At 69.2% G+C, this 230,686-nt stretch carries 184 protein-coding genes and 4 tRNA genes; 62 read left to right on the forward strand and 126 right to left on the reverse strand.

The annotated features are described in order from the left end of the window. The 6 genes from QJS31_RS14505 to QJS31_RS14530 form a co-directional block, all read right to left on the reverse strand. A partial coding sequence (locus QJS31_RS14505) for an AMP-binding protein (RefSeq protein WP_306356940.1) occupies window positions 1-744 on the reverse strand: 744 nt, incomplete at its 3' end. Between the two features lie 6 nt (window positions 745-750). Further along, window positions 751-1,599 (reverse strand): CoA ester lyase, encoded by an 849-nt coding sequence (locus QJS31_RS14510; protein ID WP_282783680.1) that lies wholly within the window; start codon window positions 1,597-1,599, stop codon window positions 751-753. A 70-nt stretch (window positions 1,600-1,669) separates the two neighbouring features. After that, a complete protein-coding gene (locus QJS31_RS14515) occupies window positions 1,670-2,167 on the reverse strand; it encodes a MaoC family dehydratase (protein ID WP_282783682.1) in 498 nt (165 codons plus the stop codon). After that, window positions 2,164-3,324 (reverse strand): acyl-CoA dehydrogenase family protein, encoded by a 1,161-nt coding sequence (locus tag QJS31_RS14520; RefSeq protein ID WP_282783685.1) that lies wholly within the window; start codon window positions 3,322-3,324, stop codon window positions 2,164-2,166. Before QJS31_RS14520 ends, QJS31_RS14515 begins: the two co-directional genes overlap by 4 nt. Further along, window positions 3,321-5,384, reverse strand: a complete 2,064-nt coding sequence (locus QJS31_RS14525; RefSeq protein WP_282783687.1) for a biotin carboxylase N-terminal domain-containing protein — start codon at window positions 5,382-5,384, stop codon at window positions 3,321-3,323. Before QJS31_RS14525 ends, QJS31_RS14520 begins: the two co-directional genes overlap by 4 nt. Before the next feature lie 5 nt (window positions 5,385-5,389). Next, the gene (locus tag QJS31_RS14530) at window positions 5,390-6,976 is read right to left on the reverse strand and encodes a carboxyl transferase domain-containing protein (protein ID WP_282783689.1); all 1,587 of its coding nucleotides are present in this window, start codon (window positions 6,974-6,976) and stop codon (window positions 5,390-5,392) included. 95 nt (window positions 6,977-7,071) lie between these two features. Here QJS31_RS14530 and QJS31_RS14535 point away from each other — a divergent pair, with 95 nt between their 5' ends. Continuing rightward, on the forward strand, window positions 7,072-7,665 hold the full coding sequence (locus QJS31_RS14535) for a TetR/AcrR family transcriptional regulator (RefSeq protein WP_282783691.1): 594 nt from the start codon (window positions 7,072-7,074) through the stop codon (window positions 7,663-7,665). A 98-nt stretch (window positions 7,666-7,763) separates the two neighbouring features. Then, window positions 7,764-9,056 (forward strand): M20 family metallopeptidase, encoded by a 1,293-nt coding sequence (locus QJS31_RS14540; RefSeq protein WP_306356941.1) that lies wholly within the window; start codon window positions 7,764-7,766, stop codon window positions 9,054-9,056. Between the two features lie 2 nt (window positions 9,057-9,058). On the opposite strand, the gene QJS31_RS14545 is transcribed toward QJS31_RS14540, so the two are convergent. Next, on the reverse strand, window positions 9,059-9,499 hold the full coding sequence (locus QJS31_RS14545; RefSeq protein WP_282783693.1) for an SRPBCC family protein: 441 nt from the start codon (window positions 9,497-9,499) through the stop codon (window positions 9,059-9,061). Window positions 9,500-9,643: 144 nt separating this feature from the next. Here QJS31_RS14545 and QJS31_RS14550 point away from each other — a divergent pair, with 144 nt between their 5' ends. Then, a complete protein-coding gene (locus QJS31_RS14550; RefSeq protein ID WP_306356942.1) occupies window positions 9,644-10,942 on the forward strand; it encodes a TetR/AcrR family transcriptional regulator in 1,299 nt (432 codons plus the stop codon). Here QJS31_RS14550 and QJS31_RS14555 read toward each other — a convergent pair. Then, window positions 10,939-11,238 carry a hypothetical protein gene (locus QJS31_RS14555; RefSeq protein ID WP_115061467.1) on the reverse strand — a complete coding sequence of 100 codons (300 nt, stop codon included), beginning with the start codon at window positions 11,236-11,238 and terminating at the stop codon, window positions 10,939-10,941. The two genes, QJS31_RS14550 and QJS31_RS14555, sit on opposite strands and share 4 nt — an antisense overlap. Before the next feature lie 289 nt (window positions 11,239-11,527). Between QJS31_RS14555 and QJS31_RS14560 the strand changes: the two genes are divergently transcribed. Together QJS31_RS14560 and QJS31_RS14565 are read left to right on the forward strand one after the other, a co-directional pair. After that, entirely contained in the window at window positions 11,528-12,526 is a 999-nt protein-coding gene (locus tag QJS31_RS14560; RefSeq protein ID WP_282783294.1) for a diiron oxygenase, read from the forward strand. 142 nt (window positions 12,527-12,668) lie between these two features. Beyond that, window positions 12,669-13,601 carry a fatty acid desaturase gene (locus tag QJS31_RS14565; protein WP_306356943.1) on the forward strand — a complete coding sequence of 311 codons (933 nt, stop codon included), beginning with the start codon at window positions 12,669-12,671 and terminating at the stop codon, window positions 13,599-13,601. Between the two features lie 503 nt (window positions 13,602-14,104). Here QJS31_RS14565 and QJS31_RS14570 read toward each other — a convergent pair. The 5 genes from QJS31_RS14570 to mftF all read right to left on the reverse strand — a co-directional run bounded on the left by QJS31_RS14570 (window position 14,105) and on the right by mftF (window position 62,554). Further along, complete coding sequence (locus QJS31_RS14570) at window positions 14,105-14,320, reverse strand: MbtH family protein (protein WP_282783298.1); 216 nt, start codon at window positions 14,318-14,320, stop codon at window positions 14,105-14,107. 82 nt (window positions 14,321-14,402) lie between these two features. Next, window positions 14,403-40,457, reverse strand: a complete 26,055-nt coding sequence (locus QJS31_RS14575; RefSeq protein ID WP_306356944.1) for a non-ribosomal peptide synthase/polyketide synthase — start codon at window positions 40,455-40,457, stop codon at window positions 14,403-14,405. Continuing rightward, window positions 40,457-59,059 carry a non-ribosomal peptide synthase/polyketide synthase gene (locus tag QJS31_RS14580; protein ID WP_306356945.1) on the reverse strand — a complete coding sequence of 6,201 codons (18,603 nt, stop codon included), beginning with the start codon at window positions 59,057-59,059 and terminating at the stop codon, window positions 40,457-40,459. The genes QJS31_RS14575 and QJS31_RS14580 overlap by 1 nt, the downstream gene beginning before the upstream one ends. Before the next feature lie 538 nt (window positions 59,060-59,597). Next, window positions 59,598-60,965: a GAF domain-containing protein gene (locus tag QJS31_RS14585; protein ID WP_282778391.1), complete on the reverse strand. Its 1,368-nt coding sequence runs from the start codon at window positions 60,963-60,965 to the stop codon at window positions 59,598-59,600. A gap of 188 nt (window positions 60,966-61,153) precedes the next feature. Beyond that, window positions 61,154-62,554 (reverse strand): mycofactocin biosynthesis glycosyltransferase MftF, encoded by a 1,401-nt coding sequence (mftF, locus tag QJS31_RS14590; protein WP_306356946.1) that lies wholly within the window; start codon window positions 62,552-62,554, stop codon window positions 61,154-61,156. Window positions 62,555-62,750: 196 nt separating this feature from the next. Here mftF and mftR2 point away from each other — a divergent pair, with 196 nt between their 5' ends. Both mftR2 and QJS31_RS14600 read left to right on the forward strand, forming a co-directional pair. Then, window positions 62,751-63,377, forward strand: coding sequence for a mycofactocin system transcriptional regulator MftR2 (gene mftR2 / locus QJS31_RS14595; RefSeq protein ID WP_282778387.1), 627 nt, complete (start codon window positions 62,751-62,753; stop codon window positions 63,375-63,377). A gap of 52 nt (window positions 63,378-63,429) precedes the next feature. Next, a complete protein-coding gene (locus tag QJS31_RS14600) occupies window positions 63,430-64,485 on the forward strand; it encodes a ferredoxin--NADP reductase (protein WP_306356947.1) in 1,056 nt (351 codons plus the stop codon). Window positions 64,486-64,783: 298 nt separating this feature from the next. On the opposite strand, the gene QJS31_RS14605 is transcribed toward QJS31_RS14600, so the two are convergent. From QJS31_RS14605 to QJS31_RS14620, 4 genes are all read right to left on the reverse strand, one after another. Then, window positions 64,784-65,521: a DNA alkylation repair protein gene (locus QJS31_RS14605; RefSeq protein WP_306357046.1), complete on the reverse strand. Its 738-nt coding sequence runs from the start codon at window positions 65,519-65,521 to the stop codon at window positions 64,784-64,786. A gap of 282 nt (window positions 65,522-65,803) precedes the next feature. Next, window positions 65,804-66,796 carry a hypothetical protein gene (locus QJS31_RS14610; RefSeq protein WP_306356948.1) on the reverse strand — a complete coding sequence of 331 codons (993 nt, stop codon included), beginning with the start codon at window positions 66,794-66,796 and terminating at the stop codon, window positions 65,804-65,806. 101 nt (window positions 66,797-66,897) lie between these two features. After that, window positions 66,898-67,518 (reverse strand): TetR/AcrR family transcriptional regulator, encoded by a 621-nt coding sequence (locus QJS31_RS14615; protein WP_029933061.1) that lies wholly within the window; start codon window positions 67,516-67,518, stop codon window positions 66,898-66,900. 5 nt (window positions 67,519-67,523) lie between these two features. Continuing rightward, window positions 67,524-67,871 carry an SPW repeat protein gene (locus QJS31_RS14620; protein ID WP_029933060.1) on the reverse strand — a complete coding sequence of 116 codons (348 nt, stop codon included), beginning with the start codon at window positions 67,869-67,871 and terminating at the stop codon, window positions 67,524-67,526. A 158-nt stretch (window positions 67,872-68,029) separates the two neighbouring features. On the opposite strand from QJS31_RS14620, the gene QJS31_RS14625 reads away from it, so the two are divergent. From QJS31_RS14625 to QJS31_RS14635, 3 genes are all read left to right on the forward strand, one after another. Next, on the forward strand, window positions 68,030-69,211 hold the full coding sequence (locus QJS31_RS14625) for an NAD(P)/FAD-dependent oxidoreductase (RefSeq protein ID WP_306356949.1): 1,182 nt from the start codon (window positions 68,030-68,032) through the stop codon (window positions 69,209-69,211). Between the two features lie 258 nt (window positions 69,212-69,469). Beyond that, on the forward strand, window positions 69,470-70,246 hold the full coding sequence (locus QJS31_RS14630) for a glutamate racemase (RefSeq protein WP_306356950.1): 777 nt from the start codon (window positions 69,470-69,472) through the stop codon (window positions 70,244-70,246). 75 nt (window positions 70,247-70,321) lie between these two features. After that, on the forward strand, window positions 70,322-70,543 hold the full coding sequence (locus QJS31_RS14635; RefSeq protein ID WP_282781415.1) for a hypothetical protein: 222 nt from the start codon (window positions 70,322-70,324) through the stop codon (window positions 70,541-70,543). Between the two features lie 56 nt (window positions 70,544-70,599). Here QJS31_RS14635 and tuf read toward each other — a convergent pair whose 3' ends face one another. The 7 genes from tuf to hppD form a co-directional block, all read right to left on the reverse strand. Then, window positions 70,600-71,790: an elongation factor Tu gene (tuf, locus tag QJS31_RS14640; protein ID WP_029933056.1), complete on the reverse strand. Its 1,191-nt coding sequence runs from the start codon at window positions 71,788-71,790 to the stop codon at window positions 70,600-70,602. 117 nt (window positions 71,791-71,907) lie between these two features. Then, window positions 71,908-74,010: an elongation factor G gene (fusA, locus tag QJS31_RS14645; protein ID WP_039817451.1), complete on the reverse strand. Its 2,103-nt coding sequence runs from the start codon at window positions 74,008-74,010 to the stop codon at window positions 71,908-71,910. 144 nt (window positions 74,011-74,154) lie between these two features. Beyond that, complete coding sequence (gene rpsG, locus QJS31_RS14650) at window positions 74,155-74,625, reverse strand: 30S ribosomal protein S7 (protein WP_014353063.1); 471 nt, start codon at window positions 74,623-74,625, stop codon at window positions 74,155-74,157. Between the two features lies 1 nt (window position 74,626). Beyond that, on the reverse strand, window positions 74,627-75,001 hold the full coding sequence (rpsL, locus tag QJS31_RS14655) for a 30S ribosomal protein S12 (protein ID WP_011211612.1): 375 nt from the start codon (window positions 74,999-75,001) through the stop codon (window positions 74,627-74,629). A gap of 362 nt (window positions 75,002-75,363) precedes the next feature. Beyond that, window positions 75,364-75,957, reverse strand: coding sequence for a DUF3558 domain-containing protein (locus QJS31_RS14660; protein WP_282781400.1), 594 nt, complete (start codon window positions 75,955-75,957; stop codon window positions 75,364-75,366). Window positions 75,958-75,983: 26 nt separating this feature from the next. Continuing rightward, window positions 75,984-76,514 carry a DUF3558 domain-containing protein gene (locus QJS31_RS14665; protein WP_282781399.1) on the reverse strand — a complete coding sequence of 177 codons (531 nt, stop codon included), beginning with the start codon at window positions 76,512-76,514 and terminating at the stop codon, window positions 75,984-75,986. 70 nt (window positions 76,515-76,584) lie between these two features. Beyond that, entirely contained in the window at window positions 76,585-77,808 is a 1,224-nt protein-coding gene (gene hppD, locus QJS31_RS14670; protein ID WP_306356951.1) for a 4-hydroxyphenylpyruvate dioxygenase, read from the reverse strand. 134 nt (window positions 77,809-77,942) lie between these two features. Between hppD and QJS31_RS14675 the strand changes: the two genes are divergently transcribed. Beyond that, window positions 77,943-78,461 (forward strand): Lrp/AsnC family transcriptional regulator, encoded by a 519-nt coding sequence (locus QJS31_RS14675; protein WP_029933051.1) that lies wholly within the window; start codon window positions 77,943-77,945, stop codon window positions 78,459-78,461. Window positions 78,462-78,594: 133 nt separating this feature from the next. Here QJS31_RS14675 and QJS31_RS14680 read toward each other — a convergent pair whose 3' ends face one another. The 9 genes from QJS31_RS14680 to QJS31_RS14720 form a co-directional block, all read right to left on the reverse strand. Beyond that, the gene (locus QJS31_RS14680; RefSeq protein ID WP_282781395.1) at window positions 78,595-79,242 is read right to left on the reverse strand and encodes a GntR family transcriptional regulator; all 648 of its coding nucleotides are present in this window, start codon (window positions 79,240-79,242) and stop codon (window positions 78,595-78,597) included. A gap of 25 nt (window positions 79,243-79,267) precedes the next feature. After that, complete coding sequence (locus tag QJS31_RS14685; RefSeq protein WP_306356952.1) at window positions 79,268-80,257, reverse strand: isopenicillin N synthase family oxygenase; 990 nt, start codon at window positions 80,255-80,257, stop codon at window positions 79,268-79,270. Window positions 80,258-80,276: 19 nt separating this feature from the next. Further along, window positions 80,277-81,443: a nitrate ABC transporter substrate-binding protein gene (locus QJS31_RS14690; RefSeq protein ID WP_282781391.1), complete on the reverse strand. Its 1,167-nt coding sequence runs from the start codon at window positions 81,441-81,443 to the stop codon at window positions 80,277-80,279. A 27-nt stretch (window positions 81,444-81,470) separates the two neighbouring features. After that, window positions 81,471-82,292 (reverse strand): ABC transporter permease, encoded by an 822-nt coding sequence (locus QJS31_RS14695; RefSeq protein WP_306356953.1) that lies wholly within the window; start codon window positions 82,290-82,292, stop codon window positions 81,471-81,473. Continuing rightward, entirely contained in the window at window positions 82,292-83,113 is an 822-nt protein-coding gene (locus tag QJS31_RS14700) for an ABC transporter ATP-binding protein (RefSeq protein ID WP_372341659.1), read from the reverse strand. The genes QJS31_RS14695 and QJS31_RS14700 overlap by 1 nt, the downstream gene beginning before the upstream one ends. A 106-nt stretch (window positions 83,114-83,219) precedes the next feature. Further along, window positions 83,220-84,584, reverse strand: a complete 1,365-nt coding sequence (locus QJS31_RS14705; protein ID WP_282785768.1) for an amidohydrolase family protein — start codon at window positions 84,582-84,584, stop codon at window positions 83,220-83,222. Window positions 84,585-84,846: 262 nt separating this feature from the next. Then, window positions 84,847-85,959 carry a winged helix DNA-binding domain-containing protein gene (locus QJS31_RS14710; protein ID WP_306356954.1) on the reverse strand — a complete coding sequence of 371 codons (1,113 nt, stop codon included), beginning with the start codon at window positions 85,957-85,959 and terminating at the stop codon, window positions 84,847-84,849. 68 nt (window positions 85,960-86,027) lie between these two features. Beyond that, window positions 86,028-87,002, reverse strand: a complete 975-nt coding sequence (locus QJS31_RS14715; protein ID WP_306356955.1) for an NADPH:quinone oxidoreductase family protein — start codon at window positions 87,000-87,002, stop codon at window positions 86,028-86,030. Window positions 87,003-87,082: 80 nt separating this feature from the next. Beyond that, window positions 87,083-89,182 (reverse strand): serine/threonine-protein kinase, encoded by a 2,100-nt coding sequence (locus tag QJS31_RS14720; protein WP_306356956.1) that lies wholly within the window; start codon window positions 89,180-89,182, stop codon window positions 87,083-87,085. Window positions 89,183-89,379: 197 nt separating this feature from the next. On the opposite strand from QJS31_RS14720, the gene QJS31_RS14725 reads away from it, so the two are divergent. Continuing rightward, entirely contained in the window at window positions 89,380-90,153 is a 774-nt protein-coding gene (locus tag QJS31_RS14725) for an acyl-[acyl-carrier-protein] thioesterase (RefSeq protein ID WP_282776149.1), read from the forward strand. Window positions 90,154-90,213: 60 nt separating this feature from the next. On the opposite strand, the gene QJS31_RS14730 is transcribed toward QJS31_RS14725, so the two are convergent. Then, window positions 90,214-91,884 carry an FAD-dependent oxidoreductase gene (locus tag QJS31_RS14730; RefSeq protein WP_306356957.1) on the reverse strand — a complete coding sequence of 557 codons (1,671 nt, stop codon included), beginning with the start codon at window positions 91,882-91,884 and terminating at the stop codon, window positions 90,214-90,216. Between the two features lie 288 nt (window positions 91,885-92,172). Between QJS31_RS14730 and QJS31_RS14735 the strand changes: the two genes are divergently transcribed. After that, entirely contained in the window at window positions 92,173-92,664 is a 492-nt protein-coding gene (locus QJS31_RS14735) for a histidine phosphatase family protein (protein ID WP_282776145.1), read from the forward strand. A gap of 4 nt (window positions 92,665-92,668) precedes the next feature. On the opposite strand, the gene QJS31_RS14740 is transcribed toward QJS31_RS14735, so the two are convergent. After that, window positions 92,669-92,872 (reverse strand): hypothetical protein, encoded by a 204-nt coding sequence (locus tag QJS31_RS14740; protein WP_039817494.1) that lies wholly within the window; start codon window positions 92,870-92,872, stop codon window positions 92,669-92,671. A 31-nt stretch (window positions 92,873-92,903) separates the two neighbouring features. Then, the gene (locus QJS31_RS14745; protein WP_282776143.1) at window positions 92,904-93,473 is read right to left on the reverse strand and encodes a Uma2 family endonuclease; all 570 of its coding nucleotides are present in this window, start codon (window positions 93,471-93,473) and stop codon (window positions 92,904-92,906) included. A 151-nt stretch (window positions 93,474-93,624) separates the two neighbouring features. Between QJS31_RS14745 and QJS31_RS14750 the strand changes: the two genes are divergently transcribed. The 3 genes from QJS31_RS14750 (at window position 93,625) to QJS31_RS14760 (ending at window position 95,718) form a co-directional block, all read left to right on the forward strand. Further along, complete coding sequence (locus QJS31_RS14750) at window positions 93,625-94,077, forward strand: MerR family transcriptional regulator (protein ID WP_282776141.1); 453 nt, start codon at window positions 93,625-93,627, stop codon at window positions 94,075-94,077. Beyond that, on the forward strand, window positions 94,074-95,084 hold the full coding sequence (locus QJS31_RS14755) for an aldo/keto reductase (protein WP_306356958.1): 1,011 nt from the start codon (window positions 94,074-94,076) through the stop codon (window positions 95,082-95,084). The genes QJS31_RS14750 and QJS31_RS14755 overlap by 4 nt, the downstream gene beginning before the upstream one ends. 208 nt (window positions 95,085-95,292) lie before the next feature. Next, window positions 95,293-95,718, forward strand: coding sequence for a VOC family protein (locus tag QJS31_RS14760; RefSeq protein WP_282776137.1), 426 nt, complete (start codon window positions 95,293-95,295; stop codon window positions 95,716-95,718). Here the strand turns inward: QJS31_RS14760 and ribA are convergent. Further along, window positions 95,706-96,329: a GTP cyclohydrolase II gene (ribA, locus tag QJS31_RS14765; protein ID WP_282776135.1), complete on the reverse strand. Its 624-nt coding sequence runs from the start codon at window positions 96,327-96,329 to the stop codon at window positions 95,706-95,708. The genes QJS31_RS14760 and ribA overlap by 13 nt on opposite strands. A gap of 97 nt (window positions 96,330-96,426) precedes the next feature. Then, window positions 96,427-97,398, reverse strand: coding sequence for a GlxA family transcriptional regulator (locus QJS31_RS14770; RefSeq protein ID WP_282776133.1), 972 nt, complete (start codon window positions 97,396-97,398; stop codon window positions 96,427-96,429). A gap of 100 nt (window positions 97,399-97,498) precedes the next feature. Between QJS31_RS14770 and QJS31_RS14775 the strand changes: the two genes are divergently transcribed. The 4 genes from QJS31_RS14775 to QJS31_RS14790 all read left to right on the forward strand — a co-directional run bounded on the left by QJS31_RS14775 (window position 97,499) and on the right by QJS31_RS14790 (window position 100,322). Next, the gene (locus QJS31_RS14775; RefSeq protein WP_306356959.1) at window positions 97,499-98,443 is read left to right on the forward strand and encodes an NADP-dependent oxidoreductase; all 945 of its coding nucleotides are present in this window, start codon (window positions 97,499-97,501) and stop codon (window positions 98,441-98,443) included. A gap of 113 nt (window positions 98,444-98,556) precedes the next feature. Next, window positions 98,557-99,039 carry a carboxymuconolactone decarboxylase family protein gene (locus QJS31_RS14780; RefSeq protein WP_282776131.1) on the forward strand — a complete coding sequence of 161 codons (483 nt, stop codon included), beginning with the start codon at window positions 98,557-98,559 and terminating at the stop codon, window positions 99,037-99,039. A 3-nt stretch (window positions 99,040-99,042) separates the two neighbouring features. After that, complete coding sequence (locus tag QJS31_RS14785; protein WP_029933030.1) at window positions 99,043-99,354, forward strand: GNAT family N-acetyltransferase; 312 nt, start codon at window positions 99,043-99,045, stop codon at window positions 99,352-99,354. Further along, window positions 99,351-100,322, forward strand: coding sequence for a pirin family protein (locus QJS31_RS14790; protein WP_282776126.1), 972 nt, complete (start codon window positions 99,351-99,353; stop codon window positions 100,320-100,322). The genes QJS31_RS14785 and QJS31_RS14790 overlap by 4 nt, the downstream gene beginning before the upstream one ends. A gap of 61 nt (window positions 100,323-100,383) precedes the next feature. Here the strand turns inward: QJS31_RS14790 and QJS31_RS14795 are convergent, their stop codons facing one another. Further along, window positions 100,384-101,220 (reverse strand): helix-turn-helix transcriptional regulator, encoded by an 837-nt coding sequence (locus QJS31_RS14795; protein ID WP_282776125.1) that lies wholly within the window; start codon window positions 101,218-101,220, stop codon window positions 100,384-100,386. Window positions 101,221-101,320: 100 nt separating this feature from the next. Between QJS31_RS14795 and QJS31_RS14800 the strand changes: the two genes are divergently transcribed. Then, entirely contained in the window at window positions 101,321-102,325 is a 1,005-nt protein-coding gene (locus tag QJS31_RS14800) for an aldo/keto reductase (RefSeq protein WP_306356960.1), read from the forward strand. Between the two features lie 215 nt (window positions 102,326-102,540). Here QJS31_RS14800 and QJS31_RS14805 read toward each other — a convergent pair whose 3' ends face one another. Further along, window positions 102,541-103,011 carry a PaaI family thioesterase gene (locus tag QJS31_RS14805; protein WP_282776121.1) on the reverse strand — a complete coding sequence of 157 codons (471 nt, stop codon included), beginning with the start codon at window positions 103,009-103,011 and terminating at the stop codon, window positions 102,541-102,543. A gap of 158 nt (window positions 103,012-103,169) precedes the next feature. On the opposite strand from QJS31_RS14805, the gene QJS31_RS14810 reads away from it, so the two are divergent. Continuing rightward, the gene (locus tag QJS31_RS14810; RefSeq protein WP_306356961.1) at window positions 103,170-103,802 is read left to right on the forward strand and encodes a hypothetical protein; all 633 of its coding nucleotides are present in this window, start codon (window positions 103,170-103,172) and stop codon (window positions 103,800-103,802) included. Window positions 103,803-104,084: 282 nt separating this feature from the next. Here QJS31_RS14810 and mqo read toward each other — a convergent pair whose 3' ends face one another. Both mqo and QJS31_RS14820 read right to left on the reverse strand, forming a co-directional pair. After that, window positions 104,085-105,599: a malate dehydrogenase (quinone) gene (mqo, locus tag QJS31_RS14815; RefSeq protein WP_306356962.1), complete on the reverse strand. Its 1,515-nt coding sequence runs from the start codon at window positions 105,597-105,599 to the stop codon at window positions 104,085-104,087. A gap of 218 nt (window positions 105,600-105,817) precedes the next feature. Then, window positions 105,818-106,348, reverse strand: a complete 531-nt coding sequence (locus QJS31_RS14820; protein ID WP_282776115.1) for a CGNR zinc finger domain-containing protein — start codon at window positions 106,346-106,348, stop codon at window positions 105,818-105,820. Between the two features lie 38 nt (window positions 106,349-106,386). Between QJS31_RS14820 and QJS31_RS14825 the strand changes: the two genes are divergently transcribed. Beyond that, the gene (locus tag QJS31_RS14825; RefSeq protein ID WP_282776113.1) at window positions 106,387-107,358 is read left to right on the forward strand and encodes a DMT family transporter; all 972 of its coding nucleotides are present in this window, start codon (window positions 106,387-106,389) and stop codon (window positions 107,356-107,358) included. A gap of 113 nt (window positions 107,359-107,471) precedes the next feature. Then, window positions 107,472-108,185, forward strand: coding sequence for a hypothetical protein (locus QJS31_RS14830; protein WP_282776111.1), 714 nt, complete (start codon window positions 107,472-107,474; stop codon window positions 108,183-108,185). 40 nt (window positions 108,186-108,225) lie between these two features. Here the strand turns inward: QJS31_RS14830 and QJS31_RS14835 are convergent, their stop codons facing one another. Further along, on the reverse strand, window positions 108,226-108,684 hold the full coding sequence (locus QJS31_RS14835) for a hypothetical protein (RefSeq protein WP_282776109.1): 459 nt from the start codon (window positions 108,682-108,684) through the stop codon (window positions 108,226-108,228). A gap of 121 nt (window positions 108,685-108,805) precedes the next feature. Here QJS31_RS14835 and QJS31_RS14840 point away from each other — a divergent pair, with 121 nt between their 5' ends. Further along, window positions 108,806-109,195 (forward strand): hypothetical protein, encoded by a 390-nt coding sequence (locus QJS31_RS14840; RefSeq protein ID WP_306356963.1) that lies wholly within the window; start codon window positions 108,806-108,808, stop codon window positions 109,193-109,195. Window positions 109,196-109,276: 81 nt separating this feature from the next. On the opposite strand, the gene QJS31_RS14845 is transcribed toward QJS31_RS14840, so the two are convergent. The 25 genes from QJS31_RS14845 to QJS31_RS14965 all read right to left on the reverse strand — a co-directional run bounded on the left by QJS31_RS14845 (window position 109,277) and on the right by QJS31_RS14965 (window position 136,127). Continuing rightward, complete coding sequence (locus QJS31_RS14845; protein ID WP_282776106.1) at window positions 109,277-113,230, reverse strand: DNA-directed RNA polymerase subunit beta'; 3,954 nt, start codon at window positions 113,228-113,230, stop codon at window positions 109,277-109,279. 93 nt (window positions 113,231-113,323) lie between these two features. Then, window positions 113,324-116,833: a DNA-directed RNA polymerase subunit beta gene (locus tag QJS31_RS14850; RefSeq protein WP_282776104.1), complete on the reverse strand. Its 3,510-nt coding sequence runs from the start codon at window positions 116,831-116,833 to the stop codon at window positions 113,324-113,326. A gap of 484 nt (window positions 116,834-117,317) precedes the next feature. Then, a complete protein-coding gene (locus QJS31_RS14855; protein ID WP_306356964.1) occupies window positions 117,318-118,328 on the reverse strand; it encodes a hypothetical protein in 1,011 nt (336 codons plus the stop codon). A 12-nt stretch (window positions 118,329-118,340) separates the two neighbouring features. Next, window positions 118,341-119,111 carry a hypothetical protein gene (locus QJS31_RS14860; protein WP_306356965.1) on the reverse strand — a complete coding sequence of 257 codons (771 nt, stop codon included), beginning with the start codon at window positions 119,109-119,111 and terminating at the stop codon, window positions 118,341-118,343. Between the two features lie 28 nt (window positions 119,112-119,139). Next, window positions 119,140-120,402, reverse strand: coding sequence for an MCE family protein (locus tag QJS31_RS14865; protein WP_282776098.1), 1,263 nt, complete (start codon window positions 120,400-120,402; stop codon window positions 119,140-119,142). Further along, on the reverse strand, window positions 120,399-121,730 hold the full coding sequence (locus QJS31_RS14870) for an MCE family protein (RefSeq protein ID WP_306356966.1): 1,332 nt from the start codon (window positions 121,728-121,730) through the stop codon (window positions 120,399-120,401). Before QJS31_RS14870 ends, QJS31_RS14865 begins: the two co-directional genes overlap by 4 nt. Further along, a complete protein-coding gene (locus QJS31_RS14875; protein WP_282776094.1) occupies window positions 121,727-122,983 on the reverse strand; it encodes an MCE family protein in 1,257 nt (418 codons plus the stop codon). Before QJS31_RS14875 ends, QJS31_RS14870 begins: the two co-directional genes overlap by 4 nt. Window positions 122,984-122,985: 2 nt before the next feature. Further along, a complete protein-coding gene (locus QJS31_RS14880) occupies window positions 122,986-123,993 on the reverse strand; it encodes an MCE family protein (RefSeq protein ID WP_306356967.1) in 1,008 nt (335 codons plus the stop codon). After that, complete coding sequence (locus tag QJS31_RS14885) at window positions 123,993-125,072, reverse strand: MCE family protein (RefSeq protein ID WP_306356968.1); 1,080 nt, start codon at window positions 125,070-125,072, stop codon at window positions 123,993-123,995. Before QJS31_RS14885 ends, QJS31_RS14880 begins: the two co-directional genes overlap by 1 nt. Further along, on the reverse strand, window positions 125,069-126,421 hold the full coding sequence (locus tag QJS31_RS14890; RefSeq protein ID WP_282776088.1) for an MCE family protein: 1,353 nt from the start codon (window positions 126,419-126,421) through the stop codon (window positions 125,069-125,071). Before QJS31_RS14890 ends, QJS31_RS14885 begins: the two co-directional genes overlap by 4 nt. 10 nt (window positions 126,422-126,431) lie before the next feature. Continuing rightward, window positions 126,432-127,298: an ABC transporter permease gene (locus QJS31_RS14895; protein WP_029925925.1), complete on the reverse strand. Its 867-nt coding sequence runs from the start codon at window positions 127,296-127,298 to the stop codon at window positions 126,432-126,434. A 3-nt stretch (window positions 127,299-127,301) separates the two neighbouring features. Further along, entirely contained in the window at window positions 127,302-128,096 is a 795-nt protein-coding gene (locus QJS31_RS14900) for an ABC transporter permease (protein WP_282776084.1), read from the reverse strand. 10 nt (window positions 128,097-128,106) lie between these two features. Continuing rightward, window positions 128,107-129,159 carry an ABC transporter ATP-binding protein gene (locus tag QJS31_RS14905; RefSeq protein WP_282776083.1) on the reverse strand — a complete coding sequence of 351 codons (1,053 nt, stop codon included), beginning with the start codon at window positions 129,157-129,159 and terminating at the stop codon, window positions 128,107-128,109. Window positions 129,160-129,426: 267 nt separating this feature from the next. After that, entirely contained in the window at window positions 129,427-129,813 is a 387-nt protein-coding gene (gene rplL / locus QJS31_RS14910; protein ID WP_029925930.1) for a 50S ribosomal protein L7/L12, read from the reverse strand. A gap of 71 nt (window positions 129,814-129,884) precedes the next feature. Beyond that, window positions 129,885-130,415, reverse strand: a complete 531-nt coding sequence (gene rplJ / locus QJS31_RS14915; RefSeq protein ID WP_029925932.1) for a 50S ribosomal protein L10 — start codon at window positions 130,413-130,415, stop codon at window positions 129,885-129,887. 493 nt (window positions 130,416-130,908) lie between these two features. Then, window positions 130,909-131,622 (reverse strand): 50S ribosomal protein L1, encoded by a 714-nt coding sequence (rplA, locus tag QJS31_RS14920; RefSeq protein ID WP_029925934.1) that lies wholly within the window; start codon window positions 131,620-131,622, stop codon window positions 130,909-130,911. A gap of 144 nt (window positions 131,623-131,766) precedes the next feature. Beyond that, complete coding sequence (gene rplK / locus QJS31_RS14925; protein WP_029925936.1) at window positions 131,767-132,201, reverse strand: 50S ribosomal protein L11; 435 nt, start codon at window positions 132,199-132,201, stop codon at window positions 131,767-131,769. A 172-nt stretch (window positions 132,202-132,373) separates the two neighbouring features. Further along, complete coding sequence (nusG, locus tag QJS31_RS14930) at window positions 132,374-133,159, reverse strand: transcription termination/antitermination protein NusG (protein WP_282776154.1); 786 nt, start codon at window positions 133,157-133,159, stop codon at window positions 132,374-132,376. Between the two features lie 131 nt (window positions 133,160-133,290). Continuing rightward, a complete protein-coding gene (gene secE, locus QJS31_RS14935) occupies window positions 133,291-133,677 on the reverse strand; it encodes a preprotein translocase subunit SecE (protein ID WP_282776079.1) in 387 nt (128 codons plus the stop codon). Window positions 133,678-133,708: 31 nt separating this feature from the next. Next, window positions 133,709-133,781 (reverse strand) — tRNA-Trp (locus QJS31_RS14940). Between the two features lie 205 nt (window positions 133,782-133,986). After that, the gene (locus QJS31_RS14945) at window positions 133,987-135,042 is read right to left on the reverse strand and encodes a fused (3R)-hydroxyacyl-ACP dehydratase subunits HadA/HadB (RefSeq protein WP_282776152.1); all 1,056 of its coding nucleotides are present in this window, start codon (window positions 135,040-135,042) and stop codon (window positions 133,987-133,989) included. Window positions 135,043-135,264: 222 nt separating this feature from the next. Next, a complete protein-coding gene (gene rpmG, locus QJS31_RS14950; RefSeq protein WP_029925945.1) occupies window positions 135,265-135,435 on the reverse strand; it encodes a 50S ribosomal protein L33 in 171 nt (56 codons plus the stop codon). 41 nt (window positions 135,436-135,476) lie between these two features. Further along, a tRNA-Met gene (locus QJS31_RS14955) sits at window positions 135,477-135,549 on the reverse strand. Between the two features lie 79 nt (window positions 135,550-135,628). After that, window positions 135,629-135,701 (reverse strand) — tRNA-Thr (locus tag QJS31_RS14960). A 343-nt stretch (window positions 135,702-136,044) separates the two neighbouring features. After that, window positions 136,045-136,127: transfer RNA gene (locus QJS31_RS14965), tRNA-Tyr, on the reverse strand. 142 nt (window positions 136,128-136,269) lie between these two features. Here QJS31_RS14965 and QJS31_RS14970 point away from each other — a divergent pair. Continuing rightward, window positions 136,270-136,761 (forward strand): YajQ family cyclic di-GMP-binding protein, encoded by a 492-nt coding sequence (locus tag QJS31_RS14970; protein ID WP_039817512.1) that lies wholly within the window; start codon window positions 136,270-136,272, stop codon window positions 136,759-136,761. 224 nt (window positions 136,762-136,985) lie between these two features. Here QJS31_RS14970 and QJS31_RS14975 read toward each other — a convergent pair whose 3' ends face one another. The 3 genes from QJS31_RS14975 to QJS31_RS14985 all read right to left on the reverse strand — a co-directional run bounded on the left by QJS31_RS14975 (window position 136,986) and on the right by QJS31_RS14985 (window position 139,201). Then, window positions 136,986-137,417 (reverse strand): VOC family protein, encoded by a 432-nt coding sequence (locus tag QJS31_RS14975; RefSeq protein WP_282786464.1) that lies wholly within the window; start codon window positions 137,415-137,417, stop codon window positions 136,986-136,988. Window positions 137,418-137,500: 83 nt separating this feature from the next. Beyond that, window positions 137,501-137,920: a helix-turn-helix transcriptional regulator gene (locus QJS31_RS14980; protein ID WP_306356969.1), complete on the reverse strand. Its 420-nt coding sequence runs from the start codon at window positions 137,918-137,920 to the stop codon at window positions 137,501-137,503. A 6-nt stretch (window positions 137,921-137,926) separates the two neighbouring features. Further along, on the reverse strand, window positions 137,927-139,201 hold the full coding sequence (locus QJS31_RS14985) for a geranylgeranyl reductase family protein (RefSeq protein WP_372341654.1): 1,275 nt from the start codon (window positions 139,199-139,201) through the stop codon (window positions 137,927-137,929). A 513-nt stretch (window positions 139,202-139,714) separates the two neighbouring features. On the opposite strand from QJS31_RS14985, the gene QJS31_RS14990 reads away from it, so the two are divergent. Continuing rightward, window positions 139,715-140,737 (forward strand): polyprenyl synthetase family protein, encoded by a 1,023-nt coding sequence (locus tag QJS31_RS14990; RefSeq protein ID WP_282785147.1) that lies wholly within the window; start codon window positions 139,715-139,717, stop codon window positions 140,735-140,737. Window positions 140,738-140,840: 103 nt separating this feature from the next. Continuing rightward, window positions 140,841-141,722 (forward strand): zinc metalloprotease HtpX, encoded by an 882-nt coding sequence (htpX, locus tag QJS31_RS14995; RefSeq protein WP_282785148.1) that lies wholly within the window; start codon window positions 140,841-140,843, stop codon window positions 141,720-141,722. A 167-nt stretch (window positions 141,723-141,889) separates the two neighbouring features. On the opposite strand, the gene QJS31_RS15000 is transcribed toward htpX, so the two are convergent. Then, window positions 141,890-142,393 (reverse strand): DUF2505 domain-containing protein, encoded by a 504-nt coding sequence (locus QJS31_RS15000; protein WP_282785149.1) that lies wholly within the window; start codon window positions 142,391-142,393, stop codon window positions 141,890-141,892. Window positions 142,394-142,463: 70 nt separating this feature from the next. On the opposite strand from QJS31_RS15000, the gene QJS31_RS15005 reads away from it, so the two are divergent. The 4 genes from QJS31_RS15005 to QJS31_RS15020 all read left to right on the forward strand — a co-directional run bounded on the left by QJS31_RS15005 (window position 142,464) and on the right by QJS31_RS15020 (window position 149,726). Then, window positions 142,464-142,880, forward strand: coding sequence for a DUF3592 domain-containing protein (locus QJS31_RS15005; RefSeq protein WP_029925960.1), 417 nt, complete (start codon window positions 142,464-142,466; stop codon window positions 142,878-142,880). 9 nt (window positions 142,881-142,889) lie between these two features. After that, on the forward strand, window positions 142,890-143,603 hold the full coding sequence (locus tag QJS31_RS15010; protein WP_282785150.1) for a demethylmenaquinone methyltransferase: 714 nt from the start codon (window positions 142,890-142,892) through the stop codon (window positions 143,601-143,603). A gap of 144 nt (window positions 143,604-143,747) precedes the next feature. Beyond that, the gene (locus QJS31_RS15015) at window positions 143,748-148,643 is read left to right on the forward strand and encodes a molybdopterin-dependent oxidoreductase (protein ID WP_306356970.1); all 4,896 of its coding nucleotides are present in this window, start codon (window positions 143,748-143,750) and stop codon (window positions 148,641-148,643) included. A 45-nt stretch (window positions 148,644-148,688) separates the two neighbouring features. Continuing rightward, window positions 148,689-149,726 carry an alpha/beta hydrolase family protein gene (locus tag QJS31_RS15020; protein WP_282785093.1) on the forward strand — a complete coding sequence of 346 codons (1,038 nt, stop codon included), beginning with the start codon at window positions 148,689-148,691 and terminating at the stop codon, window positions 149,724-149,726. A 22-nt stretch (window positions 149,727-149,748) separates the two neighbouring features. Here QJS31_RS15020 and QJS31_RS15025 read toward each other — a convergent pair whose 3' ends face one another. Next, complete coding sequence (locus QJS31_RS15025; protein ID WP_282785094.1) at window positions 149,749-150,783, reverse strand: aldo/keto reductase; 1,035 nt, start codon at window positions 150,781-150,783, stop codon at window positions 149,749-149,751. A gap of 83 nt (window positions 150,784-150,866) precedes the next feature. Here QJS31_RS15025 and QJS31_RS15030 point away from each other — a divergent pair, with 83 nt between their 5' ends. After that, window positions 150,867-151,484: a TetR/AcrR family transcriptional regulator gene (locus QJS31_RS15030; RefSeq protein WP_306356971.1), complete on the forward strand. Its 618-nt coding sequence runs from the start codon at window positions 150,867-150,869 to the stop codon at window positions 151,482-151,484. Window positions 151,485-151,763: 279 nt separating this feature from the next. Here the strand turns inward: QJS31_RS15030 and QJS31_RS15035 are convergent, their stop codons facing one another. Beyond that, window positions 151,764-152,357: a TIGR03086 family metal-binding protein gene (locus tag QJS31_RS15035; RefSeq protein ID WP_306356972.1), complete on the reverse strand. Its 594-nt coding sequence runs from the start codon at window positions 152,355-152,357 to the stop codon at window positions 151,764-151,766. Between the two features lie 182 nt (window positions 152,358-152,539). Between QJS31_RS15035 and QJS31_RS15040 the strand changes: the two genes are divergently transcribed. Together QJS31_RS15040 and QJS31_RS15045 are read left to right on the forward strand one after the other, a co-directional pair. Continuing rightward, window positions 152,540-152,773, forward strand: a complete 234-nt coding sequence (locus QJS31_RS15040) for a hypothetical protein (RefSeq protein ID WP_282785097.1) — start codon at window positions 152,540-152,542, stop codon at window positions 152,771-152,773. Between the two features lie 171 nt (window positions 152,774-152,944). Further along, on the forward strand, window positions 152,945-153,181 hold the full coding sequence (locus QJS31_RS15045) for a hypothetical protein (RefSeq protein WP_029925976.1): 237 nt from the start codon (window positions 152,945-152,947) through the stop codon (window positions 153,179-153,181). A gap of 121 nt (window positions 153,182-153,302) precedes the next feature. Here QJS31_RS15045 and menD read toward each other — a convergent pair whose 3' ends face one another. Further along, a complete protein-coding gene (gene menD / locus QJS31_RS15050; RefSeq protein ID WP_306356973.1) occupies window positions 153,303-154,934 on the reverse strand; it encodes a 2-succinyl-5-enolpyruvyl-6-hydroxy-3-cyclohexene-1-carboxylic-acid synthase in 1,632 nt (543 codons plus the stop codon). A gap of 88 nt (window positions 154,935-155,022) precedes the next feature. Here menD and QJS31_RS15055 point away from each other — a divergent pair, with 88 nt between their 5' ends. Continuing rightward, entirely contained in the window at window positions 155,023-155,847 is an 825-nt protein-coding gene (locus QJS31_RS15055; protein ID WP_306356974.1) for a siderophore-interacting protein, read from the forward strand. Window positions 155,848-155,910: 63 nt separating this feature from the next. On the opposite strand, the gene QJS31_RS15060 is transcribed toward QJS31_RS15055, so the two are convergent. Continuing rightward, window positions 155,911-156,357 (reverse strand): hypothetical protein, encoded by a 447-nt coding sequence (locus QJS31_RS15060; RefSeq protein WP_282786115.1) that lies wholly within the window; start codon window positions 156,355-156,357, stop codon window positions 155,911-155,913. An 85-nt stretch (window positions 156,358-156,442) separates the two neighbouring features. Beyond that, window positions 156,443-157,099 (reverse strand): PaaI family thioesterase, encoded by a 657-nt coding sequence (locus QJS31_RS15065; RefSeq protein ID WP_306356975.1) that lies wholly within the window; start codon window positions 157,097-157,099, stop codon window positions 156,443-156,445. Between the two features lie 117 nt (window positions 157,100-157,216). On the opposite strand from QJS31_RS15065, the gene QJS31_RS15070 reads away from it, so the two are divergent. The 9 genes from QJS31_RS15070 (at window position 157,217) to QJS31_RS15110 (ending at window position 164,235) form a co-directional block, all read left to right on the forward strand. Next, window positions 157,217-158,110: a 1,4-dihydroxy-2-naphthoyl-CoA synthase gene (locus QJS31_RS15070; protein ID WP_282786113.1), complete on the forward strand. Its 894-nt coding sequence runs from the start codon at window positions 157,217-157,219 to the stop codon at window positions 158,108-158,110. A 110-nt stretch (window positions 158,111-158,220) separates the two neighbouring features. Further along, a complete protein-coding gene (locus QJS31_RS15075; RefSeq protein ID WP_306356976.1) occupies window positions 158,221-158,619 on the forward strand; it encodes a VOC family protein in 399 nt (132 codons plus the stop codon). 196 nt (window positions 158,620-158,815) lie between these two features. Next, a complete protein-coding gene (locus QJS31_RS15080; protein WP_306356977.1) occupies window positions 158,816-160,198 on the forward strand; it encodes an inorganic phosphate transporter in 1,383 nt (460 codons plus the stop codon). A gap of 9 nt (window positions 160,199-160,207) precedes the next feature. Further along, window positions 160,208-160,477, forward strand: coding sequence for a hypothetical protein (locus QJS31_RS15085; protein WP_282777093.1), 270 nt, complete (start codon window positions 160,208-160,210; stop codon window positions 160,475-160,477). Window positions 160,478-160,502: 25 nt separating this feature from the next. Beyond that, a complete protein-coding gene (locus tag QJS31_RS15090; protein WP_306356978.1) occupies window positions 160,503-160,907 on the forward strand; it encodes a DUF3349 domain-containing protein in 405 nt (134 codons plus the stop codon). 101 nt (window positions 160,908-161,008) lie between these two features. Then, window positions 161,009-162,145, forward strand: a complete 1,137-nt coding sequence (menE, locus tag QJS31_RS15095; protein ID WP_306357049.1) for an o-succinylbenzoate--CoA ligase — start codon at window positions 161,009-161,011, stop codon at window positions 162,143-162,145. A gap of 27 nt (window positions 162,146-162,172) precedes the next feature. Beyond that, complete coding sequence (locus QJS31_RS15100) at window positions 162,173-162,721, forward strand: VanZ family protein (protein WP_306356979.1); 549 nt, start codon at window positions 162,173-162,175, stop codon at window positions 162,719-162,721. Between the two features lie 60 nt (window positions 162,722-162,781). Next, a complete protein-coding gene (locus QJS31_RS15105; RefSeq protein WP_306356980.1) occupies window positions 162,782-163,231 on the forward strand; it encodes an SRPBCC family protein in 450 nt (149 codons plus the stop codon). A 134-nt stretch (window positions 163,232-163,365) separates the two neighbouring features. Then, window positions 163,366-164,235 carry a 1,4-dihydroxy-2-naphthoate polyprenyltransferase gene (locus QJS31_RS15110; RefSeq protein WP_282777087.1) on the forward strand — a complete coding sequence of 290 codons (870 nt, stop codon included), beginning with the start codon at window positions 163,366-163,368 and terminating at the stop codon, window positions 164,233-164,235. 72 nt (window positions 164,236-164,307) lie between these two features. Here the strand turns inward: QJS31_RS15110 and QJS31_RS15115 are convergent, their stop codons facing one another. From QJS31_RS15115 to QJS31_RS15135, 5 genes are all read right to left on the reverse strand, one after another. Next, window positions 164,308-164,688, reverse strand: coding sequence for a phage holin family protein (locus QJS31_RS15115; protein WP_282777084.1), 381 nt, complete (start codon window positions 164,686-164,688; stop codon window positions 164,308-164,310). A gap of 36 nt (window positions 164,689-164,724) precedes the next feature. Then, window positions 164,725-165,309 (reverse strand): Clp protease N-terminal domain-containing protein, encoded by a 585-nt coding sequence (locus tag QJS31_RS15120; RefSeq protein ID WP_282777082.1) that lies wholly within the window; start codon window positions 165,307-165,309, stop codon window positions 164,725-164,727. Next, on the reverse strand, window positions 165,309-165,530 hold the full coding sequence (locus QJS31_RS15125) for a helix-turn-helix domain-containing protein (protein ID WP_029926011.1): 222 nt from the start codon (window positions 165,528-165,530) through the stop codon (window positions 165,309-165,311). The genes QJS31_RS15120 and QJS31_RS15125 overlap by 1 nt, the downstream gene beginning before the upstream one ends. 291 nt (window positions 165,531-165,821) lie before the next feature. After that, on the reverse strand, window positions 165,822-166,907 hold the full coding sequence (locus QJS31_RS15130; RefSeq protein ID WP_039817544.1) for a PLP-dependent cysteine synthase family protein: 1,086 nt from the start codon (window positions 166,905-166,907) through the stop codon (window positions 165,822-165,824). Continuing rightward, window positions 166,904-167,212 (reverse strand): DUF4229 domain-containing protein, encoded by a 309-nt coding sequence (locus tag QJS31_RS15135; RefSeq protein WP_282777079.1) that lies wholly within the window; start codon window positions 167,210-167,212, stop codon window positions 166,904-166,906. Before QJS31_RS15135 ends, QJS31_RS15130 begins: the two co-directional genes overlap by 4 nt. A gap of 226 nt (window positions 167,213-167,438) precedes the next feature. Between QJS31_RS15135 and QJS31_RS15140 the strand changes: the two genes are divergently transcribed. Both QJS31_RS15140 and QJS31_RS15145 read left to right on the forward strand, forming a co-directional pair. Beyond that, complete coding sequence (locus QJS31_RS15140) at window positions 167,439-167,672, forward strand: BldC family transcriptional regulator (RefSeq protein ID WP_051037783.1); 234 nt, start codon at window positions 167,439-167,441, stop codon at window positions 167,670-167,672. Window positions 167,673-167,740: 68 nt separating this feature from the next. After that, entirely contained in the window at window positions 167,741-167,941 is a 201-nt protein-coding gene (locus QJS31_RS15145) for a hypothetical protein (protein ID WP_029926019.1), read from the forward strand. 125 nt (window positions 167,942-168,066) lie between these two features. Here QJS31_RS15145 and QJS31_RS15150 read toward each other — a convergent pair whose 3' ends face one another. The 3 genes from QJS31_RS15150 to QJS31_RS15160 are packed head-to-tail and all read right to left on the reverse strand — an operon-like array spanning window position 168,067 to window position 170,388. After that, the gene (locus tag QJS31_RS15150; RefSeq protein ID WP_282777075.1) at window positions 168,067-168,903 is read right to left on the reverse strand and encodes an ABC transporter permease; all 837 of its coding nucleotides are present in this window, start codon (window positions 168,901-168,903) and stop codon (window positions 168,067-168,069) included. Further along, the gene (locus QJS31_RS15155; RefSeq protein ID WP_306356981.1) at window positions 168,900-169,868 is read right to left on the reverse strand and encodes an ATP-binding cassette domain-containing protein; all 969 of its coding nucleotides are present in this window, start codon (window positions 169,866-169,868) and stop codon (window positions 168,900-168,902) included. Before QJS31_RS15155 ends, QJS31_RS15150 begins: the two co-directional genes overlap by 4 nt. Window positions 169,869-169,899: 31 nt before the next feature. Further along, on the reverse strand, window positions 169,900-170,388 hold the full coding sequence (locus QJS31_RS15160) for a nitroreductase family deazaflavin-dependent oxidoreductase (protein ID WP_282777071.1): 489 nt from the start codon (window positions 170,386-170,388) through the stop codon (window positions 169,900-169,902). Window positions 170,389-170,500: 112 nt separating this feature from the next. Here QJS31_RS15160 and QJS31_RS15165 point away from each other — a divergent pair, with 112 nt between their 5' ends. The 3 genes from QJS31_RS15165 (at window position 170,501) to QJS31_RS15175 (ending at window position 173,397) form a co-directional block, all read left to right on the forward strand. Then, entirely contained in the window at window positions 170,501-171,181 is a 681-nt protein-coding gene (locus QJS31_RS15165; protein WP_282777069.1) for a TetR/AcrR family transcriptional regulator C-terminal domain-containing protein, read from the forward strand. 93 nt (window positions 171,182-171,274) lie between these two features. Beyond that, a complete protein-coding gene (locus QJS31_RS15170; RefSeq protein WP_306356982.1) occupies window positions 171,275-172,816 on the forward strand; it encodes an MFS transporter in 1,542 nt (513 codons plus the stop codon). Window positions 172,817-172,833: 17 nt separating this feature from the next. Beyond that, window positions 172,834-173,397 (forward strand): TetR/AcrR family transcriptional regulator, encoded by a 564-nt coding sequence (locus QJS31_RS15175; RefSeq protein WP_282777066.1) that lies wholly within the window; start codon window positions 172,834-172,836, stop codon window positions 173,395-173,397. A 127-nt stretch (window positions 173,398-173,524) separates the two neighbouring features. Here the strand turns inward: QJS31_RS15175 and QJS31_RS15180 are convergent, their stop codons facing one another. The 5 genes from QJS31_RS15180 to QJS31_RS15200 form a co-directional block, all read right to left on the reverse strand. Further along, window positions 173,525-174,232: a hypothetical protein gene (locus QJS31_RS15180; protein ID WP_306356983.1), complete on the reverse strand. Its 708-nt coding sequence runs from the start codon at window positions 174,230-174,232 to the stop codon at window positions 173,525-173,527. A 364-nt stretch (window positions 174,233-174,596) separates the two neighbouring features. Next, window positions 174,597-175,742, reverse strand: coding sequence for an RNA polymerase sigma factor (locus QJS31_RS15185; RefSeq protein ID WP_282777062.1), 1,146 nt, complete (start codon window positions 175,740-175,742; stop codon window positions 174,597-174,599). After that, complete coding sequence (locus tag QJS31_RS15190; RefSeq protein WP_282777060.1) at window positions 175,739-176,146, reverse strand: YciI family protein; 408 nt, start codon at window positions 176,144-176,146, stop codon at window positions 175,739-175,741. Before QJS31_RS15190 ends, QJS31_RS15185 begins: the two co-directional genes overlap by 4 nt. A gap of 50 nt (window positions 176,147-176,196) precedes the next feature. Beyond that, a complete protein-coding gene (locus QJS31_RS15195) occupies window positions 176,197-176,694 on the reverse strand; it encodes a pyridoxamine 5'-phosphate oxidase family protein (RefSeq protein ID WP_282777058.1) in 498 nt (165 codons plus the stop codon). Between the two features lie 135 nt (window positions 176,695-176,829). Further along, window positions 176,830-177,792 (reverse strand): MerR family transcriptional regulator, encoded by a 963-nt coding sequence (locus tag QJS31_RS15200; protein WP_282777056.1) that lies wholly within the window; start codon window positions 177,790-177,792, stop codon window positions 176,830-176,832. Window positions 177,793-177,879: 87 nt separating this feature from the next. On the opposite strand from QJS31_RS15200, the gene acpM reads away from it, so the two are divergent. Next, window positions 177,880-178,185 (forward strand): meromycolate extension acyl carrier protein AcpM, encoded by a 306-nt coding sequence (gene acpM / locus QJS31_RS15205; protein ID WP_282777054.1) that lies wholly within the window; start codon window positions 177,880-177,882, stop codon window positions 178,183-178,185. Between the two features lie 246 nt (window positions 178,186-178,431). On the opposite strand, the gene ccsB is transcribed toward acpM, so the two are convergent. From ccsB to hemL, 6 genes are all read right to left on the reverse strand, one after another. After that, window positions 178,432-179,412, reverse strand: coding sequence for a c-type cytochrome biogenesis protein CcsB (ccsB, locus tag QJS31_RS15210; protein ID WP_282777053.1), 981 nt, complete (start codon window positions 179,410-179,412; stop codon window positions 178,432-178,434). A gap of 2 nt (window positions 179,413-179,414) precedes the next feature. Continuing rightward, window positions 179,415-181,043, reverse strand: coding sequence for a cytochrome c biogenesis protein ResB (locus tag QJS31_RS15215; RefSeq protein WP_282777051.1), 1,629 nt, complete (start codon window positions 181,041-181,043; stop codon window positions 179,415-179,417). After that, window positions 181,043-181,891: a cytochrome c biogenesis CcdA family protein gene (locus QJS31_RS15220; protein ID WP_282777095.1), complete on the reverse strand. Its 849-nt coding sequence runs from the start codon at window positions 181,889-181,891 to the stop codon at window positions 181,043-181,045. The genes QJS31_RS15215 and QJS31_RS15220 overlap by 1 nt, the downstream gene beginning before the upstream one ends. A 2-nt stretch (window positions 181,892-181,893) precedes the next feature. Continuing rightward, window positions 181,894-182,634: a TlpA disulfide reductase family protein gene (locus QJS31_RS15225; RefSeq protein WP_306356984.1), complete on the reverse strand. Its 741-nt coding sequence runs from the start codon at window positions 182,632-182,634 to the stop codon at window positions 181,894-181,896. Beyond that, on the reverse strand, window positions 182,631-183,281 hold the full coding sequence (locus tag QJS31_RS15230; RefSeq protein ID WP_029926054.1) for a histidine phosphatase family protein: 651 nt from the start codon (window positions 183,279-183,281) through the stop codon (window positions 182,631-182,633). The genes QJS31_RS15225 and QJS31_RS15230 overlap by 4 nt, the downstream gene beginning before the upstream one ends. A gap of 641 nt (window positions 183,282-183,922) precedes the next feature. Beyond that, the gene (gene hemL / locus QJS31_RS15235; protein WP_306356985.1) at window positions 183,923-185,257 is read right to left on the reverse strand and encodes a glutamate-1-semialdehyde 2,1-aminomutase; all 1,335 of its coding nucleotides are present in this window, start codon (window positions 185,255-185,257) and stop codon (window positions 183,923-183,925) included. 152 nt (window positions 185,258-185,409) lie between these two features. Here hemL and QJS31_RS15240 point away from each other — a divergent pair, with 152 nt between their 5' ends. Then, entirely contained in the window at window positions 185,410-185,796 is a 387-nt protein-coding gene (locus QJS31_RS15240; RefSeq protein ID WP_143979141.1) for a hypothetical protein, read from the forward strand. A 174-nt stretch (window positions 185,797-185,970) separates the two neighbouring features. Here QJS31_RS15240 and QJS31_RS15245 read toward each other — a convergent pair whose 3' ends face one another. The 4 genes from QJS31_RS15245 to hemB all read right to left on the reverse strand — a co-directional run bounded on the left by QJS31_RS15245 (window position 185,971) and on the right by hemB (window position 188,597). After that, window positions 185,971-186,237, reverse strand: a complete 267-nt coding sequence (locus tag QJS31_RS15245; protein ID WP_306356986.1) for a hypothetical protein — start codon at window positions 186,235-186,237, stop codon at window positions 185,971-185,973. Continuing rightward, window positions 186,237-186,803, reverse strand: coding sequence for a hypothetical protein (locus tag QJS31_RS15250; protein ID WP_306356987.1), 567 nt, complete (start codon window positions 186,801-186,803; stop codon window positions 186,237-186,239). The genes QJS31_RS15245 and QJS31_RS15250 overlap by 1 nt, the downstream gene beginning before the upstream one ends. Before the next feature lie 274 nt (window positions 186,804-187,077). Beyond that, a complete protein-coding gene (locus QJS31_RS15255; protein WP_306356988.1) occupies window positions 187,078-187,623 on the reverse strand; it encodes a hypothetical protein in 546 nt (181 codons plus the stop codon). After that, on the reverse strand, window positions 187,620-188,597 hold the full coding sequence (gene hemB / locus QJS31_RS15260; protein WP_282777039.1) for a porphobilinogen synthase: 978 nt from the start codon (window positions 188,595-188,597) through the stop codon (window positions 187,620-187,622). The genes QJS31_RS15255 and hemB overlap by 4 nt, the downstream gene beginning before the upstream one ends. A 170-nt stretch (window positions 188,598-188,767) precedes the next feature. Between hemB and QJS31_RS15265 the strand changes: the two genes are divergently transcribed. Next, a complete protein-coding gene (locus QJS31_RS15265) occupies window positions 188,768-189,433 on the forward strand; it encodes an RNA polymerase sigma factor (protein WP_282777038.1) in 666 nt (221 codons plus the stop codon). A 324-nt stretch (window positions 189,434-189,757) separates the two neighbouring features. Here the strand turns inward: QJS31_RS15265 and QJS31_RS15270 are convergent, their stop codons facing one another. Next, window positions 189,758-190,126 carry a helix-turn-helix transcriptional regulator gene (locus QJS31_RS15270; RefSeq protein WP_282777037.1) on the reverse strand — a complete coding sequence of 123 codons (369 nt, stop codon included), beginning with the start codon at window positions 190,124-190,126 and terminating at the stop codon, window positions 189,758-189,760. A 160-nt stretch (window positions 190,127-190,286) separates the two neighbouring features. Next, the gene (locus tag QJS31_RS15275; protein WP_306356989.1) at window positions 190,287-194,471 is read right to left on the reverse strand and encodes a trypsin-like peptidase domain-containing protein; all 4,185 of its coding nucleotides are present in this window, start codon (window positions 194,469-194,471) and stop codon (window positions 190,287-190,289) included. Window positions 194,472-194,576: 105 nt separating this feature from the next. Between QJS31_RS15275 and QJS31_RS15280 the strand changes: the two genes are divergently transcribed. Further along, window positions 194,577-194,933, forward strand: coding sequence for a hypothetical protein (locus QJS31_RS15280; RefSeq protein WP_306356990.1), 357 nt, complete (start codon window positions 194,577-194,579; stop codon window positions 194,931-194,933). Window positions 194,934-195,353: 420 nt separating this feature from the next. Here QJS31_RS15280 and QJS31_RS15285 read toward each other — a convergent pair whose 3' ends face one another. The 6 genes from QJS31_RS15285 to QJS31_RS15310 form a co-directional block, all read right to left on the reverse strand. Beyond that, on the reverse strand, window positions 195,354-195,686 hold the full coding sequence (locus QJS31_RS15285; RefSeq protein ID WP_306356991.1) for a DUF6247 family protein: 333 nt from the start codon (window positions 195,684-195,686) through the stop codon (window positions 195,354-195,356). Between the two features lie 74 nt (window positions 195,687-195,760). Then, complete coding sequence (locus QJS31_RS15290) at window positions 195,761-197,326, reverse strand: bifunctional uroporphyrinogen-III C-methyltransferase/uroporphyrinogen-III synthase (RefSeq protein ID WP_306356992.1); 1,566 nt, start codon at window positions 197,324-197,326, stop codon at window positions 195,761-195,763. A gap of 73 nt (window positions 197,327-197,399) precedes the next feature. Continuing rightward, a complete protein-coding gene (hemC, locus tag QJS31_RS15295; protein WP_306357050.1) occupies window positions 197,400-198,422 on the reverse strand; it encodes a hydroxymethylbilane synthase in 1,023 nt (340 codons plus the stop codon). An 8-nt stretch (window positions 198,423-198,430) separates the two neighbouring features. Further along, complete coding sequence (locus QJS31_RS15300; protein ID WP_306356993.1) at window positions 198,431-199,879, reverse strand: glutamyl-tRNA reductase; 1,449 nt, start codon at window positions 199,877-199,879, stop codon at window positions 198,431-198,433. Further along, window positions 199,876-200,733: a redox-sensing transcriptional repressor Rex gene (locus QJS31_RS15305; protein ID WP_029926077.1), complete on the reverse strand. Its 858-nt coding sequence runs from the start codon at window positions 200,731-200,733 to the stop codon at window positions 199,876-199,878. Before QJS31_RS15305 ends, QJS31_RS15300 begins: the two co-directional genes overlap by 4 nt. Before the next feature lie 310 nt (window positions 200,734-201,043). After that, complete coding sequence (locus QJS31_RS15310) at window positions 201,044-201,319, reverse strand: glutaredoxin family protein (protein WP_282785933.1); 276 nt, start codon at window positions 201,317-201,319, stop codon at window positions 201,044-201,046. Window positions 201,320-201,491: 172 nt separating this feature from the next. Between QJS31_RS15310 and QJS31_RS15315 the strand changes: the two genes are divergently transcribed. Then, complete coding sequence (locus QJS31_RS15315) at window positions 201,492-202,415, forward strand: HAD family phosphatase (RefSeq protein ID WP_051037795.1); 924 nt, start codon at window positions 201,492-201,494, stop codon at window positions 202,413-202,415. 217 nt (window positions 202,416-202,632) lie between these two features. On the opposite strand, the gene QJS31_RS15320 is transcribed toward QJS31_RS15315, so the two are convergent. From QJS31_RS15320 to QJS31_RS15360, 9 genes are all read right to left on the reverse strand, one after another. Next, complete coding sequence (locus QJS31_RS15320) at window positions 202,633-203,646, reverse strand: lysophospholipid acyltransferase family protein (RefSeq protein ID WP_029926083.1); 1,014 nt, start codon at window positions 203,644-203,646, stop codon at window positions 202,633-202,635. Then, window positions 203,643-204,674: an NAD-dependent epimerase/dehydratase family protein gene (locus tag QJS31_RS15325; RefSeq protein ID WP_085996493.1), complete on the reverse strand. Its 1,032-nt coding sequence runs from the start codon at window positions 204,672-204,674 to the stop codon at window positions 203,643-203,645. The genes QJS31_RS15320 and QJS31_RS15325 overlap by 4 nt, the downstream gene beginning before the upstream one ends. A 211-nt stretch (window positions 204,675-204,885) precedes the next feature. Next, complete coding sequence (locus QJS31_RS15330; RefSeq protein ID WP_003402602.1) at window positions 204,886-204,987, reverse strand: 30S ribosomal protein bS22; 102 nt, start codon at window positions 204,985-204,987, stop codon at window positions 204,886-204,888. A 186-nt stretch (window positions 204,988-205,173) separates the two neighbouring features. Continuing rightward, entirely contained in the window at window positions 205,174-205,413 is a 240-nt protein-coding gene (locus QJS31_RS15335; protein ID WP_081592759.1) for a helix-turn-helix domain-containing protein, read from the reverse strand. 578 nt (window positions 205,414-205,991) lie between these two features. After that, window positions 205,992-206,810, reverse strand: a complete 819-nt coding sequence (proC, locus tag QJS31_RS15340; protein WP_282785796.1) for a pyrroline-5-carboxylate reductase — start codon at window positions 206,808-206,810, stop codon at window positions 205,992-205,994. Window positions 206,811-207,378: 568 nt separating this feature from the next. Then, window positions 207,379-208,278, reverse strand: a complete 900-nt coding sequence (locus QJS31_RS15345) for a thioesterase family protein (RefSeq protein WP_282785797.1) — start codon at window positions 208,276-208,278, stop codon at window positions 207,379-207,381. A 366-nt stretch (window positions 208,279-208,644) separates the two neighbouring features. Beyond that, the gene (locus tag QJS31_RS15350; RefSeq protein ID WP_306357051.1) at window positions 208,645-209,577 is read right to left on the reverse strand and encodes a sugar phosphate isomerase/epimerase; all 933 of its coding nucleotides are present in this window, start codon (window positions 209,575-209,577) and stop codon (window positions 208,645-208,647) included. 23 nt (window positions 209,578-209,600) lie between these two features. Then, window positions 209,601-211,721, reverse strand: coding sequence for a hypothetical protein (locus tag QJS31_RS15355; protein WP_306357056.1), 2,121 nt, complete (start codon window positions 211,719-211,721; stop codon window positions 209,601-209,603). After that, window positions 211,718-212,725 carry a Ppx/GppA phosphatase family protein gene (locus QJS31_RS15360; protein ID WP_282785952.1) on the reverse strand — a complete coding sequence of 336 codons (1,008 nt, stop codon included), beginning with the start codon at window positions 212,723-212,725 and terminating at the stop codon, window positions 211,718-211,720. Before QJS31_RS15360 ends, QJS31_RS15355 begins: the two co-directional genes overlap by 4 nt. A gap of 65 nt (window positions 212,726-212,790) precedes the next feature. On the opposite strand from QJS31_RS15360, the gene QJS31_RS15365 reads away from it, so the two are divergent. The 6 genes from QJS31_RS15365 to QJS31_RS15390 all read left to right on the forward strand — a co-directional run bounded on the left by QJS31_RS15365 (window position 212,791) and on the right by QJS31_RS15390 (window position 218,146). Continuing rightward, the gene (locus QJS31_RS15365) at window positions 212,791-213,654 is read left to right on the forward strand and encodes a hypothetical protein (RefSeq protein ID WP_372341658.1); all 864 of its coding nucleotides are present in this window, start codon (window positions 212,791-212,793) and stop codon (window positions 213,652-213,654) included. Between the two features lie 170 nt (window positions 213,655-213,824). After that, complete coding sequence (locus QJS31_RS15370) at window positions 213,825-214,274, forward strand: hypothetical protein (RefSeq protein ID WP_282785953.1); 450 nt, start codon at window positions 213,825-213,827, stop codon at window positions 214,272-214,274. A gap of 13 nt (window positions 214,275-214,287) precedes the next feature. Further along, window positions 214,288-214,722 (forward strand): hypothetical protein, encoded by a 435-nt coding sequence (locus QJS31_RS15375; RefSeq protein ID WP_143983762.1) that lies wholly within the window; start codon window positions 214,288-214,290, stop codon window positions 214,720-214,722. Window positions 214,723-215,178: 456 nt separating this feature from the next. Continuing rightward, complete coding sequence (locus tag QJS31_RS15380; protein WP_143983761.1) at window positions 215,179-215,493, forward strand: hypothetical protein; 315 nt, start codon at window positions 215,179-215,181, stop codon at window positions 215,491-215,493. A gap of 200 nt (window positions 215,494-215,693) precedes the next feature. Beyond that, window positions 215,694-217,076 (forward strand): cytochrome P450, encoded by a 1,383-nt coding sequence (locus QJS31_RS15385; protein ID WP_306356994.1) that lies wholly within the window; start codon window positions 215,694-215,696, stop codon window positions 217,074-217,076. Then, a complete protein-coding gene (locus QJS31_RS15390) occupies window positions 217,073-218,146 on the forward strand; it encodes a hypothetical protein (RefSeq protein ID WP_282777105.1) in 1,074 nt (357 codons plus the stop codon). Before QJS31_RS15385 ends, QJS31_RS15390 begins: the two co-directional genes overlap by 4 nt. Before the next feature lie 215 nt (window positions 218,147-218,361). Here the strand turns inward: QJS31_RS15390 and QJS31_RS15395 are convergent, their stop codons facing one another. The 9 genes from QJS31_RS15395 to QJS31_RS15435 all read right to left on the reverse strand — a co-directional run bounded on the left by QJS31_RS15395 (window position 218,362) and on the right by QJS31_RS15435 (window position 229,720). Further along, window positions 218,362-219,051, reverse strand: coding sequence for a response regulator transcription factor (locus tag QJS31_RS15395; RefSeq protein WP_029926109.1), 690 nt, complete (start codon window positions 219,049-219,051; stop codon window positions 218,362-218,364). After that, window positions 219,048-220,292 (reverse strand): cell wall metabolism sensor histidine kinase WalK, encoded by a 1,245-nt coding sequence (locus QJS31_RS15400; RefSeq protein WP_282777107.1) that lies wholly within the window; start codon window positions 220,290-220,292, stop codon window positions 219,048-219,050. The genes QJS31_RS15395 and QJS31_RS15400 overlap by 4 nt, the downstream gene beginning before the upstream one ends. Before the next feature lie 377 nt (window positions 220,293-220,669). Next, entirely contained in the window at window positions 220,670-222,700 is a 2,031-nt protein-coding gene (locus QJS31_RS15405) for a CocE/NonD family hydrolase (protein ID WP_282777109.1), read from the reverse strand. Between the two features lie 127 nt (window positions 222,701-222,827). Continuing rightward, window positions 222,828-224,879, reverse strand: coding sequence for a CocE/NonD family hydrolase (locus QJS31_RS15410; protein WP_306356995.1), 2,052 nt, complete (start codon window positions 224,877-224,879; stop codon window positions 222,828-222,830). A 300-nt stretch (window positions 224,880-225,179) separates the two neighbouring features. Further along, on the reverse strand, window positions 225,180-225,917 hold the full coding sequence (locus tag QJS31_RS15415) for a phosphoglyceromutase (protein ID WP_029926117.1): 738 nt from the start codon (window positions 225,915-225,917) through the stop codon (window positions 225,180-225,182). 57 nt (window positions 225,918-225,974) lie between these two features. Further along, the gene (locus QJS31_RS15420) at window positions 225,975-226,892 is read right to left on the reverse strand and encodes an ROK family protein (RefSeq protein ID WP_306356996.1); all 918 of its coding nucleotides are present in this window, start codon (window positions 226,890-226,892) and stop codon (window positions 225,975-225,977) included. An 18-nt stretch (window positions 226,893-226,910) separates the two neighbouring features. Further along, window positions 226,911-227,444, reverse strand: a complete 534-nt coding sequence (locus tag QJS31_RS15425; RefSeq protein ID WP_306356997.1) for a YbjN domain-containing protein — start codon at window positions 227,442-227,444, stop codon at window positions 226,911-226,913. Next, a complete protein-coding gene (gene mshA, locus QJS31_RS15430) occupies window positions 227,441-228,790 on the reverse strand; it encodes a D-inositol-3-phosphate glycosyltransferase (RefSeq protein ID WP_372341685.1) in 1,350 nt (449 codons plus the stop codon). Before mshA ends, QJS31_RS15425 begins: the two co-directional genes overlap by 4 nt. A gap of 105 nt (window positions 228,791-228,895) precedes the next feature. Further along, the gene (locus QJS31_RS15435) at window positions 228,896-229,720 is read right to left on the reverse strand and encodes an alpha/beta fold hydrolase (protein WP_306356999.1); all 825 of its coding nucleotides are present in this window, start codon (window positions 229,718-229,720) and stop codon (window positions 228,896-228,898) included. Between the two features lie 75 nt (window positions 229,721-229,795). Between QJS31_RS15435 and QJS31_RS15440 the strand changes: the two genes are divergently transcribed. Next, window positions 229,796-230,533 (forward strand): SDR family NAD(P)-dependent oxidoreductase, encoded by a 738-nt coding sequence (locus QJS31_RS15440; protein ID WP_306357000.1) that lies wholly within the window; start codon window positions 229,796-229,798, stop codon window positions 230,531-230,533. Window positions 230,534-230,686 lie beyond the last annotated feature (153 nt).

Below are 230,686 nucleotides of genomic sequence, written 5' to 3' on the forward strand. Positions count from 1 at the left end.
CGCGTCGGCGTCGGCCTGTCCCAGCCCGATGGAGTCCCACGGCAGCGCCCCGGGCACCGAGCGGCCCAGGCGCGATACCAGCACGGTCGACCGCAGTGAGGGCAGCCCGCCGCGCAGCCCCTCGATCTCCTCGCACTTGTCGTGTTCCTTGCCGCCGTAGCGGTAGCCGTCGGCGGTCACCAGCACGACCGGCTCCAGCTGCCCCAGCCGATCCAGCGCGGCGCGAGCCGAATAGTCCTGCCCGCAGGCGCTCCACACCGCGCCCAGACTGGCGGTGGCCAGGAAGGCGATGACCGCCTCGGGGATGTTCGGCAGGTAGCCGACGACTCGATCGCCCGGCCCGACACCCAGTTCGCGCAGGGTGTGCGCGAAGGCGACGGTTCGGGAAACCAGTTCCGTCCAGGAGATCTCGACGATCTCGGCATCCTCGCTCACCGCGAGGATGGCGGGCCGGTCGGTGCGCGCCTGCCGCAGCACCTGATCGACGTAATTGAGCCGGACGTCCGGAAACCATTGCGCCCCGGGCATATCCGTTGAGGCCAGCACCTCGCCCGGCGCATCACCGAGGTCGAAGTACTCCCACAGCGACTTCCAGAATCCCGGCAGGTCGTCGACCGACCACTGCCACAGCGCCCGGTAGTCCGGTACGGACACCCCCGCGCGACGTTCGACGAACCGTGCGAAATCGGTGACTCTGGCCGACGCGATATCCGCTTCGCTCGGCACCCACTGCGGTTCCACCACTACCTCCTACGACGCCACGTTCGCGCTGTCGGCACCCTGTGCCCGGCGCACGATGCGCTCGGCGTGCCGGAGCACGGGTGCGTCCACCATCCTGCCCTCGAAGGTGAAGACTCCGCGGTGATTCGGCACCTCCGCGAGCAACCTTCGCGCCCAGTCGATCTCCGCGCCGGTGGGCGCGTAGGCGCGGCGGATCACCGGTACCTGACTCGGGTGAATGGCGACCTTGGCGTCGAAACCGACGGCCACCGCGTCGAGCGCTTCCGCCGCGAGGCCATCGAGGTCCGGAATATCGAGATACACCGAGTCGAGCGCGAGTTTGCCGTACGCCTTGGCCGCCAGCAGCGACTGCGAGCGCACATGCCGGGCCACATCGCGGTAACTGCCGTCGGCGTGCCGGCTGGAATTGCCGCCCAGGCCCGCGACCAGATCCTCCGCGCCCCACATGACGCCGATGGCGTTGCGCGCCATGACCGCCCGGCCCACCGCCAACGCCCCCAGCGGCGATTCCACCAGCGCGATCACCTCGTAGTCGGCGAGCGTGGTGATCTGTTCCGCCGATTCGCATTTGGGCAGCATGAGACGTCGGTAGTCCGTGCGGGCCACGGCGACGAGATCGAGCATGTGCTCGACCGTGCCCGCGGCATTCACCCGGACGACGGTGCGGTCCGGATCCAGCGGTGTCGCGATGAGCGCCTCTCGGGCCGCGGCCTTGTCGGCCTCGGCGACCCCGTCCTCCAGGTCGATGATCACCACATCGGCCGCGGCGGCGGCTTTGGCGTACCGCTCGGGTCGATCGGCGGGGCAGAACAGCCACGCCGGTCCCGCCATCTCCCAGCCGGTCCCCGGATTGCTCATGCCGTATCCCTTCGGGCCTGAACGGAGCGCCGCGTGGCGACGCTCCACTGCTTCCTCCGCGCCTGACCGCTCATGCCGGTGTCTGCTTCCGTACCAGTGTCTTCCGGACCGCGGTGGCGACGATATCGCCGTGCTGATTCCGCCCGGTATGCGCGAAGGTCACGATCCCCTCCCCTGGGCGGCTCTTGGATTCCCGTTTGTCGGTGACCACGGTTTCGGCGTACAGGGTGTCGCCGTGGAAAAGCGGTTTCGGAAAGGCGATATCGGAGAAGCCGAGGTTGGCCACAATGGTGCCCTGCGTCAACTGCGTGACAGACAAACCAACCAGTGTGGACAAGGTGAACATGGAATTCACCAGACGCTGGTGGAAGGGCGGCAGCGCGTCGGCGAACGCGGCGTCCAGATGCAGCGCCTGCGTGTTCATGGTCAGCGTCGTGAACAGCACATTGTCGGCCTCGGTAATGGTGCGGCCCGGCCGATGCTCGTACACCACACCGGTCTCGAACTCGTCGAACCACAGGCCGCGCTGCACGACGCGGCGGATGTCGTCGTTCGGTTCGGCGCTCACAATCCCAACTCTCGCCCGATCAGCATCAACTGCACCTCCGTGGTGCCCTCACCGATTTCCAGGATCTTGCTGTCGCGATAGTGCCGCGCCACAGCATATTCGTTCATGAAGCCGTAGCCGCCGAAAATCTGGGTGGCGTCGCGGGCATTGTCCATGGCGGCCTCGCTGGCGACGAGTTTCGCGATCGAAGCCTGTTTCTTGAACGGTTTTCCGGCGAGCATGAGCGCGGCGGCGTCGTAGTAGGCGGTGCGAGCGGCGTGCGCGCGGGCCTCCATGCGCGCGATCTTGAAGGCAATGGCCTGATTCCGGCCGATCCGCTGGCCGAACGCCTCGCGCTCCTTGGCGTAGCGCACGCTCTCGTCCACGCAGCCCTGCGCCGCACCGACCGACAGCGCCGCGATGGCGATCCGGCCCTCGTCCAGAATGCGCAGGAAGTTGGCGTAACCGCGACCCTCCTCGCCGAGCAGGTTCTCGGCGGGCACCCGCACATCGGTGAAGCTCAGCGGATGGGTGTCGGAGGCGTTCCAGCCGACCTTGTTGTACGCGGGTTCGGCCACGAAACCCGGCGTGTCGGTGGGCACCAGAATGGTGGAAATCCGCTTCTTGCCCTCCACCTGACCGGTCACCGCGGTCACCGTGACCAGCCGCGTGATATCGGTCCCGGAGTTGGTGATGAACTGCTTGGAGCCGTTGATCACCCAGGCGTCGCCGTCGAGTACGGCGGTGGTGCGGGTGCCGCCCGCGTCGCTGCCCGCGCCCGGTTCGGTGAGCCCGAAGGCGGCCAGCGCGCGACCGCTGGTGAGCTGCGGCAGCCACTCCTGCTTCTGCTTGTCGTTGCCGAAGCGGTAGACGGGCATGGCGCCCAGGGAGACACCGGCCTCCAGCGTGATGGCGACGCTCTGGTCGACCTTGCCGAGTTCCTCGAGGGCCAGGCACAGCGCGAAGTAGTCGCCACCCATGCCGCCGTACTCCTCGGGGAACGGCAGGCCGAACAGGCCCATCTCGGCCATGCCCGCGACAACCTCGTACGGGAAGCTGTGCTCGGCATCGTGTTTCGCCGCGACGGGTGCGACCACCTGGTTGGCGAAATCCCGCACGGTGTGCGCGAGGTCGCGGTACTCGTCCGGAAGCGATCCGGTGGCGAGGAAGTCGGTCATGCGCTGTGTCCTTCCGAAACTGACTCGCCCGCGGGCACCACACGCGCGAGCGGCTGATCTACCTTCACCTGATCGCCCGCCTCGACCAGCAGTTCGACCCGGCCGTCGATGGGGGCGGTGAGCGAATGCTCCATCTTCATGGCCTCGACCACCACGACGGTGGTTCCGGCGGTCACCTCCGCGCCGGCGGTGACGGGCACGGCGATGACCGAACCCGGCATGGGGCTGAGGATTTCGGCGTCGCCGACATGTTCGACCGCGCCGCGCACGTCGGCCTCGGCCACCTCGCGCAGCTGCGCGACGCCGGTGCGGTCGGCCAGCCAGAGGTGGCCGTGCCGCTCGGCGATCCGGTGGCGGGTGCGCACCCCGTCCAGGACGAGAGTGAGCCACTGCCCGCCGTCCGCCGGGGTGCCGTCGAGTTCGGCCGTGAGCGTGACCTTCTCGCCGTCCTCCACCCGGACCTCGGCCCGCTCGGGCGTACCGGTGAAACAGACGTGCGCGGTCCGATCGCCACCGCTGAGCCGCAGCACGGTCGCAGCGGTGCCGCCGATGCGCCAGCCGGACGGGATCTCCCACAGATCACGGGCCGCGGGCGGCCACAGGTCACCGGCCGCACGCGGCCAGCGGCGCAGCCACAGATAGCTGGCGGCGGCGATGAACTGGCTGTCGGTCACGGGCGCGGGCACGAAGTCACCGGCCCGGCGGTCCAGCAGCGCCGTGTCCAGCTCGCCCGCGACCACATCGGCGTCGGCGAGCAGGAAGCGCAGGAAATCGACATTGGTGCGCACCCCGAGCACCTGCGTATCCGCCAGGGCCGCATCGAGTCTGGCCAGCGCGGCGCGGCGGTCGCCGCCGTGGGCGATGACCTTCGAGAGCATGGGGTCGTAGTCACTGCCCACCACGGTGCCGACGCGCAGCCCCGAATCCACCCGCACGCCGGTGCCGTCCGGTTCGGCGAGCGCCAGCACCGTACCGCCGGTGGGCAGGAAGTCGCGGCCCGGATCCTCGGCGTAGACGCGCGCCTCGATGGCGTGCCCGGTCAGCTTGATGTCGTCCTGGTTCACGAACAGCTTCTGCCCGGCCGCGATGCGCACCTGGCATTCCACCAGATCCACGCCGGTGACCATTTCGGTGACCGGATGCTCGACCTGGAGGCGGGTGTTCATCTCCATGAAGAAGAACTCGTCGGGCTTGTCGGCGGAGACGATGAACTCGACGGTGCCCGCGCCGACGTAGTCCACGCTGCGTGCGGTGGCGCAGGCCGCCGCGCCGATGCGGGCGCGGGTGGCGGCGTCCAGCAGCGGCGAGGGCGCTTCCTCGATCACCTTCTGGTGCCGTCGTTGCAGGCTGCATTCGCGTTCGCCCAGATGCAGGATGTGGCCGTACCGGTCGGCGAGGATCTGCACCTCGATATGGCGGGGGCGGGTGACGAAGCGCTCCAGGAACAGGGTGTCGTCGCCGAAGGCGGCACCGGCCTCGCGCCGGGCGGAGACCAGTGCGGCGGGCAGCTGCTCCGGCTCCGTCACCAGGCGCATACCCTTGCCGCCGCCGCCCGCCGAGGGCTTCACCAGTACCGGGTAGCCGATATCGGTTGCCGCCTCGATCAATTCGGCGTCGGTGAGGCCGGGCCGCGCGATGCCGGGGACCACCGGCACCCCGAAGGCGGAGACCGCGGTCTTGGCCGCGATCTTGTCGCCCATGATCTCGATGGCGCGGGCGGGCGGTCCGAGGAATTCGATACCGGCCGCCTCCAGCGCCGCCGCGAAGGCCGAATTCTCGGACAGGAAGCCGTATCCCGGATGGACCGCCTGCGCGCCGGAGCGCACGGCCGCGTCCACCACTTTGTCGATATCCAGGTAGGACTCACGGGCGGGGGCCGGACCGAGACGCACCGCCGTATCCGCCTCGCGCACGTGGCGGGCGTCGGCGTCGGCGTCGCTGTAGACCGCGACCGAGCGAATTCCCATGGCCCGCAGCGTGCGCATGACCCGGACCGCGATCTCGCCGCGGTTGGCCACCAGCACGGTGTCGAAGGCGACGGGGTGGGCTGTGTTCATCATGGTGGTCACATCCGGAAGACGCCGTAGGAAACGGGTTCGATGGGGGCCTGACCGCACACCGAAAGGGCAAGGCCGAGCACGGTTCTGGTATCGGCGGGAGCGATGACGCCATCGTCCCAGAGCCGCGCGGACGAATAGTAGGGATGGCCCTGGTGTTCGTACTGGGCGCGGATCGGGGCCTTGAACGCCTCCTGATCCTCCTCCGACCAGGGCTGACCATTGCCGTCGAGCTGATCGCCGCGCACCGTCGCCAGCACCGAGGCGGCCTGCTCACCGCCCATGACGGAGATGCGGGCATTGGGCCACATCCACAGGAAGCGCGGCGAGTACGCCCGCCCGCACATGGAGTAGTTGCCCGCGCCGTACGAACCGCCGATCACCACGGTCAGCTTCGGCACCCGCGCGCAGGCCACGGCGGTCACCATCTTCGCGCCGTGCTTGGCGATGCCGCCCGCCTCGTAGTCGCGGCCCACCATGAAGCCGGTGATGTTCTGCAGGAACACCAGTGGAATGGTGCGCTTGTCGCACAGCTCGATGAAATGCGCTCCCTTGAGCGCGGATTCGGCGAACAGCACGCCGTTGTTGGCCACGATGCCCACCGGGTGGCCGTGGATGCGGGCGAAGCCGGTGACCAGGGTCTTGCCGTATTCGGCCTTGAATTCGGAGAATTCGCCGCCGTCGACAATGCGGGTGATGACCTCCCGGACGTCGTACGGGGTGCGCAGATCCGTCGGGACGACGTCGTACAGCTCATCCTGCGGCGCGATGGGGTCCACCGTGGGCGCGACCTCCCACGGGGTGGCGTGCTTGGGGCCGAGGGTCGCCACGATCTCGCGGACGATGCGCAGCGCGTCCTGATCGGATTCCGCGAGATGGTCGGTGACGCCGGAGATCTTGGAGTGCAGTTCGCCGCCACCGAGTTCCTCCGCGGTCACCACCTCACCGGTGGCGGCCTTCACCAGCGGCGGACCGCCCAGGAAGATGGTGCCCTGCTCGCGGACGATGACGGTCTCATCGCTCATGGCGGGCACGTACGCGCCGCCCGCGGTGCAGGAGCCCATGACCGCGGAGATCTGGGCGATGCCCTTGGCGCTCATGGTGGCCTGGTTGAAGAAGATGCGGCCGAAGTGCTCGCGGTCCGGGAAGACCTCGTCCTGTTTGGGGAGGAACGCGCCGCCGGAGTCGACCAGATAGACGCAGGGCAGATGGTTCTGCGCGGCGACCTCCTGGGCGCGCAGGTGCTTCTTCACCGAGAGCGGGTAGTAGGTGCCGCCCTTCACGGTCGCGTCATTGGCGACCACCACGCATTCCCGGCCGGATACCCGGCCGATGCCCGCGATCACGCCCGCGCCCGGGCATTCGTCGTCGTACATGCCGGTGGCGGCGAGCGGGGCGAGCTCCAGGAACGGCGAGCCCGGATCCAGCAGCTGATCCACCCGCTGCCGGGGCAGCAGTTTGCCGCGGGCCAGGTGCCGCTCCCGCGCCTTCTCCGGTCCGCCCAGCGCATTGGCCGCCAGCCGCGCCCGCAGGTCCTCGACCAGCGCCAAGTGCGCGGACCGGTTGTCCACGCGGGCTCGTTCGGTCACCGTCATCACGTCATCCTGTTCGATCAGTTAATCGCCGATAACTGAGAAATAAGATAATCTTCACTAACTGAGTTGTCCAGATCCGATGAAGGGAGTGCGCGGTGAGCAGCACCGAACCCGTGACTCTCACCCGTCGCGAGCAGCTCAAAGCCCAGCGGCGACAGCAGTTGCTGGAGGCCGGGGCCCGGCTGATCGCCGATCGCGGATTCCTGGGCATGCGGCTCGACGACCTCGGCGCGGCGGCGGGAATCAGCGGCCCCGCGGTGTACCGCCACTTCCCCAACAAGGAGGCGCTGCTGGTCGAGCTACTGGTCGGCATCAGCCAGCGCCTGCTCGACGGCGGCCGCGCGGTCGTCGCCGACGCCCCCACCCCGCGCGCGGCGCTCACCGCCCTGGTCGACTTCCACCTCGACTTCGCCTTCGGCGACCCGGAGCTCATCCGCATCCAGGACCGCGACCTCGAGAACCTGCCCGAAGCGGCGCGCCGCCAGGTCCGCCGCACCCAGCGCCAGTACGTCGAGGTCTGGGTGGCCGTCCTGCGCGAGCTGCACCCCGACCTCCCCGAACCCGCCGCCCGCGTCCAGGCACACGCCACCTTCGGCCTCATCAACTCCACCCCGCACAGCGCCCCCGCGACCATGGCCTCCCGAGCCCGCCCCATCCTGCGCCGCATGGCCCTGGCCGCCCTGGAGTAGGCGCTCTCCGCCGATGCGGCACCGCATGCCTGACCGACTACTCAGCTCCGACCGTCGGGTGTAGCTATCATCTGGTTACCCATGTGAACGGAGGCGCTATGACGACCGACGGGATCTACGCCGAACTCGATGCCGCCGCGGCGGCGGTGGCCGATCGGGTGGTGCGGTGGCGGCAGCATCTGCATCAGCATCCGGAGCTGTCCAATCGGGAGCGTGAGACCGCGCGGCTCATCGCCGATCACCTGCGGTCGCTGGGGCTCGACGAGGTGCGCACCGGTATCGCGGGGCACGGCGTGGTGGGTGTGCTGCGGGGTGGGCGGCCGGGCGATCGGGTGGTCGCCCTGCGCGCCGATATCGACGCGCTGCCGGTGCCGGATGAGTGCGGGGTGCCGTTCGCCTCGCGGGTGGTGGACGAGGACTATCCGGGTGGCCCGTTTCCGGTGTCGCACGCCTGTGGGCACGACTGCCATACCGCCATGCTCATGGGCGCGGCCACCGTACTCGCCAAGGCTCGCGAAAAACTTTCGGGCACCGTGCTTTTCGTCTTCCAGCCCGCCGAGGAGGGGCCGCCGCCGGAGGAGAAGGGCGGTGCCCGCGAGATGCTGGCCGAAGGCGTCTTCGCGAATCCGGTGCCCACCATGGCGTTCGGCTTCCACGTGGTGCCGCTGCCCAAGGGCTGCATCGGATACCGGGTCGGCAACCAATTCGGTGCGTCGTGCCTGGTGAAGATCGTCCTCACCGGACAGCAGGTGCACGGGTCCACGCCGTGGATGGGCATCGATCCCATGCCCGCCGCCGGTGCGATCATCACCGGCATCGGCCAGATCTACCGGCAGGTCAACGCTTTCGACCCGATCACCGTGACCATCGGCCATGTGGAGGATGTGGGGCGGTTCAATATCGTGGGCCAGACGGTCACGCTGTGGGGCACCATCCGCTGCACGGTCGAGGCGGATATGGCGGAGGTGCGGAAGCGGTTGGACACGCTCGCCACCCACACCGCCCAGGCGTACAACTGCGCGTCGACGGTGGAATTCCTCCAGGACGTGCCCGCCGTGGACAACCGCCGGGAATGGATGGAGCCGGCGCTGCCGACCTTCCGGCGGGTGGCGGGCGCGGAGCGCGTACTGCCGATCCCGCCGACCCTCGGCTACGACGACGTCTCGGAATTCGTCAACACCTACGGCGGGCTCTACGTCACCCTCGGGGTGCAGGACGTCGAGTTGGACCCGGCCACCGGTTGCCCACGCCCCACCCCGGGCGGTCGGGGCATGTACATGAACCACAACCCGCACTTCTACGCCGACGACGACACGCTGGTCACCGGCGTGCGACTGCACTGCCAGGTGGCGCACGACCACCTCGCGGGCACGCTGGTGCCCGCGGAGTAGCCCTACTCTCCGCGCAATTCCTTTGCGGCGGTGCGCAGTACGAGATGGAATCCGCCACGCACCAGCGGCAGGTAGGCGCGGGTAGACAGCTTCGGGCACCGGTTGTCCACCTCGAAGGTGGAATACCAGTTCACCAGCGTGCCCTCGGCGTGCTCGGACAGCTCCAGCTTGCCGTCCTGGGTGCGCAGCCGCGGCACGGACGAGAGCACGCGGTAGCGCATCCGGGTCGGCGGGGTGTACTCGACGATCTCCTCGGTGAGCCGCATGAGCGGCGTGACGATCAGCCGCACCGCGCCCACCCCGTTGCCGTTGGTGTCGCCGGGCCGCACCAGCGTGACCCGTCTGACCCAGGGCACCCGCTGGAAGTTGGTGACATCGGTGAGCCAGTCGAACACATCGGTGATGGGCGCTGGAATAGTGCGCTCCACCTCCACCCCGCGCATAGCGGCTCCGTTCCTCGCGATCGTGCCCATGCAGACTACGGGGCGGATCGGCCGCGACGGCGAATAATGCTCGCGCCGAGGAGATCACAATTCGGAAGACCAACCCTGCACGGCGACAAAGGCGCTGGTCGCTACCATGGCGACATGAACGTAGAGGAGCGTCGCAAGACCCGTGCCGAACGCGACGACGCTTCCGCGGCCGCACCCGAACGCGTGATCCGCCGACGGCCCAAGAACCGGCGCGCCCAGATCGCCGCCACCTCGGCGGCCGCCTTCGGCTCGCTCGGCTATCACGGTGTCTCCATGGAGGACATCGCGGCCCGCCTCGGCATCAGCTCCGCCGCCCTCTACCGGCACTATCCGAGCAAGTACGCGCTGTTCCGGGAGGAGTTGCTGCGCCTGGGGCAGCTGACCGTCACCGCGGTCACCCTCCCCGAGGACGCCGCCGACTGGACGCCGCACCAGCGGCTGACCCGGGTACTGGAGTCGCTCATCGCCGACACCATCGCCAACCGCGCCACCGTGGCGCTGACCCGGTGGGAAGGCCGCTACCTCGACGACACCGACCGCGCGACGCTGAACGAGCAGTTCGCCGAGGCGGTGGCGATCGTGCGCGGCCTGATCGGCGAGGTGCGGCCGGAGCTGGACGGCCACGACCGCGCGGTGCGGGCCGCCGCACTGTTCAGCATCATCACCAGCATCGGCGATCACCATGCCGCCATGCCCGCCAAAGCGCTTACCGCACTGCTGCTCTCGACCTGCTACCAGGTGATCGACTGCGAATTGCCGCCGCCCGCCGACACTGTCGAACCGATGCGGGCGGCGGAGATCCCGCAGTCGTTCAAACACGAACTGCTGCTGCGCAAGGCGGTGGAGCTGTTCCACGAGCGCGGGTACCCGAACGTGAGCATGGAGGACATCGCCTCGGCCGCGGATCTGTCGGCGGCCTCGGCGGTGTACCGGTACTACCGCTCCAAGAGCGATCTGCTCGCCGCCGCCTTCCGCCGGGCGGCCGATCGGGTGTCGGGGGCGATCGGCCCGGCGACGGCTTCCTCGTCGAGCCCCGCCGAAGCCCTGACCACACTCATCGACCTCTATGTCGGCGGCTCGTTCGCCGAACGTGAGCTGACCTACGTCTACTACGCGGAGTTCGGGCACGTATCGCCGGAGGAGCGGACGGTGCTGCGCAATATCCAGCGGCTCATCGTGGCGGAATGGGTGCGGTTGCTGGTGGCGGTGCGTCCGGAACTGTCCGAGAGCGAGGCGCGGATTCTGGTGCACGCCGCCTTCGGGCTGGTGGTGGATCTGGGCCGGGTGTTCGGCGACGACCCGCGGATCTGCCCGCCCGCCCGGGTGATCCGCCTCATGCGGGTGACGCTGTTCGGCGCGGTGGCCGGGTCATCCGGCCCGGCCACCGCGTCGACGGTCGGTGAACACCACTAACCGTCGGCCGCGAAGGACGACACCGGAATGAAGGGCGCGTAGTCGCGGACGCAGCCGTCCTCCCAGCCCCACAGCGAGATGGGATCGACGGATACTCCGTTCTGGAGGATCAGTCGCCAGCCCGTGTCCTCTCGCTGCCAGATATCGCCGTCTCGGTCCCAATACAGGCCGATCGATTGGGGTTCGATCGGGTTATCGTCCAGCATCGGTACGGGAACGACCGGTCGCACACCCCTGCGGCCGATAGCCTGCATGGCGAAACCCTGGTGCTCGACGGATGCAATGTCCGTAGCCATTGACTTTCCCTCCTCGTGTCGATGTCTAGAACTATTCGCTACCGTATTTCCGGGGAACTTTCGCGCAGGTCAGGGCGTGTCTTTCCAGATAAATTATTTGCCCATTATTAGCCAGCAAATGTTTATGCGAATTCGCCGCGGCCAATGAGCCGAGCGGGTCACCCCGATGAGATCGAGTACTTGTATGTAACTCATGTTCTCACATATCTTGGAGAGAGCCGCACCACACCGGCGTGGTCGGCGTGCCTCCCGAACCACGGGCACGCCGCGCGGCAACCAGGAGGCGACGATGACACTTTCCACCGCACCGGGCACCACCCCCGAGGTCCGTGAGTACGGCGAACTGCTGCGCACCCTGTCGGAGGGATCGGTGGACCGGCACTTCGACCCCTACCTCGACATCGCCTGGGACTCCCCGGAATTCGCCATCGACCGCGACGATCCCCGCTGGGTGCTGTCCCCGGAGGTCGATCCGCTCGGGGCCACCGAGTGGTACCGGAACCTGCCGATGGAACGGCAGATCGAGATCGGGCGCTGGCGGATCAGCAATTCCATCAAGGTCGGCGCGGCCTTCGAGAGCGTGCTGATCCGCGGAATGATGCAGTACATCATGAAGCTGCCCAACGGATCCCCCGAGTTCCGTTACTGCCTCCACGAGATGACCGAGGAGTGCAACCACATCCAGATGTTCCAGGAGCTGGTGAATCGCATCGGCGAGGACGTGCCCGGCATGCGACCCATCTTCCGGGCGCTGTCACCCTTCATCGGTGTCGCCGGCGGCTATGCCTGGGCGATTCTGTTCATCGGAATCCTGGGCGGCGAGGAGCCCATCGACCATTATCAGAAGGCCATCATCCGGGACGGCGCGAAACTGCCGCCGGCGGTGGTCCGGTGCATGGAGATCCATATCGCCGAGGAGGCGCGCCACATCTCCTTCGCCAACGAGTTCCTGAAGGAACATATCCCGGCCATGAACGCGGTGTACCGCAATGTGTGCGGCATCGCCTTCCCGCTGGCCATGCGCTGGCTGGCGGGTGAGATCATGGCTCCGCCACCGGAATTCGCCCGCAAGTTCGACATTCCCCGCTCGGTGATCCAGGAAGCCTTCTGGCAGGCGCCGCATTCGCGGCGCATCCTGTCCGACTACTTCGGGGATATGCGCTCGCTGGCAACCGAACTCGGACTGATGAACCCGGTCACCAAGCGCCTGTGGCGGCTGCTGCACATCGACGGGGACCTGTCCCGGTATCGCAGCGAGCCCATCCGCCGCGCCGTGCGGGTCGCCTGAGCGAGGACGAGGTGAACCGCGTTCGCACACTCGATGAATAGCTCGGACGCTCCTGGTCATCAGCCTGTCTCGGCCTCGACCGCGTCGCGCGCACGGTGGCACCATGTGCGCGTAGAGGCTCGAGGCGAACGAGGGCGGCGGTATGACCGAGGTGCGCACCCGTAGCACGATTCGCGGCACCCGGGGGCCGGTGCGGGCCGTCAATCGCTGGTTGATCGGCATCGCGACGGCCCTCGGACTGTTCCAGCTGGTGGTGCTGCCGCTGGTACTGCTGCCCCACGACCCGGCCTGGGGTTGGACGCTGCTGGTTCCGATGCTGCTGACCACGCCGTTCTGGTCGCTGATCCACGAGGCCGTACACGGCACGCTGCTGGAGCGCCGGGCGCGCAACGACGGCTGCGGACGCGCGCTCGCGGTGCTGTACGGCTCGCCGTTCGCCCTGCTCAAGGCCGGGCATCTGCTGCACCACCGGTACAGCCGGACCCGGGAGCGCACGGAGATCTACGACCCCGCGACATCCAGTTGGGCCAAGGCCGCCCCCGGCTACTACCTGCGCCTGTTCGGTGGCCTCTACCTGCTCGAGGTCGCGGCGGTGCTGTTGGCCGCCTTGCCCGCGCCGCTGCTGCGCGGGCTGGCCCGGCGGCTGGACGCGCCGGATTCGGTCTCGGGGCCGCTGTTCGAACGCATCGCCCAGGCCGAGCAGCTCACTCGATTCCGCACCGACGCGGTCGCGATCGTGGCACTGCACACCGCGGCTCTCCTCGCCTACGGCGAGCACGCCTGGATGCTGCTGGCGGCCCTCGGCGGCCGCGCCCTGATCATCTCCGTATCCGACAACGCCTACCACTACGGCACCGACCTGGACGCACCGCTCGAGGCCATGAACCTGCGCCTGTGCCGACCCCTCGAACGCCTCGCGCTGAATTTCAGTCTGCACGGCGTGCACCACCGCCACCCCGGCCTGCGCTGGTACGAACTGCGCGACCGCTTCGTGGCCGAGGGCGCCCACTACGACCTCGGCTGGACCGCCGCCGCGGCACGCCAGCTCCGCGGGCCCATCGAACTGCGGGGCTGAACTCGGCCGGGGCCACGTGGGCGCTCGGGATCGGCGCGGGCCGCCGCGGGTGGTCGTGGACCCGCGGCGGCTGTTGCGGTTACGCGGAGCCGCTGGTGGGCGGGAAGGAGACCGAGGATCCGGTCAGGATCATCTGGGCCAGGGTGTTGAAGAAATTGTCTACTGCGCTGCCGCTGTCCATATCGCCCCCTCCTAGGTGGTGGGGGCCGGGGTGGGAGTCGGCGTGCCGGGGGTGACGGACGTCGACGAACCAGAGGTCAGGACGTGGGCAAGGGCCTGGAAAAGGGTGGCGATGCCGCTACCGGTATCCATGGGTGTTCCTTTCGGATCGATCTGCCGTGAAACGCGCTCAGGCAGCGTTGGGGTCGTAGTTGAGGCTGGAGCCGCTGCCGAGCAGCGCCAGCAGCGAGGCGATCAGGGCGTTGACGTCTACGCCGTCCATGGTGATTCCTTTCTTTCAACTGTTCGGAAAAGTCTTTTCCGACAGGTCTATTCGTTCAGCTCTATTCGTTGTCAGCCATGACCTCGATCAACGAGAGCGGACGCATGTCGGTCCACTGGGACTCGACGAAATCCAGACAGTGCTGCCGGTCGGCGGGACCGTGCGCGATGGTCCAGCCGCCGGGAATGGCGGCGAACACCGGCCACAGCGAGTGCTGTGCCTCCTCATTGACCAGCACATAGAACTGCGCGTCTGCGTCGTCGAAGGGATTGCTCATCGGATTGCCTTTCTCAGCAGGGGTTTTCGCGTGGGAGCCAGCCGCACGGCCGGGTCGCGGCCGTGCGGCATCGGGTGCGCGGCTAGCGCGGTCCGGCTTGCCTGCGGACCGCGTTGAGCACGCGGCTGATGTGCGCGAGGGCATCCGGTGCGGTCATGCGCCAGTGGGTGGCCTGCACGATGTGGTTGTGCACCACGCCGTCGATGGCGTCGGACCAGGTCGAGACACCCGAGGCGCCGCTCGGATCGTCGCCGGCGGCGGCGAAGTACAGCAGATCGCCCTTGAAGCGGCGGGGGCGGTGCTCGGCGATGAGGGTGAGCGAGCGCACGCCGCCGTCGATGATGCGCGCGATGCGGTCCACCCCCAGCGAGGAGAACGGTTCACCCAGTGCCGCGAGGCGTTCGGCCACGACGGCCGGTGCGGCGTCGTCGAGGTCGCCCGGCTCGGCGAGCAGTCCGCCGAGCACCTGGGCGACGGGAATGGTGGTCGGCTCGTCGGCGGCGACCGCCAGCGAGCTGTCCAACATGGCCAGGGTGGCGACGGACTGGCCCTGGTCCTGGAGCAGGACCGCGACCGCATGGGCCAGCACGCCGCCCAACGACCAGCCGAGCAGGTGGTAGGGGCCTTCCGGCTGGACGGCGCGAATCTCACGGGCGTACTCCGCCGCCCACGTGTCGATGGAATCGGGCAGGGGCGCAGCGGTGGACAGCGTCGGGGATTGCAGACCGTAGATGGGACGGTCGGCATCGAGATGGGCGGTCAGACCGGCGAAGGACCAGGCGATGCCGCCCGCGGGATGGATACAGAACAGCGGGGCACCGGTGCCGCTCGGGCGCAGCGGCAGGAGCACCGAGAAGGCCGAGTCCGGATCGAGGGCGTCGGGATGCGGATGGACAAGGCGGGCGGCCAGTTCGCCGGGGGTGGGTGCGGTGAACAGGACGGACACCGGAATGCGCTCGGCCAGGGCGTCGCTCAGCTCGGCGGCCAAGCGTACGGCGAGCAGGGAGTTGCCGCCGAGTTCGAAGAAGTTGTCGTCCAAGCCGATCCGCGCCGCGGGGAGCACCGCGGCAAAGGCAGCGCAGATCTGATTCTCCACATCCGTTCGCGGGCCCCGGTATTCGCGAGGGGTGAAGGTCGGGTCCGGCAGCGCTTCGCGGTCGAGCTTGCCGTTGACGGTGCGCGGGAGTTCGTCCAGGAGCACGAAGGCGGCCGGGACCATATAGGACGGCAGGGATGCCGCCAGCACCGACCGTACGCGTGGGATGTCCAGGGCGGGTTCCACATCCGGGCTGCGCGGCGGCGCCGGAACCACGTAGGCGACCAGGCGGTCGCCGGTGTGCGGGTCCGACTTCGCCAGCACCGCCGCCCGAGCCACCTCGGGCAGCGCCGCCAGCGCCGCCTCGATCTCGCCCGGTTCGATGCGGAAGCCGCGAATCTTCACCTGGAAGTCGGTGCGGCCGCGGTATTCCAGTTCGCCCTCGGCGGTCCACGCCGCCAGGTCGCCGGTGCGGTACATGCGCTCGCCCGGGGCGAACGGATTGGCCACGAAGCGATCCGCGGTGAGGTCGGGACGTGCGAAGTAGCCCCGGGCCAGCTGGTCTCCCGCGAGGTAGAGCTCACCCGGGACACCGGCCGGAACGGGCCGCAGGCGCGCGTCCAGGACGTAGACCCGGCTGTTCCACTCCGGGCGGCCGATGGGAACCGACAGCTCGTCGGCGGCGTTCACGCGGTGGCACGTGATCGACACCGCGGTTTCGGTGGGACCGTACAGGTTGAACAATCCCGTATCCGGATACCTCTGCCGAAAGCGTTGCGCCAGTTCGGGGTTCAGGGTCTCACCGATGGCGAGGACGCGGCGCAGGGTGTCCGGGAGGCCATCGGTGAGCAGGGCGTCGAGCAGGGCGGGGACGGTGTGCAGGGTGGTGACCGCCTCCCGCGCCATCAGCTCGCCGAGCGCGCGGGGGTCCCGGTGCGCGTCGGGTGCGGCGATGACCAGGCGACCGCCGCAGACAGTGGCCGACCAGAACTCCCAGACCGACAGATCGAAGGTGGCGGCCGTCTTCAGCACGACGGCGTCGGCGGCGTTCAGGCCGAATTCGGCTCGCTTCCAGAGCAACTGGTTGACCACCGCTCCGTGCGGCACCACCACGCCCTTCGGGCGGCCGGTGGAGCCGGAGGTGAAGATCACGTACGCGGTGTGGGCCGCCGACAGCGGCGCACGCCGGTCGACATCGGTGATCGGCTCGGCCGCCAGTGCTTCCAGCGCCGGATCGTCGATACGCACCAGCGGGGCGACCGCGGTGCGATAGGAAGCGTCGGTGAGCACGCAGACCGGCGCGGCCGTCTCGAGGATGTAGTCGGTCCGTTCGGCGGGCTGGTCTGGGTCCACCGGCACGTACGCACCACCGGCGACCGATACGGCGTACATGGCCACCACCAGATCGACCGAGCGCCGCAGCGCCAGCGCCACGCGTGTCTCGGGTCCGACGCCGAGCGAGATCAAGTGCCGCGCCAGGCGATTCACCCGCGCGCCGAGTTCGGCGTAGGTGAGCACCACGCGGCCGTGCGATGTCCACGCCACCACTGCGACGGCGTCCGGGTCGGCCGCCACGCTCGTGTCGAGCAGCGAAGCCAGCGTGGCTCGCTCCTCCACCGCGGCGGCGGTGTCGTTCCAGTGTTCGAGGATGTGGACCCGCTCCCGGGGCGCGAGCAGCTCCAGCTCACCCACCGGCGCGGTGGGCCGGGCGAGGATCTCGCCGAGCAGGCGCTGGAAACGGGAGGCGAGCCCGGCGACGGTGCCCTCGTCGAACAGCGCCGTCGCGTAGGTGACGGCCGCGTCCAGCCCGGCGGGCACGCCGTCGGCGTGATACCGGTCGGCGACCACCAGATGCAGGTCGAAACGCGATACCGCGGTGTCGTATCCGACCGGGCGCACGGTGAGCCCGTCGAGGGCGAATTCACCGCCGGTCGCATTGTTGAACGAGTACCCCACCTGGAACAGCGGATGGCGCGCGGTGGAGCGCACCGGGTTCAGCACTTCGACGAGCCGCTCGAAGGGCACGTCGGCATGGGAGAACGCGGCCAGGTCGGTGGCGCGCACCCGGTCCAACAGGGTGGTGAAGCGCACGGCCGGATCGATATCGGCCCGCAGCACCAGGGTGTTCACGAACATGCCGACCAGATCGTCGAGGGCGTCCGCCCCGCGTCCCGACACCGGCGTGCCCACCGCGACCGCCGAGTCGCCGGACAGGCGCGACAGCAGCAGCGCGAAGGCGGCGTGCACCACCATGAACAGCGTCGCGCCGCGCGCGCGTCCCAATTCCAGCAGCCGGGCGTGGGTTTCGGCGTCGATGGTGAATTCCACCTGCCGTCCGGCCGTGGAGACCACCGCCGGACGCGGCCGGTCGGTGGGCAGGGACAGCTGGTCGGGCAGACCGGCCAGGGTCTCGGTCCAGAACCGGAGTTGGCGAGCCGCGAGGGAGTGCGGGTCGTGCTCGACGCCGAGCCGGGTCCGCTGCCACACCGAGTAGTCGGCGTACTGCACCGGCAGCGGCGTCCACGCGGGCGCCGCACCGGCGCGGCGGGCGGCGTAGGCGGTCACCACGTCGCGGGCCAGCGGTGCGAGCGAGGCGCCGTCGGCGGCGATGTGATGCACCGACACCGCGAGCACGTGGTCGTCCTCGGCCACCGCGTAGAGCCGCGCCCGCACGGGGATCTCGGCGGTGACATCGAAGGGCGCGCCGACGAATTCGGTGACGGCGGCGGTGATACCGGCCGCCGCGAGAGGGATCGGGGTCAGGTCCGGCACGGGCGCCCGCTCGGCGGGCACGACCACCTGCACCGGTCCGGAATCGGTGAGCGGGTAGACCGTGCGCAGCGTTTCGTGGCGGGTCGTCACATCGGACAGCGCGGCGGTGAGGGCGGCGATGTCCAGGTCACCGGTGAGCCGGATGGCGAGCGGGATGTTGTAGGCCGCCGCGGCGGTGCCGTCGGCGGTGGCCGCACCGGCGGTGTCGAAACGGTTCAGGAACCACATGCGCTGTTGGGCCGGGGACAACGGCACCGGACCGTGATCGGTGCGCGGTGCGAGCACCGGTTCCACCGCCGCCGGACCGGCGTCGGTTACGGCCGCCGCCAGGGCGGCGACGGTGGAATGCTCGAAGACGGTCCGCATGGCCACGGGTGCGCCGAGGCGGGTGGACAGCCGGGCCGAGAGCTTCGCCGCACTCAGCGAATTGCCGCCGAGGGCGAAGAAATCGTCGTCGAGCCCGACGCGGTCGACGGCGCGGCCCAGCAGCTCGGCCATGGCCTCGGCGACGCTCCGTTGGCTCGAGGTGACCGGAGCCCGGTAGACCGCTTCCCGGAATACCGGTTCCGGCAGGGCTTTTCGATCCAGCTTGGCGGTCGGGGTGAGCGGGATGGCGTCGATGACCATGACGGCGGCGGGCACCATGTAGGCGATGAGTGAACGAGCCGCGAAGGCGCGCAGCGCATCCACGTCGACGGTGTGGCCGGGGGCGGGCACCACATAGGACACCAGGGCGGTCTCGCCGGTGGCGTCGCGGTGGCCGACGGTCACCGCGCTGTCGATCGCGGGGTGTGCGGTCAGCACCGTGTCGATCTCACCGAGCTCGATGCGCAGGCCGCGCACCTTCACCTGATCATCGGTGCGGCCCAGATACTCCAGCGTCGGAGCAGCCCCTCCGTCGACCACCGGCGAGGTCCAGCGCACCAGATCGCCGGTGCGATAGAGCCTTTCGCCGGGCGCGCCGTACGGATCGGCCACGAAGCGGCTCGCGGTGAGACCGTGCAGGCCGTGGTAGCCACGCGCCAGACCCGGTCCCCGCAGGTACATTTCGCCGGTCACCCCGTCAGGCACCGGCCGCAGCAGATGGTCGAGGACCACGGCCGACAGCCCGGCGGCCGGACCGCCGAGCACCACCGGATCGCCGGGGCGCAGCGGGGTGCTCATATGGGTGGTGATGGTGGCCTCGGTCGGGCCGTAGGAGTTGTACAACTCCCGATCCCGTCCCCAGCGCCGGAGCAGATCCGGGCCGAAGCCCTCGCCGCCCACCGCCAGGTGCCGCAGTCCCGTCAGCGTGTCCGCGTCGAGGGTGTGCAGCACCGACGGCGTGATGAGTGCGTGCGTAACCCGCTCGGCACGAATGAGTTCGGACATCTCCGCACCGCCGAAGACATCGGCGGGCGCGATGACCAGGGTGGCACCCACCGGCAGCGCCATGAGCACCTCCATGAGGGAGGCGTCGAAACTGGGCGAGGCTCGGTGCAGGACGCGGGCGGCGGCCGTGGTGGGGCAGCGCTCCAGGTGCAGGGCGGCCACACCGGTGAGACCGGCGTGGGTGACCACCACACCCTTGGGCCTTCCGGTGGACCCGGAGGTGTACATCATCCAGGCGGCATTGCCGACGGTCACCGGGCGCACCCGTTCGTCGTCGGTGACGGCCGCGCAGTCGTGGCGCCGCACTCGTCGCGCGGTCGCGTCGGCGTCCAGCACCAGCCATTCGACGCCCGCGGGCAGTGCGGCCGCCGCCGCGGCGACGGTGAGGCCGATCCGCGCGCCGGAGTCGGTGAGCATGTGGGTGATGCGCCCGGCCGGATAGGTGGGATCCACCGGCAGGAAGACCGCCCCGGCCTTCGCCACCGCCCACAGTGCCACCATGGAGTCGATCGACCGGGGAATGGCGACGGCGACGACGTCTTCCGCTCCGAGCCCGGCGTGGATGAGCAGTCGGGCCAGCCGGGACGAGCGCTCGTCGAGTTCCCGGTAGCTCAGTTCCCGTCCCGCGTACACCAGGGCGGTGGCCTCCGGGTCCAGCGCCACGGCCGCGACCATGATCTCGGCCAGGGTGCGCGGTGCGCTGGCGCGCGGACCGCGGCGGGCGAGAATCTCGGCGCGTTCGGCGGGGGCGAGAATCTCGATCTCACCGACCCGGCGGCGCGGGTCGGCGGTGACCGCGCCCAGCACCCGGCCGAAGCGGCGCAGCAGTTCGGCCGCCGTCGACGCGTCGTAGAGGTCGGTGGCGTAGGTCAGTTCCACCGGGAGGTGGCCGTCCGCGTCGAGCGTCTCCCCGATGGTGAAGGTGAGGTCGAATTTGGCGACGCTGTCATCGAAGTCGACGCCCTCCAGCACCAGTCCGGGCACCGCGTGTGTGCGCGAGTCCAGGTTCACATAGCTGAGGCTGACGGTGAACAGCGGATGCCGGGCCCGGGTGGGTTCGACGCCGAGGGCGTCCACCACCCGTTCGAACGGCACGGTGGCGTGGGCGAAGGCGGCCACGTCCACCGCGCGGGTCGCGGCGAGCAGTTCGGCGAAGGTGCGGTCCGGGCGGTCGATCCGGGTGCGCAGCGTGAGGGTGTTGACGAACATGCCGACCATGCCGTCCAGTGCGCTCGCGCCGCGCCCCGCCACCGGCGTGCCGACGGCGATGTCGTCGGTGCCCGACATGCGGGCCAGCAGTACCGACAGGGCGGCGTGCAACACCATGAACGGTGTCACACCGTGCCGCTTGGCGACGCCGTCCAGCCGGGCTCCGACACCGCCGCCGATCCGTCCGCGCACCACCGCGCCGCGGCGCGAGGACAGCGGTGGGCGGGGCCGGTCGGTGGGCAGCGGCAGTTCGTCCGGCAACCCGGCGAGGGTCTCGCGCCAGAACGTGAGCTCTTCCGCCGCAACGGTTTCCAGCACCCGGTGCTGCCACAGCGTGTAGTCGGCGTACTGCACCGGCAGCGGCGTCCAGGTCGGGCTGCCGCCGGAGCGGCGGGCGAGGTAGGCGGTGACGATATCGCGCAACAGCGGATTCATGGAGAAGCCGTCGGCGATGATGTGGTGCAGCACCACCACCAGCACGTGACTGTGCTCGGCCTCGCGCAGCAGCACCGCCCGCAACGGCACCTCGGTGGTGACATCGAAACCGGCGGCGGCGATCTCGGCCACCCGTGCGGCCACCGCACCGACGACCGGCTCCACCTCCGGCGACAGCGCGGTGTGCGGCGGCAAGACCACCTGATGGCCCTCGCCGTCGGCGTCGAGCGGGAAGACGGTGCGCAGCGCCTCGTGTCGGGCCACCACGTCGGCGAAGGCCGCGCGCATGGCGGCATGGTCGATTTCGCCGAGAATCCGCACCGCCGCGGGAATGTTGTAGGCCGGGGATTCGGGATCCAGCCGGTTCAGCAGCCACATCGGCTGCTGTGCCGGGGACAGCGGAATCCGGGCCGGACGCGGCCCGGCGGTCAGCGCGGGCAATGCGGGCGCGATGTCGTCCGCGACGAGACGGGCCGCCAGCGCGTGCACGACCGGGGCCTCGAAGAGGGTCGGCACCGGGACCCGACGCCCCAACCGCTCCCCCAGCCGGGCGGTGACCCGGGTGGCGATGAGCGAATTGCCGCCGAGTTCGAAGAAGTCGTCGTCCGCGCCGATGGGATCGGTCGAGTCGAGCGCCTCCGCGAACACCGCCGCGACCAGCTCCGCCAGCGGAGTTGCCGGAGCGCGGAACACACGAGCCTGGAACCGCGGTTCGGGCAGCGCCCGACGGTCGAGCTTTCCGGCCGGGGTGAGCGGCAGCGCATCGAGCACCATGATCGCGGACGGCACCATGTAGGGCGCGAGGCTGCGGGCCGCGTGGTCGCGCAGCTCCGTCACATACACCGAATTCCCTTCGGCAAGAACGACATACGACACCAGCACGGTCTGCCCGCGCTGATCCACGCGGCCGACGGTCACCACCCGCTCCACGGCCGGATGCGCGACGAGCACGGCGTCGATCTCGCCGAGCTCGACCCGGAATCCGCGAACCTTCACCTGGAAGTCGGTGCGCCCCAAGTACTCCAGCTCCCAGCTACCGGAGGCTCCGGGCATCCGGCGCACCAGATCGCCGGTGCGGTACATGCGTGAGCCGGGCGCACCCCACGGGTCGGCAACGAACCGACCGGCGCTGAGGCCGGGTGCGTCGTGGTAGCCGCGGGCGAGGCCCGGGCCGGACAGGTACAGTTCGCCCGCCACGCCCGGCGGCACCGGCGCGAGGCGCTCGTCCAAGACCCGCGCGGCCGTGCCCGGAATCGGTGCGCCGATGCCGACGCGCCGCCCCGGGGCCAGATCGGCATAGGTGGCGACAATGGTGGTCTCGGTGGGCCCGTAGGCGTTCAGGTAGGTGCGGCCCGGCTGCCACGCGGCCACCAGTTCGGCGGTGCTGACGTCACCGCCGACGTGCAGGACGCGCAGCCGGTCCAGTCCGGCGGGGTCCATGGTGGCCAGCACGCCGGGCGGGATGAGGGCATGGGTCACCCCGACGTCGCGGATGAACTCGGCGAGTTCGGGGCCGCCGTACACCGACGGCGGCGCGATCACCAGGGTCGCGCCGGTCGCGAAGGCGCACAGCCATTCGAGGACGAACGGGTCGGCGACGGGGATGCGGATCTGGAGCATCCGGTCCTCGGCGGTGAGCCCGTACCGCACCACGGCGTGATCGACCAGAGGGCGCAGACCCGCGTGAGTGACGGTGACGCCCTTGGGCTTTCCGGTGGAACCCGAGGTGTAGATCAGGTAGGCCGGATGGTCGACCCGCAGCGGGGACGGTCGGTCGGCATCGGTCAGGTCGGTGGCGGCGTGGCGGGCGCACTCGGCCACCACGGCGGGATCGTCGAGCAGCAGCCAGGGCAGGTCGGCGGGCAGCTCCGGCGCGAACTCGGCGAGGGTGACGCCGAGCACCGGTGCGGCGTCGGTGAGGACGTAGCGCACGCGGTCGGCGGCGTGGGCCGGGTCGACGGGGACGAACGCGCCGCCCGCCTTGGCCACGGCCAGTGCGGCGACCACGCCGTCGGCCGAGCGCGGGAAGGCCACCGCCACCCGCCGCTCCGGACCCACGCCCCGGGAGATCAGCAGCCGGGCCAGGCGATTGCTCACCTCGTGCAACTGCTGATAGGTGATCTCGCCGCCCTCGGCGCACACGGCGATCCGCTCGTAGCCGTGAATGCCGCCGCGGCCCGCGATCTCCGGCAGCAGTGCCGCACGGGTCGCGGCGGGCACGGCGGTGAACGCGGCGTGCTCGGCCGCCGAGAGCAGCGGCAGATCGCCCACCGCCGTCTCCGGATGCGCGGCGGCCGCCGCCAGCAGCCGCAGGAATCTGTCCACCAGGGTCGCGACCGTCTCGTCGTCGAAAAGGTCACGGGCGAAGGTGATCTCGCCGTCGATTCCGGCGGCCGCGCCCGCGGCCGCCACCCGGTCGCGCAGGGCCACCGACAGGTCGAATCTGGCGGTGTCGTCACCCGCGGCATCCAGGGTGGTCATGGTGACACCGGGCAGCTCGACGGTGGTCGCGGCGAAGTTCTGGAAGGTCAGCGCCACCTGGAACAACGGATGGCGACCGCCGGCGCGCGCCGGACGCACGGCCTCCACCAGCCGCTCGAACGGCAGGTCGGCATGGGCGAACGCCGCCATATCGGTATCGCGGACCGAGTCCAGCAGGGCGTGGAAGGTGACATCGCCGCGCACGTCGGTGCGCAGCACCAGGGTGTTGACGAACATGCCGACCAGGTCGTCCAGTGCCGCCTCGCCGCGGCCCGCCACGGGGGTGCCGATGGCGATGTCGGTGCTCGCGGACAGGCGGGCCAGCACCACGGCCAGCGCGGCATGCACCACCATGAAGAGGGTGGCGTTGTGCTCGCGCGCCAATTCCGCCAGTGCGCCGTGGGTTTCGGCGTCCACGGTGAAGGCGAACCGGCCCCCGCGGAAGGACGGCTTGGTGCCGCGCGGGCGGTCCGTGGGCAGCCGCAGTTCCTCCGGCAGTTCGGCCAACTGCCGCCGCCAGTACGAGAGTTGCCGTCCCGCCAGCGATTCGGGATCATCGTCCGGGCCGAGCAGGGCGCGCTGCCAGAGGGCGTAGTCGGCGTACTGCACCGGCAATGGCGTCCAGTCCGGAGCCGCGCCGCGGGTCCGGGCCGTGTAGGCGGTGACCAGGTCGCGGGCCAGCGGAGCCAGCGACCAGCCGTCGGCGGCGATGTGATGGACGACGAAGACCAGCACGTGGTCGTCGGCGGCCAGCCGCAGCAGCGACACCCGCAACGGCGGATCGGTGGTGACGTCGAAGCCGGGGGCCACGACGGCGGCGATGTCGTCGGCCAGGCGCGTAGGGGCGGTGTCGACAGGGACGAGGTCGATCGGGACCAGGTCGTCCGCCGCGGCATCCGGCGGTCGAATCCGCTGCACCGGACCGTTCGGGGTGTCGGGGTAGCTGGTGCGCAGCACCTCGTGCCGCGCCTCCACATCGGCCACGGCCGCTCCGAGCGCGGCGGTGTCGAGCGCACCGGACAGGCGCACCACCAGGGGGATGTTGTAGACGGCGGCGGTGGTCTCGAGTCGGTTCAGCAGCCAGATGCGCTGCTGGGCCGGGGACAGCGGAATCCGTTCCGGCCGCGGAGCCGGAGCCAGCGGCGCACGATCGCGGGCGGTGCCGGTCCGGGCGGCGGCGTACGCGGCCAGTGCCGCCACCGTGGGAGCCTCGAAGACCGCCCGCATCTCGATATCGGCCGCGAGCGCCGCCGAGAGCCGGGCCACCACGCGGGTGGCGATGAGCGAGTTGCCGCCGAGCTCGAAGAAGTCGTCGTCCAGGCCGATCCGATCGCGGCCGAGCACCTCGGCGAAAACCGCGGCCACCGTCTGCTCCGCCGCGGTGACGGGGGCGCGGTAGACCTCGGCGGCGAAGGACGGAGCGGGCAGCGCCCCGCGATCCAATTTGCCGGAGGCATTGAGCGGCAGCTCGTCCAGCACCACGATCGCGTTCGGCATCATGTACGCCGGAAGCCGCTGCGCCACCTCGGCTTTGACACGCTGCGGGTCGATGTCACCGGCCGCCGTGAGGTAGGCGACCAGCTGATCGCCGGTGCGCTGATCGCGGCGCACCACGACCACCGCCTGCGTGACGGCGTCCACCTCGCCCAGGGCGGCTTCGATCTCCCCGAGTTCGATGCGCAGACCGCGCAGCTTCACCTGGAAGTCGGTGCGTCCCAGGTATTCCAGCTCACCGTCGGCATTCCACCTCACCAGGTCACCGGTGCGGTACATGCGGGCGCCGTCGCCGAACGGGTTGGCCACGAACCGATCCGAGGTCAGATCGGGCCGCGCCACATAGGCGGTGGCGAGCTGGTCCCCGGCGAGGTACAGCTCGCCCGCGACACCCGCCGGGACCGGGCGCAGGCGGGCGTCCAGCACATACACCTGGGTGTTGAACACGGGAACACCGATCGGGACGGTATCGACGTCGGCGTCGGTGACCTCGTGATACGTGACGTCGACGGCAGCCTCGGTCGGACCGTACAGATTGTGCAGCCGGGCCCCGGTCAACTCCCGCAGCCGCTGCGCGGACCGGGACGGCAACGCCTCACCGGAAGCGAACACGTGTTTGATTTGCCCTCCGCTTCGCTCCGGGCGGGTGCTGTGTTTGATTGCCTCCGCTTCGCTCCGGCGGGTTCGCGGCGCTGGAAGTCCCGGTTCTTCCCTCCCTCCGCTCCCCCGCTGTGTTCGATTGCCTCCGCTTCGCTCCGGCGGGGTTCGCGGCGCTGAAAGTCCCGGTTCTTCCCTCCCTCCGCTCCCCCGCTTCGCTCCTCCGCTCCGCTCAGTCCAGAACCGGGACGCGCCGCGAACCACCGGGGCGTCGCCGTCAGTGACTGGGGCATTCCCGACAGTGGCTGGGGGGTTGATGTCGGTGGTGTCGAGGGCGGCTACGAAGACGGCGAGCATGGAGGGCACGAAGTGGGCGACGGTGATGGCTTCGCGGGCGATGAGTTCGGTCAGATAGGCCGGATCGCGGTGGCCGTCCGGCGCGGCCAGCACCAGGCGGGCGCCGATCTGCAAGGGCCAGAAGAACTCCCACACCGAGACGTCGAAGGTGGCCGGCGTCTTCTGCAGGACCACGTCGTCGGTGCCGATGCGGTACTCGTACTGCATCCACACCAGGCGGTTGACGATGGCGGCGTGCGAGACCGCGACACCCTTCGGACGACCGGTCGAACCGGAGGTGAAGATCACGTACGCGGTGTTGCCGGACCGCAGCGGGGCGCGGCGATCGGCATCGGTGACCGGAGCGTCGGCGTACACCGACAGGTCGAGGCTGTGTATATCTGCCCTCCGCTCCGCTCCGGGCGGGTTCGCGGCGCTGGAGGTCCCGGTTCTTCCCTCCTCCGCTCCTCCGCTTCGCTCCCCCGCTCCGTCAGTCCAGAACCGGGACGCGCCGCGAACCGACGGAGAGTCGCCGTCAGGGGCGACGGGGTCACCGTCGAGGTCGGTTCTTCCTGTGTTCGATTCGCCCTCCGCTGCGCTCCGGGCGGGGTTCGCGGCGCTGAAGGTCCCGGTTCTTCCCTCCTCCGCTCCTCCGCTTCGCTCCCCCGCTCCGTCAGTCCAGAACCGGGACGCGCCGCGAACCAACGGAGAGTCGCCGTCGGGGGCGGTGCGGTTGCTGTCGGGAGTCGTGCGGTTGCCGTCGGGACTGGTGGGGTTGCCGTTGGGGGAGGTGGGGGTGGAGGTGGTGAGAATGCATAGGGGCTGGGCGGTTTCCAGGATGTGCCGGGTGCGGTCGGCCGGGTGGTCGGGGTCGAGGGGGACGTATGCGCCGCCGGCCATGACGACCGCGTACATGGCGACTACCAGGTCGAGGGAGCGGCGCATGTCCAGGGCCACGAAGGTATCGGGGCCGACGCCCTCGGCGATCAGGAAGCGGGCGAGTCTTCGTGCCCTGGCGGCGAACTCGGCGTACGACAGGCTGGTGTTGCCGTAGGTCACGGCGATCGCGTCCGGCGTGCGCGCGACCTGGCCCTCGAAGAGCGAGGCCAGGGTCAGCGCCGCGTAGTCGGTGGGACCGGCCGTGAGCCCGACCGCGGTGGCATTGCGCTCGGACAGCAGGAGTTCGCGTTCCTCGGGGGCGAGCAGCTCGATATCGCCGACCCGCGCGGTGGCATCGGCGACGGCGGTGCGCAGCACCCGCTGGAAACGTTGCGCGAAGGCGGACACGGTGGCGGCGTCGAACAGGTCGGTGGCATAGCGCAGCGCCACCGACAGCGCCGTGCGGCCGTCCTCGGCGGCGATCTCGGTGCAGGCCAACGCGAGGTCGAATTGGGCCGCGGTGTTCTCGATCGGGAAGCCGGAGACCTCCAGGCCGGGCAGCCGCACGACGGTGTCGTCGCGGTGTTCGAAGGTGAGCAGCGCTTGCACGATCGGCGAATGCGCTTGGGAACGCACCGGATTCAACTCGTCCACCAGTCGCTCGAACGGCAGGTCGGCGTGCGCGAAGGCCCGCACGTCGGCCTCGCGGACGGTGGTGAGCAGCTGGGCGAAGGTGGCATCCGAGCGCACCGGAGTCCGCAGCACCAGGGTGTTGACAAACATGCCGACCAGGTCGTCCAGGGCCTGTTCGGAGCGTCCGGCGATCGGGGTGCCGATGGCGACGTCGTCGGTTCCGGCCAGGCGTGCCAGCACCACCGCGTAGGCGGCGTGCACCACCATGAAGGTCGAGACACCTTGGCGGCGCGCCAGTTCCGCGATCGCGGCGGTGGTGTCGGCGGACAGTTCGAACAGCAGCGCCGCGCCCCGGCCCGTCCACACCGGCGGTCGCGGGCGGTCGGTCGGCAGTTCCAGCACGGGGGCCAGCCCGGCGAGTTCGGTTCGCCAGTGGGCGATCTGGGCGGCCAGCGCCGAGGTGGGATCGTCGGCGTCGCCGAGGGCTTCCCGCTGCCACAGCGTGAAATCGGCGTACTGCACCGGCAGCGGCCGCCACGACGGACTCGACCCCTCGGCGCGGGCGGCGTAGGCCACCATGAGATCGCGGGCCAGCGGGCCGGTGGACACGCCATCGGCGGCGATGTGGTGGGTCACCACGACCAGTACGTGCTCGTCCGGGGCGGCGCGCAGCAGGGCGACGCGCACCGGCAGTTCGGTGCGCAGCTCGAAGCCGCGTCCCGCCACGGCCGCGACCGCGCTCGGCAGGTCCGCGGCGTCGACCGGCGTGAGGTCGGGCGCGGGCACCGCGGCGACGGGCAGGATGTCCTGCCGCGGGCCGTCGGCGTCCGCCGGAAACAGCGTGCGCAACGCCTCGTGCCGTGCCATGACATCGATGACGGCGGCGCGCAGGGCGTCGAGATCCAGGGTTCCGGTGAGCCGCAGGGCGGCGGGAATGTTGTAGAGCGGCGATCCCGGGTCCAGGCGGTTGAGCAGCCACATTCGAGTCTGCGCCAGGGACAGCGGGATTCGCTCCGGACGCGGCCGCGGCGTCAACGCCACCGCCTGGCGGTCGGAGCGGACGGCGCGCAGTGCCAATTCGGCCACGGTGGGCGCGTCGAAGACCTCGCGCACGCTCAGATCGCAGCCGAGCGCCGCGTTGGCGCGGGCCACCAGGCGCATGGCGAGCAGCGAATTGCCGCCGCGGCCGAAGAAGTCGTCGTCCGCACCGATGGGTCCGCTGGCCAGCAGATCCGCCACCAGGGCCGCCAGCACCGACTCCGCGCCTTCTCGGGGCGCGCGGAAAGCGGTGGCGGTGGCGGTGAACTCGACGGCGGGCAGCGCCTTGCGGTCGAGCTTGCCGACAGCGGTGCGCGGCATGTCGTCCAGTACCACCAGATGCGCGGGCACCATGTAACCGGGCAGCCGGTCGCGCAGCTGCTCCAGTACCGAATCCGCGGAAATACCCTCTCCGGCAATGTATCCGACCAGACATTCGGTGCCCGCCGTATCCTCCGCCAGCAGAACGGCGGCGTGGGCGACGCCCGGCGACGCCAGCAGCGCCGCCTCGATCTCACCGAGTTCGATGCGCTGGCCACGCAGCTTGACCTGGAAGTCGTTGCGGCCCAAGTACACCAGATCACCGTCCCGGTTCCAGCGCACCAGGTCGCCGGTCCGGTACATGCGGCTGCCGGGCACGCCGAAGGGGTCGGCGGTGAAGCGTTCCGCGGTGAGCGCGCCCCGCCCCTGATAGCCGCGGGCCAGCTGCGCCCCGGCCAGGTACAGTTCGCCGGTGACGCCGGTCGGCACCGGGCGCAGCCGGGTGTCCAGCACATAGGCGCGGGTGTTCCAGTTGGGTCGGCCGATCGGGACCTCGTAATCGGCGTCGGTCGTGCCGAATTCGTGGTAGACGGCGGAGATGGCCGCCTCGGTGGGTCCGTAGGCGTTGTGCACCGCGCCGCCGACATGTTCGCGCAGCAGGGTCAGCAGTTCGGCGGGCAGCGCCTCGCCGCCGGTGTGCAGATGGCGGAAGGAACGCAGCGCGTCGCCGTGTCCCTCGGCGATGAGCGCCGCCAGCACCGAGGGCACGTGTTCGGCGATGGTGACGCCGAAGTCGCGCATGAGCCCGGCCAGATAGTCGAGATCCTGATGGCCGCCCGGCCGCGGGATCAGCAGCGGCGCTCCGACGAGTGCGGGCAGGAAGCATTCCCACACCGAGACGTCGAAGGTGAGCGGCGCTCGCTGCATGATCCGGTCGTCGCGGGTGACCCCGTATCGGTCCGCGAGCCAGCGCAGCTGATTCATGATGGCGGCGTGGCTGGTCGCCACCCCCTTGGGCAGGCCGGTGGAGCCGGAGGTGAACAGCACGTAGGCGAGATTGTCGGGCCGCAGCGGGGTGCGGCGCTCGGCGTCGGTGATCGGCCCGGCGGCCGGTGCGGACGGCTCCGCCGCGGCGACGTCCAGGTAGCGCACTCCGTCGACCGGGGGCAGGTCGACTCCGCCGACGGTCAGCACCAGCGTGGTGTTCGCGGTGGCGAGGACGTGTGCGATGCGCTCGACCGGATGCTCCGGATCGACCGGCAGATAGGCCGCGCCCGCCTGCACGACGGCGTGCAGCGCGATCACCATGTCGAAGCAGCGGTGCGCGGTGACGCCGACGATGTCGTCCGGGCCGACACCCGCCGCGATCAGCCCACGCGCCAGCCGATTCGCCCGCGCGGCCAGCTCCGCGTAGGTGAGCGCATCACCCTCGAAGCGGAGGGCGACGGCGTCCGGATCGAGTTCGGCCCGCCGGTCGAGCAGGTCGGCGAGGGTTTCCCGGGGCAGCGGCCGGACGGTGGCATTGCGGTCGGACAGCAGCAGCCCCCGCTCGGCCACCGACAGCAGCTCCACATCGCCTGCCGCGCACCGCGGATCGGCGATCATGGCGCGCAGCACCCGTTCGAAGGCGGCGAGGACGTCGCGCGCCGTCGCCTCGTCGAACAGGTCGACGGCATAGTGCAGATGCACGTCGATGCCCGCGGGCGCGCCCGCGGCGTCGTAGCGGTCGGTGAGCGTCCAGTCCAGGTCGAACTGGATGGGGCGCACCCCCGCGTCGATGGCGGCGATGGCAAGGCGAGCCAGGCGGAACTCGGGCTGGCTGTGGTTCTGGAGGGTGAACCCGACCTGGTAGATCGGCGCATGCGCCTGGGAGCGCGCCGGATTCAGCACCTCGACCAGCTGCTCGAACGGCACCGCGGCGTGTTCGAAGGCGGCCAGATCGGTATCGCGCACCTGCGCCAGCAGTTCGGCGAGGGTAGCGTCGGGGCGGACATCGGTGCGCAGCACCAGGGTGTTGACGAACATGCCGACCAGGTCGTCGAGCGCCTCGTCGCCGCGACCGGCGACGGGCGTGCCGATGACGATGTCGCGGGTGCCCGAGAGCCGGGCCAGCAGCACGGCCAGCGCGGTGTGCAGCACCATGAACGGGGTGGCGCGGGCCGCAGTGGCGAATTCGACGGTGGCCGCGTGCAATTCGGCGTCCAGGCTGCCGTTCACCGCGCCGCCGCGGTTGGTCGCGACGGCCGGGCGGGGGCGGTCGGTGGGCAGGGCCAGCACCTCGGGCACGCCGCGGAGCCGGTTGCTCCAGTAGTCCAGCTGTCGGGCCAGCACCGAATCGGCGTCGTCGGCGCTGCCGAGCACCTCGCGCTGCCAGAGCGCGAAGTCCGCGTACTGCACGGGCAGGGGTGCGCTGTTGGGCGCGGTGTCGGCACAGCGCGCGACGTAGGCGTGGGCGAGGTCGCGGGTGAGCGGCGCGAAGGACCAGCCGTCGGCGGCGATGTGGTGGATGACGAACAGCAGCAGGTGGGTGGGCTCGTCGGCGTCGGCGAGCCGCAGCAGGCGAACACGCAACGGCACCTCGACGGTGACGTCGAAGGTGGTGCGCGCCAACGCCTCCACCAGATCGGGGAGCTCCGCGGTGGCGACCGGTTCCGCCACCAGGTCCACCAGGCGCGTGTCCGGCGGCAGGATCAACTGGGTGGCCTGGCCGTCGTACTCGGGGTACAGCGTGCGCAGGGTCTCGTGGCGGGCGATGAGATCGGCGACGGCGCTGCGCAGCGCGGAGACATTGAGCTGGCCGGTGAGGCGGAGGGCGAAGGGGATGTTGTAGCCGCCGCCACGGGCGTCGAAGCGGTTGAGGAACCACATGCGCTGCTGGGCGATCGACAGCGGGATGGTGTCGCCGCGGTGCCGGGCGGTGACCGGCGGCAGCGCCGCGGGTTCGGCGGTGGTCGGCTCGGCGGCGTCGATCCGGGCGGCCAGGGCGCGGACGGTGGCGTTGTCGAAGATGGTCCGCAACGGGATGGGGACGCCGGTGCGCTTGGCGAGCCGGGCCGCCAAGCGGGTGGCGATCAGCGAGTTGCCGCCCAGGGCGAAGAAGTCGTCATCCGCGCCGACCGGGGCGGTGAGTTCGAGGACGTCGGCGAAGACCGCGGCGACGAGGCATTCCGAACGTCCGGTGGGGGTGCGGAACTCGCGTTCCTCGGGGACGGGCGCGGGCAGTGCGGCGCGATCGAGTTTGCCGTTGGCGTTCAGCGGGAGCTCGTCGAGCAGGACGAAGGTCGACGGGACCATATAGGAGGGCAGCGACAGCGACAACGCCGCTGTCAGCGTGGCGGCATCCGGCGCGGACGCGGTGGGCGCGGCCCGGGTCACGTGCTGCTCGGGCTCCGCGCCGGGGATGCGCGGCCGCGCGTGCCCACCCCGCGCCCCTGACGCGGACCGCCCGCGCGCGGGGACGACGTAGGCGACCAGCCGATCGCCGGTCGGGTGGTCGTTGCGTACCGCGACCACCGCTCGGGCCACCGTCTCCTGGGCGGTGAGCGCGGCCTCGATCTCGCCGAGCTCGATGCGCAGTCCACGCAGTTTGACCTGGAAATCGCTGCGGCCCACATAGATCAGCTGGCCGTCCGGGTTCCAGCGCACCAGATCGCCGGTGCGGTACATGCGCTCGCCGACGTCGAAGGGGTTGGCCACGAAGCGATCCGCCGTCAGGTCGGCGCGGCCGAGGTAGCCGCGGGCGAGCTGGGCCCCCGCGAGGTACAGCTCGCCCACGAGCCCGGGGGCGACGGGCCGCAGCCGGGAATCCAGCACGTAGACACGGGCATTCCAGACCGGTCCGCCGATCGGGACCGGACCGTCCACTGCGGCGGGGACCGGCGCGGACGTGGCGTGCACGGTGAATTCGGTGGGGCCGTACAGGTTGTGCAGCGGGGTGGTGCCGATGCGGCGGAACGCGGCGACGATGTCGGCGGTCAACGCCTCACCCGCGACCAGCAGGGCGCGCACCGAGTCGGCCGCGCGCGGCGGGGCCGCCTCGGCGAAGGCCCGGAGCATGGACGGGACGAAGGAGGTGATGGTGACCCGCTCGGCCGCGATCACCTCGGCCAGGTAGCCGGGATCGCGGTGGCCGTCGGGCGCGGCCACGACCAGCCGGGCTCCGGTCGCCAAGGGGCCGAACAGTTCCCACACCGACACGTCGAAGGTGGCGGGGGTCTTGAGCAGCACGACATCGTGGATGCCGAGCCGGTACTCGGTGGTGATCCAGCGGATCTGGTTGAGGGCGGCGGCATGCGGGACGGCCACGCCCTTCGGACGTCCGGTCGACCCCGAGGTGAAGATGACGTAGGCGATGTGGTGCGGGCGCAGCGGGGCCAGCCGGTCCGCGTCGGTCAGCGGCGCGTCGTCGTAGCCGGTGGTGTCGAGTTCGTCGATCCGGATACGGGGCACACCGGCGACATCGGGGCCGTCGTCGGCGGTCAGCACGCAGACGGGTGCCGCGCTGTCGATGACATGGGCTCGGCGCTCGGCGGGGTGGTCGGGGTCCAGCGGCACGTAGCCGCCACCGGCGGCCAGCACCGCGTACATGCCGATGACCAGGTCGACCGAGCGCCGCAGGTCCAGGGCGACCAGGGTGTCCGGTCCGACGCCCTGGGCGACCAGGTGGCGCGCCAGGCGGTGGACCCGGGCGGCGAAGTCACCGTAGGTGATGCTCAGGCCCTGGTGGACGACCGCGGTGGCGAAGGGACTGCGGGCGGCGCGCGCCTCGAACGGCGACAGCAGGGTGGCGCCGTCGGGCAGCGGGTGCGCGGTGTCGTTCCACTGTTCCAGCACCAGGGCGCGTTCGGCGGTGCCGAGCAGGTCGATATCGCCGATCCGGACCCGCGGGTCGGCGATGACGGCGCGCAGCACCCGGACGAAGCGGGTGGCGAAGGACGCCGCGGTCTCGGCGTCGAAGAGTTCGTCCGCGTAGCGCAGGCTGCCGCCGAAGCCGCCGGAGCGCTCGCCCGCCACCAGGTGCAGATCGAATTTCGCGGTGGTGTCGGCGATCTCGACGGGTGTGACGGTCAGCTCGGGCAGCGAGGGCCGCGCCGTCGCGTCGTCGTCGATGACGCTGAGCATGACCTGGAACAGCGGGTGCGCGCCGGTGGACCGGTCGGTGACGAGATCGTCCACCAGGCGTTCGAACGGCAGGTCGGCGTGGGCGAAGGCGGCCAGATCGGTATCGCGCACGCGGGTCAGGAAGTCCGCGAACGGCAGCGCGGCGTCCACTCGGGTGCGCAGCACCAGGGTGTTGACGAACATGCCGACCAGATCGTCGAGTGCGCGGTCACCGCGCCCGCCGACCGGTGCGCCGACTGCCACGTCGGCGGTGTCCGCGAGCCGGGACAGGGTGGCGGCGAAGGCGGCGTGCACCACCATGAACAGGGTCGCGCCGTGGGCGCGGGCGATATCCCGGAGTCCGGACAGCACATCGCCCCCCGCCTCGAACTCGACCGCTCCCCCGGTGTTTCGTGGTTGCGCGGGTCGTGGTCGGTCGGTGGGCAGCGGCAGCTGGGCGGGCAGATCGGCGAGGGTGTCGCGCCAGAAGTCCAGTTGCGCACGGGCGAGATCGCCCGGGGCGGTGTCGGAGCCGAGCAGTTCGCGCTGCCAGAGCGTGTAGTCGGCGTACTGGACGGCGAGCGGTTCCCAGTCGGGGGCCCGGTTCGCGCGGCGCGCGGTGTAGGCGCGCACCAGATCTCGGACCAGGGGCGGCATGGACAGCGCGTCACCGGCGATGTGGTGCAGCACCACGACGAGGAGGTACTCGTCGGCGGCCGGTGCGGTGTCCTCGGTCCGGTCGACGAGCAGCAGGGCGATGCGAGACGGCGGCTCGCGGGTGACGTCGAACGGGGCGCGCACGATGGCGGCCACGGCCTCGGGCACCTCGGCGGCGGCCACCGGCACCGGGTTCAGGCTCAGCCCGACCTCGTCGGCGGCCAGCACGCTCTGGTACGGACCGGATTCGGTATCCGGGAAGCAGGTGCGCAGCGATTCGTGGCGGGCCAGCACATCCAGGACGGCCCGCTCCAGCGCCGGCACGTCCAGACGGCCGCGCAGGCGCAGCACCACGGGCAGGTTGTAGAGGCCGGACCCGCCCTGTTCGCTCTCCAGCCGGTTGAGGAACCACAGCCGCTGCTGCGCCAGCGAGAGCGGCACCCGATCGGGACGGGCGCGGCACGCGAGCGCCGGGCGCGGCGCGGTGTCGGTGAGCGCGCCGACGGCGGTGGCGAATTCGCCCACCGCGGGGGCCTCGAAGAGGAGGCGGACCGGTATCCGCGCATCCAGTTCGGCGCCGATCCGGGCGGTCACCCGGGTGGCGGTGAGCGAACTGCCGCCCAGAGCGAAGAAGTCGTCGTCCAGGCCGACGCGCTCGCGCCCCAGCACCTCCGCGAAAACGTTCGCCACCAAGCGCTGGACGGCATCGACGGGTGCGCGGAAACGCTTGGCCGCCAACACCGGAACCGGCAGGGCTCGGCGGTCGAGTTTGCCGCTCGCACCCAGCGGCAGGGCATCGAGTTCCACGATGACGGTGGGCACCATGTACGCGGGCAGGCGCCGGGTCAGGCCCGCGCGCAGCCGGTCGACATCGGGCTCGGCCCCGGGCGTGCGGACGACATAGCCCGCCAGGTAGTCGCCGGAATCGGCGCCGATCAGCCGGACAGCCGCCTGGGCGACCTCGGGTGCGGCGGCGAGCGCGGTCTCGATATCGGCGAGTTCGATACGCTGGCCGCGGAATTTGATCTGGAAGTCGCTGCGGCCCAGGTAGATCAGTTCTCCCTCGGCGGACCACCGCACCAGGTCACCGGTGCGGTACATGCGTTCGCCGCTGCCGAAGGGGTTGGCCACGAAGCGATCCGCGGTCAGATCGACCCGCCCGTGATAGCCGCGCGCCAATTGCGCACCGGCGAGATACAGCTCGCCGGGCACGCCGATCGGCGCGGGACGCAGCCGGGCGTCCAGCACGTACACCCGGGTGTTCCACTCCGGCTCGCCCATGGGCACCGGTTGGTCGCCGGGCTCGTCCACCTCGCGGTAGGTGACGGTGACAGCGGCCTCGGTGGGGCCGTACAGGTTGTGCAGTCCGGCGTCGCTCACCGCGCGGAAGGCGGCGACGGTCTCCGGGGGAAACGCCTCCCCGGCGACGAAAACCTCACGCAGCGAATCGAGTTCGTCCGGACGCGCGTGAGTGGCGAAGACCGCCAGCATGGACGGGACGAAGTCGGTGAGCGTAATGCCGTACCGGGCGATGGTTTCGGCGAGATAGCGGGCGTCGCGGTGTCCGTCGGGATCGGCGAGCACCATGGTCGCGCCCGCGCGCAGCGGCAGGAAGTATCCCCACAGCGAGACGTCGAAGGTGCTGGCGGTCTTCTGGAGGTAGCGATCGCCGGCGCGGACGCGGTACTCGGCGTGCATCCACGCCATCTGGTTGGCGATGGCGCGGTGGCTCACGGTCACGCCCTTGGGCGCCCCGGTGGAGCCGGAGGTGAACAGAACGTAGGCCGGATGGTCCGGGTGCAGGGGGGCGCGGCGTTCGGCGTCGGTGATCCGTGCGGCCGAGTGCGCCCGGGGGTCGAGGTCGTCGACGCGGTACAGCGGAGCCTCGAGACCCTCGGGAAGGTGGAAGTCGTCGGTGGTGGTGGTCAGCACCACCCGCGGGCGGGCGGTGGCGAGGAGATGGGCGACGCGGTCGGCCGGGTGGCTCGGATCGACGGGCACGTACGCGCCGCCCGCGCGCAGCACCGCGTACATGGCGACGACGAGTTCGACCGAACGCGCCATGGCGAGGACGACCAGCGATTCCGGTCCGACGCCCGCCTCGATGAGCAGCCGGGCCAGCCGGTTGGCCCGCTCGGACAGCTCGGTGTAGGTGAGTTCGGTGTCCCCGGAGATCACGGCGACGGCGGCGGGGGTGCGGCGCAGCTGGGCGTCGAAGCCGTCGTGCAGGAACTGTTCGGTGACCTTGTGCCCGGTGGCGTTCCAGCTCGAGGTGACGTAGTCGAGTTCGCCCGCGTCCAGGAGTTCGATATCGCCGATCGGACGGTCCGGATGCGCCGTGGCGGCGCTCAGCAGGCGCAGGAACTTGGCCGCGAATTCCCGCACCGTACGGCGGTCGAAAAGATCTGTGGCATAGGTGAATTCGGCGCGGTAGCCGGAGTCGCGCTCGGAGACCGTGAGATTCAGGTCGAACTTCGCGAAATCGGAGCCGACATCGACCGGTGCGGTGTCCAGACCCGGCAGCACGGGTGTGGCCGTGCCGAGATTCTGCATGAACAGCGCGACCTGGAACAGCGGGTGCCGGTTGCGGGCGCGGGCCGGATTGAGCACTTCGACCAGGCGCTCGAACGGCACGTCGCGATGGGCGAAGGCGCGCAGATCCCGCTCCCGCGCGTGTGCGACCAGATCGCCGAAGGACGATCCGGGCGCTACCCGGGTGCGCAGCACCAGGGTGTTGACGAACATGCCGACCAGATCGTCGAGCGCCCGGTCACCTCGCCCGGCGACCGGGGTGCCGATGGCGATATCGGTGGTACCCGATAGTCGGGCCAGCAGTGCGGCCAGCGCGGCGTGCAGCACCATGAACGGGGTCGCACCGCGGGCGATGGCCAGCCGGTCGATCGCCGCGCGCAGCTCGGCGTCGATGGCGAACTCCAGCGTGGCGCCCCGATAGCTGGATACGGCCGGGCGCGGCCGGTCGGCGGGCAGATCCAACTGCGCGGGCAGGTCGTCGAGTTCGGCGGTCCAGAAGGCCAACTGGCGGGCGGCGGTGGATTCGGCGTCGTTCTCGTCGCCGAGCAACTCACGCTGCCAGAGGGCGTAGTCGGCGTACTGCACGGGCAGCGGCTCCCAGCCGGGGCCGCCGCCGTCGCGGCGGGCGCCGTAGGCGAGCACCAGATCGCGCACCAGCGGGGCGAGGGAGACACCGTCGGCGGCGATGTGGTGCACCACCAGGACGAGGGCGTGGTCGGCGGGGCCGATCCGGAGCAGTTCGACGCGCACCGGCACCGCACCCGCCACGTCGAACCCCTGTCCGGCAGCGGCCCGCACCGCGTCGTGCAACCGCTCGGCGGGAATCTCGCGGGGGACGAGGTCGAACGCGAGATCGTCGCGGACGACCTGGACCGGTCCCGCGGCCGTCTGCGGGTAGTAGGTGCGCAGGATCTCGTGGCGCGCGACCAGATCGGCGACGGCGGCGCGCAGTGCCGCCGTGTCGAGTTCGCCCCGCAGGCGCAGCGCCACCACGATGTTGTCGACCGCCGCCGCATCGAAACCGTCTGCGGTGCTGGCGGATTCGGTGTGCGCGAGACGGTTGAGGAACCACATGCGCTGCTGCGCGGGCGACAGCGGCACCAGATCGGGTCGCGGTCGCGCCACCAGGGCGGGTGGAGCCGCGGCCGGAGCGGCCGTGTCGGCGAGCGCGGCCAACGCCGCCACCGTGGGACGGTCGAAGAAGTCGCGCACATCCAGGGCGATGCCCAGCGCCTCGGCGGTGCGGGCGATGGCCCGGGTGGCGATCAGCGAATTGCCGCCCAGGGCGAAGAAGTCGTCGTCCGCACCGACCTGCTCGACCCCGAGCAGATCGGCGAAGATCGCGGCCACGGTGAGTTCGGCGGCCGTCTCCGGCTCGCGGTACGCGGTGGCGCTGTCGGTGAACACCGGTTCCGGCAGGGCGCGGCGGTCCAACTTGCCGTTGGCGTTCACCGGCATGTCGTCGAGCACCGTCAGCAGCGACGGCACCATGTACTCCGGCAGCAGTTCGCGGGTCGACGCGAGCACCGCCGCGGGGTCCAGACCGGGCTCGCCGACCACATAGCCGACCAGATGGTCTCCGGTGCCGTGCCGGTGCAGGACCACCGCCGCCTGCGCCACCGCGGCGTGGCGCAGCAGGGCGGCCTCGACCTCGCCGAGTTCGACGCGCAGGCCGCGCAGCTTCACCTGGAGATCGCTGCGGCCCAGATATTCCAGTTCGACCGGACCGCCGTCCACCGAGGGTGTCCAGCGCACCAGATCTCCGGTGCGGTACATCCGATCCCCCGGCGCGCCCTCGGGATTGGCCACGAACCGCTCCGCGGTCAGGCCGGGCCGCGCCACATAGCCGCGGGCCAGCTGCACACCCGCGAGATACAGTTCGCCGACCACTCCGGTCGGCACCGGGCGCAGATCGTCGTCCAGCACCAGCAATTCGGTGTCGTCGGCGGCGGAGCCGATCGGCACCGTATCGATATCGGCGGCGGTGACCTCGTGGGCGGTGACGTCCACGGCCGCCTCGGTGGGCCCGTACAGATTGTGCAGGCAGGCGCCGCTCACATCGCGGAAGGCGGCGGCGGTAGCGGCGGGCAGCGCCTCACCGGAGGCGAAGACGGCGCGCAGCGAATCGGCCACGCCCGACTCGCCGCGGTCCAGCGCGGCCGCCGCCCCGGCAACGAAGACCGCCAGCATGGACGGGACGAAATGCGCGATGGTGACGCCGTACTCGGCGATGGCGCGCAGCAGATAGGCGGGGTCGCGGTGACCGTCGGGCGCCGCGATCACCAGCGTCGCACCGGTCTGCAACGGCCAGAAGAACTCCCATACCGACACGTCGAAGGTGAAGGGCGTCTTCTGGAGCACCACATCGCTGGCGTCGAGCCGGTAGAGCCGTTGCCGCCAGCGGAGATTGGCGACGATGGCGCGGTGCGACACCGCCACGCCCTTGGGTCGGCCGGTGGAGCCGGAGGTGAAGATGACGTACGCGGTGTTGTTTCCTACCGGCTGCGATAGGTAGGGGTCCGCGCCGGGCGCGCTGGTGTCGGGTTCGCCGTCCTCGGCGGCGCGCTCGAATTCGTCGATGCACAACACCGGCACGTCCGCGTCCAGATCGGGCCGGTCGCCGGTGGTGGTGAGCACCAGCGCGGGGGCCGCGACATCCAGCACGTAGGCGATGCGGTCGGCGGGATGCTCCGGATCGATCGGCACATACGCGCCGCCCGCCTCGAGAATGGCGTACATACCGATCAGCAGCTCGAAGGAGCGGCGGGCCGACAGACCCACCAGCACATCGGGGCCGACGCCGTAGTCCACCAGCCGCCGTGCGAGCTTGTGCACGCGCGCGGCGAATTCGCCGTAGGTGAGACTCTGGTCGCCGCAGCGCAGCGCCACCGCGTCGGGGGTGCGTTCCACCTGTTCCTCGAACAGGGTGACCAGCGTTTCGACGGGGGCGAGGTTCGGGACCAGCACCCCGGCGGCCGCGTCGACGGCGTCGGCGAGCAGGTCCTCCAGCACGGCGGCCAGCGCGCCTTCCGCGCCCTCCAGCAGGCCGGGTAGCTGACCGGAGACCACCACCTGGACCAGGGCGTCGGGTTCGAGCGCACCGCCCATGGCCTCGGCGAGCACCCCGACCTCGGCGGCCAGGGCCGCGTAGGTGACGGTGGTGTCGCCGTGCCGCAGGGCGACGCGCTCGGGTTCGAGCGCGGCCACGGTTTCGATGAGATTCGGTAGGTCCGCCGTGCCGTAGGCGCTGCGCAGCGCCGCATGACTGCCGAACCGGGTGAGGGCTACCGACTCCGCGTGTTGCATCAGACGTTTCCTTCCGTATCAATCTCAGCGCCATCGATCCCAGCGCCATCGATCCCAGCGCCATCGATCTCGGCGCTCGCGGGGCCATGCGTGGTTACGCGGGCTGCCGCCTCCAGGCCTGACGCGACCGCTGGCGGACTTGCCGAGCGAAGGACCAGACCGCGCGCATCCCCCGCGAGGGTGTGCAGGGCCTCGGTGAGGCCGCCCGCACCGAGGGCGGCCACGATGCCGGGTGCCAGTCCGGCGAGGGCGACCTGCACCACCGCCTCCGGCTTCGCCGCCGCGCCCATGGCGTGGACCACGGCGGCGATCTTGGTGTCCAGGGCGTGGTAGGTGATGCGGTGCTCGCCGTGGGCGAGCGCGATGGCATCGGGCGTGCGGGCGGCGGCGGCCGCGACGAGCTCCGGGAGCTCCGCCGGAAACTCCGCGTGCCCGACCGCCGCCGAATCGGCCATGGCGGCGGTGGTATTCGAGGCGCGGCGGGTCCGCTCCGGCGCTGCGCGGATATCGCGCTCCGCCGCAGTGCGGATATCGCGCCCCGGCGCAGGACGGATACCACGCTCCGCCGCGGTGCGGATGTCGACGGCCCGCACCGGGGTGGCGGGATCGTCGGCGATGGCCCGCAGCACCAGCAGCAGCCGGTCGGCGAGGAGCCGGACGGTGGCGGCGTCGAAGATGTCGGTGGCGTAGGCGAACCGCAACCGCAACCCGGTCACCCGGCCACGCTCGTCGTAGCGCTCCATCCCGGTGAGATGCAGGTCGAATTTGGTCTCGCCGAGTTCGGGTTCCAGCACCTCCACCTCCACACCGGGCAGGGCAACTTTGCCGGTGGGCATGTTCTGGAAGGTCAGCATCACCTGGAACAGCGGCGAGTACGAGCTGGACCGGGTGCGGCCCATGGCCTCCACCACGCGCTCGAACGGCACATCGGCATGGGCGAGCGCCGCGAGATCGCGGTCACGAACCTGCCGCAGCAGTTCGCGCACCGGCAGCGCGGCGTCCACCTCGGTGCGCAGCACGACCGTGTTGACGAACATGCCGATGAGGTCATCGAGGGCCCGTTCCCCGCGACCCGCGACCGGTGCGCCGATGGCGATGTCGCGCACCCCGGACAGCTTCGACAGCAGCACCACGAAGGCGGTGTGCACCACACCGAACAGGGTCGTGCCGTGATCGCGCGCCACGAGTGCCAGGCGGGCGGTGAGATCCGTACCGGCCTCGACCTCGAGCGCGTCGCCGCGCATCTCGCGTCGCGCCGGGCGGGGGCGATCAGTGGGCAGCGGCAATTGTTCCGGCACACCGGCCAATTCGGCGGTCCAGTAGGCCAGCTGTCGGGACAGCAGGCTGTCGGGGTCGGTGTCCGAGCCGAGCAGTTCCCGCTGCCAGGCGCTGAAGTCGCCGTACTGGATGGCCAGCGGCTCCCAGGCGGGAGCCGCGTCGTCCAGACGCGCGGTGTAGGCGAGCACCAGGTCGCGGGTCATGGGAGCGACCGAGTAGCCGTCCGCGCTGATGTGGTGCAGGACCACGACGAGCACGTGTTCGGTCGGCGCGGTCCGCCACAGGCGAGCCCGCACCGGCGCGGCCGCGGTGACATCGAAGCCCGCACCGACGAATTCGGCCAGCCGCGCGTCGAGCTCGTTGTGCGGCAATGGGATCGGCGTGAGATCGATCTCGACGTCGGCCACGGCGAGCACCTCCTGCACCGGTACACCGTCGATCTCCGGATAGCGAGTGCGCAGAATCTCGTGGCGGCCCAGCACATCCCGCACGGCGGCGGTCAGCGCTCGCCCGTCCAGCGTTCCGGTCAGCCGGATGGCGACGGGCACGTTGTAGGCCGCGGCGTTCGGCTGCAAACGGTTGAGCACCCACATCCGCTGCTGGGCGAGGGAGAGCGGCGCGGGATCGGTCCCGACGCGCCGCGTCGGCAGCGGCCGCGCCGCACCCGGCTCGGCGGTGGTCAGCCGTTCGGCGAGGCCGCCGACCGTCGGCGTCTCGAAGACCGCGGCCACCGGCACCCGCACGCCCAGGTCCTCGCCGAGGCGGGCGGCCAGCCGCGTCGCCATGAGCGAATTGCCGCCCAGGGCGAAGAAGTCGGTGTCCGCTCCGATCCGTGCGTCGGTCTCGATCACCTCCGCGAAGGCGGCGGCCACCAGTTTCTCGGAGACGGTCGCCGGGTCGCGGTGCGTCGCTTCCGGCAGCACCGGATCGGGCAGCGCGGCCCGGTCGACCTTGCCATTGGCATTGAGCGGCAGGCCGTCCAGCACGACCACGGCGGCCGGGACCATATAGCCGGGCAGCGCACCGACGAGGGCCGTCCGCAGCGCACCGGCGATCTCCTCGCGCCGCTCCGGATTCGACTGCGGCACGGCCGCATAGGCGATGAGCCGCTGTCCGGCCCCGGCCGGGCGGGCCACCGCCACGGCGGCGCTCACCCCGTCGCAGCGGCGCAGCACCGTCTCCACCTCACCGAGTTCGATGCGGTGGCCGCCGATCTTCACCTGGAAGTCGGCGCGGTCCAGGTACTCCAGTTCGCCGTCGGCGCGCCAGCGCACGATATCGCCGGTGCGGTACATGCGGCCGCCGGAGAACGGGTCGGCGACGAAGCGGTCGGCGGTGCGGGCGGGCCAGCCGTGGTAGCCGCGGGCCAGCTGATCGCCCGCGAGGTACAGCTCGCCGGGTACCCCCACCGGAACCGGCCGCAGCCGACCGTCGAGCACGTATCCGCGGCTGTTCCACGCCGGTCCGCCGATCGGCACGCGCTGCGCGGTCGCCTCGCGGACCTCGTGCGCGGTGACGGAGACCGCCGCCTCGGTCGGGCCGTACAGGTTGAACAGCCGTGCGCCGCCGGACTTCGCCAGGAACTCGGCAGCGGTGGCGGCGGGCAGGGTCTCGCCGATGGTGAGCACGGCGCGCACCGGAGCGGGCAGCGGTCCGCCCGCCAGCAGCATGGCGAGCAGCGACGGCACCGGGTGCAGCACCGTGACGCCGTGCCGTTCGATCAGCGCGCGCAGACGGTCCGGGTCGCGTTCGTCGCCGGGCGCGGTCACCACCAGGCTGCCGCCGGTGACCAGCGGCGACCAGAACTCCCACACCGACAGATCGAAGGTGGCGGGCGTCTTGAGCAGCGCCCGATCGCCGGGACCGAGGTCGAAAGTAAGCCCCAGCCAGTGCAATTGGTTGGCGATGGCCGCGTGCGAGACGGTGACGCCCTTGGGCTTGCCGGTGGAGCCGGAGGTGAAGATGACGTAGGCCGGGTTGTGCGCGCGCAGCGGGCGCACCCGCTCGTCGTCGCGGATCGGTGCGGGTGACAGCGCGGTGAGGTCGAGCGTATCGACCTCGTGCACCGGGATATCCGTGCCGAAGGGCAGCCCGTCGGCGGCCGTGGTGAGTACGCACACCGGTGCGGCGGTGTCGATGATGTGTGCGATGCGGTCGCCCGGGTGGTCGGGGTCGATCGGCACGTACGCGCCACCGGCCTTGACCACCGCGTACATGGCGACCACCAGGTCGATGCCGCGCCGCATGGCCAACGCGACGGTGCGCTCGGGTGCGACGCCGCGGGCGATGAGGTGGCGGGCCAGCCGGTTCACGCGTGCGTCGAATGCGGCGTAGTCGAGCGAGCTACCGTCGGCGTCCAACAGCGCGACCGCGCCCGGGGTACGCGCGACCTGACCGTCGACCAGCGCGGCGAGCGTGGTCGCGGGCACCGGGTGCGCGGTGTCGTTCCAGTCCCGCAGCATCCGCTGCCGCAGTTCCGGGCCGAGCAGGTCGATGTCGCCGACGGCGGTATCCGGTGCGGCCGCGATGGCCGCCAGCATCCGGATGAGCGCGTCCACCATGCGACGGGCGGTGTCCGCGGTGAACAGGTCGGTGGCGTAGCCGAGGGTCATCGCCATACCGGCGGGCTTTCCGGCCTCGTCGTAGTCGTCGACGGCGAACAGGTGCAGATCGAATTGCGCTATGTCGTTGTCGAATTCGATCTCGGATACGGTCAGGCCGGGCAGGCGCAAGGCGGCCCGCTCGTGGTTCTGGAAGGACAGGCCGACCTGGAACAGCGGATGCCGCGCGGTGGAGCGTTCCGGATTGAGCACCTCCACCAGCCGCTCGAACGGCACGTCGGCGTGGGAGAAGGCGGCGATATCGGCGGCGCGCACCCGGGTCAGCAGCTCGGTGAAGGGCGCGGCGGGGTCGATGCCGGTGCGCAGCACCAGGGTGTTGACGAACATGCCGATCACGTCGTCCAGCGCGCTGTCGCCGCGCCCGGCTATGGGGGTGCCGACGGCGATGTCGGAGCCGCCCGAGAGCCGGGCCAGCAGTGCGGCGAAGGCGGCGTGCACCACCATGAACAGGGTCGCGCCCCGTTCCCGGCCCACCGCGATGAGGCGGGCGTGCAGGTCGGCGTCCACGGTGCGGTGAATCCGCTTGCCACGCAGGCTCTGCCGAGCCGGGCGGGGATGGTCGGCGGGCAGATCCAGCTGGTCGGGCAGCCCGGCCAGGGTCTCCCGCCAGTAGGCCAGCTGCCGCGCGGCCAGCGAGCCGGTGTCGCGCTCCGAGCCGAGCAACGCGTGCTGCCACAGCGCGTAGTCGGCGTACTGGATGGTCAGCGGCGTCCAGGCCGGGGCGCGTCGGTCCAGGCGGGCCGCGTAGGCCACCATGAGATCCCGCACGAATGGCACCAGCGATGAGCCGTCGGCCGCGATATGGTGCAGCACACCGGCGAATACGTGGTCGGTGGCAGCGTGGTCGGGGGCCACGCGGTCGGGGGCCACGCGATCGGCAGCCACGCGATCGGCAGCCACGCGATCGGCAGCCACGCGATCGGCAGCCACGCGATCGGCAGCCACGCAGTCGGGGGCCACGCAGTCGGGGGCCACGACGCGGAAGAGTCGGACCCGGACCGGCACGTCGGCGGTGACGTCGAAGGCGGTGTCCGCGACTTCCCGGATCCGCCGGGGCAGTTCGGCTTCGGTGACCGTCTCGACAGCGAGGCTCGGCACGGCCCGGTCGGTGGGCAGGATCAGCTGGGCGGCCCCGTCCGCCGTCTCCGGGTAGACCGTGCGCAGCGACTCGTGCCGTTCGATCACGTCACCGAGGGCCGCCGCCAATGCCTCGACGTCGAGTTCCCCCGAAAGCCGCAGTGCCAGTGGAATGTTGTAGGCGGTGGAGGTGCGGTCGAAGCGGTTCAGGAACCACATGCGCTGCTGTGCGGGCGAGAGCGGCAGCCGTTCCGGCCGGACGCCCGCCCCCAGCACCGGCCGCGGGGCCGATGCGGCATCGGTGCCGATGCGGGCGGCCAACTCCGCCACCCGGGGGAACTCGAACAGCATCCGCACCCCGACGGTAGCGTCGAGAATGCCGCCGATGCGCGCCACCGCTTTCGCGGCCAACAGGGAGCTGCCGCCCAGGGCGAAGAAGTCGTCGTCCGCGCCCACCTGGTCCACACCCATCAGGTCCGCGAACACGCCCGCGACGATCTCCTCGGCGAAGGTGGCGGGCTTGCGGTAGGTGCGGGATTCGAAGACCGGTGCGGGCAGCGCCGCCTTGTCCAGCTTGCCGTTGACGGTCAACGGAATACGCTCCACCGCGACCAGGGCGGCGGGGATCATGTGTTCGGGCAGCCGTCGGGCGACGGCCTGCCGCAACGCGGGCACCTCGGGCTCGCCCTCGCCCGCGGGCACGACGTAGCCGACGATGCGGGCCTCGTCCACACCCTCGTCACGCCGCACCACCACCGCCGCCTCCCGGACACCGGGTTCGGCCAGCAGCGCCGCCTCGATCTCGCCCAGTTCGATGCGGAAGCCGCGCAGGTTCACCTGCTGGTCGGCACGACCGAGGTACTCGATATCGCCGGCGGCGGTCCAGCGGGCCAGGTCCCCGGAGCGGTAGGCCAGCGCGCCGGGCTCACCGTAGGGATCGGCCACGAAGCGGGCGGCGGTGAGTCCGAACCGATTCAGATAGCCGCGTGCGAGTTGCCCGCCGGAGACGTAGATCTCGCCCGGTACGCCGACCGGCACCGGCAGCAGCCGTGCATCCAGCAGGCGCATGGCCAGGCCCGGCAGGGCGCTGCCGATCACGCTGGCGCTGCCGGTATCGACCGGAATGGGCCAGTAGGAGGCGTGCACCGTGGTCTCGGTGATGCCGTACATATTCACCAACACCGGCGACTGCGGATGCCGGACGAACCACTCCCGCAACCGCTGCGGCTCCAACGCCTCACCACCGAAGATCACATACCGCAACGCGAGATCGTCATCCGCCTCCGCATCCGCGGCGATCAGCTGATAGAACGCGGTCGGCGTCTGATTGAGCACCGTCACCCGCTCCGCCGCCAACAGCTGCCGGAACTGCCGCGGCGACCGCGAGGTGAAATAGTCGACCAGCACGATGCTGCCGCCGTAGAGCAACGCACCCCACAACTCCCACACCGAGAAATCGAACGCATAGGAGTGGAACATCACCCACACATCCGACGGCCCGAAACCGTAGTGGCGGTGCGTATTGTCCAGCAGGCGAATCACATTCGCGTGCGGGATCACCACGCCCTTGGGTCGGCCGGTGGAGCCGGAGGTGTAGATGACATAGGCGGCGTTGGCGGGATCGAGCGGGGCGCGCCGGTCGGCGTCGATCACCGGGGTATCGGCGTAGCCGTCGAGATCCACCGTATCCAGATCGATCACCGGACCCCCGAACCAACCCGCGGGCAGATCCGCACCACCGCTGGTCAGCGCACACACCGGCCGCGCGTCATCCACGACATACTCGATGCGATCAGCCGGATAATTCGGATCGATGGGCAGATAACCACCACCCGCCTTCACCACCGCCAACAACGCCACCACCAACTCCACGGTGCGCGGCAACGCCACCGCCACCAGAGCCTCCGGCCCCACACCCGCGGCGATCAACCGACGCGCCAACCGATTCGAACGCACCTCCAACTCGGCGAAGGTGAGCCGCTCCGCTCCGGCCCGCACCGCCACGGCGGCCGGATCGATCGCCGCGGCGCGCGCGAAACGGTCCGCGATGGTGTCACCGGCGGCGATATCGGCTCCGGTGCAGGACCATTCGTGTAGGGCGCGCCGCTGCTCCTCGGCGCTGAGCAACTGGATGTCGCCGACCACCACGGTGCGATCGGCCGCCACCGCGGCCAGCACCTGTTCGAAGCGGCGGGCCAGTACGGCGATGCTGTCGGCATCGAAAAGGTCACGGGCGTAGGTGATCTCGACGGTCATGCCACCGGCGCGGCCGTCGGCGTCGAGCTGCTCGGTGACGGTGAACTGGAGGTCGAACTTGGCGGTGCCGGTGTCGGCGTCCTCGGCACGTACGGTCAGGCCGGGCAGTTCCAGGGTGGGCAGTGCGAAGTTCTGGAAGGTCAGGGCCACCTGGAACAGCGGATGCCGGTTGCGCGCCCGCGCCGGGGCCAACTCCTCCACCAACCGCTCGAACGGCACATCGGCGTGCGAGAGGGCCGCGATATCGGTTTCGCGCACCCGGCCGAGCAGTGCGTCGAAACTCGAGCGCGGGTCGACCTCGGTGCGCAGCACCAGGGTATTGACGAACATGCCGACCAGCCCGTCGAGCGCGCGTTCACCCCGCCCCGCCACGGGCGTGCCGATGGCGATGTCGGCGGTGCCGGACAGCCGCGCGAGCAGCACCGCCAGTGCCGCGTGCACGGTGCTGAACAGGGTCGCGTCGTGCTTGCGGGCCAGCTCGGCCACACCGCTGTGCAGATGCGAGTCGATATACGACCGATGGGTGCCGCCGCGCTCGGTGGCGACGGCCGGGCGCGGCCGGTCGGTCGGCAGGTCCAGATGTTCCGGCAGCCCCGCCAGGCGGGTGCGCCAGTAGGCGAGCTGGCGCGACAGCACCGACTCCGGATCGGCGGTGGAACCGAGCGATTCCGTCTGCCACAGGGTGTAATCCGCGTACTGGACCGGCAGCGGCAGCCAGGCCGGGGCAGCGCCCGAGCGGCGAGCGGCGTAGGCGGTCATGAGATCCGCGGCCAGTGGGCCGAGCGAGAAGCCGTCGGCGCTGATGTGGTGCAACACCAGCGCGAGCACGTGCGTTTCCGGGGCGGTGTCGAGCCGTAGCAGTGCGGCGCGCACCGGGGCCTCGCGGGTCAGGTCGAAGCCGCTCGATACGAATTCCGTGATACGCGCGGCGATGTCGGCCTCCGGCACGGTGACGATGTCGGCCTCCGGCACGGTGACGATGTCGGCCTCCGGCACGGTGACGATGTCGGCCTCCGGCACGGTGAGTGCCGGCAGCGCGCACGGTGCCGCGGGAAGAATCCGCTGCTGCGGCCCGTCCGGACCGTCCGGATAGACGGTGCGCAACGCCTCGTGCCGCTCGATCACATCGCCGAGCGCGGTCGCCAGCGATTCGACGTCGAGTGCGCCCGTGAGCCGGATGACCAGCGGAATATTGTCGGCGGCCGAAGCGGCGTCGAAGCGATTGCGGAACCACATGCGCTGCTGCGCGTACGACAGCGGCAGCCGATCGGGGCGCGGCCGGGACTCCAGCGGAATACGTTCGCCGACACCGGAATTCGCCTCCGCGTAGGCCGCGAGGTCGGCGACGCCGGGATGTTCGAAGACCGCGCGCACCGCCAGATCGGCGTCCAGCGCCGCGCCGATGCGCGCCACCGCCTGCGCGGCCAGCAGCGAACTGCCGCCCAGGGCGAAGAAGTCGTCGGCCGCGCCGACCCGCTCCAGGCCGAGCAGTTCGGCGAACACGCCCGCCACGATCTCCTCGGCGACACCGGTGGGACGCCGGTAGCCGGTGGTCTCGAACACCGGCGCGGGCAGGGCGGCGCGATCGAGTTTGCCGTTGACGGTCAACGGAATACGCTCCACCGCGACCACGGCGGCCGGAACCATGTACTCGGGCAGCCGCCGCGCCGCCGTCTCCCGCAGCCGCGCAGGATCGACCGCGTCATCGACCACCACGTAGCCGACGATGCGGGCCTCGTCCACACCCTCGTCACGCCGCACCACCACCGCCGCCTCCCGGACACCGGGTTCGGCCAGCAGCGCCGCCTCGATCTCACCGAGTTCAATGCGGAAGCCGCGCAGGTTCACCTGCTGGTCGGCACGACCGAGGTACTCCAGTTCCCCGGCGGCGGTCCAGCGGGCCAGATCCCCGGAGCGGTAGGCCAGCGCGCCGGGCTCACCGTAGGGATCGGCCACGAAGCGTGCCGCGGTGAGCGCGGGGCGGCCGAGGTAGCCGCGCGCCACTTGACCACCGGAGACGTAGATCTCGCCGGGAACGCCGATCGGCACCGGACGCAGGCGCGCATCCAGCAGGCGCATGGCCAGGCCCGGTAGCGCACCGCCGATCACGCTGGCGGACCCCGTCTCCGGTGTGATGAGCCGGTAGGAGGCGTGCACCGTGGTCTCGGTGATGCCGTACATATTCACCAACACCGGCGACTGCGGATGCCGGACGAACCACTCCCGCAACCGCTGCGGCTCCAACGCCTCACCACCGAAGATCACATACCGCAGCGACAACTCGTCATCGGCCTCCCCATCATCAGCCTCGGCTTCGGCCGCGATCAGCTGATAGAACGCGGAGGGCGTCTGATTGAGCACCGTCACCCGCTCCGCCGCCAACAGCTGCCGGAACTGCCGCGGCGACCGCGAGGTGAAATAGTCGACCAGCACGATGCTGCCGCCGTAGAGCAACGCACCCCACAACTCCCACACCGAGAAATCGAACGCGTAGGAGTGGAACATCACCCACACATCCGACGGCCCGAAACCGTAGTGGCGGTGCGTATTGTCCAGCAGGCGAATCACATTCGCGTGCGGGATCACCACGCCCTTGGGTCGGCCGGTGGAGCCGGAGGTGTAGATGACATAGGCGGCGTTGGCGGGATCGAGCGGGGCGCGCCGGTCGGCGTCGGTCACCGGGGACGCCGAGTAGCCGTCGAGATCCACCGTATCCAGATCGATCACCGGACCCCCGAACCAACCCGCGGGCAGATCCGCACCACCGCTGGTCAGCGCACACACCGGCCGCGCGTCATCCACGACATACTCGATGCGATCAGCCGGATAATTCGGATCGATGGGCAGATAACCACCACCCGCCTTCACCACCGCCAACAACGCCACCACCAACTCCACGGTGCGCGGCAACGCCACCGCCACCAGAGCCTCCGGCCCCACACCCGCGGCGATCAACCGACGCGCCAACCGATTCGAACGCACCTCCAACTCGGCATAGCTGACGGCCGAACCATCCGCCCGCACCGCCACGGCCTCCGGGTCGATCGCCGCCGCGGCGGCGAAACGGTCGGCCAGCGTGGCGGTCGTCGCCACGCCCGGTGCCGTGGTGGACCACCGGTACAACAGGCAGTGCCGCTCCCCTTCGCCGAGGAGGCGGATATCGGCGATCGGCAGCGCGGGGTAGGCGGCGACCGTCTCCAGCATCAGTTCGAAGCGCCCGGCGAGCATGTCGACGGTCGCCGCGTCGAAGAGATCGGTGGCGTAGGTGATCTCGACATCCAGTCCGTCGGCGTCCGGTTCGGCCACGGTGAGCTGGAGATCGAATCGGGCGGTTCCGGTGGTCACCGGCAGCGCAGCCACGCGCAGATCGGCCACCGCACCGGCGGGCAGACTGTGGTTCTGGAAGGTCAACGCCACCTGGAACAGCGGGTGCCGGTTCGCCACCCGGGCGGGGGCCAATTCCTCCACCAGCCGCTCGAACGGCAGGTCGGCGTGGGCGAAGGCCCGCAGGTCGGCGTCGCGCACCGCGGCCAGCAGGTCCGCGAAGGAGCGCTCCGGACGCACCTCGGTCCGCAGCACCAGGGTGTTGACGAACATGCCGACCAGATCGTCCAGGGCACGGTCACCGCGCCCGGCGACCGGTGTGCCGATCGGGATGTCGCGCTGGCCCGACAGCGTCGCCAGCAGTGCGGCGAAGGCCGCGTGCACCACCATGAACAGCGAGGCGCGCTGGCTCTCGGCGAGTCGACGCAGCCGGTCGCGCAGGTCGGCGGACACGGTGAAGCGGTGCGCGGCTCCCCGCCCCGACGGCACGGCCGGGCGCGGCCGGTCCGTGGGCAGGGCCAGTACCTCGGGCAGTCCGTCCAGTTCGACGCGCCAGAAGCGGAGCTGAGCGGCCAGGACCGATTCCGGGTCGTCGGCGGCGCCGAGCAGCTCGCGTTGCCACAGCGTGTAGTCCGCGTACTGCACGGGCAGCGGGGTCCACTCCGGTGTGGCGGCGGCACGGCGCGCGACGTACGCGGCCAGGAGATCGCGGGTCAGCGGAGCGATCGACCAGCCGTCGGCCGCGATGTGGTGCACCGCGATCACCAGCACGTGGTCCCGCTCCCCGAGCCGCAGCAGCGTCAGCCGCAGCGGCACCCGCTCGGCGACAGCGAAGGGCTCCACGGCCAGGGCGCGAATCCGGTCGTCGAGGTCGGCCGCGTCGATATCCACCGTCGCGAGGCCCACGGCCGCCGCCACCGGCAGCACCCGCTGCCGACCGATACCGTGCACCGCCGGGTAGACGGTGCGCAGCGTCTCGTGCCGCGCGACCACATCGGTCACGGCGGCCGCCAGCGCGTCCGGGTCCAGCGCGCCCGCCAGCCGCAGCGCGGCGACCAGATTGTCGGCGACGGAGGCGGAGTCGAAACGGTTCGCGAACCAGATGCGCTGCTGCGCGTAGGACAGCGGCACCGTCTCCGGCCGCTCGCGCGCCACCAGCGGGGGCCGCGGGCGCACAGCGCCGGGGGCGATGCTGTCGGCCAGGCGAGCCACCGTCGTATGCTCGAACAGCAGGCGGACGGGCACCTCCGTGTGCAAAGCCTCGGCCAGCCGCGCCGAAATACGGGTGGCGACCAGCGAATTGCCGCCGAGCGCGAAGAAGTCGTCATCGAGGCCGACCCGGCGCGCGCCAAGCACCTCGGCGAAGATCTCCGCGACCGCGCGCTGCGCGGGGGTCACCGGGGCACGGTAGGCCGCGGCGCGCACCTCCGGCTCCGGCAACGCCTTGCGGTCGAGTTTGCCGGAGGCGGTGAGCGGCAGCTCGGACAACCGCGTATACGCGGTCGGCACCATGTAGGAGGGCAGGGTCGCGCGCAGCCGTTCGCTCAGCACCTCGGCCGCCTCGGCTTCCGCGAGTTCGGTGACCACGTAGGCCGCCAGCAGTTCGCCGGCGGCGTGTCGGTGCACGGTCACCGCCGCCGCGCGCACCTCCGGCGCGGCCAGCAGGGCGGCCTCGATCTCGCCGAGCTCGATGCGCTGGCCGCGCAGCTTCACCTGGAAGTCGCCGCGGCCCAGATACTCCAGCACGCCCGCGCGCGTCCATCGCACCAGATCGCCGGTGCGATACATGCGGGATCCGCTCGGGCCGAACGGGTTCGGGACGAAGCGGTCGGCGGTGAGGTCGGCGCGGCCGTGGTAGCCGCGCGCCACCTGCACGCCGGACAGGTACAGTTCACCGGCCACCCGTGCGGGCACCGGCCGCAGGCGGGCGTCGAGCACGTAGACGTGGCCGCCGGATACCGCGCGGCCGATCGGCACCGGGCCGGATTCGGCCGGGACGACGGGGGCGTGGGTGGCGTGCACCGTGAACTCGGTCGGGCCGTACAGATTGTGCAGGGCCGCAGCGCTCACCCGGGCGAAGGCCGCGGCGGTCTCGCCATCGAATGCCTCTCCGGCCACCAGAACCGTTCGCAGCGACGCGATGTCGGCCGGAGACACCGAGCGCGCGAAGACCGCCAGCATGGCGGGAACGAACGAGGTCATGGTGACCCCGTAGAGCGCGATGGTCTCCGCCAGATAGGCGGTGTCCCGATGCCCGTCGTGGGCGGCGACCACCAGGGTCGCGCCGCGCACCAGCGGGGCGAACAGCTCCCACACCGAGACGTCGAAGGTGGCGGGGGTCTTGAACAGCACCACGTCGGTGGGGACGACGGCGTACTCCGAGGTGATCCAGGCGATCTGGTTCACCACCGAGGCGTGTTGGACCGCAACGCCTTTCGGGGTGCCGGTGGAGCCGGAGGTGAAGATGACGTAGGCCAGGTTGGCCGCCCGCAGCGGGGCCCGGCGATCGAGGTCGGTCACCGGGTCGGCGGCGAAGGTGGACAGTCCGGCGGTGTCCACGGTCACCACCGCCACGTCGGTCTCGGCCTCCCAACCGTCGTCCGAGGTGGTGAGCACGCAGATCGGTCGCGCGGTCTCCACCACCCGGCGCACCCGGGCCGCGGGCTGGTCGGGATCGACCGGCACGTACGCGCCACCCGCGGTGAGCACCGCGTAGGCCGCCAGCACGAATTCGGCCGAGCGCCGCATCCCGAGCACCACCAGGGTGTCGGGTCCGACGCCGAGTGAAACGAGGAGCCGGGCAAGCCGGTTGACCTGCGCGGACATCTCCGCGTAGGTGAGCACCCAGGGGCCGTCGATGAGGGCGACGGCGGTCGGGCTGAGCCGCGCCTGCCGTTCGAAGGCGGAGATGACCGTGTCGGCGCGAACAGGAGGTACGGCGGTGGGGGCGAATTCCGCTGCGACCGCGCCCAGCTGGAGAAGTTCGCGAACTTCGTCCGCGTCCAGGAGGGGCAGGTCGGCCACCGGGGTGCCGGGGGTGCGGGTGATGGTGTCGAGCAGGCGCAGCCAATAGCGCGCGTACTCGGCGATGGTGGCGGAATCGAACAGATCCGTGGCGAAGGTGAACTCCGCCTGGATCCCCGCCGGTGCCGGACCTTCCCCGGGACCGGCACCGGCGAAGCTTTCGGTGACCGCGATCGAAAGATCGAATTTGGTCACTCCGGTGTCCAGGGTACCCGCCGTGGCAAGCAATCCGGGCAGTTCGACACCGATACCCCCGGCGCCCGTCCAGGACAGCATCACCTGGAACAACGGATGCCGGGCTCGCGAGCGTGCCGGGTTCAGCACCTCGACCAGCTGCTCGAACGGCACATCGGCGTGCGCGAAGGCGGCAAGATCGACTTCGCGCACCCGGTCCAGCAGCGCGGAGAACGGAATTCGCCCGTCGACCGGTGTGCGCAGTGGCAGCGTATTGACGAACATGCCGATCAGTTCGTCGAGTTCGCGTTCCCCGCGACCGCCCACCGGGGTGCCGATGACGATGTCGTCGCCTCCGGACAGCCGCGCCAGCAGCACCGCGAGCGCGGCGTGCAGCAGCATGAAGGTCGAAACACCGTGTTCCTGAGCGGTTTCCGCCAGGCGCACATGCAGACCGGTAGGTACTTCCAGCAGGTAGGTGGCTCCGGCTCCGCTCGCCACCGCGGGACGCGGCCGATCCGACGGCAGGTCCAGCTGCTCCGGCGCGTCCGCCAGGGTCTCGGTCCAGAAGCGCAGCTGCCGCGCCGCGAGTGAGTGTTCGTCGGCGGGGTCACCGAGCCGTTCCCGCTGCCACAGCGTGTAATCCGCGTACTGCAACGGCAGCGGAGCCCAGCCCGGCGCGTGCCCCGCACGCCGCGCCGCGTAGGCGGTGGCCACATCGCGCGCCAGCACGGGCAGCGACAGCCCGTCGGCGGCGATGTGGTGCAGCACCACCGCCAATGCCAACTCCCGCTCGGCGATCAGGAAAAGCCGTGCGCGAAAGGGAATCTCATGCTCCAGATCGAAGCCATCGGCCGCGAAGCGACGCAATTCGGCATCCAGCTCCGCGGCGCTGATCGGCTCGACATCCGCCCCCATCGCACCCCCGGCGGCAGCCCGCGCACCCGCCACCGGGGCGACCACGTCCGTCGCGGAATCGGCCGCACCCGCCACCGAATCGACCACGGCCGTCGCGGAACCGGCCGCACCCGCCACGGGGGCGACCACGCGCGCCACCTGGTCGACCGGGGACGTCGCCGAATCGGCTCCACCCGCAACCGGGTTGTCACCCACATCCCGCACCGGATCAACCACACCGGCCACCGGATCGCCCACGCCCGGTACCAGATCGTCCGCAGCCGTGACTGAATCGGCCGCACCCGGGACCTCGACCGTGCCCGGCACAAGGGGAGCCGCGGCGGGGGTCTGGTCGGCTGGTACGTGGCCGAGCGGTTCGGCGGGGGTCGGCCGTGCGTAATCCGCGAGCGGCGCACCGCCACCGAAGAGTCCGCAGTCCATGCCGCCCGGCCAGCGGGGGTCCACGAACGGCGACACCGCGTCGGCCGACAGCACGCGCTGGCATGCGCCGTCATCGGTGCGCGGGAAGATCGTGCGCAGCACCTCGTGCCGGGCCACCACATCGGCGACCGCCGCCCGCAGCGCCGCGATATCAGCGTCGCCGCGCAGCCGCACCACGAACGGCATGTTGTAGTCCGCACCGGTGCTGTCGAGCCGGTTCAGGAACCAGATGCGCTGCTGCGCCGGGGACAGCGGCAGTACCTCCGGACGCGCACGCGGCACCGGGACCGATGCGCCGACCTCCGCGTCGGCATCCACGAAGTGCTGCTCGATCACGGCGGCCAGCGCCGCGACGGTGGTGGCGCTGAACAGCTCTCGCAGGCCGATCCGGCAGCCGAGCTCGGCGGCCAGCCGCGCCGACACCCGCGTGGCCACCAGGCTGTTGCCGCCGAGGGCGAAGAAGTCGTCGTCGCGTCCGACCCGCTCGTGGCCGAGCACCTCACCCAGTACCCGGGCCACCGTCGCCTCGACCGGGGAAGCGGGGGCGGTGTAGGCCGCGGCGGTGCGGCGCGGCGCGGGCAGTGCCTTGCGATCCAATTTGCCGGAACTGTTGAGCGGCAGGTCGTCCAGCAGCAGGTAGCTGGTCGGCACCATATAGGCGGGCAGGGCGCGCGCCGCGGCGGCCCGCAGCCGCTCCTCGCTCACCGCGCCCGGGGCCGAGGGCACCACGTACGCGACGAGCTGGTCGTCGCGCACCAGCACCACGGCGTGCGCCACCCGCTCCACCGCGGCCAACACCGTCTCGATCTCGCCGAGTTCGATGCGCAGCCCACGCAGCTTCACCTGGAAGTCGGTGCGGCCCAGGTACTCCACCTCGCCGCGGGTGTTCCAGCACACCAGATCGCCGGTGCGGTACATGAGTTCGCCGGGGGCCGCGAACGGATCGGCCACGAAGCGCTCGGCCGTCAGGCCGGGGCGCGCCACGTAGCCCCGGGCGAGCTGAACCCCCGACAGATACAGCTCACCCGGGACCCCTACGGGAACCGGTCGCAGACGTGAATCGAGCACGTACAACCGGGTGTTGAACACCGGCGCGCCGATCGGCGCGAATTCGGCGTCCCCGCCGGTCACCTCGTGGCAGGTGACCTCTACGGCGGCTTCGGTGGGGCCGTACAGGTTGTGTACGCGGGCCCCGGTCAAGGCGGCGACGCGCAGTGCCGGACTCACCGGCAGCGCCTCGCCCGAGCACCATACGTGGCGCAACGTTCGAACTGCGTTGCGTCCCCCGGACGCCGCGTGTGCGTCCGTCGTCTCCAGCGCGGTCACGAAGGCCGTCAGCATGGACGGCACGAAATGCGCCGAGGTGATGCCCTCGCGGCGAATCAGGTCCACGATGTAGTCGGGATCGGTGTGGCCGTCCGGGCGCGCCAGCACCAACCGCGCGCCCACCTGCAGCGGCCAGAAGAATTCCGGTACCGAGACGTCGAAGGTGAACGGCGTCTTCTGCAGGACGCGGTCGGAATCGGTCAGCGCCACATAGCCGGTCTGCATCCAGAGCAGCCGGTTGACGATCGAGCGGTGGCTCACCGCCACCCCCTTGGGGCGGCCGGTGGAACCCGAGGTGAAGATGACGTAGGCGGTGTTCGCGGGCCGCAGCGGCGCGAGGCGCTCGGCATCGGTCAGCGGCGCGCTCGGGTAGCCGTCGAGCTCGAGGGTGTCCACGCTGATCACGGGGGCGTCCAGGGCCGTGGGCCGGTCCGCGGTCCGGGTGAGCACGCACACCGGCCGCGCGGTATCGAGAATGTGGCCGAGGCGTTCGGCCGGATGATCCGGGTCCAGCGGTACGTACGCGCCGCCCGCCGCCTGGATCGCGTACATGGCGATCACCAGTTCGGGTGAGCGCCGCAGGTGCAGGCCCACGAGCGACTCCGGACCGACGCCGAGCGAGATCAGATGCCGGGCCAGCCGATTCACGCGTGCGTCGAGTTCGCCGTAGCTGAGCTCGCACTCCGGTGCGTCCGGGCAGCGCAGTGCCACGGCGTCGGGTGTCCGCCGCACCTGCGCGGCGAACAGGGAGACCAGCGTGGCGTCGCGGCCCACCGGGCGGCCGGTGTCGTTCCAGGTACGCAGGCTCACCGTGCGTTCCAGCTCGGTGGTCACGGGCACGGCACCGAGCGGCGTCCGCGGATCGGCCCCGAGCAGCCGCTCCAGGAACGCGACGAAACGGCCGTGGTGTCTGGCGATCTCGTCGTGCGTGTAGAGATTCGGATTGGCCTCGAGTTCCAGGTGCACCCGGTCGCTGTCGCCGTAGTAGACCTGCATGCTCAGGTCCTCCACCGGACCGCTGGTGAGCACGTGATACCGGCCGGGGGCGGCGCCGAGGGTGAGGTCGGCGTGGAACAGCATGATGTTGGCCAGCGGCCCGTACAGCGTCCGCCCGCCGGATCCGCCGTCGCGATCGGTGTCGCGGTGCATATCCTCGAGCCGATAGCGCTGGTGCCGCAGTGCGCCCGACACCTCCAGCCGCGTGGTGTGCAGCAGCTGCGCCCAGGTGGCGTCGGCGTCGAGCGGCAGCCGCAGCGGCACGATATTCGACAGCATGCCCGCCGAACGCCGCATGACCGCCGTGGTGCGGGCCGTCACCGGCATGGACAGCACGGCCTCCGAGCGGTCGGTCAGGCGTGCCAGGTAGGCGGCGAAGGCCGCCAGCAGCACCACCGCCGCCGATGAATCATGGGTGGCCGCAAGGGAATTCATGGACTCGGTCAGCCGCGGCGGCAGCGCTCGGCCGTACCGGAGGTTCCCGGCGGCGGGCGCGGCCACGCGCCGCGACAGGGTGGTGGGCTCCAGCCCGCGGATCCGCTCGCTCCAGTAGGCGCGGTCGGTCGCGAAGCGGTCGCTGTCGCGATACGACAGTTCGCCCGCCACCAGCGATTCCAGCGTTCCGGGCCGGGCCGGGCCGGGTTCGGTGCCGCGCACGCGCGCGGTGTAGCGCTCGGCCACCCGCATGGTGTTGGTGAGCGCGCCGAAACCGTCGAGCACGATGTGGTGCGCTCGCATGTACCAGAACCAGCGCCGATCGGCGACGCGCAGGACGGCTCCGGCGAACAGGCGATCGGTGAGCAGATCGACCGGCGCGGTGGCGTCGGCGCGCATCCATTCGTGGGCGGCGGCGATCGGATCGGCGGCGGCGCGCAGGTCGACGATCTGGTGTTCCACCGACAGCGAAGGGTCCACGACCTGCTGGGGCTGCCCGTCGATCTCCACGAAACGCACCAGGGCGGAACCGAATTCGCGAGCCGCACCGACCAGCACCTGGTTCAGCAGCGCGGGGTCCAGCTCGCCGGCGACGTCCACGTACTGCGCCACATTGATGGGCACCTCCGGATCGAGGAGCTGCGCGTACCAGACGCCCAGCTGCGCCGGAGCCAGCGGGAACGGCACGGGATCCGTCACCACCGGCTCGGCCCGCCGGGCCACTCCGACACCATCCAACTCCGTACCCTGCACCAGAGCCTCCTCGATATGACGAATCAACAAGCGGCAAAACGCTTTTCAGGCAGCACGAATCAGGCCCGAGCACCGTCTGCGCGATGCCCGTGCCGCGGAACCACCACGGGAATTCGACGAATGCGCGCCACCCCGCCCACGGGGTGCCACACGCGTGATCTGCTGCGGACTTCCCGGCCGCACCGAAAGAGATCCTCTGCCCTCGGATCGGCGGCCGGAACGCGGGTGCGAGGCGGGCCGAACCACATGGAGCCCGGGCGCTTCCCGCATCTGGATCTACTGCTCTAGCTCTTCCTCCAACTCACGCGACCACTGGTGGACACTGTCCAAAAGTGGCCGCACTGTCACCTGCGTCACATGGATGCGGTCCATGTATGGCGAAGACTAGGCGTTGACAGAATAAAACGGAACTTTTTCCGGAAAAAAAGTTGGACGAGTGTCTAGTTGGCTCACGGGAGAACGTGACGGCCACCGTGAATGTGGGTGCCGCCACACTGCGGTCGTCAGATGTGACTGACCGCGCTTTCGGATGTGGAGACTAGGAGCCGAAACGTTGCATCTGCGTTGCATCGGCGCCCATACGCCGATCGAGAACGCGAATCTTGGCTTCTATCTGCGAATACAAGGGAGAGTCCCGGTCAACGGTAGCGCGATAGGCGACCCAGGCCGCCGCATCGTCACGCCCCTCCGCGCCCGCGGTCCATCTGCTGAGCACGGTCGTATCCCCGGAACGCAGCACGGCGGTGCGCAATCGCACGCGCAACTCATCGCGAATGTCTATGACTCCCGGGGCGGTCGAACGCGGGAGAACCGGCCCCGAATAGAGCCGAACGGCGGCCTCCACATCACCGGAATCCAGCGCCGCGCGCAGCGCCTCCACATCCGTGGCGATAGGAACCAGCAATCGATAGGGACGCGAGCCGAAGACCTTGGAACCCACCACCGAACGCAGTCGCGACACCGCGGCGCGGATGGTGGCGTTGTCCAGATCGGCGTCGTCCAGCAACAGCGCGAGATGGTCCGCGCTCAGCCCCTCGGTGTGCTCGGCGAGCAGCAGCAGGATCTCGGCATGCCGCTGCGACAACGGAACTCGCTCCCCCGCCACGGTCAGCTGCGGCTGCCCGAGCCCGAGCACATCCAGACCGAGGCGTTCCGGCGCGGGCGGGTGCATCGCATCGGCGGGATGGCGCACCTGCTGATCCCGGCCGGAGCGCACCGCCGCCAGCAGCAGATCCATTTCGACCGCCGTGGCGGCGGCCTTCACCAGCGCGAGGATCTCCGGGCGCGCCACCCGCACCCCGCCCGCGATCATGAGCACGCCGACCAGGCGACCGTCCGGATCGTGCACGGGCGCGGCGGCTCCGGTGATCTGGTGCATGCGGTGCAGGAAGTGCTCGGGTCCGTGGATCCAGGCCGCGCGGCCGGTGCGCACCACCAGGCCCACCGCATTGGTGCCCACCCGGCGCTCGGAGAGGTCGTTGCCCTCGCGCAATCCCGCCTCGGCCGCGGCACTCACCCGATCGGGCGTGCCGTGCACCGACAGCACCCGACCGAACTGGTCGGCCACCACCACGATGAGACCGGTGCCGGTGGCGTCGCGCAACAACAGCTTGTCGACCAGCGGCATCACCGCGGCGATGGCATGATTGTCCCGATACCGTTGCAGGTCAGCGCCTCTCAGGCCGCGCCCGTCGCCGTCGTCCATGGGATCGACGCCGCCGCGCAGGCTGCGCAGCCAGGACTCGAGGACCATCGGACGCAGCAGACCCGCCAACTGACCCAGCTGTTCGGGGCCGACGCTCAGATAGCCGTGGGCCTGTGCGGCATAGGCTTCGAGCGCACCCAGCTGTGAGCCCGATTCGGCGCCGTGCTGGGAGGGGCTCCCACCTGCGATGTTGCTGACCATTTGCCTTTCCCTTCGGGCACAAACTGTACCGACGAAGGCAGGCATACAACCCGGAAGCAGGTTCTTTGTCCGGCAGGTCACACCGTGACAGCACCCTCGCAAAATGTGAGCTGTGTCTATTTATCTTTAATTCGGGTTTATTCTTCGTGGCCGACGCCCCAGCGCGAGGTTGCGGGAAGGACGCCGGTTCAGTGCGGCGGCAGCGTCGGGCGCAGGGCCACCGCGGACCGCGCCTGGGCCGCTCCCCACCACAGGCCGGTGCCGTGCGCGACGTCGTCCAGACGTTTGCAGGCCAGATAGCGCACCGGGTCCAGGCCGCCCGGTTCGCGATGGGTGAACCAGTCCGCCAGGCCGTCGGCCATCGCCATGGTGACCGCGATGCGGCGAATGCGACGCGACAGCACCATGCTCAGCACGGTGACGGGCCAGTAGTGGCGGCACAGCGCCGACGCCAGCCGCCACAGCCCCGCGGAGAAACCGCGCGCCAGATAGATGGCCGAGACCCGGGTGGGATTGTCGAGTTCGGCGAAGACGCGGCGCAGCCGGGCCAGGGTGGCGCACAGGGTGAGCAGGCCGCAGAACACGCCCGAACGGGTGAGGGTGGCGAACAGCAGGGCGGCCACCGCGGTCCACAGCGGCACCGCCAGCGGCGCCGCCATCCCGGGATGGCGCAGCCCCAGCGGCGCCACGCCGGCACCTTCGGAGACCTTGTGCGCGAACCACTTTCGCAACGATACCGGGCACTCGTGCGCCACGCGCGCGGCGGGCTCGTAGCGCAGCCGCCAGCCCGCGCGCTCCAGCCGCCAGCACAGGTCGATATCCGCGCCCGCGGTCATGGTCTCGTCGAATCCGCCCGCGCGGGTCAGGGCGTCACGGCGCACCAGCAGTGCGGTGCCCGGGACATAGGGCACCGGGCCGCGCGAGCGCACCGCGGACTCGCGGCGGCCGCGCTCCAGCGACGCGCGCATGTGCTCGTAGCGGGCCAGCACCGTGGAGTCCGGGTCCATGGCCAGCAGGCGCGGGGCGACCAGGGCCACCTTGGGATCGCTGAAGTGACCGAGCATGACCTCCAGCCAGCCGCTGCGCGGCACCACGTCCGACTCCAGGAACGCCACGAATTCGGTTGTGGCGGCCCGCAATCCCAGATTGCGCGCGGCGGCGGCGCCGCGGCGGCGATCCGAGCGCAGCACCGTCACCCGACGGCGGGTGCCGCGTGCGGGCGGAATGCGGACCGGGCGATCCGAGCCGTCGTCCACGACGATCACCGAATGCCCGCGCAGCGCCGAGAGCAGCCGCTCCAACCCGGCGGCGTCGTTGTGCAGCGGCACGATCACGGTGACGTCCTCCGGCGAGGGCAGCAATCGCGGGCGCGGATTGCCGACACCGGAATCGAGCAGGCGTCTGGCCACCCGGGCCGAGAGCGGATCGGTCACCTCGAGGTAGCCGTCGCCGATCCGGGCCGCAGCCTCCGGCGCGAGCCGCAGCAACCCGGTCGGCGAGCCACCGACCAGGAAACGTCCACCGGAGTAAGTGCGCACCCTGGGATCGATTCGCACCCCGAAACCATCGGGAAGTCGATCATGGCGCATTCCTGAGATGCTAGGTCAGCACATAGGCGGCAAACGGGATCGGCACGCCGCTCCCGAAGACCCGTGCCCGGACCGGAACGTGGCGGGACCACCGGCCGAGCGCGCGCTCTAGACTGCGTGGAACAACAGCAGCGCAGGTAGTAGGGACGGCCGTCGCCGTACCCGCAATGGTCGAGGTGGCATGGGAGTCGGACGTATGCAGTCGAGTGGGGGCGGCAACACTCTGTCGGAGTCCGAGATCGTCGAGGCCGCCCTTCGGGTGGTCCGGCAGGACGGCGTGGAGAAGCTCTCCATGCGCCGCCTGTCCCGCGAACTCGGGGTGTCCCCGATGGCTCCGTACTACTACGTGGCGGACAAGCGCGAGCTACTCGACCTCGTCGCCACCGCCGCCCTCACCGGCGTGCGCAAGCCGCCGCCCGACGCCGGGCCGTGGCAGCGACGGCTGCGCGATCTCATCGACCAGATCGACGAGAAGCTGCGCAAACATCCCGGACTCGGCGACGTGCTGATCGAACAGATGCTGGGCAAGCAGCTCGATCTCATCGCGGCGCTGATGGAGATCCTGTTCGAGGCCGGGTTCAGCGATCGCAACGTGCTCTCGGCGTATGCGACCATCCACACCTACCTGTTCGGCCGGGGCCGGGTGAATCCGCGTGACCGCTCAGCGCTACACGACGAGCGGGCGCTGCCGGAGGCGGTGGAACGGGCCACCAAGCATTTATCGGACCTGCGTGGGAAGTACTCCTACGACTTCGGAATGGACGTGCTGATCGCCGGGCTCGAGGCCCAGCTTGTCCGGCAGCGGGACGGCCACGTAGTATGAAACTAGAACACGTTCTAGTTTGGCCACACAGCGCCGGGTTCGAGAGGACACTATGACCACCGTCGACGTACCGCACAGCTCGCGATCGGCCGTGCTGCGGGTCTCCGCGGTCATCCAGGAGACGGCCGATTCCTGCTCGCTGGTCTTCGACGTTCCCGCCGAACTGCGCGAACGTTTCAGCTACCAGCCGGGCCAGTTCCTGACGCTGCGCATTCCCAGCGACCTCACCGGGTCGGTGGCGCGCTGCTACTCACTGGCGAGTTCACCGCACACCGACGACGCGCCCAAGGTGACCGTCAAGCGCACCGCGGACGGATACGCCTCGAACTGGGTGTGCGACAACGTGAAAGCGGGCGACTCGATCGAAGTACTGCCGCCCTCCGGCGTTTTCACGCCCAAGAACCTCGACGAGGACCTGCTGCTCTTCGCCGCCGGATCCGGCATCACGCCGGTCATGTCGATCCTGAAATCGGCTCTGGCACGGGGTAATTCGCGTGTTGTGCTGGTGTACGCCAACCGCGACCACGACAATGTGATCTTCGCCGACGAACTACGCGAACTCGCCGACAAGAACCCGCAGCGGCTGGTGGTCGTGCACTGGCTGGAACAGCTGCAGGGCCTGCCCACCGCCGACGCGCTCGCCACCCTGACCCGGCCCTACACCGAGTTCAGCGCCTTCATGTGCGGCCCCAAGCCGTTCATGGACCGGGTGCACGACGCGCTGGCCCAGCTCGGGGTGCCGCGCAACCGCACCCACGCGGAGGTCTTCAACTCGCTGTCGGGCGATCCGTTCGCCGATGTCGCCCCCGCCGAGATCAGTGCGGAGGAGGCCGCCGACGCCGCCAGCGTGGAGGTGGAACTCGACGGCGAGACCCACGAAATGAACTGGCCGCGCAGCCAGACCCTGGTGGACATCATGCTCGCCAAGGGCCTGGACGTGCCCTACTCCTGCCTCGAGGGCGAATGCGGATCGTGCGCCTGCACCGTGCTCGAGGGCACCGTGGAGATGGAGAACGCGGAGATCCTCGATCCCGAGGACATCGCCAACGGCTATATCCTCGGCTGCCAGGCACGCCCGGTCACCGACCACCTCAAGATCCAGTTCTGATCAGCCTCGGGGTGCGGCCCGCCCGCTCGCGGGCGGTGTGCCCTCGACGGCACGGTCGCGGCATCCGCGCGGAGTCTGGGCACAGCGCCCAAGGCACACGCGACCCATCGCATATCTCGGCGACCTCGACAGCCACACGCGATCACCGGGGAGTTCGGCGACCCGACACCCACACGCGACCATCGGGGAGTTCGGCGGCCCGACACCCACACGCGACCACTGTGGCGTTCGGCGACCGACGTCCACGCGACCATCGGGCGGTTCGGTGGCCGGGAGGTGCGTTCGAGGCGAGCGGCCGTCAGCGCCGCGCTCGGTAGTGCGCGCGCTGGTCGGCGGTGAGGTGCTCGGTGGCGTAACTCAGTGCGGTGCGGCCCATGTCGGCGGCGTGCCTCTCCAGGAAGTCGATGAGGGCGGTCGGTTCCACTCGCTTGCCGACCTCCCGCAGCATCCACCCGACGGCCTTCTGGATCAGGTCGCGGCGGTCGGACAGCAGGCGCTCACACAGCTCCAGCGTGGTACTCGCATCGCCCGCCTTGATGAAGGCGAAGGTGGTCAGCAGTGCGATTCGCCGCTCCCACAGCGAATCCGACGCCGCCAGCTCGTACAGCGGATCCCGCGGCTGCTCCAGCAACCACGGTCCGAGAATGTGCTCGGCCGAGGTGTCGACCAGATCCCAATTGTTGATCCGCCCCCGCCGCATGGCGGCCAGATACAGTTCGACGATCGCGCGCTGCTCCGCGGCGCTGCCCGTGCGCACCCGCGATGCTTTCGCCATCCGCGCGTTCAGGATCACCAGCGCCGCCAGTCGGTGCTCGTGCACCGCGCTGTCCAGTAGCCGGTCGATCTCCGACAGTGGCAGTCCCCCGAACTGTTTCGCGACCTTGCGGGTCTGCGGCACCCGCACCCCGATGAAGACGTCACCCTCCCCGTACTCCCCCGGCCCCGTCTTGAAGAACCGCTGTAGCTGCGCCGCATCCGCGGGATCGGCGACCTCCGCCAGCGCTGTCCGCACCGCTTCCGCCGTCAATGCGCCCATATCCGGATGGTACGGCCATCGGATCCGGCCCCCGGTGCGCCATTCGGACACGCGGTCCATGGCGGCGCGGGTGCGCACGAGCAGATCAGCCACGACAGCTGTCCCGGACTCGACATCGGTGACGTGCCGGTGTCGGGTTCCTGGCCGGTCGGCAGAAGGCGCATCCGCCTGCTGCGCCCCGACAGCGGCGGCAGCCACGGCGTCCGAAACGCGGTGGTGGCAACCTCCCGAACCGGCGCCCGCGATCCCGGCGAGGTGCCGTGGGCGACGGGTCGACCCGCGCTAGTGCCTGCCTGCGCCTTCCGACGCGGCCTGTAACAGCGCCTCAGCGAAATTTCGCATCTGGTCCGCCCCTCCGTACCAGGCGGATACGAGTTCCACGGCGGCGGCGCGGGTGCGGTGGGCGGCGCGGGCCAGCTCGGCGACGCCGACCTCACCGGCCTCGGCTCCGGTCGCGGCGGTGTCGAGTTCGTGGCTGGCCAGCAGCAGTCGCATGACGTGCTGCGGCTCCACGGTCGCGCCGGAGGCCGCGGCGGCCTGGCGCTCGCGCGCACGAGTGGGCCGGTCGGCCGATGTCGGCGCGGCGTGGGAACCACCGGGGGTGGAGGTCTCCCGGACCGCCGCGGCGGGTGCTGTTCCCCCCGCACCGGATGCGGTGCCATTGTCGCCGCCCGCGATGAACGCCGCACCCGCGGCAGTCGGGGTGCCGCCGCCGAAGGCCGAATTCCCGGTGGCGGGGGCACTTCCGCCGAAGGCGGAGTTCTCGGTGGCGGGCGCGCTACCGCCGAAGGCGGAATTCCCGGTGGGCGCGCTACCGCCGAAGGCAGAGTCCCCCGTGGTTGGCGCACTGCCGCCGTATGCCGAATCCCCGGTGGTGCGCGAACCACCGCCGAACGCCGAATCCCCCGTACCACGCGAACCACCGCTGAGCGCCGGACTTCCGGTGGTGGGCGCGCTGCCACCGAACGCCGTCGGCGCGGTCGCGGAAGCGCTGCCGTTGATCGGGGCGGCGAACTCCGAGCGGAAGTCGGCGGAGCGCGAATTCTGCTGGGCGGATTCGGGTTCGGCGGTGCGGTGGCTGCCGGAGTTGCTCCACTGCGCGGGGGCCTCGGGCGGGCTCAGGCGTCCGAGCGCGGCGTGTCCGCCAGTGTCTACGCCGGTCAGCGTCGAATTCGCCGCATACCGTGAGTCCGAGGTATCGGGGTGGGTGAGGCGGTAGTTCTCGGACCGGGAGGTCAGTGAGTGCCCCAGGTCGGAGGTGTAGTCGGCATCCATGGCCGACATTCTTACCGGGCCGCCGTGAACCCCGCGCTCCGGGGCTGAGACGAATCCGTTTTGCGAACAACAATTTTGGGGATGGAATGGATATCGCCAGTTCAACCCAACTGGGTCATGCCCGCCGCCACCACCTGTGCCACATTGAGCACTTCCTCGGCGGTCGGCAGCGTCATACCGTCCAGCGCGTGCAGGCGGTCGGTACTGGCGATGGCGAACATGGCCGACACCCAGGCCGCCGCGCAGGCGCGCAGCGTTCCGGGTTTGACCGGTCCGGGCGCGCTGGCCTGCAATACCCGGGCGGTCACGTCCAACAGCTGATCACGCATGGAGCGCAACTGCTTACGGACGTCCGGATGGGTATCGGCCTCGCGCCACATGATCACGCGGAGCACAGAGGAGTGGTGGTCGCGCAGGTTCAGCGCGGCATCCAGGTTCACCAGGCTGGTGGCCGGATCGCCGGGGGCGATCACCGCGGCGATGTCCTCGATCGGCCGAGCGGGCACCCGTTCGGTCATCAAGGCGGTGAGGATCGCTTCCTTCGTGGGGAAGTAGTAGAAGACGAGACCCTTGGGTACACCCGCGGCCGCGGCGATGGCGGCGGTGGGGGTCGCGTCGAAGCCCTGTGCCGCGAACAGCTTTTCGGCGGCATCCAGGATGAGCTGACGGGCGTCACCGTCGACCTTGCGGCTGCGGCGACGCCCCGCTCGCGGTTCAGGCATGTGTATCAGTGTGCCGTATGCATGCGTCCCGCGACCTGTGGAAGCGCCGCCAAGGCGACCACGACGGTCAATACGCCCACGATCCACGCCGTCCACGACGCGTTGGTGTAGGAGCTGAAGTTCATCACCCACGGGGAGAGGAACAGCAGCGCGCCCAGCACGGCCATGGCGTAGTCGGCGGTGGCACCGGCGACCTTGGCGAGCTGCGCCAGGCCGGTGGCGGCGATCAGGACGCCGAGGACGATCAACGTCCACATCGCCCGGTTGCTGGTATCCACCCAGATGGGCGACAGGGCCGCGATGGCTCCGAGGACGACGGCTACCGCGTCCTGTGCACGGCTGTCGGTGAACATGATGTGCCTCCTTCAAGGCTGTGGTTATCCTTCTTTCGTTCTAATCCTGATTGACCGCCCGATCAATAAATGTGCGGATACGATTCGGGAGCGATCTGGATGTGGTGCCCGACACAACCGAACCTCCGCGGTGACCCGAAAAGGTTAGGGTTGCCTCTATGTCGCAATCGGTGGAACACGTTCTAATCGTTGGCGCGGGGCTGGCGGGGCTCCGGACGGCCGAGGAACTGCGCCGAGCGGGTTATGAGGGGGAACTCACCCTCATCGGCGACGAGGACCGGGCACCCTACGACCGGCCGCCGCTGTCCAAGCAGTTCGTACGCGGCCAGACCGACGACACCGCGCTGCGACCGGTCGAGTTCTACGCCGAGCAGCGCATCGACCTGCGTCTGGGCACGGCCGTGACCGGCGTGGACACCGCGGCGCGACAGGTGACCCTGGCCGACGGCTCCACCCTCGACTACGACCAGCTCGTCCTCGCCACCGGTCTGCGACCCCGGCGGATTCCGGGCCTGCCCGAGGCGACCGGGGTGCACGTGCTGCGCTCGCACGCCGACGCGGCCCGACTGCGCGCCCACCTCACCGAGGCCCGACAGGCCGTGGTGGTAGGCGGTGGTTTCATCGGATGCGAACTGGCGGCCAGCTTCCGCGCCCACGGCGTGGCGGTGACGCTGGTGGAACCGCAGCCGACGCCGCTGGCCGCCGCACTCGGCACCGAGGTCGGCGAACTGGTGGCGCGGCTGCATCGGGCCGAGGGCGTGGACGTGCGCTGCGGCACCGGAGTGGCGGGGCTGCTCGTCGAGGACGATGCCGTGCGCGGCGTGCGATGCTCCGACGGATCCACGCTCGACGCCGATCTGGTGGTCATCGGCATCGGCTCGATTCCGGCGACCGACTGGCTCGCCGGGTCCGGCATTCCGCTCGCCGATCCCGCCGAGGGTGGCGGCGTCATCAGCGACGAGACCGGACGGACCGCGGTGGACGGGGTCTGGGCCGTGGGCGACGTGGCCGCCTGGCCGCACCGAAGCGGGCGCAACAAGCGCGTCGAGCACTGGACCAATGCCGGGGAGCAGGCCAAGACGCTGGCCTGCGCGCTACTGGGAGCCGAACTGCCCCCACCGCACGTGCCGTACGTGTGGAGCGACCAGTACGACCTGAAGATCCAGGTGCTCGGACTGCCCGCGTCGGCCGACGAGGTCCGGATCATCGAGGATCAGGGCCGCAAGTTCCTCGCGCACTACTTCCGGAGTGGGGAACTGGTGGCCGTGGTCGGGGCGGGCATGACCGGCAAGGTCATGAAGATGCGCGCACGGCTCACCGAAACCCAGCCCGTGAGCTGAGCCGACGCTGTTCGCCTCCGCGACGGCGCGACCGCAGCCGCCCGGAATCGGCCCCGACATGGGAGGGTTCGCCATACCCGCGGTCGGACTCACCGCGATAGCGGTACCGCCGACCCGCCGCTTCGCGGGCTCCGATGCGCCACCGCTGCTCGAGCGCCTCGGCCGGAGCCGGTTCCCGAATTGGCCCGTGCACCGGTTTCGCGCTGTTCGCCGGACGCGATTCGCACCGCCCGCGCCGCATTCATTACCGTGGCAGGGGTGATCGTCGCGCTCATCGATTCGGGCCTGGGCATGCTGCCCACGGGTGCGTGGTTGCGGAAGCTGCGGCCCGACCTGGATCTGCTGTTGCAGATGGATCCCGACGGGGCCCCGTGGGGGCCCAAGCCCGAGCAGTGGGTCATCGACCGGGTGCTCGACACCGCGCGTACCTCCTTGCGCGAGGGCGCGGAAGTCATTGTGCTGCCCTGTAATACGGCCAGCGTGACGGCGCTGGAACACGTGCGCGCCGAGGTCGGTGCCGGGGTGCCGGTGATCGGCACCGTCCCGGCCATCAAACCCGCCGCCGCGGCCTGCTCGAAGGTGGCGGTCTGGGCGACCGCCGCCACCACGGCCAGCGCCTACCAGGCCGATCTCATCGCCCGCTTCGGCGGGAACGCCGAGGTCACGGGTGTGGCCTGTCACGGGCTCGCCGACGCCATCGACCGCGGCGACCTGCCCGCCATCGAACGCGCCATCGCCAGCGCCGCCGAGCGCACCCCGGCGGGCACCGAGGGCATCGTGCTCGGTTGCACCCACTACCCGCTGGTTCTCGATGCCATCCTCGCCGCCCTCCCCCGGGGTGTGCGCATCTTCGACAGCGCCGAGGCCGTCGCGGGCCAGACCCTGCGCCGCATGGACGCCCTGGGCCGCCCCACCGCGGGCACCGGTACGGTCCGCGTCCTCGCCAGCGGGCGTCCGGGTGAATTGCCTCCCGCCGCCGCCACTTTCGACTCCGGTCGGATGCTGGGCGCGGTGCCCGCACCGCTGCCGGGATAGCCGCTTCCGCCGCGCACGCGCGCGCTGTCGGTCCGCACCCGGTTTGACCAGCCCGACAGCGGGCAGATCTGCGGCATGAATACCGAAGAGGAACAGCGGATTCAGGAGAAATCCGCGAAACAGGATGAGCGGCTGATCGTTCCGGAACCGGAGGTCGAGGACAAACATCGCCGACGCGCCGCCGAAATCGCGGAAGCCTACGAGGACGAACGACCCACCACCGTGCTGCCCGGTTCCGACGGCATGGTCTCGGGCACCGTGGTCGCCGATTGGGTGGACGAGGACGACCGCCCGTGAAACGCAAACGGCGCCGCTCCTTTCGGAGCGACGCCGTCTACCGGTGATTCAGCGAATCACTTGATGATCTTGGTGACGCGACCGGCACCGACGGTGCGGCCACCCTCACGGATCGCGAAGCGCAGGCCCTCTTCCATGGCGATCGGCTGGATGAGCTTGACGCTCATCTCGGTGTTGTCGCCCGGCATGACCATCTCGGTGCCCTCGGGGAGGGTCACGACGCCGGTCACGTCGGTGGTGCGGAAGTAGAACTGCGGGCGGTAGTTGTTGAAGAACGGGGTGTGGCGGCCGCCCTCGTCCTTCGACAGGATGTACGCCTGGCCCTCGAACTCGGTGTGCGGGGTGGTGGTGCCCGGCTTGATGACGACCTGGCCGCGCTCCACGTCCTCGCGCTTGATACCACGGACCAGCAGACCGACGTTGTCGCCCGCCTGGCCCTGGTCGAGCAGCTTGCGGAACATCTCGATGCCCGTGATGGTGGTCTTGGTCGACTTCTCGCGGATACCCACGATCTCGACCTCTTCGTTCACGTTGATGATGCCGCGCTCGACACGACCGGTCACCACGGTGCCACGACCGGTGATGGTGAAGACGTCCTCGATCGGCATGAGGAACGGCTTGTCGGTCTCACGGACCGGGTCCGGGATCGACTCGTCGACGGCGTTCATCAGGTCCATGACGGACTGCGCCCACTTCTCGTCGCCCTCGAGGGCCTTCAGGCCGGAGACGCGCACGACCGGGGCGTCCTCGTCGAACTCCTGCGAGGCCAGCAGCTCGCGGACCTCCATCTCGACGAGCTCGAGGATTTCCTCGTCGTCGACCATGTCGGCCTTGTTCAGCGCGACCAGGATGTAGGGCACGCCGACCTGACGGGCGAGCAGCACGTGCTCACGGGTCTGCGGCATCGGGCCGTCGGTGGCCGCCACGACCAGGATCGCGCCGTCCATCTGGGCGGCACCGGTGATCATGTTCTTGATGTAGTCGGCGTGACCGGGGGCGTCGACGTGGGCGTAGTGCCGCTTCTCGGTCTGGTACTCGACGTGGGAGATGTTGATCGTGATACCACGAGCCTTCTCCTCCGGAGCCTTGTCGATCTGGTCGAACGCGAAGCTCTGGTTCAGGTCCGGGTACTTGTCGTGCAGCACCTTGGTGATGGCCGCCGTCAGCGTGGTCTTGCCGTGGTCGACGTGACCGATGGTGCCGATGTTGACGTGGGGCTTCGTCCGCTCGAACTTCGCCTTCGCCACTGTTGTCCTCCTGGACTAGTAGTGCGTTGCTTTGCAGCAGTGCGTTGTTTTTCTTACAGGGGGTCGTTCAGCCGACCGACTCGGGGCGGATACTCGCGAATCCGCCCCGGCAGCGAACTACTCGCCGGTCGCCTTGGCGATGATCTCCTTCGACACGTTGGCCGGAACCTCCGCGTACGAATCGAACACCATGGAGAAGTTGGCCCGGCCCTGGGTCTTCGACCGCAGGTCACCGATGTAGCCGAACATCTCCGAGAGCGGAACCAGCGCCTTGACGACACGGGCACCACTGCGTTCCTCCATGGCCTGGATCTGGCCACGGCGGGAGTTCAGGTCGCCGATCACTTCGCCCATGTAGTCCTCGGGCGTGGTGACCTCGACAGCCATCATGGGCTCGAGGATCACCGGACCGGCCTTGCGGGCCGCTTCCTTGAGGGCCTGCGCACCCGCGATCTTGAACGCCATTTCCGACGAGTCGACCTCGTGGTAAGCGCCGTCCAGCAGCAGGGCCTTGACGTTGACCAGCGGGAAGCCGGCGAGCACACCGTACTGCATGGCGTCCTGGATACCGGCGTCGACCGACGGGATGTACTCGCGCGGAACGCGGCCACCGGTGACCTTGTTCTCGAACTCGTAGGTCGCGCCGTCCTCACCCGTGAAGGGCTCCAGGCCGATGATGACACGGGCGAACTGACCCGAACCACCGGTCTGCTTCTTGTGGGTGTACTCGTGCTTCTCGACCGGCTTGGTGATGGTCTCGCGGTAGGCCACCTGCGGCTTGCCGATATTCGCCTCGACCTTGAATTCGCGCTTCATGCGGTCGACGTAGATATCGAGCTGGAGCTCGCCCATGCCGCCGATGACGGTCTGGCCGGTCTCCTGATCCAGCTTCACGTTGAAGGTGGGGTCCTCCTCCGCGAACTTCTGGATGGCGGTGCCCAGCTTCTCCTGGTCGGCCTTGGTCTTCGGCTCGATGGCCACCTCGATGACCGGATCCGGGAAGGTCATGGACTCCAGCACGATCTGGTTCTGCGGATCGCACAGGGTGTCGCCGGTCGTGGTGTCCTTCAGGCCGATGACCGCGTAGATGTGGCCGGCCTGGGCCTCGGTGACCGGGTTCTCCTTGTTGGAGTGCATCTGGAACAGCTTGCCCAGACGCTCCTTCTTGCCCTTGGTCGAGTTGATGACCTGGGCGCCGGAGTCGACCTTGCCCGAGTACACCCGGACGTAGGTCAGCTTGCCGAAGAACGGGTGGGTGGCGACCTTGAACGCCAGCGCGGCGAACGGCTCGGTGACGCTCGCGTCGCGGTGCAGGATCTCCTCTTCCTTACCCGGGACGTGGCCGTCGGTGCCACCGTCGTCCAGCGGGTTCGGCAGGTAGTCGATCACGGCGTCGAGCATGGGCTGCACGCCCTTGTTCTTGAACGCCGAACCGCACAGCACCGGGTAGAGCTCGGAGTTGACGGTCATCTTGCGAATCGCGCCCTTGATCTCCTCGATGGAGAGCTCCTCGCCGCCGAAGAACTTCTCCAGCAGCGCCTCATCGGACTCGGCGACGGTCTCGAGCAGCTCCTGGCGGTACTGCTCGGCCTTCTCGGCCAGGTCGGCCGGGATCTCGACGACCTCGTACTGCTCGCCGAGCTTGGTCTCGCCCTTCCAGACCTTGGCGTTCATCTCGACCAGGTCGACGACGCCCTCGAAGGTGTCCTCGGCGCCGATCGGCAGCTGCAGGACCAGCGGCTTGGCGCCCAGGCGGTCCTTGATGGTCTGGACGGTGAAGTAGAAGTCCGCGCCCAGCTTGTCCATCTTGTTGACGAAGCAGATACGCGGCACGTCGTACTTGTCCGCCTGCCGCCACACCTGCTCGGACTGGGGCTCGACACCCTCCTTGCCGTCGAAGACGGCGACGGCACCGTCGAGCACGCGCAGCGAGCGCTCCACCTCGACGGTGAAGTCGACGTGACCCGGGGTGTCGATGATGTTGATCTGGTTGTCTTTCCAGAAACAGGTCGTCGCGGCCGACGTGATGGTGATGCCGCGTTCCTGCTCCTGCGCCATCCAGTCCATGGTGGCGGCGCCGTCGTGCACCTCACCGATCTTGTAGGTGATACCGGTGTAGAAGAGGATGCGTTCGGTGGTCGTCGTCTTACCGGCATCGATGTGGGCCATGATGCCGATGTTGCGGACCTTGTTCAGGTCGGTGAGCACGTCCTGTGCCACGGAAATCTTCCCCGCTCTTAGCTAGTGGGATCTTCGGGTGCGACCCTGGCTTTGCTCCGGGTCATCTCTGTCTCAACGTCCGGCGCGACCGCGAAGTGCCGCGCCGGACCGTGACTCGACGCCCGGGCATCGCCGGGCACCGGATCACCAGCGGTAGTGCGCGAAGGCCCGGTTGGACTCGGCCATCTTGTGGGTGTCCTCGCGACGCTTCACCGAAGCGCCCAGGCCGTTGCTGGCGTCGAGGAGCTCGTTCGCCAGACGCTCGACCATGGTCTTCTCGCGACGGGCGCGCGAGAAGTTGACCAGCCAGCGCAGCGCCAGGGTGTTGGCGCGGCCCGGACGGACCTCGACCGGCACCTGGTAGGTGGCGCCACCGACGCGGCGGGGCTTGACCTCGAGCGACGGCTTGACGTTGTCCAGCGCGCGCTTGAGGGTCACGACCGGATCGGTGCCGGTCTTCTCGCGAGCCTGCTCGAGGGCACCGTAGACGATGCGCTCGGCGGTCGACTTCTTGCCGTCCAGGAGGATCTTGTTGACCAGCTGGGTCACCAGCGGGGAGCCGTAGACCGGGTCGTTGATCAGCGGACGCTTGGGAGCGGGGCCCTTGCGCGGCATATCAGCTCTTCTCCTTCTTGGCGCCGTAGCGGCTGCGGGCCTGCTTGCGGTTCTTCACACCCTGGGTGTCGAGGGAACCGCGGATGATCTTGTAGCGCACACCCGGGAGGTCCTTCACACGACCGCCGCGAACGAGCACCATCGAGTGCTCCTGCAGGTTGTGACCCTCACCGGGGATGTAAGCCGTGACCTCGACCTGGCTGGTCAGGCGAACACGGGCGACCTTGCGGAGCGCCGAGTTCGGCTTCTTCGGGGTCGTGGTGTACACGCGGGTGCACACGCCACGACGCTGCGGGCTCCCCTTGAGGGCCGCAGTCTTGGTCTTGGCGACCTTGTCGCGGCGACCCTTGCGGACCAGCTGGTTGATGGTTGGCATAGACCGGCTTTCCTTATTAGTAACCAGGTGTCTGGAACTTCATGTCTGTATTCATTTGCGGCGCGCCCGGGGCCTCCGTGGTTACGCAGGCTGCCGCCTCCGGACCCGTCGTTCACGCCGCGGTCATTCGAGCTTTCCGCCCAGTTCCCGCGACATTTCGTTGTCACGAGGTCGGGCGTGTCGTGCGCAGCTTACACGCCCTGTTCAGGGCACGCTGAACCGGTCAGCCGCTCTCGCTGGCCTACGTACTGCGCACGAACCTGCCCGCATGCTTCCGGGCACAGCGATCCACGATACCCGCCGGCGTTTCCGGGAGCAAAAACGGGGTCCCGGAGTGGTATGGACGCGGGCAGGTAGATCGACTAGCGGGCCAGGTTCAAGGTGAGCTCCACCAGCTTGCGCGCGGCCTCGCAGGGATCCGGATGTGACCCTCCCGCACGGTAGTTCACCCACCAGCCCACGATTCCGGCATCCGCGGCCGGGGCGAACACACCGCACGAATCGGGGTCGTTCGGCCGCCGCGTCTCCAGCGATCGACGCCCCTGCACGGTGATGTCGTTGGTCACATAGCCGAGGCGCTCGTTGTTCTTCTTCTCGTTGGCCAGCGACCCGAGCTCGTACCAGCTGAGCGTCACCATGCCGCTGCCCGAGGAACCGCCGTCCAGATCCCACATGCAGACCGCCCCGTTGAAGGACGGGTTCACGTAGGTGCCCTCGCCGACGGTCTTGCCGATGTCCTCCAGCGAGACCACCTCGCATTCGCGCAGCAGCTTGTCGAAGTTGGTGTTGATGCGCCCGCCGCCGTCGCCGGTGGTACCGCCCGCCGGGAGGGCGGTGCCCTCGATGGTCCGGCCGCAGCCGGCGAGGGTCGCGGTGAGCGCCAGGGCGGCCAGCGCCGCACCGGTGAGCCGGATGCCGCGCCGTCCGCGCGTGCGCGCCGTGCCACCGCCCGTCATGCCGCCGCCTCTCATGCCGTTGCCCCTCATCCGAGTCGCTGCACGGTCAGTTCGGCCAGTCGGCGGCTGCGGTCGCACGGATTGCCGAGCCCCTCGCTGCCGAACAGGCCGTAGGAGATGGACCATTCGAAGAAGTCGTCGTCCAGCTGCACCGCCAGGTCGCACACCCGGTTGCTGGGGTCCAGGGCCTGGAAGCCGGTCTTGCCGCCGACCTCGATGGTCTCCGGATCGCGACCGACGCTGGCCACCCAAGCCTTCTCGCGGTCGATGGGACTGCCGCGGTAGGAGGCGAAGGTGACGCTCGCGCCGCCGACCCCGCCGCCCTGCCAGTTGCAGCCGACGGAGTTCTTGAACACCCGGGTCACCGCGCCGAGGGCGCCGATATCGCGCACCTCGTCGTCGGTGACGTGGCCGCATTCGCCCACGAAGGGACCCAGCGTGGCCACCCTGGGCGGTGGGCGCAGCCCGGTCGGTGTATCGGATTCCTGCTTCCCCCCGCACGCCGACAGCAGCAGAGCGAAGGTCATCCCCGTGACAATCGCCGACGTCATCCGCATGGCACGAACTCTACCGACATCGCGGGATTCGGCTCGTCCGAGCGGTTCGCCACGGCGTTGCCGCATCCGATCAGAGGTTGCCGCGGGCCTCCTGTTCGCGCTCGATGGCCTGGAAGAGGGCCTTGAAGTTGCCCTTGCCGAAGCCGAGGGAGCCGTGGCGTTCGATGAGTTCGAAGAAGACGGTGGGGCGGTCGGTGACGGGTTTGCAGAAGATCTGGAGCAGGTAGCCGTCTTCGTCGCGGTCGACCAGGATGCCGCGACGCTGGAGCTCTTCCACGGGGACGCGGACGTGGCCGATGCGGGCGCGCAGTTCCGGGTCCTCGTAGTAGGTGTCGGGCGTGGCGAGGAATTCGATGCCCTCGCGGCGCAGGCAGTCCACGGCGGTGAGGATGTCACCCGTGGCCAGGGCGATGTGCTGGACGCCCGGGCCCCGGTAGAACTCCAGGTACTCGTCGATCTGGGAGCGCTTGGGGCCGTCGGCGGGTTCGTTGAGGGGGAACTTGACGCGGTGGTTGCCGTTGGCGACGACCTTGGACATGAGCGCCGAATAGTCGGTGGCGATATCGTCGCCCACGAATTCGGCCATGTTCTCGAAACCCATGACGCGGCGGTAGAACTCGACCCACTCGTCCATGCGCCCCAGCTCCACGTTGCCGACCACGTGGTCGATGGCCTGGAAGAGGCGGCGCGGTGCGCCGGGGCGCGGTTCGTAACCGGAGGTGCGCGCGATATAGCCGGGCAGATAGGGGCCGGTGTAGCGGGAACGGTCGATCAGGGTGTGCCGGGTCTCGCCGTAGGTGGCGATGGCCGCGGCACGCACCGTGCCGAATTCGTCTGTCTCGTCGTGCGGTTCGACCAGCACGGTCGCGCCCTGGGCGCGGGCGTGGGCGATGCAGCGGTCCACGTCCGGGACCTCGAGCGCGATGTCGACGACTCCGTCCCCGTGCCGATCATGGTGTGCCACCAGGGAACTCGCCGGATCCACCGCCCCCTTGACGACGAATCGGACGCCACCGCTGCGCAGTACGTACGCCTTGTGGTCGCGGTTGCCGGTCTCGGGACCCGAGTACGCCTCCAACCGCAGCCCGAAGGCGGATTCCAGATAGTGCGCGGCCTGGGTGGCGTTGCCCACCACCCACACGAGCGCGTCCCAGCCCAGCACCGGGAACGGGTCGGCGGCCGCGTCGTGGTCCACCAGACCGACGAGGCGACGCAATTCGTCCTCGGGCGGTGAGTCGGTGGCCGTGGGCCGATTCGGCGGTTGAACAGGTGCGGCGGTTGCCTCGATGCTCATGAGACCAGGAAAGGCCGATGGCCGCTGATGGGCAATATCGGCGATTTTCAGTAGACACCCTGGTGAATTGCGTCACCATCTTGCCGTTGGTGCTGGACAATTTGAATAGAACACCCTGCGAACGGAGATCCGCCATGGCACGCACTCCCGCCAAGCTGGACGAGCTGGACCTGGCCATCCTCACCGCCATGCACGAGCATCAGAAGGCGGGCATCCTCGAGTTGTCCCGCCGTACTCGAGTGGCCCGCGCGACCGTGCAGTCACGCATCGCCCGGATGGAGGAGGCCGGGGTCATCGCCTCCTACGACCCCCAGATCGATGTCAGCGCAGCCGGTTTCGATGTGGAAGCCTTCGTCACCCTGGAGATCGCGCAAGGTGCGCTGGAGGCGGTGGCCGCCGATCTGGCCGCCATCCCGGGCGTGCTGGAAGCGTACGCCACCACCGGTTCCAGCGATGTGCTGTGCCGTATCGGCGCGGACTCCCACGCCGGTCTGCAAACGGTGCTGCTGAGTATCGACCGCACCACCTCGGTGGTGCGGTCGCACAGCGTGATCGTGCTGTCCACGGTGGTGCCGCGCCGCACCCTGCCGCTGCTGCGCACCCTGACCCCCACCGCCACCAGCAAGGCCCCGGCCTACCGCAACGCGCACTGAGCGGGCCGCGCGGCGAGCGAGGCAACCTGATCCATGCCTCGCCTCCGGCAGCACAGCGACTCCGGTTCCCGGTCGTGAACACTGATCACGCACCGTCTCCGCGTGGGCGGCGCGGCACTGCCGGAGCGGCTGGTCAGCGTCGGTGCAGGCGGGTGATGAGGCCGCGCACGTGGGCTTCGGCGACGGCGCGGGACTGGGTGGGGTCGCCGGATTCGAGGGCTTCCACGATGCGGCGGTGTTCGCGCAGGGCGGTGCTGCGGTTGCGGTCGTGGCTCCACAGGTCGCCGCGGTAGAGGTGGGCCTGGGATTCGAGGCGGGCGAGTTCCTCGGCGAGGGTGGGGTTTCCGGCGCGGTCCCGGATGAAGGTGTGGAATTCCAGGTCCAGGGCGGTGTCGCGGGCCGGGTCGGCGTCACCGCGCAGGTTGTCCGCCTGGGCGTCGAGCATGCCGGTGAGTTGCACCAGGTCGGCTTCGGTCAGGCGGGTGGCGGCCTCGGCGGCGGCGAGACCGTCGAGCACCGCGCGCACGGCCAGCACATCGCGAATCCGGGCGTCGTCCACCACGGCCACCCGCGCCCCCGCGTGCGGGACGTTCACGGCCAGACCCTCGTAGATGAGCTGCTGCACGGCCTCGCGGACCGGGCTGCGGCTGACGCCGAGGCGACCGGACAGGGCGAGCACGCTCAGCGGCGCGCCGGGTTCCAGTTCACCGGAGAGCACCAGCTGCCGCAGCTGCCGGTGTACCGAGGGGCCGAGCAGGGCGGCGCTGGTGTCGTCGGCCATGGGGTCCTTTCTCGCTGGCTCGAAACTACATCCGCGGCCGGTAGTTGGCCCGCACCCGCTCGGCGAGGAAGTCGGCGGCGGTCACGGGCGGGTAGACGCCGCGCGGACCCTGGATGACGGCGTCGCGGTCGGCCTGCGCGAAATAGGCGATGCTGTAGCGCTCACCCTGGTACTCGTCGCGGCCCGGACTGCGCACCCGATGGAAGTTGGAGGGCAGCAGATCATCGCTCCAGCGGGTGAGCATATCGCCGATATTGCAGGTGATCAGCGAGGACGAGGGCGTGATGGAGGTCCATGCTTGTTCGTCCATCTCCTTGCCGGGGCAGACCTGGAGCCCGCCCTGCCCGTCGCGTTGGAACAGCAGGGTGAGGCAGTCGAAGTCGGTGTGCGCGCCCGCCCGCCAGCGACCGGGCACATCGCGCAGTTCCTCGGGAACGGCGAAGTAGTGCAGCAGTCGCAGGGTGCTCTGGTAGTGCTCCGATTCCGGATCGTGCGCGGCGGTGAAGTGGTCGCGCGGCAGCCCGAGCCGGTCGGCGAAACAGGACAGCACCCGCATGGCCACGCTCCAGCACCGATGCTCGAAATCCAGGATGGCGGAGACGAATCCGGGCAGTTCGGCCTCGGTCGGCCACAGGCTCGCCATATGCGGTCGAGTGATCTGATAGGACTCCTTCTGGTCGGGCACGCCGATGGAGGGCCGCACCTGGGTCAAGCTCTCCCAGCCCGCATTGTCGGCTTTGACCAGCGGGTACCGCGCCTTCACCGATTCCGGCAGCGCGAAGAAGGCCGCGGCGCGGGCGAAGGCGTCGTCCAGCTGCCACTGCGGGATACCGTGCCCGGAGAGCTGGAAGAAGCCGATCTCGGTGGCGGCGGTCCACAGCTGTTCGGTGATCTCGGTGCGACGGTTCTCGAAGTCGGTGAGGTCGATGACGCGGATCTCACGGGCGGTCTCCGCGCCGAGTCCACCCATGCGCTTCTCGCGGTCGACTTCGGACAGGTCGTATCCGGTTGTCATGGTTACCCTTTCGGTCGGCTCAGTCGGTGGCCGCGATGCCGCGGTCCAGGAATTCGGTGGTGATCAGGTCGGCGGCGGTCAGGGTGGTGGGCACGTTCGCGCCGCCGCGGCGCAGGATGGGGGCGAATTCGTCGATGACCCGCTGCACCCGCGCGGAGTCGAAACTGCCGATGACACCGTCGGTGTCATTGCCGATCAGTCCGTTGTCGATGAGCGCCCGGGAACCGAAGGCGGCGAGTTCGGCGCTGTAGGGACTGAAATTGGCGCTCTTGTCGACCACATCGACGACCACCTCGTTCACGTGGCTGGGATCGGCGCGGAAATCGGCTGTCGCCCTTTGGATCATGGGCACCAGGCGGCGCAGGCAGGGGCGCAGTTCGTCGAGTCTGTCGGCGCGCACGTTCACGGTGCGGGCGTAGCCCTCGTAGCCGACGTCGCGCAGCAGCTGGTAGGCCACCGGCTTGTTCCAGGCCCGCACCTCGTGCTCGTAGACGTAGGGTTCGGAGTTGGCGAAGCCCTGCTGGGCGAAGGACGGATCGGCGACGAAGCGCGACGGTGAATTGTCGTAGGAGGCGTCGATCTGCTCGGCCCGCACCAGCCCGCGCGCCACCAGCCAGTCCGGGTACAGCTGTCCCTGCGAAACCACGATGGGCGCACCGGATGCGCCGATATCGGCGATGCCCCGCCAGTCCGGGTGCGTCGCCGGATCCCACATGAGCAGCTGCGGGCTGTAGCGCAGCAGGGTGGTGACACCGATCAGCGGCTGCTGCCCGGCCGCGGCGATGGCATGTTCGGAGTGCGCCAGGCCCAGGGTGATGGAGTCGTCGACGTACATCTGGGAGGGCACGGTCTGGAAGCCGATGGCCGGGCCGCCCGCGCGGATCTCCAGTTCCACGCCGGTGTCCTTGCCGTCCACCACCAGCGGGCCGGTGACCCGGTTGTTGTCGGAGTCCACGCGGTAGCCGGGTCCGAGCAGGCCGAAGAGGGGGCCGGAATCGGTTTCGGGTTCCCATTGGAGTTGGACGACGACGGTGTCGGGGCAGGTTCCGGCCAACTGCTGTTCGGCTGGGGCCGAAGGCAATTCGACGGCGGTAGTGTCGGTTTCGGAGCCGGAGCAGGCGGCGAGGGTCGCGACCGCGAGGGCGGTCAGCGCGGCCACGCGGGCACGGCGAAGACAGGTGTGCATGGGTTCTCCACAGTGTGAGGATGGAATTCAGCGACCGGAGGCGTGCCAGCGGCCGACGGTGAGACGCTGCGCGGCGGTGCAAAGGGCGAAGACGGTGACGCCGAAGAGGGCGGCGAGCAGCAGTGCGGCGAGCATGTCCTCCGATTGCAGCCGCGCTCGGTAGGTGTCGAGCAGGGTGCCGATGCCCGGCTGCCCCTTGGCGAAGAACATGTCACCGATGATCGCGCCGGTCACCGCGAGCGCGGCGGCGGTGCGCAGGCTGGTGAGGATGGAGGGCAGCGCGGCGGGCAGTTCCAGTGACAGCAGGCGGCGCAGCCGAGTGGCCCGGCCGAGAGTGAACAGTTCGCGCAGGTTGGCGTCCACGGACTGGATGCCGAACAGCGTCATGGCGATGATCGGGTGCACGGCGATGAGTACGCAGACGATGGTCCGGGCGGACATGCCGTAGCCGAACCACAGGCCGATGAGCGGCACCACGGCCAGTACCGGAATGGCCTGGAGCACAACGGCGTACGGGTACACCACGCGCTCGATCGCCCTGGCCTGGCTCATCAGCACCCCGATAGCGACGCCCAGGACCGCGGCGACCAGCAGCCCGACCAGGGCCACCCGCGCGGTTACCGCGAGTGCCCGCAGCATGGTCTCGACGGTGGCCGGGTCCAGCAGCGATTCGGTGAGCACGGCGTGCGGCGGCGGCAGCAGGAAGCGCCGGTCGGGGGCGAGCAGCAGCAGCGATACCGCGTACCACGTCCCGAGGGCGAGGCCGACGCACACCGCGGGCACCAGGGCCTTGGCGAGCAAGGGACGGATGGTCGAGCGGGTCGACGCGCCCAGCGTGCGGGCGGCCATCAGCAGGCCGCCCGCAGCGAGCTGGAGACCCGGGCGACCAGGCCGGTGAAGGCGCTGTCGAACCGCAGGTCCCGGTCGCGCGGGTACGGCAGGTCGATATCGATCACCTCGTGTACGCGCCCGGGCCGGGCGGACATGACCACCACGCGCCGCGCCAGGAATACCGCCTCGGAGACGGAGTGGGTGATGAACAGGGCCGTGAAGACGTTGTCGCGGTAGAGCCGCAACAGTTCCTCCTGCATGCTCAGCCGGGTGATCTCGTCGAGCGCGCCGAAGGGTTCGTCGAGCAGCAGCAGGCTCGGCTGTAAAGCCAATGCGCGGGCGAGGGATACGCGCATTCGCATACCGCCGGAGAGCTGGCCGGGGAGTTTGTCCGCGAAATCGGCCAGTCCGACCGCCGCCAGGGCGCGGGTGGCGCGGGTCCGGCGGGTGCCGCGGTCGACGCCGCGCAGTTCGGCGGCGAGTTCGACATTGCGCAGCACCCGCCGCCACGGCAGCAGGGTGGCCTCCTGGAAGATGAAGCCGACCGAATCTGTCTGGACCGCAAGGCTTCCCGATGTCGGCCGCTCCAATCCGGCGGCCAAGCGCAGCAGTGTCGACTTACCGCAGCCGGAAGGCCCCACCACGGCGACGAATTCGCCGCGCCGGACCTCCAGATCGATAGCGGCGAGGGCGACGATATCGCCGGAGCCCTGGCCGTCGTAGCGCTTGCCCACCCCCGTGCAGGTGATTTCCGGAACCGGTGCGAGCGGCTCGGTGACCGAGCGCCGCTCGGAGTTCGGGGCGGTTCCGGTGTCGCGCACCGTGTCGTAGAGCACCACCGCGCTCACCTTCTTTCGATAATCTTGCGTGCAATCAAAGCGTCCAGATCAGTTTTGCTGCACAGAATTACGTGCAATCAATATCCTGTTTCGCAGTGGTTAACTGTTATTGCATGTCCAGCAGTAGCTTGGTGAGGGCCGGTTCGTCGATGCGCGTACTGCGCCCGTCGCGAAGCACCGCCTCACCGTCCACCCAGACGGTGTCCACCACCCGCGGCGAGGCGGTGGTCAGCACGGTGGCCCCGGGATCTCGGACCGGCAGGCAGGCGAAGTCCCGATCGAAGCGCAGCAGGGTCAGGTCCGCGCGGTCCCCCGCCGCGATTCCGACCGGCCCATCCGAATCGCCCAGGGCGGCAGCGGCACCGCGGGTGGCCATCCGCATCATGTCGTCGAAGCCGAGCAGATCGGCGCGCGCGTGCGTGACCCGCTGCAGGTACGCGCCCATGCGCAGCGCCAACAGCATGTCCTGGGTGTCATTGCTGGCCGCGCCGTCCACCCCCAGCCCTACACCGATGCCCGCGGCCAGCATGGCGGGGATCGGCGCTACTCCGCTGCCCAGCCGCATATTGCTGAGCGGGTTGTACGACACCGCGACACCGCGCTCGGCGAACAGCCCGCGGCCGTACTCGTCGAGGTGACAGCAGTGCACCGCGAGGGTACGCGGCCCCAGCAGGCCGCCGCGATCCAGATAGTCGACCGCCGAGCAGGTCGCGTGTGCACGGCACATGTCCTCGTCGGTGCGGGTCTCCAGCAGATGGATGGAGATGGTCTTGCCGGTGCGATCGGCGTAGTCGCGCACGGCGGCCATACCCTCGGGGGTGAGGCAGCGCGGATTCGGCACGGCGAGCGCGGTCGTGACCCGCGTGTCCGTGAGCCTGGCGTCGAGCGTGTCGATGTGCGCGAAGACCTCCGAAAGCGGTTGCAGCAGGCGTGGATCCATACCCCAGCGGCGGGAGGGGTCGGCCCGGTCGGCCACGCCCCGGCCGAAGACCACGCGAATGCCCAGCTCGTGCAGGGCGCGCAGGGCCGCGTCGTGTACGGCCGCCGAGGGATTCGGCCACATGTGCTCGACCACGGTGGTGACACCGCCGCGCAGCAGTTCCAGACCGCCCGCGAGGGCGGCGGCATAGGTCTGCTCGGGCGTGGCCGCCACCGTGAATTCGCCTACGCAGTGCAACCATTCGAGCAGCGGCAGCCCCTCCCCCGCACCGCGCAGCACGGACTGCTGGAGGTGGGTGTGGGTGTTGACGAAACCCGGAATCAGGTGGCCGCCGCTACCGTCGACCGTAGGAAGCGCCCGGCCCGCACCGGCTTTCGGCCCGATGGCGGTGACACGGCCGTGCTCGACGACCACATCCTGTCCCGACGTCCACCGAGGCCCCCCGACGGTCGCGGTGTAGGCGGTGACATCGCCGATCACGACACTGTCGGTCTCGGCACTGCCCGGGACGGCTGCTGACTGTGGCACCATGCGGCATTCCTCTCGAAATGCGGCTGGTTCGCCCGCCCCGATCCGGGCGGTGCACCGCGTCCGTTGCAGCCATGAACGTGGTGTCCGAAAGCCTAACGGCGCGGTGTTTCCGCCGGGTTAAGGTTGCCGCACCCATCGTGCGGATACCTGCCGACCGGTTGGTGCGCACGGGCAACCGACCAGCCATGCAGGCAGCCGGAAACGACCGAGCGCGTGTAGGCAGCGGGGAAGTAGCCGGGTGCGTGAAGGAAACGGAACGGGGTCAGGGACGCAAATCCGCTCCTGGGGAGAGGATTTCGACGCTGGAGTGCAGCTCCGGTTCCAGGAATGCCAAGAGCGCCTCCGCTTCGGCCGTCACCGCGTCGCGGTCGGCGCGGCTCCATTCGATGCGGGGGCTGATACGCAGGCGGGCGGTCCCGCGCTCGGTGAAGATCTTGTAGACGGCGGCGAGGTAGCCGTCCACCAGGATCGGGGATACGGCGGCGGCGAAGGCGCGCAGTGGGGGTGCGCCGCTCTCCGGGACGATGCGGGTTCGATCCTGGTGGGAGAGGACGGCGTTGTCGTACCAGCCGAGCAGGCGGACGGGGGCGGGGGTGTCCGGGTCGGTCAGTTCGGCGTCGGCGGCGTCGTAGAGGGTGCGACCGCGCTCGTCGGTGTAGGTGCGCACGCGGTCGCCGAGACGGTCCATCGCGGGCTTCATACCGGTGAGCTTGGACCAGGTCTGCATATCCATGGTGGTGGCGGGGCCGAAGGCGCGCAGGTACCGCAGCAGCAGTTCCGCCAGCGGATAGGTCGGGTCCAGGGGTGCGCCGAGCCAGGGTTCGACCCGGGACCACACCGGGCGGCTGTTGTCGCGCCAGCGCCCACGCGGTGGAGTTTGCAGGACCGGCAGTTGGTACAGCCAGGTCTGGACGATCGCCCCCGGATCGCGCTCCGGGTAGAGTTCGGCGGCATGTTCGCGCAGGGCGGTGGCGGACATGGGTTCGTCGCCGAGCACCGCCTCGCCGTCGGCGCGCACCCGCTCCGGATCCAGCCCGACCATGGCCCCGTAGTTGAAACCCTTGCGGAAGGGCACCTTCTCCAGTTCGGGCTGGATGTGCGGGGCGATGCGCAGCGCGTCCGGCGGGGTGACCAGGTGAATGGTGCCGCGCATCAACGTGATTCGCACCAGGGAGCGATCCTCGAGCCCGGCCGACACCGGCTTCGGGTCGAACTCGGCGATACGGCTCCACAAGGCGATGAACGGCGGCGGGACGTCCTGAGCCTGTAGGCCGATCAGGTGCTCGCACATCTCGGCCACCGACAGCGTGGACCGCTCCAGCAGATGCTGGCGGGCGAGTAGGGTCCGATTCAACACCCTGTTCGACAGCTTCATGGTTCGCCTTCCCTCCCGGCCGCGCCGGTCACACCACTGGTACGACGATCATGCTCTCCGCGGGTGACTCAGCGCAGGGTGACGACGACCTTGCCGGTGGCGGTGCGCTTGTCCAGTGCCGCAACGGCCTCCGCGGCGTGGTCGAGGGTGTAGAGGACCGGTTCGGGCGGCAGGATCTTGCCGTTGGCGAGCAGCGGCTCGACCTCGGCCCACTGCTCCTGGAGGTAGCCCGGGTGGCTCATCGCCCATTCGCCCCAGGCCGCGCCGACGACCTCGACATTCTTGAGCAGCAGGCGGTTGACCTTCACCGTGGGGATCTCACCGGCCGTGAAACCGACCACCAGCAGGCGGCCGCCGGAGGCGAGGGAGCGGATGCTGTCGGTGAAGCGGTCGCCGCCGACCGGGTCCAGCACGATGTCCACGCCCCGGCCGCCGGTGAGGTCCTTGACCGTCGCCAGCCAGCCGTCGGTGAGCACGACGTCGGTCGCGCCGTTGGCGCGGGCGACCTCGGCCTTCTCCTCGGTGCTGACCACCGCGATCACCCGGCCCGCGCCCAGCGCCTGCGCCATGCGCAGGGTGGAGGTGCCGATACCACCGGCCGCGCCGTGCACCAGCACCGTCTCGCCCGGGGCGAGGCGACCGCGGTTGCGCAGGCAGAAGTGCACGGTCAGATCGTTGAACAGCACACCCGCGCCCGACTCCAGGGCGATGTTGTCGGGCAGTTTGAACACCATGTCGACGGGTGCGACGGCGACCTCGGCCATGGCGTTGCCGAGCAGGGTCAGCGCGACCACCCGGTCGCCGGGGGCCACGTGCGCGCCCTCGGGGGCTTCGCGGACGACTCCGGCGATCTCGCAGCCCACGACGTACGGCATGGCCGGTTTCATCTGGTACAGGCCGCGGGTCATGAGGACGTCGGGGAAGGCCACCCCGGCCGCGTGCACGTCGATGACGACGCCGCCGGGATAGGGCGCGGGCTCCGGAATATCGACGACCTCGATCGCCTCCGGCCCTTCCAACTTGCTCACCACGGCTGCACGCATGCGAAATCTCCGATCTACCCGGCGTTGGATGCCTTCCGAACCTAACCGATCCGCGGGCGATCCGTCCGGTTCGGTCGGATTCAGCGGCTGGCGTACTCGATCATCGCCTCGTCGGCGAGCACCTCATCGCCCCGCACGATGGTCAGCGAGCGCGGGCCGATCTCGTACCGGGTGCCGTCGGCGGGGTTGGTGACGGTGAAGCCATCGGCGGCGGGCACCGGATCGTCGAGTTCGATCCGCGCCCCGTCACTGAGCCGCACCCCCTGGTAGTAGTAGCGGCCGACGCCGGTGCGGCACACCACGAATCGTGAGGCGGCGGTGTGGCCGACGGCGTAGGCCGGATCGTCGGAGTTGCAGCGGGGGCCGACCGCGTCGACGAAACCCTGGCCATCGCTGCCGGACACCGAATCCGGCAGCGGTCCGAGGGGTGGGGCCGTCGGTGCGGAGGTGGTGCGCGCGGCGTCGGGCGTGGTGACGACCGCGGTGGGTGCCGCGGAATCCGGGGCCGCGGAGGTCTGTGCCGCAGGAGTCCGGGCAGTGGATGTCAGGCCGAGCGGCACCTCGGGCGACGGCCGCGCCGTGACGGACGACGTGATCGCCCCCGGCCGGCCAGGAGTTCCGTCGTCGCGCAGCGCCACCCACCCCAGCGCGGCGGCCAGTCCCACCACGGCGACCCCGAGCACGCCGACCAGCACCGGCAGCCGCGAACGCTGCCGCTCCTGCGGCGACAGCGGCCCGGACGGATGCTCCCGCCACCCCGCCCCGCCCACCGGAACCGGGTCGTCGCCCGCGAACCCCGATGTCGTGCCGGACCTGTGGTGGTCGGCCTCACGGCCGGAAACCGGGCCGCCACCACCGGAATACGCGACGGTCCCGCCGGGCGGCGGCCCCTCCCCTCCGCGCGCCGTAACCGCGCCGCGAGCCCCCTCCGCTGCGCGGGGGTGCGCCACCGGACCGCCAGCCGTCTGATGCGCGCCTGCGGAACGTGTCGCTCCGCCAGACGACGCACCGCCGCCCGAACGCGCCACACCGCCAAAGGGCTGCCCCGCACCTCCCGGACCCACCACACCACCGAAAGGCTCCCCCGCACCTCCCGGACCCACCACACCACCGAAAGGCTCCCCCGCACCTCCCGGTTTCGTCCCACCGCCGGGTGCCCCCGCCGCAGCAGCGGGATGCTCGGCATCCCCGTCGCCCGCCTGTCCGGCATCGGCGCGACGGGGATCGGCGGGGTGCCGGTCGGCGGGTGGGTGGTGCGGCCGGGTCGTGGGGTTCGGGTGCGGTGCCGGGAGGACCACTGTCGGTGCGGTGGACGGCGCGGGCGCACGGGTCTGGTCCGCATCGGCCGCCCGCAGCAGGGCGGCGCGGGCGGCGCGGGCCAGCTGTCCGGCCGAGGTGTAGCGGCGGGCCGGGTCCTTGGCCATGCCGGTGGCGATGACCTGGTCGAAGGTGGCGGGGACGCCGGGCCGGGCGCTCGGGCGGGGCGGGGGCGTCATCAGATGGGCGCGGATGGCCGCCAGGTTGCTGTCGGCCGCGAAAGGCACCTCGCCCGTGAGGGATTCGTACAGTACGCAGGCCAGCGCGTAGGTGTCGACGGCGGCTCCGAGGTGGCGGTTCCCCTGTTCGAACCGCTCGGGGGCCATGTAGGCGAAGGAACCGATGGCGCTGCCGGTGCTGGTCAGCTGCACATCCGATTCGGTGTACGCGATACCGAAATCCACCAGGTAGGCGAACATGTCGTCGGTCAGCAGGATATTGGCGGGCTTGATGTCGCGGTGTACCAGTCCGCCGTCGTGCGCGGCATCGAGCGCGGCGGCGATCTGCTCGACCACCGCGACCGCCGCGTCCGGCGCGAGCGGCCCCTCCGCCCGCAGCCGCGCCTTCAGATCGCGCCCGCGCACCAGCCGCATGTCGATGTAGAGGACCCCATCCACCTCACCCCAGTCGTGCACCGGGATGACGTGCGGTTCCTGCAATCTGGCGGCGGTCCGGGATTCACGCCGGAAGCGCTCCACATAGCTGGGGGTCCGGGCCAGCTCTTGGTCCAGCAGTTTCAGAGCCACCACGCGGTCCCGGACGGTGTCGTACGCCTCGTAGACCTCGCCCATGCCGCCGACCCCGAGCAGCGTACGAAGTTCGTACTGCCCGAACCGCGATCCGGCCCGCGCCCCGGCAACCACGTGCGCCTCCCCTGCCTGATGTACAACCAAACAGGCTACGGCCTGGACAGCCACCCTGTCATGCCCTGGAAAATGAGTAGGCGACTCGACGCGAGGGGCGGGCGACCGCACCGTAAAGTCGTGTCCAGCAAGCACCGCACGAGAACGCGGCACACCGGATCCGCCCCATGGATCACCGTGTCGCGCGAGGAGCACCAGTGTCACTCGATGAGCCACTCGCCCCGCTGAGTCAGGAGGGCTTGGGCTTCGCCTCGGCGTGGCCCGTCCGGGCCGGCGATGTGGATCCGTACAACCGGCTGCGTTTCGACGGCACGGCCCGCTACCTGCAGGACATCGCCTGGGAAGACTTGCACTCCGGCAGCTTCCACCGCACCGACCCGAGCTGGATCGTGCGCCGCACGGTCATCGATGTGGTCCGGCCGGTGTACTGGCCGGATCGGGTGCAGCTACGCCGCTGGTGTTCGGCCCTGTCCACGCGCTGGACCAATATGCGGGTGCGGATCACCAGCGAGAACGGCGGTCTCATCGAGACCGAGGGTTTCTGGATCAATATCAACGAATCCACCAATATGCCGACCCGCATCAGTGACGAGGGACTGGCCCAGCTGGCCCGCACCACCGATGAGCACCGGCTGCGGTGGCGGCCCTGGCTGACCGATCCGATGCCGCCGGAATCCGATGTGGATCTGCCGTTTCCGCTGCGCGCGACCGATATCGACCAGTTCAACCATGTGAACAACGCCGTGTACTGGCAGGCGGTGGAACAGTACCTGGTGGACTATCCGAAGCTGGTGGCCGCGCCGCACCGTGCGGTGATCGAATACATCGCGCCGGTGCAGGCGCGCCAGCACCTCACCGTGCGGGCCCGCTACGAGCCGGGTGATCGCACCGGGCATCCGGTGCTGCGGCTGTGGTTCGTGGTCGGCGGCATCACGACGACGACGGTGCGGATCGGTCCGCTGCCGGGCTGAGTCGAGCGTCGAACGGCACGGCCCCACCGGGTTTCGGTGGGGCCGTGCCGTGCGTTCGGACTAGCTCTTGGCGGCTTTGAGCAGGTTTTCCAGGCTGGTGAACTTCACGCGCGGGCGGCCCGCGGTCTTGCCCGCGGTCTTCTCCGCCGCGTCGATGGCCTTCCAGCCCGCCCGATCCACCAGATCCGGCTGCCGCTGCGCCAGCAACGCCCGCAACGCCGCCCGATCCGAGCTCGGCGCGGCCAGCTTCCCGGCGATGAAATCCTCGATCAACGCATCCACGGTCTGCGCGGAATCAACCCGGTTGGAACCGATCACCCCGCGCGGACCCCGCTTGATCCATCCCGACACATACACCCCGGGCAACGGCGAGCCATCGGCTTGCAGCACGCGCCCCCTGTCGTTCGGGATGACCCCGTTGACCTCGTCGAAGGGGATATCGGCCACCGGCTCGCCCCGATACCCGATCGACCGCAACACCAGCGACGCGTCGAGACAACCGGTGCGGTCCGATGCGCGGGCGACGGTACGACCGTTCTCGGTGACCAGGTCGTTGTGCACGAACTCCACCGTCTCGGCCTTGCCGTCACCGGTGATGGCGGTCGGCGACACCAGATACCGGAACACGATCCGCTTGTTACCCGGCGTCGGCGTCTTGGCCGCGTACTCCCGCGCGAGGGTGTACTTCAATTTCAGGTGCGGTTCGACGTCCGGATCATCCAGCAGCGCCCGAGACTCGGGATCCAACTCGAGATCGGCCGGGTCCACCACCACGTCCACCCCCTTCAGGTGGGTGAGCGCCATGAATTCCGGGCTGCTGTACGCCGCCTGCAACGGGCCGCGCCGCCCCAACACCACCACCTCGGTGATGCTGCTGCGCCGCAACGCGTCCAGGGCATAGTCGGCGACATCGGTCTTGGCCAGCGCCTCGGGATCCATCGTCAGAATCCGCGCCACGTCCAGCGCGACATTGCCGTTGCCCACGATCACCGCCCGCTGTCCGGACAGATCGAACTCCCGATCCGCGTAGTCGGGGTGCCCGTTGTACCAGGCCACGAACTCCGTCGCGGAGTGGCTCCCGGGCAGGTCCTCGCCGGGCACGCCCAGCTGCCGGTCGGTCGACGCACCCACCGCGTAGACCACCGCGTGATGATGGGCCATCAGCTCCTCGTGGCTGATGTGCTTGCCGACCTCGACATTGAGGTAGTACTGCAGGGTGTCGCGGCGGAACGCCGTCTCGAACATGTTCGCCACCAGCTTGGTGCCCGCGTGATCGGGGGCCACGCCCGCGCGGACCAGACCGTAGGGGGTGGGCAGCCTGTCGAACAGCTCCACCTCCACCTCCGCGCGCCGCAGCAACTCCTCCGCCGCGTAGCAGGCGGCCGGACCCGCCCCGATCACCGCCACCCGCAACGTGCCCAGCTCCTTGGGCGCGCGCGTCGGCGCGACGAGGGGCTCGAAGTTGGATTCCAGGGGGTGGCGCTGGAAATAGGCGGCGTTGACATCTTTGAACCGGGCCAGCGACGCGGTCAGATCGTCCTCGGAGAAAATGGCCTCCACCGGACACGCGTCCACACACGCACCACAGTCGATACAGGTGTCCGGGTCGATATACAACTGCTCCGCCGTCGCGAACTCCGGAGACTCCGGCGTAGGACGGATGCAGTCGACCGGACACTCCGGAACGCAGCTGGCGTCGTTGCAACAACGCTGCGTGATCACATAGGCCATATCTCGCAGATCCTCGAAACAGTCGCGGTGCTACTCAGCTCGGGTTCGAGCGGGGTCGGTAGAACACGTTCTAATATAGGTGTCACGCGGCATGGATCGGCACACCGGTGTGACGTCCCCTTCAGTGTGCCTCGAGTGTGACGGTGATCTCCTGTCGGGCCACGGGCTGAAATGTGAACTGCGTCTCCGCGCACGCGATCGACGCATGACAACCGGGCAGTTTCGGCATTCCGGGCACGATCCGCGTCCTGCCCCCGAGCGGGCACCGCAGGACTTACGGTGGTGCGCATGGCGCGGACGCTCATCCTCATGCGGCACGGCAAATCCGGCTATCCGGACGGGGTCGCCGACCACGATCGACCGTTGGCCCCGCGCGGACGGCGGGAGGCGGCACTGGCCGGGGATTGGCTGCGGGAAACGCAGCCGGCGGTGGGCGCGGTGCTGTGCTCGACGGCCACCCGCACCCGGGAAACCCTGTCCGCGACCGGGATCAGCGCCCCGGTGTCCTACGAGAAATCCATCTACGAGGCGTCCCCGCGCACCCTCATCGAACTCGTCCAGCTCACCGACGACGCGGTGGACACCCTGCTGGTGATCGGGCACGCCCCCGGGATGCCGTGGACGGCATGGGAGTTGGCGAGCAACCGTGACTCCGAGGCGGCGGAGCGGATGAGCCGGAAATTCCCCACCTCCGCCCTGGCGGTGCTGGAATTCGACCGGGCATGGCGGGACGCCGATCCGGGCACGGGCGAGCTCCGACTCTTCCACGTGCCGCGCTGAGAGCTCAGCCGAGCAGCTTTCCCTTCCACACCACGACACCGCCGAACACCAGCAGGAGCAGCAGCGCCGGGAAGAACCCCAGCAGCCACCACACCACACCGAACACGGCGACCACGGGCAACAGCGCGATCCCGGCGATGACGGGATTCTCCCGCACCGTCTCCAGCGCCGAACGCCCCCGGATGCGATCTATGTCTTTTCCAGCCATGACACCAGCGTAGGCGCGTACGGCGGCAAGGTCAGCGCAGTCGATCCAAGTCGATCGTGAGATCGCAGGGGAAATCACCGCGGTAGGTGCCGGTCGCGCGGCCCGTGTCGACATAGCCGAGCTCCTCGGTACGACAGAGCGGGAGCAGACTGACAGGTTCATCCGGGTCGACGATCCAGTAGCTGGGGATACCCGCATCGGCGTACTCACTGCGCTTGGTCACCCGATCGGCCCTTCGTGAGCCTGGAGCGACGACCTCGACGACGAGCAGCGCCTGATCCGCACGAAGGACTCCCCCTCCGGATGACACGCGCCGCAGTTCGGAACGCGGCACGACGGTCACATCGGGTCGACGTACCGTCGCCGGTTCATGCTCCGGCACGAGGCGCAGGTCGAGGTCCACGCCGGGAACGGCGACCAGATCCGATGGTAGGCAGGAGTCCAGCTGAGCTGCGATGCCGAAGGCGACGATGTTGTGCCACGGCGACGGCGACGGCAGCATGACCGGCAATCCCTCTTGCAGCTCCCAGCGAGTCTCGTCGTCCTCAGGGAGCGCGGCGTAGTCGGAGATCGTCAGCAGGCGGCGGGGATCGAGAATCATCGTCGCCTCGCCTTCCGTCGTCGGTGGGTTCGATCGTCCTGCCGGTCATTCGTTGTGACGTGGGCGACGGATGCTTTCCGGAAGAATGGGGCTTGCTTGGAGTGCACTCCAGGCGATTAGCGTCGGTGGGGTTCGACGAGAGGAGCGAGCGGTGAGTGTGGCGGCGGTGCGGTACGAGGCGGACTACGAGCTGCCGAAGTATTCGATCGGTGAGGTGTCGGAGCGGTCCGGGCTGACGCGGGACACGCTGCGGTGGTACGAGCGGATCGGGCTGATGGATTACGTGGGGCGCGATCACACCGGGCAGCGGCGATTCAGCGATCGGGACCTGGACTGGCTGACGCTCATCGGGAAGCTGCGCCGCACCGGGATGCCGGTCGCCGACATGGTCCGCTACGCGGAACTGGTGCGCCAGGGTGACGAGACCTTCCCGCAGCGACTCGAGATGTTCCGCCGCACCCGCGAGGACGTGCTCGCCCGCATCGCCGAACTACAGCAGACCGTGGCCGTTCTGGACTGCAAGATCGCGCTCTACGAGGGCGATCCGACGCGCGACTGGCGGACCGTGGTCACACCGGACACACGCGAAGGGAAACACGCATGACCACCACGCGGGCACTGCCCACCACCGCCCTCGGCGAGACCCGGATCGGGGTGCAGGGCTACGGCTGCATGGGTATCAGCGAGTTCTACGGTCCCACCGATGCGAACGAAGCGCGGGCGACGCTGGAGCACGCCCTCGAGCTCGGGGTCACCCTGTTCGACACCGCCGATATGTACGGATCCGGACACAATGAGGAGTTCGTCGGCGAGTTCGTCCGCGCCCACCGCGAGAATGTGGTGCTGGCAACGAAATTCGGCATCGTGCGGAAGGCGGACGAGCCGACCTACCGGGGTATCGACAACTCCCCCGACTACATCCGGCGCGCGGTGGACGCCAGCCTGCGACGGCTCGGCATCGACGTCATCGACCTGTACTACATGCACCGGCGTGATCCGCGGGTGCCGATCGAGGAGGCCGTCGGCGTGATGGCCGAACTCGTGGCGGCGGGCAAGGTGCGTCAGCTCGGGCTCTCCGAGGTGACCGGGCCGGAGCTGCGCGCCGCGCACGCGGTGCATCCGATCGCGGCCGTGCAGTCGGAATGGTCGGTGTTCTCCCGGGATGTGGAACGGGCCGTGGTCCCGGCCGCCGCCGAACTGGGCGTGACCTTCGTGCCGTACTCGCCGCTGGGTCGGGGCTTCCTCACCGGCACCGTGGCGGCGACCGGCGAACTGGCCGAAGGCGATACGCGCCGGGCGTTTCCGCGCCTGTCCGGCGAGAACGCGGTACGCAACGCGGAACTACTGGCTCCGCTGCGGGCCGTCGCGGAGGCGCGGGGCATCACCCCGGGGCAGGCCGCGCTGGCCTGGGTGCACGCGCGGGCGCGGGTGCACAATCTGTCGGTGGCCCCGATCCCCGGCACCCGCCGCCGCCACCGGCTGGCGGAGAACGTCGCCGCCGCGACGGTCGAACTGACCGCCGACGAACTGGCCACCCTGGAGCCGATCGCCGAGCGGGTCGCCGGAAATCGGTACGCGGACATGAACTTCACATCGGCCGGCCGCGAATAGGGCACTGCGCCCGCCATTCGCACGGCGGCCGGACCCCGAACACCGCAGGGTTGTCGGGATTCCGGCCGCCTGCGCGCCGGCCGCGACCGATACCGCCGTGCCGCACCGGATAGCGTCGGCGCGGGGCCGCCGCCCCTGGCATCCGGGCTTGACTCTCCCGCGGCGGGAGACCCGATGCTGGTCGTACCAGCGAGAAAGGGTTTCAGCCATGATCACCAGCATCTTCCCCACCCTCTGCGCCGACGATGTGGCGGCGGTCCGGGACTTCTACGTGGAGCTGTTCGGCTTCCAGGTGGTGTTCGACAGCGGATGGTACGTGCAGTTGGAGGCGCCGGACGGGGCCAAGCCGCAGATCGGCGTGGTGGAGCGCAACCACGAGAGCGTGCCGGAGGCGTACCGGGTGCTGCCGTCGGGTTTCCTGGTCGCCATCGAGGTGGACGATGTGGACGCGGTACACGCCCGGGCCGTGGAGATGGGGCTGAAGATGCCGCTCGAGCTGCGCAGCGAGGACTTCGGCCAGCGTCACTTCATGACGGTCGACCCGAGCGGGGCGCTGGTCGACGTGATCACGCCCATCCCGCCGAGCGCCGAGTACGCCGAGAACTACGCACAGCCCGAGGCTCAGGCGATCTGAATGGTGTGGCCGGTGTGGTCGGCCTTGGCCCGCAGGTAGCGCAGGTTGCTGGGGGTGGCGTGCACGCCCGTGCGGACGGTGCGGCGCACGCCCACCCCCAGCGCGTCCAGCTGACGCGCCTTGTCGGGGTTGTTGGTGAGCAGGTCCAGCTCGGAAATGCCCAGCGCCGTGAGCATTTGGGCGGCGGCGGTGTAGTCGCGCGCGTCCTCGGGTAGGCCCAGCGCGGTATTGGCCTGATAGGTGTCGAGCCCGGAATCCTGGAGCGCGTAGGCGTCGAGCTTGTTGTACAGCCCGATATCGCGCCCCTCCTGCCGCAGGTACAGCAGCACGCCGCCGGTGTCGGTGATGCGCTCCACCGCCTCGCGCAGCTGCGGACCGCAGTCGCAGCGCGCGGAGCCGAAGACGTCGCCGGTGAGGCATTCGGAGTGCAGCCGCACCAGCGGCACCCGCCGCGGGTCGGGCTCCCCCAGCACCAGCGCGAGATGTTCCCGGCCGTCGCTCAACCCGTCGAAGGTGACCGCCTCGGCGGCGGTCGCGTACCCGTCCGCGAAGGTCAGCGGAATGCGCACACGCGTCCGCACGCCCGCGCCGACGCGAGTGCTGCTTTCCATAGCGGCTCCGAGATCGCAGTGACCGTTCGATGGACAGTGAACTCGACCGCACGCCCGGTTATTCCGGACGAAGGGCCCCACCGCACCCGGACGCGGCTCAGGCGGCGCGGCGGAAGGTGCGCCGGTAGGCGTGTGGTGAGGTGTTCAGCAGGGCGCGCATATGTTGCCGCAGCGAGTTGCCGGTGCCGAAACCGGACCGCTCGGCCACCAGATCGATGCTCAGATCGGTGTGTTCGAGCAGCTCACGGGCGCGGTCCAGACGCTGGGCGGTGAGCCAGCGGCCCGGCGTGACACCGACCTCCGCGCGAAAGCGCCGCGTGAAGGTGCGCACGCTCATCCGCGCGTGCGCGGCCATGTCCTCCAGGGTGACCGGGGCCGCCAGCCGGTCCAGCAACCAGGCCCGGGTGGCCGCGGTGGACGCGGCGTCGGGATTCGGCACCGGACGTTCGATGAACTGTGCCTGACCGCCGTCGCGCCACGGGGGGACGATCAGGCGGCGGGCGACCCGATTGGCGAGGGCCGCGCCGTGATCTCGGCGGACCAGATGCAGGCACAGGTCCAGGCCCGCGGCGACACCGGCGGCGGTGAGGACGTCGCCGTTGTCCACGAACAGCACGTCCTCGTCGACCTGGACCCGGGGGTAGGCGCGACGGAACGCGGCGGAGTGCATCCAGTGCGTGGTCGCGATCCGGCCGTCCAGCAGCCCGGCCGCCGCCAGCACGTAGCTGCCCGTGCAGATGGACACCATGCGGGTCCCCGGGCGTATCCGGGCCAGCGCGGCGGCCAGCGACGCGGGCAGCGCACCGCCGTGTTCCAGCTCACCGAGGTCCTCGGCGGGCGGCACGATCACGGTGTCGGCGAGTTCGAGCGCCTCCGGACCGCGTGCCACCGCCACCGACAGCCCTTCGGCGGTCGACACCGGCTCGCCGTCCGCACTGCAGACGACCACCTCGTACAGCCCGCCCCCGCCCTCGTCCTCGGCGAAACCGAAGACCCGCGAGGGAATTCCGAGTTCGAGCACGGGTACCTGATCGAGCGCGAGGACGACGACGCGGTGCGGAACGGCCATGGCCGGATCCTGTCACATGTTGACCATCCGGCCACTACTGCGACCCGAGATTCCGGCGCAATCTGGTCACCGTTCGTTCACCGACGAGAGGAGAGCAGTTGTGAGCACCGGTGACACCATGCGCGCCATGATCGTCCGGGAGTGGGGTGGGCCCGAGGTCCTCACCCTCGCCGAGCTCGCGCGTCCGGAGCCGGGCGTGGGCGAGATCCAGGTGCGCGTGCACGCGGCGGGCGTCAATCCGGTGGACTGGAAGACCCGGGCGAGTGGCGGCCTGATCGCCTGGGGTACGCCGCCGATCCTCGGCTGGGATGTGTCCGGCGTGGTGTCCGCGGTCGGTCCGGGGGTGAGCCTCTTCCAGCCCGGTGACGAGGTGTTCGGCATGCCGAGCTTCCCGGCGCAGGCGGGGGCATACGCCGAGTACGTGGTCGGCCCCACCCGGCACTTCGTGCGCAAACCGCGGGAGATCGACCACATCCAGGCCGCGGCCCTGCCGCTGGCCGCCCTCACCGCCTGGCAGACGCTGGTCGACACCGCCGGTGTGCGCGCGGGACAGCGCGTCCTGATCCATGCCGCCGCGGGCGGCGTGGGCCACCTGGCCGTGCAGATCGCCAAGGCGCGCGGCGCGTATGTCATCGGGACCGCCCGCGCCGACAAGCACGACTTCCTGCGCGATCTGGGGGCCGACGAGCTGATCGACTACAGCGCAGTCGATTTCGCCGAGGTGCTGCGCGATGTGGACATCGTGATCGACGGCATCGGCGGCGAGTACGGGGAACGCTCCCTGCGGGTGCTGCGGCCGGGCGGCCACCTGGTGACCCTGCCCGACGCGGATTCGGTGCCCGATACCACCGGCCTGGAGGTGCGGGCGGGCTGGACCGTGGTGGAACCCGACGCCACGGGCCTGCGAGAGATCGTCGACCTGATCACCACCGGCCGCCTGCGGGTCGAGATCGACACCGTACTGCCGCTGCCCGAGGCGGCGAAGGCGCATCTGCTCGGGGAGAGCGGGCGTACTCGCGGCAAGATCGTGCTCAGCGTCGCCTGAGGGATGAATCCGGCTCCCGCGGTGTGACTTCCGCCCCTCGATCCCGGTTCCCGCCGCGCGGTGGCGTGGATCGGGGAGCGCGGAGCCACCCTTCCGCATACGATGAACCGACTATGCAGTCTCCAGCGGTTCCCGCCCGGGTCTGGATCGACAAACAGTCACCGGCGATATACCAGGCCCTGAAGGGCGTCGCGCAGTCCGTTCGCACCGCCGCCGCGGCCGTCGATCTCGATCGGGCCGTGATGGAGTTGGTGAACGTGCGCGTGTCCCAGCTCAACGCCTGCCCCGTCTGCCTCGATATCCACGAGCGAGCCGCCCGGGCGGCGGGGGTCACCCCGCAGCAATTGGCGGTGCTCCCGGCCTGGCGGCGCGACCCCGAGCTGTACACCGACCGCCAGCGAGCGGCGCTGATCCTGGCCGAGAGTGTCACGAATCTTCCGGATGATGCGATCTTGGAGCGTGAGTATGCTGCTGCGCGGCAACATTTGTCGGATGACCAGATGTCCGTTGTGATCTGGGCTGCGACCACTATCGGCGCGTTCAACCGAGTGTCGATTCTGAGCAAACATCCGGTGCGGGTGCGGAAGGAGAACTGAACAATGAGCGAACAGGCCGTCGTGGCCGCGGTCGTGCGCAACGACACGCAACACCGGTACGAGGTGTGGTACGGCAACTCGCTCGCAGGTTTCAGCGAGTATCGGGAACGCGACAACGACACCGTCTTCATCCACACCGAGGTGGACAGCGAGTTCAGTGGTAAGGGGCTGGGCAAGGTGCTCGCCGAGGAGGCGGTCAAGGACGTGATCGAGCGAGGGAGGGTTATCGTGCCGCGCTGCCCCTTCATCAAGGGCTGGTTGGACAAGCATCCGGAGTACGACGAGCACGTCGTCGGCAAGGGCATCAAACGGTGAGCGACCTCGAGTCGCGTCCGGAGGAGTCGCTGTGCGAATCCTCCGGAAAGCCGGGGCCACGGGCGGACTTCTTCCCGTCCCGCGAGGTGCCCCTCGGCGGGGTGCGCGGGGTGACCGTGCACCGCAGTCTGCCGCAGCGTGATCTGCCGACGGTCGGCGCGTGGTGCTTCCTGGACTACTTCGGGTCGAATTCGCCCACGAATCCGCAGGGCCACGATATCGACCCCCACCCGCACATCGGATTGCAAACGGTCACTTGGCCTTTGGAGGGCCGCATCCGCCACCGCGACAGCGTCGGCTCGGATGTGGAGATCCGGCCCGGACAGCTGAACCTGATGACCTCCGGACGGGGTATCGCGCATTCGGAATACCGGGTGCCGGGGCATCCCTCCGGACGCGGTCTCCAGCTGTGGATCGCACTGCCGGACGAAAGTCGCGGTATCGCACCACATTTCGAACAGCATCGGGATCTGCCCGGTTTCGAGCTGCCGGGAGTGTCCGGCACGGTGCTGATCGGATCGCTCGGCGGCGCGACCTCACCCGCCACCGCCTACACCCCGATCGTGGGCGCGGATCTGCGGGTCGACGCCGGGACCGATGCGCGGCTGCCGTTGGACCCGGCGTTCGAGCACGCCGTGCTGGTGGTGGACGGCGCGCTGTCCGTGGACGGCACCCCGGTCGAGCCCGGCAGCCTGTTCTACCTGGGCAGCGATCGCACCGGAATTCGCGTGCACGACACCGCGGGAGCACAGCTGCTGCTGATCGGCGGCGAGCCGTTGGACGAGGATCTGGTGATGTGGTGGAACTTCGTGGGGCGCAGTCACGAAGAGATCGAGGCGGCCCGAAATGATTGGGAGAAACACGATCTCGAGCGTTTCCCGGATATCGCGGGACACACGCCGCAACAGCGCATCCCGGCGCCGCCGCTGCCTGGGCTGCACCTGAAGCCGCGCAAGAGGCGGTACTAGCACCATGATTCGCTCCCATTCGTGGGGGCGAAGGCGTCGCGCTGGGTGACCGCGGGCGGGCCTACCTCTCGCTCATCAGCTGCGTGCCGATCACCCGGAGCAGATCCAGCTTCTCCTGGGTGTCGGTGCCGGGTTGCGGGTAGTAGACGAGCAGGTGTCGGGTGGCGCTGGGGGTCAGCAGCGGCTCGCACACCAATTCGAGCAGCCCCACCTCGGGATGGATCAGTCGTTTGACGTAGCCGGTGCCCGCACTGACCTCATGGTCGTCCCACAGCCGCTCGAATTCCGGGCTGCGCTCGCGCAGGCGGCGGATCAGGTCGATCACCTCGGCGTCACCGGATCGCCGCGCCGCGGTCGCCCGCAGGCTCGCGACGTGGTGGCGCGAGAGTTCCTCCCAGTTGTCCTCCGGAAACTTGCGGCGATCATCCGGGTCGGTGAACCACAGCCAGGGCACACAGCGGTCCAGCCCCCGACGGTCCCCGAGATCGCCCACCAGCAGGACGTGCATCCGGTTCTGCACCAGCACCTCGCCCAGGTCGGAGATGACGCAGGCCGGCGTGTCGTCGAGCTTGGCGAGCACACGCAGCAGGCCGGGGCCGACGTGCGGGTCGCCGCTGCGCGGCGGCTCGTGCCCGCACAGGTGGTAGAGGTGATCCCGCTCGCCGTCGGTGAGCCGCAACGCGCGGGCCAGCGCGGCCAGCACCTGGGTGGACGGCCGTGGTGCGCGCGACTGCTCCATGCGCGTGTAGTAGTCGGTGGACACGCCCGCCAGCAACGCCACCTCGTCGCGGCGCAGGCCCGGGGTGCGCCGCCGGTTGCCGGGCGCCAAGCCCACATCCGAGGGTTGCAGCACCGAACGGCGTTTCCGCAGGAAGTCGGCTAGTTGGTCACGATCCACCCTTACCACTGTGCCGGATCATCGGGAATCAGCCAGGGATCGCCGAACCCTGGATAAGCGAGTCCTGCCGCCCCGCCGGGCGCGGTCGCAGGATCGGATCATGACCGAAATCGCGAAGCATCGCCTCGGCGGCACCGGGCCCACCGTCTCCCGCCTCGGACTCGGGGCCATGGGCATGTCCGGGATGTACGGCGCGGCCGACGACGCCATCTCCATCGCCACCATCCACGCCGCGCTCGACTCGGGCGCGAACCTCATCGACACCGGCGACTTCTACGGCATGGGCCACAACGAAAGCCTCATTCGCACAGCGCTTTCCGAACGTTCGCGCGACGATGTGGTGCTGAGCGTGAAGTTCGGCGCACTGCGCGGGCCCGACGGCGACTGGAACGGCTTCGACTCCCGCCCCGCCGCCGTCCGCAACTTCCTGACCTACTCCCTGCAACGGCTCGGCACCGACCACATCGATGTCTATCGGCCCGCACGACTGGACCCGACGGTGCCGATCGAGGACACCGTGGGAGCCATCGCGGAGCTGGTGCAGGCCGGATACGTGCGCCACATCGGTCTGTCAGAGGTCGGCGCGGCCACCCTGCGACGCGCCGCAGCCGTACATCCGATCGTCGATCTGCAAATCGAGTACTCGCTGATCTCACGCGGCATCGAGAACGAGATATTGCCCACCACAAGGGAACTCGGGACCGGAATCACCGCATACGGGGTACTGTCCCGCGGCCTGCTCAGCGATTCGCTGCGCAACGGCACCGCCTTGGCGGCCCGGGATTTCCGCGCGCACAGCCCACGCTTCCAGGGCGAGAATCTGACCGCCAATCTGCGGCTGGTGTCGGCGCTGGCCGAGATCGCGGAGCGGCGCGGGGTCACGGTGGCACAACTCGCCATCGCGTGGGTGCTGGCACAGGGAGCGGACATCGTGCCCGTCATCGGCGCGCGCAGCCCCGAACGTTGGGCGGAAGCCGTCGCCGCACTGGATATCCAACTCTCCGCGGACGAGTTGGTCGCGATCGAGGCCGCGGTGCCCGCCGACCGGGTGGCGGGCGACCGCTACACGGCCGAGCAGATGGCCATGCTCGACAGCGAGCGCTAGCACAGCCGCCCCCGGGGGGCGACACCCGCCGATTCGACCGCCGCGGTGGAACGCCGGGGCGGGTCCGGTCGACTACCGCGAGCCCATCGCTTGCGACAAGGGCGGTCGGCTGTGATACGACCGGTCGGGCTGCGGCAGCACCACCGGCTGCGGCAGCACCACCGGCCGCAGCGGGGCCGTCAGTTGCGGCAGGGCCGACATTCGCGGCCGGGGCGTCAGCTGCGGCGGGGCCGGATGACGGCGGTGAAATTTGCTGTGGCGACGGCCTTTCCGGTGCTGTCGGTGATCGTGACCGGGACGGCGAGTTCGATTTCGGTGCGTGACTCGATATTCGCGCGCATGGTCTCGACGGCGCCGTCGGGGAGTTCGGAGGTGGCGAGGAAGGGGCTTGCCGTGCCCTTGGCTCGGGCCAGGTATTCGATCTTCCCGTCGCGGGCGACGATGAAGGTCTCGCTCATCAGGTCGACGATGCCGGAGACGGCCGCGCCCATGGCGGCGGTCTCGGCGAAGCCGAAGAGGATGGCAGCGTGGATGTCGCCGTTGTGATTGAGATGCTCCGGCCGTGCCGCCATCCGCACCACAGTGCGGCCGCTGGCGAAATCCTCGGCGTCGATACCGGCGAACTGGATGAAGCCCAGTTTCTTGAAACCGTCCATCACCAGGGCACCCATGGTCGCGCTGTCCATCGCATCTCCAATCGAATTGAAACGTGTTCCAATTTCTATACCGGCTGCGCACCACGGTTGTCCATGCTCGAGAAGCGGACGAAACGGTAATAGCGGTAAGTTTTCTGCGACGTGCCCACCGCAGCCGCCGACGAAAGAACACGATGCCCCTCCCCCCGATGACCTTCAGCAAGATCACCGCGACCGCCCTGCTCGCCCTGGGGGCCACCGCCCTCTCCGCCGGAATCGTCCACGCCGATTCGCCCGCCCAGCTCCAGCCCGCGCCCCGCACGGTCGCGATCCACGGAAACGACCACGGTGTCGGCTATCTCGTCGCACTGTCCGACGATCAGCGCTCGGCGGTCACCACCCTGCGCTCCGGCCGTTTCGTGGCGGCGACCGACACCGTCACCCTGCTCGACGACGCCGGGCGCACGGTGACCACCCTGCCGCTGGCCTTCGACGTCGCCGGACAGCGCGTGGAACTGCTGCCGACCGTGGACGCGGCGGGGCGGCAGCTGACCCTCTCCCCCGTCGGTGCGGCAGCCACGCCGCTGCGCGACATCTCCGCCCAGGACACCTTCTGGGCCGAATTCGAGAAGGCCAAGGCCGCCGGGATCGCCGGACTGGTCATCGGCGCGGCGATCGGCGCCGTGCTCGGCTTCCCGCTGGGCCTGTTCGTCCTCGACTTCATCACCGTGCCGGTGGCCGCCGTGGTCGGCGGTGTGATCGGCGGGCTCGCGGGCTTGGCCATCGGCGGCGGCCAGCCCCTCATCGACGCCGCCGTCGCCTACGCCAGCGGACAACCCTGATCCATCCGAGCCGCGCCGAAGACGATGCCCCGCCGCACATTCCGGTGCGACGGGGCATTGTCGTCACGGGGTGACCCGAATTGCGATCCCCGAATCGAAGCAGCAGCGCGAGCCGAGGGTGCCGAGGAGCGCCGGCAGCCTGGCCAGGCGGCGGCCGCATTCGAGCCGGGGGACGGCGTTCGGGCCGCCGCATCCCGGTCGCAGCCCGGGATCGCTCGCCCGAGCTCCGCGACCGGCCGGGCGTCGCCGCCGTGGTCGGACGGACACCGCGCCGGAGCCGGATCAGCCGGCGGTCGGGGCGGCCAGGCCGAGTATCTCGGCGGTGCGGGCGGTGGTGCGGCGGGCCAGGGCTTCGTTGTCGATCAGGGAGCGGCCGATGGTGGGCATGAGTTCGCGCAGGCGCGGCGCCCACAGGTGGCGGTAGTGCGGGAAGCAGCGGCGCAGCACCTCGAGCATGATGGCGGGGGCGGTCGAGGCGCCGGGGGACGCGCCGAGCACGGCGGCGATGGAGCCGTCCTGGGCGGCGACGACCTCGGTGCCGAATTCCAGGACGCCGCCGCGCACCGGATCGGCCTTCACGATCTGGGCGCGCTGCCCGGCGTCGATCATGGTCCACTCGTCGCCCACCGCGGCGGGAAAGAACTCCCGCAGTGCGGAGATCTTGCGCCGCCGCGTGGACACCAACTGGCCCGCCAGCAGCCGCACCAGCCCCAGATTGCTCGCGGTCACGGCCGCGAGCGGACCGATATTGTGCGGCCGCAGCGAGGCCGCGACGTCGAATACCGAGCCCTGCTTCAGGAACTTCGGGCTGGAACCGGCGTACGGGCCGAACAGCAGCGCCTGCTGGCCGTCGATGATGCGGGTATCCAGATGCGGCATGGACATCGGCGGCGCCCCGGCCGGAACCTTGCCGTAGACCTTGGCGTCGTGCCGCTCGACCACGGCCGGATTGTCACAGCGCAGGAACCGTCCACTCACCGGCAGCAACCCGTAACCGCGCACCTCGGGAATTCCCGCCCGCTGCAACAGTTTCAACGCCCAACCGCCCGCACCAGCGAAGACGAAGCGGGCGTCGACCCGGGAGGTGATGCGATCATCGGTGTCATCGGTCGCGACCAGCCGCAGCTTCCAGGAACCGTCGTTGTTCTTGCGCAGCCCCCGCACCTCGTGCCGCAGGTACACGTCCACGCCGAGAGTTTCCAAGTGCGCGAACAGCTTTCGGGTCAGCGTCCCGAAATCGACATCGCTGCCGGTGATATCGCGGGTGGCGGCGACCGGTTCACCCTTGGCACGGCCGCGCAACAGCAGCGGCGCCCATTCCCAGATGGTCTCCGGGTCCGCACTGAACCGCATGGAGCCGAAGAGCGGATGCTCCGACAGCGCGGCATGACGGCGGCGCAGAAAGTCCACATCGCCGGCACCGCGCACGAAGGTCATATGCGGTACCGGATTGATGAATTCCCGTGGTTTGTCCAGGATTCCGTCTTCCACCAGATACGACCACAACTGGCGGCTCAACTGGAATTGCGCATTGACCCGCAGCGCCTTCTCGATATCGACGCCACCGCCCGGTTTTTCCGAGGTGTAGTTGAGTTCGCACAGGCCCGCATGCCCCGTGCCCGCATTGTTCCAGGCCGCCGACGCCTCGCCCGCCACCTCCGGCAATCGCTCGTACACCGCGATGGACCAGGTCGGTTCCAGATGCCGCAGCAGAATTCCGAGCGTCGCGCTCATGATCCCGCCGCCGATCAACACCACGTCATAAGTACCCAGCGGCCCATGCCGTCTCGTCGTCATTGCCGAAAGACTCCCAACCGATCCTCGAGCGAGCAGGGGCACGCTAACACCGGAGTTGTACGCGCGTATAGCCGGAGCGGAAGCGACAGTGATAAACCCAACAGCTGACTCTTTTGCGACGTCGGTGGGCGAATTGGCAACGCAATTCCGCACTCGAGCTGCGATTCCGGTCGCCTCCGCCTCCCGGCCGCTCCGAGCAGGGTTGCGACTCCCGCAGGCTACTTCTTCCGGGCTCGATAGGCCGCGACCGCGTTGCGGTTGCCGCAGGCGGTGCTGCAGTAGCGGCGGGAGCGGTTGCGGGAGAGGTCGAGGAGGATGCCCTCGCAGTTGTCGTCGGCGCAGACGGCGAGGCGGGAGAGTTCGTCGGCGCGGATGAGGTCGATCATGGCCATGGCGATTTCCACGGCTATGCGGACCGGCAGCGGGGCCTCCGGTGGGACGGCGTGGATGTGGTAGTCGAGGTCGTCGTGGCGGACCAGGCGGGGGACGGCTCGATGCTCGGCGAGGATGTCGTTCACCAGGACCACCGCGCTGTCGCGATCGCTGGTGAGGAGTTGTCGCAGATGTGGGCGCAGGGCGCGGACATCCGCCAGTTCCCGCGCGTCACCGGTCCGGACACCGGTATAGCCGTGCCGCACGAAGAAGTCCGCGAGTTGCGCGGATTCCGTCAAGGTGTCCGGCTCCTCCGCCGAGTTCACCAGCTCCACCGCCGCGGCCATGGACGCCTCGGTGTCATGAGCAAAAATCATGTTGACACATTACCAACTCGACCTTAGCGTCATTAGCCATGACGACGTTGACTCATGACGCAGCCGTTCGGAATCGATTGCGCACCGGGCTGCTGCTAGCCCTGCTGTCGGCGTCGTCGTTCGGGCTGTCGGGATCGCTGGCGCGCGGAATGATGAATGCGGGGTGGAATTCCGCGGCGGTGGTGGCGGTCCGCGTACTGCTGGCGGCGGCGGTGCTGGCACCCGTCGCGCTGGTGCAGTTGCGCGGGAACTGGAAGCTGTTGCGCGACAACGCGGCCCTGATCACCGGTTACGGATTGCTGGCAGTCGCGGGCACGCAGCTGGCCTATTTCAACGCCGTCGCCCATATTGAGGTGGGCGTGGCACTGCTGGTCGAGTACACCGCGCCGGTGGCGGTGGTGGGCTGGCTGTGGCTGCGGCACCGACAACGCCCCGGGGCCACCACCGTGGTCGGCGCCGTGGTCGGACTGACCGGGCTGGTGCTGGTACTCGATCTGACCTCGGGGGCCGATACCAGCGGGGTCGGCATCGCCTGGGCGCTGGCGGCCATGCTGGGCGCGGCCTCGTACTTCGTTCTCTCCGCCCACGGTGACGGGTCCCTACCCGGAACGGTGCTGGCCGCCAGCGGTTTGCTGATCGGCGGCGTGGCGCTGCTGGCCGCGGGTGCGATCGGCGTACTGCCGCTCCGTTCGAGCACCGAACCCGTTGTCTTCCAAAGCTTCACTACCGTCTGGTGGCTGCCACTGCTGTTCCTGGGTGTGGTCACGGCGGCATTGGCCTACGTCACCGGCATAGCGGCCACCCGGCTCCTCGGGTCGCGATTGGCCTCCTTCGTGGCCCTGTTCGAAGTGCTGGCGGCACTGGCCTTCGCGTGGGTGCTGCTCGGCGAAGCGCCGCGACCGATTCAATTGCTCGGCGGCACACTGATTCTCATCGGCGTGGTGACCGTGCGGCGCGGTGAGCCGGAGACAGTCGCAATCGACGACACAGCGGCCCCCGCCTCGCGGTAGCCGACTCGGCGGCGAGCTGTCCTCTATGTGTCGCGGGGTTTCGATCGCCACACCACCCGGGTAGGTTGTGCGCAGACATCCGGGGCCACGTGGGCCGCAAGCCGAGGAAAGAAATGCGCCGAGCCGAAAACCGCTCTGTAACAACCCGACTCGCCGGAGCGCTGGTTCCACTGCTGCTGTGCGCGATCACCACGCTCACCGCCACGGCCAGCACCGCGACGGCCGGACCGGCGGAACCCGCGCTGCGGGTGCAGGGCCGGGAGAACGGCATCGACTACGCGGTGGAACTGGCGGCGGACAACCGGGCCGCCGTCGCCACCATCGCCTCGGGCCGCTTCCTGCCCACCTGGGACGGCGAGGCCGTCATCGTCACCGATGACAACGGCATCCTGGCCGCCACCGTTCCGCTGACCTACGACATAGTCGGCAAGACGCTCGAACTCACGCCCGCCATCACCGACGACGGCCGCCGCCTCACCCTCGCCCCGGCGGACCAATCCCCGGTCCCGCTCCGCGATATCAACGCTCAGCAGCACTTCTTCGACGTCGTTCAGGCCAACCTGCCCGCCGTGGCCACCGGGGCCGCCATCGGCGGCGCGATCGGCTTCCTCATCGGCTTCCCCGCGGGCCTGTTCATCCTGGACTTCATCACCATCCCCATCACCACGGTGGTGGGAGCACTCATCGGCGGCGCCATCGGCCTCCAGCAGAGCGGCGGCGACCCGGCGGTGGAGGCCGCCCTCAGCTACGCCGAATCCCTCGTCCCCGGCGCCTCGGACACCATCCGCCCCGCCTTCGACGCCCTCCCGGAACCCCAGCCCCGCTGAGCAATTCGCACGCGACGGATGGCGCGAGAAGTCGGGCACGCTACGACACGAAGGACAGCGACTCGATTCCCATGGGATGCTCGGTGTAGTACCAGTCCCCGGTCATCTCCATGGCGAGGTCGAAGCGCACGGCGTGCCCGCTTCCCGGCCCGGACGTGATCGTCCACAGACCGTTGGGCAACCCGCTCACCGCGCTGGCACTGCCGTCCGACCAGGTGAAATCGCCCGATGTCGGCGCACCGAAACCCCGCCAGGGCAATTCGGCCCGGAACCACCCCGCCGTGATCCCCGGCAGCAGCGAACTCCGGCAGTCCCACACCTCCCCCGCCCGCCGCACACTCTGCCCGGCACTCCCACTCCCCGGAATTCGTTCGGCGGTCAGCACGCCGCCCCGATAGCATCCGCCGAACTCGGTGCCCGGCGCGGCCGCAACAGGATCGACCACTGCCGACGCCAACACCGCACCGACGAGCACAGCCAGCCCGCGAGAACCGAACACATCTACCCTCCCAACCATGGCAGCTACAGGGTGGCAACCAGCATAAGTCCAAGCGACCATCCGGATGCCGGGTCCGAGCGAATAACTTTCCATGCCGGACCCGACCCTCGCGGAACTCAGCGTGCAGGACATCGAACTGGAATTGATCCGCCGACGCAGATTCAACGCATTCGACGGCGCTCGAATCGCTGACAGTCTCGAACGCCATTCCCAACTCTGGCTCGCAGCGCATATGGACCGCTTCGGTCTCGGGCGGACGGCGCACCCGGACTGGTTTCCGCAAGGTTCCCTCATCAAGCTGCGCGACCTGCGGAGTAACCGGTGGAATGTGGACACGCTGGTGGTTCTCACCGCTGACATCGGTGGCGCCGGTGAGCTCGCGAATATCGCGAGAGTCGAGAACTGGTGCGCGGATGAGCTGGCGGTACAGGAGGATACGGAGGAGGAGATCGCGGCGGCGCTCGGGCGTTCGTCGCTGGGGTTCGGGGTGTTCTCGGCGTGGTGGGACTGAGAGCGGGGATGTCCACGACGCGGTTCGGCCCCCGCTCCGTTGCCGGGGCGGGGGCCGAATGTCAGTGCGTCCCTATCGGTGTCAGCGGTAGTCGCTGAAACCGTAGTCGTCAAGCGGGACCGCGGCACCGGTGGTGGCGCCGAAGCCGTCCGGGGTGTAGTAGGTGTCGTCGTAGGACGGCACCGCGTACGCGGCCTGGCGGGCCTCCTCGGTGGGCTGGACCTGGATGTTGCGGTAGCGGTTGATACCGGTACCGGCCGGGATCAGCTTGCCGATGATGACGTTCTCCTTCAAGCCGATCAGCTTGTCGGAGCGGCAGTTGATCGCGGCGTCCGTGAGCACGCGGGTGGTCTCCTGGAAGGAGGCCGCCGAGAGCCAGGAATCCGTGGCCAGCGACGCCTTGGTGATACCCATGAGCACCGGGCGACCCGAGGCGGGTTCGCCACCCTCCGCGACCACGCGGCGGTTGGCGGCCTCGAACTCGGCGCGCTCCACCAGCGAACCGGGCAGGAACTCCGTCGCGCCCGAGTCGATGATGGTGACACGGCGCAGCATCTGGCGGACGATCACCTCGATGTGCTTGTCGTGGATGGACACACCCTGCGAGCGGTACACCTCCTGGACCTCGTGGACCAGGTGGACCTGCACCTGACGCGGACCCATCACACGCAGCACCTCGTGCGGATCGGCCGAGCCCTCGAGCAGCTGCTGACCGACCTCGACGTGATCGCCGTCGGCGAGCAGACGCTCGGTGCCGTCCTCGTGCTTGAACACCCGCAGACGCTGACGCTTCGACAGCTTGTCGTAGAGCACCTCGTCCGAACCGTCGTCCGGAATGATGGTGATCTTGTAGAAGCGATCGTCGTCCTCCAGGCGCACGCGGCCGGAGACCTCGGCGATGGGCGCCTTGCCCTTGGGCACCCGAGCCTCGAAGAGCTCCTGCACGCGGGGCAGACCACCGGTGATGTCGTCACCCGCGACACCACCCTGGTGGAAGGTACGCATGGTCAGCTGGGTACCGGGCTCACCGATGGACTGCGCGGCGACGATACCGACGGCCTCACCGATGTCGACCAGCTTGCCGGTCGCCATGGAGCGGCCGTAGCAGGTCGCGCACACGCCGGTGCCGGTGGTGCAGGTCAGCACGGAGCGGACCTTCACCTCGGTGATACCGGCCTCGAGCAGCGCCTCCAGGGCGGGGTCGCCGAGGTCGTGGCCCTTCTCGACCACCACGTTGCCCTTGGCGTCGATCGCGTCGGCGGCCAGAGTGCGTGCGTAGGTGCTGGTTTCGACGTGCGCGTCACGAATGACGGTGCCGTCGGCCAGCTTCTCCGCGATCGGGACGACGATGCCACGCTCAGTGCCACAGTCGGTCTCGCGCACGATGACGTCCTGCGACACGTCCACCAGACGACGGGTCAGGTAGCCCGAGTCGGCGGTGCGAAGCGCGGTGTCGGCCAGACCCTTTCGCGCACCGTGGGTGTTGATGAAGTACTCCAGCACCGTCAGGCCCTCGCGGAAGGAGGACTTGATCGGCCGCGGGATGAACTCACCCTTCGGGTTGGTCACCAGACCCTTCATACCGGCGAGGGTACGAGTCTGGGTGAAGTTACCGGTCGCGCCCGAGTCGACGATCGTGATGATCGGGTTGTCGGCCGGGTAGTGCGCGCGCAGCGCCTGACCGACCTCTTCGGTGGCCTCCTGCCAGATCTTGACCAGGGCGTTGTTGCGCTCCTGGTGATCGAGCGCACCACGCTGGTACTTCTTCTCGATCTGATCCGACTGCGCCTCGTAGCGCTCCATGATCTCCGCCTTCTCCGGCGGAACGAGCACGTCCGACATGGAGACGGTGACACCGGAGCGGGTGGCCCAGTAGAAGCCCGCGTCCTTGAGCTTGTCCACGGTCTGCGCCACCACGATCATCGGGTAGCGCTCGGCCAGATCGTTGATGATCGCGGCCTGCCGCTTCTTCGGCATCGGCTCGTCGATGAACGCGTAGTCCGCCGGGAGCAGATCGTTGAACATGACGCGGCCCAGCGTGGTCTTGGTGGTCCACGCGTCGCCCCGCTGCCAGCCGTCGGGGAACAGCTCGGCCTCGACGTCCTTCGGCGGCCGCTGATCGGTCAGGCGGACCTTGATCAGCGAACGCACGGTCAGCTCACCGCGGTCCACGGCCATCTGCGCCTCGGCGGGCGAGGAGTAGACGCCGAACTCCGGCTCGTCCTTGGTGGCCGCGCGGTACTCGCCCTGCGCGCCCTCCTGCAGGCGGGTCAGGTAGTACAGGCCGGTCACCATGTCCAGACGCGGCATGGCGAGCGGACGACCCGAGGCCGGCGACAGGATGTTGTTCGAGGACAGCATGAGGATGCGGGCCTCGGCCTGCGCCTCCGCGGACAGCGGCAGGTGCACCGCCATCTGGTCACCGTCGAAGTCGGCGTTGAACGCCTCACAGACGAGCGGGTGCAGCTGGATGGCCTTACCTTCGACCAGCAGCGGCTCGAACGCCTGAATGCCCAGGCGGTGCAGGGTGGGCGCGCGGTTCAGCATGACCGGGTGCTCGGCGATGACCTCTTCGAGGACATCCCACACCTGGGGCCGCTGCCGCTCCACCATCCGCTTGGCGGACTTGATGTTCTGCGCGTGATTCAGGTCCACGAGCCGCTTCATGACGAACGGCTTGAACAGCTCGAGCGCCATCAGCTTGGGCAGACCGCACTGGTGCAGCTTCAGCTGCGGACCGACCACGATGACCGAACGGCCCGAGTAGTCGACACGCTTGCCGAGCAGGTTCTGACGGAAACGACCCTGCTTGCCCTTGAGCAGATCCGACAGCGACTTGAGCGGACGGTTGCCCGGACCGGTGACCGGGCGGCCGCGGCGGCCGTTGTCGAACAGCGCGTCCACCGACTCCTGGAGCATGCGCTTCTCGTTGTTCACGATGATCTCGGGCGCACCGAGGTCGATGAGGCGCTTCAGGCGGTTGTTGCGGTTGATGACGCGGCGGTACAGGTCGTTCAGGTCGGAGGTCGCGAAGCGGCCACCGTCCAGCTGCACCATGGGGCGCAGCTCCGGCGGGATCACCGGCACGGCGTCGAGCACCATGCCCATCGGCGAATTGCCGTTGGCCTGGAACGCGGCGACGACCTTCAGACGCTTCAGGGCGCGCAGCTTCTTCTGGCCCTTACCGGTGCGAATGGTCTCGCGCAGGTTCTCGGCCTCGGCCTCGATGTCGAAGTTCTCCATCAGCTTCTGGATGGCTTCGGCACCCATGGCACCGGTGAAGTACTCGCCGTAGCGGTCCTGCAGCTCGCGGTAGAGCACCTCGTCCACGATGAGCTGCTTGGTGGCCAGCTTGGTGAAGGTGGTCCAGATCTCGTCGAGACGATCCAGCTCGCGCTGGGCGCGGTCGCGCAGCTGACGCATTTCGCGCTCGCCGCCGTCCTTGACCTTGCGGCGCACGTCGGACTTGGCGCCCTCGGCCTCCAGCTCGGCGATATCCGCCTCGAGCTTCTGTGCCCGCGCCTCGAGATCGGCGTCGCGCTGATCGGCGACGGCCTTCTTCTCGACCTCCATCTCCGCCTCGAGGGTGGAGAGTTCGTTGTGGCGCAGCTCGTCGTCGACACCGACGATGACGTAGGCGGCGAAGTAGATGATCTTCTCGAGATCCTTCGGCGCCAGGTCGAGCAGGTAGCCCAGGCGCGACGGCACACCCTTGAAGTACCAGATGTGGGTGACCGGGGCGGCCAGCTCGATGTGGCCCATCCGCTCACGGCGCACCTTGGCGCGGGTCACCTCGACGCCGCAGCGCTCACAGATGATGCCCTTGAAGCGGACGCGCTTGTACTTACCGCAGTAGCACTCCCAGTCCCGGGTGGGACCGAAGATCTTCTCGCAGAAGAGGCCGTCCTTCTCCGGCTTCAGCGTGCGGTAGTTGATGGTCTCCGGCTTCTTGACCTCGCCGAAGGACCAGTTGCGAATGTCTTCGGCGGTGGCCAGGCCGATCCGGAGTTCATCGAAGAAGTTGACGTCTAGCACGTAACTTCCTTTCCCCTGTTCGGGTTGAGTATGAGCAAAAGTTCGCTAAATCCGTTGCCCCGGAGCTCCTTTCAGAGCTCCGGGACCGATCGCTCACTGCGCCAGGTCGTCGACCGTCGCAGCCTCGTTGCGGGACAGGTTGATACCCAGGTTCGCCGCGGCGCGCTCCAGGTCCTCGTCGTCGCCGTCGCGCATCTCGATGGCGGCGCCGTCGGAGGACAGCACCTCCACATTCAGGCACAGCGACTGGAGTTCCTTGAGCAGCACCTTGAACGACTCCGGAATACCCGGCTCCGGAATGTTCTCGCCCTTGACGATGGCCTCGTAGACCTTCACGCGGCCGACCACGTCGTCGGACTTGATGGTGAGCAGTTCCTGCAGCGTGTAGGCCGCGCCGTAGGCCTGCATGGCCCAACATTCCATCTCACCGAAGCGCTGACCACCGAACTGCGCCTTACCACCGAGGGGCTGCTGGGTGATCATCGAGTACGGGCCGGTCGAACGCGCGTGGATCTTGTCGTCGACCAGGTGGTGCAGCTTCAGGATGTACATGTAGCCCACGGCCACCGGGTACGGGAACGGCTCACCGGAGCGGCCGTCCAGCAGCACCGCCTTGCCGTTCTCGTCGACCATGCTCTCACCGTCGCGGTTGGGCAGGGTGGAGCCGAGCAGACCGGTCAGCTCCTCCTCGCGGGCGCCGTCGAACACCGGGGTGGCGATATTGGTGTCGGCCTCCTGGCCCCACATCTCCTCCGGCAGGTTCTTGGCCCACTCCGGATTGCCCTCGACCTTCCAGCCGGTCTTGGCGATCCAGCCCAGGTGGGTTTCGAGCACCTGGCCGATGTTCATACGACGTGGGACACCGTGGGTGTTGAGGATGATGTCCACCGGGGTGCCATCCGGCAGGAACGGCATATCCTCCACGGGCAGGATCTTGCCGATCACACCCTTGTTACCGTGGCGACCGGCGAGCTTGTCACCATCCTGGATCTTGCGCTTCTGCGCCACGTACACCCGCACCAACTCGTTGACGCCCGGCGGCAGATCGTCGTCGTCGTCACGGGAGAACACCCGCACACCGATGACCTTGCCGGACTCACCGTGGGGCACCTTGAGGGAGGTGTCGCGGACCTCGCGGGCCTTCTCACCGAAGATCGCGCGCAGCAGCCGCTCCTCCGGGGTCAGCTCGGTCTCGCCCTTCGGGGTCACCTTGCCCACCAGGATGTCGCCGTCGCGGACCTCGGCACCGATCCGCACGATGCCCCGCTCGTCGAGGTCGGCGAGGACCTCGTCGGAAACATTCGGGATATCGCGGGTGATCTCCTCGGCACCGAGCTTGGTGTCCCGCGCGTCGATCTCGTGCTCCTCGATGTGGATCGAGGTGAGCACGTCCTCTTCCACGAGGCGCTGCGACAGGATGATCGCGTCCTCGTAGTTGTGACCCTCCCACGGCATGATCGCCACCAGCAGGTTCTTACCCAGGGCCATCTCACCGTTCTCGGTGCAGGGGCCATCGGCGAGCACATGACCGGCCTCCACCCGCTGACCCTCGTCCACGATCGGACGCTGATTCGCGCACGTGCCCTGATTGGAACGCTCGAACTTCCGCAGCCGGTAGCTGCGGCGGGTGCCGTCATCGTGCATGACGGTGATGAAATCGGCCGAAACCTCCTCCACCACACCGGCCTTGGCGTTCACGACCACGTCACCGGCGTCGACGGCGGCGCGCAGCTCCATACCGGTGCCGACCAGCGGCGCGTCGGAACGGATCAGCGGCACGGCCTGACGCTGCATGTTCGCGCCCATGAGGGCGCGGTTGGCGTCGTCGTGTTCGAGGAACGGGATCATGGCGGTCGCCACCGACACCATCTGGCGCGGCGAGACATCCATGTAGGTGACCTCGGCCGGGGAGACGTACTCCATCTCCTCGTTGCCGCGGCGGGCGAGCACGCGCTCCTCGAGGAAGTTGCCGTCGGCGTCGATCGGCGAGTTCGCCTGGGCGCGGACCTCGCGGTCCTCCTCGTCGGCGGTGAGGTACACGACCTCATCGGTGACGATGCCGTTCACGACCTTGCGGTACGGCGTCTCGATGAAGCCGAACGGGTTGACCCGCGCGTACACCGAGAGCGAGCCGATCAGGCCGATGTTCGGGCCTTCCGGGGTCTCGATCGGGCACATGCGGCCGTAGTGCGACGGGTGGACGTCGCGGACCTCGAGGCCCGCGCGCTCCCGGGACAGACCGCCCGGACCCAGCGCCGACAGACGACGCTTGTGGGTCAGGCCCGACAGCGGGTTGTTCTGGTCCATGAACTGCGACAGCTGCGAGGTGCCGAAGAACTCCTTGATCGCCGCCACCACGGGGCGGATGTTGATCAGGGTCTGCGGCGTGATGGCCTCGACGTCCTGGGTGGTCATGCGCTCACGCACGACGCGCTCCATGCGGGACAGGCCGACGCGGATCTGGTTCTGGATCAGCTCGCCGACCGTGCGCAGGCGGCGGTTGCCGAAGTGGTCGATATCGTCGACCTCGACCGGCACCTCCACGCCGCCGGGCGCGGTCATGACCTTGTCGCCCTGGTGCAGACGGACCAGGTACTCGATGGTCGCGACGATGTCTTCCCGGGTCAGCACCGAACCCACGACCGGCTCACCGGCGTGCAGGCCCAGCTTCTTGTTGACCTTGTAGCGGCCGACACGCGCGAGGTCGTAGCGCTTCTCCTTGAAGAACAGGTTCTCCAGCAGGGTCTGCGCGGACTCCTTGGTCGGCGGCTCGCCCGGACGCAGCTTGCGGTAGATATCGAGCAGCGCCTCGTCCTGGCCCGGAGTGCTGTCCTTCTCCAGGGTGGACATCATGATCTCGGAGAAGCCGAAGCGCTCGGTGATCTCCTCGGTGGTCAGGCCCAGGGCCTTCAGCAGCACGGTGACCGGCTGGCGGCGCTTGCGGTCGATGCGCACGCCGACGGTGTCGCGCTTGTCCACGTCGAACTCCAGCCACGCACCGCGCGACGGGATGACACGCACCGAGTGCAGCATCTTCTCGGTGGACTTGTCGATGGTCTCGTCGAAGTAGACACCGGGCGAACGCACCAGCTGCGAGACGACGACGCGCTCGGTGCCGTTGATGATGAACGTGCCCTTGTCGGTCATCATCGGGAAGTCGCCCATGAAGACCGTCTGAGACTTGATCTCACCGGTGTTGTTGTTGATGAACTCCGCGGTCACGAAGAGCGGCGCCGCGTAGGTCATGTCCTTGTCCTTGCACTCCTCGATGGAGGCCTTGACCTCTTCGAAGCGCGGGTCGGAGAAGGACAGCGACATGGAGCCGGAGAAGTCCTCGATCGGCGAGAGCTCCTCGAGCACCTCCTCGAGACCGCCGGTCGGATTGACGTCGCCGCGCGCCGCCGCTCGCTCCCGCCAGTCTGACGCGCCGATCAGCCAGTCGAACGAATCGGTCTGTAGATCGAGAAGACCCGGAACCTCCAGAGGCTCACGGATCTTCGCGAAAGACACCCGCTTCGGGGCTCCGGGGACTGTGTAGAAATCACGGCCCGCCGTGGTGGCCTTGGTCTGGGTGGAGACTGCCAAGATGCGTCCTTCCAGCACCTCACGCGCAGTCGCGTGGTGGTCCGCGACCGTCGCTTGTCTGCTACGAATTCCGCTGGTCCCCACCCGAACGAAACCCGAACAGCAAGCAGCGGAAGTAACACCGGAAGGTGGAACTTTCGTCGATGCGAACAAGGTATGGACAGGAGGCAGCCAGCGCAACGTCCAAAACTACACCCAAACCTACGGGGGTGTCAAAGTACCACCCGTTGCGGGTCGCGGCGGGCTGGCGCGCCGTACCGGTTCAGCTGACACGCTGTCGGTGTTCCCGGCCCACCGGGAGTCCCGTCTTCCGCTGGCTGCGATTGCCGGGTCACCGTTCGGGGCGAACCCCTGTGACAGCTGCCGCTGTTGTGAATAGCGTGACGGCTCGGACGAAACTCGTCAAGTGCGGCCGGTCCGACGCGTGGCGCGAGATCGTTTGGCGCGCTGGCAGATCACCGAAAAACCGGCCCCCACCAGGGGTGTGAATTTCCTTGACGGATCAGTTGTCGGCGATCTCGGCGGCCAGCCAGCGGCCGTCCACCTTCTGCATGCGCAGCACCACCGGACCGGACGCGAGCGGTTCCGGGGTGCCGTCCCGGACCGCGGAGACATTCAGGTTGACCAGCAGTTCGGCGCGCTCGGGCGTGAGCAAAGTCACACCGATCGGATCGGTGGTCACCTCGGTGTCGGTCGCCGCCTGCTTGATGGTGCTGACCGTGGTGTCGATGTACTTCTCCAGATCCGCGCGCATCCGCTCGGTCAGCACCGCGCCGACGGAGTCCTTCCACTGGTCGATCTCGGCGGCCCGGTAGCCGTAGAGCGTGGACAGGGCGTGATCGGCGGCGGCCTTCACCTCATCGGTGGCCTGGTTGTCGACATAGGCGAGATTGTCGTCGTCGACGCCGGGACGCAAGGCCGCCACGACGGCGAAGACGCCGAGCAGGACCGCGGCGATCCCGCAGCCGATCGCGAGCCGCCAGGAACCGCCGGGGACGGGCGAGTGCCCGTCGACACCGGACGCGACATCGACACCGCGGGACGCGGCACCCGCACCGTGGGACGCGGACCGCCCCCGCGCGGATGTCGCGGTGACGCGCGGCTTGGTCGAACCGGCCTTCGCGAGCCCGGTCTTCGCTAGCCCGGTCTTCGCGCGCCCGGTCGTGGCGGCACCGCTCTCCCCGGCCCCGCTCGTCGTGCCCACGTCCTTCGCGGCCCCAGCTTTCGCGGCCCCGGCCCTCGCAGTCCCAGCTTTCGCGGCCCCAGCTTTCGTAGTCTCAGCTTTCGCGGCCCCAGCTGTCGCGGCCCCGGTCCCGGCCTGCGTGGCCCCGTTCTTCGGGTCTGTGCCCGTGTTCGCGGTGGAGGCTCGCGGGTGGTCGGCATCCGCCGACGTCCGCCGTGCCGATCCGGCCTGCCCCTCGCGGCCGAGGGCGCGGCGGGAGGACGAGTCCTGTGGCGTGCCGGAGGTGCGGCGCTTGGGGGTGACGCGGTTGACGGGTCGCTTGTCGGCCATGGTCGCTGCCTCCTATCGGCCCGGCTCTTGCGGCTGCTGATCGTTCGACTGCTGCTCCGCGGCCACCGGCTGCTCGCCGGGCTGCGGCTGCTCGCCGGGCTGGGACTGCTCGCCGGGCTGCGGCTGCTCGCCGGACTCGGGCTGGCCACCGGACTCAGGCTGGCCACCGGACTCAGGCTGGCCACCGGACTCGGGCTGCTCGGCGGGTGCGGGCTCGGTGGGCAGCGCGCCCGCGTCGAGCGATACCGGCTCGCCCAGGTTCCGCGCCTGCTCGGCCTTCCAGGTGTCGCCTTCCTTCACCATGTCCAGATTCCACAGTTGGCGGAAGGTGGCGGGTTGGCCGCCGGGCCAGGCGCGGGTGATGCGCAGCACGACGAAGGCGGTGGCGCGGTCGTTCTCGCTGGCGAGCGAGGTGACGGTGGCGCCCTCCACCTCCGACCGCATACGCGTCTGCGCCTCGGCGACCTGGGCTTTCAGCGAATCGAGGTCCTTGGTCTGCTCCTCCCGGAGCGCACCGGTGGTGGAGGACAGCATGGTCCGCAGCGATCCGTCGACGTCGTCGGGGTCGAAGGTCATGAGGTTGACCGCGGCCTGCCGGGCGTCGTTCAAGGCGGTGTCGCGAGCGTCGGCGCGGCCGTTGTCCTGCACGAGCCCGCCCACGATCCAGGCGTAGCCGAACCACACCGCCGCCACCGCCGCCACCGCGAGCAGGGCGACGGCGGCCACCGTGACACCCGTGCGCACGGAGCGGTCGACGGATTCGCTGTCGTGTTGCTGACTCACGCCGTCACCATACTTTCCGCCGGATTCCTCACCGTTTCGGCGTCACGCCGAGCAGCGTGGCCAGTTGGGTGGCGACCGGATTGAGATTCAGCTTGTCCGGATCGACCTTGGGGTTGTCGTCCCACGGCTGGGGAACGCTCGGATCGGCGAACTCGGCCCGTTCACCACCGCGCACGGCCGTCGGATTACCTTGCGGCACCAGGCATTTGGCCTCGGTATTGAACGGGAAGTCGTCGCGGCTGTCGTCGAAATCCGGGTTCTGCGCCCGCATCTCGTCCAGAATCCGCTGGGTGCCCTCGTAGCCGACGGTGCAGGCGGGCGGATTGTTGGTCTCCAGCACCAGGCCGAAGTGGGTGGTGCCGTCGCCGGGAGCGGTCGCGGACGCGCCGATGGACAGCAGCGGCAGCATCTGCAGCACCGGGCCGAGCGCGTAGAACTTCGGCGAGATGGTGAGCAGCAGGGTGCGCAGGTTCGCCAGGTCGCGAGTGAGCGCGTCACCGCTCTCCCGCAGCAGCTGCGAGATCTGGCTGCCCGCGTCGGTGCCGGTGCCGATCAGCCGCCGCACATCCGGATCGCTGGAGCGCAGCTGCGCCGAGAGCCGGTCCAGGCCGTCGCTGAACTGCCGGATGGCCGGGGACTGTTCGGCCTGGGTGGTCAGCACCGTCTGCGCGTCCCGGATGAGCCGCAGGGTCTGCGGCAGCGCGTCCACGCCGGTCTCGGTGAACCGGGCCAGCGAATCCACCAGCACCTGGAGTTCGTCGCCCTTGCCGTCGAACGCCTTGCCGAGTTCGGTGATGGTGGTGGACAGCGCCACCAGGTCGGTGCTGCTGGCGAAGTGATTCACGCTGGCGAGCAGATCCTCGACCGGGATCGGGGTCCGCGCGCCGTCGATGACGGAGCCGTCCCGCAGGTACGGCGCACCCGCGGTGCTGGGCACCAGGTCCACGTACTGCTCACCGATGGCGGAACGGTTGGCCACCACGGCTTTCGCGCTCCGCGGCACCTTGGGCGCGCCGGAGTCCAGCTCGAGCGTGATCAGCACGCCGTCGGGGATGATCTCCTGCTTGCCGACCCGGCCCACCGGAACGCCCCGGTAGGTGACCTCCGCGCCCGGGGACAGATTGCCCGTGGTCGCCTGCTTGTCGTCGGTGTCGACGATCCGCACCTGCACCCGGTACAGGCCGAAGCCCAGCATATTGTCCAGGCGCACGTATTTCGCGCCAACGAACACCACGCCGAGCACGGCGATCAGCCCGAAGGCGATCAGCTGGTAGCGCACCAGTTTGCTCATCGCGGACCACCCACTCCCAGCTGGTCGAGCAGTGAACCGAGCGGATCGGTCGGAATGGGCAGTCCGGCTGGGAGCTGCGGGCGCACCACGGTGGGCGGCAGCGGCAGCAGCGAGACCGTCGGCCAGCCCGGACGCGGACCGTTGCCGTTGTAGTACGGATTGGATCCGTCCACCGGCACCGGCCGTCCGTTCGGCGGGATGTACACCGGGTCCTGTTTGCCCACACCGAGATTCGACAGCAGCGTGCCGATCTGCAGGTCCACCGACAGCCAGGTGTTGACCTGTCCGCCGAAGGCGGACTTGATGGCCTCGTCCGGGAACGGGTAGGTCGGTATGAGCGGGAACGCGGTGACCAGGTCGTCGGCGCCGCTACCCAGCGCCTGCAGGGTGGGGCGCAGCGAGTTGAGGTCGCGGATCAGGTCGTCCTTGGAGTTGTCCAGGACATCGAATCCGGCCTGGCCGACCCGGTCCAGCTGGCCGAGCAGCTGGATCAGCTGCGGCCGCTGCTCCTCCAGAATCCGGATGCCCGTGGGCAATTCGTCGAGCACCTGCGAGATCTGGGTGGTCTGCCCGCTCAGGCGACTGCTCAGGGTGTCGAGCCCGTCCAGTGCGCGGGTGATGTCGTCGACCTGCTGGTTCAGCCCGTCGATCAGGGTGTTCGCCTGCTCCAGCAGATCGCGCACCGTGCTCTCGCGACCCTCGAGCGCCTTGTTCAACTCCACCACGATGGGCTGCAACTGCGCCACGCCGCCGCCGTTGAGCAGCAGGGACAGCGCGCCGAGCACCTGCTCCACCTCGGTCGCGGTGCGGGTGTTCGCCACCGGGATGACCGCGTTGTCGGCCAGCTTGGCCGCGGCGGGATCGTGGGTGGGCACCGACAGTTCGATGAACTTCTCGCCCAGCAGATTCGTCTGCCGCACCTCGGCGCGGGCGTTGGCGGGCAGGTCCACCGAATTTCGCACCACGGCCTTGACGCTGGCGGTCCAGCCGTCCGGCGCGAGTTCGATCGTGTCGACGCGGCCCACCGCCACCCCGTCCACCTTGACCGTGGACTGCGGCACCAGATCCAGCACATCGGCGAAGCGGATGTCGAGGTGCAGCGGATCGTCGCCGACGCTCGGCCCGCCGGGCAGCGGAATGCTGTACGCGCCGTCACCGCATCCGGCCAGCAGCGTCACCGCACTCAGTGCGGTCGCAACGGCGGCAACGCGGCGGCCGAACGCACCGCCGCGAAGGCGGCCGAACGCACCGCCACGAAGGCGGCCGAACGCACCGCCGCGGCGGCGGGTTCCGGCCGCCAGCGCGCGCGGACGACGGGGAGCGCTCATCGCTGTCCACCTCCTTGCGACGGCGGGGCCTGGTCCGACGGATTGCCGGGCACGGTGCCCGGCACCGGGGCACGCTGCTGGTTCTCGCCGCTGAGGATGCCGAACGGCAGGATCAGCGACGGTGTGGTCACGCCCGCGGTGATCTGCGCGGCAATCGTCTCGCAGTGATCGAGGATGGGCCGCATCTGCCGGGTGATGGCGTCGAACTTCGGGTCGCCCGGGCGCAGCTTGCCCAGATCCAGCATCTTGCAGATGACCCCGAAGGGGTCTTGCAGATCGGTGAAGTTCGGGCGCATGTCGAGGGTGCCGGTCTCACCGTTGTGCACATTGATCAGATTGCTCAGCGCGGTCGGGATGAGTGGCAGCGCCGCGGCCAGATCCTCGCGTTGGTCGGCGAGGGTCTGGGTGAGCTGGGTCAGCGCGTCGGCATTGGCCTGCACCAGTTCCCGGTTGTCGTCGATGAACCGGGCCACGTCGCCGAGCGCGACGGACAGCAGGTTCAGCGCGTCACCGAGGGTGCTGCGTTCGTCGGCGAGGAAGCCCGCCAGATCGGCCAGCTGCGCGTTGAACTGCCGCACCTGGGCGTCGTTGCGCGCCAGCGCCGTCACGAACACCTGCAGGTTCTTCACCGTGTCGAAGATGTCGGATCGCGAATCACCCAGCACCGCGGCGGCTTTGGACAGCTGCTCGAAGCTGTTGGCCAGCGCCTCGCCGTTTCCGGCCAGATTGGCGGAGGTGGTGCGCACCAACTCGTTGAGCGCACCGTCGGCGTTCGCGCCATCGGGTCCGAGCGCGTCGGAGAGTTCGGTGATGCTCCGGTAGAGCCGGTCCACCTCGACCGGGGTGGCGGTGCGCTCCTTCGGAATGGTCGCCTCGCGCCCCATCTTCGGCCCGCCCCGGTACACCGGCGTGAGCTGGATGTAGCGGTCCGACACCACCGAGGGCGTGATCTGCGCGGCCTTGGCGTCGGCCGGGATGTCGTATTCGCGATCGACGCTCATGACGATCTTCACCTGATCGCCCATGGGCTCGATGGAGTCGACGCGACCCACCGGCACGCCGAGGATGCGCACATCGGAGCCCTCGTAGATGCCGATGGACTTGTCGAAGTAGGCGGTGATCCGGGTGGTGGTGAACCTGTCGAAACCCCACCACGCCACGGCGGCGATGAGCACCGCGCCCGCTACGGCGGCGGCGAGAATCGCCCTGCCGCGCGAGGATTCCCGCAGGCCGGTCAGCACGTCGCGAGCCATGCCTAGCCTCCCATCTTCCGGATCGGCTCGCGGTAGCCGGGCACTTCCGGCAGCGCGGGCGGAATCAGGTTGGTGATCACCGCGTCGAACCAGCGGCCGGTGCCGAGCACATTGGCGTAGAGGCCGTAGAAGGGCGCGGCCAGTGTCAGCGTCTTGGAGATGTCGGCCTGGTGGGCATTGAGGATGTCGATGGTCTTGCGGAGATTGGTGAGCGCGGGCCCGATCTGTTCCTCGTTGTCGTGCACCAGCGCGCTCAGTTCCGCGCCGATGGTATTCGCGCCCGTGAGCAGCTGCCGGATCGCCTGCTGCCGGATATTGAGTTCGGCCAGCAGCTGTCCGCCGTTCGCGAGCAGCCGTTCGAATTCGGCATTGCGGTCGGCGAGCACCTGACTGGTCTGCTTGGTGGCGGCGAACAGGGTGCGCAGCTTCTCGTCCCGCTTGGCGATGGACTCCGAGAGCCGGGCGACGCCGTCGATGGAGCCGCGGATCTCCGGCGGGGTCGCCGAGAACGCCTCCGACAGCACCCGCATGCTCTGGGCCAGCTGCGCGGTGTCGGTCTGCTCGATGTCCTCGGCGGCGTCGCTGAAGGCGTCCACCACGTCGTAGGGGGATACGGTGCGCGACAGCGGGATTCGCGCGGAGGGGTCGGCCGCGCCGGAGCCCTTGGGGTCCAGGGCCAGATACTTCTGGCCCAGCAGCGTCTTGATCTGGATGGAGGCGGTGGTCTCGTTGCCGATCCAGGCGTCCTGGGTGCGGAAGTCCACCAGCACCCGGTCGCCGTCGAGCCGCACATCCTGGACGGAGCCGACCTTGACGCCCGCGATGCGGACCTCGTTGCCCTGCTTCAGCCCGGCGGCCTCGGAGAACTCCGCGGTGTACTTGGTGCCCGCGCCGATGATGGGCAGCCGGTCCAGGCTGAACGCGGTCATGGTCACCAGCAGCACCATGGCCAGGCCGATCCCGCCCATGAAGGCCGGGCTGCGCGCGCCGAGTACGGTCCGGTCGTCCATCAGCGGCCTCCCTTTCCGTGGCAGCGCGGCGCCGGGTTGGTGTAGATCGGCTGGTTGATGGTGGGCATGTCGGCGGGCAGGTTCAGCTGCGGCGCGTCCGGCACACCCGGCCCGGCGACGATGTCGATGCCGCACAGGTAGAACTGGAACCAGGAGCCGTAACTCGCGGCCCTGCCGAGCTTCTCCATCTTGATGGGCAGATTCGTCAGTCCCTCGTCGACCTCGGGCTGCCGGGCATTGAGGGTGCCGGTGAGCTGGTTGAGGCCGGCAATCGCGCCCTGCAGATTGGGTCGGGTCGGCACCAGCAGGTCCGCGGTGGCGGCGGCCAGCTCACCCAGGGAGCTGACCGCCCGGCCGATGGTGCCGCGTTCGGCGTTCAGTCCGGAGATCAGCGCCTCGGTGTTGACGATCAACTGATCCAGCTGCCCGTCCCGCGAATTGACGGCGTCCAGCACGGCGTTCAGGTTCTCCACCACCGCGCCGATCACCGCGTCCTTGTCGGCGATCTTGTTGGTGAGGCTGGCGGTGCTGGCCACCAGATCCCGGATGGTGCCGGATTCGCCCTGGAAGACCTGGATGATCTCGTAGGACAGTTTGTTCACGTCATCCGGTGTCAGGGTCTGGAACAGCGGCCGGAAGCCGTTGAACAGCTCGGTGAGGTTGAGTGCGGGCGTGGTGCGCTCCAGCGGGATGGTGGCGCCCTCGTTGATCTTGCGCCCCTGCTCCCCCGCGCCCTGCTCCAGCGCGATATAGCGCTGCCCCACCAGATTCCGGTACTTGATGGTGGCCGTGGTGGAGGCGGGTAGCCAGTCGCGGTCGTTGAGTTCGAACCGCACCTCGGCCAGCCGCCGCTCCACGATGGACACCCCGGTCACCTTGCCGACCCGCACGCCGGCGATGCGCACCTCGTCGCCCGGATTGAGCGAGGTGACATCGGTGAAGCGAGCCTTGAACTCGGTGCCGCCGCCGGTGTAGTTGGCGATGGTCAGGCCCAGCACGCCGGTGGCCAGCACGGTCACCACCACGAAGGCGATGAGCTTGGCCAGGGTGGGGCCGAGGCCGCGCAGCTTGTCGGTCATCGCACGCTCACCTCACTGCCGCGCAGGGCCGGGGCCGCGATCCGGGTCACCCAGCTCGGCACCTCGTCCGGCGAGACGCCGTGTGCCGCACCGTAGATCGCGCCGAGGGTCTGCTGTTCGGCGGGCGATCCGACGGAGCTGGGAGCGAATGGTCCGTACACGCGGTACTGGGGTTCGGGCATGAGTCCGATGCTCTGGTCGCCGGGGTTGCGGCTGGGCGGCTGGTAGGAGCCGTCGTTGCCGGAGCCGTTGGTGTACTGGCCCGGGTCCACGCCGAGCGGATACTCCGGGATGCACATGGCCCCACGGGGATCGAACCAGCGCGGCTCGTCCTGGTTGGGCAGGTAGCGGCCGCGCGGATTGACGATCTCCACGGACACGCGCGAGCCCGGCAGATCGGTGCCCTTGCCGAAGATGTCGTCGATGCGCGGCTTCATCTGCGCGAAGTTCGCCAGCGCGCAGGAGTAGCCGGGCGAGTACTTCGCCAGCGCCTCCAGTGCGGGCCGGGCGTCGGCGGCCACGTCGATGATGTTGTCGCGGTTGGCGATCAGGAAGTCGGCGGTGGTCGCGGCACTCGGGGTGAGCGTGGCCAGCAGGGTGTCGATCTGCGAACGCTGCTGCACGATGGTGGCATTGGTGGTGCGCAGATTGTCCAGCGCGGAGACCAGCTGCGGGGCGGCGTCGGCGTAGGTGTCGGCGACGGTGGCGAACTGGCGCAGATCCTCTTGCAGCGTCGGCAGTTCCACATTCACCTCGGTGAAGATGCGATGCAGGCGGTCGATGGTGTTGCCGAGTTCCTCGCCCCGGCCCTGCAACGCCTGCGAGAGCGCGCCCAGCGTGGAGGCCAGGTACTGCGGCGGCACCGCCTGCAACAGCGGCAGCAGATTGTCCAACAGCTGACTCACCTCGACGGCATTGCCGGAGGTGTCCTGCCGCAGGGTGACATCCTCGGTCAGCGTGCCGGTCGGGTTCTCCGGCCACACCAGGTCCACGTACTTCTCGCCGAAGAGGGTTTTCGGCAGCAGCCGGGCGGTGACATTGGCCGGGATCTGTTCGGCCCGATCCGGATCGATGGCCAGGTGCAGGGTGACCTCGCCGTCGCTGAAATCGCTGGAGCGCACCTCGCCCACCGTGATGCCGCGAACCTTCACATCCGCGTTGCGGGTCAACGCGTTTCCGACCGTGTCGGTGATGAGGTCGACCCGCACGGTCTCCACGAACGCCTTGTTGTAGACGGCGATCGTGGTGCTGAGGAACAGCGCCATCACCACGAAGAACAGCACCCCGAGGGTCCGGGTGCGCAATGTCTCCGTGGACCGCCACAGTTGCACGCGCCTCGGATTGCTCATGCTGTCTCACTCATCCGGCCACCCGCACCGTCGTGGTCGTGCCCCAAATCGCCAGGGACAGGAAGAAATCGAGAATGTTCACCAGCACGATCGCAGCGCGCACCGCGCGGCCCACGGCCACGCCGACACCCGCCGGACCGCCGGTGGCGTTGAAGCCGTAATAGCAGTGCACCAGGATGATGACGAAGGCGAATACCAATACCTTGAGGAACGAATAGAGCACGTCCTCGGGTGGTAGGAACAAACTGAAATAGTGGTCGTAGGAGCCGCTGCTCTGCCCGTTGAAATAGATGCTGATCGACCGCGACGCCAGATAGGTGCCCAGCAGGCCGACGATATAGAGCGGAATGACGGCCAGGAAGCCCGCGATCACCCGGGTGGTCACCAGGAACGGCACGCCCGGCACCGCCATCACCTCGAGCGCGTCGATCTCCTCGGAGATGCGCATGGCGCCCAATTGCGCGGTGAATCCACAGCCCACCGTCGCCGAGAGGGCCAGCGCCGCGACCAGCGGCGCGAGTTCACGGGTGTTGATGTAACCGGTCAGGAAGCCGGTGAGCACGCCGGAACCGAGGGCGTCGAGCGCCTTGAAGCCCTGTAGACCCACCACCACGCCGACCGACGCCGACATGAACACGATGACGCCGATGGTGCCACCGATCACCGCCAGCGCGCCCGATCCGAAGGTCACCTCGGCCAGCAGCCGCATGACCTCCTTGCGGTAGTGCACGGCCGTGCGCGGAATCCAGGCGATGGCACGGGTGTAGAACGACATCTGATCGCCCGCGCGGTCGATGACGTTCACCGGCGACTTGAGCACGCCGACCACCCGGCGCGCCGACCGACCGAGGGGTGTGGTGCGCTGCGCGACGACCATGGATCACGCGCCCTTGGCGGGGACGACCTGAAGATAGATCAGGGTGAGGATCAGGTTCAGGAAGAAGAGGACCAGGAATGTGATCACCACGGATTGATTCACCGCGTCACCTACTCCTTTCGGACCCCCTTTCGGATGCAACCCCTTGTACGAGGCGATGACCGCCGCGACCAATCCGAAGATGGCCGCTTTGATCTCGCCGATCCACAGATCCGGCAGCTGCGCCAGCGCGGAGAACGACGCCAGATACGCGCCCGGCGTACCACCCTGCAACCCCACGTTGAAGAAATAGCCGCCCGCGATGCCGACCACCGAGACCAGGCCGTTGAGCAGCAGCGCCACCAGCATCATGCCCAGCACCCGCGGCACCACCAGGCGCTGCACCGGATCGATGCCGAGCACCTCCATGGCGTCGATCTCCTCGCGGATGGTGCGCGAGCCGAGATCGGCGGCCACGGCCGATCCGGCGGCGCCGGCGATGATCAGCGCGGTCACCACCGGAGCCGCTTGCTGGACGGTTGCGAGCACACTGGTCGCGCCGGTGAACGACTCCGCGCCGAGCTGCTTGATGAGCGAGCCGGTCTGCAGGGCGACCACCGCGCCGAACGGGATTGCCACCAGGGCGGCCGGGAGGATCGAGACGCTCGCGATGAACCACGACTGCTCGACGAACTCCCGCCACTGGAACGGCCGGCGAAAGGTCTTGCGCGCCACGTCGAGCAGCAGCGCGAAAATGTTGCCAGCTTGGGCAAGTCCCGACTCGACCGGTGTGCGCAGCCGTGTCAGGGATCGATTCACGGGCCGTATGTTACCCGTTAGTCAGGTCGTGTCCAGCCGTAGTGTCGTAGGCGCCCTGGTAGGCGGGAATGACCTGCGTGTCGCCGTTTTCGTCGAGGGACTCCTGAATGGCGACCTGGGCGGCGTGCGGCAGCGTGTGCATGATCTGGCGCACCCGCTCGCGACGGCGGTGCACTGCCTGACGCACCGGCATACCCGGGGTCGCCCGCATCTGCGGAATGATGCCCTCGACCTCTTCGGCGCCGCCGGCGTGGTGACCGGAATCGAACATGGCCTGCTCGCGCGCCATCTGGGCCTCGTCCTTCTCCTCGGACATGCCGATGGGACCCTGCATGCGGCCGTTGAGGAACTGCTTGACCACCGGTTCCTCCGAGGTGAGCAGCACCTCGCGGGGGCCGAACATGACCAGTTGCCGACGGAACAGCATGCCGATGTTGTCGGGCACCGAACGGGCCAGGTTGATGTTGTGGGTCACGATCAGGATCGTGGCGTCGATCTGCGAGTTGATATCGATCAGCAGCTGCGACAGATAGGTGGTGCGGACCGGGTCCAGACCGGAGTCGGGCTCGTCGACGAGGATGATCTGCGGATCCAGCACCAGCGCGCGGGCCAACCCGGCGCGCTTACGCATACCGCCGGAGATCTCACCCGGGAGCTTGCCCTCCGCGCCGAGCAGACCGGTCAGCTCCAGCTTCTCCATGACGATCTTCTTGATGTCCGACTCGGACTTCTTGGTGTGCTCCCGCAGCGGGAAGGCCACATTGTCGAAGAGGTTCATCGAGCCGAACAGCGCGCCGTCCTGGAACAGCACGCCGAAGAGCTTGCGGATCTCGTAGAGTTCCTTGTTGGAGCAGGTGGTGATGTCGGTGCCGTCGATGTAGATGGACCCGCGCTCCGGGCGCAGCAGACCGATCAGTGACTTCAGGAAGACGGATTTACCGGTACCGGACGGGCCGAGCAGAGCGCTGACTTCCCCCGGCGGCAGGGTCAGGGTGACATCCTGCCAAATACGCTGCGAACCGAACGACTTGGTGATGCCTTCGGTCCTGACCTCGACGCCCACGCCAACCTCCACAATTCTCCGACGAGCGCACTACTGCGGCAGACCACGGGTTACTTCGCGCGGTGTGGCGCATCACAGTAGGTCCGGTCACTGTATCGCATGTGACCCGTCCCGGACACCGGGACCTGACTCACGAGTAGAAACAACTGTTCGTCATCGTCGATCACGGCACGATCACAATGGTGAGCCGACATCGGATACCGGTATCGGAAATACGAAAAGGGCGGCCCCGTGACGGGACCGCCCTTCGCGGCGTGTGCCGTGAAATTACTTCACGGAAACCTTGGCGCCGGCCTCTTCCAGCTTGGCCTTGGCGGCATCGGCGGCGTCCTTGGCGACCTTCTCCAGGATCGGCTTCGGGGCACCCTCGACCAGGTCCTTGGCTTCCTTCAGGCCCAGGCCGGAGACGATCTCGCGGACCACCTTGATGACCTGGATCTTCTTGTCGCCGGCACCCTCGAGGATGACGTCGAACTCGTCCTGCTCCTCGGCGGCCTCGGCGCCACCGGCGGCCGGGGCACCGCCGACAGCGGCGACGGCGACCGGAGCGGCCGCGGTGACCTCGAACTTCTCCTCGAACGCCTTCAGGAACTCCGAGAGCTCCAGCAGGGTCATGTTGCCGATTTCCTCGAGCAGCTGCTCAACGTTGGCCATTGTGCTTCCTTTCGGTGGTGATCATCGCCGCGCGGCGGCGACGACATGCTTGTGGTGGTGAGGTGCAGCCGTCAGGCCGCTTCGCCCTCGTTGCGCTTCTTCTCTTCCAGCGCAGCGACCAGGCGGGCGGTCTTCGAGGCCGGGGCGGCGAACAGCCCGGCGGCCTTGTAGAGGTTGCCCTTCATGGCGCCGGCCAGCTTGGCCAGCAGGACCTCGCGGGACTCCAGGTCGGCGATCTTCTCGACCTCGGACACGGACAGCGCGGCGCCGTCCATGTAGCCGCCCTTGATGACCAGCTGCTTGTTGTCCTTGGCGAACTGCTTCAGGGCCTTCGCGGCGTCGACCGGCTCACCGGAAATGAAGGTGATCGCGGTCGGACCGACGAACAAGTCATCCAGGCCAGTGACGCCCGCCTCGGCGGCGGCCAGCTTGACCAGGGTGTTCTTGGCGACGGAGTAGGTAGCGTTCGCACCCAGCGCACGACGCAGCTCGGTGATCTTGCCGACCGACAAGCCACGGTACTCCGTGACAACGGCGGCCGTGGATCCCTTGAACTGCTCCGCGATCTCCGCGACCGCGGTGACCTTCTCGGGCTTGGCCATACTTCGCCTCCTCTCTGGATGGTCGGTTCTCGATGAACTACCGACGTCCGGTGGGAGGCCCGGAGACAAAGCAAACGCCCCGGACGCAGAGTGGTCCCGGGGCGTACAAGAAACATATGGCGAGGTGATTCGCGATGTTTCCCAACCTCGGCTCTCCCTGCGTGGGCCGCCGGCAATATCGCCGGACCTTCGACTGCCTGACGGCAGCGACCAACGGTCTTCGGTAGAACGATTGGGGTGGACATCGAACGCGTCGATGACCGTGGATCAGAATAGCCGAAGGGCCACCCATCCGCCAAAACGAGGGTCGGTGACCCTCGCCTCGAGCGCAGCGGCCCACACGGCGGGCCGTCCGCGCCCTCGCACGGGGATCTGGGGGGCGAGGTCCCACAGCTACCCCCCGTGCGCGAACCCGACGGGTGCGCAAAGCAAAGAGCCGGTGCGGAATTCCGCACCGGCTCTTCGTTTTCGCGTTGCTACGCGACCGGGAGGATTACGCGTCCTCGTCGGTCAGGTTGCGGGTGCGGTTCGGGTCCACCGGGATGCCCGGTCCGGTGTTGGTCGAAATCGTCACCTTCTTGACGTAGCGGCCCTTCGCGGTGGAGGGCTTCACGCGCAGGATCTCCTCGAGGGCGGCGCCGTAGTTCTCGACCAGCTTGGTGTCGTCGAAGGACGCCTTGCCGATCACGAAGTGCAGGTTGGCCTGCTTGTCGACGCGGAAGTTGATCTTACCGCCCTTGATGTCGTTGACGGCCTTGGTCACGTCGGGGGTGACGGTGCCGGTCTTCGGGTTCGGCATCAGGCCGCGGGGGCCCAGCACGCGCGCGATCCGGCCGACCTTGGCCATCTGATCCGGGGTGGCGATGGCGGCGTCGAAATCCAGCCAGCCGCCCTGGATGCGCTCGATCAGGTCCTCGGCGCCGACGGCGTCCGCACCGGCGGCCTCGGCCTCGGCGGCCTTGTCGCCGACCGCGAACACGATGACGCGGGCGGTCTTACCGGTGCCGTGCGGCAGGTTGACGGTGCCGCGGACCATCTGGTCGGCCTTGCGGGGGTCGACGCCCAGACGGACGGCGACCTCGACGGTCGCGTCGGTCTTCTTGGTGGCGGTCTCCTTCGCCAAGCGGGTGGCCGCCAGCGGGGAGTACAGCTGCGAGCGGTCGACCTTGGCGGCCGCCTCGAGGTAAGCCTTGCTTCGTTTTGCCATGATTGTCTGTCCTTGTCTCAGTCAGAAGTGGTGCGGGACTGGCCGTCCCTCCCACGGGAGCCTGTATCCAACTGCGGCATTCGCGGGGTCCTACGTGGTTACGCAGGCTGCCGCCTCCGGACCCTGAGCGCATGCCGCGAAGGCTCACTCCGCGATGGTGATACCCATCGAGCGGGCGGTGCCAGCGATGATCTTCGCCGCGGCGTCGATGTCGTTGGCGTTCAGGTCTTCCTGCTTGGTCTTGGCGATCTCACGGATCTGGTCCATGGTGACCTGGGCGACCTTGTTGCGGTGCGGCTCGGCCGAACCCTTCTGCACACCGGCGGCCTTGAGCAGCAGCTTGGCGGCGGGCGGGGTCTTCAGCTTGAAGTCGAACGAGCGGTCTTCGTAGACCGTGATCTCGACCGGGATGACGTTGCCGCGCTGCGACTCGGTCGCGGCGTTGTACGCCTTGCAGAACTCCATGATGTTGACGCCGTGCTGACCCAGCGCCGGACCGACCGGCGGAGCCGGGTTGGCCTGGCCGGCCTGGATCTGGAGCTTGATGAGCCCAGCGACCTTCTTCTTCTTCGGGGGCATCTTTCTTCCTTGGGTAGGTTCCTTACGGATTCCCGTAAGCCTTATCCGGGACATGCGCCCATTCGCGCTCCGAATGTCAAGTCGAAACGCAGGCGCAACCCGGCAAGTCTACGCGGACGCGAAAAAGGCGGTGATACCGGCCCGTCGGCCGGATATCACCGCCCGATCGCGCTTAAATCTTGGCGACCTGGGTGAAGGCCAGTTCGACCGGAGTCTCGCGGCCGAAGATCGAGACCAGCACCTTCAGCTTCTGCTGCTCGGCATTGACCTCGGAGATGCTGGCCGGCAGCGTCGCGAACGGACCGTCCATGACGGTGACCGACTCGCCGACCTCGAAATCGACCTCGATGACCGGCTTGGCGGGCGCGGCCTCGCCACCGGCGGCGGGGGTCGCGGCGGCAGCGGCGGCAGCCGGGGCGGCCTTCTTCTGCTGCGCGGCCGGAACCAGGAACTTCACCACGTCGTTGATCGACAGCGGGGACGGCCGCGAGGTCGCGCCCACGAATCCGGTGACGCCGGGGGTATTGCGCACCGCACCCCACGACTCGTCGTTCAGATCCATGCGGACCAGGATGTAGCCCGGCAGCACCTTGCGATTGACGTTCTTCTTCTGGCCGTTCTTGATCTCGGTGACCTCTTCGGTCGGAACCTCGACCTGGAAGATGTAGTCCTCGAGACCGAGGTTCTGAACGCGGGTCTCGAGATTGGCCTTCACCTTGTTCTCGTATCCCGCGTAGGAGTGCACGACATACCAGTCGCCGGGGGCGCGACGCAGCGCGGCCTTCATCTCCGCGACCGGGTCGGCGGGCTCGGCGTCAACGGGCTCGGCGGCTACGGGCGCGGCGGGCTCAGCTTCCGCGGTCGGCGCAGCGGCCGCGGATTCCTCGACGCTCTCGGTGGCCTCCACCGTGTCGTCGACCGGGAATTCGTCGGTTGTGCCGTTCTCCGGGGTGCTCACTGGGCACTCGCTTTCCTGTGTCGTCACGTACATCCTGTGCGCGCCGGGTGTCTTACCCGGCGGATGGCTCCGCCCTCTCGGACATTCGGCCGAACCACCTGTCCGCGACGGTACCCGGCGTCGGCGGTCAGCTAACCGAACAGCCAGTCGACACCCTTCACGAACGCCACATCCAATCCGGCGATGAACGCGACCATGAAGACCACGAACACCAGGACCACGCTCGTATAGGTGATCATCTGCTTGCGGTTCGGCCAGATGACCTTGCGCAGTTCCGAGATGACCTCTTTGAGGAACTTCACCAGGCGCTTGAACGGATTGCCCGAACGACCCGTGTCGGCCTTCGCCTTCTTGGACGGCCGGTCGATGGTCGCGACCGGACCCGTCGAGGTCTTCGTCAGCGACGGCGTCGAGGCCGCGGTACGTGTCCGCCGGGCGGAACGCTTGCCGCTCGGACGAGCCACCGCGGTGTCCTCGCCATCCTCGGCAGCGCCGTGGCGATCATCCCGCTCGCTCACGTCGATCCTCTCTCGTCGCTGGCATTCAGGGCAGGGGCGACAGGACTTGAACCTGCAACCTGCGGTTTTGGAGACCGCTGCTCTGCCAATTGAGCTACGCCCCTTCGGCTGAACAGAGTTGTCGGTCGTCCAGCCACCGTTACATATTCATTTTTACCCGAGGATTCAATCCCCGGACAGGCGGGGAACACAACACGCGCGCCGCTCCTCCGAGCAGCGCGCAGCGGCTGGTGACCCCAGATTTCCGAGTGTACGGGAAGCACATCGGGAATCGCCAATCGGGTACGCGGCCTGTGTCGTGTGCCTCGGTCAGGCCAGCTGCACCGTGGCGGTGGCGCGGCCGAAGATCTTGCGGCCCTGGGACTTGGCGACGATGGCGACGACGGCCGTCTTGGTCTCCGGGTCCATGGACTTCACCTTGCCGGTGTACTCGATCTCGGCGGCCCGGTCCACGGGGACGTAGACGGGGCTGGTGAACCGGACGTTGTATTCCTTGACCGCGCCCGGATTACCCAGCCAGGAGGTGACGAAGCCGCCGCCCAGGCCCATGGTGAGCATGCCGTGCGCCACCACGTTCTCCAGGCCGACGAGCTTGCAGACGTCGTCGCTCCAGTGGATCGGGTTGGCGTCGCCGGAGACGCCGGCGTAGTTCACCAGATCGCCGCGGGTGAGCCGGACGATGCGGGTGGGCAGCTCCTGGCCGACGGTGACGTCGTCGAAGCGGATGGCGTGCTTGGCGGGCACATCACCCTGGATCTGCTGGACCGGAACCGGGGTTACGTGCACCTGGTCCTCGGCATCGGCGTCCGCCTGGTGGTCGGGCCGCTCATCCGGGCCGATGCCGTGCATGAGCACATTGCGCACCGCGTCGGAGAGATTGGGATCGATGTCACCGCCGCTGCGGCCGATCAGGGTGGTGTAGGTGGTGAGCACCAGCTCGTCGTTCTGCGCGACCACGTCGTTGCGGGTGACGATGATGTCGCCGCCGAACGCCTGCCGGAACGAGTGCAGGTAGACGATGCAGGACAGCCGGTCACCGGCTTTGATGGGACGGTGGAACTCCAGGATCTGGTCGGTCTGCATGATCTGGCTCAGGTCGTAACCGGTGACGACCTGTTCGAACAGCTTGCGCTGGGCCAGGATTCCGACCAGGGAGATGAAGGTGAGCGGCGCGACCAGACCGTCGTAGCCGTACTCCCGCGCGGCATCCTCGTCCCAGTGCACCGGGTGGTAGTCCTGCACGGCGCGGGCGTATTCGCGCACCTTCTCGCGGCCGACCTCGTAGTAGTCGGCCACGCGGTAGTGGTGGCCCACCATGGCGGCGGCGTGTGCGGCGGGATCGAAAGCTTCACCCGAATCGACCATGTCGGCCTCGATATCCTGTGCGGCCTCGGAATTGAGAGTCACGGCAGAGTTGAGAGTCACGGCAGAGAAGTCCCTATCTGATCCCAACCCGGGATCGGCGGAGCGCTGAACCACCGCTATATACACCAAGTGCCGGACCGGGGCCACTGTCCCTGTGTAGGAGGGACGTAGCGGCTTACCGTTCCGGCACTTCTTCCACGCGGTAGAGCGCGCGGGGTTAAGTTAGCGGGATTCGCGGTGCGCCCGGTGGGTACCGCAGTTCGGGCAGAACTTCTTCAGTTCCAACCGATCCGGGTCGTTCCGGCGGTTCTTCTTGGTGATGTAGTTGCGGTGCTTGCACTGCTCGCAGGCCAAGGTGATCTTTGGCCGGATATCAGTGGACTTCGCGGCCACGATTTGCCTTCTTTCCGGTCAGCCTGATGGGTATCAGTATGTAGCGATGGCCGGACTCGAACCGGCGACACAACGATTATGAGTCGTTTGCTCTACCGCCTGAGCTACACCGCCTTACGCGCGGTATTGGCAGCAGCGACGGCCCGGTCATTCTTCAGGGAGTGCCGAGTCGGTCACCACCGGCAATCCGGCGAGCCCCCTAACGGAATCGAACCGTTGACCTTTTCCTTACCATGGAAACGCTCTGCCGACTGAGCTAAGGGGGCATGTCTACTTGGCTCCGACCCGAGGGGCGGGGCGCTGAAGACTTGAACGAGGTTACACAACATCTCACCACAACTCCAAACCGCCTGGTCAACCGCGATTTGACCGCCATTCGCGGAGCAGCCCCGCCGTCGGTTCGCGGCGTGTCTCGGTTCTGGACTGACCGGAGCGGAGGAGCGAAGCGGGGGAGCGGAGGGAGGGAAGAACCGAGACCTGCAGCGCCGCGAACCCGCCCGGAGCGAAGCGGAGGGCAAATCGAACACAGCACCCGCCCGGGGCGAAGCGGAGGGCAAATAGATACAGCAGAACCCCTTGGGACCGGTTCGGTCCCAAGGGGTTCGAGTGTGGCAGGTGTAGGATTCGAACCTACGTAGGCTCTCGCCGACAGATTTACAGTCTGCTCCCATTGGCCGCTCGGGCAACCTGCCTGGGTACGCCTTGCAGCGCGGTGACGAGAATACATCGAACCCCCGCCCGGAATGCAAACCGGCTGGAAAACGCGGTGTCCGACGGACTACGGTCGGCGTTCGAACCCCCCACAAACTTCCGATCTCGGACAGGAGCACAAGCGTGGCCGATTCATCGTTCGATGTCGTCAGCAAGGTCGACCGACAGGAGGTGGACAATGCGCTCAACCAGGCGGCCAAGGAGCTGAACACCCGCTACGACTTCCGCGGGACCGGTGCGGGCATCGAATGGTCCGGCGAGGAGAAGATCGTGATCCAGGCCGAGTCCGAGGATCGCGTGAAGGCGGCGCTGGAGGTGTTCAAGGAGAAGCTGATCCGCCGCGACATCTCGCTCAAGGCGTTCGACGCGGGTGATCCGCAAGCCTCCGGCAAGGTGTACAAGATCACAGGAACCCTGGTGCAGGGCATCTCCCAGGACAACGCGAAGAAGATCTCCAAGAAGATCCGCGACGAGGGGCCCAAGGGCGTGAAGGCGCAGATCCAGGGCGAGGAACTGCGGGTCAGCTCCAAGAGTCGCGACGACCTCCAGGCCGTGATCTCGCTGCTGAAGAACAGCGATTTCGAGGTGGCGCTGCAGTTCGTGAACTACCGCTAGCAGCGCGACATCCGCGTCGGAGCGGAGTCCGAACACCGCGGCCGCAGCGGATGCGCTCGCGGCCCGCGCCGTCGTTCCCTGACCTGACCGCGATGGGGCGCGGCACCCCGGCGGGTGCCGCGCCCCGGTTCTTTCCGCTGCCCGGTTCTGCCTATCGCCCGGTGCTTCCGCTCCCCCGGGATTCGCCCGGTGTGCCTGCTACCCCGGGCTCGCCCGGCGTATGCCTACTGCCCCGGGTCGAACGAGCGCTTCTCCACGATGACCAGCCAGTTGCCGGAATTGTCGCGGATCACCGCCTCCACGCCGTACGGGCGTTCGGCGGGCGGCTGCACGAATTCCACCCCCTTGGCAGTGAGTTCGTCGAAGGTCTTCTGGCAGTCGTCGGTGGCCAGGCCGAGGGCCCCGTGGCTGCCCTTGGCGAGGGCGCGGCGGGTGGCCTCGGCCAGGTCGTCGTCCAGCGGCGGGCCGGGCAGCATCAGGGTGACCTCGAGTTCCGGATGATCCGGGTGGGCGACGGTCACCCAGCGGAATCCGTTGTCGCCCATGGTCACGTCGGCGGTTTCGACGAAGCCCAGCTTGTCGATGTACCACTGTTTGGCGGCGGTCTGGTCCAGGACGTACACGGTGGCGAGCGAGACGTGCGTGATTGTGGTCATGCACTCAGGCTATGGAGTCGGCGGCCCGCGCGGCTTCTCCGAAATTGCTCAGCTCGGGGAAATCGCTCAGCTCGAGCCGGTCGCTAGTCGGGCAGCCGCCGATCCGACAACCCGTGGATGAACACGAAGCAGCCCGGAATGCGCGGCGTGCCCTCGGCCGCGAACTTGGCCTGGTATTCCGAGGGCGACATGCCCACCAGTTCGGTGAACTTGCGGCTGAAAGAGCCCAGCGAGGAGTAGCCCACCAGCATGCACGCCTCGGTCACCGTGACATTGGTGGCGCGCAACAGGTCCTGCGCGCGCTCGATGCGGCGTTCGGCCAGATAGACGGCGGGCGTCTTGCCGTAGGTGGCCGCGAAACTGCGCAGGAAGTGGTACTTGGAGACCCCCGCCGCGGCCGCCAGACCGTCCAAGTCCAGCGGCTCGGCGTAATTCCGGTCCGCCAGATCCCGCGCCCGCCGCAGATGCGGGAGCAGATCCTCGGGAACCGGTCGGGCCGACATGACGGATCAGGAGAAGGGCTGGAGCTCGTCGAAGCGCAGCGAAGCGCGTCCCGCGCTCCGCCACAGCTTGGCGGTCACGTCCACGTCTTCGTCGGTGACCAAATTGCCCATCACTCGAACGGCGGTGCGCTGCAAGAGTTTCGAGCGCATCACCGGCGGGCCACCGAGCGGCACCGTCTTGGGATGGGTGGCGAATCCGGCCAGTCGGCGCGCCACCGAGAAAGTGCGGCCGTAGCGGGCGCGCAACATATCCGGCCACAGCGTGGACAGATCGGGCTCGTCCAGCATCCCGGCGAGCATATGGCCGCCCTCCAAGCCGTAATCGATGCCCTCGCCGTTGAGCGGATTCACACAGCCCGCGGCATCGCCGACCAGCGCCCAATTGCGGCCCGCCACCTGCGAGACCGCACCGCCCATCGGCAGCAGCGCCGACGCGACCGCGCGGGCCTCACCCTCGAAACCCCACTCCTCCCGGCGCAGCGAGACATAGTGCTGCAACAGCGGTTTCAGGGAGATGTGGGAAGGGCGGCGCTCGGTAGCCAGTGAGCCGACGCCGATGTTCACCTCGCCGTTGCCCAGCGGGAACACCCAGCCGTACCCCGGCACCAGGGAGCCCTCGGCGTCGCGCAGTTCCAGATGCGAGGTGATCCACGGGTCGTCGCTGCGGGCGGATGTGATGTAGGCGCGGGCCGCCACGCCGTAGGCGTACTGCCGATGCCAGGTGCGGCCCAGTAGCTTGCCCACCGGCGACCGCACGCCGTCGGCCACGATCAACGTCTTGCAGCTGATCGCGTGCAACCCGCCGTCGGTCTTCACCGTGACGCCGGTGACCCGGTCGCCGTCGCGGGCCACCTCGACCACACGCGCGCCGTCCACCATGCGCGCACCAGACTTCATCGCGGTCTCGCGCAGCTTGTCGTCGAGTTCGGTGCGCGGCACGGCACTGCCGTAACTCGGGAACGACCCCTCCGGCCAGGGCAGCAGCGCCTCCCGCCCGAACCCGGCCATGCGCAGACCGTGGTTCACCGTATGCGCGCGCAGCCACTCCCCCAGCCCCAGATGCTCCAGTTCGGCCGTGGCGCGCGGAGTCAGCCCGTCACCGCAGGTCTTGTCGCGCGGGAACACCGCGGAATCCACTCCCAGCACGTCCCGCCCGGCCCGCGCCGCCCAGGCGGCGGCGGCCGACCCGGCCGGTCCCGCCCCCACCACCAGCACCTCCGCGTGCGCGGGCAATACGTCCGACATCGACCCCTGCCCGGGCGTCGTCTCCGGTGAACCCATGGGACCCATACTGGCACGGGCTGTGTTTGATTTGCCCTCCGCTTCGCTGCGGGCGGGTTCGCGGCGCTGAAAATCCCGGTTCTTCCCTCCCTCCGCTCCCCCGCTGTGTTCGATTGCCTCCGCTTCGCTCCGGCGGGGTTCACGGCGCTGAAAATCCCGGTTCTTCCCTCCCTCCGCTCCCCCGCTTCGCTCCTCCGCTCCACTCAGTCCAGAACCGGGACGCGCCGCGAACCCGGGAGGGGTTTGCTGTGGGCGCGAGACAGGATGGCTGCGCTACGGGTGTGGATCAGGACGGCTCCGCCACAGACGCGAGACGGGAAGCTGCGCTACGGGCGCGAGCCGGAACGCTCGCTACGGACGCGGACCACGTTGGGTTCACTACGGGACGGGGGGTGGAGGCTGCGGGGGCGGTGGGTGTTCTTTCCGTCCCACTACGGTGGTGTTCCATGGGGATATAAGTGGCGACACGCTAGGTTCTTCCCCGTGGGGTCGGACGCGGCACTGGGAGATGAAATGAGCGCATCGGCTGTGAGCGATGAGAGCACCGTGGTTGCGGGGGTGGATCTCGGCGACCCGGAGCTCGCCGCGACCGTGCGGAACGGCCTGGTGGAGGTCGAGGATCTGCTGATCCGGGAGCTGTCCGACGGGGAGGAATTCCTGCAGGAGGCGGCGCTGCACCTGGCACGGGCGGGTGGGAAGCGGTTCCGGCCGCTGTTCACCATCCTGACCGGGCAGTTGGGTCCCAAGCCCGACAGCCCGGACCTGATCACGGCGGGCACCGTGGTCGAGCTGGTGCATCTGGCGACGCTGTACCACGACGACGTGATGGACGAGGCCCCGATGCGCCGCGGCGCGCCGAGCGTGAACTCGCGCTGGAGCAATTCCATCGCGATCCTCTCCGGCGACTACCTGTTCGCGCACGCCTCGCGCCTGGTGTCCACGCTGGGTCCGGACGCGGTGCGCATCATCGCCGAGACCTTCGCCGAACTGGTGACCGGGCAGATGCGGGAGACGCTGGGCGCCAAGGAATCCCAGGATCCGGTGGAGCACTATCTGCGGGTGGTGTGGGAGAAGACCGGCTCGCTCATCGCGGCCTCGGGCCGGTTCGGCGGCACCTTCTCCGGCGCGGACCCCGAGCATGTGGAGCGGCTGGCGCGGCTGGGCGACGCGGTGGGCACCGCCTTCCAGATCTCCGACGACATCATCGACATCTCCTCGGTGTCGGAGCAGTCCGGCAAGACTCCGGGCACCGACCTGCGCGAGGGCGTGCACACCCTGCCGGTGCTGTACGCGCTGCGGGACGAGGGCCCGGAGGGCGATCGGCTGCGCAAGCTGCTGGCCCGCCCGCTGGAGACCGACGCCGAGGTGGACGAGGCGCTGGAGCTGCTGTCGCGCTCGCGCGGCATGCTGCTGGCCAAGGAGAAGTTGCAGGGATACGCCGATATCGCGCACGCCGAACTGTCCGCGCTGCCGTCCGGGCCCGCCAACGAGGCGCTGGAGCGCCTGGTGCGCTACACCATCGAACGCGTGGGCTGAGGCCGACGACCGTGGCCCGGGTCGCATCCGGGAACCCGTTTCACCGTGCTCATCGTTGACCTGGTGTAACGCACACCGGGAGGGGCGCGGCAGAAGGAGACCGATGCACGGGCACAGTTTTTCGAACGGGTTGAAGACTTTCGGGCTCTTGGTCGGCATGTCGGCGCTGATCGTGTTCGCCGGGGCGATGTTCCGCAATCCGACGATCCTGGTCCTGTCGATCCTGCTGGCCGTGGGCATGAACGCCTACGCCTACTTCAACAGCGACAAGCTGGCGCTGCGGGCCATGCACGCGCAGCCGGTGACCGAGCTGGAAGCGCCGGTCATGTACCGCATCGTGCGGGAGCTGGCGACGACGGCGCGCCAGCCCATGCCGCGGCTCTACATCAGCCCCACCAATGCGCCGAACGCCTTCGCGACCGGCCGCAGTCCCCGGCACGCGGCGGTGTGCTGTACCACCGGCATCCTCCAGATCCTGGACGAGCGCGAACTGCGCGCGGTGCTGGGCCACGAACTCTCGCACGTGTACAACCGCGACATCCTGATCTCGTCGGTGGCGGGCGCGCTGGCCTCGGTCATCTCCGGTCTGGCCAACCTGGCGTTCTTCGCGAGCGCCTTCGGCGGCAACCGCAATGGTGAGGGCCCGAACATGATCGGCATCCTGCTGGTTTCGCTGCTGGGCCCGATCGCGGCCACGCTGATCAAGCTGGCGGTCTCCCGCTCCCGCGAGTTCCAGGCCGATCAGGACGGCGCCGAACTCACCGGCGACCCGCTGGCCCTGGCATCGGCGCTGCGCAAGATCGAGCGCGGGGTGCAGGCCGCTCCGCTCCCGCCGGAGCCGCGGCTGGCGGCAGAATCGCACATGATGATCGCGAACCCGTTCCGTGCCGGGGACAAGGTGGCCCGCCTGTTCTCCACCCATCCGCCCATGGCCGAGCGCATCGCCCGCCTGGAGGAACTGGCGGGCGGACCCCGCCGACTGTAGGGCCGCGCACCGCGGGAGCCGGTCGAGCACCGCAAGAACCGGTCGCGCACCATAGGAGGCGTCGGGCACCGCCGCGCGACATCGCCGCTGCGCGCCTGGTTACCACGGCCTCCGTCGCGATCGTGCCCGCCCGTGAACCACGGGCGGGCACGGAATTTCCTTGGCTGCTAGGCGTTCTGGGTGGCGTACCACGCCTCGATGTGCTTGCGTTCGCTGTTCAGCACCTTGTGGAGCAGATTCTCCACCAGCGGTTCGATGGCGCCACCGACGAGCGCCACCTTGACGGCCACGATGCCGTTCACCTCGATCTCGGAGCCCGCGGCGGTGGGCCGCAGCTCGTAGGTGCCCTCCATCTCGGTGGTGATGCCCTTGGACGCGCCCTTGAAGTCGCCCTTGGCGATCTCGCCGTCGAGGGCACCCCAATTGTCGGTGCGTTCGAGCACGAGTTCGCTCTTGAGCACCTTGGTGACGATGCTGGGAATCTTCTCCTCGGGCGCCTTTTCGGTCATATGGATGCGGATGGTGCCGGGCCCCTCGGGGTGCGAGAGATCCAGGGTGGCGGTGGCGGCGTCGGCGAAGCGCGACCGCCACACGTCGTCGGAGGTGAGTGCCCGGTGAAGATCTTCGACCGGAACGCTGTACTGCACGGTGAAGCTGATTTTTCGGGACATGGCCGCACACGCTAGTCGAGCCGTTGAATAAGCTGGTGAAGTGTCGGAAACCAGCCAGTCTGCCAACACGATGCGGCACCGTGCGCTTCGCTTGCGGCGGACCCGGATCGGGGTCCTCATAGCCGCTACCGCTATCAGCGCGCTATCGGTGCTGCTGCTGCTCGCGGCCTGGCGCGACGACTATCTGATCAACTCTGACAAAGGTGTGGCTACCGGTGAGGTGCTGTCGGCGGGCCGCCTGCGTTCGGCCGTCATCTTCGTCACTCCGGACGGTAAGACCCACAATCCGCGGGTGGGGGTGCTCTACCCCACCAAACTGACGGTGGGCGAACGCATCAACGTGGAGTACCGGCGCAGCGATCCGGACCTGGTGCGGGTGGCGGGCCGGGATGTGCGGGTGGCCATCATCCCCACGCTGTCGGTGATCGTGGTGACCTGGGGCGTGGCGCTGCCCACGCTGTGGCTGCTGTCGCGCCGGGAACGCTAGGGTTCGACTGTGGCGAAAACAGAGCGGCGGGAATCGTTTCGGGCCTCGCTGGAGAAGCAGCCGCACGAGGTCGCGTCGATGTTCGACGGGGTCGCGAAGCGGTACGACCTGACCAATACCGTCATCTCCGCGGGACAGGACCGGTATTGGCGCTGGGCGACGCGCAAGGCGCTCGCGCTACGGCCCGGTGAGCGGGTGCTTGATCTCGGTGCCGGGACCGGCGTGTCCACGGTGGAGCTGGCCAAGTCCGGCGCGTGGGTGGTGGCGGCGGACTTCTCGCAGGGCATGCTCGCGGCCGGACGGCATCGCCAGGTGCCGATGGTGGCCGCCGACGCCATGCGCCTGCCCTTCGCCGACGCCTCCTTCGACGCCGTGACCATCGCCTACGCGCTGCGCAATGTGGCCGATCCGGATCTGGCGCTGCGCGAGATGCTGCGCGTCACCAAACCGGGCGGACGACTGGTGGTGGCGGAGTTCTCGACGCCGGTGTTCGGCCCGTTCCGCACCGTCTACATGGAGTATCTGATGAAGGCGCTGCCGCGGGTGGCGCGCGCGGTCTCCAGCAATCCGGACGCCTACGTGTACCTGGCCGAGTCGATCCGAGCCTGGCCGACGCAGTCGCAGCTGGCGCTGCGCATTGCCGACGCCGGCTGGTCGCGGGTCGGGTGGCGCAATCTGACCGGTGGGGTGGTGGCGCTGCACCGCGCCTACAAACTGGGCTGACGTTCCGGGCCGATTTCCCCCTGTGTCCTAAATCACCGCAGGTCAGCGACCTCACTGCGAGTGTTGCGCGCTGTGAGGAGTTTTGTCACCTGCCGATAACGTCGGTTAAATCCGGCGCAATCGGGGATCGGGATGATCGGTCTCATGTCGGATGCAGCCACTCCCCGCACGAGCACCCGCACGGCGTGCTCCTACTGCGGCGTGGGCTGCGGCATCACCGTCGACACCGGGACCGACGAACACGGCGCGACCGTGATCGCCAAGGTGAGCGGTGACAAGCTGCACCCGGTCAACGCCGGACGCCTGTGCACCAAGGGGGCGACCCATCTCGAACTACAGACCACACCGGGCCGGATGGCGACCGCGTACCGGCGGCCCGAGCGCGGGCAGGCACCGGTGGCGGTGCCGGTCGACGCGGCCGTCCAGGAGGCCGCCGACCGACTGCGGGTGATCCTCGACACCCACGGACCCGACGCCATCGCCCTGTACGTGTCCGGGCAGATGTCCATGGAGGCGCAGTACCTGGCCACCAAACTGGCCAAGGGGTACCTGCGGACCGTGCACATCGAAGCCAATTCTCGGCTGTGCATGGCCAGTGCGGCCACCGGCTACAAGCAGTCGCTGGGCGCGGACGGCCCGCCCGGCTCCTACGACGACATCGACCACGCCGACCTGTTCTTCGTCATCGGCGCGAATATGGCCGACTGCCATCCGATCCTGTTCCTGCGCATGGCCGACCGGTTGAAGGCGGGCGCGAAGCTGATCGTGGTGGATCCGCGCCGCACCGATACGGCGGTGCGGGCCGATCTGTTCCTCCAGATCGCGCCCGGCACCGATCTGGCGCTGCTCAACGGCCTGCTGCACCTGCTCGTCGAGAACGGCGACATCGACGCCGACTTCATCGCCGAGCACACCGAGGGCTGGGCGGCCATGCCGGAGTTCCTGGCCGACTACCCGCCCGCGCGGGTCGCCGAGATCACCGGAGTCGACGAGGCGGATCTGCGCACCGCCGCCCGCTGGATCGGCGCGGCGGGCGAATGGATGTCGCTGTGGACCATGGGACTCAACCAGTCCACGCACGGCACCTGGAACACCAACGCCCTCTGCAATCTGCACCTGGCCACCGGGGCCATCGGGCGCACCGGCAGCGGGCCGTTCTCGCTGACCGGGCAGCCGAATGCCATGGGCGGCCGGGAGATGGGCTATATGGGGCCGGGCCTGCCCGGGCAGCGCGCGGTGCTGTCGGCGGACGATCGCGCCTTCGTGGAGACCGTGTGGGGGGTGGAGCCGGGCACCATTCGGGACACCGGCGGCCCCGGCACCATCGAGATGTTCCGCGGCCTGGCCGACGGGGATATCAAGGCGTGCTGGGTCATCTGCAGCAATCCGGTTGCCTCCGTGGCGAATCGGAAGACGGTGATCGCGGGCTTGGAAGCGGCGGAGCTGGTGATCGCGCAGGACGTATACACCGAGACCGCCACCAACGCCTATGCCGACGTGCTGCTGCCCGCCACGCTGTGGGCGGAATCGGATGCGGTGATGGTGAATTCGGAACGCACCATGACGCTGCTGCGGCGCTCGGTCGATCCGGTGGGCGACGCGCGGCCGGACTGGCTGCTCATCGCGCAGGTCGCCACCGCCATGGGGTTCGAGGGATTCGACTACGCGTCGAGCGCCGAGGTGTTCGAGGAGATCACGCGGTTCAGCAATCCGGCCACGGGGTACGACCTGCGCGGCATCAGCTACGAGGCGCTGCGCGAGGGGCCCATGCAGTGGCCGTGTCCCGATCCGGAGCGGCGGCGCAATCCCATTCGCTATCTGAACGACGGTGTCAGCCAGCCGCTGTTCACCGCAGCGGACGGGCACACCCCGCGGCTGGCCTTCGCCACGCCCAGCCGCCGCGCGGTGTTCTGGCCGCGCCCGCATCTGCTGCCCGAGGAGATGCCCGACGAGGACTTCCCGTTCGTGCTCAACACCGGTCGCCTCCAGCACCAGTGGCACACCATGACCAAGACCGGCAAGATCGCGAAACTCACCAAGCTGAACGGGAAGCCGTTCGTGGAGGTGCACCCCGACGACGCCGGGCGGCTGGACGTGCACGACGGGGATCACCTCGAAATCGCTTCCCGCCGTGGCCGGGCGGTGCTGCCGGTCGTGATCAGCGACCGCACCCGGCCGGGCTCCTGTTTCGCGCCGTTCCACTGGAACGACGAACAGGGCGAATACCTGACCATCAATGCCGTCACCAATGACGCGGTGGACCCGGCCTCGCTGCAACCGGAGTTCAAGGCGTGCGCCGTGCGGTTGCGAAAGGTGGCGGTGCTGTCGGAGGGCGCTTCGGGAATGACCGGGGATGCCCGGGAGTCGTCCGCGGGCGCAGCGGGGATGCTCGCAAGCACGGCGGGAGTAGCCGCGGGTGCGGCGGGATCGACCGCAGGCGCGGCTGGAACGACTGCGGGCGCAGCTGGAATGGACGCGGGCGCAGCGGGTCCGCTTGGCGGAGCACCGGCGGCCGCGCCGGTGATGTCCAGCGGACCGCATCCGCTGGCGACCATGCTCGGCCTCGAAGGGGCCACCGCGCCCACCCTCAGCGAGACCGAGCGCGTCTATCTCGGCGGGTATCTGGCCGCGCTGCACTCGCTTCCGGTGACCGGGCAGCCGGTGCTGCCGGAGACCGCGCCCATCTCGCCCGCCGCGCGCATGTGGGTCGACGGGCTGCTGGCCGGAATGTACTCCCGCACCACCGGTATCGGGCTGGACCCGGACCCCGCCGATGCGACCCCGGCGGCTCCGCCGCGCACGGTGACCGTGCTCTGGGCGTCCCAGACCGGCACCGCCGAGGAGTGCGCGGCGGCCGCCGCCACCCGGCTGGCCGAATCCGGTTTCGCGCCACGGCTACTCGATATGGACTCCGCCGACCTGTCCGACCTGACCGGCGACGTGCTCATCATCAGCAGCACCTTCGGCGACGGCGGACCGCCCGACAACGGCGCGGACTTCTGGGAACGGCTGACCGACAGCGCCACCCGCTTCGTCGGCGTCCGCTACGCCGTCTTCGCCCTCGGCGACTCCTCCTACGACGACTTCTGCTGCCACGGCCGCAAACTCGACGAACTGCTCGCGAAACGCGGTGCGGCACGGCTGCTCCCCCGGGTCGACAGCGAACCGGACTACGAGGACCTGGCCGACCAGTGGCTGACGGAGGCACTCGCCGCCCTCACCGAGGCCGACGGGGCGGCGGCTGACGGCGTCCCGACGGGCACCGTCGATCGCGGCCCCGGCGGGAACGGTGGCGCTGCCCTCGAATTCGGTGCTGACGCCGCCGGTTTCGGCACCGGCGCGGCCGGGATCGGCGGTTCTGCATTCAGTGATGACAGCCGTGGTTTCGCTGGCGGCGGTTTAGCCACACGCGAGCGCCGACCAGCCGGAGTCGGTGGTAACGCGGTTGCGGTCAGCGGCGCTTCCGGTGGATATGGCCACGGTTCGGCGGGCAGCGGCCCGGAGGCGAGCAACGGTGGTGGGGTCGGCAACGAGACAGCGGGGATGGACGGCGGCAGGGTCGGAGTCGGTGCGGCCGCGGGATTCGGCCACGGCGGGGCCGCATCCGGCAGGTCGCTGACGGGCGGCGACGCGGTCGCGTTCAATGGCACTCCCGATGATCACGGGAGCGGGTCGGCGAGTGGCGGCGCGGCGGCAATCGGCAGTGCCACGGCCGGTGTTGGCAACGGCGGAACCAGCGTCGGCGTCACCGTCGGCAGCGTCGGCGTCACCGTCGGCAGCGGCGGCGCGACCGTCCGCAGCGGCGGCACCCCGTTGTCGGGCGGGGCTCGGGTCGACGTGGCGGCGGGTGGGGCGGCCGGGGGGCGGTCCGCCACCGCGACGGCAGCGCGTACGCGGCGCACCGCGCCCGCACCCTTCACCAGGAATGCGCCGGTGTCCGCACCGCTGGTGCGCAATGAGCTGCTGTCGCGGCCGGGGTCGGCGAAGGAGGTGCGGCAGTTCGGGTTCGATCTGCGCGGGCTCGAGGCCGGTTACGAGGTGGGGGATTCGCTGGGGGTGCGGCCCGCCAACTGCGACAAGGTGGTGGCCGAATGGCTGGATGCCACCGGGCTGGACGGGCGGCGCGGGATCGACGTCGACGATCGCGAGGTGCCGCTCGCCGAGGCGCTGCGCACCCATTTCGACATCACCAAGGTGTCGCAGGATCTGCTCGGCTTCATCGCCGACCACAATCCGAGCCCGCGGCTGGCGAAACTGCTGCGCCGCGACAACCGCAACGAGCTGGACAGCTACCTGTGGGATCGGCAGGCGGTGGACGTGCTGCGCGACTTCCCGGTGCGGGCCGATCTGGTGGAGTGGCTGGGCACGCTGAAGAAGCTGCAACCGCGCCAGTATTCGATCTCCTCCAGCCCCCTGGTCAGCCCGCACGAGGTGCAGTTGACGGTGGGCGTGGTGCGCTACGGCGACCCGGAGGCCATCGGTTCGGCGTCCCGGCGCGGCGGGGTGTCGTCCACCTTCCTGTCCGATCGCGCGGACGCCCCGGTGCCGATCTTCCTACAGCGCGCCCCGCATTTCCGGCCGCCGTTGGACCCGAACGCCCCCATGATCATGGTCGGTCCCGGCACCGGCATCGCGCCCTTCCGTGGCTTCCTGCAGGAACGTCGCGCCCTCGGCTGCCGTGGCCGCAACTGGCTGTTCTTCGGCGACCAGTACGCCCGGGACAACTTCTACTACCGCACTGAACTCGAGGATATGTTCCGCTCCGGCTTCCTGACTCGGCTGGATCTGGCCTTCTCCCGGGATCAGCGGGAGCGGATCTACGTGCAGCACCGCATGATCGAGCACGGTGCCGAGCTGTGGGCGTGGCTGCGCGAGGGCGGCCACTTCTATGTCTGCGGCGATGCGGCGCGCATGGCCAAGGATGTGGACGAGACCCTGCTGCGGATCGCCCGCATTCACGGCAAGTTGGACGAGGACGGCGCACTGGCCTTCAAGAAGCAGCTCATCGCCGAGAAGCGCTACGTGCGCGACGTGTACTGAGTCACGCGGCGTAACCCCACCTGTTGATCTTGCGATAGGGCTGGCATGGGACGACGGGCTCTGGCGGTGCTGCTTGCCGCCGTATCGATCATGATCGGCGCGCAGGCGGCTACCGCCGAACCGGTGACCGGGGCTCCCGGCGTCGCGGTGCCCGACCTGAGATCACCGGACGGCTCCTACGTCGAGAGCATCGAGGTGCAGGACGAGCGCAATATCCGCCTCCAGGTGCGTTCCGCCGCAATGGATATGACCATTCCGGTGGACGTGTTGCGCCCGGCCGACACCTCCGAGCCCCGCCCCACCCTGTATCTGCTCAGCGGTGCGGGCGGCGGAATCGACACCGCCACCTGGAAACTGCGCACGGACGCGCTGGAGTTCCTGTCCGACAAGAACGTCAATGTCGTGCAGATCATGGCCAACGGTTTCGCCTTCTACACCGACTGGCTGCGGCGAGATCCGGTGCTGGGCCTCAACAAGTGGGACACCTATCTGAGCGAGGAACTGCCGCCGCTCATCGACGCCGCCCTGAACACCAATGGCGTGAACGCCATCGCGGGCCTGTCGATGGCGGGTGTGGCGGTGCTGAATCTGGTGCGGGAGAACCCCGGCATGTTCCGCAGTGTCGCCGTGTACAGCGGCATCACCCAGACCAGCGATCCGATCGCCCGGGAGGCGGTGCGGCTGACCGTGGAGGTGTGGGGCGGCGGCGATGTCGAGAATATGTGGGGCGCACCGGATAATCCGCTCTGGGAGCTCAACGATCCGACCATTCACGCCGAGGGTTTGCGCGGCACCAATATCTTCGTCTCGACCGGCAACGGCATCCCGGGGATCTACGACATCCCCGGCGGACCGTTCCGGGAGGAACCGCCGATCGAAACCCCGAAGACGGTCGCCATCGGCGCGTTCATCGAGGCGAATGTGGACATGTTCAACCGTAATCTGCAGAACCGGTTGCACGAGTTGGGAATTCCGGCGACCTTCGTCTACCGCGACAGCGGCACCCACTCCTGGGGCTACTGGCAGGACGATCTGAAGACCTCGTGGTCGGTGCTGGCGCAGGGGCTGTATTCGGCGCCCTGACCAGCCCGGCCACCGAGCCCGCTCAGACCCGCGGCGGGTTGAGGCGGGTGAAGTCCGGGAGTCGGTAGTAGGGGTAGTACGGGTAGGGCGGTGTGGTGGCGCTGGCCTTGTCCAGGCGGGCGAGCTGGTCGGCGTCGAGCCGCCAGCCGACCGCGCCGAGGTTCTGGCGCAACTGCTCCTCGTTGCGCGCGCCCACGATCACCGTGGACACGGTGGGCCGTGAGAGCAGCCAGTTGAGGGCGATCTGCGGGACGGTGCGCCCGGTGTCGGCGGCGATCTCGTCGAGTACGTCGACCACGTCGTAGAGCAGTTCGTCGCGCACCGGCGGCCCGGCCGCCGCGGTGCGGTGCAGGCGGCTGCCCTCCGGAAGCGGTTGTCCGCGACGGATCTTCCCGGTGAGGCGACCCCAGCCCAGCGGGCTCCAGACCACCGCGCCGACGCCCTCGTCCTGCGCCAGCGGCATGAGTTCCCATTCGTAGTCGCGGCCGACCAGCGAGTAGTACACCTGGTGCGCCACGTAGCGCGGGAAGCCGTGCCGGTCCGCCGCCGCCAGCGATTTCATGAGCTGCCAGCCCGCGAAGTTGGAGGCCCCGACGTAGCGGATCTTGCCCGCGCGCACCAGATCGTCCAGCGCGGCGAGGGTTTCGGTCACCGGGGTCCCGGCGTCGAAGGCGTGCAGCTGGAACAGGTCGATGTGGTCGACCCCGAGCCGCCGCAGCGAGCCCTCGACCGCGCCGATGAGCCGGGAGCGGCCCGCGCCCGCGTCGTAGGGTCCCGGACCGGTGGGCAGTGCGGCCTTGGTGGACAGCAGCACTCGGTCGCGCCGCCCACGAATCGCCTCGCCCAGTACTTCTTCCGAGGCACCGTCCGAATACACGTCGGCGGTGTCGAACATGGTGACGCCCGCTTCCAGGCTGATGTCCACCAGCCTGCGCGCCTGCGCCGCGTCGGTGTCGCCCCAGGCGGAGAAGAGTTCTCCGCGCCCACCGAAGGTGCCCGCGCCGAAGCTCAGTGCCGGAACCAGCACACCCGATGCGCCCAGTCGACGGTACTCCATTACCCACTCCTAACGGAACCACAGTTTCATTAACACGGCCGACGATACACTGCCGTCGACGCAAATGGAACTGGAGGACCGTTATGCATTCGGACATCGCCACCCCCGGCTCTATCCGCCCGGGTGGGCGCACCGCTCGCGTCCGTGCGGCGGTCCTGCGCGCGGCCGGAGATCTACTCGCCGAACGGGGATTCGCCGCCCTGGACCTCGCCGAGGTCGCCGCCCGCGCCGACGTGGGCAAGACCACCGTCTACCGCCGCTGGCGCACCCCCACCGGCCTCATCGCCGACCTCTTGGTCGATATGGCCGAAACCTCCCTCCCCCGCGCGAATACCGGCACCCTCGCCGGCGACCTGCTGGCCAATGCCCGCCTGGTCGCCAGCACCCTGACCGACCCCCGCCAAAGCCGCCTCTTCACCTCGGTCATAGCCGCCGCCACCTGCGACGACACCGCCGCCGCGGCCCTACGCCGCTTCTACGACACCCGCCTGACCGAATGGGCCCCCTGCGTGACCGCGGCCATCACCCGCGGTGAGATCCCCGCCGGCACCGACCCCCGCGCCCTCCTCTCCGCCGTCTCCGCCCCCCTCTACTACCGCCTGCTCGCCAGCGGCGACCCCATCGACGACAGCGCCGCCGTCGCCGCCGCCGACGCCGCGACGGCCGCCGCCCGCGCGGGCGTATTCGTCACGCCCGCTTAGCGATACACAGCCCTGCCCGGGCTCCACCGAGTCGGCACCAGGCCCGCGGGCAGGTAGCGCCCGATCGCGACACCCACTCGTCTCGACCCGGCCACCGCATCGACGAACGCCGCAACCGCGAGGGCCGGGCCGGAACCAACGCACCGGTCACGCCGACCCGCTCGGCCTCGACAGTCGTCGGGGGGTGCCACGGCTCCGTCGAGGATGGAGCCACGCCATGTCACCTCCGGGAGCGACCAAGACTTCGGAGGGTCGCGCCACGACGTGCGTGGACGGGCTTCAGGAGTGGGACCAGGCCGGGTCGCGGCCGGTGAGGCCGATGAGGCGGTCGAGAGTGGGGGCGGTGTCGGGGACCGCGACGACCGGGCCGAAGAGGCCGGGGGTGCCCTCCTCGGGGGTGGCGCGCAGCCAGTCCGCCAGGAGGGTGACGTCGTCGTTGTCGGGGTGGTAGGGCTGGCCGGTGGCGCGGGCCAGGTCCCAGCCGTGGATGACCAGTTCGTTGAGGGCCACCGTGGCCATTTCAGGGGCGGGCAGCAGCACCCCGCCCGCCTCGGTGTCCCCCTCCCACGCCGACGGCTCCCGCCAGGCGGAGACCAGCGCCTCGAGCCGGGCGGGGATCCGGGTGCGCCAATCGTCGGGCAGGTCGGGCTCCACCTCCGCGGGGGATACCGAGTGGCCGATCGACTCCTTGGTGGCGGCCGCGCGGAATGCCTCCGTGAGCCCGGCGACATGGGCGAGCAGTTGCCGCACCGGCATACCGCCGCTGGGGGTGGCGGCCCCGAGCTGGTCATCGGTGATCGCGGTGACGACCGCCGCCATGGTCGCGGCGGCGGATTTCATATCGAATGCGGCCTTGTTGTCGGTATCAGACATAGCCATCGGTCCTCCCGAACGCATCGGACGCCCACGGCGGGCGGTCCGCTCACCCATAGGGACTGTTCGGCGCGTCGAGACTCATCGGTGCCCCGTGCCCGATCGTGCGGATGTGCGTGCACGGCCACTCCGCAACCGACTCGTTAGCAGCGAAAACGCGTGGCGGCGCGGAGAATTGGTAGATGAAGGGTGATCGAGTGGAGATCGTCGTCGATACCGGCGACGGCTACCGCACTTACGAGGTGCGCGCGACCCGAGCCGGGCGGCGCGTCGAAACACGGATCGCGCGCGGGGTGGTGGAGGTCAGCGAGATCACGCGCACCGGCACCCCGGTGCGTACCGCGCGCTTCCTGTCCAACCGGGTGGTGGCGCTGGTGGAGCATCCGGCCGAGAACGGATCGCTGCCGGGCGAATAGCGCACGAGCGCATAATCCGAGGCAGAGCGGGCATCCCGGGTATCGGGCGGTGCGCGCGTGGTGGTTGCCAGCTCGGCCTATCGGGCGCATCCTCGACAGTGCCGGGTGGCGGTGCACGCCCGATGCCCGGCCCACGGTCAGGCCGTCGACTCAGCTGGAGAGGAGCACCTGATGACAGATCGAATCACCGACGCCATGAAGGATGTACCGGAGGCCGACTTCGTCGAGCAGACCGTTCCGGCGTACGACGACGGCGGCTACCCCGCGGACGATTTCGACGCCGATACCGAGACGCCGCCGGAGCCCGAGCGCACCTGGGAGGCGAACGAGGCGGACGTGATCGAGCAGTCCATTCCGGTGCCTCTGGACGACGATTACGAGGACACAGACTCCGATAGCGAGTACTGACCCGAAGGACGCGGCGGCGAACCTCCCCGATGGGTTCGCCGCCGCTTGGCGTTCAGGGAGAGCGGCCCGCCCGTCCCGTGTCGGCCGCGCCGTCGATGGATGCGGCGGGCACCGACGCGGTTCAGTCCGCGATGCCCGCGCGCACGGTGGCGTGCAGTTCTCGCAGGCTGGAGCGTTCGGTGGCCACCTCCAGCACCCGCATGCCGTGCGCGTGCCGGGTCAGCTCCACCGCCAGTTCGGACAGGTCCACCTGCCGGTGCGGCACCCGGTAGGCGGCGCACAGCGCGGCCAGATCCATGCCGTGCGGCGTGCCGAAGACCCGCTCGAAGACGCCCGCGTACTGCGGGTCGCCCTGTTCCAGCAGTTCGAAGATGCCGCCGCCGTCGTCGTTGGCGACCACGATGGTGAGGTCCTTGGGCCGTGGCTCGCCCGGACCGATGAGCAGTCCGGAGGCGTCGTGCAGGAAGGTCAGATCGCCGATCAGGGCCAGGGTGCGGCCCTCATGTGAGAGCGCCGCGCCGACGGCCGCGGACACGGTGCCGTCGATACCGGCCACGCCGCGGTTGGACAGCACCCGGATGCCGGGCCGCGGATGCCACACCAGCGCCGCGTCGCGCACCGGATTGGACGCGCCGAGCAGCAGTTGATCGCCGTCGTGCAGGGCGTCGGTGACCGCGGCCGCCACATGCAGCCCGGTGGGTTTGGGATGCGCGGCCAATTCCGCGCGGATCACCGTGCGCGCCCGCTCGTCCAGCTCGCGGCAGCTGTCCAGCCAGGCGGCGGTGGGCGCGCCGTAGGTGACCGCCCGGGTGCCGGTGCCCACCACATTGCCGGACACATCGGGCCAGCGCGGGCCGGTGGTGAGCGCGTACACGGTCACTTCCGGGTCGGCCAGCACCCGCGACACCTGCCGGTGCAGGGTGGGGCGGCCGGTGATGATGGCCTGCTTGGGCCGCAGCAGCGACAGCGCCAGCGGATGCAGCGGCGGCCCGTGCATGGGCGCGGTGGGTTCGGCGACGGTCGGCAGCGCGGCCAGTTCCGGTCGGTGCCCCGCGCCGTGCCCGGAGATGACGACGGTATCGGGCGACAGGTCGATGTCGAGGGGGACATCCAGGGTGGCGTATTGCGTTGCGGTCCAGGGCCGTCCACTGTCCCGGCCAGTGGGCAGCGGATCGCCCTCGCGGGCGTCGGGCACCAGTGGTTCGCGCAGTGGGATGTCGAAGTGCACCGGTCCGGCATTGCCGGAGCGGGTGCCGCGGGCGGCGGCCAGCACCCGGCACACGGCCGAACGCCACACGCTGTTCTGGCGACCGTATCCGGGATCGTCCTCGATTTCGGCGAGCCCGAGGCTGATGGCGGCGCGCACCTGGCTGCCGAACAGCCCGAACTGCTCGACGGTCTGATTGGCCCCGGTGCCGAGCATCTCGTAGGGCCGGTTGGCGCTGAGCACGATGAGCGGCACCCGCGCGTAGTTGGCCTCGAGCACGGCGGGGCCGAGGTTGGCGACAGCGGTGCCCGAGGTCATGACCACCGGCACCGGCCGACCGCTGGCCACCGCGAGCCCGATGGCCAGGAAGCCGGCGGTGCGCTCGTCGATGCGCATGTGCAGCCGGATGCGGCCCGCGGCGTCGGCGGCCTGTAGCGCGAAGGCCAGCGGCGCATTGCGCGATCCGGGGCACAGCACCACATCCCGCACGCCCCCGCGCGCCAGCTCGTCGACGACGACCTGCGCCTGTGCTGTCGAAGGGTTCACGCCCCTCAGCCTCCCAGACAGTGGCTCGGCGCGCTGCGTCGGCCCGCTCACACCCCTTGGTTTAGTTAGGCTTTGCTAACTTGATGCCATGGCGAAGCGCACCAAGTTTCTCAAGCCCGAACAGCGGGATTTCATCGGCGCGGAAGTGCTCGCGAGCAAACGGATCAGCCCGAACTTCGTCCGCGTCACCCTGGGCGGCGCGGGACTGGGCGATTTCGAGCCGATGGGCTTCGATCAGTGGTTCCGGTTGTTCCTGCCGGGCAGGGACGGATCGCTGCGCCTACCCACCTCCACCAGCACCCTGGGCTGGTACGCCCAGTACCTCATGATGGGCAAGGACACCCGCCCGCTGGTCCGCAACTACACGGTGCGCGACTTCCGCCCGGCGGGGTCGGGCGAATTCGGCTCGACCGCCGAACTGGATGTCGACTTCGTCTCGCACGGCGACGACAGCCCGGCGTCGGCCTGGGCCAACAATGTCACGCCCGGCGGCAAGGTGGGACTGCTCGACGAGGGCATCACCTTCCAGCCGCCCGAGCACGCCGAATCCGTCCTGCTGCTGGGCGACGAGAGCGCCCTGCCCGCCATCGCCGGAGTGCTGCGGTCGGCCTCGCGCGAGCTGCGCGGCGTCGCCTACATCGAGATCCCGCATGCCGATGACGCGCAGCGGCTCGACGAACCGGCGGGGGTGGACGTGCGCTGGCTGGTGCGCGCCGACGCGCACGACGAGGTGGGCGCGGCGGCCGCGGCGGCGCTGCGCGCGGCGGACATCCCGACCCGCGGCGTGTACGCCTGGGCAGCGGGGGAGCAGAAACTGGTGTCGGGGGTGCGTCGCCACCTGGTCGAGCACGGCCTCCCGAAATCGGACATCACCTTCACCGGATACTGGCGAGTCGGCAAGTCCCAGGGCTGATTTCAGCCGGTGTCACACGGCGGTTCGCGGCCCTCTCGGGGCCGCGAACCGACCAGTCTTCAATTAGCCAGCGTGCCGCTGCACCAGGTCGCCGACCCGCGGAAGGGCCTCGGCGACATGCTTCTTCGCCGACGACCGCATCGAGTTGTAGACCTTGGTCAGGGCCGGACGCGACGAGGCCGCGGCGCGCTCATCGGTGACGGCCAGCAGCGCCTCGGCAACCTCGTCCTGCTTGGCGACCAGCAGATCGGCGAAAGAGCCTGCCCCACCGGCCTTGTACTCGGCCCAGTACGGCTCGAGCTTCTCGACGAACTTGGGCGCGAAAGACGACAGCGCGTCACCGACAATGGTGGGGCTGACCTTCTTCACCGCGGCGTAGCCGCCCTTGACAGCCAGACCCGACGCGCCGCCCTTATCCGACACCTCCGCGTCGAGAACCGACTGGGCATCGGCCAGGAAGGCCGCGCGCTTGGTGTCGTCGAGCAGGGATTCAGACAGTGCTGCAACCACTTTCAGGTTCCTCCGGATAGGTTTGCGATGAACGAGCGCACGCAACTATACGCACCGGTGCTCGAGCACACACGATGCCGACGCGCTACGGCTGCCAAGGCAGCAACTGCACCATAAGCCCTTCACAATCGGCCAGCAGCGTTTCAGATTCATCCAATAGCCGTGCGCTGACGAAGGTTTTGCGCCCCTCCACCCGATCCACGGTCCCTACCACCGTCAATGGCGTTTCGATGGGAGTGATCTTCCGGTAATTCACATGCAGGAAAGCGGTCCTACTGATCGGTCGACCCGCATAGTGCACGAGGGTGCCGAACAAGTCATCGAACAGCAACGGCAGCACGCCGCCGTGTACCGCGCTGTTGCCGCCCACGTGATATCGCCGGAATTCCCCCTGACTGCGCACCCCGTCCGGGCCCGCCTCGACCACCCGCCAGGGCGGCATCAGCAGACTCCCGCGCCCCGGCAGCGCGGTGGCGCGCCCGGCCGGACTCGCCAACTCCGGTGCGCGGTAGGGCTCGAGCAGGTCGATGAGTTCGCGCGCCTGCCGCAGCGCCCGCCCGTACACCTCGTCCGGAGCGTCGACCGATACGGCGAGGTCCTGCAGGGTGCGCATGGCCGCCACGAACGATCCGAATTCCGGTCCGGGATGCGCCTCGACGATCTTGGGAAATCCGCCGTGCCGCTCGTACCGATCGTGGTCCACCGCACTGGCGTCGATAACAGGTTTCGGACGTTCGCTCATACCAGCACGGTAGCGGGTGTTTTTACACCGTCAAGTGGAAGATCGCGCGGAACCCGCGCCGCAGCTCACACCCGGGAGCGGCCGACCGGGGGACGATCGCCCACTATGTTCGAGCGCGTGACCTTCACTCCGACGCTGTGGCGGCCCGTCCCCGGGTTCGAGAACCTCACCGACATCACGTACCACCGGCATATCGACCAGGGCACCGTGCGCATCGCGTTCGATCGGCCCGAGGTGCGCAATGCCTTCCGGCCGCATACCGTCGACGAGCTCTACCGCACGCTCGACCACGCCCGGATGACCTCCGATGTCGGCGCGGTACTGCTCACCGGCAACGGACCCAGCGCCAAGGACGGCGGCTGGGCCTTCTGCTCCGGCGGCGACCAGCGCATCCGCGGCCGCAGCGGCTACCAGTACGCCAGCGGCGAGACCGCCGACACCGTCGACGCAGCCCGCGCCGGACGCCTGCACATCCTGGAGGTGCAGCGCCTCATCCGCATGATGCCCAAGGTCGTCATCGCCCTGGTGAACGGCTGGGCCGCGGGCGGCGGGCACTCCCTGCACGTCACCTGCGACCTCACCCTCGCCTCCCGCGAACACGCCCGCTTCAAGCAGACCGACGCCGACGTGGGCAGCTTCGACGGCGGCTACGGCAGCGCCTACCTCGCCAAGATGGTCGGGCAGAAGTTCGCCCGCGAGATCTTCTTCCTCGGCCGCCCCTACACCGCCGAGGAAATGCACCAGATGGGCGCGGTGAACGCCGTGGTCGACCACGACGAGCTGGAGAACGTCGCCCTGGAGTGGACCGCCGACATCCTCGGCAAATCCCCGCAGGCCATCCGCATGCTCAAATACGCCTTCAACCTGACCGACGACGGCCTGGTCGGCCAGCAACTGTTCGCCGGTGAGGCAACCCGCCTGGCCTACATGACCGACGAGGCCGTGGAGGGCCGTGACGCCTTCTTGGAGAAGCGGAAGCCGGACTGGAAGCCGTACCCCTGGTATTTCTGAGATGCCGATATCTCCGCGATGTCGGGATGCCTCGGGAAACGAGCGATGCCGAGGGCTGTGGGCGGCGGCTCGGGTTCGGCCGCTACCGATTCGAACAAGGAGGTGCGGGCATGGACGTGCTCAGTAGCCGGGTGATTCTGCGGCCGGCCGACTACGCGACCACCCTGGCGTTCTATCGCGACGGTCTCGGGCTGGCGGTCGCGCGCGAATATCCGGGTGGGACGGTGCTGTTCGCGGGGCAGTCGCTCATCGAGGTGGCCGGGCACGGGCGGGCCGAGGATGCGCCGCGGGGGTTCTCGGGGGCCATCTGGTTGCAGGTGCGCGACGCCGCGGACGCCGCGGCCGAACTCGCGGTGCGCGGGGTGCCGATCGACCGCGCGCCGCGGCGGGAGCCGTGGGGGCTGATCGAGATGTGGGTGCGCGATCCGGACGGGGTGCCGATCGTGCTGGTGGAGGTGCCCGCCGAACACCCGCTGCGCCGGGATTCCCGGCCGCCCGCCGAACACTGACCTGCCGAGCACTGAATCGCCCGCCGAACACTGACCCGCCGAACACCGAATCGCCCGCCAAGCACGAATCGCCCGCCGAACACCGGGTTCCGGCCGTTCGGGTAGCGGAGCCGATACCGCATAACATGCCGCCCGCTGTGATTCCGTGCGGGGTGGCGGTTAACGGGACGTTAACGGCGTGCCGCAAACTGGGGGCGTGTCTGCCGAACTGCTCGTTCTGCTGATCGTGGTGTGCACCGCGCTGGCATTCGATTTCACCAACGGATTCCACGACACCGCGAACGCGATGGCCACCTCGATCGCCACCGGTGCGCTGCCCCCGCGCCGGGCCGTGCTGCTCTCCGGGGCCCTCAACCTCGTCGGCGCGTTCCTGTCGGTCGCGGTCGCGGCGACCGTCACCGACGGCATCGTGCGCCTGGACGAGGTGAGCGGGAAAGCACTGCTCGACATCGTGTTCGCCGGACTGGTCGGCGGCATCCTGTGGAATCTGTTCACCTGGCTGCTCGGGCTGCCGTCGAGTTCCTCGCACGCGCTGTTCGGCGGGCTCATCGGCGCGACCGTCGCCGCCCTGGGCTGGAACGGCGTGGTGTGGGCGGCCGGTGACAAGGGCGTGCTGTTCAAGATCATCATCCCGGCCCTGCTGGCCCCCGTGGTGGCCGCGCTGGTCGCCTGCCTCGCCTCTTGGCTGGTCTACCGGATCACGCGCGGCAGCAATACGAATACCGTGGAACGCGGATTCCGCTGGGGCCAGATCGGTTCGGCCTCCCTGGTGTCGCTGGCGCACGGCACCAACGACGCGCAGAAGACCATGGGCATCATCTTCCTGGCCCTCATCGCGCACGGCTCCGCCACCGCCGGTGACCCGCTGCCGCTGTGGGTGATCACCTCCTGCGCGATCGCCATCGCCGCGGGCACCTGCCTGGGTGGCTGGCGGATCATCCGCACCCTCGGCAAGGGCCTGGTGGACATCGCGCCGCCGCAGGGTTTCGCGGCCGAGGCCACCAGCGGCGCGATCATCCTCACCTCCGCCCACTTCGGCCTGCCGCTGTCCACCACGCAGACCGTGACCGGCTCCATCCTCGGCTCCGGGCTGGGACGGCCCGGAGCCGAGGTGCGCTGGACGGTGCTGGGCCGCATGGTGGTCGCCTGGGTGCTGACGCTGCCCATGGCGGGCATCGTCGGCGCGGTGTGCTGGGCGATCCTGCACGGCATCGGCGACACCGCGGGCACGCTGGTGGTATTCGGACTGCTCATCGCCACGGCCGCCTACATCTGGCTGCGTTCGCGGCGTACGGCCGTCGGCTCGCACAATGTCAACGACGAGTGGCAGGGCACCACCGCGCCGCACGGCACCACGGCACCACACGACACCACCGCACCACACGACACCACCGCGCCGCATGGCACCAGCGCGCCACAGAGCACCGCCACGCCGCGGCACACCACCACACCGCAGGACCCCCGGCCGGGGATCGGCGCAGGGGCTGGTGCGGTCGGTCGGCTGAACGCCGCCACCCCCGGCCCGACCGCCGAATCCGGTCCGGCGCAGTCCGAGACCACCGCCAACCGAACCGGGTAGGAGTCGCGAATGCACACCTTGCTGTCGAATCTCACCGACCTCGGCCAGGTCACGCTGGCCGCTGTCATCTTCGGTGCGGGACTGCCCGCCGTCTTCGCCTTCGGCATCCGCTTCCGGGCCCGGGTCGACGATGGCGCCGACGGTGGTTCCCGGGCGGTCGCGCAGGCCGTCTCCAGCCTCTGCTTCGCCGTCGTGCTGATCGCGGTGGTGGTCGGTGTGCTGTTCATCGCCAAGGGCTTTCTGGCCTCGCGGCTCGGCATCCACCTGTTCGGCGCGTGACGCCGCCGCGAAGAGAGGTACAGCCGTGAACTCCCCCGAACAGCCGCAGGAATCCCAGCCCGCGGAGCACACCGCGCGACCGGAGCACACCGATCTGCTGGAGGCCGCGCGCACGTCGCTGCGCCAGTCCGGTTCGATCCTGCGCAAGGTGCTCGACTGGCTCAAAGCCGGGTACCCGCAAGGGGTCCCGCAGGACGACTACGTGGCCCTGCTCGCCGTGCTGCACCGGCGGCTCACCGACTACGAGGTGCGCATCGTGGTCGAGGAACTGGTGCGCGAACGCCGGGCTACCGACGAGATCGACCAGGACGAGATCGCCGACGCCATCGCCCGAGTTGCCAAGGAGCAACCGGGCGAGGACGATATCGCTCGGGTGGCCTCCCGGCTGGCAGCGGGCGGATGGCCGCTGGCGACACCGACGTCCGATTGACCGACGACCACCATCGACCACGGACGCGGACCCACAGTCGCGCGTCCACCCCGAGACATGACACGATCGCGAACGTGAGCAGCACCCTGCGGACCCTCCCCATGCCCACCGGCGCCGCGGTGGGAGAAGTACTGCCGCATCTGCGGGAGGCCCTGGAGGGCAGTGGCCCGGCGTGGCTCCCCATACCCACCGCCGATCGCCGCGAGGCGCACCGGCTGAGCAGTGCCCTGCGCCCCGGTGAACCGATCGAGGACGATGTGGCGCTGGTCGTCACCACCTCCGGCACCACCGGAATCCCCAAGGGGGCCATGCTGTCCGCGGCCGCGCTGCGCGCCAGCGGTGAGGCCACCCACGAGCGGCTGGGCGGGTCCGGACAGTGGCTGCTCGCGCTGCCCACCCATCACATCGCCGGTATCCAGGTGCTGCTGCGCAGCATTCTCGCCGGGACCGAACCGGTCGTGCTGGACGTCTCCGACGGCTTTCTCCCCGAGGGATTGGCGAGTGCGGTGGCGGGCATGCGGGGGCCGCGCCGCTACACCTCGCTGGTGCCCACGCAGCTCATCAAGGCCCTCGACGAACCCGTGGGCACCGAGGCGCTGGCGCGGTTCGACGCCGTCCTGGTGGGCGGTGCGGCCACGCCCGCACCGGTGCTGGAACGGGCGCGGGCGGCGGGCATCAACGTGGTGCGCACCTACGGGATGAGCGAGACCTGCGGCGGCTGCGTCTACGAGGGCGTCCCGCTCGACGGAACCGAGATCCGCATCGAGGACGGGCGCGTCATGTTGGGCGGCACCACCCTGGCCAACGGCTATCGCGGGCTGCCGGACCACCCGGCCTTCGCCGAACCCGGCTGGTTCCGCACCGAGGACGCGGGCACCTACGAGAACGGCGTGCTGACCATTTCCGGCCGCCTGGACGAGGCCATCATGACCGGTGGCCTGCTGGTGATCCCGCAGGTCGTGGAGGCGGTGCTGGCCACGCATCCGACGGTCGGCGAATGCGTGGTACTCGGCCTGCCCGACGAGCGGCTGGGTCAGCGGGTGGCGGTGGCCGTCGTCCCGGCGGTCGGCGCGACCCCGCCCACGCTGGACGAATTGCGCGAGCACGTGATGAAGGAGTTGGACGCCATCGCCGCGCCGCGGGAACTGGCGGTACTCGACGATCTGCCGCTGCGCGGTCCGGGCAAGCCGGACCGGGTGAAACTGCGCGAACATCTCCTTGCCGACTCCACACATTGACCACATCGCACCCGTAACGTCCCGCTGGTGCGGGATGTCTGGGTGCAGTGGGGACATGTTCTGGTGGCGTGGGCGATCGCGGTGCCGATCACGGTTGCCGGAGCGGCGGTGCTGCGCCGCTGGCGACTGCGCCGGGGCAGCCCGCGCGCGGAGGCGTTGCGGCATACGGTGTCCGAGGCCGCGATCGTGCTGGGCACGCTGCCCTGGATCTGGATGATCCTCACCCCCGTCGACGGGGAGGCGGCGGTACTGCTGGTGCCGCTGCGGGATCTGGTGCAGACGCTGAGCGATACGCCGACCCGGGCGGTGATGCAGATCGTCCCGAACCTGATCGTGTTCCTGCCGCTGGGTTTCTTTCTGCCGCTGCGGGTGCCGCGCCTGGCGAACGTGTGGACCATGGTGGCACTCGGCGCGGTCCTCTCGGCATCGTTGGAGTTCGCGCAGTACGCGTTCCGCCTCGGTCGGTTCTCGTCGGTGGACGATGTGCTCATGAACGCCGCCGGTGCGGGCATCGGCGCACTGCTGTCGGCCGCGTACGCGAAGCGGCCTGCGAGGGCCGTCGCCGATCCCGGGTGAGCCGCGCGGACGTGTCGGATTCGCGCGGTTGCTGGCACCGCACCGCTTACGCTGATCTTCATGGCCGATTTCGAACTCGCGCGGCAGACCGTGATCGCGGCCGAACCGTCACGGATACGCGCGCTCATCGACGATCTGCACCAGTGGCAGCAGTGGTCGCCCTGGGAGGGTCTGGACCCCGATCTGGAGCGTGTCTACTCCGGCGCCGATCGCGGCCCGGGCGCGAGGTACGACTGGAAGGGCAACCGGAAGGCCGGGCAGGGCGCGATGGAGATCACCGCGAGCACCGCCGACCGGGTCGAGCTCAGCCTGGAGTTCGAGAAGCCGTGGAAGGCCACCAATCAGGTCACCTTCGAGTTGCGGCCGGTCGACGGCGGCACCGAGGTCACCTGGCGGATGACCGGTCAGCGCACCCGCATGATGACCATGCTCGGCAAGCTCATGGACAAGCTGATCGGCAAGGACTTCGAGAAGGGGCTCGCCCGGCTCAAGGCTGCCGCCGAATCCTGAACCCGGCCTGGGTGGGGGCGGGACGCCGCGCCCGCACCCAGCGACGACGTTCGTCCCGTCAACACAGCGAACCGACCGCGCGGTGCGGATCCTCCCGATGCGCAGCCCCGGCACCGCGCATTAGGCTGCCGATCATGGCAACAGCTGGACAGTGGATCGAGGGCGCTCGGCCGCGCACGCTTCCGAATGCGATCGCGCCGGTCCTGGTGGGCACGGGGGCGGCGGCCTCGATCGGTGGGGCGGTGTGGTGGAAAGCGGTACTGTGCCTGCTGCTTTCACTGTCGCTCATCATCGGGGTGAACTACGCCAACGACTACTCCGACGGGATTCGGGGCACCGACGACGAGCGGGTGGGCCCGCTGCGGCTGGTCGGTTCGAAGCTGGCGAGCGCGGCGGCGGTGCGCAATGCCGCCATCGCCTGCCTGGCGCTGGGCGCGGTGATCGGTCTGGTGCTGGTGGCCACCACCGCCTGGTGGCTGATCCTGGTGGGCGCGGCCTGCCTGGCGGGCGCCTGGTTCTACACCGGGGGCCGGAACCCCTACGGCTACAGCGGTTTCGGTGAGATCGCGGTCTTCGTGTTCTTCGGTTTGGTGGCGGTGCTGGGCACCCAGTTCGTGCAGGCCGAGCGGGTCGACTGGGCGGGCCTGGTCGGCGCCGTCGCGGTGGGTGCGTTCTCCAGTGCGGTGCTGGTCACCAACAATCTGCGCGATATCCCCACCGACACGGTCTCCGGCAAGCTCACCCTGGCCGTCCGGCTCGGCGACACCCGCACCCGCACACTGCATATCGTGTTGATGGCGGTACCGTTCCTGGCCAGTCTGGCCCTGGTGGCCCGCACCCCCTTCGCGCTGGCGGGGCTGCTCGCCCTCCCGCTGGCCGTCCGCGCCAATGCTCCGGTGCGCTCCGGGCAGGGCGGACCCGGTCTGATTCCCGCGCTGCGCGACACCGGCCTCGCCCTGCTCGTCTGGTCTCTGCTCACGGCGATCGCGCTCACCGTCGCCTGACGCGGCGCTCAGTCCCCGCGCAACGACAACGCCCCGGCCACGGCCGGGGCGTTCGTCTCGTACCGGGACGGCTCAGTCCCCATCCGGCACCAGGATGCCGAGCACCCAGTTCACCAGCGTGATGATGATGCCGCCGAGCACCGCCGCCCAGAATCCCTCGACATGCAGCTGGTAGTCGGTGTACCCCGTGAGCCACGAGGTCAGCCACAGCATCAGGGCATTGATCACCAGCAGGAACAGACCCAGCGTCAGGATCACCAGTGGTAGCGACAGCAGCTTCACGATCGGCTTCACGAAGGCGTTCACGATCGTGAAGACCACGGTGACCACCGCGAGCACCAGCAGCTTGCTGGAGGTGGTGTCCTCGGGGGCGATGATGTCGATGCCGGACACCCATTCGGCGGCCAGCCAGATGGCCACACCGGTGATGATCAGGCGGAGCAGGAGCGTCATGCAGCGATCGTAGGCCCGAAATGCCCGGCCGTCCGGTCACGCCGCGCGATCGAGCAGCGTGTGGGTCGCCCCGCGCAGCCGCGTCACTTCCTCGTCTCCGCCGATGAGGTCGCCCACCGTCGGGGTCGGATCACGCAGGATGCCGAGCAGGACGTGCCCGGCCTCGATGCGGTTGTCCTTGCGCGCGAGCGCCTCCCGCAGCGAGAGCTCGAGCGCCTTCTTGGCTTCCCGGGTGAAGGGGAGGTGGCCGAAGTTGCCCTTGCCGCGGCCGAACAGTCCCCGACGCTGTTGTTCCGGCGGCTCGGCGCGCTCGAGGGCGTCCTCGCCGAAGCTGGCTTCCAGACTCTCCCGCACCGCGTCCAGGTCGATGCCGATGGATTTCAGCGCGGCGGCGTCCTCCGCGCCGAGGGGCTCCCCACCCCGTTTGCGCGCCAGCGCTTCTCGCACCCCGGAAACGGTGAGCCCGGCCTCGCCGAGCATGTCCCGCAGCGCCTGGTCGGGGCAGTCGAGCAGCCCCAGCAGCAGGTGCTCGGGCCCAATGCTCGGCGCGCGCAGTTCCCGCGCCTCCTCCTGCGCCCCCACCACCGCGAATCTGGCTGCCTTGTCGAATCGTTCGAACATCAGCGGATCCCGCCTCTCCGGTTGTACTTCTGGTGGACCGCCTGCCGGCTCACTTCGAGCGCGTCCGCGATCGCCTGCCAGGACCAGCCCTGTCGCCGGGCATTGGCCACCTGGATGGCTTCGAGCCGCTCGAGCAGCCGACGCAGTGCCAGCACCGCGCGGAGTCCGACCTGCGGGTCGGGGCTCCCGGCGGCGGCCGCCAGAGTCGTTGCCTCACTCATGAACGTCAATTTACGTTGACACTCGCGTGACGTCAACAAAAATTGACATGCACGATGGAGGACCCCCGGGACACCCCATGCGGACATGCGTCCGATAGCGCTCGAAAGGCCCGAAACGTCAACGGGTGTTAACGAAAATTGCGACATCGGAGCACCGCCGCGACACCCGCGCAGCCCGCTACGACCGCCAACGCGACCGATACCGCAAATGCTCAGCTATCAGAAATGCGCTTGGTCACAACCCGCGAACAATGCTCCGCATAGCACGGAAAACGCTGTGCCGTGCGAAAACTAGGCAGACCACTGGCCGGTGGCCAGGAATTTGGTGAGCACGGCCTCCGGTTCGGCCAGGCTCAGACCCTGCCCGGCAACCCATTCGTCATTGAAATAGGTTCCGGCATAACGGTCTCCGCCATCACACAGCAGGGTCACCACACTGCCCGCGCGCCCCTGCGCCATCATCTCCGCGATCAGGGCGAACGCACCCCACAGATTGGTGCCGGTGGACCCGCCCACCCGACGCCCCAGGGCTCGGCTGGCGAAACGCGCCGCCGCGATGGACGCGGCATCGGGCACCTCGATCATGGTGTCCACCACCTGACCGATGAACGACGGCTCCACCCGCGGCCGCCCGATCCCCTCGATCCGCGAGGGCATTCCGGTCTGATAGCCCGCGTCGGCCATCTCGTAGCCACCGTAGAAGGCCGAGTTCTCCGGGTCGACCACCGCGAGCCGGGTGGCGTGCCGCCGGTACCGGATATAGCGGCCGATGGTGGCGCTGGTACCGCCGGTGCCCGCCCCCACCACGATCCACTCCGGCACCGGATGCGTCTCCAGTTCCAGCTGCTGGAAGATGGATTCGGCGATGTTGTTGTTGCCGCGCCAGTCGGTGGCCCGTTCGGCGTGGGTGAACTGGTCCATGTAGTGGCCGCCGCATTCGGCCGCCAGCCGCGCCGCCTCCGTATAGATGTCCGGCGCACGCTCGACGAAATGGCACCGGCCGCCCTGCGCCTCGATGAGCGCGACCTTCTCCCGCGAGGTCTTGGCGGGCACCACGGCCACGAAGTCCAGGCCCAGCAACTGGGCGAAGTACGCCTCACTGATCGCGGTCGAGCCGCTGGACGCCTCCACCACCGTGGTGCCCTCGGTGACCCAGCCGTTGCAGATCGCGTACAGGAACAGCGATCTCGCCAACCGGTGCTTGAGACTGCCGGTGATGTGGGTGGATTCGTCCTTGAGGTACAGCTGCACGCCCCAGTCGGCGGGCAGCGGGTAGCGCAACAGGTGGGTGTCGGCGCTGCGCTGGGTGTCGGCGTCGATCAGCCGCACGGCATTGTCGACCCAGTCGCGCGGGGTACTGCGCTCGCAGCGCTTCACGCGTCCTCACCCCGCAGGCGCGAGCGCAGCTGCTCACGGTCCCTACGGCGCTTGGCGTCGACGACGGCGATGTCCTGGTTCACCTTGGTGCGCAGCCCCTTGAACAGCGTCATGGACAGGGGCATGGCGATGAGCAGCGCGAACAGCGCGGCCACGATGAGCGGGACGTCCACGCCCACCAGCTGCGCCGCGCCGATGACGGCCGCGGTGAGCGCGACGACCAGGGCCAGCCGCGCCAGCGTGTAGAGGGCAAGATTGCGTGCCAGGCGGCGGCCCGCACCGTCGGGTCGGGAAGCGTCACTCACGGGCACCAGAGTATGCGACGGACATTCCGGCATTCGTCGCAACCCTCGAGGAACGATCGCTGGATATTCGCTACAGGGTCGTTATTCGTGACAGCGAACACAGTACGGATATCCGTTTTGTCTATTACTTCCCCTTTACCAAACTGAGACCGTTCGAACACCCGGGGGTGACAGTGCAACGATGTCGCTACTGATGAGGGATCTGTCGATACGGAAAGGTTTGCGAATGACTGCGTTCACCGCGGCGAGCCGCGTATTGGGTTCCGTCAACGGCCAGGACACACTGCTCACCCCTGGTCAGGTGGCTGCCCTGTTCCACGTAGATCCGAAGACCGTTACCCGCTGGGCCCACGCCGGTCGGCTCGGCTCGCTGCGGACTCCGGGCGGACATCGCCGGTTCCGCGAAGCAGAAGTCATGCAACTCCTGAGGTCGCTCACCACCGAGGCGACTCGCGGCTAGATCGTTTCCCGTTACCCGGTGCCGCGGGTACGCACACGGATTACCCTCGTTGGCAGGAGGTGAGCGACGTGACGTACCTGTTGGCACTCATTGCGGTGGTGGCCGTCGCGGTGCTGTGCTGGAAGGCTTTCGGCCCTCAGCGATCAACCGGCACCGGCCCGACATCCAGGCCACGCAACCGAGTGATCGGTCCCGACGACGATCCGGAATTTCTCTGGCGTCTGTCCCGTCAGCATCGGGACGGCGAACCCGGTTCCGCGGAGCACTGACACTCCCGGAACAGCAAGAGTCGGCCCGCCTCCCTCCGACGCCGACACCATGAATGGGAAATCCCCGCGGATGATCTTCATCCGCGGGGATTTTCTCGTGATCCGCGCGACGCCCCGACCGACGGTCAGCGCTCGCGCCGGTAAAGCCGCATGGTCACCGGACCGAATACGGCGACCAGCACGGCGCAGGTGAGAAACACCCAGCCGATCTCGGCACCGGCCGACTGGCCGTGCATCAGCCCGCGCACGGCGGTGACCAGCTGCGATACCGGGTTGACCGCGACGAACGACTCCAGCCAACCGGGCAGGGTGGCGGGGTCGACGAAGATGTTGCTGACGAAGCTCATCGGGAACGTCACCAGGATGGCCAGGAACATCACCGACTCCGGGGTGCGGGCCAGCAGCGCCAGACTCGTCCACACCCAGGACAGGCACCAGGCGAACAGCAGCACCAGCCCCATCCCGGCCAGCAGGCCGGGCAGCCCCGCGTCCGGCCGGAAGCCCAGCAGCACGCCGACGCTCACGATCACGGTGGCCGCCATGGCGTACCGGGTCAGATCCGCCAGCAGCGCGCCCACCAGCGGGGCGGGCTGCCAGATCGGCAGCGACCGGAACCGGTCGAACACGCCCTTGCCGATATCACCGTTGAGGGCGACCGCCGTCGACTGGGTGCTCATGATGACCGTCATGACCAGCAGGCCTGGCAGCACCGACTGCAGGTACTCCCGCACCGATCCGGCCAGCGCCCCGCCGAACAGGTAGGTGAACATGAACAGCATCATCAGCGGGAAGACGGTCACATCGGCGAGCTGATCCGGCACATGCTTGATGCGGAGCACCGCTCGCCACGCGAAGGCCAGGGCGGTGGCCAGGGGGCCGGGGCGGGGTGGACGCTGCCCGGACGACAGCGCCGCGCGCAGTGGATCGGAGGCGGGAGCCGGTGCGGTTGTGGTGGTGGTCATGCCGGAATCTCCTCGGGGGCTTCGGTTTTGGTGTGCTGACCGGTCAGGGCGAAGAACACTTCGTCAAGGCTGCTCTGTCCGACGCCGAAGTCACCGACCTCGATGCCGACGCGGGCGAGTTCGCTCAGGGCCGCACCGGCCCGTGCGGTGTCGGTGAGCCGGGCCGACAGCGCCGCCGGTTCCTCCTCGCGGTGCACCGGCACCGCGAGCACCCGCTCCAGCAGCCGTTCGGCATCCGCGCGGCGGTCCGGATCTCGCAGCCGCACCCGCACCGCACCCGCGCCGACCGATTCCTTCAGCTGCGCGGTCGTGCCCTCGGCGATGATGCGGCCGTGGTCGATGACCGCGAGCCGGTCGGCCAGCCGGTCCGCCTCCTCGAGGTACTGGGTGGTCAGCAAAACCGTTGTGCCGTTGTCGGTCAGGGCTCGCACCACGTCCCACACCCGGCTGCGGCTGCGCGGGTCGAGTCCGGTGGTGGGTTCGTCGAGGAACAGCAGGGCCGGGGTGACCACGATGCTCGCGGCGATATCCAGGCGGCGGCGCATACCGCCGGAGTAGCGCTTGGCCTGTCGGTCGGCCGCGGCCTCGAGCCCGAAGGCGGACAACAGTTCCCGAGCCCGATCGGCGGCGGCGCGGCGGCCGTGGCCGAGCAGCCTGCCCATCATGACCAGGTTCTCCATCCCGGTGAGATCCTCGTCCACCGAGGCGTATTGGCCGGTGAGGCTGATTCGGGCGCGCACCTCGTCGGTATTGGCCACCAGGTCGTAGCCGAAGACGGTGGCCTGTCCCGCGGTGGGACGGACCAGGGTCGCGAGCATGCGGATGGTGGTGGTCTTGCCCGCACCGTTGGGGCCGAGGAATCCGTAGATCCCGCCCTCGGGGACGGTCAGGTCCACGCCGTCGACGGCGACCGTGTCGCCGAACTGCTTGCGCAGTCCTACGGCGTGAATGGCGTACTGGGCCATGGGTTTTCCCTTCTATCTCGGTTCGGCGGAGTCAGGACGCGATGGGCGAGCGGCGCAGGCGCAGCACTTCGTCCACGCCGAAGACCCGCAGCAGCACCCGTTCGGACTTCGACTGGAACCGCGCGACCGAGGCGGCCGGGACCAATTCGGGTTCGGTGACCCGGTAGGTGCCGCCCTCGTGCACCACCTCGGCGGCGCCCGCCGCGCGCAGATTCGCCAGCCAGTCCGGGCTGGGGCCGTAGGGCAGCGAGACGAGAAAGTCGTCGCCGGCCTCGATGATGCCGATCGGCGTCCGATAGGGCTTGCCGCTCTTGCGGCCGGTGTGCCGGATCAGCGCGGCGGACGCGCCCGGCTCCCCCGCGGTCCGCAGCACGCGCGGGTTCGTCACGCGGCGGTTGAAGCGGCGGACGGCCGCGACCGCGGGCCGGTAGCCCGAGCGCAGCGCCACCAGCACGAACAGCATCCAGAGCAGGGCCAGCCCTATCGGGGTGCCCGCGGCTATGACTATCCAGATCCACATGGTCACTTCCACTCTCTCTTACGTTGTAAGTCTTATGTCGTAAGGCTGGCATTACAACGTAAGGCTGTCAAGAGTGGGCAGCCTTACCGCGTACGGTAAATTGGAAATCGCTATGGCCACCGATCAACGCCCCCGGCTGAGCCGGGACCAGATACTCGACGCCGCCGTCGCCCGCGCCGACCGCGACGGCGTGGAGGCGGTCACCATGCGCAATGTCGCCACCGACCTCGGCGTCGAGGCGATGTCGCTCTACTACCACGTGGCGAACAAGGCCGAACTGCTCGACGGCATGGTCGAGGTGGTGCTGACCACCATCAACAAGGCGGTCGCCCACCTGGTCGCCGAATCCCCCGCCGACTGGAAACCCGTTCTGCGCGAACGCATCCTGATCGCCCGCCAGGTCCTGCTCCGTCACCCGTGGGCCCCCGCCGTGATCGGCACCCGCTCGATGATGACGCTCTCGGTGATCGACTACTTCGACGCCCTGGTCGGCATCCTGCGCACCGGCGGCTTCTCCTACGACCTCACCCACCACGCCATGCACGCCCTCGGCAGCCGCGCCCTCGGCTTCACCCAGGAACTCTTCGAACCCCCCACCGACCAAACCGACGACGAAGCCACCGCCACCCTGCAAGCCATGGCCGACCGCTTCCCCAATATCGCCGGCATGGTCACCGCCACCAGCCACGACCACACCGAACCCGGCCTCGGCTGGTGCGACGACCAGACCGAATTCGAATTCGGCCTGGACCTCATCCTCGACGGCCTGGAACGCCTGCGCGCGGCGTCCTGACCTCGATCGCACTCATCGACGGCGGCACTGCTCGCCATTAAATTTGAACGATGGTACAAATAGTACGTTGGTTCAACTAAGTCGGGAGTGCCCATGAGTACGGAATCACCGGCACCCGCCGGATGGCGGCAGTGGGCCGGACTGGCGGTGCTGGCGCTGCCGACCGCACTGCTCGGGCTCGACGTGACGGCGCTCTACCTCGTCGTTCCCAGCCTGGCCGCGGAACTGCGGCCGACCGCGACCGAGACGCTGTGGATCATGGACGCCTACGGCTTCCTCATCGCGGGCTTCCTGATCACCATGGGCACGCTTGGCGACCGCATCGGCCGCCGTCGGCTGCTGATGATCGGCATGACCGCGTTCGCCGCGGCGTCGGTGCTCGCGGCCACCGCACCCAGCGCCCTGTGGCTGATCGCGGCGCGTTCGCTGCTCGGCGTGGCCGGTGCGACCCTCATGCCGTCCACCCTGTCCCTGATCAGCACGATGTTCACCGATGCCAGGCAGCGGGCGATGGCGATCGGCGTGTGGGCCACCATGTTCGCGCTCGGCATGGCCGCGGGGCCGGTGGTGGGCGGCGTCCTCGTCGCTCACTTCTGGTGGGGTGCGGTGTTTCTGCTCGCAGTGCCGGTCAGTGCGGTGGTGTTGGCCGCCGCACCGGCGCTGCTGCCCGAATTCCGTTCCGCGACCGGGCGACTCGACCTGTGGAGCGTCGCACTGTCGCTGGCCGCCCTGCTGCCGATCATCTACGCGATCAAACACGCTGCGGCACATGGCATCGACCTCCAGGCAGGGGCCACCGCCGTGCTCGGGGCCACCGCGACGGTCGCCTTCGTGCGGCGGCAGCTGCGCCTGCCCGAACCACTGCTCGACATCAGGCTTTTCGGCAGTCGATCCTTCGCCGCCGCCCTGGCCGTCCTTTTCGTCGGTCTCATCGGCTTCGGTGGGGTGATGTACCTGGTCACGCAGTACCTGCAATTCGTCGCGGGGCTCTCCCCGGCGATGGCCGGGCTGTGGATGGGGCCGCCCGCGCTGGCCATGCTGATCGGCGGAATCGGTGCGCCGCTACTGGCGCGACGCGTGTCGCCGGGGGTGGTCATGGCCGCCACGCTGGCGCTGTCGCTGATCGGCTACGGACTCCTGGCTCGCACCGGAACCGACGGAAAGGCGGCCGTGGTCCTCGGATTCGCGTTCGTCTATCTCGGACTCGGGGTCATCGCGGCACTGGGTACCGACATCGTCGTGGGGGCGGCGCCGCCGAGCGAATCCGGTTCGGCCGCGGCACTCTCGGAGACCGTCCAGGAACTCGGCATCGCGGCCGGAGTGGCGCTGCTGGGCAGTCTCACCACGGCCGTCTATCGGACCGCGATCGAGACCCCCGCGGGGTTGTCCCCGCATGCGGCCGAGCTGTATGCCGACAGTCTCGCGGGTGCCGACACCGTGGCGGATCAGTTGCCCGCCGGGGCGCTCCAGCAGGCGCGCGAGGCATTCACCAGTGGACTGGGGGTCACCGCGATCGCCGCCGGAACGGCGATCGCGTTCGCAGCGCTCATCTGCTACCGGACCCTGCGCCACATCCGGCCGATCGGCGCGGCCGAGCCCGCGCCGGAACCGATAGCCTCGCAACAGCGACGATGAGCGGTGAGAGGAGCGCGGTGACCCAGCCGGAAACGGTCGACGGCCGCAAGATACGCGGTGAACGCCGCCGTGCCCAGATCATCGAGGCGACGCTGACGGTCGTCAATCGCGACGGTGCGGCCGGGGTGACCCACCGCACCGTCGCCAAGGAGGCGGGCATCACCACCAGCCTCACCCTCTACTACTTCGCCACCCTGGACGACCTGCTCGTCGCGGCACTGACCAGCGTGACCGAGGCCTACACCCACCGCATCCGCGAACTCGTCACCACCGCGGACGACCCCCTCGACGGCCTGGCCCACATCATCGCCGAATCCGCGGGCCCCGGCCGCGAACGCGCCCTCGCCGAACGCGAACTCTCCACCCTGGCGGCCCGCCGCCCCGCCCTCCGCACCGTGGCGCGCCGCTGGCGCGAAGGCGTCGCCGAACTGGCCCGAACCCGAACCGACGACCCCGCCGTCATCGAATCCTTCGTAGCCCTGACCGACGGCCTGTGCACCTCGATCCTCCTCGACGACCACGGCGCCGACCCGGACCACATCCGCGCCCTGCTCACGCGCGCGCTACCGCGTCCCAGGTGAAGTGGACTGCGTTCAGGGGGAATCCGCAGCGGCATCGCCCGAGTAGGGTCCGCCACCAGTTCCCCCTCAGCGACGGGCCATCGGGGTGGGTGAGGTTGTGGATGTCAGTGCGGGAGTCAGCCTTGGCTCACCCGGCGTCCCGAGCGACGGACGACACCGACAGGCCGGACAGGGCGGCCGTCGTCGCGGCGATCCGCTCGATCGGCTTGTCGACCAACCCGTCCATGGCGATCAGCGGGGACAGGTAGGTTTTCGTATTCAGTGTGGACAGGAACGCCTGCCAGCGCGGCAACTGTCGCAGATAGGTCCGGTCGTCGCGCAAAATGAAGACGAGCACTTTTCCGTCAGTCCCCGATCCGCGCAGCGGCACCACCCGGATCTCACTGATGGCCTCCCATCCGACGAACAGCCCCAACGACGGCGTGTGCACACCGACAGCATCGAAGACGAATAGCGGACGCCCCGACAACGACCAGGTCAGCAGATAGCCGATATACGCGAGCACCGGTACGGCGCAGACCACTGCGACACCGATCAGCACTGGAATGGACGCCGCGATACCGCCCGCGAGCGGGATCACGACCATCAGCACAAATGGCAGCATGCTCCGTAGCGCGCCACGTGTCGGCAACCTCACTTCCAACCGCTCGGACGCCCCCGGCACGATGGGGTTTCGAGGTGCCCCGCGACTGATATTCAGCACGCGGATCAGGGCGAGTCGGCGCCGACCCTCGACAACGAAGTATCCGACAACGACCACAACCGCCAATACGGAGACCAGCACGAACGGAAGTCCCGTCACCGAGATGACATAGCCCAACCCCAACCCCAGCACCGCACCGCACAGTGTCAAGATCAGAATCCGCGGGACGCTGATCCTCCCGAGCGCCTTCTCCGCATACGCCCGAGCAATCCGATCGACCTCGGGATCGACGGCAGGCTCACCCCGCAACAACGCCTTCCGCGTAGCACGGTCCAGGTCACGCCACTTCTTCATGTACTCCCTCGCTGTTCAGAGGGCCGCACCCTAGCCGACCGAGTTGAACTCTCGCTTCCACAGGGTGGTCATGTGATCAGGAGGAATCTGTGGCGGCATCGCCCGAGTAAGGTCCGCCACCAGTTCCCCCTGAGCGACGGGCTCACCTCGGCCAGCACACCTGGCCGCGGAGATCGCCCCGCCGCGTGGGCGGCGGCGGATCTCATGGACGCAACGACTGTCGTACCCGGGCCGCCTCGCGGGTGAGGTGGTCGCGTTCGGAGAGGGTGGTGGCGGTGTGGGCGGCTTCGGCGTAGAGGGTGGCGGCTTGTTCCAGGTCGCCTGCGCGTTCGTGGAGGTAGGCGCGGGCGGCGGTGTGGCGGGGGAGAGTCGGGTCGAGGTCGGAGAGGGCGGCCAGACCGGCGCGGGGGCCATCGGCCTCGCCGACCGCTACCGCGCGGTTCAGTCGCACCACCGGGTTGTCGGTGAACCGCAGAAGTTCGTCGTACCACTCCACGATCTGCACCCAGTCGGTCTCGGACGCGTGCGGGGCGTCCGCGTGCAGGGCGGCGATCGCGGCTTGGGCCTGGTATTCGCCCAGTCGGTCGCGGGCCAGCGCGGCTTGCAGGATCGTCACTCCTTCGGCGATAAGCCTTGTGTCCCAACGGGATCGGTCCTGGCGGGCGAGGGGTACCAGGCGTCCGTCCGGGTCGGTGCGGGACGCGCGACGGGCGTGGTGCAGCAGCATCAGGGCGAGCAGGCCCGCGACCTCGGGCTCATCGGTGGATGCGGCGAGTTGGCGGGTGAGGCGGATGGCCTCGGCCGCCAGGTCGACATCACCGCCGTAGCCCTCGTTGAACACGAGGTAGAGCACGCGCAGCACCGTCGGGAGATCGCCGGGGCGGTCCAGCGGCAGGCCCGCGATACGACGCTTGGCGCGGCTGATCCGTTGCGCCATGGTCGATTCCGGGACGAGGTAGGCCGCCGCGATCTGCCGGGTGGTCAGGCCACCGACAGCGCGCAGGGTCAAGGCGACGGCCGATCCGGGTGACAGGCCGGGGTGCGCGCACAGGAAGTGCAGCCACAGCGTGTCGTCCGTGGTGGGCACCGGACCGGCCGCCGGTTCCGCATCAACGACGAGTTCCCTTCCACGCCGCGCTGTTTCGGCACGGGTGACGTCGAGGAATTTGTTCCACGCCGCGGTGATGAGCCACGCCTTGGCGTCGCGTGGCGGGTCATCCGGCCACGTCTCCAGCGCCCGGATCAGTGCCTCCTGCACCGCGTCCTCGGCCGCGGCGAAATCAGCGCCGCGGCGGACCAGGACGCCGATCACCGCGGGGACGAGGTCGCGCAGCAGCGCGTCGTTCACTCTGTCACCGTGGGCATTTCGGTGAAGAAGGGCCGCACCTCCAGCCACTCCTGGACCGGGTTGCCGCCCGCGCCCGGAGCGGCGGACAGTTCGGCGGCCAGCTCGAGCGCGCGTTCGTAGGTGTCCACGTCGATGATCATCCACCCGGCGATCAGATCCTTGGTCTCCGCGAACGGGCCGTCTGTGACGGGCGGGCGGCCCTCACCGTCGGAGCGGACGAAGGTGCCCTGCGGCGACAGCGCCTGACTGTCGACGAACTCGCCGCTGGCCGCGAGGCGCGCGGCGAAGTCCTCCATGTACCGCACGTGGGCGGTCACCTCCTCGGGCGTCCACCGGTCCATCGGCACGTCGTTGACCGGCGCGGGGGCACCTCGGTAGTGCTTGAGCAGCAGATATTTGGCCATGATGTTCTCCCCTCGTGCCTTTCCGGCCCATTCTGGCCGTGATGGTCGGTTCAGGCACCCTGACGCTCGGCGCGCTGCCGGATCAGTTCCTCGACCGCGGTGGGCAGCGTGGTGTCGAAGTCGATGAGCTTCGCCCACGTCGGGGTGATCACGATCCGCACCATGCCGTCGTAGAGCGACCGCACCTCGGCCTCCCACTCGACGCGCTGCTCCGGAGTCATTTCGTAGCTGCCGTTCATCTGCAGGTACTCCTCCGGAATCCCATCCACCACCTCCATCTCCGCCCGCCCGCGGATGAGCAGGATCTTCGGCGGATGCACCTCGGTGTCGATGGTCAGCGCGACCTCGGGATTGCGCCGCAGCGAGGGCAGCTTCGGCGCGTTCTTCGTGGTGCAGACCACGATCTCCGCACCGTTCCAGGTGAACGAGATCGGGATATTGCGCGGTGTGCCGTCCTTGGCGACATAGGCCATGCGCAGCAGGTCGCGAGCCAGCAACTCCTGGCTGATCGGACGGTTCAGGACAGCGGTGATCTCATTCGGTCGCATGACGGTCACTCCTTCTCGGTTATCGAGGCCGGTTCGGCTGCTCGTACCCCTGGGACGGAGCCACGCGACACTTCTCGACATCCACGGCAAGAAATTTCCACGAAGTTTCGAGAAGGCTCGACCCACCGGCCGCACTCAGCGTGATCGGTGCGACGTCGCGGTCTCCGGAATACCGGTGAGAGCAGTGCTGTGGACCAGGGCGTTGTACACCCAATCGTGGGCGCGTCCGACGGTGACGCGGGTCCCGAAGAACTGTGCGGTCAAGGCCCAGTAGCGCTGAATTCGGTGATCGGCATCGGTGGCACCGGCCAGCAGCCGGGCGCGAAAGCGCGGGGAATCGCGCTCGGCGCGGGCGTGCGCGTGGGCATGGACGTACTGATCGACTGCCTGTCCGGCGTGCGGTCGCACGCCGGACGCCACGAGCGGCACCACCTCGGTCATCACGTCACCTACCGCGGCGTACAACCCGTGACGGTCCCGGATCCGCTCCGGCTGATTCCGCCAGTATTGCCGCCGGACGACTCGGCTCATCTCGGGGTCGGCGATCAGGGCGGCCAACTCGGCATAGGCGACAACCTCGTCGAGCGACGGATCGGCGGGCGGCTCCGGGACGTTCCAGTACACCCAGCGCGCACTGATGTGCTGCGGTAGCGGTGCGAGGATACGCCGCCAGAATCGCACGAGCCCGTCGTGCACGGCACCACCATCCTGCGCGGCCGCGAGCAGCGCGAGGCGTTCGGCACGCTGTGCCGGGGACACACTCTCGATGGCCCGCAATGATGCCCGCCGCCACGCCAACAACCTGAATTCCTGGTCGAGCCGCGCACTTTCGGCAGCAATGACCTCCGCCATCGACAGCTCGTCACGGATTACACCGGAGATCGAGTTCAGCCCGAGGCCGAATGCGCGCAGCCGCCGCACCAGCAGCAGCCGTTCGACGGCGCTCTCGGCATCGAACATCCGGTGTCCACCCGCACTGCGCTGCGATTCCAGAATGCCTTCGTCGCAATAGAACCGGATCGTCCGCACCGCAATCCCGGTGCTGCGCGCCAACTCTCCGATGCTCACCAACACATCGGAGTGCGTGTTGTCCGTCACAAGCTCTTGAACCTCCACCCCGCTGAAGCTTTTAGCGTAGTGCCACTGCCGTTCACATATACGTCGTCACACCGAGGAGGGTGTTTCGTGGCCACCACGCAAGCAGAAATCGTCGCCGGCATCGCGGAGATCGTCGAGGAGGTGACGGGAATCGACGCCGCGGAGGTGACGATCGAGAAGTCCTTCGTGACCGATTTGGACATCGACTCGCTGTCTTTGGTGGAGATCGCTGTCCAACTGGAGGACAAGTACAGCGTGAAGGTCCCCGACGAGGACCTGGCCAGCTTGCGAACCGTCGGCGACGCGGTGGCCTACGTCCTGAGGATGGAGACCGAGAAGCCCGAACTCGCCGCGGAGATGGAAGCGAGGTACAAGGAAGACCGAACCCCCTGAGCAGCAGGCTCACACCTCATGCCAGACATCAGCCTGTCCAGGCCCGTGTCCGTCATGGCAGCGCCGTGACCACCCTGCGGTATTACGACGCTCACCCGTGGCCGGACGCGGACGCGACCACGCGGGCAGCCGTGGCCACCGTGCTGCGGGAGCGTCCCTGCTGATCTGCGTACCTGCTGCGTACCGAATCCGAGAATTCAGGTACGGCTGCACCGGACAGTTCGGGGAACCAGCAGGTAGATGGGGTTAGTTCAGCCCCGCGTAGCTGTGCAGCCCGCTCACCACGATGTTGATGATGAACAGGTTGAACAGCATGGCGGTGAAGCCGGCGATATTGATCCAGGCGGCCTTGGTGTCGCGCCAGCCGGAGGTGGCGCGGGCGTGGAGGTAGGCGGCGTAGACGACCCAGGTGATGAAGGAGACGGTTTCCTTGGGGTCCCAGCCCCAGAAGCGGCCCCAGGCGGCTTCGGCCCAGATGGCGCCGAGGATGACGCCGGTGCCGAAGAGAGGGAAGGCGACGATGGTGGTTTTGTAGGCGAGGCGGTCCAGGGTGCGGGCGTCGGGGAGGCGGCGGGCCAGGGAGCCGAGGAGGTTGTCGGATTCCGCGCCGTCGGGCTGGCGCATGCGGAACAGGAACAGCAGGCTGGCAACGCCGGAGAGCAGGAAGATGCCGGAGCCGATGCTCACGATGGTGACGTGGATGGGCAGCCAGAAGGACTTCAGCGCCGGGACCACGGGAGCCGCCTCGGCGTAGAGGACGTTGCCCGCCAGGTACATGAGGACCAGGACCGGAACGATCAGGAACACCCACATGGCGCGGAAACGCCGGTCGGACATGAAGACCAGACCCGTCACCATGGCGGCGGCGCAGGCCATGGTGATGAACTCGTACATATTGCCGAGCGGGAAGCGGTGCACCGCGAAACCACGCAGCACGATCGAGGCCAGGTGCAGGCCGATCGCCACGAACAGCACCGCGAAGGCCATATTGCCGAACCGTTCGGCCAGCGTGGGAGCGGGCTTCTCGGCGAGCTTGCCGGGCACGTTCGCCGCGGGCACGTCACCGGAGCCGGAACCGCCGACCGTGACCAGTTCCCGTTCGGCGGTCAGCTTCTTGCGGGCCGAGGCGTACTGCACGATCAGCATCGCCAACACCAGCAGGTAGACCACGAACGCCGATTTGAAGGCGAGATTGCTGTATCCGGCGAGGGTTTCGTCGATCGGCATAGTCATTCTCCCGTGCTGTGGTCCAGCAGCCGTGTGCGTAGGCGGTCGAATTCGCCGCCCCAACCCGCCTGGTCGGTGCGGGCCAGTCCACCCATTTCTACTACGGTACGTCGTTTGTCATCGGGGTCCGCGTCGGGGTACACCCGCAGCCAGATCCGGCGGCGCTTCACCAGCAGCGACACCAGCAGACCCGCCATCATCACGATCGAACTACCCAGCACCCAGCCCTGCGCCGGATCGTGCGAGACCTGCAGGTTCACGAACTCTTCCGCACCGTCGAAGGTCACCGTGGTGCCGTCGGCGAGCGTCGCGGACTCACCGGGCGACAGATTGACCCGCTGCTCCTTGTTCAGCCGACCCTGCTTGATCATCTCCGGATCCAGGGTGAACAGCGACTGCGCGCGCCCGGTGTCCAGACCGGTCTCACCGCGATAGATGTCCACCGCCACCATGGGGTTGGTCATGGCCGGATAGCTCGAGGTGAGCAGCGTGCCGTGCAGCAGGCCGGTGGGCGCGAACAGGCCCTGGATGGCGATCTGGTTCTTGCGCCGCTCCGCCTCGTCGGGATACATGCCGCCGGGCGGGTCGATGCGCAGCACCCCGCTGGACAGGAAGGTCGTCGCATCGTCCGGCCGCCACTGGATGGCCTCGGTGCGGGTCTGTCCGTCCGGGAAGGTGACCGTGAACTTCGGCGCGAAACCGTGACCCTGCAGGTAGATCCGGTCACCGGCCACCCGCAGCGGATGGTTTACCTTCAGCGTGGTGTCACGCCAGGTGTTCGAACTCAGATCCGCGCCCGCCTGATACGAGATATCGGAGGTGAACATCTCCGCCTGCCCGTTGGGCAGATAGTCGGCCTTGAAGTTCTGCACTCGCACGCACAGCGGCGTCAGGCCGGTGCCATCGTTGACATTGCCCGCCCGGAAGGAGTCGAACACCGCCGGAGAGGTGGTGCAGAACCCGGGACCATTGTTGGCGATGACGATGACATTGCCCTCGTAGCCGAACAGCTTGCCGATGGCGATGGCCGCCAGCAGCGCCACCAGCGCGAGATGGAAGACGAGATTGCCGAACTCGCGGGTGTAGCCCTTCTCCGCCGAGACCGTGATCTCGCCCTCGCGGGTGCCGGGGCGGATCACCGTGCGCCAGCCGCGCAGTTCCCGGCGGGCGCGCTCGACGACCTCCTCCGGCGTGGCGGTCTCGCCGCCCTCGTGGTGGTACGGCAGCCGGGACAGATTGCGCGGCACCCTGACCGGCTCGGTGCGCAGCGCCCGATAGTGGTCCCAGCAGCGCGGCAGGATGCAGCCCACCAGCGAGACGAACAGCAGCACGTACACGGCCGTGAACCAGAAACTGCCGAATACGTCGAACAGTTCCAGGCGATCCATCCACGGCCCCAGCGTCGGCCGGTCCGCGATGTACTGGTCCACCTTCTGCGCGTTCAGACTCCGTTGCGGCAGCAGCGCGCCCGGAATCGCGGCCAGCGCCAACAGGAACAGCAGCATGAGCGCGGTGCGCATACTGGTGAGCCCGCGCCAGGTATTGCGCAGGGTGGCCAGCACCCGACCCGGCAGCGACTGGCGCGGCGGGCCGGAAGGAGCGGGGGCGGTGGGGGTTTCGGTCGCTGTCATCAGATCGGAAGGGTCACATTCGAGACGAAGGCGTCGCGGACCCAGGAGACGAACTGATCCCAGGCCCCTGTCACCAGGGCGATGCCGACGGCCACCAGCAGCAGCCCGCCGATCACCTGAATGGTGCGGGAATTGCGGCGCAGCCAGCCGACACCGCGCAGCGCGGTCGCCGAACCGAACGCCAGAATCACGAAAGGCAGGCCCAACCCCAGGCAGTAGGCCACGATGAGCGCGACACCGCGCGCCGCGGTGGTGCCGTCGGTGCCCGCGGAGACGGCCATGACGCCGGAGAGGGTCGGCCCCAGGCACGGCGTCCAGCCCAGCGCGAAGACCGCGCCGAGCAGGGGTGCGCCGACAATGCCGCTGAGGCGGCGCGGCTCCATGCGGGTGTCCTTCTGCAAGGCCGGGATCAGGCCGATGAAGGCCAAGCCCATGACGATGGTCACCACGCCGCCGACCCGTTGCAGCAGTTCACGATTGACGTTCAGCACCTGGATCGCGCCGAAGACGGTGGCGGTGGCCAGCACGAACACCACCGTGAAACCGGCGACGAACAGCCCGGCCGCACCCGCGACCCGCAGGCGCGCACGGCTTTTCGCGGCCTTCTCGGCCAGTGCCGTCGAACCACCCTGCGCCGCTTCCCGTTTCGCCGACTCGACGGTGACCGGCGGCGCTTCCGCGCCGACCAGGCCCGCCAGATACGACAGATAGCCCGGCACCAGCGGCACCACGCACGGCGAGGCGAACGACACCAGACCCGCCAGCACGCACGCCCCCAGCGCCAGCAGCAGCGGCCCGGAAGACGCTGTCTGCTGGAAGGATTCGCCGACCCCGGCCAGTACCGTCACGTTCACGACGGGTCCTCGGCGGCGATGCGCTCGACGGCGGGCTGGAGGTCCTCGGCGAGCAGGGCGCGCAGGATGACCGCGGCGACGCGGTGCTGCCGGTCCAGGATGAGCGTGGTCGGAATGACGCTGGTGGGGAATTTGCCGCCGAGCGCGAGCAGGGTGCGCATGGACGGGTCGTAGATCGACGGGTAGCCGACGTTGTAGTCGGTGACGAAGTCCCGCGCCTTGTCCTTCTGGTTGTCACGCACATTGATGCCGAGGAAGGCGACGCCGGAATCGCGGGTGGCCTCGTAGACCTGTTCCAGCGCCGGAGCCTCGGCGCGGCACGGGCCGCACCACTGGCCCCAGATATTGATGACCACGACCTGATTCGGGAAATCGCTCACCGAGGTGGTCTTGCCGTCGGTCATGAGATCCGGCCCGGACAGCGTGCCGATGGTGCCGCGGCTCGACGGCGGGTCGTAGAAGATGTCGGTCTCGCCGCCCGGTGAGACGAAATCGAAGGTGCCGCCCTGGGCCACCGCGTCCTTGCCCGCCGTCGAACAGCCCGCGAGCGCGGCGACCAGGCACACGCTCGCCAGCAGGATCGACAGCACGCGCCGCGGCGCGGCGGACCCGGACGGGGCCGCGGTGCGCCGGAGCGGCCCACCCGAACGGAGGGCGCGGCTCCCGCGAAATCCCCCCGGCACGGACGGTCGCCCCGCGTTCGGACGCGGGGCCTGCTCTCGGCGCTGACCGGTCATGCCCCGGTCACCGTCGGATCGGTGGCCCCGGCGGGCTCGGAGTAGACGATGTCGATGAGGGTGTCGCCCTGGTAGACCAGCGAGGTGAGCGACGCCAGCGAGCACTGGCGGCGGCGCGGGTCGTGCCACAGGCGCTGGCCCTGCAGGAAGCGGCGCAGCGTCCACACCGGGAGCTGATGCGAGACCAGCACCGCCTCGCGGCCCGCCGCCTCGACCCGGGCCTTGTTGACCGCGGCCAGCATGCGGTGCGCGATCTGGAGGTACGGCTCACCCCAGGACGGGGTGAACGGGTCGCGCAGCTTCAGCCAGTGCCGGGGCTTGCGCAGCGCGCCGTCGCGGGCGGCGACCCGCAGGCCCTCGAAGGTGTTCCCGGCCTCGATCAGGTTGTCGTCGGTGCGGATGAGCAGACCGTGCTGGGTGGCGATGGGGTCCGCGGTCTCCTGCGCGCGTTGCAGCGGCGAGGCCACCACCAGCGCGATGTCGTGGTCGCGCAGCGAGCGCGCCACGGCCTGCGCCTGCGCCTGACCCGTCACCGAGAGCCCGAAGCCGGACAGGCGGCCGTACAGGATGCCCTTGGGGTTGTGCACCTCGCCGTGCCGCAGCACGTGCACGATGGTCTCGACGTCACTGGCCACCTCGCCCGGCAGCACGAAATCGCCGGTGGCAATGGAGCTCTCGTCGCGGTCCGGCGCGCTCGTGGCCGCATCGGATTCGGCATCCGCCGCCGCATCCGGGGTGACTGAGGCATCCGAGGCGTACGGGGCGTCCGGCGCGTCCGAGGCATCCGGGCCCGTGATCTCGGTAGCCGATCCGGTGACACTCACCTCGACCGCCGGGTATTCGGCGGACGCATCCGCCGACACGCTCTCGGACGCGGCTGTCGAACTCGCGGCTCGCGTCGCCACCCCGCCGACGGGATCGGCGGCCGCGCCCGCGACAGGCTCGTGCGCATCGGCCGCAGACGAGTCGGCCACCCGCGAATCAGCCGCGCGCACAGCGCTTTCCGCAGCATTCGAGGCAGCCGCGTGCACAGCGCTTTCCACAGCGGTTGAGTCGGCCGCGCGCACAGCGCTTTCCGCAGCGTTAGAGGCAGCCGCGCCGCTGGCTACGGAATCCGGGCTGGCCGCCGGTGCGCTTGCGCCGGAGGCGGTTTCGTCATCGCCCGCCGGGCTCGACTCGGCGGTCTCCCGCTCGGCCTGGCGCAGGGAGTTCAGCAGGCGGGCGGCGTCGGCGGTGGAAACGGGCTGGGTCGAGGGGGCCGGTTGACCGGTGTCGGGGTGGTCGGAGCTCACGCGGATCCTTCGGGGGTGGCGGCGGCCGCGGCGGAGGCGGCCGCGGGCAGGGCGGCGGCGATACGGTCGAATGCGTCCTCGTCGAGCGCCGCGGAGACGAACCACGCCTCGAACGCGCTCGGCGGCGCGTACACGCCGTGGTCGAGCAGCGCGTGGAAGAACGCCGGGAAGCGCCAGGTGTCGCTGGCCTTGGCGGCGGCGTAGTCGGTGACCGGGGTGTCGGCGAAGAACACGCTCACCATATTGCCCGCGAATTGCACCTGATGACCGACACCGGCGGCGGTGAGTGCCGTGGTGAGCAGCCCACCGAGGCGCTGCGCGTTCTTGTCCAGCGTGGCGTACACCGATTCGTCGGCGGCGCGCAGCGTGGCCAGACCGGCGGCGACCGCGACCGGATTCCCGGACAGCGTGCCCGCCTGGTACACCGGGCCCAGCGGCGCGAGGTGGTTCATGATCTCGGCGCGACCGCCGAACGCCGCGGCGGGCAACCCGCCGCTCATCACCTTGCCGAAGGTGTAGAGGTCACCCGCGACGCCGTCGATGCCGTACCAGCCGGAATGGCTCACCCGGAAGCCGGTCATGACCTCGTCCATGATGAGCAGCGCCCCGTGGTCGGCGGTGAGCTGCCGCAGTCCGGCGTTGAAGCCGGGCAGCGGCGCGACCGCGCCCATATTGCCCGCGGCGGCCTCGGTGATGACGCACGCGATCTCGCCCGGATGCGCGGCGAAGGCGGCGGCCACCGCCTCCAGGTCGTTGTACGGCAGCACGATGGTGTCGGCCGCCTGCGCCCCGGTGACGCCCGGCGAGGTGGGCAGTCCCAGCGTGGCGACGCCCGACCCGGCGTCGGCGAGCAGCGCGTCCACATGGCCGTGGTAGCAGCCGGAGAACTTGATGATCTTGGAGCGCCCGGTGAATCCGCGCGCCAGCCGGACCGCGCTCATGGTCGCCTCGGTGCCGGAGTTCACCAGCCGCACCCGCTCCACCGGGGCGACCCGCGCCGCGATGGCCTCGGCCAGTTCGATCTCGGCCTCGGTGGGCGCGCCGAACGACAGGCCACCGGTCGCCGCGCGCTGTACGGCCTCGACCACGGCCGGGTGCGCGTGCCCGAGAATCATGGGCCCCCACGAGCACACCAGATCCACGTAGTCGTTGCCGTCGGCGTCGGTCAGCGTGCAGCCGCGCGCGGAAGCGATGAACCGCGGTGTCCCACCGACGGAATTGAACGCCCGCACCGGCGAGTTCACGCCACCCGGGATCACCTCGGCGGCGCGTGCGAAGAGTTGGGCGGAGACCGGCACCGATGCCTGGCTCAGACGCGGAGAAGAACTCACGGCTTCCAGTGTCGCAGCCGCCCGATCCAGCGTCGACGACAGGGTGTAGTGGGGTGGTCCAACGCACACGGCGCGTCATTCATTCGCTGTGTAGTTGCTGGTGCGTAATCTCGAGCACCAGGGCATATTCGGACTATCGGGAGGAAAGCTTCATGCGGATCGCACTCTTCGGCGCGGGACTGTTCGCCGCCGTGGCGGGACTGGCGCTCGGGGCGGGACAGGCCGGCGCGGGAGTGCCGATCGTCCAACCGGATCAGGGGCGTATCGGAATGCACCTGTCGCATGAGGAGACCGCGATGGTGGCGTCCGGACCGCTGCCCGCCGTGGTCAGCATGTTCGTGCCGCTGAACCGGATGGGCGCGGGACTGCATCCGGAGACGCGGATCTACCGGGACGACAACGGCGGCGTGCACGCCTCGCTGCGGCAGGTACTGATGGAGGCCGCGCAGCATCCCGACGGCTCGGTCGTGGTGTTCCTGAACGCACCCGGCACCCGCGGCGGGCGGGTGCTGGACGTGTATCAGAACTGGACGCGGTAGTCGTCGGGACAGGGGCCGTCAGGATAGGGGCAGCCCCAGGCAGAACGCCGCCCACCCGGTGCTGAGCAGGCAGTTCAGCTGCACCGGTAGCAAATCCAGCCAGGAGAACACGGGTATGAGCGTCATACTCGGAGATTGTCCGCCTCGCGGGCGTTCAATCAGTGCGATGGCGCGTCAGTGTCCGGCGGTTGTCCGCCGCGTGCGCACTGGGTCGTCCCGGCGCGTGCGCGCCACGGCATCGATGAGCAGCAGCCCGCCGACCGCGACGGCCACCGCCGCCAGCAGCAGCCACGGGCCCGCATAGCGCACCGCCTCGAAGCCCGGCATATCGCCATTGGGTGCGTACCAGCTGGTCTGAACACCTCGCCGCCAACTCCACACCGCCGCCACCCCGCACAGCGGCACCAGAAGAAACTCGGCGAGCACGGCGAGCCACCGCATCAGCGCGCCCCTTTCTCCTCGTCCCTGCCCTCGAGATCCCTGCCCTCGAGATCCCTGCCGTCGGCATCCCGGCCCTCGAGCTCCGGCAGTCGCTCCAGCGCGGCGGTGAGTTCGGCGCGCAGCGTGCGGTGATCGCGCGCCCACGCCTGCACCAGCCCGCCGTCGCGCAACTTCAATCCGATGCCACCGCGCCGTCGCGGCACCCCGGTGAGTTCCCCGAGCGCCCTGGCCGACTGCCAGTCCTCATCATCCCAGGACTCCTCGTCGACCTCCGGCAGCACGGCCGCGATATTCCGCAGCGGCAGCAGTTCGGTGCCCTGGCGCAGGTGGGTGTCGGTGAGTTCGACACTGATGTGCCGTCGCCCGGCGACCACCTGCAGCCAGACGAATCCGCCCAGCAGCGCCGCGCAGAATGCCAGCCCGAACCAGTGGATCGCGCCGCCGCGCACCGCTTCCAGCACCAGAATGAGACCGCAGAGGGCGGGGCCGTAGGCGATGGTCCGCCAGCGCGCACCCGGCTCGGCGAACAGCACTGGAGGCGCGGGGGCCGCTGGCGCGTCGGTCATAGGCCCGGCGTCTCGGTCATGGGGGTCAGCCGACGAGCCCCGGAATCAACAGCACGGCGAGGGTGAGCAGTCCGAACAGAATCAACAGACTCAGCACCAGCAGATCTCGCCGAAGGCTGTGCGGCTGCTGAATCACCACTCGCATCATTGCCTCCGAACCACCGGAGCCGAGCGCACCATCGCCCAACGGATGATGCCCGACTTCCGGTTCCCAATTTCCCTGTGACTGTCCTCACCATACCGCGCCTACCCGCCGGTACAAACTCCGGTGCGCTCACCGCGGACCCGGACGGAAGTACGCGTCGGATTCCGCGCGGTAGCAGAGGAATACGGCCCCGGCGGCGAGCACCGCCTGCACGACGGACGCGCCACCGGCCACCAGACCCGCGATGCCACCTACGCCGCCGCTCCCCGGCAGCGCACCCGGGGCCGCGTCGCCCGCGCTGAACAGGACGCCCGCCGCGCCGACTACCAGAAAGACTGCTAACACCATGAGAAGTGTTCTTGCCCAACGCTTTCCACGCTGCAACTGGAAGGCTGCGAAGGCCGCCGCTCCCAACAGGCTCAGGATCAGCACGGTCCCGACGACCATCGTCATCATCACCATCACCTCGGCCCGCGCCAGCGTGAGCGTCGGCTGATCATCCCGCAACTGATCGAGGAGCTCAGCCGCCAGCACCTTCCGCTGGCCGAACTCGGCGAGCATAGCGGCGATCACCTGCACCACGCCCACGGCCAGCGCGGCCCACCAGAGTTGGGTGGCGGTGCGGACATCCTCGGGGACGGGCCGCGGGCCCGTCGGTGGAGCGATTCGATTCACGACAACCAGTGCGCTGCCTCGGTCGCCCAGTAGGTGAGCACGATATCCGCGCCCGCCCGCCGAATCCCGGTGAGCGACTCCAGAATCGCGCCGCGCCGGTCGATCCAGCCGTTCTGCGCGGCGGCGGTGATCATGGCGTACTCACCGGAGATCTGATAGGCGGCCACCGGCACCGTGGACCGGTCGGCGACCTCGCGCAGGATGTCCAGATACGACATGGCGGGTTTCACCATGACGATGTCCGCGCCCTCGGCCAGATCCAGATCCAGTTCGCGAATGGCCTCGCGGCGGTTGGCCGGATCCTGCTGATAGGTGCGGCGGTCGCCCTGCAGCGACGAACCGACCGCCTCGCGGAAGGGGCCGTAGAAGGCCGAGGCGTACTTGGCGGCATAGGCCAGGATGCCGGTGTCGATATGCCCGGCCGCGTCCAGTCCGGCGCGGATGGCGGCCACCTGGCCGTCCATCATGCCGCTGGTGCCGAGCAGGTCGGCCCCGGTCTCGGCCTGCGCGAGGGCCATGTCGATATAGCGGTCGAGGGTGGCGTCGTTGTCGACCGCGCCGTCGTGGCTCAGCACACCGCAGTGGCCGTGATCGGTGAACTCGTCCAGGCAGGTGTCGGCCATGACCACGGTGGAGCCGCCGACCTCCTGCACCAGCGCCCGCAGGCCGCGGTTGAGAATGCCGTCGGGGTCGCTGGCCCCGGTACCGGCCGCGTCCTTGTCCTCCGGCTTCGGCACGCCGAAGAGCATCAGCCCGCCCACGCCCGCGGTGACCGCCTCGACGGCCGCCTTGCGCAGCGAATCCATGGAGTGCTGGTACACGCCCGGCATGGAGGAGATTTCGCGCGGCTCGTCGATCCCGTCCGCGACGAACATGGGCAGAACCAAATGCCGTGGCTCGACGGTGGTTTCGGCGATGAGCCGACGCAGTGCAGGAGTACGGCGCAACCGCCGTGGGCGGTCCAATCCGGTCATAGGGCGATGATATGCCCCCGGCGTGAACGGGTCGCGGGACGGTCCGCCCGCACGCGGGGAATCCGCTTGACCTGCGAATACGCCCGGACCCTTCGGTACTGCGCCGGTCAACGGGACGGTTGGTGCCGTAAGGTGCACAGCGCGGTGTCGGCGGCTGGCGCGAGGTGGGAATGGACGCGAATCGGGAATCTGCGGCATTCGACGCGGAGCTCGCCGAACTGCTGGGCGAACTGCTGCGGGAATGCGCGCACGAACCCCTGCTGCTGATCTCCAGCCCGGATGCCGGAAGTGCGCTGGTGCGCATCGCCCGGGACGGCGCACCGGCACCGAGCCGGTTCGACGAACTACTGGTGGAGGTCTACGAGACCGAACGGCACCGGCTCATCGGCTGGACCGTCACCCAGGTGCCCAATCGCAGCGACGCCGAGGACATCGTGCAGACCGCGCTGGTGCGCACCTACGCCGCACGGCCGGATGTGCGCGACACCGCGGCCATGCGCGGCTACCTGTGGCGGGTCACCGGCAACCTGATCAAGGACGGCTGGAAGCGCACCGCCGTCGACCGCGCCCACCTCGACCCCGACGGTCAGGACCGCATCGTCACCCTCGCCGATCGGGCCGGAATCGCCTTCGACGAACAGATCTCGCTGCGGCACGCCCTCCTCACCGCCCTCGAACAGCTGCCGCCGCGCGAACGCGAGGCCGTGGTGCTGCACACCTACGCGGGCAACACCTACGTGCAGACCGCGGCCATGATGGGCCTGGCGGCGGGCACGGTCAAGGCGTACGTGGCGGGCGCGCTCGCGAAGGTCCGCGCGCAATTGCAGGCGGCCTGAGCGAGCGCTCACATCTCGACCTAAGCCGGAGCGCGTGCGGCACCCGCCCGCGGCACGAGAACCTGGGGCGAATCCGGCACAGCCACGCACATCGTCACTCCCGCTCGGCGACCCGAACGCGAGACTTCGTCTCCGCGCCATGGGACGAAACCCCGCACCGCGACGTGCCCGAAGTCTGCGGCACCACGGCTTCCCGCGCAGCCACGCGAATCCCCTGGCTCCCGCTCGGCATGCCGAGCCCGGCTCCGTACCGGCGGTGCGGCGAGCCTGGCGCGGTCAGGCGCATCGGGTTCGCGACGTGACATGGCGGTGGTGGTTGGAGTCTCACCGCGGTCGGTCGCCGAGGTGAGCGGTGGCGTGGGCCAACTCGGGGCGGTGGCGGCTGTGCGTGATCGCCGTCTTCGGGTCGAGCGTGAGTGGGGTCGGATCCGTTGCGGGGCGGGGTGGGGATTCGAGGCCGAGCAGGGCCGCGCCGAGTGGGGTCAGCCGGTGCCGCACCTGGTTTCGGGTGCGGGTGCTGGTGATCAGGCCCGCGCCGCGCAGGACGGCGGCGTGCTCACTGGCCGAGGACGGGGAGATTCCGAGCCGCAGGGCGAGTTCGGTGGTGCTGCCGCCGTCGGCGACGGCCTCCAGCACCGCCGCCCGGGTCGCACCGAGCAGTGCGGACAGATCTCTGCTGAGCAGCTTGCGCATCGTGCCTCCTGGTCTGTGCAGCCGGTGCGCGCCGTACCCCTCGCAGGGCGCGCACCGGCTGTATGGAGTACGACTCCTCGGCGGGCTAAAAGGTTGGGTGCGAATGCAGGACGGTCGGGATCGTGGTCGGATCGTCCACAGCACCCGTGCGGCGGCCGGATCATCCACCGCACGGGGGCGTGGCATCCGCGCCCGGCGGCAGCAGCTTCCGTTCCGCCTCGGTGAAGGCGCGGTCGTTGACGGCGCACAGGCGGTCCAGGATGTTCTCCCGGTCCAGATTCAGGCTCAGCAGACCGTGGTCGGTGATGAAGTGGATGTCGGTGCCGGTGCGCGCCATCCACAATCGCAGCGCGGTGGCGGGTAGCTGGGTGTTCACCAGGGTTCCGCGCTCGGCGTCGAGGATGTGGAACTTGGCCGACACCCACCCGGTGACGATGAGATCGTCGGGGGTGAGCTCGACCAGCGGAGCCCACGGAATCGCGATGGGGGCGGCCACGATCCGCCCGGTCGCCAGATCCCAGCGCTCCACCCGCCGCACCTCCGTCCACACATAGGCGATCGGGAGATCGACAGTCTTGGCGAGGGTGTCGATCCACCCCGTGTCCGATCCCGTCAGCTCACGTATCCGGCGGCCCGCCACGCTGTCCCAGATCACCAGCCCGCGCCGGGTGAAGATCATCAGATCGCTCACCGCCGTCCCGTTGCGCAAGGCCGTGGCCCGCTCCGCGATATCGGCGAAGTCCGCACGGCCACGCCACACCTGCTGCGGTCCCCCGAGCGCGGCTCCGGCGCCCACCCGCCAGCGGCTCACATAGCCGGCGTGCAGCACCGCCACCTCGTCCGCGTGCGACGCCACCAGGGCGACCGGCACCCGGCGGGCGTGCGGACCGGCGTATTCCAGCGGCACCGGCAGTTCCAGGCGGGTGACCGGGCGCAGGTCGGGAACCGAATACACCAGCAGCTCATGCGAATCCAAGCCCAACACCAGGTAGGCCCCGTCCGCGGTGACGGTCATGTCCCGCATCCGCGCGGCGTCGCGGCCGTCGAGCGTCAGCGTGGCCGGCGGCCGCACCATCGGCAGCACCTCCCGCAGGTCCACCCGGGCGGCGTCGGCGTGGAATTCGGCGACGAAGCGGCCGTCGGCACTCCAGTGCATGAGGGTCGGATCCGCACCGAATTCGGCGCTGGAGCCGACCGCGGCGGCGGGCGCGTGCCGGGTCAGGTCATCGGCGCCGACCACGAACAGCTCCGGCCCGGCCGCGCCGGGCCGCACCAGGAACGACGGCCTGCCGGTGCTCTGATAGCGCGCCTGCACCTTGTACATCTGCCGCGTGACCAGATCCACCAGGTGCACCAGTTGGAAGGCCGCGCTCTCGGGGGCGAAGGCAGCGACCAGGTAGCGCCCGGTCTCATCGCGCTCCACCACCGCGCCGGGCGGGACGGCGGCGCAGCCGGGACCCACCCCGTACACGCGCGGGCCGGTGGGCTCGGGCACCGTGATCTCGCCCAGGCGACCGTCACCGCAGTCGGTGACCGTGCCCTGGGCCGGATCGGTGGGCCGCAGCGCGGTGCCGTCCGCGGCGCGCAGCCGGTACCGCTGGCCGCCGCGTTCGTCGACGGCCAGGAACCAGCTTCGTCCGGACGAATCAACCTGCACCGGAAGCGATTCCGACGGCATCTCGGCGGTGTAGGAGGCCAGCGGCATCGGGTCCGACCCGGCGGTGTCGAAGGTCGTCACGGTATCGGGGTCGCCCACGTCCGTGGCGAGCCGCTTGCCGTGGTCGATGGGGACCGGGGAGCGACGCGGGTCGCGGGAGACCACCAATCGCGTTCCGTCCGCGGAGAACATCGCGCTGATCGCGGTGACGGCCGGTGCGACCGGGCCGTCGGCCAGTACCTCGAACGGCCCCGTCCGCCGGACCACATCCCACAGCCGAACGCCGCCAACGGCATTCACGGTCGCCAGCCGACTGCCGTCGGCGCTGAGCACCAGCGAGACGACATCGCGCACGGGCAGCCGCCACGGCTCACTGCCACCGTCCAACAGGTCGCGCCAGACCGTGACGGTGCCGTCGCCGTCACCGATCGCGACCACGGCGGCGGTGCGGTCGGCGGCCACCAGCCGCACGTCCTCACCGAGGCCGGTGCGCACCGACACCGCCGAGGCCAACCGCAACTGCTGAGTGAGCAGCGCCGCCTCCACCGTATGGTCACCGGGCGCGAGCCGGGCCGCGGCCTGAGCGAACTGCAAGGCCAGATTCGGCCGCGACTGCGCCAGTTGCAGCGACCGTTCGGCCAGTGCGACGCCCGCCAGCGAACGCAGGGCCTGCTCGCGCTGTTCACCGGTGCGGTACGCCACCGCCGCGGCGCCCGCCGCCACCAGGGTCAGCACCGCCAGCACGGCGGTGAGCACCCGCCAGCGCGCCACCTCGCGCCGTCGCACCCGGATACCGGCGGATACGTACTCGCGCAATGGATCCGCGATGTCGTCGGGTCGGCGGCTCAACCATTCCTCCGCGTCCTGGAGGGCGCCACCGCGCGGCAGTTCGCCGTCGTCGCGCCCGTGCGCCACCCAGGTGCGGCGGGCGCGCTCGGTGCGCTGCTGCCATTCCAGGAAGTCGCGGTCGGACTCCAGCCATTCGCGCAGCCGGGGCCAGTTGCCGATGAGCGACTGGTGGGCCAGTTCCACCACGTCGGCGTCATCCGCGCCACGGCCGGTGACCACCAGCCGCTCCCGCGCCAATCGTCCTGCCACCGAGCGCAATTCGGGTACGTCGCGCATGGAGACCGGCACCCGGACGAAGCCGTCGCCGCGCGGCGCGGCCAGCATGGTCAGCAGTCGACGGGCCGCGCGACGGTCGGCCGCAGCGGTGAACTGGCCGAACACCCGCTCGGCGCGGCGGGCGATGGAGGCGGCGGCGCGGCCGACAGCCTCGTAGTCGGCGAGGGTGAGGCGGCCACCGCGACGCTGCTCCCACAGTTCGGTCAGCACCGATTCCAGCAGTGGCAGTCCACCGGGTTCGCCGACCGTGTCGTCGACGAGGCGTTCCACCAGGTCGTCATCGAGATCCACGCCGGGAGCATGGGCGGCGGGACCCCGAATGGCCTGGCGCAACTGCTCGCGGCCCATGGGTGCGAGGGCGATGGTGGCGCGGTCCAGGGCGTGGCCGAGGTCGCCGTCGGCCAGCACTTCCAGCACATCCCAGCTCAGGGTGAGCAGCAGCCGTACGGACGGGTCCGCGGCGCGACCCAGTAGGTCGCCCAGCTGTTCCCGGGCGCGGGCGGGGTCGGTCGCCACCAATTCCTCGAACTGGTCCGCCACCAGCACCGTCGACACCCCGGCACCGTCGCCGGTTCCGGCGGCCGGGGCGCGAGCAGCGCTCGGTGCCGGGCCGGTCTCGAACTCAACTGCCGCCCAAGATTTTTCGGACTCGGCTGCCACCCGCGACACTTCAGGATCTGCTGCCGTCCGCGACACTTCGGGCTCAGCTGTCGTCCATGATGTTTCAGCACTCAGGTACACGACCCGCACACCCTCGGCGCGCAGGCGCGGCACCACGCCCGCGCGCACCAGGGAGGATTTGCCGATTCCGGAGCGGCCGACGACCGCCACCACGGACAGCTCAGCCAATGCCGCCAGCACGCGGTCGATATCCGAACCGCGCCCGTAGAACAGGTGGGAATCGTTCTCGCCGAAAGGTTCCAGGCCGCGATACGGGTTCGGCAGCGAATCCGGGTCGAGGCCGAGCACCTCGTTCACCGGGATCATGAACGCGGTGCGGGTCAGCCGGCGGCGGTCGGCGGCCACGGCCATCCCCACCACGGCCTCACTGCCCGCATCCCAAACCGGTGCACCGCTGAAACCACCGGTGAGCGGCTGCGCACCGTCGGCGGCGTGCAGTTGCAGCCAGCCGGAGCCCTGGGGGGCGCGGAACTCGCCCCACGCCCAGACGCCGTCGGTGAGTTCGGTGGGGAAGCCGACAGCTCGGAATTCGCGGCCCCACGGGCGATCCGCGCGCCACAGCGGCGGCGGGGCGAGATCGGCGTGGGGCACATCGTCGAGTTCGAGGACGGCGATATCGCCGCGGCCGTCCGTGCGCACCGGATCCCAGCTGTGCACGCGTGCGGTGGCCCGCGGTGCGCCGTCGAGCAGCGGGAAGTCCAGGGCCACAACGGCTGTCGCGATGTCGGCGGCCGGACCGACGGCGGCCGTCACCACGTGGGCGCAGGTGGCGACGCGGCCGGGGCCGATCACGAAGCCGGTGCCGACGGCGGCGCCGTTCCCATCCAGCACCCGTGCCACCGCGGCGCCCACCCGCCCGGCACCGGGAAACACGGCAGACATAGCTGACAGCTTGGCAGGCCGTGCGGGAAATCGCGACCGGGATGCGGCCGCACCACCCATGGTGAGCAGCGGATTTTGTCGTAGGTTGCCGGTACAATCGAATATGTGTTCGAGGGATCGCACCGGGCGGCCCCGATCGCGACGAGAGGATCGACCGTGCTCGCTGCCATCGCCACCCTGCCCACCGCAACCGTCCCGAAGAAGGGGGACCCTATCGCCCAGGCTTGGCGTCCGCTCGTCAAACAGCCGCTCCCCGCCGGGCGACCCCGCTCCTGGTACATCGCCCACAACCGCCGCCTCAAGGCCATGCGCCTGGCCATCGCCCTGCTCGACGCGGGCGCCTTCACCCCCGACCAGGTGACCGACGAGAAGATCCACCACACCGCCGAGGTGATCGGCGTCCATCCCCCCTCCCCCACCACCTGCCGCATGGTCCGCCGCCTCATGCAAGCCCGCCGCTGAACCACACCGGCGGCGATCGGCGCTGGCCATGGGGGTGCGCCGCCCGCCGCCGACCCCATCCGGTACCCCGCACCGCGCCATTCCGGTGCGGGGTACCGGCCGATCCTCACCCCACTGAACCTCTGCGCTCGAGACGACGAGCGGTCTTGGTGTGACAGGTCAGCCGAGCCACTGCACCATCAGCAGGTGGACCTCACGGTCGATGATCAAATACACCACGTGCCCTGCCATCCCCCGGCCGAACGCCCAGCACGAACCGCGCCATCGGGATTGCCCTCGTGTTGAGGTTCCCCGGACCAGGGCGAGACCTCCAGGGCACTGAGAACTTCGGCGAAATCAAGCAATGCCTCGTCGGGCAAGGCGGCAACTTGCTCGGCAATCGCCGGGTCGGGAACAATTCGGTACAAGGCGCAGGCTTCCTCAACCCGCTTGGAGGCGACGGGCGATCAGCGCACGAAGATCATCAACGGATATTGCCGATGCTCGGCCACCCGCAGCCTCGATATCAGCAGCCTTGTCGAGCATGCGCCCGTATGAACCTGGGTCGCGCTGCTCCATTACCGCAGTGTGCTGCCACTTGTTGAGCAGGCTACGGATACCCGCCAGCGAATGTGACTGTTCGGCTCGCTCCAACGCCACTTCCCACTCTGCGTCGAACTCCTCGCGTAATGCCGCTGAGAGCACCGAGCGCAATGCCTCTGGTTCCGCCGCAGGAACCTGCGACGGACGCGGAAGCGGAGCCGGGGACGCCATACACTCACGGTAGCCGACTACGGGCCCCGCACGTTTCGAGTGCGGGGCCCGTTGGCGTCGAAGATCGCGGCCGGTTACCGGCTGCTGCGGCGGCTCTTCTTCCGCGGCGGCGGGAGCAGACCTTCCGCGCGCAGGTGGGCGGCATGTTCGGCGAGCGCCTCGACGAGCGGGCCGACCTGCGCCACATCCGGCTGCACGTCCACGCGCAGGCCGAATTCGATGGCCGTCTCGGCGGTCTTGGGGCCGATGCACGCGACAATGGTGCGCGCGTGCGGCTTACCGGCGATGCCGACCAGGTTCCGCACGGTGGAGGACGAGGTGAACAGCACCGCGTCGAAGCCGCCGGTCTTGATCATCTCGCGGGTCTCCGCGGGCGGCGGCGAAGCGCGCACGGTGCGGTAGGCCGTCACATCGTCGATCTCCCAACCGCGGTCGCGCAACCCCTCGGCGAGGGTCTCGGTGGCGATATCCGCACGCGGCAGCAGCACCCGGTTGACCGGATCGAAAACATCGTCGTAGGGCGGGAAGTCGGCCAGCAGCCCCTCGGAGGACTGCTCCCCCGACGGCACCAGCTCGGGGTTGATGCCGAACGAGCGCACCTTCTCCGCGGTGGCCTCGCCCACGCAGGCGATCTTCACACCGGAGAACGCGCGGGCATCGAGCCCGAACTCGCCGAACTTCTCCCACACCGCGCGCACCGCATTGGTGGAGGTGAACACCACCCACTGGTAGCGCCCGTCCACCAGGCCCTTCACCGCGCGCTCCATCTGCGCGGGCGAGCGCGGCGGCTCCACCGCGATGGTGGGCACCTCCATCGGAATGGCGCCGTGCATGACGAGCTTCTCGCTCATCTCACCGGCCTGCTCCTTGGTGCGCGGCACCAGCACGGTCCAGCCGTACAGCGCCCGCGACTCCCACCACGACATCTTGGAGCGCTTCTCGACCTCCTTGCCGACCGTCACCACGAGCGGGCCGACCAGTTCGGAAGCGGCATTGTTGAGCGTCGCCAGCGTGGCCTCGATGGTGCGCTGCTGGCGGGTGGTGCCGCGCACGGTCACCGCCACCGGCGTCTGCGGCGCGAGCCCGTGCTCCACCAGCGCGCTCGCCGTCTCGGCCAGATGCCCGGAGGTGGCGTGCAGCACCAGCGGACCGGGCGCGGCCGCGACGGCCGCCCAGTCCACCTCGCCGCGCACATCCACCTCGGTGTGGCTGGAGCCCAGGGCGATACCCGCGTACGCGGGCACGGTCGCACCCGACGGCAGGCCGGGCAGCACCTCGAACACCATGTGCGAGCGGGTGATCGAGTTGACCTCCTGGATCACCGAATCGGTGGTCAGCGGATCACCGGAGACCAGGCGCACCACGTCGTGTCCGGCCCGCGCCTCGGAGATCAGGGTCTTGGCCACCTCGGTCGGATCGCCGAGCGCCGGGCGCACGTCGACGGGACGCTCCCCGTCCGGGCCCGCCTCGACCGCGGTGCCGATCAGCGCCAGGACGCCCTTGTCGACATCGGGATCGGTGAACGCCAGCGTCGCCCGCCCGAGCACCTCGCGGGCCCGCACGGTGAGCAGCGCCGGATCACCCGGGCCGGATCCCACGAATAGGATGCGCCCGGGGTGCTTCTTGGCGGCCCGGCTCATGCCCGCACCTCACTGGCGCTCGATACGGTCACGGCCGACGGCCCTGTGCTCATGATTCCTTCGCTGCGCTCAGTCATGGGTTGTTCTCCATCGGGCTGGGATTGCTGTCAACGGCAGCGCCTACCGAGGGGGCGCTGAGCAGGTCGCGCGCCCCCAGCTCCAAGAGCTCACGCGCCAATGAACGGCCCAGCTCAGCGGCATTCGCGAGCGAGCCGACCACAGACGCCCGGATCACGTCCGAGCCGTCGATCGCCGCCGCGCCACCGCGCAGCGACAACTCCTCCACCACCCGGCCGTCATCGTCGAGCGATTCGACGACCTCGGCCAGCGCACCCACCGGAGCGGTGCAACCGGCCTCGAGTTCGGCCAGCAGCGCACGCTCGGCGGCCACCGCGGCACGGGTGCCGGAGTCGTCGAGCGCGGACAGGATGGTCGCGAGTTCGGTGTCCTCGGCGCGACACTCGACCGCCAGCGCACCCTGTGCGGGGGCGGGCAGCATCTGCACCGGTTCCAAGCTTTCGGTGATGACGTCGGTGCGGCCGATGCGGACCAGTCCGGCCCGGGCCACCACCACGGCGTCGAGTTCGCCCTCGGCCACCTTGCGCATGCGGGTGTCGAGGTTGCCGCGCAGCGGCACCACCTCGTGACCCAGGCCGAGCGCGCGCAACTGGGCGGCGCGGCGCGGGGCGGAGGTGCCGATGACCGAACCGGCGGGCAGCTCACCGAGGACCAGGCCGTCGCGCGCCACCAGGGCGTCGCGCGGATCCTCGCGCGGCGGCACGGCCGCGATGGTGAAGCGCTCGTCCGGCGCGGTCGGCAGGTCCTTGTAGGAGTGCACCGCGATATCGACGGTCTGCGCGGCCAACTCCTCGCGCAGGGCGGCGGTGAACACGCCGACGCCGATCTTCTCGACCGGGTCCGACGATTTGTCGCCCGCGGTCTTCACGATCACGAGTTCGGCGTGCTGGCCCGCCGCGACCAGGGCGTCGCGCACGGTGCCCGCCTGGGTCAGCGCCAGCAGGCTGCCGCGGGTACCGATGCGCCACGGTGATTCGACCGTGCCGCGCGCCCTCGTGTCCTGATCTCCGTGCACCATCGCTCCGGTCATGAGTTGGGCCCCTGTTCGTCCCCGAGATGTGCGGCGGTGAAATCGTCGGCGAGCTCCCCGAGCGCCGCGATTTCCATGGGTGCGGCGACCGCTTGTGCCGCACCGGGTTTCAGTTCGAACAGCTCACGCAGCGCTTCGGCGTAGCTGTCGCCTCCCGGCGTGGAGGCCAGCTGCTTGACCCGCACCGTCGGTGCGTGCAGCAGTTTGTCGACGACGCGGCGCACGGTGCGCGCCACCTCCTCACGGTCGTCGGCGGCCAGGCTCGGCAGCCGCGAATCCAGGCGCAGCAGTTCGGCTTCGACCACCTCGGCCGCGCGCTGGCGCAGCGCGGCCACGGTCGGGGTGACCTCGGCCATTCGCTGTCCGGCCAGGTACTTCGCGAGTTCGTCGGCGACGATGCCGCGCGCGGCGACGGTGTCGTCGGCGGCGGCCCCGGCCGCCGGGTCGCGCTGCAACGTCTCCATATCGATGACGGTCACGCCCGGCAGCCCGGCCACGGCGTGCTCCACATCGCGCGGCAGGCCCAGATCGCAGATCACCAGGTGCTGATGCGGGCGACCGGCCAGAGCGCGGTGCACGTCGGCGAGGGTCACCACCGCACCGACCGCGCCGGTACAGGTGACCACCACGTCGGCCGCCGCCATGGCCTCGACCATGCGCGACATCTCCATGGCGTCGGCGGTCACGCCGTGCATATCGGTGGCGGTGCGCGCCAAGCGCTGCGCCCGCTCCAGGGTCCGGTTCACCACGATGACGCGCCCGACCCCGGCCCGCGCCAGCTGCGCCACCGCGAGTCCGCCCATGGCGCCCGCGCCGAGCACCAGCGCGGTGCGGCCGACGAGTGCCGAATCATACGGCGCCACAGCGGTTTCGCTGACGCTGGCGGCGGCCTCGCGGCTCATCTCGGCCGCGCCGAGCACCATGCGGGCCCGGTCCAGGGCCACCGACACCACCGACGCGCCCGCGCGGTCGATACCGGTTTCGGAGTGCACCCGCTTGCCCACCCGCAGCGCGTGCTGCGCCAGTTCGTGCAGGGTGCGCCCGGCGGCCTGCTGCGCGTCGGAGGCGGCGTAGGCGGCGCGGATCTGGCTGAGCACCTGTTGTTCGCCGACCACCATGGAGTCCAGGCCGGAGGCGACCGCGAACAGGTGCTCGGCGGCGGCCTCGGCGTAGCGCACGTAGGCGTGTTTGGTGAGTTCGGGCAGCGGTAGCCCGGAGTGCTTGGTGAGCAGGTCGCTGATCTCGCCGAGCCCGCCGTGGAAGGCGTCGACCACCGCGTAGATCTCCACCCGGTTGCAGGTGGACACGATCATGGCCTCCGAGACGTGGCTGGAGGCGAGCATCCTGTCGGTCAGCTTGGGCCGGTCGTCCTCGGTGATCGCGACCTTCTCCAGCACCGCGACCGGCGCGCTCCGATGTGAAATACCGACGAGCAGCACACTCATGGCGTGACCACCGATCCCTTGGTTGGCTCCATTGCCGCATGAGAAGTCTGAATCGGCGTCACCCGCCGTGTGCCGCGTTCGGCGGTGTGCACGGTGCGCTCCAGCGCCGCGTCGGCCGCCGCGCGCACGGTATCCGCGCCCACCGTCTCCCCGGCCGCCACCTCGGATTCGGCGGCCTCGAGTTCGGCGTTGCGGGCGCGTTCGAAGGACAGCAACTGCATCTCGACCGCCAGGTCCACCCGCCGCACCTCCACGGCGTCGGGTGCGTCCAGCGCGACCGGGGAAAAGCTGAGAATGCTCTGCATACCGGCCTCGACCAGCAGGTCGCAGACCCCCTGCGCGGCCGCGTCGGGCACCGTGATGACCGCGATGGTCGGTTCCAGCAGGCCGATGGCCCGGGGCAGCTCGGCCACGTCGCGGATCGGCAGGCCGCTCACGGTGGTGCCGATGACCGCCGGATCGTTGTCGAAGATGCCGACCATGGAGAAACCGCGCCGCCGAAATCCGCCGTAGCCGATCAGCGCGCGGCCCAGATTGCCCGCGCCCACCAGCACCACGCGGTGGCCCTCGGACAGGCCGAGCACATCCTCGATGCGGTCGCGCAGCTTGATCACGTCGTAGCCGACCCCGCGCACGCCGTTGGGTCCGAGGAACGAAAGATCCTTGCGCAGTTTGGCGGAACCGACACCCGCCGCGACAGCCAGTTCCTCACTCGATACGATGGCCGTACCTTCGTCGGCGAGAACGGCGAGCACCCGGAGATACGTGGCGAGCCGCGCTACCGTGGCTTGCGGTATGTCCTTCTGCAGAGCCCTGCCGGAGACGCCACCGGGCGTCTCATGCTGCTCTGTCACGTCGCTTGCGCTCCTCGTCCGGCCGGGGGTGGGTGTCCGGGTTTCGTGCTGTCGACCCGACGCCGGGGCGACCGTCGCGAGGCGGTCGCGTTGCAGGTCGTGTCGGGTTCTAGGGGCTGCTACCACTGCCCCCGAGAGACCCTCGAGGCGGGTTGCGTGCCACCACCGTAACCGCTTGTGCAGCCCTTCACAAAGTCGGTGAATTCAGTCACTTTGTGCCAGGCTCCGGCCCCGTGGGTCATTCAACCCCTATCGTGCGGACACCGCTACGGGACGCGCCGGAAATCTCCCCCGGCGTCCACGCCGCGTTTCACCGGGCGAGATCGGCCCGCAGTCGCGGCTCGTCCACATCGAAATAGCTATGTTCCCGCCCGTCCAGCAGGACCACCGGCAGGCGGTCGCCGTATTCGGCGCGCAATCCCGGATCGGTGGCCGCGGCCTCGTCCACATCCACGGTGGCGGGTTCGATGCCGAATTCCGCGCAGACGACGCGCAATTGTTCGAGCGCGATGGTGCACAGGTGGCACCCGGCGCGGGTCAGCAGGGTCACCTGCGGGGTGGGATCACTCGGTGTGGGATCACTCATGAGCGTCATTCAACACTTGTCGATCGCCGTCTACGTTCCGGCCATCGGGCCGGGATACTGTGGACGTGTTCACGTGAACCCCGCGGAGGTACTGGTGCCGGAACGATCGAAAGAGGCGAGGACGAGTTTCATCGCGGGACGATTCGGTGAATTTCCCACCCGCTGGGGTGGCCTGCAGGACCAGTTCACCCGGATCGCCCGCAGCCCGTTCGGCCCGACGGAGGAGGAGGTCCGCGCCAATCTGGCCGGCGAGGCCAGCGCCGAGGCCGCGCTCGCCCTGCACGAGGCCGAGGAGCCGGTCGCCGAATCGGTGCCGCGCGATCTCACCGCGGCGGCGTTCTTCGATGTCGACAACACCATGGTGCAGGGCGCGTCCATCGTGCATTTCGCGCGCGGGCTGGCGGCGCGCAAGTACTTCAAGACCTCGGATCTGGTGGATATCGCCTGGAAACAGGTGAAGTTCCGGGTCAGCGGCAAGGAGAGCAGCGCCGATATGGCCAGCGGCAAGGAGAAGGCGCTGGCCTTCATCGCCGGACGCTCCACCGCCGAACTGGCCGAACTGGGCGAGGAGATCTACGACGAGATCATCGCCGACAAGATCTGGCCGGGCACCCGCGCGCTGGCGCAGATGCATCTCGACGCCGGTCAGCAGGTGTGGCTGGTCACCGCGACCCCGGTGGAGCTGGCGCAGGTGATCGCCAAGCGACTAGGTCTCACGGGTGCGCTGGGCACGGTCGCGGAGAGCCGCGACGGCGTGTTCACCGGCCGCCTGGTGGGCGACATCCTGCACGGACTCGGCAAGGCGCACGCGGTGCGCACCCTGGCGATTCGCGAGGGCCTGAATCTGAAGCGCTGCACGGCCTACTCCGACAGTCACAACGACGTGCCGATGCTCTCGCTGGTGGGCACGTCGGTGGCCATCAATCCGGATTCGGATCTGCGCGAGGTGGCCAAGAATCGCGGGTGGGAGATTCGTGACTTCCGCACCGGGCGCAAGGCCGCGAAGGTGGGCGTGCCGACCGCCCTGGCACTGGGTGCCGCAGGCGGTGCGGCCGCCGCGGTCCTCACGCGCAAGCGCGAGGCCAAAGCGGGTTGATCAGTGGTCATCCTTGGGAAAACCACCCACGAAGAGGATGGCGATGAGTACGGCGCTGACGATCGCGATGATCGGGATGATCCACATAGGCATGCCCGCAGACTACAGCGTGTAGTAGGTCACACTACGAGCCGTCGTAGACAAAGTGGCGGGAAACACAATCGGCCCCGGTCCGCCAGGACCGGGGCCGTTCGCAGCTCACACCGCCAGACCCGGCTCAGCCCGTGAACGGGTTGCGGCGCTTGGTGAGCAGCTTGTACAGCGTCTGCTGGATGTTCTCGCGCACCTGATCGGTGATCTCGAACATGGTCATCGGATCGTCCGCGTCGGCCGGTTCGTACCCGCTCGTCGAGATGGGCGCGCCGAACTCGATGTGCCACTTGGACGGCAGCGGCAGCGCACCCAGCGGTCCCAGATGCGGGAACAGCGGCGTCACCGGGAAGTACGGGACGCCGAGCAGGCGCGCCAGCGGCTTGATGTCCGCGAGCTTCGGGTAGATCTCCTCCGAGCCGACGATCGAGCACGGAATGATCGGCACCCCGGTCTTCACCGCCGCCGAGACGAAACCGCCGCGCCCGAACCGCTGCAACTTGTACCGCTCCGAGTACGGCTTGCCGATCCCCTTGTACCCCTCGGGGAACACGCCCGCGATTTCCCCTGCGCGCAACAGCCTTTCGGCATCCGCCGGGCAGGCCAGGGTATGTCCGGCCTTGCGTGCCAGCCCGCCGACGAGCGGCAGCTCGAACACGAGATCCGCCGCCAGCAGCCGCAGCGCCCGCTGCTTGGGATGCCGGTCGTGCACGGCCAGCTGGAGCATGAGCCCGTCCAACGGCACCGTGCCCGCGTGATTGGCGACCACCAGCGCGCCACCGGACTCGGGGAGGTTCTCGATGCCGCTGACCTCCACCCGGAACCACAGCTCCGACAGCGGCCGCAGCGCCGGGAGGATCACCGATTCGAGCAGGTGCTCGTCCAAACCGAATTCGTCGACCTGATAGTCACCGGTGAGCCGACGCCGCGCGAAATCGGCGGTGGTGCGGACCCCGTCGGCGACGGCTCCGCGAATCAGCTCCCCCAGCGATTTCGGCTGCCGCGCTTCGGCTTCGGCGAGCCGATCGGTCAACGAGGTGACCGGGCTCAGCGTGCGCTCGCCCGGCCACTGGCGCGACGGACGGTGCCGCGCCTCGAAATCCACATCGTGAAGTCGAATCACCTTCGCTACGTCGTTCATTGGTGTGCTCCCGTCCCGGCCCCGAGCAGGCCGAGAAGTTTGTTCTCCGCGGCGTCGATCCAGCGGGGATCGATTACGGGCCGCAACGCTGCGCCCCCTATGTAGTCGTCGAAAGCCTGCACCGTGGTCCAGCGCGGCTCGAAACCCAGTTCGGTGCGCATCCGGGTGGTGTCCAGCCCGCAGCCGAAATGGAAGTAGTCGATCTGTTCGGCGGTGAATTCCCGCATTACCGGTCCCATGATGCTGCGACCGAAGGTGCGGAAAGCCAGGAAGGGAACCGGCAATTCGATCCGGCCCGCGCGGCGGATGGCCTGTGACAGTGCCATCGCACCGTCACCCGCGACATTGAAGGTGCCGCCCGGCGCGCCCATGGCCGCATGGGTGAGCGCCGCGATGGCGTCCTCCTCGTGCAGCAGTTGCAGCCGCGGATCGCGCCCCAGGATGGTGGGCGTGACCGGCGAACGGAAGTACTGCACCCCGCGACTGGCCAACTGCGGTCCCACGATCGGTGAGAAGCGCAGAATCGCCGCCGAGATATCGGGACGCCGCCGTGCGAGCCCGCGCACGAATCCCTCCACCTCGATCATGTCGCGCGCGAACCAGCCGCGCGGTGGGGTGCGCGCACTCATCTCCTCGGTGAAACGCACCGGGTCCTTCGCACTACAGCCGTACACGGCCGACGAGGACCGCACGACCACGCGACGCACGTGCTCGGACTTCTGACAGACCGCGAACAGCTGCATCGCGCCCAGGGCGTTGATGTCCTTCATCGCCGCGCGACCGCCGCCCGAGGGTGGCCGGGACAGCGCCGCCGGGTGGATCACCGTATCCACCTGATTTCCATCGATCACCTTGCGTATCAACGGATTTCGAATATCGGCCCGAACGAACTCGGCGCGGCCCATCCGGCGGAGCAGCTCCCGGCTCGGCTGTTTCGCGTCGACAGCGATGATTCGTTCGATGGTTTCGTCGGCGGCCAGCCGGGCCACCACATTCCCACCGAAGAACCGGCTCGCACCGGTAACCATCACAACCCGGGGCACATGCCCGTCTCGGATGCTCGGCCCACCGGAACCCACTTGCAAGCCCCCATTTCTGTTTTTCCCGCGCTCCCAGGGTAGCCGCAGGACAGGGGGTCGCCGAAGAGTATTAACCAGGATCTAACGATGAGTTCGGTCACCCGACGAAAAAGCTGAAGCCCGTCGCGGCGGGCGACGGGCTTCAGCTACGGCTCAGCTCTTACTTGCCGAGTTTGCGCCGCTGCACACGGGTGCGACGAAGCAGCTTGCGGTGCTTCTTCTTCGACATGCGCTTGCGGCGCTTCTTGATCACAGAACCCATAGGGTTGTTCCTCGCGTTCTACTCGGGTCGTCAGCCCCGCGTCCGCGGGGTTCAACATTCCTGACCCTGCACAGTCCAAACCCGTAACGGGCCGACGAAGACCCGACGGCACCACCGGCACGTACAGGATGCCGGTCAATGCTACCGGGCCATCGTTCGGCGAACGAAACCGGTCGTCGACCGCGCCTACCCAGCGTCGAAGTACGACGTCTCCAGGTAGTCGTGCACGGCTTTGGCGTGCACGCGGAAGGATCTGCCGACCCGCACCGCGGGCAGCTCTCCCGAATGCACCAACCGGTACACCGTCATCTTGGAAACCCGCATCAGACTCGCCACTTCGGCGACCGTGAGGAACTGGGTTCCACCGCCGATGACGTTCCCTGCGTTTATTGGGCTGTTTCCGGACCTCGCTTGACTGTTTCCCATCATGCGCCACTGACCTCCGGCACGTCCGCGCCGCCGGCTTCCCCACCGGCGGAACAGACACGCACGTGCTCCTTGCAGCTTATCGTGACCAGTGGGATTGCTGCGACGGGTGTGAGAAATCCGCCTTTGCTGGGGCGTTTCGGAGCCCGGCAGCAAACCAGCAACTGTGTTCGATTTGCCCCTCCGCTGCGCTCCGGGGCGGGTTCGCGGCGCTGGAAGTCCCGGTTCTTCCTGTGTCTGATTTGCCCTCCGCTGCGCTCCGGGCGGGTTCGCGGCGCTGGAGGTCCCGGTTCTTCCCTCCTCCGCTCCTCCGCTTCGCTCCCCCGCTCCGTCAGTCCAGAACCGGGACGCGCCGCGAACCATACGGGGGGGCCGCTCAGCTCGGGGGAGCGGTTGGTAGGGCAGGTGTGCCTGGCTGCGAGAGCCGCTCCGGAACGGTCGCTCAGGTGGGTGCGTAGCTGCGGGAGGTGGGACCCCATCTGCGGAACCGTTGCGGAGCGGTCGCTCGGTTCCTGGGCGCGGCAGGCGTAGCGATCCGTTGGTGCCGCTCCGGGGCTGGGGCGGGATCGGTGGAGCGGTCAGTCCGAGGACACGCCCATCTCCGCGGCGCGGTCCTTGGCGGCGTGCAGGGCCTCGTGGACGACCGCGCGGACGGCGCCGCGTTCGAGTTCGCGGACCGCGGCGGCGGTGGTGCCCGCCGGGGATGTCACGGCCGCCCGCAACTCGGTGGCAGACTGGCCGGACTCGTCCAGCAGGGCGGCCGCGCCCAGCATGGTCTGCACGACCAACTGAGAGGCCACATCGCGGGTGAGCCCCAAGCCGACGCCGGCGTCGATCATGGCCTCGACAATCAGGAAGAAGTAGGCCGGGCCGGAGCCCGAGACGGCGGTGACCGCATCCATCTGCGCCTCGGCGACGGTGACGACCTTGCCCACCGACTCCAGCATCTCGGTGACCATCCGCAGCTGTTCGGGGCGGGCGTAGCGGCCGGGAGCGATGGCGCTCATGCCCTGGCCGACGAGCATCGGCGTATTCGGCATGACGCGCACCACCGGGAAACCGGCGGGCAGCTTGGCCTCGAAGCGGCCGGTGGGGATACCGGCGGCCAACGACACCAGCACCTGGTCGCGATCGTCGCCGAGCTCCGCCTTGACGAGTTCGGTCAGCACGCCGTCCACATCGTGCGGCTTCACCGCGACCACGATCAGATCCGCGCCCACGACGGCATCGCTCACCGAATCGGTGACCCGCGACCCGAACCGCTGGGCCAGCACCTCGGCCCGCGCCGGAACCGGCTCGACCACCACCAGATCCTTGCTCGCCCGCCCGGATTCGAGCAGACCGGCGACCAACGCCTCCCCGATCCGGCCTCCACCGATCACCGCAATCCTCGTCATGAGTTCCAAGGCTAGCTCCCCCGCCTCCCCGGGACTTCAGCGCACGGCTGAGTGCCGCTGGCGGTCTCGTATGCGTGCCCGCGTTGGGTGCCGAACCGAGGTTGGGCGTACCCGACGAGTTACCCCGGACCCCGCGAGATCAGTTGTCGCCTTGGCATATGGCGGCGAGCGGAGCACACAGCGATGAGGAGCCGGTATGGCGGCTGGAGATCCTGACCGGGCGCATGGGAACCGGCGAGGTGACGGTCGGGGCAGCGATTGCGCACCGTGCGCGAACTGGCGGGCCGCAAAGCGGTCACTTGTGGCGGGGCGCTGTGTCAGGACGGGTGCGCGGTCCAGAAGGGCGGCTGCGCTTGGGCAGTCTGCGCCAGCGACGCAGGGTGGGCAAGCGCAGCACACTCCGGCGAGGAGCGATTCCCAACGCATCCCCATCCAGCAACAGACACAACAGCACAGGTGCGTGCCCGCAACGGTCCTGGCCGACCGAGACCCACTCCCCGCGCCGCACGCAAGGTTCAGCGCGGCACGCGGAGATTCGGCCCGGCCGGCGAGCGAAGATCGCTCCCGTTCACGGGTTCTGGGGAATGAGGGCGAGTTGGCGGCTCTGGGCGACGATCGCGCCGGTGGCGTCCAGGACGAGTTGGTCCTCGTCGAACATGCGGCCGCCGATCTCCTTGGCGGAGGCGATGATTCGGAGCCAGCCGGGGGTGGGGCGGCGGCGCAGGTAGGTGGTGAGCTGGACGGTGGGGGCCCAGCCGAAGTGGCCGCGGTTCATGGGGACCGGCGGGCTCATGTCGGCGGCCATCATGGCGAAGAAGGCGAAGACGTCGGCGTCGGCCTCGTCGGCGGCGAAGGGGCGGATCCACAGGCGCAGTTCGGGTTCGCCCTGCCCGCCGGTGAGGAAGGGGGCGGAGGTGCCGTCCAGGGCGACCGAGGACCCCTGCGCCACATGGACGAGTTTGCCCATGGGGTTGTCGTCGTCGTAGGCGAGCGCGTCGGCCGACGGTGCGGCGGGCATGCCCTCGGACTTGTCGGGCGCGTACACCGGCTCGATATCGTCGAGGTGGCTGAACGTGAAGGCGGTGTGCACCAGAGTGCGGCCGCCCTGGATGAGGCCCACGTCGACCAGGCAGATCTGGCGGCCGAGCTTGCGGGTGCGCACCTCGTACTCGACCTCGCCCGGATCGGGCGCGCCGAGGAAGTCGGAACTGGCGGCGATCGGGAACATGGCGGCGCGCTCGGGTGCGGTCCGCCGCAGCCACGCCACCGCCGCCGCGGCACTACCCGCCACCATGGTGCCGCCGTGCACCTTCGGCCCGATGGTCCAGATCGACTCGATAATGCCCGCGTAACGCCCGATCTCGGCGGATTCCGACGCCAACTCGGTCACCGCGCACACCCGGCTGAACGGCGCGTCACCCACACCGCTGCCGACCCGTTCCCGATCGACGGTCGACTCCACTGTCATCCGCTACTCCTCCTCACTAGGTTTGTACAGCGTACGACACTAGTGAACCGATCGGTCCTCCCGTGCTACGAATCACTCCCCCACCGACTGACCCACAACTCAGCCCGGCCTGACCCCCACCGCCCCGGCCCCCGACCTCGAGCGGTCCACGCCAGAGTTCGGCAAGTCCGCGACCACACCTCGCGATCCGCGCCAGATCCGGCCAATCCGCGCCTGTGCTCGGCGGTCCGCGCAGAACTCCGGGGCAGTCCGAGCCCTACGCTCAGCCAAATCCTGCGCCTGCGCTTGGGCAGTCTGCGCCAGGGGCGCAGGGTGGGCAAGCGCAGACACTCCGGGCAAACACCACGCCCAACGCCCCGGCAGCCCCTACCCGCGTCGAGCTCCGCTGGGCTCCGGCTGGTGAGCGTCCGCCCCGGCCCCGTTGAAATGCCGCCGCGCGAACGCGAGTGCGCGATGCAGCATGGCGGCCCGGTCGAAGGTGGTGCGCGCGTTCTGCGTATTGATCTCGATCACCACCTGGCCCCGGAACCCGCTGCCGGTCACCGCCGCCCCGAGCTCCACCAGCGGCTGCGAGCCCTCCCCGGGGATCAGGTGCTCGTCGTGCGCGGCACCGCGCCCATCGGCCAGGTGGATGTGGGTGAGCCCGGAGCCCATCCGCTCGGCCAGCGCCAAGGGATCCATTCCGGCGGTGGCCGTGTGCGAGGTGTCGAGCGTGTAGTTCCGGAAACCGGTGTCGGTGGGGTCGTAGGACGGTGTGAAGGCCGTCAGCGACGGCCCCGGTCCCCCGCGCCGCTCCAACCGCCGGATGGAAGCCTCGCCCCGTGCGAACAAGGTGTCCGCCACCCGCATCGGGAACATGTTCTCCACCGCCACCGAGATCGGGCGGCTGTCCTCGAGTTCGACGATCTGCTCGGCGAACCCCTCCGCGTACCGCCGCTGCCAGCGGAACGGCGGATGCACCACCACGGTCGCCGCCCCCAGCGCTTCCGCGGTGTGCACGCTGCGGGTGAGTTTCGCGATCGGGTCCGACCCCCACACCCGTTGCGAGATCAGCAGACACGGCGCGTGCACGGCGAGCACCGGCACCTGATAGCGGTGCACCAGCGTCTGTACCGTGGAAATGCTCTGGCTGGCCGGTTCCGCCCACACCATGAGTTCCACACCGTCGTAACCGAGTTCGGCCGCGTACCGAAATGCGGCCTCGGTGTTTTCGGGATACACCGAGGCGGTGGACAAGCCCACCCGGATATCCCTGTGCCCCCCGACGTTCTCGCGCACGACCCCCGGCGTCTGCCCGATATTCCCCACTGCCCGCTCCCTGCTCAGCTAGTACTGAGTAGAAAGGCTAGCGGTCCCAGCGTCACGAAGACGCCTACCACGACAGCAATCACAGTGCTAAATATGTCGTCGGTGCGACGCAGAACTCGGACGAGTGCGACGAGTCCGAGAATCACGATCATCGCCAGCGCCAGGGCAACCCACGGGAGCATTTCCCACATGCGCTCGAATCCCTTGAACAGCAACATTCCCGCGACTGCGGCGGCGGTGCTCTGCCCGCCCAGAATCAGCCATTGCCGACGATTCTCTTCCTCGTCGGATTTCCGCGGGGTGCGGGAGCGGCGGGCGCGATTGGCGACGGCGGTGACCCGTGCGACCACGGAAGTCCTTGCGTCGTCCTCGATGTCATCGTCATCCCGCAGTGGGGAATAGACCTCGGTGGCGCCGTCGTACATATCGTCCGGTTCGGCGGCGCGAGACTTGCGCCCGAACGCCCCCTTGCCGAAGGAGCGTTCGCCGGACCGTCGCGAACGACGCGGGGCCGGTTCGTCATCGCGATCTCGAGCGTCGCGTAGCAGATCACCGGCAACCGTCTCGCCGGAGACCAGCTGCTGGTCCTGGCTGGCCAGCGTCCAGGCGGCGGCCCGGTCGTCCGGCTGCGGGGCGGGGTCGGTCGCCTGGCGTCTTCGCGCCGACCAGGCGGGCAGCTTGCCCGCGCCGGAGCGGTCGCCGCGCGGCGCGGGTTCGTCGGGCTCGTCGTCGTCCCACGCCTCCGCCTCGGGTCGCGCGTCCGCCCGCCGCTCCTCGGCATGTCGCCGTGCGGAGCGGGACATGGGCGCGGCGCCTTCGCGCGGTAGCGCCTCGGGCTCCTGCGCGCCCCAACTCGGTAGTGCCGCGGCCGCCGGGGCGCCGCGGAAGGGACGCACCTCGGTGGTCTCGTCGTCGGGATCGAAGCGGCGACGGCGACGGCCGCCCGTTTCGGTCGCCGGAGTTCCGGCCGCGCCCGACGGCACCGCGTCCTCGCCGAAGCCACGCGCACCGGATTCGGCGGGCGGCTCGCCGAACCCGCGTGGGCCCGGCTCACCGAAGCGACGCCCGCCCGCGCCGGGGTCACCGAAACCGTGGGCATCGGGTCCGGGCTCACCGAAACCGCGTCCACCGGCCCCGGGCTCACCGAAACCGCGCGCGCCCGATTCGCCGTAACCACCGGCGCCCGGTTCACCGAAACCGCGAGACCCGACACCGGGATCACCGAACTCGCGTGCGCCCGGCTCGCCGAAGCCACGCGCACCGGGCTCGCCGAAGCCGCGGATCTCCGATTCACCGAACCCGCGTGCACCGGCGTCGCCGAAACCGTATTCGTTCGCACCGGATTCCCCGAAACCACGCGCTCCGGCCCCCGGCGCACCGAATTCGCGCTGCCCAGCGGTGTCGGACGCCTCGGATTCGAGATCGTCGAGCGGGTCGGGCTTGCGACGGCGGCCGCTCTTCGGCCGCTCGGCTCCGTCCAGGCCGTCGAGGTGCTGCGCGCCGTAGCCGTTGCCGTTCGCCCCGTGCCCGTTCGCGCCGTAGGAGCTCCCGTTGGCGTCGTAACCGTTCGACTTGCCCGCGTCGCCGTAGCCATTGGCCTCGGCCGCTTCCCGGCGGGCGCGGCGGCCACCGGACGTGCGGCCGGATGCCCCGTAACCGTTGGCGCCCGGGGTTTCGGTGGGCGGCCAGTCCAGCTGTCCGGGCGAGTTCCAGTCGTATCCCGACGACTGTGCCGACCCGTCCGGAGTTTCGGTGGAGGCGAGCGGATCGTAATAGGAGATAGGACCGGAAAGCGGAGAATTCTCCTGTTCGGAGCCCGACGAGTAGCCGAAATTCGACTCCTGCGCGGGTGTATCCACGGAATAGTTCGAGTAGTCCGGATAATTCGAGAAGTTCGAAAAGTCCGATTCCATCGGAGCGGACGCGGCCGCCCCCTCGGCCCCGATTTCGTCATCGGGTGCCGCATGCGAGGAAGAGCCCTCCCGCACCTGCGGCATATCGCCGGTCAGATCCGCCACGGAGATGCCGCGGCCGCTGCGCCGACGCCGCCCGCCCCCGCCGGAAGCGGAGGAGCCCTGCTGGCCGTTGCGGGCCAGCAGTTCGGCGACGGACAGCTGATTCGAATCGTCGGTCATCGAATTACCGTTTCGATCGGGGTGCCCTCCAGGGGCGGACGAGCATCAGATTGTGCCCCACCAGCTATCGGTTCGCTATCCAGGTCGGTATCCAGTTTTCGCAGGATCAATCCCTCCCGCAGTGCCCAGGGGCAGATTTCCAACGTATCCAGCGACAGTGCCCGCATACTCGCCTCCGCGACCAATGCGCCAGCCACCAGTTGCTGTGACCGATCCGAACTTACGCCTTCCAATTCTGCCCGGTCGGCGGCCGTCATTCGAGAGATGAAGGCGATCAGCTGCCGTAGACCGGAACTGGTGAGCGTACGCCGCGCCCGCGGGCCCGCCGCCGAGGGGGCGGCGCCGGTCAGCCGGGCCAGGGAGCGGAAGGTCTTGGAGGTGCCGACGGCCAGGTCCGGGCGGCCGGGTTCGAGCAGCTTTCGGGTCGGAATCACCAGTTCGGCGTCGAGCCAGTCGCGCAGCACGGCCACCCGGCGCTTACCCGGCGGGTCGTGGCGCAGCCAGTCCCGGGTGAGCCGCCCGGCGCCCAGTTGCAGCGACAGCGCCACATCCGGGTCCTCGTCGGCGCCGTTGCTCATCTCCAGCGATCCGCCGCCGATATCCAGGTTGAGGATCCGCCCCGCGCTCCAGCCGTACCAGCGGCGCACCGCCAGAAAGGTGTTGCGGGCTTCGTCGACACCGCTCAGCACCCGCAGGGTCACGCCGGTCTCGGCGCGCACCAGGGCCAGCACCTCCTCGGAGTTGGTGGCCTCGCGCACCGCCGAGGTGGCGAAGGGCATCAGCTCCACACAACCGGAAGTCTTTGCGATGCTTGCGAATTCGGCTACGGTGCGGGTGAGCCGCGCCGAACCCTCCGGGGTGATTCGCCCCCGGTCGTCCATATTCTCCGACAACCGCAGGGTCGCCTTCGTAGAACTCATCGGCAGCGGATGGCCACCGCGATGCGCGTCCACCACCAGCAGGTGGACGGTATTGCTTCCCACATCCAGTACACCGAGCCGCACAAGAACACGGTACTGGGTGTGGCGTCTCTTCAGGCGCGGCGACTGAACTGTTAGCGTTCCGCGGTGTGACGGCAGGCGCATCCGCGAGCGGGCCCACCGGGCTCCGATCAGCGGCGAAGATCGATCCAAGTCCCGAGGTCGAGCTGGACTTCCCCCGAGAATGGATCGAGTTCGTCGACCCAGCAAATGACGAGCACCTGATCGCGGCGGACCTCACCTGGCTGCTCTCGCGATGGACGTGCGTATTCGGCACCCCCGCATGTCAGGGCATCATCGAGGGCCGCATCGACGACGGTTGCTGTTCACACGGCGCTTTCCTCTCCGATGCCGACGACGGCAAGAAGCTGCACCGCGGTGTGAAAATGCTCACACGCGAGGACTGGCAGCTGATGGACGAGGCGGTGGACGACACCGGCAAGGTCCGCAAGAAGCTCTACCTCGAGCAGGACGAACTCGACGACGAGCCCGCCCTGCGCACCCGCCGGATCGACGGCGCCTGCATCTTCCTGAACCGTCCCGGCTTCGCGGGCGGCATCGGCTGCGCCCTGCACAGCATGGCCCTGCGCAAGGGCCTGGAGCCGCTCACGGTGAAGCCCGAGGTGTGCTGGCAGCTGCCCATCCGGCGGGTGCAGGAGTGGGTGGACCGGCCCGACGGGGTGGAGATTCTCAAGACCTGGATCACCGAGTACGACCGTCGCGGCTGGGGGCCGGGCGGGCTGGACCTGAACTGGTACTGCACCGGGTCGCCCGACGCGCATGTGGGGACGCGACCGGTCTGGCAGGCGTACGCGCCCGAGCTGATCGAGCTGCTCGGGCAGCCCGCGTACGAGGAGCTGGCGCGGCACTGCAAGCGCCGGGAGGGGCTCGGCATCGTCGCGGTGCATCCGGCGACGGCCATCGCCGCGGAGCGGGCGGCGCACGAGGACTGAGCGGGACGCGGCCACGCGGGCGGACGCTGAGCGTTTGCCCCGGGTGCCGCCCGCATCCGAGCAACCAAGCGGACGCTTGCTTGCTAATTTCCTGAAACGCCCACATTTCACAGAGGTGTTCGCTTACGGTGCGGAAGCCCACCTGCGTGGGCCGCACACAGGAGAGCACCATGCGCATCAACACCTCCCGGAGAGCCGCCCGCGCGGGCGTCGGCCTCACCGGATTCGCCGCCGCGGCGGCCGTGGCCGTTCTGACGGCACCCGCCGCCTGCGCCGCGGTCGAGACGGTCACGGTCGAAGGATCGACCTTCCGCGTCGGCGGTGAATACACCATCTCCGCGACCCTCGGCGGCGCGTCCGCGGGTCTGCTCGTCTACTTCAGCGACAACGGGGAATTCATCGGCGCGCCCAAGGTGCCGTGGCCGCCGGGGCAGTCCAGCATCACCTGGAAGCCGGAAACCGCTGGGCAGCACATCATCACGGTCGAACAGGGCGGCAGCCACCGGTCCGTGACGGTGGATGTGCAGCAGGCTCCGATCGGCTCCGGAAGTTCCAGCACCGGAAGCGGTTTCGGCCCCGGCGGACCGCTCGGCAGCGGCAGCAGCGGCACCACGGATTGAGGACGGATATCCCATGAGCCTTCTTTCGCGCCGAATCGGCACGGGCATAGCGGGTTTCGCGGCCGCGGCGACCATCTCGGTCTTCGCCGCACCGCAGGCGAGCGCCACCGTCGACTCGATCACGGTGTCCGGCAGCGACCACGTGATCGACACCGAGTACCAGCTGAGCGCGAAGCTCAGCGGGGCCGGGATCGGGCTGCTGGTCTACTGGTCCGACAACGGCGAGGACATCAGCGGCCCCAAGGTGCCGTGGCCGGTCGGTGAGGCGCACCTGAGCTGGACGCCGACGACCCCGGGCCGCCATCTGATCACCTGCTCGCAGGGCGGCAGCACCAAGACCATCGAGGTCTGGGTGCGCGACCCCTCCCAACCGGATCCGGGTGGGCCGGGCACCCCCGGCGGCACCGGCAGCGCCGACGGCCTGCCCGGCCTCTTCGGCAGCAGCTAGCGCGGTCACGGCCCGACTTTCTCCGCCAGCAGCCAGCGCGGAGCCCGGCCCGACTCTTCGGCCGCAGCCAGCGCGGGGCCACGGCCCAACTCTTCGGCCGCAGCCAGCGCGGGGCCACGGCCCAACTCCTCGGCAGCAGCCAGCGCGGGGGCACGGCCCGACCCCTCGACCGCAGCCAGCCCGGGCCACGGCCCGACCCCTCGACCGCAGCCAGCGCGGGGGCACGGCCCGACCCCTCGACCGCAGCCAGCCCGGGCCACGGCCCGACCCCTCGGCAGCAGCCAGCGCGGGGGCACGGCCCGACCCCTCGGCAGCAGCCAGCGCGGGGGCACGGCCCGCGTGCGGCCCCGGTTGCGGGCTGCTCGCGGGCCGAAATCCGGTGCGGTGAGTCATCCCTAGCTCGCGTGACACCTTCCGGCTATCGCGGGTTCACCGGGCCCTGTTATGAATCCGCCCATGATCAAGAAGACGTTCGCCGCCGCCGCGCTGGCCGCCGGCGCCCTGCTGGCTCTGGCCCCGGGCGCGGGTGCGGAACTGCCTCCCGAATACTCCGACCGCACCGCCGATTTCGTGCCCTTCGACTCCCCCGCCGCCCTGGACGCCGCCAAGAACGGCAAGCTGCTGATTATCAGCCCCTACGGCACCTCCCGCATGATCGCCTGCAAGGGCGAGGGCATGGACGTCTACGACTGCGCCCAGGACGACGACTTCGGCGGCATCTGGCTGAAGCCGATCGACACCCCGCTCGGCAAGGCGTGGACCTCTTTTTGACATCCTCCCCCCGGCTGTCCGTTCCTCGTGCCCGCTCCGGCCATCGGAGCGGGCACGGTGGCTTCGGAACCCCGTCAACCGCACCGCGCCGGACAGCAGAAACCGACCGTACGGATCTACTGATGCGGCGGCCCTACCTATCCGCGAACCATGTCATGTGCTGCGACAGCAGTCCCTCTCGGATGGCCCCCGGCCCCGGAGTGGATCTCGTCAATCGCTGGACAGGGACTTGTTCGATGGGCTCTACCGCGTCACCCGCTTCAACCTCGATCCCGACCGCGCCGGGGAGCCTGCCGATACTCGGCCACAGCGTCGCGCTGTTGCGCGAACCGTGGCATTTCCTGGCGTCCTTGCCCGCGCTGGGCAGCGACCTGGTCCGAATTCGATTGGGTCCGTATCGGGTGGTCGTCGTCTGCGATCCCGGTCTGACGCGTCAGGTGCTGCGCAACGATCGGACCTTCGACAAGGGCGGTCCGCTGTTCGATGTGGCCCGGGACACCATCGGCAACAGCGTGATCACGGCGCCGCACAGCGCCCATCGGCAGCAGCGACGACGCATCCAGGGTCCTTTCCACGCCCATCGGCTCCCGTTGTACGCGACGGAGATGACGCGGGAAGTCGATGCGGTAACCGCTCGCTGGCACGGGCAATCGAAGATCGAGGTCGCTTCCGAGATGATGCGACTGACCACGCGCGGGTTCCTGGCGGCGATGTTCTCGGTGAGCATCTCTCCCGCGGCCCTCGACCAAGCCCTCACGGATGTGACCGTCATCGTCGACGGTCTCTATCGGCAGCTCGTGCTGCCCCGGCGGCTGCGCGGGCTCCCGACGCCCGCCAATCTGCGCTATCGAGCCGCGCGAGCGAGTCTGCGCCGACTCGTCGACCAGGTCGTCGGCTCGCGCCGCAATTCGAGCACGGAGTTCGACGATCTCCTGTCAGCCCTGCTCGCCGAACACGATCGCGCGGAGGGTGCGACCCCGAGCGACAGCACGATGTACGAGCAACTGACAGCTCTCTTCATCGCCGGCTCGGAAACAACGGCGAGCACACTCTCATGGGCCTTGTACCTGCTGGCCACGCACCCGGAAACCTTGGCCGCAATGCAGACCGAAACAGATCGGGTGCTACCGGAGGGGTTGGCACGCCACGAACATATCGCGGCATTGGACCTGACCCGCCGCGTGCTCGCCGAGACTCTGCGGCTTTATCCCCCGGGGTGGTTGTTCACGCGGGTGGTGACGGCCGATTCTCAGCTCGGCGAGTACTTTCTGGCCGAAGGCACATCGGTGATCTACAGCCCCTACCTGCTGCATCGGCTGGACGGCGAGTACCGCGATGCGGGGCGATTCGATCCAGATCGCTGGGTCATCGGGGCTGCGCCGACGTCCTATGTGCCCTTCGGAGCTGGGCCGCGGCGGTGCGCGGGTGAGCAATTCGCGCTGACGGAGGCGACGCTGGCACTGGCGACAATCGTGCGCCGCTGGCAGCTGCGCCCGTGCTCCGACGAACCGCTCCGCCCCGCCGTCGCGATGGCGTTGCGACCGAGGCGGTTCCACATCGCAGTTACGGAGCGCATGCGGTGACGAACAACGGCATGTCGCAGTTCGGTCGAGCGAACGCGGCGGATCGCAGCCGCATGCTGCCACCCATCGCCGTCTTCTGCCCGATCGCGCCGGCTGTCCATCCGCACGCTGATATCCTCGAGCTGCGGTCCATGCGATGGCTGGCCGAGTACGACTACTTCGGCGACAGCCGCAAACTGCGGGGCACCAAATCGGCGGAGTTCGCCGCCCGTGTCTCGCCGAACGGGATCACCGAGCGGCTGCAGATCGCCGCCGATTGGGACTACTGGGGATTCGCCTTCGACGATCGCAGCGACCAAGGAGAGCTCGCCACCGACCTGGCCGCCTTCGTCCGCTACGCGCACCGGCTGCTGCGGATGGTGGAGACGCCCGAATCACCACCGGTGAGCGGTGATCCGCTGGTGGCGGCCGTCGCGAATATCTCCGCGCGGTTCGCCGCCGTGGTCACGCCCGCCCAACATCGACGCTGGGTAGCCGCGCATCGCGCGTGGCTGTTCGGAGTCGCGGCGCAGATCGGCGCCACCGAGGAACTCGACATCGATCGCTTCCTGGCGATCCGTCTCGATAACGCTGCGGGCGAGGTCGTCACCGCGACAACCGAACTCGTCAGCGGCTATGAGGTCCCCGATGCCGAGCACGCGCACCCGAAGATTCGGGCGCTCTCGGAGATGGCCCGGCTCATCGCCGCATTGGACAACGACCTGCACTCGTACGCGAAGACCGCGGCGAATCGAGAATCGGACCGCCAGAACATTGTCGGCGTCATGACAACGGGGCGGCGGTGCGACCTCACAGCGGGGGTGGCCGACGCGATCGCGCTGCGCGATCGCATCATGTGCCGGTTCCTCGCCGTGGGCGCGACCACCCGAACGTTCAGTTCCGGTACCCGCCAGTACGTTCGAGATCTCGAACACGTCATCCGCGGCAATATCGATTGGGCGGCGGCCGTGCCACGGTATGCGGTCGACGGCGCGACGGTATCGGAGTACTTCTCGATCTCGACCACGCCTGCCGATGATTCGACGCACGCGCCCGGCATCCCGTGTATCGATTGGTGGTGGGGCGTATGACCAGTCGACCGCACGGGGTACACCTGTTCCGTTCATACGGCGGACGAAGTAGTCTCGATGGTGGGTCGCGATCGACGACACACGGCTCTGCGTGCGCAGCGGCGGGCACGACTGTGTCGACGGGGAGGCCGTCTCGCGCCGTCCAGGGTCGAGCAACGCAGCGGCGCTTCCCTTGGCCCGCTCCGGCTTGCGGAGCGGGCGCGGTGGTTCCGCTGCTAAGCCTCCAGTTTGTAGCCGAGGCCGCGCACGGTGACCAGGTGTTCCGGTTTGGCGGGGTCGGCTTCGATCTTGGAGCGCAGGCGCTTGACGTGGACGTCGAGGGTTTTGGTGTCGCCGACGTAGTCGGCGCCCCAGACACGGTCGATGAGCTGGCCGCGGGTGAGTACACGGCCGGAGTTGCGCAGCAGGTATTCGAGCAGGTCGAACTCCTTGAGCGGCAGGGTGACCGGTTTGCCGTTGACCTGCACGGTGTGGCGGTCGACGTCCATGCGGACGGGACCGGCCTCCAGCACGCTGGTCTCGGTGCCGTTGTCGGGTTCGTCGCCGACGCCGCGGCGCAGCACGGCGCGGATGCGGGCGATGAGTTCGCGCGAGGAGTACGGCTTGGTCACGTAGTCGTCGGCGCCGAGTTCCAGGCCGACCACCTTGTCGATCTCGCTGTCGCGCGCCGTCACCATGATGACGGGCACGCTGCCGCGAATCCGCAGCTGCTTGCACACGTCGGTGCCGCTCATGCCGGGGAGCATGAGGTCGAGCAGCACGATGTCGGCGCCGGAGCGGTCGTATTCGGCCAGTGCGGCCGGCCCGTCGCCGACCACGGCGACTTCGAACCCCTCCTTGCGCAGCAGGAACGCGAGCGGATCGGCCAGCGACTCCTCGTCCTCGACGATCAGCACTCTCGTCATCGGGTTGCCTCCACACCGTTTGTTCTGGCCCGCCCGGCGGGGCGCGGGCCGGTTTCCTTCTTCCCCGCCGGAGCCCCGGCGGACGTCTTCTTCTCGTTCGGCGCGGGATCGGCCGGGTGGACCGGTATCCGCAGCGTGAACGTCGAGCCGGTGCCCTGTTTGCTCCACAGGGTGATCTCACCGTTGTGGTTGGCGGCCACGTGCTTGACGATAGCCAGCCCGAGCCCGGTTCCCCCGGTGGCGCGCGAGCGTGCCTTGTCGGCGCGGAAGAACCGCTCGAAGACCCGCTCCTGGTCTTCCTTGGCGATGCCGATGCCGCGGTCGGTGACGGCGATGTTCACGTAGCCGCCGCGCAGTGACCTGCTCACCGACACGTGCGAGCCGCGCGGCGAGTAGGCGATGGCGTTCTCCACCAGGTTGGACAGGGCCGTGATGAGCAGGGTCTGGTCGCCGAGCACCTCGAGTTCGCTGTCGCGGTCGGTGCTCACGGTGATGCCGGCGGCCTCGGCGGCGGTGCGGGAGCGCTCGATGGCCTGGCCGACGATGGTGTCCACGGAGACCGCCTCGAGTTCGGGCAGCTTCTCCGCGCCCTGCAGCCGCGACAGCGCGATGAGTTCGGTGACCATCTTGCCCATGCGCCGGGCCTCGCCGTGCAGTCGTTCCCCGAAGTGCCGCACCGAGTCGGGATCGTCGGCCGATTCCAGCAGCGCCTCGGCCAGCAGGCTCATGGCCCCGACGGGGGTCTTGAGTTCGTGCGAGACATTTGCCACGAAGTCGCGGCGGGTGGCCTCCATGCGCGCCTGTTCGGAGTCGTCGTCGGCGAAGAGGACCACGAAGTTGGGGTTCTCCTGCGACAGCGGCCGGGCGACGCCGCGCACCGCGAGGCGGCCGCGGCCGGGCATGGGGTGTTTGGCGGTGATGTCGAAGTCGACGTCGTGCCCGGTGCCGAGCACCTCCTGCACGGCCATCCAGGCGCGGTCGTCGAGCAGCCGGTCGCGCACCACGCCGAGTTCCTCGGCACGGGGGTTGACCAGCACGACATCGCGATATTGGTCGACGACGGCGATACCGCTCTCGGAGGCGAGCACGATCAGGTCGAGCACCTGCGACATGGTGAGGCCGGATTCGTCGGCGGCGCGGCGGGCCTGCCGCGCGTTCACATACGGAATGAGCAGTCCGCCCACGGCCAGTCCGACGACGGCCGCGAGGACTGCCAACAGCACGGCCTGTGGAACGCTCACACTGTGAATCGTACGGTCGCCAATAGGTGCCCAGACCCCGGGTGCACTAAGTTTCGCGCAGGTCACGGGCACTTTGGCACACGTTAGCCCACCGTTCACACAGTGTTGGGGAACGGTGCGATGGTCCGAAATCGCGCCCATACCAGCCGGTCCGTACGTTTCAGATCACGGCAGGTCCGACATATCGGGCACAGCTAAGCGACATGCTCAGTCGTCGAAATCACCTCCGACCCGAATGCTCGAACCGTGTCGTCCTGGCGATGCACGAGCGCGACACGCCCCGCCGCGGCCACCGAACGCCGCGACGCGATCGGTGCCACCCGTTCCAGGGTGCCACCGCCCGCGTAGGACTGCGATCGCCTTCCGGGTTTCCGCGCCTACCAGCCGGGATTGCCCCGCACCGGAATGTTCACGAAGCTCGGCTCCGACGGGTCGAGCAGCAGGTGCTGCGGGCGTAGTTCGGTATCGGCGGTGATGGCGGTGGGCGGCAGGCCCTTCGGGAAGTTGCCCGCGTAGACGTCCACCCGCAGCCGATGCCCCGGCTGGAGTACGGCCTCGACGCCCGCCACCGAGATGTCGAGTGTCACCGGGACGCCCGGTTGCGTCGGCTGCCGGGTGTCGAGCGAGAGGTCGGGTACCGGGTCGGTGTAGTCACCGCTCGGCAGTCGCGTGCTGCGGGATTCGTCCAGCTGCCGCAGCGAGGCGACGAGCTGGCCGGTCGACAGCGTGGTCGAGCGGCCGTCCGGAGCGACATCGTTGACGGTGACGGTCCAGTAGCCGTCGGCGGCGTCGTGCACGGTCCGCAGCCGCACCGCGATCGGACCGGAGATGGTGGTTGTCTCGGCCACCGGAGCGCTGGTGAAGGTGAGGCCGTTGGACTCCCAGATGCGGGAGTCCTTGCCGCAGGCGTCGATGATGGACGGGATGCCGACCAGCTGCTGCGCCGCGTCCCGTGAGCACAGGCCGGTGAGACCCGGTGCGACGGTGAGGGTGTCGACGCTCTGGTGCGGCGCGGTGAACAGCGAACCGTCGTGCACGCTGTGTCCGCCGGTGCCGCTGGGCGGGGCCGCGAGATACATACGCCGGTACTCCACGCCGGGCCGCGGGAAGGACGGCAGACTGACCCAGCCACCGCCCTGCTGCTTGACCGTCACCGGCCCGAACGATTCGATGCCGTTGTCGATGCCCTTGAGCCACTTGTCGAACCACGCGCGCTGCAGCACGTCCATGCGCGGCGGCAGCCCCGGCAGGCCGGACTCGTTGCCGTTGGAGATGTGGTAGCCGTCCCCGGAGAGCAGTTGTTTCTGCCCGGGCGGCAATGGGATTCGCCGGTACACGTCGGCCTGCGAGGCGACGAAGACATCGTGCCAGCCGCCGGTGATGAAGGTGGGCACGGTGATGGCTTCCGGGTCGGTCTCCCACGCCTGCCGCATGGGACTGCCGCTGTCCAGCAGTTGCCGGATCTTCGGGCTCAGTGCGTCGATATCGGGCTGGAGGAACACCTCCAACAGTGCGTCCACGAAGGTGAACGGATCGGCCAGCCGATCGGCCAGCCACTTCATGTCGAAGCGCCCCTGCGCCAGCGCCGTCAGGTCCGGCACCAGCTTGCCGCCGTTCACCCCCGCCAGCCACATCGGCATGAACGCGACGCCGACCGCGCCGCCGGGGGCCACGAGATCGCGGAAAGGATTGCGCGACGGCACCACCGGGAAGATGGCTTTCAGTGCGGGCGGGTTCTCGGCCGCGGCCTGCAACTGATTGAGCCCGGAGTAGCTGACGCCGGTCATGCCGATATCCCCGGTGGACCACGGCTGTTTCGAGGCCCAGTCGATGGTTTCGACGGTGTCCTGCTGTTCGCGCGGCCCGAGCAGATCCCAGATCCCCTGGGAGAAGCCGGTTCCGCGCACGTCCACGACGACCTGCGTGTACCCGGACCTGATCAGGTCGCGGTCCACGGTTAAGGTGCGGATCAGTCCGCCGCCGAGCGCCTTGGTGAGGTCGGTGAGTCCGGAGAAGGGGGTGCCCGTGAGGTCGATGCCGCGCGCCAGTTCCACGATCAGATCGGAGAGCCCCGGAATGGAGAAGGCCGAATCCGCGATCATCGAGCCGAGTTTCGTGTACGGCGTGAAGTTCACGATGGTCGGCGTCGGCTCGGCGATGGGCTGCCCGGAGGCGTCGGCCGGGTGGTAGACGTTGGCCTTCAGCACGGTGCCGTCGCTCATCGTGATGGGCACATCCCATTCGATGTAGACGTTCGGGTACCGCTGCGGTCCATCCTCGGCCTGCGCCCAGGCCGCACCCGCCGCGCCACCGTCCGGGCCAGTGGCGGTGGGTGCCGCCGCGGCGGCGGGCGAGGTGAACGGAAGCAGTGCCAGGGCAGCCAGAATCGCTGTTGCGTACTTGAGCACGAACCGATGCTAAGCCAGGCCGTCTGAGACGGAGAAGATTTCGGTCGGTTTCGTGAAACAGCACAAAGCAATCCGGGTGCGCACCCCATTGTGCACACCCGGATCTTTCACACCCGGTCGGCGCGAATCACCAACCGGAGTTTCCGCGGACCGGAATATTGACGAAGCTCGGACGATTCGGGTCCAGCTGCACATGCTGCGGCAGCAGGCCGGTGTCGATGAGCATCGGCAGAATCGGCAGGCCCTTCGGGAAGTTGGCCGCGAAGACGGAGACGCGCAGCCGGTGTCCGGGCTGAAGCACCGCCTCGGTGGCCGAGAGCGCGATATCGAGGGTGGTCACCTCGCCGGGCACCGCCAGTTCCCGCTTGCTGAGCGAGGTGTAGGCACGCGGATCGGTGTAGTCGCCATTGGCCGAACGGCTGCTGCGGGATTCGTCGACCTGCCGCAGCGAGGCCATGAGCTGGCCCGAGGTCAGCACCGTGGAGGTGCCGTCGGGGGCGACGTCGTTGACGGTGACCGTCCAGTAGCCGTCGACCGAATCCTGCACCGTGTTCAGATGCAGGGCGATCGGACCCGAGATGGTGGTGGCCTCGAGTACCGGCGCGCTGGTGAAGGTCAGCGCGTTGGTCTCCGCGATTCGGGAGTCCTTGGCGCAGCCGTCGATGATGGACAGGAAGCCCGCGGTGGCCTGCGCGGCGTCGTTGGAGCAGATGGTGGTCAGCCCCGGGGACACGGTCAGGCGTGCGGTGTCGCCGTTGGGGCCGCCGGTGAGCGAACCGTCGTGGACACTGTTGGCGGTACCGCTGATCTGCGACGACAGGTACATGCGCCGATGTTCGGCCCGCTGCTCGGCGGGTGCGGATTCGCCGAAGCCGCCCTGGGTGATCCAGCCGCCGCCCTGCTGCTTGAGGGTCACCGGACCGTAGGCGTCGATGCCGTTGTCGATGCCCTTGAGCCACTTGTCGAACCAGGCGCGCTGCAGCACGTCCAGACGCGGCGGCTGTCCCGGACGGGAGGTCTCCGCACCGGAGGTGATGTGGTAGGTGTTGCCCATCATCAGCTGCTTCTGGCCCGGCGGCAGCGGAATCTCGTTGTAGATCTTGGATTCCGAGTAGGTGAACAGGTCGTGCCAGCCGCCGTAGACGAAGGTCGGCACCTGGATGTTGCTCGGATTGCCCAGCCACGCACGACGTTCCGGAGTGGTGTCGTCGAGCATGGTCACCACGCGCGGGTCGAGATCCTCCATGCGCTGGCTGGTGTAGGCGGAGATCAGCACGTCCAGGTAGGTGAACGGGTCGTTGATCCGGTCCCGCAGCCACTGTTCGTCGAAGCGCCCGTTGGCGATCGAGGCCAGGTCCGGCACCCACTTGAGGCCGTTGATGGCCGACAGCCACAGCGGAATGAAGTTGAAGCCGAAGCCGCCGCCGGGGGCGAGCACATCGTCGACGAGGTCGCTGCCGGGCACGATGGGGAAGATCGCCTGGAGCGCGGGCGGCCGCTTCTCCGCGGCCTGCACCTGGTTGATGCCCGAGTAGGAGATGCCGTTCATGCCGATGCGGCCGTTGGACCACGGCTGCTTGGACGCCCAGTCGATGACCTCGACGGTGTCCTGCTGCTCGCGATCGCGCAGCATATCCCATTCACCCTGGGAGAAGCCGGTTCCGCGCACGTCCACGACGACCTGCGAGTAGCCGGACTTGATGAGCTGGCGGTCCACGGTGAAGTTGCGGATCTGGCCGTTGCCCGCGGCATTGATCAGGTCGCCGAGTCCGGAGATCGGGGTGCCGGACAGATTGATCTGCCGGAAGAAGCCGAGCAGGGCGTCGGACAGGCCCGGAATGGACGCGGCGTGATCACCGAGGTTCGACACCAGCTTGGTGTAGGGCGTCAGGTTGACGACGGTTGGCGTCGGCTCGTCGATGGGCCGCCCCGAGGCATCGGCCGGGCGGTAGACATTGCCCTTGAGGACGGTGCCGTCGCTCATCGTGATGGGCACGTCCCATTCGATGAAGACGTTCGGATACTGCTGTCCCCCATCGTGTTGCGCGGTCCAGGCGGCTCCGGCGGCTCCGCCGTCCGGACCGGAGGGTGTGGGAGCCGCGGCGGCGGGGATCCCGGTAAGAGGAACCAGGACCGCGGTGGCGACCGCTGCCACCGTGGCCCGTAGCGCGTGCTTCATTGAACGTGATCTACCTCTCGACGTGGGTCGAACGCGAGGCAGTTTATCTACCGACAAGTAAGTTGCAAACCCCGGTTACGGTTACTCGATAAAACGGGAATTTCTGCGGTTTATAGATTCCCGAGGTCGAGGCGCAAATACCCTACGCCGACGTAGTGAGATTTACGCCACATGCCCTCACTTGCCCCTGACCTGCACCAATAGCGTTTCACAATACCTCGGGCAACGAAAAACGCGTTGCGACCGAATAATTCGGTCACAACGCGTCGAAATCCGGCAGCGATGGCCAGCCGAACCGTCCTACTTCGCACCCTGGTTCGCCACCGCGGCGGCACCGGCGGCCGCGGCCTCCGGATCCAGGTACACGGCCGGGCCGACCGGACGCAGATTCTCGTCCAGTTCGTACTTGAGCGGAATGCCGGTGGGAATGTTCAGCCCCGCGATGTCCTCGTCGGAGATGCCGTCCAGATGCTTCACCAGGGCACGCAGCGAATTGCCGTGCGCGGCGACCAGAACCGTCTTACCGGCGACGAGGTCCTTCGAAATGGTGTCCTCCCAGTAGGGCACCATGCGCGCCACGACATCCTTCAGGCATTCGGTCAGCGGCACCTCGATGCCGTCGTAGCGCGGATCGCCGTCCTGGCTGTACTCGCTGCCCGGCTCGATGGGCGGCGGCGGGGTGTCGTAGCTGCGACGCCAGAGCATGAACTGCTCGTTGCCGTACTGCTCCTTGATCTCCGCCTTGTTCTTGCCCTGCAACGCACCGTAGTGGCGCTCGTTGAGCCGCCAGTCGCGGATGACCGGAATCCAGTGCCGGTCGCAGGCGTCCAGGGCGTTGTTGGCGGTGGAGATGGCGCGCCGCAGCAGCGAGGTGTAGACGACATCCGGCAGGATGCCCTGCTCGGCCAGCAGTTCACCGGCGCGCTTGCCCTCGGCCACACCCTTGTCGGTCAGGCGCACGTCCACCCAGCCGGTGAACAGATTCAGGGCATTCCATTCGCTCTCGCCGTGGCGCAGCAGTACCAGGGTGTACGTCATGGGGCCATCCTCCCACGTGCGGATTCGTTCGCAATCGAGACCCTGGGAGCTCCCCGGTCAGAACGACAGGCAGTTGCCCGGGGCGTCCTCGGCGGCGTCGTAGGCGAGCAGGCCCGCGCCCGCGAGAGTGGCCTGATCGGTGAGTTCCGAGGGCAGTACGTGCAGACCGCGGGTGAAGGTGAGGCGGGCGTGGGCGGCGACGGTGTCCCGCAGCGGCCGCCAGAGGTGTTCGCCGGATTGCGCGAAACCGCCGCCCACGACCACCAGATCGGTGTCGAGCAGCGCGGCGGCGGAGGAGATGGCGACCCCCAGTGCGGTGCCCGCGCGATGCAGTGCGGCGATGGCGATCTCGTCGCCCGCCCGCGCGGCGGTGGACAGTTCGATGCCGGTGCTGCCGGTCCAGCCCTGGCGGCGCGCCCACCGCACCGAGGACGGCCCGCTGGCCACGGCCTCCACGCAGCCGAAACCGCCGCAGGCACACGGCTCGTCACTGCCCGGCACGATGATGTGGCCGATGTGCCCGGCGTTTCCGGTGCGGCCGAACACGACTCGGCCATTGCTGATGACGCCGCCGCCGATCCCGGAGGAGACGGTCAGTGCCAGCACGTTCGGGATGCCGCGCGCCGCACCGAACCGCTGTTCGGCCAGCACCAGGCAGACGCCGTCGATGGCGAAACGGATAATGGCGTCCGGGAACAACTTCCGGACGGCCTGCTCGAGTTCGAACCCGTGCACCCATTCGGGGATATTGAGCGGGCCGGTGGTGCCGGTGCGCACATCCACGGGTCCGGCCGCGCCGATACCGACGGCGGTCACCTCGGCAGCCCCGGCCACGCTCGTCAACAGGTCCCGACAGGCGTCCCACACCTCGGCGCGCGGTACCGGAATCCGCCGCACATCCTGTACAGCCCCATCCGAATCGACCGTTCCGGCAGCGAATTTCGTCGCGCCGATATCCAGCGCCAGCATCACCATGGTCGGCGACCCTACGGTTCAGGACTGATCGGTGTCGACGAGATGTTCGAAGGCGCGCAGGTTCTTCAGCGACTCCCCGCGCGAGACGCGCCATTTCCATTCCCGCCGAATGGATTCCGCGAAGCCCAGTTCGAGCAGCACATTGAAGTCGGCGTCGACGGCCTCGAGGATCTGCCCGAACCAGCGGTCGAGCTCGTCGGGGGTGACGGCATGCGTGGCCATCCGGCCGACCAGGTAGATATCGCCCAGATTGTCGAGGGTGTAGGCCACGCCGTAGAGGCGGCGGTTGCGCCGCAGCATGAATTTGTAGACGCCCTCGTGATTTTCGTCCGGCTTACGGCAGACGAAGGTCTCCATCCGCACGCCGTGATTGCCGACGGTGACGATGACATTGGTCTTGAGCTTGCGTTCGCCCGGCAGCACCGCGACGAACATGTCCTCGCGCTCGCGTGAGTATTCGATCTCGCGATCGCGCAGCGTATCGTCGATGAGCCGGGCCGTGGCGAGCGCGGTCTCGGTCAGCTGCGCGGTCGGCAGGTTCGGGTCGCTCATCGACGAACTGCTCCCATCCGGCGCCGCCACAGCGCCCGCGATCTGGCCTGATAGCTCTCCGTCGCCACCGTACTCCTGCGCGTACGGGTGTCGCGGAATCCGGCCAGGGCGGCGGAGTAACTGTTCAGCAGACCGTCGGCGGTGTGCGCCCAGGAGAAGTTGGCGGCGTGCTCGACCGCCGCCGCGCCCATCGCACGCAGGCGGGCGGGGGCGTCGAGCAGCGAGCGCAGGGCGGCGGCCCAGTCGTCGGTGCGGTGGCCGGGGACGAGCAGGCCGGAGACGCCGTCGCGCACGGCGGTGCCCAGGCCGCCCACCTCGGCGGCGAGTACCGGGGTGCCGCTGGCCTGCGCTTCGATGGCGACCAGGCCGAACGATTCGTTGTAGCTGGGGACGGCCACCAGATCGGCGGCCCGATACACCTGCACGAGCCGGTGCGGGGGCTGCGGCGGCAGGAAGGTGACGCGGTCGGCGATGCCCAGGTCGGCGGCCAGGTCGATGAGGGCGTCCGGGCGTTCCAGGCCGGTGCCGGAGGGCCCGCCCACGATCAGGACGCGCAGCGGGGTCGCCGGATCGTCGGCGAGGACGCGGGCGGCGGCGCGCACCAGCACGTCGGGGGCCTTGAGCGGCTGGATGCGGCCGACGAAGGCGACGATGCGCTCGTCGAGCGGCAAGCCGAGTTCGATGCGGGCGGCGGTGCGGTCGCCGGGCCGGTAGCGGGTGAGGTCCGCGCCCGGCAGCACCACGTCGATGCGCTCGGGTTCCGCGCCGTAGAGCTGGACGAGTTCGCGGGCTTCCGCGCCGGTGTTGGCGACCAGGCGGTCGGCCTCGGCGACGATCTGTTTCTCGCCGATCTCCCGGGCGGCTGGTTCCGGGCAGTCGCCCTCGGCCAGGTGCAGGTTCTTCACGGCGGCGAGGGTGTGCGCGGTGTGCACCAGGGGCACCCGCCAGCGGTCCCGCGTCAGCCAGCCGACCTGGCCCGACAGCCAGTAGTGCGAGTGGATCAGGTCGTAGTGCCCGGGCTGGTGCCGCGCCTCGGTCCGCAGCACCTCGGCCGCGAACGGGCACAGCTGTGTGGGCAGGTCGTGCTTGTCGAGCCCCTCGAACGGTCCTGCGACCACATGGCGCACCAGCACCCCCGGTGCGGCCTCGACCACCGGTTCGTCGTTGGAGGAGGTGGCGCGGGTGAAGATCTCCACCTCGGTACCGCGTTTGGCCAGCTCGATGGCGGTTTGCAGCACGTAGACGTTCATGCCCCCGGCATCACCGGTGCCGGGTTGGGCGAGTGGCGAGGTATGCACCGACAGGACGGCAACCCGATTCGGCCGTAGGTCGCTACGTTGACTCACCACTCACCCAGTGTGCACGCGCGGGAGGCGGGGTCGTACATGAGTTACCCCACCAAGTGACCGGGGTCACAAGCTAATTCGAGAAGGGTGGTTGACCGAAATCGCCTACGCGAGACCTTCGACGAACTCGGTGACCTCGGCGGCAAACCGCTCCGGATCCTCCACGAACAACCCGTGCTGCGCGTCGTCCCAGTAGGAGGTGCGCACGTTCGGGACGGTCTCCGCGATATAGCGGCCGCTCTCCACCGGAACCACTGGATCGGCGGTGCCGTGCATGACGAAGACCGGGATGTCGAGGGTACGCAGGGCATCGGTGTTGTCGGTGGTGCGGTAGAACAGGGCCTTGCGGACCCGCGGCAGGGTCGCGAGGCTGCCGCCGAACAGGCGCTGCGCGTCCTCGCCCTTGTCCCGGCCGGGTCCGGTGTTGGCATTGCCGAAGGCGGCGAAGCCGCGCATGGCGCGCCCGGCACTGTCCTCGAACACGTCCGGGATGGCCTTCTGCATGGCCGGGCCGGGTTCGGCTCCCGGGACGCCGCGACCGATTCCGGCCAGGGAACCGCTGTAGATCAGGCCCGAGACGGCGGCGGTGCCGTAGGTGGCGACGTAATCGGTCTGCACGATGCCGCCGTAGGACCAGCCGAGCAGCACCGCGTCCCGCTCGATGCCCTCGCCCGCGAGCACCGCGGCCACGTCGGCGGCCCAGTTCTTCGGATTGTCGTAGCCGCTCTCCGGCGCGCCGGAGTAGCCGTGGCCGCGGAGGTCCACGGCGATCACCCGGTACCGCTGCGCGAGCAGTTCGCCGGCGCGCCCCCAGCACCGCAGGTTTCCGGCCCATCCGTGCAGCAGCACCAGCGGCCGCGCGTCGTCCGGCCCCTCCGCCCGGTACACGATGGTCGTCCCGTCCGCGCTCACCACTTCACGAATCGCCATACCCGTCAGGCTAAACCTTTCCGCGTGGAGCTACCGACCGGAATGTTCCGCGTGCGAGCGGCATAAGCTCGCACCATGAGCAGCACTCGCACCGCAGTCGTCACCGGAGCCAGCTCGGGCATCGGCGAGGCCACCGCCCGCGAACTCGCCAAGCAGGGGTACCACGTGTACGTGGGCGCCCGCCGAGTAGACCGACTGGAGAAACTGGTCGCGGAGATCGGCGGCACCGCCCTGCCCCTGGACGTCACCGACGAGGAATCGGTACGCGCCTTCACCGAGGCGGTCGAATCCGTGGATGTGCTGGTCAACAATGCCGGTGGCGCGAAGGGTTTGGCGACCGTCGCGGACGCGGATCTCGACGACTGGCGCTGGATGTGGGAAACGAATGTGCTCGGCACGCTGCGCATGACGAAGGCGCTGCTGCCGAAACTCATCGCCTCGGGTGACGGCCTGATCGTCACCATTACCTCGGTGGCGGCGTTCCAGGCTTACGACAATGGTTCCGGCTACACCTCGGCCAAGCACGCGCAGGCGGTATTGCACCGCACTTTGCGCGGCGAACTGCTCGGTCAGCCGGTCCGGCTCACCGAAATCGCGCCGGGCGCGGTGGAAACCGAGTTCTCCCTGGTGCGCTTCGATGGTGATGAGGAACGGGCGGCGGGGGTCTATCGCGGCATCGATCCCCTTGTCGCCCAGGACATCGCGGAAATCGTCGGGTTCGTGGCGTCACGCCCGCCGCATGTGAATCTGGACCAGATCATCGTCAAGCCCCGGGATCAGGCCGAGGCGGGCCGTTTCGCGCGCCGTTCCTGACATTCGACCACCTGGAACACGAGAAGGCCCGAACGCGAAAGAGCCCGGAATCGTTCGCCGATTCCGGGCTCTGTTTCGATCCGCCGCCGCCTCGTCAGGCGGGAGCGGATTCCACGCTCTGTTCCGACCGCACCTCGTCAGGCACGCCGGATT

Origin of the sequence: Nocardia sp. CC213A (assembly GCF_030766805.1) — a bacterium.
GTDB classification, from domain to species: Bacteria; Actinomycetota; Actinomycetes; order Mycobacteriales; family Mycobacteriaceae; genus Nocardia; species Nocardia otitidiscaviarum.

Bases quoted from the DNA above. Each gene is read 5' to 3' on its own strand.
- QJS31_RS14740 (WP_039817494.1), bottom strand. From the start codon at position 92,872: ATGGCTGGAAAAGACATAGATCGCATCCGGGGGCGTTCGGCGCTGGAG.
- QJS31_RS14660 (WP_282781400.1), bottom strand. From the start codon at position 75,957: ATGACGGGCGGTGGCACGGCGCGCACGCGCGGACGGCGCGGCATCCGG.
- QJS31_RS15075 (WP_306356976.1), top strand. From the start codon at position 158,221: ATGGACGTGCTCAGTAGCCGGGTGATTCTGCGGCCGGCCGACTACGCG.
- QJS31_RS14620 (WP_029933060.1), bottom strand. From the start codon at position 67,871: ATGTTCACCGACAGCCGTGCACAGGACGCGGTAGCCGTCGTCCTCGGA.
- QJS31_RS15000 (WP_282785149.1), bottom strand. From the start codon at position 142,393: ATGTCCCGAAAAATCAGCTTCACCGTGCAGTACAGCGTTCCGGTCGAA.
- QJS31_RS15005 (WP_029925960.1), top strand. From the start codon at position 142,464: ATGCGGCACCGTGCGCTTCGCTTGCGGCGGACCCGGATCGGGGTCCTC.
- QJS31_RS15380 (WP_143983761.1), top strand. From the start codon at position 215,179: ATGATCAAGAAGACGTTCGCCGCCGCCGCGCTGGCCGCCGGCGCCCTG.
- htpX (WP_282785148.1), top strand. From the start codon at position 140,841: ATGCACGGGCACAGTTTTTCGAACGGGTTGAAGACTTTCGGGCTCTTG.
- QJS31_RS14600 (WP_306356947.1), top strand. From the start codon at position 63,430: ATGACCACCGTCGACGTACCGCACAGCTCGCGATCGGCCGTGCTGCGG.
- QJS31_RS15045 (WP_029925976.1), top strand. From the start codon at position 152,945: ATGACAGATCGAATCACCGACGCCATGAAGGATGTACCGGAGGCCGAC.
- QJS31_RS14575 (WP_306356944.1), bottom strand. From the start codon at position 40,457: ATGCAACACGCGGAGTCGGTAGCCCTCACCCGGTTCGGCAGTCATGCG.
- QJS31_RS15160 (WP_282777071.1), bottom strand. From the start codon at position 170,388: ATGTGGATCTGGATAGTCATAGCCGCGGGCACCCCGATAGGGCTGGCC.
- QJS31_RS15250 (WP_306356987.1), bottom strand. From the start codon at position 186,803: ATGACCGACGCGCCAGCGGCCCCCGCGCCTCCAGTGCTGTTCGCCGAG.
- QJS31_RS15320 (WP_029926083.1), bottom strand. From the start codon at position 203,646: ATGAACGACGTAGCGAAGGTGATTCGACTTCACGATGTGGATTTCGAG.
- QJS31_RS14890 (WP_282776088.1), bottom strand. From the start codon at position 126,421: ATGAGCAATCCGAGGCGCGTGCAACTGTGGCGGTCCACGGAGACATTG.
- QJS31_RS15120 (WP_282777082.1), bottom strand. From the start codon at position 165,309: ATGTTCGAACGATTCGACAAGGCAGCCAGATTCGCGGTGGTGGGGGCG.
- QJS31_RS14800 (WP_306356960.1), top strand. From the start codon at position 101,321: ATGACCGAAATCGCGAAGCATCGCCTCGGCGGCACCGGGCCCACCGTC.
- QJS31_RS15085 (WP_282777093.1), top strand. From the start codon at position 160,208: ATGCACACCTTGCTGTCGAATCTCACCGACCTCGGCCAGGTCACGCTG.
- QJS31_RS14675 (WP_029933051.1), top strand. From the start codon at position 77,943: ATGGCACGCACTCCCGCCAAGCTGGACGAGCTGGACCTGGCCATCCTC.
- QJS31_RS14735 (WP_282776145.1), top strand. From the start codon at position 92,173: ATGGCGCGGACGCTCATCCTCATGCGGCACGGCAAATCCGGCTATCCG.
- QJS31_RS15225 (WP_306356984.1), bottom strand. From the start codon at position 182,634: ATGACCGGTCAGCGCCGAGAGCAGGCCCCGCGTCCGAACGCGGGGCGA.
- QJS31_RS14880 (WP_306356967.1), bottom strand. From the start codon at position 123,993: ATGGACGACCGGACCGTACTCGGCGCGCGCAGCCCGGCCTTCATGGGC.
- QJS31_RS15325 (WP_085996493.1), bottom strand. From the start codon at position 204,674: ATGGTTACCGGTGCGAGCCGGTTCTTCGGTGGGAATGTGGTGGCCCGG.
- QJS31_RS15270 (WP_282777037.1), bottom strand. From the start codon at position 190,126: ATGCGCAAGCTGCTCAGCAGAGATCTGTCCGCACTGCTCGGTGCGACC.
- QJS31_RS14615 (WP_029933061.1), bottom strand. From the start codon at position 67,518: ATGCCTGAACCGCGAGCGGGGCGTCGCCGCAGCCGCAAGGTCGACGGT.
- mqo (WP_306356962.1), bottom strand. From the start codon at position 105,599: ATGACGACGAGACGGCATGGGCCGCTGGGTACTTATGACGTGGTGTTG.
- QJS31_RS14885 (WP_306356968.1), bottom strand. From the start codon at position 125,072: ATGACCGACAAGCTGCGCGGCCTCGGCCCCACCCTGGCCAAGCTCATC.
- QJS31_RS15345 (WP_282785797.1), bottom strand. From the start codon at position 208,278: ATGACAGTGGAGTCGACCGTCGATCGGGAACGGGTCGGCAGCGGTGTG.
- QJS31_RS15105 (WP_306356980.1), top strand. From the start codon at position 162,782: ATGGCCGATTTCGAACTCGCGCGGCAGACCGTGATCGCGGCCGAACCG.
- QJS31_RS15265 (WP_282777038.1), top strand. From the start codon at position 188,768: ATGGACGCGAATCGGGAATCTGCGGCATTCGACGCGGAGCTCGCCGAA.
- QJS31_RS14785 (WP_029933030.1), top strand. From the start codon at position 99,043: ATGAGCGAACAGGCCGTCGTGGCCGCGGTCGTGCGCAACGACACGCAA.
- QJS31_RS15190 (WP_282777060.1), bottom strand. From the start codon at position 176,146: ATGGCCAAATATCTGCTGCTCAAGCACTACCGAGGTGCCCCCGCGCCG.
- QJS31_RS14755 (WP_306356958.1), top strand. From the start codon at position 94,074: ATGACCACCACGCGGGCACTGCCCACCACCGCCCTCGGCGAGACCCGG.
- QJS31_RS15330 (WP_003402602.1), bottom strand. From the start codon at position 204,987: ATGGGTTCTGTGATCAAGAAGCGCCGCAAGCGCATGTCGAAGAAGAAG.
- QJS31_RS15020 (WP_282785093.1), top strand. From the start codon at position 148,689: ATGGGACGACGGGCTCTGGCGGTGCTGCTTGCCGCCGTATCGATCATG.
- QJS31_RS14530 (WP_282783689.1), bottom strand. From the start codon at position 6,976: ATGACGGTGACCGAACGAGCCCGCGTGGACAACCGGTCCGCGCACTTG.
- QJS31_RS14690 (WP_282781391.1), bottom strand. From the start codon at position 81,443: ATGCACACCTGTCTTCGCCGTGCCCGCGTGGCCGCGCTGACCGCCCTC.
- QJS31_RS15195 (WP_282777058.1), bottom strand. From the start codon at position 176,694: ATGCGACCGAATGAGATCACCGCTGTCCTGAACCGTCCGATCAGCCAG.
- QJS31_RS15115 (WP_282777084.1), bottom strand. From the start codon at position 164,688: ATGACGCTCCTGCTCCGCCTGATCATCACCGGTGTGGCCATCTGGCTG.
- QJS31_RS14695 (WP_306356953.1), bottom strand. From the start codon at position 82,292: ATGGCCGCCCGCACGCTGGGCGCGTCGACCCGCTCGACCATCCGTCCC.
- QJS31_RS14710 (WP_306356954.1), bottom strand. From the start codon at position 85,959: ATGAAGCTGTCGAACAGGGTGTTGAATCGGACCCTACTCGCCCGCCAG.
- mftR2 (WP_282778387.1), top strand. From the start codon at position 62,751: ATGCAGTCGAGTGGGGGCGGCAACACTCTGTCGGAGTCCGAGATCGTC.
- QJS31_RS15290 (WP_306356992.1), bottom strand. From the start codon at position 197,326: ATGAGCCGGGCCGCCAAGAAGCACCCCGGGCGCATCCTATTCGTGGGA.
- QJS31_RS14520 (WP_282783685.1), bottom strand. From the start codon at position 3,324: ATGACCGACTTCCTCGCCACCGGATCGCTTCCGGACGAGTACCGCGAC.
- QJS31_RS15310 (WP_282785933.1), bottom strand. From the start codon at position 201,319: ATGAGTGATCCCACACCGAGTGATCCCACCCCGCAGGTGACCCTGCTG.
- QJS31_RS14560 (WP_282783294.1), top strand. From the start codon at position 11,528: ATGACACTTTCCACCGCACCGGGCACCACCCCCGAGGTCCGTGAGTAC.
- QJS31_RS15215 (WP_282777051.1), bottom strand. From the start codon at position 181,043: ATGACAGCGACCGAAACCCCCACCGCCCCCGCTCCTTCCGGCCCGCCG.
- QJS31_RS14780 (WP_282776131.1), top strand. From the start codon at position 98,557: ATGCAGTCTCCAGCGGTTCCCGCCCGGGTCTGGATCGACAAACAGTCA.
- QJS31_RS15170 (WP_306356982.1), top strand. From the start codon at position 171,275: ATGAGTACGGAATCACCGGCACCCGCCGGATGGCGGCAGTGGGCCGGA.
- QJS31_RS14745 (WP_282776143.1), bottom strand. From the start codon at position 93,473: ATGATTCTCGATCCCCGCCGCCTGCTGACGATCTCCGACTACGCCGCG.
- QJS31_RS15415 (WP_029926117.1), bottom strand. From the start codon at position 225,917: ATGACGTACACCCTGGTACTGCTGCGCCACGGCGAGAGCGAATGGAAT.
- QJS31_RS14665 (WP_282781399.1), bottom strand. From the start codon at position 76,514: ATGCGGATGACGTCGGCGATTGTCACGGGGATGACCTTCGCTCTGCTG.
- QJS31_RS15150 (WP_282777075.1), bottom strand. From the start codon at position 168,903: ATGACCACCACCACAACCGCACCGGCTCCCGCCTCCGATCCACTGCGC.
- menE (WP_306357049.1), top strand. From the start codon at position 161,009: ATGCCCACCGGCGCCGCGGTGGGAGAAGTACTGCCGCATCTGCGGGAG.
- QJS31_RS15395 (WP_029926109.1), bottom strand. From the start codon at position 219,051: ATGACGAGAGTGCTGATCGTCGAGGACGAGGAGTCGCTGGCCGATCCG.
- QJS31_RS14565 (WP_306356943.1), top strand. From the start codon at position 12,669: ATGACCGAGGTGCGCACCCGTAGCACGATTCGCGGCACCCGGGGGCCG.
- QJS31_RS15420 (WP_306356996.1), bottom strand. From the start codon at position 226,892: ATGGTGATGCTGGCGCTGGATATCGGCGCGACGAAATTCGCTGCCGGA.
- QJS31_RS15335 (WP_081592759.1), bottom strand. From the start codon at position 205,413: ATGGGAAACAGTCAAGCGAGGTCCGGAAACAGCCCAATAAACGCAGGG.
- QJS31_RS14635 (WP_282781415.1), top strand. From the start codon at position 70,322: ATGAATACCGAAGAGGAACAGCGGATTCAGGAGAAATCCGCGAAACAG.
- QJS31_RS14875 (WP_282776094.1), bottom strand. From the start codon at position 122,983: ATGGCTCGCGACGTGCTGACCGGCCTGCGGGAATCCTCGCGCGGCAGG.
- QJS31_RS14760 (WP_282776137.1), top strand. From the start codon at position 95,293: ATGATCACCAGCATCTTCCCCACCCTCTGCGCCGACGATGTGGCGGCG.
- QJS31_RS15165 (WP_282777069.1), top strand. From the start codon at position 170,501: ATGGCCACCGATCAACGCCCCCGGCTGAGCCGGGACCAGATACTCGAC.
- QJS31_RS15015 (WP_306356970.1), top strand. From the start codon at position 143,748: ATGTCGGATGCAGCCACTCCCCGCACGAGCACCCGCACGGCGTGCTCC.
- QJS31_RS14985 (WP_372341654.1), bottom strand. From the start codon at position 139,201: ATGGGTTCACCGGAGACGACGCCCGGGCAGGGGTCGATGTCGGACGTA.
- QJS31_RS14510 (WP_282783680.1), bottom strand. From the start codon at position 1,599: ATGAGCAATCCGGGGACCGGCTGGGAGATGGCGGGACCGGCGTGGCTG.
- QJS31_RS14610 (WP_306356948.1), bottom strand. From the start codon at position 66,796: ATGGATGCCGACTACACCTCCGACCTGGGGCACTCACTGACCTCCCGG.
- QJS31_RS14730 (WP_306356957.1), bottom strand. From the start codon at position 91,884: ATGGCCTATGTGATCACGCAGCGTTGTTGCAACGACGCCAGCTGCGTT.
- proC (WP_282785796.1), bottom strand. From the start codon at position 206,810: ATGACGAGGATTGCGGTGATCGGTGGAGGCCGGATCGGGGAGGCGTTG.
- hemB (WP_282777039.1), bottom strand. From the start codon at position 188,597: ATGACCGGATTGGACCGCCCACGGCGGTTGCGCCGTACTCCTGCACTG.
- QJS31_RS14990 (WP_282785147.1), top strand. From the start codon at position 139,715: ATGAGCGCATCGGCTGTGAGCGATGAGAGCACCGTGGTTGCGGGGGTG.
- QJS31_RS14770 (WP_282776133.1), bottom strand. From the start codon at position 97,398: ATGGCCGTTCCGCACCGCGTCGTCGTCCTCGCGCTCGATCAGGTACCC.
- QJS31_RS14805 (WP_282776121.1), bottom strand. From the start codon at position 103,011: ATGGACAGCGCGACCATGGGTGCCCTGGTGATGGACGGTTTCAAGAAA.
- rplJ (WP_029925932.1), bottom strand. From the start codon at position 130,415: ATGGCCAAGCCCGAGAAGGTCACCGCGGTCGCGGAGATCGCGGAGCAG.
- hemC (WP_306357050.1), bottom strand. From the start codon at position 198,422: ATGGTGCACGGAGATCAGGACACGAGGGCGCGCGGCACGGTCGAATCA.
- QJS31_RS15025 (WP_282785094.1), bottom strand. From the start codon at position 150,783: ATGGAGTACCGTCGACTGGGCGCATCGGGTGTGCTGGTTCCGGCACTG.
- QJS31_RS14980 (WP_306356969.1), bottom strand. From the start codon at position 137,920: ATGTCGGCCCGACCGGTTCCCGAGGATCTGCTCCCGCATCTGCGGCGG.
- QJS31_RS14870 (WP_306356966.1), bottom strand. From the start codon at position 121,730: ATGAGCGCTCCCCGTCGTCCGCGCGCGCTGGCGGCCGGAACCCGCCGC.
- QJS31_RS14830 (WP_282776111.1), top strand. From the start codon at position 107,472: ATGCGCCGAGCCGAAAACCGCTCTGTAACAACCCGACTCGCCGGAGCG.
- QJS31_RS14625 (WP_306356949.1), top strand. From the start codon at position 68,030: ATGTCGCAATCGGTGGAACACGTTCTAATCGTTGGCGCGGGGCTGGCG.
- QJS31_RS15370 (WP_282785953.1), top strand. From the start codon at position 213,825: ATGCGCATCAACACCTCCCGGAGAGCCGCCCGCGCGGGCGTCGGCCTC.
- QJS31_RS15245 (WP_306356986.1), bottom strand. From the start codon at position 186,237: ATGCGGTGGCTCGCCGTGCTCGCCGAGTTTCTTCTGGTGCCGCTGTGC.
- QJS31_RS15440 (WP_306357000.1), top strand. From the start codon at position 229,796: ATGAGCAGCACTCGCACCGCAGTCGTCACCGGAGCCAGCTCGGGCATC.
- rplL (WP_029925930.1), bottom strand. From the start codon at position 129,813: ATGGCCAACGTTGAGCAGCTGCTCGAGGAAATCGGCAACATGACCCTG.
- QJS31_RS15110 (WP_282777087.1), top strand. From the start codon at position 163,366: ATGGCAACAGCTGGACAGTGGATCGAGGGCGCTCGGCCGCGCACGCTT.
- QJS31_RS14550 (WP_306356942.1), top strand. From the start codon at position 9,644: ATGAACGTAGAGGAGCGTCGCAAGACCCGTGCCGAACGCGACGACGCT.
- QJS31_RS14855 (WP_306356964.1), bottom strand. From the start codon at position 118,328: ATGGCCGACAAGCGACCCGTCAACCGCGTCACCCCCAAGCGCCGCACC.
- QJS31_RS14685 (WP_306356952.1), bottom strand. From the start codon at position 80,257: ATGACAACCGGATACGACCTGTCCGAAGTCGACCGCGAGAAGCGCATG.
- QJS31_RS15055 (WP_306356974.1), top strand. From the start codon at position 155,023: ATGGCGAAGCGCACCAAGTTTCTCAAGCCCGAACAGCGGGATTTCATC.
- QJS31_RS14525 (WP_282783687.1), bottom strand. From the start codon at position 5,384: ATGATGAACACAGCCCACCCCGTCGCCTTCGACACCGTGCTGGTGGCC.
- QJS31_RS14825 (WP_282776113.1), top strand. From the start codon at position 106,387: ATGACGACGTTGACTCATGACGCAGCCGTTCGGAATCGATTGCGCACC.
- QJS31_RS15140 (WP_051037783.1), top strand. From the start codon at position 167,439: ATGACTGCGTTCACCGCGGCGAGCCGCGTATTGGGTTCCGTCAACGGC.
- QJS31_RS14585 (WP_282778391.1), bottom strand. From the start codon at position 60,965: ATGGTCAGCAACATCGCAGGTGGGAGCCCCTCCCAGCACGGCGCCGAA.
- ccsB (WP_282777053.1), bottom strand. From the start codon at position 179,412: ATGCCGATCGACGAAACCCTCGCCGGATACAGCAATCTCGCCTTCAAA.
- QJS31_RS14680 (WP_282781395.1), bottom strand. From the start codon at position 79,242: ATGGCCGACGACACCAGCGCCGCCCTGCTCGGCCCCTCGGTACACCGG.
- QJS31_RS14810 (WP_306356961.1), top strand. From the start codon at position 103,170: ATGACCTTCAGCAAGATCACCGCGACCGCCCTGCTCGCCCTGGGGGCC.
- rplK (WP_029925936.1), bottom strand. From the start codon at position 132,201: ATGCCCCCGAAGAAGAAGAAGGTCGCTGGGCTCATCAAGCTCCAGATC.
- QJS31_RS14705 (WP_282785768.1), bottom strand. From the start codon at position 84,584: ATGGTGCCACAGTCAGCAGCCGTCCCGGGCAGTGCCGAGACCGACAGT.
- QJS31_RS15275 (WP_306356989.1), bottom strand. From the start codon at position 194,471: ATGTCTGCCGTGTTTCCCGGTGCCGGGCGGGTGGGCGCCGCGGTGGCA.
- QJS31_RS14555 (WP_115061467.1), bottom strand. From the start codon at position 11,238: ATGGCTACGGACATTGCATCCGTCGAGCACCAGGGTTTCGCCATGCAG.
- QJS31_RS14945 (WP_282776152.1), bottom strand. From the start codon at position 135,042: ATGGTCGATTCGGGTGAAGCTTTCGATCCCGCCGCACACGCCGCCGCC.
- QJS31_RS15155 (WP_306356981.1), bottom strand. From the start codon at position 169,868: ATGGCCCAGTACGCCATTCACGCCGTAGGACTGCGCAAGCAGTTCGGC.
- QJS31_RS15425 (WP_306356997.1), bottom strand. From the start codon at position 227,444: ATGAGCGACCCGAACCTGCCGACCGCGCAGCTGACCGAGACCGCGCTC.
- QJS31_RS14545 (WP_282783693.1), bottom strand. From the start codon at position 9,499: ATGCGCGGGGTGGAGGTGGAGCGCACTATTCCAGCGCCCATCACCGAT.
- rplA (WP_029925934.1), bottom strand. From the start codon at position 131,622: ATGGCAAAACGAAGCAAGGCTTACCTCGAGGCGGCCGCCAAGGTCGAC.
- QJS31_RS15240 (WP_143979141.1), top strand. From the start codon at position 185,410: ATGCGGATCGCACTCTTCGGCGCGGGACTGTTCGCCGCCGTGGCGGGA.
- QJS31_RS15355 (WP_306357056.1), bottom strand. From the start codon at position 211,721: ATGACCGACGATTCGAATCAGCTGTCCGTCGCCGAACTGCTGGCCCGC.
- QJS31_RS15035 (WP_306356972.1), bottom strand. From the start codon at position 152,357: ATGTCTGATACCGACAACAAGGCCGCATTCGATATGAAATCCGCCGCC.
- QJS31_RS15065 (WP_306356975.1), bottom strand. From the start codon at position 157,099: ATGAGCGAACGTCCGAAACCTGTTATCGACGCCAGTGCGGTGGACCAC.
- QJS31_RS15125 (WP_029926011.1), bottom strand. From the start codon at position 165,530: ATGAGTGAGGCAACGACTCTGGCGGCCGCCGCCGGGAGCCCCGACCCG.
- QJS31_RS15410 (WP_306356995.1), bottom strand. From the start codon at position 224,879: ATGAAGCACGCGCTACGGGCCACGGTGGCAGCGGTCGCCACCGCGGTC.
- QJS31_RS14605 (WP_306357046.1), bottom strand. From the start codon at position 65,521: ATGGGCGCATTGACGGCGGAAGCGGTGCGGACAGCGCTGGCGGAGGTC.
- QJS31_RS14975 (WP_282786464.1), bottom strand. From the start codon at position 137,417: ATGACCACAATCACGCACGTCTCGCTCGCCACCGTGTACGTCCTGGAC.
- QJS31_RS15435 (WP_306356999.1), bottom strand. From the start codon at position 229,720: ATGGCGATTCGTGAAGTGGTGAGCGCGGACGGGACGACCATCGTGTAC.
- QJS31_RS14570 (WP_282783298.1), bottom strand. From the start codon at position 14,320: ATGAGCAATCCCTTCGACGACGCAGACGCGCAGTTCTATGTGCTGGTC.
- QJS31_RS14895 (WP_029925925.1), bottom strand. From the start codon at position 127,298: ATGGTCGTCGCGCAGCGCACCACACCCCTCGGTCGGTCGGCGCGCCGG.
- ribA (WP_282776135.1), bottom strand. From the start codon at position 96,329: ATGGAAAGCAGCACTCGCGTCGGCGCGGGCGTGCGGACGCGTGTGCGC.
- QJS31_RS14540 (WP_306356941.1), top strand. From the start codon at position 7,764: ATGACGACCGACGGGATCTACGCCGAACTCGATGCCGCCGCGGCGGCG.
- QJS31_RS15030 (WP_306356971.1), top strand. From the start codon at position 150,867: ATGCATTCGGACATCGCCACCCCCGGCTCTATCCGCCCGGGTGGGCGC.
- QJS31_RS15300 (WP_306356993.1), bottom strand. From the start codon at position 199,879: ATGAGTGTGCTGCTCGTCGGTATTTCACATCGGAGCGCGCCGGTCGCG.
- QJS31_RS14865 (WP_282776098.1), bottom strand. From the start codon at position 120,402: ATGAGCAAACTGGTGCGCTACCAGCTGATCGCCTTCGGGCTGATCGCC.
- mftF (WP_306356946.1), bottom strand. From the start codon at position 62,554: ATGCGCCATGATCGACTTCCCGATGGTTTCGGGGTGCGAATCGATCCC.
- QJS31_RS14820 (WP_282776115.1), bottom strand. From the start codon at position 106,348: ATGATTTTTGCTCATGACACCGAGGCGTCCATGGCCGCGGCGGTGGAG.
- QJS31_RS14715 (WP_306356955.1), bottom strand. From the start codon at position 87,002: ATGCGTGCAGCCGTGGTGAGCAAGTTGGAAGGGCCGGAGGCGATCGAG.
- rpsL (WP_011211612.1), bottom strand. From the start codon at position 75,001: ATGCCAACCATCAACCAGCTGGTCCGCAAGGGTCGCCGCGACAAGGTC.
- hppD (WP_306356951.1), bottom strand. From the start codon at position 77,808: ATGAGCATCGAGGCAACCGCCGCACCTGTTCAACCGCCGAATCGGCCC.
- QJS31_RS15285 (WP_306356991.1), bottom strand. From the start codon at position 195,686: ATGGCGTCCCCGGCTCCGCTTCCGCGTCCGTCGCAGGTTCCTGCGGCG.
- QJS31_RS15375 (WP_143983762.1), top strand. From the start codon at position 214,288: ATGAGCCTTCTTTCGCGCCGAATCGGCACGGGCATAGCGGGTTTCGCG.
- rpsG (WP_014353063.1), bottom strand. From the start codon at position 74,625: ATGCCGCGCAAGGGCCCCGCTCCCAAGCGTCCGCTGATCAACGACCCG.
- QJS31_RS15040 (WP_282785097.1), top strand. From the start codon at position 152,540: ATGAAGGGTGATCGAGTGGAGATCGTCGTCGATACCGGCGACGGCTAC.